We start from the raw sequence: 228973 nt of genomic DNA on the forward strand, positions 1-228973 counted from the left end.
GAGCCCAACCGTGACCGTGACTCGGCCGTTGACGATCTCGTTGCTGCCGATGAGCCCATCGCCGTTACCGAGTGCGACGAAGGGAGTGCCGGGTGCGGTCGTATCACCGTCTGGATCGGGATTTGGACCCGGGCCCGGGTCGCCGCCCGTACCCGGATCGCCGCCCGGGTTCGGACCCGGATCGCCATCGCCGTCGCCGGGCCCTGCGCCGCCACCGGGGTTTCCACCGTCACCGGGAGTGCCACCGTCGCCGGGGGTGCCACCGGGGCTGGTGCCGCCGTCGTTTCCGCCGCCATCGCCCGAACCGCCCCCGAGGCCGCCGGCAACCGCGATGCCACCGATTGCCATCGCCAGAGGAAGAGCGAGACCGAGAGCAGAGGTCCCGCCAGCGCCTGCGGCTGCGGCGCCCGCCAATTGGTCGACGGCGCCCGCTTCGGTGAACTGGAAATCGGCCAGATTGTCGGTGTACTGGCCGGCCCAGACATCGCCGGCCGAATCCTGAAGCAGCAGTTCGCTGCGCTCGCCGTCTTCGCCGGTATAGAAATTGCGCAGCGTCAGGGTGCGGCCGTCATCCAGCTGAAGGATGAGATCGTCGGAAGAGCGGCGCATCGACAGGATGTCGTCGGGCTCCAGGGATAGAGTGACCGTACTCGGGCGGCTTATCACAATGTTCTGGTCCGAGACCCGTACACTTGCGCCGCTCTGTTTGTCTGTGATCACTGCCATGGTCTATCCTCGCCTGTCGTGCCGCGTCATCCGGCACTTGGTCATCCGTTTCACCCGCAGCGTGCAGCGGATATCCGCTGCCCGTTGCAGTGCAGTGCAAGCCGGGATTGAGATCCCGCCGAATCTCACCGGCCCCCTGTTGCATCTAGTTGGAAGCAATCCGCGATGCGATCAACCGTTAGGGATGCCTAATATGCACGATTGCTAAATCAATTGTAAATAGCTTTCTGCAACTGAAGGCTTACATGTTGCAGGCTGACACAGTGACGGGGTGACCCGGTACAACCGGTTGATTTCATGCGATGTTCGGAAGTTTGGACGGGCGACGGCGGCAACCGGTGAGAATGGATCGATGACGCGTGTGCGAAAACGCGCGCCGAAAGATTGAAGTCTCGCTGGATGATCAGGGCGGCTGCTGTGCCATCTGGCGTGTCAGACTGAGACGCCATATCGGACGGGGCTACGGCTCAATCGCGCGTTGCCGCGACGCGGGATGCCGTGCTGATCGAAGCGCGATCGGATGCAACCACCTGCTGCGATGCAGAAGTGAGGCCGAATAGCTCGCGCAGCCGTCCGGCAGCATAGGCGCATTCCACATTGAGCTTGTAGAGGTCGTAGCGGGTATTGATCTCGTCGAACCGTGCGACGTGAAGTTCCTGATCGGCATTCAGCACATCGAGAAGCGTCCGGGTTCCGAGATCGAGGAACTGCTTCTGGTAGAGATCGCGGGTTTCACGCATCATGACTTCGCGCGAGGAAAGCGACTTCTGCAATGCCTCGAGGCTCCTGACCTGCGTGGAAGACTGGAGCCATATCCTCTGTACGTCGTAGGTTGCGGCAGCGGTGGCGGATGCCGCGGCCTGAGCGCCGAGCCGTGCGGCATTCTGCTGTGCCTTGAAGGCGCCGCCGTTGTAGAGGTCGCCGCGCAGCCGCAGGCCAACTAGGTAATCCGGATCGCTGTTGCCGTCGAGGATGTCGAATTGGCTCGATGCTTCGAGCGCAACGGTCGGCAGGACTTCGGAGCGGGCGAGCCTCAGCCGTGCCTCGGCTTCCGTCATCCGCGACCTCGCGGCTATCACCGCCGGCACATTGTCCCAGATCGGTGCAGCCGAGCCGCACGCCCGGCTTACCGGCTTCGGCAGCGATCGGCCGATTTGTGGCGGCACGGTCGAACCGGTCACCGTCGCCAGCATCGACTGCCAGCGTTGTTTCTGGGCGGACAGCTCAAGCGCGGTCGACTGTGCGGCCTGTACGCGTGCTTCTGCCTGCAGCTTATCCGAACGCGTGCTGGCGCCGCGATCCGTACGCGCCTCCACCAGCCTTTCGATCGCCTGGACGTCGTTGATCTGGTCTTCTGCAACCTGGGCAAGCTCGCCGTTGCGCAGGATTTCGACGGCGCTGATGACAACGTCGCGGATGATCTCGTCGACGGTCGTCAGCAGCTCTGCCTGCCTGGCATCGTAGACGGCGGACTGAGCGTCGATCCGGTTCGACACCTTGCCGAAGTCGTAGACCATCTGCGAAGCGGAAAGATTGAACTTCGGCGACCAGCTTCGGTTGTCGCCGGTTTCTGCTCCGAACCCGATGCCTCCGCCAACGGAGGGAAGATAGCCGGATTTCGCCTCGTTGATCGCCTCGCGTTGCTGGCCGGCGCGGGCTGCGGCTTCTGCAATCTTCGGGTGCCAGTTGACTGCCTGCCGGACGGCTGACGTGACGTCCGTGACCTTCTTCGGCGCCTCACCCGCCGCAGTCTTCATCGCGGGGGGAGCAGCGGCGGAAGTGGGGACGATGCCGGCGAAGGGCTCTTCGGCTGTCGATTGGGTGCACGAGACTTGTGCCGAGCACGCGATGGCCAGGACGCCGAGAGTGATCAAGCGGGCAGTCGATTGCATGAAGGCTCCCTGAACCAGAAAATGAGGTCTGGCACCGGCCTATGCAAACACGGACGGCTGACGCTTATCAACAACAGGGATGGCTAATATATTTGATTCGCATTCGACGCAACCTTCTGGTTTATTCATCATGTAGCACGAGCGCCTCCTCCGACGCCGAAGGTCGCGCGCAGCTACAACCGGCGCGTCGGGTTGCGGCATCAGGGCAGTCGATCCTGAAGATCGGGTGAGGGTGGCGACGGAAGATTGCAGCGGATCCACCCATGCGTGTCATGGTGAAGGCTTATGTGGTGGAGGAATCCATCCGCCGCGGCGGTAGGATTGTTCAACAATCGCAGTAGATACAGGCGCTTGCGGTTATGAAATTCTTTAACCATACAACATCGAGCAGGCTCGTCAGATTAGTAAAATCTAACAATAATGAGTCTATTAGGAGTTGCAGCGAATCGCGTAGGCTGGCTGCGGGGACGCAATTTTCGGGGCGCCGGCGACGCGATGGAGAGCAGGTAAACGATGAGACAGGGTTCGTCAGACTCGCGCGTTAGGGGTGCGCGATATTCGATCGGACGGTCGCACGAGATTCACAAGGTTACGTCAGGTAGGTTGAAACCGGCGGCTTCGGCGGATCTTCACGCCGGTCTGGATCTTGCGCGTTTTCCGCAGTTCACGATGGCATTTCAGCCGATCATCGACGTCGTTACCGGCGCCACCCTTGCTCAGGAAGCGCTCGCGCGAGACCTGCAGACGCACACGGCGGCGCCGCTGTTCGCCAAGGTGGCTGCCGAAGATCTCTTCGTCTTCGAGGCATTGTGCCGGGAGCGGGCGCTTCAACTGGCGATCTCATACGACCACCATACCCCGGTCAGCCTGAACATTTCGCCGGCATCGGTGCTCGACCCGCATCATGGCCTTCAGCAGACCTTCCAGTTCGCCGAGCGGCTCGGCATGTCTCCGGATCGCTTGATCTTCGAGTTTACGGAGAACTCGGTGATGGAGGATGTCGAGGCTATCCGCGCGCTGGTCGCGCCGATGCGGGAGAGGGGAGTTCTGATTGCCCTCGATGATTTCGGTGCAGGTTACAATGGGCTGCAGACTCTGGTCAGCATGAAGCCGGACATCATCAAGATCGACATCAGCCTGATCCGCGACATCTGCTATTGCGAGGCGCGGCGGGTGGTCATCGATGGCCTCGTCGAGTGCTGCTCGCGGTTGGACATCCTTGTTGTCGCCGAAGGCGTCGAGACCGTCGAGCAGGTGGAAGTGCTGCAAGGCCTCGGGATCGGCTTCATGCAGGGCTATCTGCTGGCGCGTCCGCAGATCGAGCGTTTCCCGGTCTTCAATGCGGCGAGGTCGGGCCTGGTCACGCCGCCGACGAGACGCGACGCGGACTGCTGAAGGTTCGGCTGGCCTCAGCCCCGGCGCTGGTTGAGGCGCATGTGTTCGATGATGTGCCGGCCCGAACCCTCGACGTGCTGGGCGATGATCCTTGCCGCACCGTCGGCATCCTGTCTCGAAATGCAACGGATGAGTTCGCGGTGTTCGGCGAGAATGCTCGCCTGGCGACTCATCGAGGTCTGGAACTGACGGCTGATCGCCGACAGGATTTCGCGATGACGCCACCATAGATCCACCGCATGGCGGTTGTAGTGCCGATCGTACATCAGTCGGTGGAAGGTCATGTCGAGCTGAGAATGCTTCTGAGGGTCGGCAAAGTTTAGCGCCTCGATCTCGGCCTGTACCTCTTCCAGCGCCTGCAGGTCCGCCTTCGTCGCCAGACTGACGAACCAGCGGGTCAGGGCCGGCTCGATGAGTACCTCGATCTCGAAAATGTCCCGTACGAACGTATCGTCGATCGGCCGCACGCGCGCGCCGCGGTTCGGCATCATCACCACGAAACCTTCGCCGCGCAGCTGCTGCAGCGCCTCGCGCACCGGGTTGGTCGACGTGCCCATCCGCTCGGCAAGCTCGGCCACCTTCAGCCGCGCGTTGGCAGCCAGCCGCCCCTGGATGATGTCGTCGCGGATGCGCTCGTAGATCGAGGCTTCGCCCGGATCGGTATCGTCGGCCTGCAGCAATGGAACAATCGTGCTCATCGCCTTTTCTAGCCGAAGCGTGGGTGCGCTGCCAAGTGCGAATTGATCCGTTTCGCACACCCTTGTTGACAAATAATGTACGATCTGAAAGCTTCCGTGCATCCGGACGGCAAGACCGTTGGAGGTGCCTGAGGAGCGGGCACTCTGAGGAGTGGAGGAAATTACATGAGTCACAAGCGCACGCTGCGCGGTCTCGTCCTGTCGACGGGCCTGTCAGGAATTCTTATCTGCGGTCTGGCCGGCGCCTCGTTCGCCCAGACCTACCATCAGGCACCGGTGCTCGAAGAGCAGGTCAAGTCCGGCGCTCTGCCGGCTGTCGCCGAACGGCTGCCGGAGAAACCCTTCGTCGAAACCATGGTCGATGGCGTCGGCAAGTACGGCGGCACGCTGCGCACGACGATCCTCGCCAATGGCGATCAGTACAACCTGACCCGCACCATCGCCAACGAGCTTCTCGTTCGCTGGGATCCAAAGTGGAGCAAGGTCGAACCATCCCTGGCCGAGAGCTTCACCGCCTCCGACGATGCCACGACCTACACCTTCACCCTGCGCAAGGGCCTGAAGTGGAGCGACGGCCAGCCGTTCACCGTCGACGACATCATGTTCTGGTATGAGGACGTGTTCATGAACCCGGCGCTGTCGCCGGCCAAGAACCCGACGTTTACGGTCGCCGGCAAGCCGGTGAAGGTGCGCAAGGTTGACCAGCAGACGGTCGAGTTCAAGTTCGACGCGCCTTACGGTTTGTTCCTGCAGCAGCTCGCCTACGGTCAGGGCCACCTGCCGGTCATCTACCCGAAGCATTATCTCAGCCAGTTCCACGAGAAGTACAACAAGGACGGCATCCCCGCTCTTCTGAAGGCCAATCCGGCCGTGAGCGACTGGGTGTCGCTGTTCAACTCGAAGATCTCGCTGACCTTCCAGCCCGCCTATTGGCAGAACCTGGAGCTGCCGACCCTCAATCCGTGGATCCTGACGGTGCCCTATGCCGACGGCGAGCGGGTCGCTGCCAAGCGCAATCCCTTCTACTGGAAGGTGGATTCTGCTGGCAACCAGCTGCCCTACATCGACAACGTCACCTGGGCAAAGCTTGACGATCCGCAGCTGATGGCGCTGAAGATGACGTCTGGCGAGTTCGATTTCGCCTTCCGCCACATCAACAATTCCACCTTCAAGTCTGTCCTCTTCGACGGCCAGGAAAGCGGCAACTACCGCTTCGTCGACGTGAAGGACCTGCCGGCCAATGACGCGGTCATCCTGCTCAACCTCAATTCCAATGACCCGGTGAAGCGGAAGATCTTCCAGAACAAGGATTTCCGCATCGGCCTCAGCAAGGCGATCAACCGGCAGGAGATCATCGATCTCGTTTATGTCGGCCAGGGCGCGCCGGCGCAGGTTGCCGTGCAGCCGGAGCACGAGCTGTTCAACGAGAAGGAGGCGACGCAGTATACGGAGTACGATCCGGCCGCTGCCAATGCCGAGCTCGACAAGCTGATGCCGAAAAAGGACGGCGAAGGCTTCCGTCTCGACGAGACCGGCAAGCGCTTCACCATCAACTTCATGGTCGCCGATGTATTCGGCCTGTCCTATCCGGACGTCATGCAGATGGTGCAGCAATATGCCAAGGACGTCGGCATCGACATCCAGATCCGCACCACCGACCGCGCCCGCCTGAACACCATGTGGAGCGCCAACGAGCAGGACGCCTATATCTGGAACTGCGTCGGCGGCCTGTCTGAAGTCTACACCGATCCGCGTTGCTACATGCCGTTCCAGAAGGCCGACATCTTCTTTGCCGTGCGCTGGGCCGAATGGTACGCCAATCCGGCGACCGGCGAGGAGCCGCCGGAAAACATCAAGGCGCTGATGGCGGCCTATGACAAGGTCAATGCATCCGTCAGCGACGAAGACCGCAAGGCCAAGATGAAGGAGTTCCTGACCCTGTCGGCCGAGAACTTCCTCAATATCGGCATTTCCCGGCCGATGCCGAAATACATGATGGTGTCGAAAAACCTGAAGAACGTCGTCGACGGCATTCCGATCACCGGCAACCTCTGGCACCCCGCTCCGACGCTGTCGCAGTGGTATTTCGACAAGGCCAAGTAGGCCGCATACCGGGGCCGGAGGCGTCAGCGCTTCCGGCCAGGCTCCCCCGTGAAAATCAACGGTCATTGACATGCTTCGCTATATCGCCAAGCGGCTGGTGTTCGCCATTCCGACACTGTTTGCCGTATCGATCATCGCCTTCATCATCATCCAGCTGCCGCCGGGCGACTACCTGACGACGCTGATGGCGGACTGGGCGAGCCAGGGCGGCGCCGTCGAGGCCGGAACCGTTGCCGCCATGCGCGAGCGCTATGGCCTCGATCAGCCGATGTATTTCCAGTACTACAAGTGGATGGCCGGCATTCTGCTGCACGGCGATTTCGGCATCTCGTTCGAACTCGGCAAGCCGGTGACCGAACTGATCTGGAGCCGTCTCGGCTTCTCGCTGATGCTGTCGCTGCTGACGCTCTGCTTCGTTTGGGCGGTCGCCATCCCGATCGGCATCATCTCGGCAGTGCGCCAGTATTCGATCTCCGATTATGTCGTGACCTTCCTTGCCTTCTTCTTCCTGGCAGTGCCCGACTTCCTGATGGCGCTGTCGGCGATGTACGTGATGTCCGTCTATTTTGGGCAGAGCGTCGGCGGGCTTTTCTCGCCTCAATACGTCGATGCCGGCTGGAGCTTCGGCAAGCTGCTCGATCTGGCAAACCATGTCTGGCTCCCGGTGATCGTCATCGGGCTCGGATCTCTGGCCGCGCTGGTGCGCATCATGCGCGCCAACCTGCTGGACGAGCTGTCGAAGCCCTATGTCACCACCGCCAGGGCCAAGGGCATGTCCGAATTCGAGCTGCTCATTCGCTATCCGGTGCGGCTTGCGCTCAATCCGTTGATTTCTACGCTCGGCTGGATCCTGCCGGCGGTCATCTCGGGCGAGATCATCGTCTCGGTCGTAATGAGCCTGCCGACCACCGGTCCGCTGCTGCTGCGGGCGCTGCTGGCGCAGGACATGTATCTCGCCGGCTCGCTGATCCTCCTGATTTCCGTCCTCACCATCATCGGCACGCTGATCTCCGACATCCTGCTGGCCATGACCGATCCGCGGATTAGACTGACATGACCGACATCACCCATCTTCCCCCCGAGACAGAGGCAGAGCTCGACCTGCGCGACAAGAACATCGCGGTGGCCGGCCAGTGGCGGCTGTTCTGGCTGAAGTTCAAGAAGCACAAGATTGCCCTGGTCAGCCTTCTGGTGATCTGCTGCATGTACCTGATCGCAGCCTTCGCCGATTTCATCGCGCCGCTTGATCCCAACGCCACCAATGCCCGGTTCACCTATGCGCCGCCGCAGGGGCTCTCGCTGATGCATGACGGCGCCTTCATGCCGCATGTCGATCAGCTGAAGATGACGCTCAACAAGGAAAGCATGCGGCGCGAGTTCGAGGCGGATCCGGCAAAGCCGTTGGCTGTCGGGTTCTTCGTGCCGGCAGCGCCCTACAACATGCTCGGCTTCATTCCGATGGAGACCAAGCTGTTCGGTCTCGTCAATGCGAAGCCGGGCGACAGCCTCTACGTCATGGGGGCCGACCGGCTCGGTCGCGACATCTTCTCCCGCGTCGTCCACGGCGCGCGCATCTCGCTTTCCATCGGCCTCGTCGGCGTGCTGATGAGCCTCGTCCTTGGCGTTGCCATCGGCGGCATTTCCGGCTTCTTCGGCGGCTGGGTCGACATGGTGATCCAGCGCATCATCGAACTGCTGCGGTCGATCCCGACGATCCCCTTGTGGATGGGCCTGGCTGCCGCCATCCCGGTCGGCTGGCCGCCGCTCAGGACCTATTTCGTCATCACGCTCATCGTCTCGCTTCTCGGCTGGACCAGTCTGGCGCGCGAGGTGCGCGGCAAGTTCCTTTCGTTGCGCGACGAGGATTTTGTCACTGCCGCCCGGCTCGACGGCATGAGCGAAATCGGCATCATCTTCCACCATCTGGTGCCGTCGTTCATGAGCCACATCATCGCCACCGTGACGCTTGCCATCCCGACGATGATCCTTGCCGAAACTGCACTGTCCTTCCTCGGCATCGGACTGCAGCCGCCGATCATCTCCTGGGGCGTGCTCCTGCAGGAGGCGCAGAACATCCGTGCCGTGGCGCAGGCGCCGTGGCTGCTGTTCACGCCGGCGGCCGCTATCGTCATCGCGGTTCTTTCCCTCAACTTCCTTGGCGACGGACTGCGCGACGCCGCTGACCCGTATGAGTCCGTCTGATGAGCATGACCAACGACACCATTCTCAAGGTCGACGACCTCAGGACCTACTTCAAGACCCGCACCGGGGTGTTCAAGGCGGTCGACGGCGTCTCCTTCGAACTGCAGCGCGGCAAGACCTTGTGCGTCGTCGGCGAAAGCGGTTCCGGCAAGTCGGTGACCGCCCGCTCGATCCTGCAGATCGTCGACAGGCCTGGCAAGATCGAGGGCGGCTCGATCCTGTTGACCCGACAGGACGGCAGTCAGGTCGACCTCGCCAAGCTCAATCCACGCGGCGAAGAGATCCGCAACGTGCGTGGCCGCGAGATCGCGATGATCTTCCAGGAGCCGATGAGTTCGCTGTCGCCAGTGCACCGGATCGGAGAGCAGATCGGTGAATCGCTGCGCATCCATTTCGGCACACCGAAGGCCGAGCGCCGCGAACGCGTGCTGGACCTGTTGCGCCAGGTGGAGATCCCACGGCCCGAGACAGCCATCGACCGCTACACCTTCGAGTTTTCCGGCGGCATGCGCCAGCGGGTGATGATCGCCATGGCGCTGGCCTGCAACCCGCAGGTGCTGATCGCCGACGAGCCGACGACGGCGCTCGACGTCACGACGCAGGCCGAGATCCTCGACCTCATCAAGCGGCTGCAGCAGAGCCACGGCATGGCGGTGCTGTTCATTACCCACGACATGGGTGTGGTGGCGGAAATCGCCGACGAGGTGCTCGTCATGTATCGCGGCAAGGTCATGGAGCACGGGTCCGTCGACGATGTGTTCCACGCGCCGAAGGACGATTACACCAAGCGGCTGATCGGCTCCGTTGTCCGGCTGGAACGCAAGGCGGAGATCCGCCTGAAGCGCGCCGAGATTGCTGACGACGCAGCACCGCTGCTTGAAGTGCGCAACATGTCGCTGAGCTTTCCATCCGGGCTGAAGGCGGTCGACGACATATCGCTGATCGTCAGGCCCGGCGAGACGCTCGGCGTGGTCGGCGAAAGCGGTTCCGGCAAGACAACGATGGGACGCTGCCTCCTGCGTATCTACGACCCGCAAGCCGGCGAGATCAACTATCGCCGCGCGGACGGCAGCACGATCGACCTTCGAGCCGCCGACAAGCCGCAGTTGAAGGAATTGCGCCGCGAGATCCGGATGATCTTCCAGGATCCGGTCGGCTCGCTCAGTCCGCGCAAGACCGTCGGGCAGATCATCGCCGAGCCGCTGAAACTTGGCGGCATGCGCGGCAAGGAGCTCGATGATCGGGTGGCCGAACTGATGCAGCAGGTGGGACTGGAGCCCGCCTGGCGCGAACGCTATCCGCATGCGTTTTCGGGCGGCCAGCGGCAACGCATCGGCATTGCCCGCGCCATCTCGGTCAAGCCGAGGCTGATTGTCGCCGACGAGGCGACGTCAGCTCTCGACGTGTCGCTGCGCTCGCAGGTGCTCGATCTGATGATGAAGCTGCAGGACGAGCTCGGCCTCTCCTACGTGTTCATCAGCCACGACATGTCGGTCATCCGCTACATGTGCGACCGCGTCGCCGTCATGTATAGCGGCCGCATCGTCGAAGCCGGCGACACCGATCAGGTCGTCAACCGTCCGACCCACGACTACACGAAGGCCCTTCTCTCGGCCATTCCGCATCCCGATCCCCGCGACCGCCGTATCCAGAATCGTTTCCGGTATGTCGCGCCCACTGTTCCAGTAAACGGATAATCTGATGAAAATCACCGATGTAAAGGTCATCGTCTGCTCGCCCGGCCGTAACTTCGTCACGGTCAAGATCTTTACCGATGAAGGTCTCACTGGGGTCGGCGATGCGACGCTGAACGGTCGCGAAAAGGCCGTGGTCGCTTACCTGGAAGAGCATATCGCACCGCTGCTGATCGGTCGCGATCCTGCTCGCATCGAGGACATCTGGCAGTATTTCTACCGGGGCGCCTACTGGCGTCGCGGACCGGTGACGATGGCAGCGATTGCCGGCATTGATACGGCGCTCTGGGACATCAAGGCCAAGGCCGCCAACATGCCGCTGTACCAGTTGCTCGGCGGTGCCAGTCGCGAAAAGGTGCTGTGCTACACGCATGCGCAGGGCACCACGATCGCCGAAGCCGTCGACGCCGTCGGCAAGCGGATCGGAGAGGGTTACAAGGCTGTGCGCGTCCAGGTCGGCATTCCCGGTCTGCCTGACGTCTACGGCACCGGCGCCAAGTCGATCACCAACAATGCCGCAGACGATGCGGTTCCGCATGAGGAAGTCTGGTCGACTTCAAAGTACATGCGTCATATCCCCAAACTGTTCGAGGCGGTCCGCGAGGCTCATGGCTGGGACGTCGAACTGCTGCACGACGCCCACCACCGGCTGACACCGATCGAGGCGGCCCGGGTCGGCAAGGATCTCGAATTTGCCCGGCTGTTCTGGCTGGAGGATACGGTTGCCGCCGAGCACCAGGAAGGGTTCCGCCTGATCCGCAAGCACACCACGACGCCGCTTGCGGTCGGCGAGGTGTTCAATACCATCTGGGACGCGCGCCTTTTGATGGAAGAACAACTGATCGACTACATCCGCACCACGTGCGTGCATGCCGGCGGCGTCACGGCGCTGCGGCGGATCATGGATTTCGCATCCGTCTACAATGTCCGCACCGCCTGCCACGGGGCGATGGACATGTCGCCGATCTGCCTCGGTGCCAACCTGCATCTCGATCTCTGGGTGCCGAATTTCGGCATCCAGGAATATTCCGGATACCTCCCTGAGATCCTTGAGGTCTTCCCCGGCGCCTGGAGCCTCAAGGACGGCTACCTGCATCCGGGCGAGGCGATCGGACACGGCGTCGACATCAACGAGGAACTGGCGGCGAAATATCCCTACCAGCGCGCATACCTGCCGGTGAACCGTCTTGAAGACGGGACGCTGTGGCACTGGTGACAAAGCGGGGAGGGGAAACGAAGCCATGAAGATTACCGCCATCAAGACCTATGCCGTCAAGGTCGGCATCCGCAACCAGCTGCTGGTCAAGGTCGAGACAGACGACGGCATTTTCGGTTGGGGCGAGAGCGGCCTGTCGGGACGCGAGAAGGCGGTTGCCGGCGCGCTCGAGCACTATGCCCAATTCCTCAAAGGCCGCGATCCGTTCAAGATCGGTGCGCTCTGGCAGGAGATGTACCGCAGCCAGTATTTCGAGGGCGGCCGGGTGCTGCAGGCGGCGATTTCTGCCATCGATATCGCGCTGCACGACATCAAGGGCAAGGCGCTCGGCGTGCCGGTCTACGACCTGCTGGGCGGCAAGCAGCGGGATCGCATCCCGACCTTTGCTACGACCTTTGCAGCACCCGGCCCCGAGATGATCGAGCAGGCGCAGATGCTGGTGGAGCATGGCTGGACGGCCATGAGGCTTTCGCCAGCCGGCCACGAGGAAAAGGAGCTCTACGAGCCGCGCGAGCATATCGCGACGACCGCCAAGTGGCTGGTGAAGGCGCGCGAGGCGCTGGGCGACGAGGTCGTGTTGGGCATCGACTACCACCATCGCCTGACGGTGGCGGAAGCCGCCAGCTTCTGCCAGAAGATGCCGAAGGGAACACTCGATTTTCTCGAGGAGCCGATCCGCGACGAAAGCCCCGGCGCCTACGAGGCGCTGCGGCGGATGACGGATATCCCGTTTGCGATCGGCGAGGAATTTGCCTCGAAGTGGCAGTTCCAGCCCTACATCGAGCGCGACATCCACCAGTTCAACCGTCTCGACGTCTGCAATGTCGGCGGGCTGACGGAGAGCATGAAGGTCGCGGCGTGGAGCGAGACGCACTATGTCGACATGATGCCGCACAATCCGCTCGGTCCGGTCTGCACGGCGGCAACCGTGCATTTCTGCGCGGCGGTGCCGAATTTCTCCTGGCTCGAAACCCGCAGCAGCCCGGCGGAAACCCATCTCGGCTTCGACAACTCCGACTTCTTCCCGGTCCAGCCGAAGCTGGAAGGCGCCTTCTATCCGGTTTCCGATGCGCCCGGCCTCGGCATCGAGGTGAACGAGGAACTGCTGTCGCGCCAGGAGTTCGAGTTCTGGGAAGCACCGCACCTGAAGCGTCGCGACGGGTCCGTCACCAACTGGTAGACGGCCGGAACCTCGGAGTCCTGTGGACGTTATGCGAGCGCAAACCAAGGAGGTATCCGAGAATGGCAGAGAGCAACCGAGGCCGCAATCAGGATAGAGCCCGCGTCGCGGCCGGGCAGGACCATGAGGTCCGCTATGAGGCGGAAAAACAGGACGTCTCGCGCGCGGAGGTGAAGCAGGCCGTTCATGAGGTTGGCAACAGCCGGAAGAAGGTCGAGGATCGACTCGACAGAGCCGATTGAAAATGACCTGATACGCGTCCGCCGCCGGCCAAGGCGGCCTCGCGCATTTGTTTCATCCAGCGTCGATCGGAGTGAGCGTGTCGAAGGATGTCGATTTTCCAGCGACTGCGGAGCGTCATCGCGCCGAAGTCTCGGTCACGTTGTCGAAACGGGTGAGCTTTTCCGCCAAGGCCGAGATCACCAGTGGCGGCCTTCTGGCGGTCGCAACGCTGGTGTCGAGCATTCTGCTCTCCACGGCGGTGCTGGTCAGCGTTTCGGCGCGTCGAGCGCGTCGATAGCTTTCGACGTCCGGAACCGTTTCGCCCGCCGCCTGGTTGATGGGCGACGGGAGCTGATCATAAGGCTCCCGAACCGCCCGCCCAGCATCATTGTCAGGATGACCGATGAAAGACCTCCCGATCCAGGATTTCGCCACCGCTCTCGAAGCCATGACCGAGGATGAAGTCTTCCTCACCATGAGCGAGCTGGAAAAGCGCAGCGAGGCGGTCGATGGCGAGGCGCGCGACGAGGTCTTTGCCCGGATTGCGCTTGTCGAGACGGCGATCGAAGATCGCTATCCCGGTCAGGCCATGAGCCCCTATCGCAGCTGGAAGCAGCGTCAGCCGCTGCTCTGATCGCCGCGCGGCACCGGTGATGCGGTGCCGCCGGATCGGATGCGTCTGCTGTCAGCCTTTGTTGGCATCGGTGATGATGTCGGCCATCTTCGGCACGTAGTCTTCCGCATGTCCGAGGCCGACGGCGAGGCCGAAACTGTTGCGAACGGCAGCCCCCACCGGATTGGCCGCGCCGACGGCCGTTACCAGGCTTTGCAGGTAGCTGAGGTCCTTGAAGGCGTTGCGGATGCTGAACTTGTGGGCATTCGGATCGTGGTCGATGAACCACTTGGAGAAGGTCTGGTAGAAGGCGCAATCCATCCTGCCGCCGCGAATGACATTGTCGAAGGCCTGTGGCGAAAGTCCTGTCTTACCGGCGATCATCAAGGCTTCGGAATAAAGCGATGCATAGCCGAGCGACAGGAAGTTGTTGAGCAGCTTCATCGTGTGGCCGGTGCCGACCGGTCCGGTACGAACGATGCGGCCGGCGAAGGCGCCAAGGATCGGTTCCATCCGTGAAAAGACGTCGTCGTCGCCTCCCGCCATCACGTCGAGCGTACCGGCTTGCGCATCCGCCGGCGTCCGGCTGAGCGGCGCGTCGGCAAGAGTGATGCCGTTCGGCTGCAACTGCCGGGCAAGCTCCATCGTCACGGACGGATCCGAGGTGGAGCAGTCGATGATCAGCAGTTCGCGTCCGGCGGCAGCGATCCCGTCAGGCCCGGAGAGGATACTGCGCACTTCCGGCGAGCCGGTGACGCAGAGAACGATCACGTCGACCTGGCGCGCCATCTCCGCCGGCGTCGAGACCTCGCTCGCACCCAGCGCGACGAGGCTTTCCACCGGCGCCCGGTTGCGGTGCGCCATGACGGTCAGCGGCCAGCCCTTGGTGACCAGGTTCCTGGCCATGCCGTGGCCCATCAGCCCGAGACCGATAAATCCGATGCGTTCCTTGCTCAACTGCAATCCTCCCATGCTGTAGCCGGTCGAACTTAGCTGCCGCGGCTGCGCCTGACCATGGGGATGAGCGGGCAGTAAGCAGCGAATTTTAGCTGCAGGCGATGCTCGGCTCGGCGGGACGAACCGCAACTGCACAAGAAGCCGCAAGGCCGGAACATCGATCGCGCAGGCTGGTTTGCGAAAGACCGCAGCCAGCCATCGAAGGTGCAGAATGTCCAGGACAGTAGGTGATTTTCTCGTCAGCCGTTTGCATGCTTGGGGCGTGCGCCGCCTGTTCGGCTATCCGGGCGATGGCATCAACGGCGTCTTCGGTGCGCTCAATCGTGCGGACGAAAAGATCGCGTTCATCCAGACGCGCCACGAGGAGATGGCGGCCTTCATGGCGGCGGCCCACGCGAAGTTCACCGGCGAAATCGGCGTCTGCATCGCCACGTCAGGGCCCGGAGCCTCGCATCTCATTACCGGCCTCTACGACGCAAGGCTCGACCATCAGCCGGTACTGGCCATCGTCGGCCAGCAGGCCCGGACCGCTCTCGGTGGACATTATCAGCAGGAGCTCGATCTGCTTTCAGTGTTCAAGGATGTCGCCGGCGACTTCGTTCAGCAGGCGTCCCATCCGGCGCAGGTGCGTCATCTGGTCGACCGCGCCGTGCGGATCGCGCTTGCCAACCGGACAGTGACCGCGATCATCCTGCCCAACGATCTGCAGGAGATGCCCTATGAAGAGCCGCCGCGAGAGCATGGCACCATCCATTCCGGCGTCGGCTACCGGGCGCCGCGATGCCTTCCGTGCGAAGCCGACCTCGACGCTGCGGCAGAGATCCTCAACGCCGGCGAACGCGTCGCCATCCTCGTCGGCGCGGGTGCGCTCGGTGCCTGCGACGAAGTCATCGCCGTTGCTGACCGGCTGCAGGCGGGTGCCGCGAAGGCGCTGCTCGGCAAGGCGGCGCTGCCCGACGATCTGCCCTGGGTGACGGGCTCGATCGGCCTCCTGGGAACGGAACCGTCGTGGGACCTGATGCGCGACTGCGACACGCTGCTGATGATCGGCTCGGGCTTTCCCTATTCCGAATTCCTGCCGGCCGAAGACCAGGCGAAAGCGGTGCAGATCGACCTCAAGCCGTCGATGCTGTCGCTGCGCTACCCCATGGACGTCAATCTCGTCGGCGATGCCTCCGAGACGCTGAAGGCGCTTTTGCCGCGTCTTCGCCAGAAGGATGGCAAGTGGCGCGGCAAGATCGAGGCAAAGGTCGCCGACTGGTGGACGCTGCTGGAAAAGCGCGCCATGGCAGCTGCCAATCCAGTCAACCCGCAGCGGGTGACCTGGGAGCTTTCTCCACGTCTGCCGGACCGCGCCATCATCACCAGCGATTCCGGATCCTGCGCCAACTGGTATGCACGCGACGTGCGTATGCGGCGCGGCATGATGGGTTCGCTGTCCGGCGGCTTGGCTTCGATGGGTGCGGCGGTGCCCTATGCCATCGCGGCCAAGTTCGCGCATCCGGATCGGCCGATTATTGGGCTGGTGGGTGACGGCGCCATGCAGATGAACAACATGGCAGAGCTGATCACCGTCGCCAAGTATTGGCACCAATGGCAGGATCCGCGCTTTGTGATCTGCGTCTTCAACAATGAGGACCTGAACCAGGTGACGTGGGAGCAGCGGATCATCGAGGGCGACCCGAAATTCAACGCATCGCAGCAGATCCCCGACGTGCCCTATCACAAGTTCGCCGAACTGATCGGGCTGCGCGGGATCTTCGTCGATGATCCGGAGCAATTGGGCAACGCCTGGGAGAGTGCGCTCACAAAAACGCGTCCGGTGCTGCTGGAGGTGAAGACCGATCCTGAAGTTCCGGCGCTGCCGCCGCACATTACGTTCAAGCAGATGAAATCGATGAGCGAGGCGCTGCTGAAAGGGGATCCGCACGAGGCAGGGATAATCAAAGGGACGGTCCGGCAGATCCTCAGCGCAATTCGTCGTGCATAAAAGCGGCCGCTGCGTCGATCCATTCAAACGCGTCAGTGTGTTGACCGTCCGTAACCCCTCCCGGTGCGGCGCCGGCCACATCTTGTTCTTCAAAGTTTTCCTGTATACATTCATCGGTGCGACCTGAGGAGGAGACTTGGGTGTCGCGGCGAAAGTTCAGGGGATGGGCGTTCTTGGCATATGGGAGTGTGCCGGCCTTCCTGCATGAACCGAGGGAGGAGTATACATGGCATCGTTATCCAGACGGATGTTCATGGCGGGCGCAACCCTGTGCGGCCTGCTATCATCTACCGCATATGCAGCAGATACCGTGAAGATCGGGCTCGTCCTGCCGATGACCGGACCGTTCGCCTCGACCGGCCGGCAGGTGGAGGCGGGGGTCCGGGCATACATGGCTCTCAACGGCGACACGGTTGCGGGTAAGACGGTCGAGGTCGTTCTGCGCGATGATGCGGGGACCGCCGACCAGACCCGGCGGATCGCCCAGGAGCTGGTGGTCAAGGACGGCGCCTCGATGCTGATGGGCTTTGGACTGACGCCGTTGGCGCTGTCGGTGGCGCCTGTTCTTGCTCAGGCGAAGGTGCCGGCGATCATCACGTCGGCGACCACATCGGCGATCATGTCGAAATCGGACTATTACGTGCGCACCAGCATGGCAGGCCCGCAATCTGCCGTGCCAGTTGCCTCATGGGCGGCCCAGAATGGCCTGAAGCGGGTCGTGACGCTGGTATCCGACTATGGGCCGGGCATCGATATCGAAAAGGGATTTACCGACCAGTTCAAGAAGGACGGTGGCGAGATCCTTGGAGCGGTCCGGGTTCCGCTGCAGAATCCGGATTTCGCGCCCTTCCTCCAGCGCGTGCGCGACACCAAGCCGGATGCTGTCTTCGTCTTCGTGCCGTCTGGCGTCGGCTCGCTGTTCATGAAGCAGTTTGTCGAGCGTGGCCTGCGCGAGGCCGGGATCCGCCTCATCGCCACCGGTGACGTGACCGACGACGACCTGCTGAACGGCATGGGCGATGCCGCGCTCGGCGTGATCACCGGTCACTTCTATTCCGCGGCCCACGACAGCCCGGAAAACAAGGCCTTCGTCGGCCAGGTGCGCAAGGCCGCGAACAACATGCGGCCGAACTTCATGTCCGTCGGCGGCTATGATGCCATGGCACTCGCCTATGCGGCTCTGAAGAAGACCGAGGGGGACACCGACGGCACGAAGCTGGTCGAGGCGATGAAGGGCATGTCCTGGATCAGTCCACGGGGCCCGATCACCATCGACCCGAAAACGCGCGACATCGTTCAGGACATCTACATGCGCGAGGTGAAGAAGGTCGACGGCGAACTCTACAATGTCGAATTCGCCACCTTCCCGAAGGTCAGGGACCCGAACACGCCGTGAGGCGCGCCCGCCCTGCGGTTCGACAGGATGATGCCGGGCGTTCCCGGCATCCGGAGGCAGCATGCTGACCATCCTCTTCGACGGCATCGCCTACGGCATGTTGCTGTTCGTCCTGGCCTGCGGCCTGGCCGTGACGCTGGGGCTGATGAACTTCGTCAACCTGGCGCACGGCGCCTTCGCCATGGCTGGCGGCTACGTCACCGTGGTGCTGATGAACCGCTACGGCATCTCCTTCTACTGGTGCCTGCCGGCAGCCTTCCTGGCATCCGCGGCACTGGGCGCGCTGCTTGAGGTGACGCTCTATCGTCGACTATACGCGGCGCCGCATCTCGACCAGGTTCTGTTTTCCATCGGTCTCGTGTTCATGGCCGTCGCCGGCGTCGACTATGTCATGGGCGGCCAGCAGCAGCTGATCTCGCTGCCGCCGGAACTGTCCGGCCGCTTTACGCTGTTCGGCGTCGGGATCGGACGCTACCGACTGTTCATCATCGTCATCTGCGCACTCCTGACGCTGGCCTTGCAGACGGCGCTGACGCGAACCCGCATCGGCAGCCAGCTTCGTGCCGCCGTGGACGACGGACGCGTCGCGCGTGGTCTCGGCATCAATGTATCGCTGATCTTCGTCCTGACCTTCGCGCTCGGGTCCGGGCTTGCGGGCCTCGGCGGCGCACTGGGTGTCGAGCTTCTCGGCCTCGACCCGAACTTTCCGCTGAAATACCTCATCTACTTCATGATCGTCGTGACGATCGGCGGCACCTCGTCGATTACCGGGCCATTTGCCGCTGCCATGCTGCTGGGGATAGCCGATGTCGCGGGCAAGTATTACATCCCCTCGCTCGGAGCCTTCATCATCTATGCGGTGATGATCGTCTTCCTGATCGTGCGTCCGCACGGCCTGTTTTCGCGGGAGGGTGGCCGATGAGCAGCTCCTCTTCGCTCGCCGCGGCGTTCTTCCGGCGCCGAAACAGCTGGAAGCCGCTGGAGATCGGCTTCTGGATTGCGTCCGTCGGCGTCGCCTTCCTGCTTCCCGCGCAGCAACTCCTGCTCAGCGAGATTGCCATACTCGCCCTGTTTGCCGTGTCGCTCGACCTGATCGTCGGCTACGTCGGCATCCTGTCGCTGGGTCATGCGGCGTTCTTCGGCGTCGGCGCCTATGCCGCCGGCCTGTATGCCCTTCACGTGAGCCCGGAGCCGCTGACCGGACTGCTCGCTGCCGGCTTGCTCGCGGGAGTGCTCGGATTTCTCACCAGTTTCCTCGTCCTGCGCGGCTCGGATCTTACGCGGCTGATGACGACCTTCGGCGTCAGCATGCTGCTGGCGGAGGCGGCGAACCAGGCAGCCTGGCTGACCGGGGGAGCCGATGGGCTGAGCGGCATCGTCATCGATCCGATTGCTGGTTTGTTCGAGTTCGATCTGTGGGGACGTACGGGCTACCTCTATTCGCTCGGCGTGCTTTTCCTGCTGATGCTGGCGGCGCGGCGGCTCGTGCACTCGCCGTTCGGCCTGTCGCTGAAGGCCATCAAGCGCAATCCGCGACGCGCGGCGATGCTGGGCATCGGCGCAAACCGGCGGATCGTGGCGATCTACACCATCTCTGCCCTCTATGCGGGCATGGCGGGCGGATTGCTGGCGCAGACGACCAGCTTCGTATCGCCGGACGTGCTGGCCTTCCACCGTTCCGCCGACGTGCTGCTGGTTCTGGTGCTCGGTGGAGTCGGCTATCTCTATGGCGGCATCGTCGGCGCCGTCGTCTTCACTCTCTTGCGGGCCTGGCTTTCGGTTGTCACGCCGCAATACTGGATGTTCTGGATCGGCCTCATCCTCGTCGGGCTCGTCCTGATCGGCCGCGACAGGCTGAACCTCAGGTTTCTGTTTCGCCGTTTGCGACCCGCGAGCCGCGCAGCTGAACTGGCAAGGGAGCAGGCATGAACGCAGCGCTCGAGACGCATGGGCTGATGAAGCGCTTTGGCGGGTTGGTGGTCACCAACGACGTTTCGCTCAGCATCCGGACCGGCGCCCGGCACGCGCTGATCGGACCGAACGGCGCCGGCAAGACGACGATCATCAACCTGCTGACTGGAGCGCTCACGCCAAGCGGCGGCCGCATTTTGCTCAATGGCGAAGATATCACCGCCGCGTCGCCGTCCGGGCGCGTCAAACGCGGACTCGCAAGGACCTTCCAGATCAACCAGTTGTTCGACGATCTGACGCCGCTGGAATCGGTGTCGATGGCAGTTGCCGAGCGGCGCGGCGAGGGCGCCCGCATGTGGCGGCCGCTGTCTCGGTGCCGGGAGGCGGTCGACGAGGCGGCAGCGCTGCTCGAGCGGTTCCGTCTCGCTGACAGGATGTGCCTGCCGACAAGAAGCCTGCCCTACGGCAAGCAGCGGCTGCTCGAGATCGCCCTGGCACTGGCGCTGAACCCGAAGGTCCTGCTGCTCGACGAACCGGCGGCCGGCGTGCCCGAGGAGGATCGTCACGAGGTTCTGGGGATCGTTCGCGCGCTTCCGGACGACGTCACCGTCGTGCTGATCGAGCACGACATGGACCTCGTCTTTTCCTTCGCCGACCGCATTTCGGTGCTCGCTGCGGGCCGGCTGTTTGCGGAGGGAACTGTCGACGAAATCTCCCGTGATCAGCAGGTGCGGGCGATCTATCTTGGAGATGCCGCATGAGCACGCTGTTGCGGCTGGATCAACTGGTTGCCGGCTACGCCGAGGCACAGGTTCTCAATCACGTCGATCTTGTGCTCGATGCCGGCCAGTCGCTTGCGCTGCTAGGCCGCAATGGCGCCGGCAAGACGACGCTGATCAACACCATCGTCGGCGTCACCACCCACCATCAGGGGCGGATTTTCCTTGAGGACCGCGACATCACGGACTTGCGCGCGGAGCATAGGGCTGCAGCCGGCATCGGCTGGGTGCCGCAGGAGCGCAACATCTTCCGCTCCCTGTCGGTGGAGGAGAACCTGACGGTTGCCGCGCGCCCGGGACGGTGGGATCTTGCCTCGATCTACTCGATGTTTCCAAGACTTGGCGAGCGCAGGCGCAATCTCGGCAATCAGCTATCCGGCGGCGAGCAGCAGATGCTGGCAGTCGGCAGGGCGCTGATGCTTAATCCCCGCCTTCTGCTTCTCGACGAGCCACTGGAGGGACTGGCGCCGATCATCGTCGACGAACTGCTCGCGGTGCTGCGGCGCGTCGTCACCGAGGAAGGACTGTCGGCCATCATCGTCGAGCAGAAAGCCCGCAAGGTTTTACCGCTAACGGACGAGGCGGTGGTGCTGAACCGCGGCGCCGTCGTCTTGCGCGAGCAGTCCGAGACGCTGCTGGCGCATCCGGAAGAACTCGAAAGCCTTCTTGCGGTCTGAACCTTGCCTGCTCAGGCTCCCGTCGCCGGCTCGCGCGGCGGCACGCGGGTGATTTTGGCACCGAGAGCGTTCAGCCGCTGGTCGATCAGTTCGTAGCCGCGCTCGATCTGCTGCGCATTGTTGATGACGCTCGTGCCTTCGGCGCAGAGTGCTGCGATCAGCATGGCCATGCCCGCACGGATGTCGGGGCTCTCGACTGTCGCGGCGCGAAGCTGCGAGGACCCGGCAACGATTGCGCGGTGCGGGTCGCAGAGGACGATCCGCGCACCCATGGCGATCAGCTTGTCGACGAAAAACATCCGGCTTTCGAACATCTTTTCGAACATCAGCACCACGCCGTCACACTGCGTGGCCGTGACGATTGCGATCGACATCGTGTCGGCGGGGAAAGCCGGCCAGGGCTGGTCCTCGATCTTCGGGATGTGACCACCAAAGTCGGCCTGGATCTTCATCTCCTGATCGGCCGAGACGATGAGATCGTCGCCGTCGATCCGGCACACGATACCGAGGCGGGCAAAGGTCATCAGCGTCGATCGCAGGTGCTCTACGCCGGCATCGCGAATGATGATTTCCGAACGGGTGACGGCGGCAAGGCCGATCAGCGAGCCCACCTCGATGTGATCCGGACCGATGCGGTACGAAGCGCCCTTCAGCGGCAGGCCGCCGTGAATGATCATCGTGTTGGTACCGATGCCTTCGATCCTGGCACCTAGGGCAATCAGGAAATGCGCGAGGTCCTGGACATGCGGCTCGGATGCGCAGTTGCGCAGGATGGTCGTGCCCTCGGCAGCGACCGCAGCACACAGAGCGTTCTCCGTGCCGGTGACGGAAGGCTCATCGAGAAATACGTCGGCGCCGGCCAAGCCCTCGGTGCTGAAATGGTAAGCGCTGTCGACGGTGATCTGTGCACCTAGTTCCCTGAGCGCAAGGAAATGCGTGTCGACGCGACGGCGCCCGATCACGTCGCCGCCGGGCGGTGGAAGCGTCACCTTCCCGCAGCGCGCCAGCATCGGTCCGGCAAGCAGGATCGATGCGCGAATCCGCGCGCAAAGGTGCGGATCGAGATCGGCGGGGCGCAGATCGGCCGCCTCGATCTCGAGTTCGTTCTGACCGAGCCAGACGGCCTTGGCGCCAACCGAACCGATGAGCTCGACAAGCGCCTCAACGTCGCGGATGCGCGGCACGTTGGAGAGCCGAACCGGCCGGTCGGTGAGCAGGCAGGCAGCGATGATCGGTAGCGCCGCGTTCTTGTTGCCGCTCGGCCGGATCTCGCCAGAAAGACGGTGCCCGCCCTCGACGATGTACTGGACTTTTTCGTGCGGCTGCGCTTGCGCCATGGGGCTCGATCCTTCCGATGCGGAAGGCCCTTATGGCACAAGCGTTCGAGTCGTGTCAGGCGCCGTTCGAGCGCTGCTGCATTTCCCAACCGTTTTGTGGAGGCGGAATTTCAGCGGACGGTGACGCCGAAGGTTGGTTCCGCTGGTCCTGCGTGGCTGGTGACCGATTGCAGATCAGCTTCGCTTGGTCCGCCAGCTATCGGCATAGCTTTCGCGTGCCTGCGCCGCATAGGGGGTGGGTGCAACGCGCACGCGGATTTCCGTCTGCTTGTGCCGCTCCGTGGAAGTCTTGCCGGAACCGCCATCCGGCTCGCCCCAAACGAGGCGAAGGATTTCACCTTCCTTGACATCCGCGTCGACCACGCCGAGCGACAGCATGCAGCGTTCGTTGTAGGAGTAGCCGTTGAACATCGACATTCCGACCCGCTTGCCATCGCGCAGGATCAGGTCGGCGCTGGTCGAGGCATAGTTCGGCTGCGGGAAGTCGATCCACTTGTAGTGATCTTCACCCGGCCGGAAGGCGGAGGCAATGACCTCGACCACATCCTCGGCGTTCCACTCGAAGGTCACCTTCCGGCGGCTGGTCTGGCCCTTCATCTTTTCGAGCGCTGCCTTGCCGATGAAATCATCCTTCTTCCAGCCGATGTAGAAGTCGTAGCCGAGCTCGAACGGATTGACGTAGTAGTCTTCGATATTGTCGGAGACGAAGCTGCCGCCGATCGAGCCCATGGCCTCGTAGCTGTCGGCCCCCAGCCAGTCCCGGTAGGCGGCGAGCATGCCGTCGCCCGTATAAATGCCCGGGAGCGGCGAGGGGATCCAGCCGGATTCGAGCGTGTTCGTCGAATAGGCGCGGCTGCCGCAACGCACGAGGTCGACGCCAGCGTCTTTGGCCGCGTCGAAGATGCAGGAGAGGATATAGCTCTTGTCCTCGTACGGACCCCAGATCTCCAGCCCCGGGGCGCCGGACATGCCATGCCGCAGAGCCTGGACGGTCTTCGAGCCAACCTTAATCTGGTCGACATGGAAGAACTTGATCTCCTGGATCGGGCCGCCGTTCATCTTCTCGAAGATCTTCGGGGCGTCCGGTCCCTGGATCTGGTAGCGATAATGGGTGCGCAGCACGCGTTCGCCTTCCGGGCGCGACGGCGAACGCGGATCATGCTTCAGTCGGACATTCCACTTGCCATAGGCAGCGCAGAACATCAGCCAGTTGGACGTCGGTGCGCGACCGACGAGGATGAACTTGTCCTCGCGCTCGCGGAAGATGATGTGGTCGCCGATGACGTGGCCGTTCGGCGTGACCGGCACGAAGTGCTTGGCACGGTTGAGGCCGAAATTGGTGAAGGAGTTGATTCCGTGATGGCTGAGAAATGCTTCCGCCTCCGGCCCCTCGACGATCAGCTCGTCCATGTGGTGTGACTGGTCGAACAGCACGGCTGAGTTGCGCCAAGCCGCCTGTTCGGTGCGCCAGTTAGCAAACTCCGGTGCCACCACCGGGTATACATACATGCCGGTCTTGGCGTTGCGGAGCAACTGGACTGCGTTCGGCGCTTCCGCCAGAATCTGGGACAGGCTCGATTTCATCTGAGGGCCTCCTCTCCTTCAAAGCAATCGTATGTATACATATGAACGCTGACGGAGGAGGATTTGCAAGTGTAAAACGCGCGGGACCGATGGCCGGCAGGAAAACCCTGTTCCTCTTCCGGCAGGTGCACCTGTGATCCGAGCGCCGTTACTCAACCCTGGATGAGGGCGAGCGCCTTTACCTTTTCAAGAAGCGACGGATCCTCGTTGAGGATGTATTCGAGATTGTTGCGGGCGGTGCGCGCATGCTCGCGCGCCAGAGCCTCGGCGCGGCTTCCCTCGCGCATCTCGATGGCGCGCACGATGCCGCGATGCTGTTCCTGGGCGGTCCGCAGCGAGCGCCGGAACGTGGCGATATCCGATCGGTCGGGCAGGAAGGCGGAGGGTGACGCGAAGGGCAGGGCGCTTGCCCGCTCCACTTCCCGGCGGATCACGTCGCTCTCTGTCAGGCCGGCCATCTGCCGGTGGAAGATCTCGTTGAGATCGGCATAAGCGTCAAAGTCGACGTCCTCCGGTCGCTCGCCGAAACTGGCATCGAGGCGGGCGACCGTCTCCTTGATCTCCTTCAGTCGATGCGGTGCCGCACCGCGTTCGGCGGCGACGCGCGCGGCCATGCCTTCCATGACGCCGCGCACCTCGATCGAGTCCACCACGTCGGAGAACCCGAACCGGCGCACCATGAAGCCGCCGCTCGGCAAACGGTCGAGCAGACCCTCCTCTGCCAGTCGCGACAGGGCCTCCCGGACCGGAGTGCGAGATATATCGAGAAGTTCGGCAAGCGGCACCTCGAAGAGCCGCGTCCCGCCCTGCAATTCGCCGCTCAGGATGCGCTCCCGCAGGTCTATGACCGCGCGCCGGCCGTGGGTTGCCGCTTCCGTGTGCCTCATCCGACGATCTGTCCTTTGGTTTCGCGCGTGTCCGGTCAAGTATTCAAGGCTGTGCGGTCATCCGGCCGCGCCGGCTATCAGCTCTAGTGGCTGCGAGTGTATACATAGCGGATCGACGCGTCACGCAAGCCGATACTCCAAGGCATCGGGGATAAGTGCTGGCATGTACGGCTTCGCGACAGCGTCTGCTCCTGCCGTTCCGAGCGTTTGAGATGCCGGCCAAGGCTAGCCAAAGATCATGCCGTCGAAAAGCTTTCGCGCCGTCCGCAGCACAGCTGCCTCGCGCACTTCGCCATCCTTCAGGGATACGATGACCGTCATCTCGCCCGTCGGGTGTTCGACTGAAACCTGCAGTTGGTCGCCTGTTCCAAGTGTGGCAAGCGCACGCCCCGGTCCATCCGGCAGCAGGCAGGCGGTCGCGACGCTGACGGCGCCCAGAACGCCAATTGCATCATGGCAGCGATGCGGGATGAAGGTGCGCGTTGAGATCGCGCCGCCCGCCCGCGGACGCGACACCATCGTCATTTTCGGAACGGATTTCGCCGACACGTCTCCGAGATTCATCATCGGACCGGCTCTGAGGCGGATCGCTTCCAGCCGCTCGCGCAAACTCCTGTCGCCTTCGAGCACCTCGGGTGTCTCCGTGCCAGTGATGCCGACCGACGCCGCTTCGAGGATGACGCAGGGCATGCCGTTATCGATGAGGGTGCAGGCAATGCCGTCGATCACGTCCACCGTGCGGCCGGTGGGAAGAAGCGCGCCGCAAGAGGAGCCGGCGGTGTCGGCGAAGGTGATCGGGATGGCGGATGCCGTTCCCGGCACGCCGTCGATGCGCGCCTCGCCCGCGTAGGTGACCGACCCGCCCGGCGTAGCAACGCGGGCGATCGCCAGTTGCCCGGTGTTTTCCATGAAGATCCGCACCGTCGTCTCGCCGTCCGCAGCCGTCACCAGCCCGCGTTCGATGGCGAACGGACCGATCCCGGCGAGAATGTTGCCGCAGTTCTGGCCGTCGGAGACGATCGGCCGGTCGACGAACACCTGCAGGAAGAGATAGTCGACATCGACGTCCGACCGTTCTGACCGTCTGACCACCGCGACTTTCGAGGTCAGCGGGTCGGCGCCGCCCATGCCGTCGATCTGGCGTGGATCCGGCGAACCGAGCGCGCGCAAGAGAAAGGCGTCGCGATCGGCAGGCAGATCTTCGGCCAGAAAATAGCCGCCCTTCGATGTGCCGCCGCGCATCCACATGCAGCGCACGCCCTGGCCGGAGGATGCGGTCCTGGCCTCAGACATATTTGAGACCCTTCTGCGCCAGCCTCGCACGCATGTCGTAGATGTCGAGCCCCAGTTCGCCCGCCGCCAGCCGCGCCCGCTTGCTCTCCTCGAGAGCGACACGCGCCTCGGCTCTGTCGGCTATCTGCGCGGCATCGGCCGAGGGTATCACGCAGACCCCATCGTCGTCGGCGACAATCACATCGCCGGCGTTGACGATGGTGCCGCCGCAGACGATCGACACGTTCACCGAGCCAAGCGTCTCCTTGACGGTCCCCTGCGCAAAGACCGCTTTCGACCAGACTGGAAAGTCCATGGCCCGCAGGTCGGCAGTGTCGCGCACGCCGGCTTCGATGATCAGGCCGCGACAGCCGCGGGCGGCGGCAGAGGTTGCCAGCAGATCGCCGAAGTAGCCGTCCTCGCACGGGCTCGTCGGCGCTAGGACGAGGATGTCGCCGGCTTTCACCTGTTCGATCGCCACATGCAGCATCCAGTTGTCACCGGGCGGCGCGGAGATGGTGATGGCGCTGCCGGCGATCCGCCTGCCTTGCTGGATCGGCCTTATGCCGCTCGCCATGAGGCCGCGTCGGCCATAGGCCTCGTGCACTGTCGCCACCCCGCAGGCGGCCAGCCTGTCGCAGACGGAAGGTACTGCGCGGGGAATGTTCTGGACGACGACCGCCATCACAGTTCATCCACGGTGCGTGGGAAGACCGACTGGAAACCCTCCGCATGGCTGGATCGGCGGCCGCCGGATTGGCCGCCCGAATTGCGCATGAAGTGATTGCCGCGATTTTCGGCGACGTTCTTGTAGTAGTGCCAGAGGTGTTCCTGGCCCTCCATGCACTGGATGGCGGCCCACTTGTTCTCCCAGACAGGCGAAATGTCGAGAAAGACGTCCGGCTTCCATTCCATCTGTTCGGTCTGGTGAGGTTCGAAGAGATAGAGCTGCGGTGCGCCGAGGACCTTTTCGCCCGGATTGTGACCCCAGGCCTGGGCGATCATGCGGGCTTCCAGCGCCACCTGCGTCGCGTGCATGTGATCGGTGTTGTAAGGGTCCCACCGGGAATGCGACAGCATGAATTCGGGCTGTATTGCGCGGATCACGTCGACCAGCCTGTCCTTGGCAGCGCGGTCTACCTCCAGCGGATAGTCGCCGAGGTCGAAGAACTGGATGTCGTGGACGTCGAGCGCCTGCGCCGCATTCTCCGCCTCCAGCCGGCGCCCGGACTTCACCTTGTCGAGCGTCATGTCCGGCAGTTTCCAGAGTTTGGCGCTTTCGCCGCGCTCGCCGAACGACAGGCAGACAACGGTGACCCGGTAGCCTTTCTGCGCATGCAGTGCGATGGCGCCGCCGCAGCGCCAGACGAAATCGGCGGAGTGAGCGCTGATCACCAAAGCGGTCTTTGCCATCGGATTACTCCTTGCGGGCGACGGGCGGCGTGCCGTGCGTGTGGAAGGTGTCGATCGTTTTCAGGCCCCAGGCCTGGCCTTTTTTCCGCTCGGCTTCGGTCCAGGTAACGGTCGGCCAGTCGGGGCGCAGGATCAGCCTTGCTCCGGCATTGGCGAGTTCGACGCGATTGCCGGCCGGCTCCCAGACGTAGAGGAAGAACGTGCCCTGGATGGCGTGCTTGTGCGGCCCGGTCTCGATATGCACGCCGTTCTCGAGAAAGATGTCGGCCGCCCGCAGGATGTCCTCGCGCTGATCGACCGCGTAGGTCACATGATGGAAGCGGCCGGTGGCGCCGGTGTGATCTTCCGAATAGGCGATGTCGTAGCTCTTGTTGTTGACCGTGAACCAGCAGCCGCCGAGCCGGCCATTGTCGAGCTGGATCTGTTCCGTCACCCGGCTGCCGAGCGCCTGTGTCATGAAATCGCGGATTTGCCGCACATCGGTCGCCAGCAGGTTCAGGTGGTCGAGCCGGCGCGGCGATGCACCGCGGCCGTGGTAACGCTGGGCGATGTTTTTCAGTGCCGGCCGTTCGTCGGGCGGTGGCTCATAGACCCGAGTGTCGTAGTAGAGTTCGAAGATATGGCCGTCGGGGTCAGTGAACCGGTAGGCGCGGCCATGGCCCTCATCGCCGTCGACCCATCCAAGGCCGCAGCCCATCTGTTCGATCGCCGCCACCCGCCGTGCAAGCGCCGGCTCGGACGTGGTGCGATAGGCGACATGGCCGATACCGGTAGTCGCGTGACGGCTAAGCTTCAGCGTGTGAAACTCGTAGTCGTCGAAGGCTCGCAAGTAGGCGCAGTCGCTCTCGACCCTGCTTGCCGTCAAGCCATAGATGCGCGTGAAAAAGTCGAGGCTTTCGTCGAAGCGATCTGTATAGAGCTCCACATGACCAAGATGCGCGACATCGAAACAGGGCTCGCTCATAGCCGTTCGCCAACGAGACTTGCGATCATATCGTCCCTCCCAAGACCCTATGACGCGTCACCTGCCAGGCAGGCTCCTCTGCATCAAGAGTGCCAGATGCCCCGCCCGTGCGCAAGCAATGAATACATGCCGGGGGAGTGGATGCTTCGTGTTGAGCCGGATGTGCCGATAATGCTCCACTGCAATACCGCACGGATTGCTCGATCCACGATTAATGTATACATTTGCAACGGTGGAGGAAGAGGATGGATGTGAGCAAGGAACGTCCGAACCAGCAGCTGTCCGCGCAGCCATCGGCCGCGAGCATGCCGAGCCTGCTCGACAACTGGTCGATCGAGGTGATGCCGCGCACGGCTGCAAAGATCGGCGACTTCCGGCAATTGCTGCCGGCGGGCACTCGCGTCTACCTTGCTCATATCGATGGCACGCCCATCGGCGACATGGTCGCCACGGCACGCCGTCTTCATCTCGAAGGGTTTGCGGTGATGCCGCATATCCCGGCACGATCTATCTCCGACGCTGGGACGCTGAAGGATTGGCTCGACCGCTACCGATCGGAAGCCGATATCCGCCAGGCGCTGCTTCTGGCCGGCGGAAACTCCTCCCCGCGCGGAACATTCGGCAGTTCCCTGGAGCTGGTGGAGACGGGGCTCTTCGACCGGATGGGCTTCACGAACCTGCATTTCGCCGGCCATCCGGAAGGCAATCGCGACATCGATGGCGATCTCTCGACACGGCAAGTCGATGCTGCCTTGCTGACGAAGCAGGCCTATGCGGAGCGGACGGATGCGCGCGTGGCGCTGACCACACAATTCGGATTCGATGCGAAGCCGATCATTGACTGGACGCAGAGGATCGCGGCGCTGGGTGTGGATCTGCCGGTGCATGTCGGCATCGCGGGGCCCGCCAGGCTGCAGACGCTCCTCAAATACGCGCTCTCCTGCGGCGTCGGCCCATCGCTGCAGATCCTTCAGAAGCGGGCGCTCGATGTGCGCCGGCTGCTGCTCCCCTACGAGCCGACCGAGATCGTCGATGAACTCGAGGCCTACAAGATGTCGCACCCGCAGAGCCTGCTGGCGCAGATCCACATGTTCCCGCTCGGGGGCATCGAGGCGGCGGTCACATGGTGCCGCAAGCGATCGCAAACACGCTGAGGCGGCTCCGGCTCTCGTTGCTGCGCAGGCTCGCACCTGGATCGTCACTGTGCTCTTGACCGGCGGCGCCTGCATCGCGAGCCTGTCGTAGGCGGAACTGATGTTTGCTGCCTTCTCACTAATCGCTGAATATGGGCGCCGATTACCTGCTGATGTCGATCGCCGTCGTCGTCATCGGTTGACAAGCGGTGTCGGGTAGAATTTCAACGTTCCTGGCATATGGGAAGCGACGTTGTTCATGTTCCTGGTGGTGTCAATGCTCAACACCTACGGCTTCGGAAGGCGTGCGGCTGATCATGGCCGGCGTCATCATCATCTGCGTCATCGTCGCCGCCAACCGACCCGCCGGCCAGATGCGCTAAGGTGCTGGTTGCGAACTCCTCTTCAGACCATTCGGATAGGCACCATGTCGATGCAGACCGCTTCACCCTACGAGATCCACGATCCCCGCTTCCGACACATGGTGATCAGAAGCGCGCGGCTGGAGGAACTGTACCGCGACTGCCGCTGGGCAGAAGGCCCCGTGTGGTTTGCCGATCTCGACTGCCTGATCTTCAGCGACATCCCGAACCAGCGGATGCTGCGCTACGTGCCCGATCATGGCGTATCGGTATTCCGCCAGCCATCCAACTTCGCCAACGGCAACACCCGCGATCGGCAGGGGCGGCTGATTTCGTGCGAACATGGCGGAAGGCGCATCACACGCACGGAAATCGACGGCAGGGTCACCGTGCTGGCGGACCGCTTCGAGGGGAAGCGACTGAATTCGCCCAACGACGTGGTGGTGAAGTCCGACGGCAGCATCTGGTTCACCGATCCGAGCTACGGCATCCTCTCGAACTACGAGGGCTATCAGGCCGAGCCGGAGCTTCCGACGCGCAACGTCTTTCGGCTCGATCCGGAAGACGGCGGCCTGTCGATCGTCGCGGAGGATTTCGGCCAACCGAATGGCCTGGCCTTTTCGCCGGACGAAACGCTGCTCTACATCGCCGATTCGGCTGCCAGCCATGACGAGACATGGCCGCGCCATGTCCGCGTCTTCGACGTCGTGGACGGGATGCGGCTCGTCAATGGCCGGGTGTTCTGCACCATCGACAACGGTCTCGCCGATGGCCTGCGGATCGACACCGACGGCAATGTCTGGACGACTGCCGCCGATGGTGTCCACTGCTTTGCGGCAGACGGCACACTGCTCGGCAAGATCCTCGTGCCGCAGACGGTCGCCAACCTGGCGTTCGGTGGGCCGAAGCGCAACCGGCTGTTCATCACCGCGACCAACTCGCTCTATTCGGTCTACGTCGCGGCGACCGGCGCGCAGTATCCGTGAGACGCAGTGCGGCCGCCCTCGAGGGAGCGGCCGCTAGCGCATCAACGGCGCATGTCGAAGAGCAGGGCACGACCTTCGGTGACCCACTCGATATCGGGCAGCACTTCGTCACCGACCTGCAGCCCGTCACCGCCCGCCAACCGCTCGCCATCGATCATCGCCAGACCTTCGATGATGTGGACGAAAGTCTTCCGGCCGGGTGCAACAGGAATAGACGTCCGCTCACCCGCTTCCGGTTCGGCCAGGAACACCCGCGTATCCGAATTGAGACGCAGGGCCGCGCCGTCTCCCTCGCCACTCGCGACAAGGGTCCAGTCACCCCCCGCGGCCGGTGGGATGGCTGCCTGCTGATAGCTCGGCGCGCCGCCGGTAGTGTCCGGGATCAGCCAGATCTGCAGGAAATGCGCCGGATCCTTGCCCGAGTTGTTCATTTCGGAATGGCGGACACCGGAACCGGCATACATCAACTGTACTTCGCCAGGCTTGATCGTCACACGCTTGCCCAGCGTATCCTTGTGGGCAAGCGTGCCGTCCAGCACGATCGTCATGATGTCCATGCCCGCATGGCCATGCTCGGAGAAACCGGAGCCGGGCGCGATGCGATCTTCGTTGATGACCCGCAGGGCGCCATAGCCCATTCGCGTCGGATCCTGAAATCCGCCGAAGGAGAAGGTGTGGTCGCTCCTCAGCCAACCGGTATCGGTATGGCCGCGATTGGTATTTTCATGGATCAGCGTCATGGCGTCTCTCCTCGGTCTTGGTTTGGTACCGGGAAGATGAGGCGGATTAGCTTGAAAGTTAAGAGCAACGGAATTCAGCATTCTATTACATACTGCGCAACAGTCGTCATTTCGGATGAGGCGACAGGCATCCGCCCGTTCAGATGAGACGATCCGAAATAAGTTGATTGGATGGCTCATATTTAGTAGGGGCGGGACAGCAACCACAGGCGCAGGAAACGGCGATGGGCGGGAATGTATCGGCAGCCAGCGCGGATCTTCGCGACAGTCACGCCTTCAGTACGGTATCCCTGACGTTCAGTGACGACGGGAGGACGCTTCTCGACCAGGTATCCGTGGATTTCCGCCCCGGTGAGATCTCGGGACTTGTCGGTCACAACGGGTCCGGCAAGTCCACCCTGCTCAAGCTGCTGGCGCGCCAGCAGCGACCGACATCGGGTTCGATCGGGTTTGCCGGGAGGCCGGTCGAGACGATCGGGTCGCAGGAATTTGCGCGGGAGGTTGCCTATCTGCCGCAGGACGTCAGTGCGGCGAACAGCATGACCGTCCGCGAACTCGTCGCCTGCGGCCGCTATCCATGGCATGGCGCTCTGGGCCGCTTTACCGACAACGACCGTTCGAAGGTCGAGGAGGCGCTGGCGCTCACCCATATGGACGCATTTGCCGACCGGTTGGTGGATACGCTTTCCGGCGGCGAGCGGCAGCGCGCCTGGCTGGCGATGTTGATGGCACAGGACGCAAGATGCCTGCTGCTGGACGAGCCGACCTCGGCGCTCGACATCGCTCATCAGATGGAAGTTCTGGCACTCGTGCGGCGTCTGTCGCGGGAGAAGGGCCTGAGTGTCATCATCGTGCTGCACGACATCAACATGGCGTGCCGGTTCTGCGACAGGCTGTATGCGCTGAAGCAGGGAAGGCTGATTGCTGCGGGCGCCGCCGCGGACCTGATGAACCCGCAGACCCTGCGCGACATCTACGGCGTCGAGATGAACGTGACGGCCCATCCGGCGCTCGACATTCCGCTCGCCTACGTATGCTGACCCTCGTGCAAAGCCCGCTATCGCGACGTTCGGTTCTCGGCCTCCTGGCCGGCGGTCTCTGCCTGCCGAAGGTCGCCGGCGCTTCGTCGTCGGCTCTGAAGGTTGCCAGTCTCGACTACGGAATGGCATCGACGCTCCTGTCGCTCGGCATCGTTCCGGTCGCCGTCGCATCGCTGGCGGACTGGGACCGCTGGGTGATCGAACCCGAAATGCCAGGTGAGGTGGTCGATCTCGGCTCCTCCTGGGAGATCAATTTCGAGGTGCTCGAAAGCCTGAGGCCCGACCTCATTCTGACGACGCCGTTCAACGCGGCGCTGACACCGCGCCTGGAGCAGGTTGCGCCGGTGCTGTCTTATGGTGTCTTCACGCCTGAAGGCGGCGACGTGCTGCCGAAGGCAGTTTCCGCGACACGCGCGATCGCCGCGCGGGTCGGACGTTCGGCAGAGGGCGAAGCCGTGATCGTCCGGATGGAAGAATTTCTAGACAGCTGCCGCAGGCGCCTCGAAAAACGCGCGCCGCCGCCGCTGGCACTCGTCAACTTCATGGACGCGCGGCATGTGCGGATCTATTCGGCGCCGGGTCTCTATCAGAACGTTCTGCAGAAGATCGGTGTCGAAAATGCATGGCCGCACCCCGGCAACTTCTGGGGGTTCGAGGCGATCGGGATCGAGCGGCTGGCTGACATCACTGATCCGCGGGCAAAGCTGATCGCTTTCGAGCCGGTGCCGGCCGATGTCCTGCCGAAGCTGTCGGAGAGCCCCCTCTGGCAGCAATTGCCGTTTTCGCGCCCGGGACAGACTGCGATCCTGCCCGGCGCACTGATGTTCGGCCTGCTGAACGAGGCGATGCGGTTCGCCCGGCTGATCACCGATCATCTGGAGGCGAGCACGTGACGGCGCGCCAGCATTTAGGCCCTCTGGCCGTGACAAGCCTGCTGATGGGAATGGCCCTGGTGCTCGCCTGGCAGCAGGCGAGCACGCATTCGCTTCTCCCAGCCGCCGGCCGGCCGCTCAGCATGGACGAGACGGTCTTCTACTTCTCGCTGCTGCCACGCATGGCGACCGCCCTTATCTGCGGCGCAGCGCTTGCCCTTTCCGGCGCGCTGTTCCAGCAGATCCTGCGCAACCCGCTGGCTTCGCCGACCACGCTCGGCATCTCGGCCGGTGCCAATCTCGCCCTCGTCAGCGCCATGCTGGTAATGCCGGGGCTGCTCGGCGCCGGACGGGATCTGGTAGCGATGATGGGGAGCGCCATCGCCGCCGGTCTGGTCTTCCTTCTCGGGGCGCGCCGAAGCTTCTCGCCGTTTTCGCTGGTCATGTCCGGCCTCGTCGTCAGCCTCTGGTGCGGGGCACTTTCCGCCGTCCTGCTGATGCTCAACGAACGCTATCTTGTCAGCCTGTTCATCTGGGGAGCGGGTTCGCTGTCCCAGCAGAGCTGGGCCATCCCGTTGTCGCTGCTCCCGAAACTGGGCATCGGCTTGCTGCTGGCGCTTCTGATCCTGCGGCCGTTGGCCGTCAACGAGCTGGGCGAGGCCGGTGCGACCGCACTCGGGCTCAGGATCGTCCACCTGAGGGTCGCCGTCGTGGTCATCGCCGTGGCATTGGCGGCCTTTGTCACCAGTGCTGTCGGGGTCATCGGTTTCATCGGTCTGGTATCGCCGACGATCGCTCGGCTGACGGGGGCGAGGCGGCCCGCGCCAATCCTGATCTGGTCGACGCTGATCGGCGCCAGCCTGCTCTTCCTCACCGACAGCGCGTTGCTGCTTGCCGCCGGCGCGTGGTCGGACCTGCTGCCGACCGGCGCCGTGACGGCCATCTTCGGCTCGCCATTGCTGCTCCTTCTCCTGCCAAGGCTGAAGACACGCCACCGGGTGGTCCAGGCGAGCGCGCCACGGCACAGCAGGCGGGTCTGGGGAGGTCGGCCGATTTTGGTCGCACTCGCGATGGCGGTTCTCCTGCTGGCCGTCGTGCTGTTCTTCGGACGCGCTCCGGATCTCAGCTGGACTTTGCTGCCCCCGGATCTCTGGTCCGATATCCTGCCGCTGCGGCTGCCGCGGATCCTTGCGGCCTTCGGGTCCGGAGCCATGCTGGCGGTCGCCGGCGCCATCATGCAGCGGCTGACCGGCAACGAGATGGCGAGCCCCGAATTGCTCGGCGTCAGCGCTGGCGCGACGCTCGGCGTGACGGTTGCCGTCTTCCTCGTCGGCGTCCCGGGGCTGCTCGGCCAGCTCGGCTTTGCTGCCATCGGCGCGCTGACACTCCTCGGCGTGATCTTCCTCCTTGCGGCGCGGTCAGGCCTGGCTCCCGAGCGGGTACTGCTGGCTGGGATCGCGCTCAGTGCCATGGTCGATGCCGTCGTCGGGATCATCGGTGCGAGTGGCGATCCGAGGACGATCTTCCTGTTGCGCTGGCTGAGCGGCTCGACCTACACCGCGACGATGGAGAGCGCTCTGCTCGCACTTGGTGCGGCGGCGGTTCTCGTCAGCCTCTGCCACCTCTGCCGTCGATGGCTGGATCTTCTGCCGCTCGGTCCGTCTGCGGCCACCGCGCTCGGCGTTCATCTGCAGCGGTCGCGCATCCTGCTGCTTGTGCTCGCGGGGCTCCTGTCGGCGGCAGCCACGATGAGCGTCGGACCGTTGAGCTTCGTCGGGCTGATGGGGCCGCATCTTGCCGCACAGCTTGGCTTCCTGCGCGCCCGCGAGCAGATCTGGGGCGGAGCCCTGTGCGGTGCGATCCTGATGGTGCTGGCGGATTGGCTCGGCAGAAGCCTGATCTACCCGTATGAAATCCCTGCCGGCATCGTCTCGGCGCTCATCGGCGCGCCCTTCCTCGTCCTGCTGATGCGGCGGTCGGGCTAGCGCGTCCTTGTTTGCCAACCCGCAGCCCCAGGCGAGCGTTTGCGGGGGATTGTCGAATCAAGTCTTGACGCGACTCGGAACGCGCTGCAACTCTGTTACGGCAGTCGAGCGAATATCCCGTTAAAAGCCGTTACTGTTGTGTGTCGCTGTTAACTCAGGCATGTGGCGTATGGAGCGGACGAATGGAATCAGGATATCGATTCGGCGGTCGCGTATGTCAGGACGAGTTTGACAGCGCGGCGTGACAGAAAAAAGGACATGCCGTCGATGGCGCGCAGCAAGGCAACGAAACTGAAGACGCAAGCCGGTGCGGAGATGCGCCAGCCGGCCGACGCGACCATTGCTGCCGATGCCCAGGCTCTGTCCGAGCAGCTGAAGTCGATGCGCGAGCGGCTGTTTCCGCCGACGGCGAGCAAGACGCTGCGGGCATTCTCGTCGGGTGAGGCGGCCAAGCTGATCGGCGTTTCCGACGGCTATCTGCGCCAGCTGTCGCTCGCGGGCGAGGGGCCACAGCCGGAAACCGGTGCCGGCGGTCGGCGGTTCTACTCGCTGTCGGATATCAACGCGTTACGCTCCTATTTGGCGGACCAGGCACTGGCCAAGGGCAATCACGCCAAGGCGCGGTCCTACCTGCCGCACCGCGATCCGTCGCGCGACGAACACATGCAGGTCATCTCGGTGACGAACTTCAAGGGCGGGTCGGGCAAGACGACCTCTGCCGTGCACCTCGCCCAGTATCTGGCGCTGACCGGTCATCGCGTGCTTGCCATCGACCTCGACCCGCAGGCCTCGCTTTCAGCGCTGTTCGGCTATCAGCCGGAACTCGATCTCACAGGCAACGACACTCTGTACGGCGCGATCCGCTACGATGCCGAAGCCCGGTCACTGTCCGACATCATCCGCCCCACCTATTTTACCGGACTTGATATCGTGCCGGGCAATATCGAACTGCAGGAATTCGAGCACGAGACGCCGCAGGCCTTGGCCCGCCGCCAGAGCGGCCAGGATTCCGGCCCGCTGTTCTTCGCCCGCATCCAGGCGGCACTCGATACGGTCGAAGATCGTTACGACGTGGTGGTGATCGACTGCCCGCCACAGCTCGGCTACCTGACCTTGTCATCGCTTTGTGCCTCCACCTCTGTGGTCGTGACCGTTCATCCGCAGATGCTCGACGTCGCGTCGATGAACCAGTTCCTGTTCATGACCTCGGACCTGCTGTCGGTTGTGCGTGAAGCCGGCGGCACGCTCAACTTCGACTTTCTGCGCTACCTGGTGACCCGCTTCGAACCGAACGACGGTCCCCAGACGCAGATCGTCGGGTTCATGCGCTCGCTGTTCGGCGACCGCGTGCTGACGGCGCCGATGCTGAAGTCGACAGCCGTCTCGGATGCCGGACTGACCAAGCAGACGCTGTACGAAGTCGGGCGCGAGAACTTCACGCGCAGCACCTACGACCGCGCCGTGGAGGCGATGAATGCGGTCAATGGTGAGGTCGAAGCACTGATACATTCGGCCTGGGGCTGGTGACCCGGGTGGGAAGGGCAAGATGATGGTGGGAAGCCGCAAAAACGAGCTGAAGGCGCTGTTCGGCGGAGGTCTGGCCTCGGCGCCTGCAAAGCCGTCCGTGACGCCGTCCGATGCCGCGGAAGGCAAGGAGACGCCCGTTCCACGCTCGGCTTCCGGCGCCATCAAGGCCATGGGACTGTCGCTTGGCTCTATCGCCAAGGATGCCGAGGAGGCGCGTGCGCTTCGCCAGGCACTGAATGACGGCGAGCGCATTCTCTCGGTGCCGACCGACCGGATCGAAGCATCATTCGTCGAGGATCGCCTGCAGATCGCCGATCATGACGACGAAGACTTCCTGGCACTGGTGGACAGCATGCGCGACAGCGGCCAGCAGGTGCCGGTGCTGCTGCGTCCTCACCCGACTGCCGAGGGTCACTATCAGACCGCCTATGGTCACCGCCGCATACGGGCGGCCTCGCGCCTCGGCATTCCGATCAAGGCGGTTGTGCGTCCGCTTTCGGATGACGAGCTGGTGCTGGCGCAGGGCAAGGAAAATGCCGAGCGTCGCAATCTGTCGTTTATCGAGCGCGCCATCTTTGCCCGCAATCTTGCCGGCCGCGGCTTTGAACGCAAGGTCATCGGCGAAGCGCTATCCGTCCAGAAGAGTGAACTGTCGCGCCTGATGCAGGTCGTTGACGCGGTTCCCGAGCGGTACATCCGGGTTATCGGTGCAGCGCCGAAGGCGGGTCGCGATCGGTGGATGAAGCTCGGCGAACTGCTGCAGCGGGAGGATCGGCGCGGCGAAGCCGATGCCGTGACGGCGAAGCCGGATTTCCTCAGGGCCGATAGCGACGGCCGATTTTTGATGCTGTTCGATCGGCTGTCGCAGGCGCCGAAAGCCGCATTACCGAAAGCCTTCGACGTGAAGGACGCTCGCGGTCGGCCATTCGCCCGCATGCGGCGCGATGGGCGCACCGCCCGCATCGATTTCTCGGCCGAGGTCGATCCCGCCTTCCTAGACGAGGCGGCAGAGGTTCTCGCCGATCACTACAACAGGTTCCTGGCGTCCCGAAAGACCGGCTGAGCGGCGGCGGGATCAAGCCCGCGCGGGACGACGGATAGGCCTTCGGGCCACTGCATCTAACTGACGCTCGAAAGGAAACACGAGAGCAAGAAAAAAGGCCCCCAAAACGTCACCATTTCGGAAGCCCTCTTCTATGTAGCAATTCGAGAGAATCACTTCCAAGGTCGAAAGTCAAGAGTCGGCGGCATTTTTGCCGATCCCGAAGCTGCGTTCTGACGCCTGATGGCTGCCGTCGAAGGACCTGCTTGCCTCCGAACGGAGACGACCATGGTCGACAGACTGGCAACGACGCCATTCGGCGGCGCGCCTTTGCGCGCGAAAAATTTTGTCCGCATGCGGGATGCAGAACGCCACCAGGAGCGGCTGCGCAACGGCGAAGGCGGCAATGAAACCGGTACGGCGGAGAAGTGGCAGTTGATCCGCGCCCTGACCGAAGCCCGCGATATCTATGGTCTCTCCGACCGTTCGATCGCGGTGCTCGAAGCGCTGACCAGCTTTCATCAGGATCGTCGGCTGGACGGCAAATCACCGATCATCGTCTTTCCCTCCAACGCAGAACTCTCGATCCGCTGCCGTGGAATGTCGCCCGCAACGCTGCGGCGGCATCTCGCCGCTTTGGTCGATGCCGGGTTCATCTTCCGCCGCGACAGTGCCAACGGCAAGCGCTACGCGCAGAGGAATGACAGCGGGCTTGTCGAGAACGCCTTCGGCTTCGATCTGGCACCGCTTGCCTTGCGCGCAGCAGAGATCTTCACGCAAGCGGACGCGGAGCGGGAGAGGGCGCGACAGGTAGCGAGAATTCGTGCCGAGATGACGCTGCATCTCAGGGACGTCGCAAAGACGATCGAGGCGGCACTGCACGAAAACCGCACGGGAGACTGGGAGGACTTTTCTCTCAGGCTGGTGGCTCTTTCAGGAAGAATACCGCGTGTTGCCGACGCCTCCTTGCTGAAGCAGCGGGCCGATGCGCTCCTGTGCCTGCGTGCGGAGGTTGAGGCAGCCTACCTAAATAGTCTTTCCGAAGAAGAAATGAGCGCCAATGAGTCCGCTTCTGAGCGCCATATTCAGAATTCAAATACAGACCTAAATTCTGAATTAAACGGCATTGACCCAAATACCCGGCCGGCCGCCAGCGCGGATGAACCTTCCCCTCGGCGCAGTTCATCGATCGGGCTGAAGCAGTTCCTTTCCTGCTGCCCGCAACTCAAGGATTACGCCCGTGACGGCATCAAATCCTGGAAGGATGTTGTGGCGACGGCGGATCTCGTCCGCTCAATGCTCGGGATCAGTCCGAGTGCCTGGGCGGAGGCGCGCAAGGCGATGGGCGAAATCGACTCCGCGATCGTCGTTGCGGCCATACTCGAACGCGCCGAAGATATCCGCTCCCCTGGCGGTTACCTGCGCGATCTGACCCGCAAGGCGGAAAAAGGCAGGTTCTCCGTTCAGCCCATGTTGAAGGCGCTGAAGGCGTGACGCGGGTTGCGCTCCGGTTCGGAGGTTGCACTCCAGGGGTCGGGCATGTCGCGACGCCTGGCTCGCGCCATGCCCGGCGGTTCAGAACCTGAAGGGTTGGCGAGAAACATTTGCATGGCAGTTTGCGAGCGGGCGTGCCAGTTCTTTGGCACGCGGCGGAGAGTATGTTAGAGGTTGCTTCGTCCAATCTCGTTGCCAGCGCCGCAGGATGCATGCTCTCTTTCGATGTCCGTCGTCACCCGGAATGCTCGCATTCATGCCGCTGCCGCACGACTTGCGACATCTGCGGATATCTACGGCGACTGCCGGATCGAATTTCTTGCAGGGACGTTTACATTTGCTACCCGGCATCTATTCTCAGCTGGGTATTCGTTTCTTTCCGTCAACCAAACCGCGGGTTTAGCTGGCATTTCTCGCTTGCAGACAATCTTGCCATTGGAGCCGCCCTTTGAATCCAACGGATCAGGATCTCGAAGCTTGCGCCAGCGAGCCCATCCGCATCCCGGCCGCAATCCAGCCGCATGGCGCGCTGTTCGTGTTGCGCCCGGAGGACTGGGTGGTCGTGCAGGCTAGTGCCAATCTGCGTTGCCACCTTGGTGAAATGGTCAGGCTCTCCGCTAGGCCGGAAGGCGAGATCGCCAATCATCTGGACGCGATCTCCAACTGGTATCGAAGCGACGAGGCATTCTTCCAGACATCGCTCGCGGGCGTGCAGATGACGATGATCGCCCACCGATCCGGCGGATCGGTCGTTGTCGAGGTCGAACCGGCCGATCCGCGTCCGCTGGACCAGGTGTTCGCTTCAATGCGCAGCTTTGCGCAGCGGCTGGCCAGCCAGCCGGATATCCCGTCCTCGCTGGATACGTCGGCGCAGTTCGTTCAGCGGCTGACCGGGTTCGATCGCGTCCTTGTCTACAGGTTCGACACGTCCTGGAACGGTCAGGTGGTGGCCGAAGCCGGCAATGGCAACCTGCCCTCCTATCTCGACCTCCGCTTTCCGAGCGGTGATATCCCCGCCCAGGCCCGGGCGCTCTATGCGACCAATCGCCTGCGCATCATTCCCGACGCAGATTACATGCCAGTGCCGATCGAGCCGTCAGACGATCCGGTGACCGGCGCACCCCTCGATCTCGGCTTCGCGCAGCTGCGCAGCGTTTCGCCCGTGCATCTGGAATACATGCGCAACATGGGCACCGGTTCATCGATGTCGGTGTCGATCATGGTGGACGGAAAGCTGTGGGGACTGATTTCCTGCCACAGCGTCAAGTCTCATCTCGTGCCGCATTCCATTCGCGAGGGTTGTGATTTCCTGGCCCAGTCGCTGGCGATGCGAATTTCGGCGCAGGAACGCACGGCGGATGCGGCAAGCCGCGTCGAGCTGGCGCAGGTGACCAGCCGGTTACTGGCGCGGATGTCGTCAGCCGAAGACTGGGTTGATGGTCTGGCTGGCGAGGATGTGCTTCTTCTCTCGCAGGTCAACGCGGCAGGCGCAGTGCTGGTGACCGACAGCGCTTACCGCCCGGTCGGAAATGTGCCGGATGAGGCTTCGGTTCGCGGTATCATCGCCTGGCTGTCGGAGCGCCAGGATCGGGATTTCCACGCAACCGATGCGCTGGCGCTGGAATATGCCCCCGCTGCCTCGTTCTCGCATCTCGCAAGCGGCATTATCGCGATCCGGATCTCTGAACTCTACCCGAACTGGCTGATCTGGTTCCGTCCGGAGGTGGTGCGCACCGTCAAATGGGGCGGCGATCCGCACAAGCTGGTGAAGGAGAGCGGACGCATCCATCCACGCGTGTCTTTCGATGCATGGCGGGAGCTGGTCCGCATGCAGGCCTCGCCCTGGCAGGAGGCGGAACGTGCCGCTGCGCGTGAGCTGCGATCGACGATCGTCGGCGTCGTACTGCGCAAGGCGGAAGAACTCGCCGAGATCAGCAACGAGCTGCAACGGTCCAACCAGGAGCTGGAGGCATTCTCCTACTCCGTATCCCACGATCTGCGGGCGCCGTTCCGTCACATCGTTGGCTTCGCCCAACTGCTGCGGGAGCGGGAGACGTTGCTGGATGAAAAATCGCAGCACTATCTGCAGACGATCTCCGACGCCGCGGTTTCAGCCGGCCGGCTCGTCGACGACCTGCTGCACTTCTCCCAGCTCGGACGGGCGTCCATCACCAACCGTCCGGTCGATATGGACAAGCTGGCTGCCGAGGTCGTGCGGACGATGAAGCTGTCCCATATGGAACGCAGCATCAACTGGTCGGTCGGCAAGCTGCCCGTCGCCAACGGCGATGCGACGCTACTGCGCCAGGTGTGGTTCAACCTTGTTGACAATGCCGTGAAATATACAAGCACGCGCGAGCAGGCGGACATCAGCATTGGCGGCGAACAGGTGGGCGACATGATGCTCTACTGGGTGCGGGATAATGGCGTCGGGTTCGACATGACCTATGTCGGCAAGCTTTTCGGCGTCTTTCAACGGCTGCAGCGGGCTGAAGATTTCGAAGGAACGGGGATCGGTCTGGCTTTGGTGCGCCGGATAGTCGATCGTCACAATGGGAGCATCAAAGCGGAAGGCGAAATCGATCGGGGAGCATGCTTCACCTTCGCCTTGCCGTCAGCTGAAAGGAAAGGCCGCGCTATTGCCTGAATTGCGTCCGATACTACTTGTCGAGGATAGTCCTCGCGACCTTGAACTGACTTTGGCGGCGCTGGAAAAGTGCCAGCTGGCGAACGAGATCATCATCGCCCGCGATGGCGCCGAGGCGATGGAATATCTGACGGCCTCGGGTAGCTTCCACAACAGGCCGCACGGGGATCCGACGGTGGTTTTGCTCGATCTCAAGCTGCCGAAGATGGACGGTCTCGAGGTGCTAGAAAGGGTGAAGAAGAATGAACGGCTGCGACATATCCCCATCGTCATGCTTACGTCTTCACGCGAGGAGCTGGATCTGGTCCGCAGCTACGAACTCGGCGTCAACGCCTTCGTGGTAAAGCCGGTCGAGTTCACGGAATTCTTCAAGGCTATTCAGGATCTCGGTGTCTTCTGGGCACTGCTCAACGAACCGCCACCAGGACAGATACGCAATGGCAAGCTTTGAACATCAGCAGCACCGCGATCCGGCCCGGATTCTGCTGCTGGAAGACAGCAACCTCGACGCTGAACTGATCTGCCAGCATCTGGAGCAGTTGCAGCCGGCGCCCGAGGTGCGGCGCGCCGTCAATCGTGCCGAATTCATCGCGGCGCTCGACGATATCGGCTACGACGTTATCCTTGCCGACTTTTCCCTCCCGGATTTCGATGGAATGGCGGCACTTCAGCTGGCTCACAGCCGTGTTCCGGAGACGCCGTTCATCTTCGTGTCAGGCGTGCTGGGCGAAGAGGCGGCGATCGAGAGTTTTCGGCGCGGTGCGACCGATTATGTGCTGAAGCAGCGGCTGATCCGTCTCGCGGCTGCCGTCGAACGGGCGCTCGCCGAGGCGAACGAGCGTGCGGAACGCCGTCGCGGCGAACTGCACCGCGAGCTTCTGGTGCGTGAACTCAGCCACCGGGTGAAGAACACGATGGCGATGGTCATGTCGATCGTCCGACGGACGGCCCGCAACACCGGCAGTGTCGAGGATTATGTCGAAAACCTGATGGGCCGTCTGCGCGCCATGGCCGATGCGCACGCGCTGCTGTTCGAGACGAACTGGAACCGTGCCAGCCTGATGGATGTCGTGCAGCGGACGCTTGCCGCCAAGGCCCATCATGCAAACCGTGTCGATGTCGCTGCCGGCTCCTATACGCCGTTCGATCCAAAATCGGCTCTCGCCTTCAGCATGGTGTTGAACGAACTCATCACCAACGCCATCAAATATGGATCGCTGAGCAACGACAGCGGCAGGGTGCTCTTGTCCTGGTCGATCGATCAGCGCGAAAACGGCGATGAGATGGTAAACTTCCGCTGGCAGGAGCGCGGCGGTCCGGAGGTTTCGCAACCGGGCATTCAGAGCTTCGGCACGACGCTGATCAAGCGGACGATCGAGTACGAGCTGCTGGGAGAAACCGAGCTGGATTATGCGAAGGAAGGTCTCACCTGCACGATCGCTTTTCCGCTTCGACCGATTGAAGAAGCGGCGCCGGGCGCGTCACTCTCCAGCTTCGGCCTGCATGGGACTGAAGACTTCAGACACTAGCTTCTCGAGACCGACCGGGCTCCAGGGTTTGGGGAGAAGCGGAAGCTCCCCAAGCTTCGAGCGCAGTTCGGGCAGTTCTGCATAGCCGCTGCAGACGACAACCGGCACGTTGTGCCGCTTCAGGCAGTCGATCACCGGAAAAGAGAATTCGCCGTTCAGGTTGAGATCGACGACTGCGCCGACGAGATCGAGCTCGGGGATGGCTTCGAGCGCCTGCGACACCCGGCAGAATGGTCCGACGACCTCAAATCCCAGGTCCGTCAGATGGTCTTCCATGTCCATCGCCAGAAGCATGTCGTCTTCCAGGACCAGGATGGCGGAACGGCGTCCACGCAAGGCTGTATTCACGCACTCATACTCTGTTGATCCAGCTTGATCGGCCAGTCGGTAATTGCCGCTGGCGCCGTCATTTTCAAGTAGCAGTGCGTCCAAACCATGCTTTTTCCAAGCCGGTGAGATCGCTCTGCATCAGGCCCGACCGGCGGTACCGTTGCGGATGGCAGGCTGGGAAGCTGACGTTGTCCGGTAGGAACATTGGCAGGCCTGGCCGGTTCGACCGGATGACGGCCATGACGGCTGGCGTTCTGCAGACGATGTTCCGGAGGCGTCTTGCGAACGCGGATCACGCATGGCGTTGACACGTCAACGCGCCTGAACAACCGGCGCTTTCCCAGGCTTTACGGAAGGAGAACGACATGAACCCAGTCCAGGCAAGCAAGGGCCTCGCATTGGTCACCGGTGCGTCCACAGGCATCGGTTACGAACTCGCCAAGCGCGCCGCTCAGGATGGTTACGATCTGGTGATCGCCGCGGACGAGGCGGAGATCGAGCGCGCTGCCGCCAGCCTCAAGGAATTCGGCGTCCAGGTGCAGGCAATGCAGGTGGATCTTGCGACGACGGAAGGCGTGCAGCGTCTCTCGTCTGCGGTTCGGTCGCTCGGCCGGCCGGTCGATCTTCTGCTCGCAAATGCCGGACGAGGCCTCGGGGAGGGTTTCCTCGACGAGGACCTGGAAGCGGCTCTGCGGGTCGTCAACACCAACGTGTCAGGGACGATCTCGCTCGTTCACGCCATCGGCAACGACATGCGCCGGCGCGGCGAGGGACGTATCCTCCTGACCGGATCGATCGCCGGCTTTATGCCGGGAAGCTTCCAGGCAGTCTACAACGCCACGAAGGCCTTCATCAACAGCTTCTCGTTTGCGCTTCGGGACGAGTTGAAGGGCACGGGCGTCAGCGTCACCTGCCTCATGCCCGGACCGACGGATACCGAGTTCTTCGAACGTGCCGAACTGCAGAACACCTCGGTCGGCCAGATGAAGAAGGACGATCCAGTGATGGTCGCCAAGCTTGGCTATGAGGCGATGATGGATGGCGAAGGCGACGTCGTCACCGGATGGAAAAACAAGCTGCAGTCGGCGCTCGCCAATGTTACGCCGGCAGGCGCTCTCGCGGCGGCACATCGCAAGATGGCTGAGCCGAACGATCACAAGCACTGAACTGTCAGCGAAGTTTGCCGGGCGACAGGAACGTCCGGCTGCTCGCTTGAGCGATGCAATCGGAAAGACCCCGCTGCGCTGACGCGCGACGGGGTCTTTCGTTGGTCATAGGATATGATGTGAGAAGGTCAGCCTAGTCCTTGGCCGGCTCGCCCTTGTCCATTGTCTTGCGATTGTCCTTGGCCAGCTTCTCGTCCTGGCGCTTGAGCTCGCGGTCGATCGTGTCGCGATCGCCTTCGGCAGGCTGCTCCTGAGGTGTGTTGGTGTTGGCTTCCATCGGATCCTCCATGGTATGGAGATCAACCGACAGTCCGACGGAATGTTCCGTGGCTTCAGCTGCGGGCTTAGCCGCCTGCGGGGACCAACGCGACAGGCGCTGGCGAGAGCGACTTCTGGATCCGTCCGCGGCCGACATCGATGACGTGGCGCATGGCGGCGACTGCCTTGTCCGCATCGCGCGAGGCAATGGCGTGAACGATCCGCAGGTGGTTGGTCGCGACCTCCTCGATCATTTCCGGCGAGGCGGCCGGCGATGAAAGCCGGAAGGCGATTGCCAGCGCGGCCTCGATCAGAGCACTTGCCGATCGCATGAACGGATTGCCGGACATCCGGGCGATGGCAAGGTGGAATTCCAGATCGACCTTGGCGATCGTCTCGGGGGAATGAGACGGATCGTCGAACCGCGCGGCGATGGCATAGAGGGCGACGATGTCGTCACTGGTCGCCCTTTCGGCAGCAGCAGCGGCCGCTGCGGGTTCCAGCGCCATCCGCATCTCGGCCAGGTACTCGATGAACACCAAGTCGACGCCGGCATCGCAGCGCCAGCCCAAGACGTCCGGATCGAAGAAGTTCCAGCTCGAGCGCGGCAGCACGCGCGTGCCGACCTTGGCCTTGGCCTCGATCAGGCGCTTTGCCGCCAGCGTCTTCATCGCCTCGCGCAGAACCGTGCGTGATACACTGAAGCGCTGCGAAAGCTCGGCATCACCTGGCAGAATGGAGCCCTCGGGGATGGCCCCGGAGACGATGGCATTACCGAGTTCAGCCACCACATGCGCATGGCTGCTGCCGCGCTTGCGTCCTGCGATGGTGGTCTCGAGAAGTCCCACTTATGTTCCCCTTGCCGCACGCGCCATGGCGCGTGCTTTCGAATACCAGATGATACCGCGCTGCAGGGCAATGAATACGAACAACAGGATGCCGATGACGATTTTCGTCCACCATGACGAGAGCGTGCCATCGAAGACGATGTAGGTCTGGATCAATCCCTGGATCAGGATGCCGACCAGCGTGCCGGCGACGAGACCGGATCCGCCTGTCAGCAGGGTCCCGCCGATAACGACCGCGGCGATCGCATCGAGCTCGATGCCGACGGTGGCTAGCGAATAGCCCGAGGATGTGTAGAGCGTGTAGGCGATACCCGACAGACCGGACAGAAATCCGGACAGCGCATAGATCGCGACCGTGGTTCGGCCGACGGCGACGCCCATCAGTTCGGCAGACTGGATGTTGCCGCCGAGTGCGTAGACGTTGGAGCCGAAGCGCGTGCGGCTGGCGATGATGCCGCCGACGGCAAACACCAGAAGCATCAGCATGGCCATTGCGGTCAGGCGTCCGCCGCCCGGAAGGCGGATGAAGGTCGCCTGGATGGCATCGATGAACGGATGCGAGATCGGTACGGATTCCGTCGAGACCAGATAGGCAGCGCCGCGGGCGAGGAACATGCCGGCGAGCGTGACGACGAAGGGGGGGATCGCCAGGAACCGGATCATCAGTCCCATCACCGCGCCGAAGGCCGTCGACAGGCAGAGCACCAGGATGAACGCCGTCAGCGGGTGGAGCCCGAGCGAACCGACCGCGACAGCGACGAAGACGCTGGTGAAGGCAATCACCGAGCCCACCGACAGATCGATGCCGCCCGACAGGATGACGAAGGTCATGCCGACCGCAGCAATCCCGAGAAAGGCGTTGTCGGTGAGCAGGTTCGCGATCACCCGGGTCGACAGCATGGCGGGAAACTGCGTGGCGCAGAGGGCGAAGGCGAGAATGAAGACGACGAGGGTCGCATAGAAAGGCAGGTTGTGGGACCGGGTCACGAGGTCTTCTCCTCCGTAGGTGCAAGCGCACGGCGTCGCAGGGCCGGCTTCAGGAAGCCGCCCATCGTCGCAAGCGCCGGCGACTGGAGGGTCAGCACGACGATGATGATGCTCGCCTTGATGATCAGGTTGAATTCCGGCGGGAAGCCGGAGACCAGAATGCCGGTGTTGATCGACTGGATGATCAGCGCGCCGATGAGCGACGCGGTGAGCGAGAAGCGACCACCGTTCAGCGAGGTACCGCCGATGACGACCGCGAGGATGGCGTCCAGCTCCAGCCAAAGGCCGGCATTGTTGGCGTCGGCACCACGGATGTCGGCGGTGACGATCAGGCCGGCGACGGCCGCCATGACCCCGGACACGGAGTAGACGAAGAACAGCAGGATCCGGGCGCGGACGCCGGCAAGCGCTGCGGCGCGGCGATTGATCCCGACCGCCTCGATCAGAAATCCGAGCGCCGACTTGCGCACCAGAAGCCCGACCAGCAGGCCCGCGGCGAGCCACAACAGCACCGGGATCGGCACGCCGGCGAACGAGCCGGAGCCGAGAGCGGAGAACTGGTCGTTGTTGAACGTCAGGATGACGCCCTCGGTGATCAGCTGGGCAATACCGCGTCCGGCAACCATCAGGATCAGCGTCGCGATGATCGGCTGGATGTCGAGAAGCGCGACGAGCGTGGCGTTCCAGATGCCGCAGGCAAGCCCGACGGCGAGCGATACCAGGATCACCATCGGCAGGGGATAGCCGTCGGCCACCAGCGAGGCGGCGACTGCGCCGCAGATGGCGATCACGGCGCCGATCGACAGATCGATGCCGCGGGTGGCGATGACCAGCGTCATGCCGATCGTCAGCAGGGCCACCGGTGCAGCGCGCACTAGAACGTCGATGAGGCTGCCGTAGAGACGGCCGTTCTGCATCGAGATCGACAGGAAGCCCGGCGACAGGATCGAGATCGCCGCGATGATGGCGAACAGGGCGATCAGCTGCGGTGCCAGCCGGCGCAACTTGCGGGACAGGTAGTCGAGCATCAGGCGGCCTCCGTCCGGCTCGGATCAGCGATCGCGTGCATGATGTTGTCGGCGGTGATCTCGCTGCCGCGCAGTTCAGCCACGTGCTGGCGGTCGGCGAGCACGATGACCCGGTGGGCGACAGCCGTCAGTTCCTCCAGTTCGGAGGAGATGACGACAAGGGCCATGCCCTGCTCGCACAGGCGCTCGATCATCTTTAGGATTTCCGCATGCGCGCCGATATCGATGCCGCGGGTCGGTTCGTCGAGGATCAGCAGCCGCGGGTCTGTGGCGAGCCAGCGGGCGAGGATCGCCTTCTGCTGGTTGCCGCCGGACAGGAACTTGATCGGCCGTGACGCATCGGCAGGACGGATGTCGAGCGACTGGATGAACTCAGCCGCCAGCGTCTTCTGGTGGCTCTGCGACAACGGGCGGTACCAGCCGGCCCGCGCCTGCAGCGCAAGCGCAATGTTTTCGGCAACCGAAAAGTCGCCGATGATGCCGTCGGTCTTGCGCTCTTCCGGACAAAAGCCGAAGCGCTGGGCGATGGCTGCCTCCGGGGAGGTGAGCGAGACGGTCTTGCCGTCGACCACGGCGCGGCCGCTGTCAGCCTGGTCGATGCCGAACATCAGGAAGGCGGTTTCGGTGCGGCCCGAGCCGAGCAGACCGGCGATGCCGACGACTTCGCCCGGCTGGATGGCCAGATCGAAGGGTGCGACGCTGCCGCGTTTTCCAAAGCCCTCGAAACGAAATGCTGCCTCGCCGACCGGCACGGACGTATCTGCGGCACCATGCGTTTCGTGCGTGAGGTTCTGCAGCTCGCGGCCGAGCATCATCGAGATGAGCTCCATGCGCGGCAGGTCCGCCAGCGGGCGGCTTCCGACCAGCCGGCCGTTGCGCAACACGGTCGCGCGATCGGCCACTGCGTAGACCTGGTTGAGGAAATGGGTGATGATAATGATGCCGAGGCCTTCGTCGCGGAGCTGGCGCAGCACCCGGAACAGCATCTCGACCTCATGATTGTCGAGGCTTGCCGTCGGTTCGTCGAGTACGAGCACCTTGCCCGACAGGTCGACGGCGCGGGCGATGGCGATGATCTGGCGGATGGCGACCGAATAGCTCGACAGCAGCGCATCGACGTCGATCGTCAGGCCGTAGCGGGACAGGAGGTTCTGCGCCTGGCGCCGCATCGCGCGGCGGTCGACCAGCCCGAAACGGCGCGGCTGGCGGCCGAGGAAGAGGTTTTCCGCCACCGACAGGTTTTCCAGCAGATTGACCTCCTGGTAAACGGTGCCGATGCCGAGGTTCTGCGCCTGCGCCACGTCGGTGGGGAAGATCTCCTCGCCGTCCAGGCAAACAATCCCCTGATCGCGGCGATAGACACCGGTCAGGATCTTGATCAGCGTCGACTTGCCGGCGCCGTTCTCACCAAGCAGAGCGTGGATCTCGCCGCGCTGGAGCGTGAAATCGACGTTCTCCAGCGCCACGTTTCCGAGGAAGCTCTTGCCGATGGCGCGAGCCTCCAGAAGGGGGGGACGATCTGACATTCAATGACTTCCGCGAAAAGCTTGCTGCATGGCGCCCGAAGGGGAGCTGCAGGACCGGTGCGGGGAGGGCCGCCTGCCCGCAGGCGGGCGACATCCCGAACTGGCAGAGGCCGGCAGCGCAGTGGCCCTGCCGGCCTGTACCGATGAGCGGACCGGAACGATCAGTAACCGAGACCCTTCTTCGCCTCGTAGACCTTCATCGGGTCATCGCTGGCGGTGTAGAGCTTGGACTCGGTCTGGATCCACTTCTTCGGTTCCTTCTTGTCCTTCAGGTAAGCTTCGAGGACGTCGAAGGCCGGACCCGCCATGTTCGGCGTCAGTTCGACGGTTGCATTGGCCTCACCTGCCGCCATGGCCTTGAAGATATCCGGAACCGCATCGATCGAGACGATCTTGATGTCGGTGCCGGGCTTCAATCCGGCTTCCTTGATCGCCTGGATGGCGCCGACAGCCATGTCGTCATTGTGCGCATACACGGCGCAGATGCCCTTGCCGCCGCCTTCGGCCTTGATGAAGCTTTCCATGACTTCCTTGCCCTTGGTGCGGGTGAAGTCGCCGGTCTGCGAGCGGGTGATCTTGATGTTGGCATGCGATGCAATGGCCTGCTCGAAGCCCTTCTTGCGGTTGATCGCAGGCGAGGAGCCGGTGGTGCCCTGAAGCTCGACCACCTTGCAGTCCTTGGCGCCGACATCCTTGACCAGCCAGTCGCCGGCAACCTTGCCTTCGTGGACCTGGTCGGAGGTGACGGCCGTCAGGTACAGGCTGTCGGGAGCCTCGATCTGCCGGTCAAGCAGGATGACCGGGATGTTCTCCTCCTTGGCTTCCTTGAGCACGGCATCCCAGCCGGTGGCGACGACCGGTGCGATCAGGATCGCATCGACGCCCTGGGCGATGAAGCCGCGCACCGCCTTGATCTGGTTTTCCTGCTTCTGCTGCGCATCGGCGAATTTCAGCGTAACACCGCGTTTTTCCGCTTCCTGCTTGGTCACGGTGGTTTCCGCCGCACGCCAGCCCGATTCCGAGCCGATCTGCGAAAATCCGACAGTCAGAGACTGCGCGGAGACGCTGGAAGCCAAAGAAAGTGTGAGGGCGACGCCAAGCGTCGAAAGTGCCAGTCTCATCATATCCTCCCAGAGATGAATTCAGCAAAGAACGATCTAGAGAGATCATATAATAATACTTTTGAAAAGCCTGAAATTCGCAAAAATTTCCGTGTTTCGGCCACGGCATTTGGTTAAATCGATGTAAATGGGCGTCTGGACGCATTAATGTTGCGCCGCAGCAAGGTTATGACGCTGCGCACAAAGCCACTGATCCCGCTTGACAACAGGGCGCCTGCACAAATAGTCATATTAATGAGCCAAGGCGTCAGGCGCCGGGAGGAAACCGCGGCTCATGCCGCGGAATGAATAAGAGTAGGCTTTGCAATGTTGAGACTTTTGCAGGTGTCCGTCGACGGACAGGTGCGCGTAGTGGCTTGGGACGGCGAGGGGGAGGCCAGGATCGTCGAGGGAGTGTCCTCGACCTATGAACTGGCACAGAAGGCGATTGCCGCCAACAAGAGTTTTGCCGATTTCATATCCGGCCAGCCAGTAGGCCCGGCCGTCGATCTGGCTTTGGCCGCGCGCGAAGACCGTCTGCGCTTGCCGGTCGAACATGCCGATCCAGCACATTTCATCGTCGCCGGCACGGGCCTGACGCATCTCGGATCGGCCGACGGCCGCGACAAGATGCACAAGGCAGCCCAGTCTGCCGAGAAGCCGACGGACTCGATGCGCATGTTCCTGATGGGCGTCGAGGGCGGCAAGCCGAAGCCCGGCGAAGCCGGCGTTCAGCCGGAATGGTTCTACAAGGGCGACGGCTCGCAGCTGAAGTCCACGGGTGAAGACCTGGTCTCGCCGGCGTTTGCACTGGATGGCGGCGAAGAGCCGGAGCTGGCGGCGATCTACCTGATCGGCCCCGACGGGACGCCCTTCCGCCTCGGCTTCTGTCTCGCCAACGAGTTCTCCGACCACGTGACCGAAAAGGGTAACTACCTCTGGCTCGCGCATTCCAAGCTGCGCCAGGCGTCGCTTGGACCGGAACTGCTGGTGGGCGAGCTTCCGAGCCATGTCGAGGGAACGTCCCGCATCCGGCGCGGTGAAAAGGTGATCTTCGAAAAGCCCTTCCTGTCGGGCGAAGCGAACATGTCGCACACCATCGCCAATCTCGAATACCACAATTTCAAGTACGATCTCTTCCGCCGTCCGGGCGATCTGCACGTGCATTTCTTCGGCACGGCGACGTTGTCGTTCTCCGAGGGCATAAAGACCGAGCCGGGCGACCAGTTCGAGATCTCGGCTGCACCTTTTGGGTTGACACTTGTCAACCGGCTGGCCGTGGCGGCTGAGTCGCCTGTTGCCATCCGGGCTCTGTGAGGCGTCATGGCTGACATTCGTCTCGCAATCGTAGGCCTCGGCAAGATCGCCCGCGATCAGCATCTGGGTGCGATCGACGCCATCGATGGTGTCTCGCTGGTTGCCGTCGCCAGCCGCAATGCCGGTCTGGACGGAGTGCGCTGTTTCACCGAAATCGACGAGCTGCTGGCCTCGGATGTCGAGGTCGACGCGGTGTCGCTGTGCACGCCGCCGCAAGGTCGTTTCGCCCAGGCGCGCGCCGCCCTTCTGGCCGGCAAGCACGTGATGCTGGAAAAGCCGCCTGGCGCCACGCTTGCCGAAGTCTTTGCGCTGGAACAGTTGGCGTTACAACAGGGCGTGACCCTGCACGCCACATGGCATTCGCGTGAAGCCGCAGCTGTCGAGCCCGCGCGTCAGCTGCTCGCAACGCGGCGCATCCGTTCGGTCCACGTCGAATGGAAGGAAGATGTCCGCCACTGGCATCCGGGGCAGGCATGGATCTGGGAACCGGGCGGTCTCGGTGTCTTCGATCCCGGTATCAACGCGCTGTCGATCGTCACGCGAATCATGCCCGAGGCGTTCCACCTCGTGTCGTCCGAGCTGTCGTTCCCGCAGAACCGCGCCGCACCGATCGCTGCAGATCTCGCCTTCGAAACGGCATCCGGCCTGCCGGTGACCGCGTCATTCGACTGGCGCCAGACCGGGCCGCAGACCTGGGACATCCGGATCGAAACCGAGGAAGGATCGATCGTCCTGACCCACGGCGGAAGCCGTCTGTTCGTCGACGGAGCGGCGCAAATCGTCGAGGAGGACCGCGAATACCGCAACCTCTACCGGCAGTTCGTCGAGCTGGTCGCGGCCGGGCGTTCCGATACGGATTTTTCGCCGCTGGTGCATGTGGCGGATGCGTTTATGCTGGGCAAGCGACACGCGGTCGACGCTTTTGAGGATTGACCGCTTCATGCGGATGTCCGTTTCACGCGCTTAACGAGAAGAAGACAATGTCAAACTCTGAAAATTTCCCGTCGACCGAGATCGCCGAAACCGATGCCAAGCGCGGTCAGGTGAACAAGTTGCGTTCGCGCGCCTGGTTCGACAATCCGGACAATGCCGACATGACGGCGCTCTACCTTGAGCGCTACATGAACTTCGGCCTCAGCCAGGCCGAACTGCAGAGCGATCGTCCGATCATCGGAATCGCCCAGACCGGTTCCGATCTTTCGCCGTGCAACCGTCACCATCTCGAGCTGGCACATCGCCTGCGCGAAGGCATCCGCGAAGCTGGTGGCATCGCCATCGAATTTCCGGTCCATCCGATCCAGGAAACCGGCAAGCGTCCGACGGCCGGTCTCGACCGCAACCTTGCCTATCTCGGCCTCGTCGAAGTTCTCTACGGCTACCCGCTCGACGGCGTCGTGCTGACGATCGGCTGCGACAAGACCACGCCGGCCTGTCTCATGGCGGCGGCCACCGTCAACATTCCGGCCATCGCACTCTCCGTCGGTCCGATGCTGAACGGCTGGTTCCGCGGCGAGCGCACCGGTTCGGGCACCATCGTCTGGAAGGCCCGCGAACTGCTGGCGAAGGGCGAGATCGACTATGCGGGCTTCGTCAAGCTGGTTGCGTCCTCCGCGCCGTCCACCGGCTACTGCAACACCATGGGCACGGCGACGACGATGAACTCGCTTGCCGAAGCGCTCGGCATGCAGCTTCCCGGTTCGGCCGCCATTCCGGCGCCTTACCGCGACCGCCAGGAGATTTCCTACCTGACCGGCCTGCGCATCGTCGAAATGGTGAAGGAGGATCTGAAGCCTTCCGACATCATGACCAAGGATGCCTTCATCAACGCTATCCGCGTCAACTCGGCGATCGGCGGCTCGACGAATGCGCCGATCCACCTCAACGGTCTGGCACGCCATCTCGGCGTCGAACTGACGGTCGACGACTGGCAGACCTACGGCGAAGAGATCCCGCTGCTGGTCAACCTGCAGCCAGCCGGCGAATACCTCGGCGAAGACTACTACCACGCAGGCGGCGTTCCGGCGGTCGTCAACCAGCTCATGAGCAAGGGCCTCATCAACGAGGACGCCATGACGGTCAACGGCAAGACGATCGGCGACAACTGCCGCGGCGCGATCATCGAGGACGACAAGGTCATCCGTCCGTTCGACCAGCCGCTGAAGGCGCATGCCGGCTTCCGCGTCCTGCGCGGCAACCTGTTCTCCTCGGCGATCATGAAGACCAGCGTCATCTCCAAGGAGTTCCGCGACCGGTATCTCTCCAACTCGAACGATCCGGAAGCCTTCGAGGGCACTGCCGTCGTGTTCGATGGTCCGGAAGACTATCACCACCGGATCGACGACCCGTCGCTTGGGATCAACGAAAACTCGGTGCTGTTCATGCGCGGCGCCGGCCCGATCGGCTATCCCGGTGCTGCCGAAGTCGTCAACATGCGCGCTCCGGATTACCTGCTGAACAAGGGCATCACCTCGCTGCCGTGCATCGGTGACGGGCGCCAGTCCGGCACCTCGGGCAGCCCGTCGATCCTCAACGCGTCGCCGGAAGCGGCCGCCGGCGGTGGCCTGGCGCTGCTGAAGACCGGCGACCGCGTTCGGATCGACGTGGGTCGCGGCGAGGCCGACATCCTGATCTCGGATGACGAACTGGCCGCACGTCGTCGCGAATTCGATGCGAATGGCGGCTATGCCTATCCGAAGCACCAGACGCCGTGGCAGGAAATCCAGCGCGGCATCGTCGGGCAGCTGGAATCCGGCGCCGTGCTGGAGCCGGCGGTCAAGTATCAGCGGATCGCCCAGACGGAAGGCATTCCGCGCGACAATCACTAAAGGCGCTTGCGGCAGGGATATCCCTGTCACCAATTGCCGGAAGACAGAACGGGATCTGCTCATTGCAGCGGGTCCCGTTTCGGACCAACCAACGGTGGACAGCCTGGCTGTCTACGGGGGATGAAGACGGGCTCGACGTGAGTCCCGCCGTTTAGGAGGAGAATTATTCGATGAAAGCTTTGAAGTATCTCACAACGGTTGCCATGTTCGCAGCCATGGCGTTTGCCGCTCCGGCCGGCGCTGCCGACAAGGGCACCGTCGGCGTTGCCATGCCGACGAAGTCCTCGGCCCGCTGGATCGCCGATGGCGACAACATGGTCAAGGTTCTGGAAGAGCGCGGCTACACCGTCGACCTGCAGTACGCAGAAGACGACATTCCGAACCAGCTCTCGCAGATCGAGAACATGATCACCAAGGGCGCCAAGGTTCTGGTCATCGCGGCCATCGACGGCACCACCCTGTCGGACGTTCTGCAGCAGGCTGCCGACCAGAAGATCCAGGTCATCGCCTATGACCGCCTGATCCGCGACACGCCGAATGTCAGCTACTACGCCACGTTCGACAACTTCCAGGTCGGCGTTCTGCAGGCCACCACGCTCGTCAAGGCTCTCAAGGCCGATACCGAGAAGGGCCCGTTCAACATCGAACTGTTCGGCGGCTCGCCGGACGACAACAACGCCTTCTTCTTCTACAACGGCGCGATGAGCGTTCTGCAGCCGCTGATCGACAAGGGCACGCTCGTCGTCGGATCGGGCCAGACCGGCATGGACAAGGTTTCCACGCTGCGCTGGGACGGTGCAACCGCCCAGGCCCGCATGGACGCCATCCTGTCCGCCTACTACAACGACAAGAAGCTGAACGCTGTTCTGTCGCCTTATGACGGTATCTCGATCGGTATCCTGTCGTCGCTGAAGGGCGTCGGCTACGGTTCTGGCGACATGCCGATGCCGTTCGTTTCCGGTCAGGACGCCGAAGTTCCTTCGGTCAAGTCGATCATCGCCGGCGAACAGTATTCGACGATCTTCAAGGACACCCGCGAACTGGCCAAGGTTACCGTCGACATGGTTGATGCCGTCATGACCGGCAAGGAACCGACCGTCAACGACACCAAGACCTATGACAACGGCAAGAAGGTCGTTCCGTCTTATCTGCTGAAGCCGGTTGCCGTCGACAAGACCAACTGGAAGATGCTGATCGACACCGGTTACTACACCGAAGCACAGATCCAGTAAGATCACACCTCACCGATGCGGCGGCCGGATCGGCCGCCGCATTTTTCCTATCCCATCGGAGATGATGGCATGCTCGCACCCGTGACTGCAGCCGAACCTTCAACGATCCTGGAAATGCGCGGCATTTCCAAATCATTCGGCGCGGTCAAGGCGCTGTCCGACGTCAGCTTCACCGTGCGCGAGGGAGAAATCCACGCGCTGGTCGGAGAGAACGGCGCCGGAAAATCGACCCTCATGAAGGTGCTGTCGGGCGTCTACCCGCATGGCTCCTACGAGGGCTCCATCATTTATGATGGTGAAGAGCGCAGCTTCCGCACCATCAACGATACCGAAGCGCTCGGCATCATCATCATTCACCAGGAACTGGCGCTGATCCCGCTGATGTCGATCGCCGAAAACATCTTTCTCGGCAACGCTCCGTCGCGGTTCGGCGTGATCGATCGCACGGCGGTCTACGAGCGGACCAAGGCGCTGCTGGCGAAGGTTGGCCTGGGCCGCGAGGCGCCCGATACGCTGGTGACCAATCTCGGTGTCGGGAAGCAGCAGCTTGTCGAGATCGCCAAGGCGCTGTCGAAGGACGTGCGCCTGCTGATCCTCGATGAGCCGACGGCCTCGCTGAATGAAACGGACAGCGCGGCACTGCTCGAACTGCTCAAGGAATTCCGCCGCCAGGGCATCACGTCGATCATGATCAGCCACAAGCTGAACGAAATCGCCGAAGTCGCGGATCGCATCACCGTGCTGCGCGACGGTCGCACCGTCGGCACGCTCGATTGCCACGACGGCCCCGTCGACGAAGACGAGATTGTTCGCCGCATGGTGGATCGGGATCTGGAGAGCCGCTACCCGAAGCGCGAGCCGAAGATCGGCGACGTGATCTTCGAGGTGGAAAACTGGTCGGTCTATCACCCGCAGCATACAGATCGTCAGGTGGTGAAGAACGTCTCGATGAAGGTTAGAGCCGGCGAAATCGTCGGCGTGTCGGGCCTGATGGGTGCCGGCCGGACCGAATTCGCGATGAGCGTCTTTGGCCGCTCCTGGGGACGCCATATCACCGGCACTGTGCGCATGCGCGGCAAGGAGGTCGACGTTTCGACCGTCAACCGCGCCATCGAGGCCGGTCTTGCCTATGTGACGGAGGACCGCAAGCATCTCGGCCTGATCCTTGGCGAGGATATCCGCAAGAACATTTCGCTCGCGAACCTGGTCGGCGTTTCCAAGCGCAGCGTCATCGACGACATGTCGGAAATGAAGATCGCCCAGGAATTCCGCACCCGCATGCGGATCCGTAGCCATGACGTTTACCAGGAGACCGGCAAGCTATCCGGCGGCAACCAGCAGAAGGTCGTGCTGTCGAAATGGCTGTTCACCGGCCCGGATCTGCTGATCCTCGATGAGCCGACACGCGGCATCGATGTCGGCGCCAAATATGAAATCTATTCCATCATCAACGAACTCGCGGACGCCGGCAAGGCGGTCGTGGTGATCTCCTCTGAAATGCCCGAGCTGATCGGCATATGCGACCGCATCATGGTCATGCATGAGGGTGAATTTGTCGGCGAAGTAGCCGGTGAAGGCGCCACCCAGGAGAACATCATGCGTGCTATCATGCGCCGCAAGGGGAGAAACGAATGACAACGCCAGAGACCACCGCACCCGCGCCTCAATCGGTTGCAGGCTTCCTGAAAGATAACCTTCGCGACTACGGCATGCTGCTGTCGCTGGTGGTGATCGTCCTGTTCTTCCAGTTCGCCACCGGCGGCATTCTCCTGAAGCCGCTGAACCTGACGAACATCATCCTGCAGAACAGCTACATCGTCATCATGGCGCTCGGCATGCTGTTGATCATCATTACCGGTCATATCGACCTGTCGGTCGGCTCGGTTGCCGGCTTTGTCGGCGCGGTGGCGGCGATGATGATGGTGCAGTACAGCTTCGACTTCGTCACCGCGAGCATCATCTGCCTGATCATCGGCGGCGTGATCGGTGCGGTACAGGGCTACTTCGTCGCGTATCTGAAGATCCCCTCCTTCATCGTGACGCTGGCCGGCATGCTGGTCTTCCGCGGTTTGATGATCGCGGTGCTGAGCGGCCGCTCCATCGGTCCGTTTGACCCGACGTTCCAGAAGCTCTCCTCGGGCTTCATCCCGGAATTCATTTCGGCAGAAGGCGGTCTCTACATCACGTCGCTGATCCTCGGCGTGGCGTTGGCCCTGCTGCTGGTCTGGCAGAACATCCGCAGCCGCGCCCGTCGCCTGTCACACGGCGTCGAGAGTGAGCCCTTCGGCTTCTTCGTCGGAAAGAACATCGTCGTTCTCGCCGCAGTCGGTTACATCGCCTACCTGATCTCGTCGCATCGCGGCATGCCGAACGTGCTGATCATCATGGCACTTCTGATTGTAGGCTATGGTTTCTTCACCAACCGCACGATCATCGGCCGACAGATCTATGCCGTCGGCGGCAATATCCGCGCCGCCGAACTGTCGGGCGTCAAGACCGCGCGTCTGACCTTCTTCACCTTCGTCAACATGGGCGTTCTGGCAGCACTGGGTGGCCTCGTGGTTGCCGCACGCTTGAACAGCGCCACCCCCAAGGCCGGCTCCGGCTTCGAGCTCGACGTCATCGCGGCCTGCTTTATCGGCGGCGCCTCTGCCTATGGCGGTGTCGGCAAAGTGACGGGTGCCGTGATCGGCGCCTTCCTGATGGGTGTGATGAACAACGGCATGTCGATCCTTGGTATCGGCATCGATTACCAGCAGGTGATCAAGGGCCTGGTGCTGCTTGGCGCCGTCTGCGTCGACGTCTACAACCAGCGCCGCTAAACGCAACGCCCACCCATCTTCAAAAGCCGCGGGATCGCAAGGATCCCGCGGCTTTTCGCGTATGTCGACACACATCCATGTCTTGCCAAATGGCAATTCATGACTATGTTGTTGCCGTACGGCAAGAGGGAGATGATGATGCAGTTGCAGCAGATCGTGGAGACGCCGGTTGCGGGCTCCAGCCCCATCATAACCGACGAGGAAGCAGGTGCTCTGGCGCGAACCACCGTCAATCTGTTTCGGGCATGGCAGCTGTCCGATGCTGAAGCCTGCACGCTGCTTGGTGGCATGTCGGCGCGCACCTGGGCACGCTGGAAGGAAGGGATCATCGGTCGCACTGACCGGGACCTGCGTATGCGCATGGCGCATCTCATGGGAATCCACAAAGGGCTGCGATACATCTTCAAGGATGCCGCGCGTGGTTATGCCTGGATCCGCAAGTCAAATGCTGCCTTCGGCGGACAGTCGGCACTCGACATCATGATGCGCGGCGAAATGGCCGATCTCGCGTCCCTTCGGGACTGGCTGAACGCCGAGCGGTCGGCGTGGTAGCCGCAGGTGCCGTTTCGCGAGACGTCCGATGGGCTCAGACGTTCCGCATCATCCGCTCCATCTACCCGCCGATCGACCTGTTCGAGGACATTGCCGATCCGCGCGACTGGGAAGCGCTGCTTTCGGTGGAGGAGAAAACCAACCCTCGCATACGGCTGGCTGTCGGCGATCTCGGAAAAGTGCCCGCCCACAGACGGGTGTCCGGACCGGGATCGAGCCTCTTGATGGCACCGTTCGTCCATTGCTCGACCGACAGGCCGGGCCGATTCACAGATGGCAGCTACGGCATCTATTATGCCGGTGACAGCGAAGAGGTCGCGCTGGCCGAAACCATCCATCATCATCAGGCCTTCATGCGCGCTACCGGTGAAGCCGCCGGATGGACATCCGATTTCCGCGTGTTGGTCGGGACCGTCGACCACAGGCTCGATGATGTGAATGGTGTTCCTGGCGTGCTTGATCCCGACGATTATCGGGCCTCGCAAGAGGAAGGCCGGGTGCGACGCGCCGCCGGAAGCGACGGGCTGTTGTGGAACAGTGTGCGCTGGTCGGGCGGCCAGTGCATCGGTCTCTTCTGGCCGGACGTCATTTCCGTACCGGCTCAAGGGCGCCATTACAGCTACCACTGGGACGGCGACCGGGTGGATTATGTTCGTCAGTACGATACGGGCAAGGTTTTCGCGGTCACCTGACGCTGAAGACGCCGGTCGATCACCCCATGCGCTCCGACGCATAGCTTCCCGGGCTCGGCGGAAAGACGATGGTGCGGTTGCCGTTGATGAATGTCCGCCGGTGGATGTGGGCGTGGATGGCACGCGCCAGCACCTGTGCTTCCACGTCGCGGCCGAGCGATACATAGTCGTCCGGCGATTGGGCATGCGTCACCCGCACCGTATCCTGTTCGATGATCGGGCCTTCGTCGAGGTCGTCCGTGACATAGTGGGCGGTTGCTCCAATCAGCTTCACGCCGCGCTGATAGGCCTGCTTGTAGGGATTGGCGCCCTTGAAGCTCGGCAGGAACGAGTGGTGGATGTTGATGATCTTGCCCGACATTTCGGTGCACATGCGGTCCGACAGGATCTGCATGTAGCGGGCAAGCACGATCAGCTCGGTACCGGTCTGCTCGACCAGGTCCATGATCCGCGCCTCGGCCTGCGGCTTGTTCTCCTTCGTCACCGGAATGTGGTGGAAGGGGATGTCGTGGTTCACCACGACCTTCTGGTAATCGAAATGGTTGGAGACGACGCCGACGATGTCGATCGGCAGGGCGCCGATCTTCCAGCGGTAGAGCAGATCGTTGAGGCAGTGGCCGAAGCGCGACACCATCAGCAGAACCTTCATGCGGCTTGACCCGTCATGGATCTCCGCCTGCATGCCCAACCTTTCCGCGATCGGTTTGAGGCCCTCCGCCAAATCGGCGAGACCAAGACCCGTTTCCGACAGAAAGCTGATGCGCATGAAGAAGCGGCCGGTATCGAGGTCGTCGAATTGCGAGGAATCGACGATGTTGCAGCCGTTCTCCGCAAGATAGCCCGACAGAGCCGCGACGATGCCGCGGGCAGTGGGGCAGGATACGGTCAGCACGTAGTTCTTCATCGTCGGTCTCCAAAGCCCGGACGGGCGAGGCGGGTTGGCGCGGGGCGGTGCCCCTCGAAGTGGGAAGGCAGCTACACCGCAATAGCCGAGGCACGCCGAATATCAAGGTCACATGCAGGATGCGCCGCCTTCTCTCGCAATCGACCTGGGTTGAAGCTTAGAGCCGACGGCGGGCTTTGCCATTCCGGTTGCGCCATCGGCCCGTTCATCTCCGTCGCAGCCGGCCAAAGCATCCTGAGCACCGGGTCACGGTGTTGGAGATCACAGGAAATCGCGCCGGTGACGTTTTGGCGGTGGACAGATCAAAAACGAGCAGCTAGGTCGTAATGATATTACATTACGGACGGCGAGAAGACGCAGAAGATCTAGGTTACGCTTCGCTTGACCAAGCAGCGATGCCACGTTTATCTGGCGCGGATGGTTCCTCACGCCCTCCATGGGGCAAGGGGATTAATAGGGAACTCGGTGCGGCATCTTTTTTAAGCTGCCAATGCCGGGGCTGCCCCCGCAACTGTAAGCGGAGCTGAACATCCTCGTGGCGCGCAAGCGCCATGCCACTGCGCCGAAAGCGCGGGAAGGCAGATGGGACGCGACTACCGTGAGCCAGGAGACCTGCCATCGATCGAAAAGTCCAAAGTCACGGGCGGGGATGCCCGGAACAGGAGTTGACCATGACCTTCTCTCGCATCAGCGAGCGCACTCTCTTGCACAGCCATATCCCCGGACGAGCCACATCGATCACCGGATGCAGCGCGTGACGCCTGCAATCCTGTTCTTTCTCACTCTGGGGTAATCCATGATGAAATTTCTAGCCCGCGGTGCCGGTACGGCAACCGCGATCCTGATGCTGGCCGCAGGTCTGTTGGGCGGCGAGGCGCAAGCCTCACCCACCATCTATCCTTTGACGATCCGGAACTGCGGGAGTGACGTCACTTTCCAGCACGCGCCGAAGCGCGCCGTGGCGATTGGCCAGAGCTCGGCGGAGATCCTCTATCTGCTCGGGCTCGGCGACCGCGTTGCCGGCACGGCCGTCTGGGTCGGCCCGGTGTTGCCGGGCTACGAGGCGGTCGACGCCAAGGTGAAGCGGCTGGCCGACAACGATCCGAGTTTCGAAAGCGTCATCGCGACGCGGCCGGATCTGGTGGCCGTGCAGTTTCAGTGGCACGTCGGAGCAAAGGGCACGGTGGGCACTTTGAAGCAATTCGAAGACCTGCAGGTGCCGGTCTACACATCGCCGTCCGATTGCACAGGCAAGGACAATTCGACAGGCGGCGATGGCGTTCGTGTCGCGCCGTTCACCATGGACCTGATCTACGCGGAAATCCGCGACCTTGCGAAGATCTTCGACGTGCAGGATCGCGGTGAGCAGGTGGTCGTCGATCTGCAGAAACGCGAAGCCGCGGCACGCGCCAAGGTCGCGTCCGCAAGCGGCGCGCTGTCGGCGGTTTTCTGGTTCTCCAGCGCGTCGCCGGCGGCCGATCCCTACGTGGCCGGGCGAAACGGCGCGCCGAGCTACATCATGCAGGCTCTCGGCATCCGCAACATCATCGATAGCGATGAGGAATGGCCGACGATCGGCTGGGAAACCGTCGCCAGGGCAAATCCGTCGCTGATCGTTGCGGCGCGCATGGACCGGCGCCGCTATCCGGCCGACGAGATCGCCGTCAAGCGCCAGTTCCTCAAGACCGATCCGGTCGCCAGCCTGATGGACGCGGTACAGAAGGGTCACATCATCGAACTCGATGCGCAGGCCATGAACCCGACCATCCGCACCATCGACGGGATCGAGATCCTCGCCGACGCGATCGCCTCGGCAGGCATCAGCCGGTGAGGATCCGCAAGCCCGCCATTCGTACCGCGGCGACTGTCGTCGCCCTGATGCTGCTTGCTGCTGCGCTGGGGCTCGGGGCAGCGATCGGCGAGACGCGGATACCGATAGACGTCGTTTGGAAGACGGTCGCCAACAAGGCATGGAACGCCGGCTACGCGGTGGACCAGATCGACGCCGGCATCATCTGGAGCTACCGGCTGAGCCGGGTGGTTGTCGCAGCCTGCTGCGGCGCCGCCCTTGCCCTCTCGGGTGTCGTCCTGCAGGCGCTGCTGCGCAATCCGCTTGCCGACCCCTACATCCTCGGCATTTCGGCAGGCGCTTCCACCGGTGCGGTGGCGGTGGCGATCCTCGGTTTCGGCGGCGGGCTGGTCGGCCTGCCGCTCGGCGCCTTCGCCGGCGCCGTTCTCGCCTTCGCGCTGGTCTCGCTGCTGGCCTGGAGGGCGGGCCGAGGGTCGGCGGCGATCATTCTTGCGGGAGTCGCCGGCTCGCAGCTGTTCCACGCGCTCACCTCGTTCGTGGTGACCAAGGCCGCCAATGCCGAACAGGCGCGCGGCATCATGTTCTGGCTGCTCGGCAATCTGTCGGGGGTGCGCTGGCCGGATGTCGGGCTGGCGCTGCCGGCGGTCGGCGTCGGGCTGCTTGTCTGTCTCGCCCATGCGCGGGCGCTCGATGCCTTTGCCTTCGGCACGGCCTCGGCCGCGTCGCTCGGGATTTCGGTGCCGCGCGTCTACGTGGTGCTGATTGGTGTTACGGCGATGATGACGGCCGTCATGGTGTCGCTTGTCGGCTCGATCGGCTTCGTCGGTCTGGTCATTCCGCATGCCACGCGCATGCTGGTCGGCATCCGCCACGGCGTCCTGTTGCCGGCGGCCGCGGTCACGGGTGCCGTCTTCATGATCCTCGCCGATATCCTGTCGCGGGTCCTCGTCGCAGGCCAGGTGCTGCCGATCGGCGTCATCACGGCCCTGGTCGGGGCGCCGGCCTTCGCCCTCATCATGAGCCGCAGGAGGACAAGCCTGTGAGGATCGACGCACGACAGGTCAGTTGGGCAAGCGGCACGACGAAGATCGTCGACGAGGTCTCGCTGTCCGCTGCCTCGGGAGAGTTCCTCGGCATCATCGGCCCGAACGGTTCCGGCAAGACGACGCTCATCAGCATGCTCGCCGGCCTGCGCCGGCCGAAAGGCGGAACCGTCGAGCTCGACGGCGCAGACATTGCCAGCATCGCCCGCCGTGATCTCGCAGCGCGGGTGGCGCTGGTCGAGCAGCAGGCGGAAACCTCCGAGCGGCTGACGGCGCGCCAGGCGGTAGAATTGGGCCGGACGCCGCATCTTGGCTTCTTCGACCCGTGGTCGGGGGCCGATGACCGCATCGTCGACGAGGCACTTGAAGCCGTCGACATGGCGGCGTTCGGCTCGCGCAGCTGGCACACCCTGTCGGGCGGAGAACGCCAGCGCCTGCATATTGCCCGCGCGCTCGTTCAGCAGCCGCAGCTACTGATCCTTGACGAGCCGACGAACCATCTCGACATCGGACACCAGATCGGATTGTTGCGTCTCGTGCGCCGGCTGCAGCTGACCGTGGTCGCTGCATTGCACGACCTCAATCATGCAGCGCTTTTCTGCGACCGGATCGCCGTCATGAAGCACGGCCGCCTCGTGGCGATCGGTGCTCCGGATGAGGTCCTGACGCCGGACCTAATCCGCGATGTCTTTGAAGTCGATGCACGGGTGGAAACGATCGACGGACAGATGTCCATCCGGTTTGCGGTGGAAGAGCGCGTGACCGAGCGGCCCGGCACGCGCCCTGATGCAGATCAGGCGGTCGGCTGCTTGGTCTTGCGCAGGTAGGGCAGCACGGTGTCGAACGAGCCGAAGCGCGCGATGGCGTCTTCGTTCGATACTGCCGCGGTGATGATCACGTCGTCGCCGTTCTGCCAGTTGGCAGGCGTCGCCACCTGGTGCTTTGCCGTCAGCTGGATCGAATCGATGGCGCGCAGGATCTCGTTGAAGTTGCGCCCGGTGGTCATTGGATAGGTGAGGATCAGCTTGATCTTCTTGTCCGGCCCGACGACATAGACCGAGCGCACCGTTGCGTTGTCTGCCGGCGTGCGGCCCTCCGACGTATCCCCGGCAGCTGCCGGAAGCATGTCGTACAGCTTGGCGATCTTCAGGTCCTTGTCGCCGATCAGCGGGTATTCGACATCGAAACCGGTGGCGGTGCGGATGTCGTCCTTCCACTTGCCGTGGCTTTCGACCGGATCCACTGAGATGCCAATGATCTTGACGCCGCGCTTGCGAAACTCGCCTTCGAGGCCGGCCATGGTGCCAAGTTCCGTCGTGCAGACCGGCGTGAAGTTCTTCGGATGCGAGAACAGCACCGCCCAGCCGTCGCCGATCCAGTCGTGGAATTGAAGCGGACCGACCGTGGTGTCCGCAGTAAAATCCGGAGCAACGTCATTGATGCGCAGCGACACGAGCTTAGTCTCCTTCAACTCAGGTTAGGGGCTCAACATAGGCGAAGTGGCGGCAAATGCGAGGGCGCCGATTTCAACTGAAGGCCGATAGCCGCAAAACCGTTCTCAGCCCGGCAGCGCTCGGAGCAGAATTGTGGCTCGGGCATGCAGCCGGCTTCCGCGAAACTTTGAAGGCGGGCACGAGATGCAGATCGAGACCTTTGACATTTCAAATACCTCTTCTTACAGCTTACCGAGACAATCATGGGGAGCAGGATCGACCAATGACGGAATTTGTCGAAACAGCTTTGGACCTCGAAATCACCGCGCACGGGCCGTATGCCAGAAGCAAGCCGGAGACCCGGCTGTGGCTGAGAATGCTGTCGACCACCAAGCTGATCTCGGGGGAGATCCGCAAGCGCCTGCGTGCCGAGTTCGGCGCCACGCTGCCGCAGTTCGACCTGATGGCGCAACTTTACCGGGAGCCGGATGGGTTGCGGCTTGGCGAGCTCTCCAAGCGCACCATGGTCACCAACGGCAATATTACCGGGCTGGTGGAGCGGCTGGAAGCGGACGGGCTGGTGGTGCGGGAAACGCCGACGGGCGATCGGCGGGTCACGGTCGCCCGGCTGACGGAGGCCGGGACGCGGCTTTTCTCCGCCATGGCTGCAGCGCATGAGGGTTGGCTGCGCGACATGATGGACGATGTCGACCCTGCGCTTGTCGCCTCTCTCTGGGAAGAGGTCGGTCTGGTCAAGGCGTCGGCGGCCAATCATCTGTCAAGCGTCGCGGAAGAGTGACGCCCGGAATGGACCTCCAGGAGATCATCGACGACATCCATCGCGCGCTCCAGCCGCGCCTTGGTGAGGGCAAGGTCGCCGACTACATTCCGCAGCTCGCCCATGTGGATCCGCGCAAGTTCGGCATGGCGATCATCGATCTCGATGGCAGGATCTACAAAGCCGGCGATTGCGACGAGCCGTTTTCGATCCAGAGCGTGTCCAAGGTGTTCACGTTGACGCTGGCGCTCGGCAAGCACGGCGAAACCACCTGGAACCGCGTCGGGCGCGAGCCGTCCGGTTCGGCCTTCAACTCCATCGTCCAGCTGGAGCACGAGAGCGGCAAGCCGAGAAACCCGTTCATCAATGCCGGCGCGATCGCCGTCAGCGATCTGGTGCTGGCGGGGCATACGCCGAAGGAGGCGATCGCCGAGATCGTCCGCTTCGTCCAGTACCTTGCCGACGATCCATCGATCACGATCGACCCCGAGGTGGCGCGGTCTGAAACGGCGACCGGTTTTCGCAATTTCGCGCTGGCGAACTTCATGAAGTCGTTCGGCAGGCTGGAGCATCCCGTCGAGCATGTGCTGGGCGTCTATTTCCATCAGTGTGCGCTGGCAATGACCTGCACGCAGCTGGCCCGGTCGGGCCTGTTTCTGGCCGCTAACGGCAAGAACCCGCTGACGGGACACACCGTCGTTTCCAGCCAGCGGGCACGCCGCATCAACGCGTTGATGCTCACCTGCGGCCACTATGACGGCTCGGGCGACTTCGCCTATCATGTCGGTCTTCCTGGAAAGAGCGGTGTCGGCGGCGGCATTCTGGCCGTGGCGCCGGGCCGTGCCTCGGTCGCGGTCTGGTCTCCGGGCCTGAACGACAACGGCAACTCCCTCATCGGCTCGCTGGCGCTGGAAATGCTTGCCAACCGCACCGGCTGGTCGGTGTTCGGCGCACCGGCCGCCTGACGGTCAAATAAATTTGGGAAGCGGCCGGAGCGGCCGGTTGCCTTTCCGGACCACCGACATATCTCTGCCACCAACCCCATATCTCAGGTCCCCCTGAACGTGATCATCCCCCTTCTCCGGGAGATGCGGCAGGCGAGACGGTGGCCTTTGTCGGCCCCGTCTCGCCAATTTATCCCTACCGATTTTGCCGGGGGGTGAACGGTTCCTCGCCATTGCTGCCGGACGCGACAGGCCCTAGGCTTGAGGCTCTGTCAGCTGCAACTTTCGGGGATCTTCCACATGACCGATATAGACATGATCGAAGCGGCGCGCCTGCGCATCGGTCGTCGCGCCCTCTACACGCCGCTTCTATCCTCGCCCTTCCTCGACGAGATTGCCGGCCGCCGGGTGTTCGTCAAACCCGAGTGCCTGCAGCGCACCGGTTCTTTCAAATTCCGCGGCGCATGGTCGGCCGTCTCTGCACTCGACCCGGAGACCAGAAGCCGCGGCGTCCTGGCCTTTTCCTCCGGCAACCATGCGCAAGGCGTGGCGCTTGCGGCGCGCATGCATGGAATTGCCGCGGTCATCGTCATGCCGTCCGATGCACCGCGTTCGAAGATCGAGAATACCCGCGCCTATGGCGCCGAAGTTGTCCTCTATGACCGGCTGACCGAGGACCGCGACCTGCTGGGCGCGCGTCTGGCCGAAGAACGCGGCCTGTCGCTGATCCGGCCATTCGACGAGCCGCTGGTGATCGCCGGGCAGGGGACGGTGGGGCTGGAAATTGCCGAGCAGGCGCGCGAGGAAGACATCTCGTCGGCCGACGTGCTGGTCTGCTGCGGCGGTGGCGGACTGACCTCCGGCATTGCGCTGGCGCTCGAAGCACGGGCGCCCGGGCTGACGGCGCGGCCGGTGGAGCCGGCCGGCTTCGACGATACCGCACGCTCGCTGAAGAGTGGACGGATCGAGCGTAACGAGGCGATGGGCGGATCCGTCTGTGATGCGATCGTCACCCCGCAGCCCGGCAACATCACCTTTCCCATCACTTCGCGTCTGTGCGGTCCCGGTCTCGTGGTCACCGATGAAGAGGCGCTGCGGGCGATGGTGCTTGCCTTCAACCGGTTGCGGATTGTCGTCGAGCCGGGTGGCGCGGTTGCGCTGGCCGCAGCCTTGTTCCGCAAGGACGAGATTACTGCAGATACCGTCATCGCCGTCTGCTCGGGCGGCAATGTCGACCCCGACGTGTTCGCAGACGCCCTGACGCGCTACGGCGACTGAGCCTCAGGCGTATGGATCCTGGCACGGGCGAGCAAGACGCCCGTGCCGTCATTCGCGCAAGATGGCGAAGGATTCGTAAGGCTGCAGCTGCAAGGTCGAACCGACCCTTTCGACCGGCTCGTAGTTGAAGATCAGGCTGCGGCCGGTGGTTGCCAACTCGTCCGGCAGTTCCAGCGACAGGGGCCGTGCGGAGAAGCTTGCCACCACCAGCAGCGTTTGTCCGCCGAGCGTGCGGGTGTAGACAAACACATCCGGATGCTGGTCGAGAAACAGCTGGAACCGGCCGTAGACGATCACGTCGTGCTGTTTGCGCAGCGCGGCGAGCTTCCGATAGTGATGGAAGACGGAGGACTGGTCGGCCAGGCCCGCGGCGGCATTGATGCTGGCAAAGTTGGGATTGGCTTCGATCCAGGGCGTGCCGGTGGTGAACCCGCCATACGGATCGGCGCTCCACTGCATGGGAGTACGGGCGTTGTCGCGGCCATTCTCGTTTGCGCCGCGAATGAAGTCCTCCGGCGACAGGCCTGCCTGCTGGTGCAGCCTGTACATGTTGAGGGTTTCGATGTCCTTGTACTGGTCGATGCTTTGGAAGGACACGTTGGTCATGCCAATTTCCTCGCCCTGGTAGATGTAGGGAGTGCCCTTCATCAGGTGCAGGACGGTCGCCAGCGTCTTGGCTGACTGGACCGGATAGCCTTTCTCGTCGCCGTAGCGGGAGAGGGCGCGCGGCAGATCGTGATTGCCCCAGAACAGCGAGTTCCAGCCATCGTCCGCCAGCGCATGCTGCCATTTTGAGAAGACGGCCTTGAGGGCCGGCAGATCGAAAGGCTTGGAACGCCATTTGCCGTAGACGGGATCCCATCTCTGCGTCACGTGCTCGAACTGGAAGACCATCGACAGCTCGCCGCGGTCACGGCCGGAATAGAGGAGGGCGGAGCTGGGGTTTACGCTCCAGGTCTCGCCGACGGTCAGCACCTCGCGAGCGCCGAAGGTCTCGCGGTGCATCTCCTGCAGATAATCGTGCAGATGGGCGCCGTCGCTGGTGATGCCGAGATCCACCTGCTTGCCGATGAGGTCGATGACATCCATCCGGAAGCCGGCAATCCCACGGTCCAGCCACCAGTTCATCATCTTGTAGATCTCGGCCCGGACGGCCGGGTTCTCCCAGTTGAGGTCCGGCTGCCGCCGCGAGAAGATGTGCAGGTAGTAGAGGCCCAGATGCGGATCGAATTCCCAGGCCGATCCGCCAAACGAGGACTGCAGGTCGTTCGGCGGCTCGCCGTTCGATCCCGGATCCCGCCAGACGTAGAAATCGTGGAACGGGTTGTCGCGTGACTTGCGGGCCTCTACGAACCAGGGATGCGCATCGGAGGTATGATTGACCACGAGGTCGAGCATGATGCCAATGCCCCTCTTCCTGGCCTCCGCCAGCAGCCGGTCGAAATCGGCGAGCGTTCCGAACTCCGGCGCGATGTCCTGGTAATCGGAGATGTCGTAGCCGTTGTCGTCCATCGGCGAGGCGAAGATCGGCGACAGCCAGATGACGTCGATCCCGAGCGTTTGCAGATAGTCCAGCCTCTCGATGATCCCCGGAACGTCGCCGATGCCGTCGCCGTTGCTGTCGGCAAAACTGCGCGGGTAAATCTGGTAGACCGTCGACCGGTGCCACCACTTGCGGTCGATGTTCTGGGCGGAACTTACGGGCTGGAGTTCGGACATTTTTTCTCTTCCTGGCAACCGGTCTGCTGACGGCATCACTGTTCGTCTGCTTCAGATAGGGCCGTTCGCGGGAACATCACCCCACCCCCACGGTTGGGTCCGCATGTTCACGTGAAAGCAAGGAGGCAGAGCATGAACAGTCGACTTCCCCCCGTCCCCGAGGACAATCGCAGCCCGAAGGGAACCGGAGATGCCGCCACGCCATCGACTGCTGCCGAGCGTACAGCCGACCCGGGCTCGAAGAACTTCGACAAGCAGGGCCAGCAGGGCAACTCCAAGGTCAACACCACCAATCAGGGCTACCAGCAGGATCGATAGGAGGCGCGCATGAGCACGTCCAGCAAACATCCCAACACCATTCGCCAGGGCGGTCCCGGCGCATCGCACGAAAACGCCAAGGCGCCGCTCGAAGTGAAGAAGCCGCCGGCCGACAGCGACGACCGCACGCGGTCGAAGGTGTCCGGTGGTGGCGGTGAGCACGATCGCAACCACACACACGACAGCGGCAGCAAGGGCGGCACGCATCCTGCCTGATGCCGGAACCGTCAGCACCTGAGCGAGGGATCCGCGCACCACGTGCGGGTCCCCTTTTCGCTACGGGACACCATCCACTGGCTTGTCTCCATCCTGTTCAGGGCATAGATTGATCGCCATCCTGTGAGAAACCGGTCAGGAGGCGCTCAATGACTGCCCACATCTTGGAAGGCGGCGCCATTTCATTTGGCGACCCGCAGTCTCCGTTTCTCTCGCCGCGGCGCGTGGCGGATCTGCTTGGCCTGACGCAGACCGAGCTAGCGCAGATGATCGGTGTCGCTCGCAACACGTTGGCCGGGACGGCAAGTGCGCGCAAAGTCGATCAGGCGCTGAGCCCGGTTGTCCGCATCCTGTCCATGGTCGTTGAGATGGCGGGTGACGAAAGCCGGGCGGCGGTGTGGTTCAAGCACCAGCCCATCCCCGGCTGGGCCGGCATGACGGCCTATGACCTCGTTCGCGAGGGCCGGGCGGACGAGGTTCTTCGTTACCTCGAAGCGGTACGGTCGGGCGTCTATGCCTGACATCGTCCTCTGGCGCGCCTATGTTCCGCGCTGGGCGTACGTGCCGCTGTCCGGTGAGGGTACGGCCCGGTTCGGTGGACGTTGGAATCCGATTGGGCAACCGGCGCTCTATGCGGCGCGGGAGTTATCGACCGCGTGGGCCGAGTACAATCAGGGCTTTGTTCAGCATCCGGCGCTGATCGTGCAGATGACATTGAAGGGTGCCCGGATCATCGATCTGACCGATCCGCAGGTGCTGGCTGCGCTGAGATCGGCACCCGAAATTCATGCCTGCGAGTGGCGCGCCGAGATGGCTGCAGGAAGGCGGCCGGAAACCCATCGCACCCAGGAGCGTTTGGTCGCCGACGGCTTCGACGGCCTAATCTATCCGTCGTTCATGTCGCCCGGCGGCACCTGCGTGGCGCTGTGGCGCTGGAATGATGGCGCCGGCCTCAGCCTTACGGTGACGGATCCCGAGGGGCGACTGCCGAAGGACGCTGCCTCCTGGCGATAGCCGGATGATCCACTCGCGGCATTCTGGCCGGCTGCCGATCCTGCCCTAGGTCATTACGACGTCGGTCAGACAAGGGAGGAAGAAGCATGATTATTCGGTCGGGAGGCTGCCTCTGCGGCGCGGTCCGCTACAACGTCAACGATGCGCCATTGCGCGTCGGTGTCTGTCACTGTGCCGACTGCCGCAAGGAAAGCGGCTCTGCCTTCGTCACCTTCGCCGTCTGGCCCCGCCATGCATTTTCCCACACCGGCGACGTGAAGCACTTCAATGGTCGAGGTTTCTGCCCGGCCTGCGGGTCGCGCCTCTTCAATATCGAGGAGGAAACCGTCGAGGTCCGTGTCGGCAGTCTCGACATGGCGCCGACGGACCTTGAGCCGACCTATGAGCTGTGGACCAAGCGGCGCGAAGGGTGGCTGGAGCCGCTGCCGGGCAAGGATCAGTTCGTCGAGGATCGGACCGGATGAGTGCCGGATCGACAATGGGCGTGCAACTGCTTCAGGCGCAGGCAATCGCATCGGCCGCCCATCAGGGGCAGACGGCAAAGACCGGCGAGCCGCTGATCGATCATGTCGCGCGCGTCGCAGCCGGTGTGCGCACCGAGACGGAGAAGACGGTCGCCTGGCTGCACGACGTTCTGGAGAAGTGCCCGGAATGGTCGCTGGAGCGGCTGAGCATGGCCGGCTTCGATGACGCCGTGGTTCAGGCGGTGGACGCCATGAGCAAGCGCCCGGGCGAGGAGTACCTGGCGCTTTGCCGACGGGCGATCGCCAACCCGCTGGCGCGTCCGGTCAAACGGGCCGATCTGCTCGACAATCTCGATCAGGCGCGGCGGATCGGCAGCGACACCCAGAAATACGAGGAGGCTCTGCGCCTGCTGACCGCAGAGCAGCCGTGACACTCGGCAGCGCCGCTTGGCCCAGCAGCCAGCGGCTGCGCCGGAACTATTACTTGCGTCTGCGGTTTGCACCGCACCATCGATGACGAGGAGAAGAGCGCAATGGAATTTTCGTCGAAAGTGGCGTTGGTCACCGGTGCGGGATCCGGAATCGGCAAGGCGACCGCGGTCGCGCTGGCCAAGGCAGGAGCCAAGGTCGGCCTCCTCAGCCATACCGCCGACGAGATCGACAAGGCGGTCGGCGAAATCAGCAACGCTGGCGGAGAAGCGATGGCCATCACCGCGGACGTCTCGGACGAGGCGGCGATGCGCAAGGCGGTTGGTGCTCTGGTGGAGCGGTATGGCAGGCTCGACATCGTGGTCGCCAATGCCGGCATCAACGGCGTCTGGGCACCGATCGACGATCTGAAGCCGGAAGAGTTCGACAAGACCATTTCGGTGAACCTGCGTGGCACCTACCTGACGCTGCACACGACCGTGCCGCATCTGAAGAAGCAGGGCGGCGCCATCGTCATCGTCTCGTCGATCAACGGCAACCGCACCTTCACCTCTCCCGGCGCCACCGCCTATTCCGCCACCAAGGCGGCGCAGGTCGCCATGGCGCAGCAACTGGCGCTGGAACTGGGCAAGCACCACATCCGCGTCAACGCCGTCTGCCCCGGCGAGATCGAGACGGCGATCAACGACAATACCAGCATGCGCGATCGCGAGGAGACAGAGGTGCCGGTCGAGTGGCCGGACGGTGAGATCCCGGTCAACGATGGCAAGCCCGGGAAGAGCCAGGATGTGGCCGATCTCATCCTCTTCCTCGCCTCTGAGCGCGCCCGTCACGTAACCGGCACGCCGGTCTTCATCGACGGCGGGCAGGGGTTGCTGCGCTAGACCGCTAGCGATCGAGGAACTGCTGCCATTGCATCTCGCCCATCAGGCAGTCGGCCTTGGGTTCGGCGGCAATGCGCTGCACCTTGGCGTCGGGTGTCAGCCCGCTGACCTCGAGCACCAGCTTGCGGCGGATGGCGACGGCGAAATCCTCGATGTTGTGCACGGGCAGGACGAACGAGCCTGGACCACCGATGACGCAGTCTCCGTAATAGTTGTCGAGCCCGCTGGACGTGCCGGAAGGCCGCAGCATCAGCGCCAGCCCGTTGATGATGATGCCGGCCTCCAGGGCCTTGTCGCGTGCCGGCTCGACAGGATCGCCGATATTGTTCGGACCATCGCCGGAAACGTCGATGACCCGGCGCATCCCGTCATAGCCGTTTTCGGTGATCGTTCGGGCGCCGAAGCCGATCGCCGCCGAGATCGAGGTGCGCCGCTGGGTGACGATGGAGCGCGCCGCCAGCTTGTCGGCGAAGGCCTTGGCGTCGTCGGCCGTCTCGATGATCTGCCAGTCTATGACCGAACTTGCATCGACCTCGCCGGCCCACTCGAAGTAGGTAATGGCGATCCGGCCGGTCAGCCCGTTGCGGACCGCGTTGATGAAGTCCTGGTGCTGCAGCGCGCCGATATAGCCCTCACGCTGGACGCGCATCTCCTCGTAATCCATGGAGCGGGAGGTATCGACCGCCAGGACAAGCTCCACGTCGACCTCGCCTGCGGCAGTCGCTGCTGCAGGAACGGCGGTCAGGTTCATCAGCATCGCGAGGGTGGCAAGCATGGCATTCCCTTCACAAGCGTTCGTGAACGGAGACTGTAACACAGGTTTTCCGAGGCACGATGGTGCGAGGGAGGGATGCTTTCACATGTCGGTGATGGATTGGCGGCCAATCAACGGCGGTCTTGCCCGCAGCGGCTCAGCCGTCGACGGGACGCGGCGTGCCGCTCTCGTCCAGCGCCACCATGACGAAGCTCGCCTCCGTTACCTTCTGCCGGCTTTCCGAAAATTGTCGGCGGACCCAGCATTCGACCGAAAGCGTCATGGAAGTCCGGCCGACGCCGGTGACGGTCGTGTAGATGCACAAAGTGTCGCCGACCTTGATCGGCTGGCGGAAGATCATTTCGCGCATCGCTGCGGTCACGGTGCGGCCCCTGGCGCGCTCCGAGGAGGCGATGCCGGCGGCCAGATCCATCTGTGCCATTACCCAGCCGCCGAAGATGTCGCCCGACGGGTTGGCGTCGGCCGGCATCGCCAGCGTGCGCAGCGTCAGATCGCCCTTGGGCTCGTCCTGTTGTTCCGTCATCGCAAGTCCCCTTTGTCGTTGTGCATCGCACAATAAATGAACGGCAAGCACTGCTGCTTCAAGCGACGTTCCTGCATGGCGGTATTGCGTCAGGTCATAGCCGCGTCAGGTCGGTCGGCCGGTTCTGCATCATGGCCTCCATCGAGAAGAAGCCGGTGACAGTGGAGAAATCGAAGTCGGTGATGAGCTTCTGGTAGAAGGCGTCATAGCCGCGCATGCCGCGCGTCACGACTTTCAGCAGATAGTCCCAGTCGCCGCCAATCCGATAGAAATCGACCACCTCGGGCAGCTTTTCGACATGGCGGCGAAAACCCTCAGCCCATTCCTTCGAATGGTGACGGGTGCGGATCATCACGAAGACCGTCAGGTCGAGCCCGAGAGCCGGTAGATCCACCGCCGCCTGCGAGCCCTTGAGGATCCCGCTATCCTGCAGCCGCTGCAGCCGACGCCAGCAGGCGTTCTGCGAAAGTCCGACCTTTTCGGCAAGCTCGCGCTGCGACAGCGATCCGTCGCGCTGCAGAAACGTCAGGATCCTCCTATCAATAGCATCGAATTTCTGTTCCTGATCGATCATATGACACACTCACCGCTGTATTTCAGACAGAATAGGCAATGAAAGCACCGCGATGCAACGTCTATCCTTCATCAGCGATGACATGAGGGGACGAATCGATGGCAAGCGCTGCAACGGGACAGACTTCTGACCTTCTTCAACGGTTCCGCGCCGAGCTCGAAAGTCCGCGGATCCTCGATCTGCTGGCCGAGGGGCTGATCGGTTCGGATGCGGTGGTCGACGGACCGTTCGGGCCAAAGCCACTCGTCTATGCCGATTATGTCGCCTCCGGGCGGGCGATGATGCAGGTCGAGACCTTCGTCCTGCGGCAGGTTCTGCCCTTCTATGCCAACAGCCACACGGAAGCTTCCTATTGCGGAGGCATGATGACCCGGCTGCGGCGCGAGGCACGTGCCACGATCGCCGCCTGCTGTGGCGCTGATGAGCGGCATGCCGTCATCTTCGCCGGGTCCGGAGCGACGGCTGGCATCAACAGGCTGGTCGCGCTGTTGGGTGCGGACCGGCCCGGCACCCGCGTCATCATTGGCCCCTACGAGCACCACTCCAACATCCTGCCATGGCGTGAAGCCGGAGCCGATATCGTCGAGCTCGGTGAGGCCGCTGATGGTGGGCCTGATCTGGGTGAACTCGAGGCCGTGCTGCAGGGATCCGCCGTCTTTGATCGGGTGATCTGCTCCTTCTCCGCGGCCTCAAACGTGACCGGCATCATCGCCGACGTCGCCGCGGTGACGGCATGTGTAAAAAGTGCCGGCGCGACGATCGTCTGGGACTATGCGGGCGGCGGTCCGTACCTGCCGATCTCCATGACGCCGCTGCCGGGTGCAGAGATCGACGCCATCGTCGTCTCACCGCACAAGTTCCTCGGCGGGCCTGGCGCCTCGGGCGTGCTGATCGTCCGGCGCGATGCCGTCATTCGCGAAAAACCGACCTGGAGCGGCGGCGGCACGGTGCGGTTCGTCTCGGCGAGCGGCCATGACTATTCAGGCAGCTTGGAAGCACGCGAAGAGGCGGGCACCCCCAATGTCGTCGGAGATATACGCGCGGCGCTCGCCTTCCTGGTCAAGGATGCGATCGGCAAGACGCGGATGGCTGAACGGAACGCGGAACTGGCGGAACGGGCGATCGAGACATGGCGGCATCATCCGCGCATCGAATTGCTCGGCTCGCTGACCGCCCAGCGGCTGCCGATCTTCTCCCTCCGCATTCGCGACGGCGAGGGCGGTCATATCCACCAGCAGCTGGTGACACGCATGTTGTCCGACCGGTTCGGTATCCAGGCGCGCGGCGGCTGTGCCTGCGCCGGTCCCTACGTTCATCGGCTCCTCGACATAGACGAGGCGGAATCGGCGCGCATGCGGGCAGCGATCCTTGCGGGCGACGAGATGGAGAAGCCCGGCTTCACGCGGCTCAACCTCTCCGTCCTTCTCTGCGCGGAAAAGGTCGACTTCATCCTCGACAGCGTCACCCAGCTGGCGAGCGACGCGGCGGATTACCGCCGGCACTACGGGTTCGATCCGGCGCGGGCCATCTTCTTCCCCCAGGCGGCCTGAGCGCAGGATTGCTCAGGCGGCATGCCGTGACAGCTGCTCGACGATGGCGTCGACCACGCCCTCCAGCGGCTGGTCGATATCGACCGTCACCGACAGCTCGTCGGCGGCCGGTGGTTCAAGCGCGGCGAACTGGCTGTCGAGCAGCGTCGTCGGCATGAAATGCCCGGTGCGGGCACCCATTCGACCGGAGATCACCTCCCGCGAACCGGCGAGATGCACGAAGATCACCGGCACCTTCGCCTTGTCGCGGATGTGGTCGCGGTAGATGCGCTTCAGTGCCGAGCAGCCGACAATCTTGGTGCCGTCACCCTCCGCCAACGCTTCGCCGACCAGCGTCAGCCACGGCCAGCGGTCCTCGTCAGTCAGCGGCTCGCCACGGCTCATCTTCTCGATATTGGCGCGCGGATGCAGGTCGTCACCGTCGAAATAGGTGGCGCCGATGCGCTTGGCCAGCGCCTCGCCAACCGTCGACTTGCCGGAGCCGGCGACACCCATCAGCACGAGGCGCTGCGGCGCGGGGGAAGAAGTCTGCATTTGCGCCATGGAGGAGATCCTGTCAGCTGTCATGTGGTTCCGGGTGGCGCATGCCCGGCGCCGGGGAGGCGTCAGGCAGGCCGTCAAGGCGGTATAGCGAGCGAAGGCTCACCCGACAAGGCAGGGCCCCACTGCTCGACGTCGCCGCCCCACCTTCACTCAGCCTGCGAGACGCCCGCCGTTCAGCGGCTCAGGCGCGCCGGTTGTCGAGGGAAAGCTGATCGGCAGGCCACGCAGTACACGCACCGCGAGGAACGCGAAGCACTCGGCCTCCACCGCATCGCCGCGCCAGCCGATGGTATCGGCCGACACCGCTTCGACGCCGGCGCGCTGGCGCAGCATCTCCATCAGCGTCGGATTGTGGCGTCCGCCGCCGCTCACCATCAGCTTTTTCGGCCGCTGCGGCAGGAGATCGAGCGCCTTGCCGACAGCCGAGGCGGTAAACGCCGTCAGCGTCGCCGCACCATCTTCCGGCCCGAGATCGCCGGCCATCTCGACGGTGAAATCGAAGCGGTCGAGCGATTTCGGATAGGCTTTGGTGAGATAGGCATGCTCGAGCAGCTTGGCGAGCCTTGCCTCGTCCACGGTTCCCCTGGCGGCAAGCCTGCCGTCGCGGTCCATGTCGCCAAGACCGTGCCGCTTGACGAAGTCGTTGATCGGGGCGTTGGCCGGTCCGGTATCGAAGGCGACAAGCTCGCTACGGCCATCCGTCCAGGTGATGTTGGCAACGCCGCCCAGATTGAGGATGGCGGTGTCGCCATCCTGCGCCACGCCCGACAGAAGCGCCGCGTGATAGGCGGCAGCAAGTGGCGCGCCCTGGCCGCCGGCTGCGACATCGGCGCTGCGGAAATCATAGGCGACCTTGACGCCGAGGATGGAACTCATCAGCCCGCCATCGCCGAGCTGGCGGGTGGCGCCCTTGCGGCCCGGCTGCGGCGCGCGGTGCAGCACCGTCTGGCCATGAAAACCGACGACGCCGATGTCAGCGAGCGACAGTCCGGCCTCCTGCACCAGCGCCCGCACCGCGTCCGACTGGGCACGCGTCAACTGTTCCTCGGCGGTTTTGAAGATCTCCGGCTCCGGCCCGTCGAAATTCCAGGCACGGGCCTGCGTCAGCGTCTCTTCCAGAAGGTCGCGGATCTCGCGCGGATAGGGCGCCAGCGTGTAGGCGCCGAACGCTTCGATCCGCTCGCCGTCCGTCTTCAGGAGCGCCACGTCGATATTGCCGTCGAGGACGGTTCCGGTCATCAGGCCGACGGCCCAGATTGGCTGCATCTGTGTGATCCCTCAGTGACTGTTGACGGCATCGCCGACGGCTGCGCGGAGCGCCACGATGCCGCTGTCGAAATGCCGGCTCGGATGAACGCGGTTGGTGAGCAGCGTCCAGGCGCGGCCGCGCTCGAAGTCGATCCAGAGGCCGGTTCCGGTAAAGCCTGTATGGCCGATCACCGAGGCGTTGCAAAGGCTGCCGCCCGACCATCCGTCATAGGACAGCTCCCAGCCATGCGTGCGCTTTGGCGAAAGCGGCTGGCGCATCCACGCGACCTTTTGGTCGCCGGAGGCGTTGCCCTGAAGAATACCGTGCGCAAAGTCGAGCACAGACGCGGCCGTGCCGAACAGGCCCGCATGGCCGGATCCCTGCAGCGCCGCGCAGTTTTCGTCATGCACTTCGCCCGACAGAAGGCGTCCGCGCCAGGTGCAGAATTCGGTCGCTGCCGTTTGCTGCGGATCGGCGGAAAAGCCGAAGCCAGCGCCGGGATCCATTTCGCGGACAAGCCGCCCCTCGATCCGCTCCAGCGCTATGCCGAGGAGGATGTAGTTGATGTCGGAATAGACCGGCGGTCCGGCACGCCATTCGCGCTGCAGGACGAAGGCGCGCAGCCGCTGCGGATCCCCATCATAGGTGTAGATGGGCTCGACGGCGGGGAAGGGGGTCTGGTGGCCGAGGCACTGGCGGAAGGTGACGGCGCGTTCCCAACCGTTCGGCGCATACTGCCGAAGGTCCGGAATGATGCTGGTCACCGGCGCATCGAGGTCGATGATGCCCTGTTCGGCAAGCGCCAAGATGCGCGGCGTGGTGAAGATCACCTTGGAGAGCGAGGCAAGGTCGAACCAGGTGGAGAGCGTCATCGGACGGTCGCCGCCGTCCCAGGCGCCGCCCGCGCGCTGGGCAAGGCCTGTCGCACGCGTCATCCGGTTCCCGGCAAGATCGACCATGCCAAGCACGCCGCCGGGGATGCGGCTGCTGTCGATGGCAGCCTCCAGGGAAGCAAAGGCGGCCTCGAAACCGTCCACAAAGGCTGGATCTCCGGCAATGTCAGTCTGATCCGCCACAGGCTTCTCCCTTCGTCATCAATCTCAGGCCTCGACCCGCGACCGGTGATCGTTGCCATGCTCGCGCCAGTCCAGTGCGGGCGGCTCGTAGCCGATCGGCCGCAGCAGGCTCGGCACCGAGCTCGTGTCGAGCGAGAAGTGCTCGCGCCGGCGTTCCATGGTCGGCACGGCAGCAATCAGCCGCTTCGTATAGGCATGCTGCGGATTGGCGAGGATGGAGCCGGCATCGCCGATCTCGACGATCCGCCCTGCATAGAGAACGGCGATCCGATGGGCGATCCGCTCCACCACCGCCATGTCGTGCGAGACGAACAGATAGGCGAGCTTCAGCTCCTTCTGCAGGTCGACGAGGAGATCGAGCACCTTTGCCTGAACGCTGACGTCGAGCGCCGAGACAGCCTCATCGAGCACCAGCACCGACGGATTGACCATCAGTGCCCGGGCGATGCAGAGCCGCTGGCGCTGGCCGCCGGAAAACTCGTGGGCATAGCGCCCCAGGCTGTCGGAGGGCAGTCCGACCCGCTCCAGAAGCTGCGCCATCCGGGTCTTCATCGGCGGGTCGATCCGCCCGCCCGAGGCAATCACCGGCTCGCCGAGCAGGCTTTCGACCGAAAGCCGCGGATTGAGCGAGGCGTAAGGGTTCTGGAACACCATCTGCACCGGGCGGCGACCGTGATCGTCGCCGCTTGCCGCGGTGTGGAACGCGCCGCGCGTCGGCGTGACGAGGCCGAGGATCGCCCGCGCTGTGGTCGACTTGCCGGACCCGCTCTCGCCGACCACGGCCAGCGTTTCGCCGGGCATCACCTCGAATGTAACGTCCTCGACGGCGTGCACCGCGCCCGTCTGGCGCCGCAACAGGCCGCCGGTCACCGGGAAACGGACGGTCAGACCCTCGACGGAGAGCGCCGGAGGGACTGCGGTGCCCGAAGGCCGAGTATAGTCATTGCGCGCATGCCGGCCGGCGGTGAAGTGCGGCACGGCTGAGAGCAGATGCTGCGTGTAGGCGTGTTGCGGCCGGTCGAGCACGTCGTCCAGCCGTCCGTGTTCGACGGCGCGGCCGGACTGCATGACCATCACGCGGTCGGCGATGCCGGCGACAAGGCCGATGTCGTGGGTGATGAAGATCATCCCCATGCCGGTCTCGCGTTTCAGTTCGGCAAGCAGCGCCATGATCTGCGCCTGGACGCTGACGTCGAGCGCCGTCGTCGGTTCGTCGGCGATCAGCAGGCGCGGGCTGCAGGCGAGCGCCATGGCGATCATCACCCGCTGCAACATGCCGCCGGACAGCTGATGCGGGAAATAGCCGAGCCGGCGCTTGGCGTCGGGTATGCGCACCCGGTCGAGTGCCTCCAGAGCGGCCGTCTTCGCCTGTTGGCCGGACACGCCGCGATGCAGGCGGAACGCCTCCTCGATCTGCCGTCCGATCGGCAGGACCGGATTGAGCGACGTCATCGGCTCCTGGAAGATCATGCCGATCTCGGCACCCCGGATCTTTTCGAGCTGCCGTTCGGGAGCATGCGCCAGATCGACAATGCTGCCATCGGCGCGGGTAAAATTGAGTTTTCCCTCGAGAATGCGGCCGCCGCCATAGTCGACCAGACGGTTGATCGACAACGCGGTCACGGACTTGCCGGAGCCGCTTTCGCCGACGATCGCCAGCGTCTCGCCGGCGTCGAGCGTGAAGTCGATGCCGTGGACAACGGGCTTTATCTGCGCGCCGCGGCCGAAACCGACCTTCAGGCCGGAAACGTCGAGAAGGCGGGTCATGCGAATGCCCTCCGCGCCTTGGGGTCAAGGACATCGCGCAGCGCGTCGCCCAAGAGGTTGAAGCCGAGGATGCCGAGCATGATCGCCAGCCCCGGAAAGGCGAGCAGCCACGGCGCCATTTCCATCAGGTTGCTGCTGTCGGCAAGCATCAGGCCGAGCGAGGAGGCGGGAGGCTGGGTCCCGAGCCCGAGGAAGCTGAGGCCGGCTTCGGTCAGCAGCGACCAGGCGAGCGCCAGCGTCACCTGCACGGTGAGCGGCGCGACGAGGTTCAGCATCAGGTGCCGGGTGAGGATGTAGATCCGGCTGCTGCCGAAGGTGCGCGCCGCATCGACGAAATCGCGCGACTTGATCGACAGGGCAGGGCCGCGCACGACGCGCGTGAAGATCGGCGTGTAGACGATGGCGATGGCGACGATGCTGGAGAACGTTCCGGTGCCGGCGACGACGACGATCAGCAGCGCCAGCAGAATGGCTGGGAAGGCCAGCAGCACGTCCATGCAGCGCATGACGAGCCCGTCCCACAGGTGGCCGAACCAGGCGGCCGTCAGCCCGAGGACGGTTCCGAGGGTCGCAGCGATACCGACCGACGAGAAGGCGACGAGAAACGACTGGCTGATGCCGATCATCAGCCGGCTCGCCACGTCGCGGCCGAACATGTCGGTGCCCATCCAGTGCGTGAGGCTCGGACCCTGCAGCCGCTCGACGCGGAACTGCATCAGCGGATCATAAGGTGTGAGGCCACAGGCGGCGGCGAGCGCCACCAGCAGATAGGCCAGCACGATGAAACCGCCGATGCGCCCGCTCGGGTGGCGGGCGAGGCTGCGGATGATCGATGTCATGAGCGGCCCCCGAGGCGAATGCGCGGATCAAGCGCCACGTAGACGAGATCGACCAGCAGGTTGACGATCATGAAATTCAAGGCGACGAACAGCACGCTGCCCTGCACCAGCGCATAGTCGCGCTGCAGGATGGCGTCGAGCGTCATACGGCCGAGGCCGGGAAGCGCAAAGATCTGCTCAACCAGCACTGCGCCGCCCAGCAGATAGCCGAATTCGACGCCGCTCAGCGTCACGACCGGGATCAGCGCGTTGGGAAGCGCATGGCGCCAGATGACATGGCGGGCCGGCGCGCCCTTGGCACGGGCAGTGCGCACATAGTCGTCGCCCAGCACATCGAGCATGGCCGAGCGCGAGATGCGGGTGACCGAAGCGGTGAAGGCAAGGCCAAGCACTGCCGCCGGCAGAATCATCTGGGTGAGGTTGGCGAGCGGGTCGACCGACAACGGCACGAACTCGCCCATGCTCGGCAGGATGCCGAAGCCGGCCGAGAGAATGTAGATGACGACGAGACCGACGACGAAGCTTGGCGTCGACTGGCCGATCATTGCCAGCACGCGCACGACGAGATCGGAACGCTTCTCGTTGCGGGTGGCGGCAAAGACGCCGGCCGGCAGGCCGACGGCGATCGCGATGATCATGGCGAGCACCGCCAGTTCCAGCGTCAGCGGAAAGCGGCCGAGGATCACCTCCAGCACCGGCTTTCCATAGGTGACGGAGACGCCGAAATCGCCGCGGACCAGGCCGGTGATCCACCGCCAGTACTGGGTGAGCCAGCTCTGGTCGATGCCGAAATAGGCCGAGAGCGCCTGCTTCTGCTCGGGCGTCAGCAGGCCGGCCTCGGTGCCGAGCATGGCGGTGATGCTGTCGCCGGGGATGAGGCGGATGGCGACGAAGACCAGGATGGAGACGCCGAGCATGACGATCGGAAAGGTGATCAGCCGTCTGGTCAGGTAGTTCATGTCGCGATCCGCCCCTTTAGCATTACGGCTTCAGGGTCGTCTTCGCCAGGCCGAACAGCGAGCCGTCGGGCGAGGAGACGAAACCGTCGACGTTCTGTTGCTGCGCGGTGTAGCTGAAGCCGGTGTAGAGCCAGATCCACGGAGCCTTTTCCGCCAGGTGCTTGTCGAAGGCGGAGAAGATTTCCTTGCGCTTGGCAACATCGGTTTCGACGCGGCCCTTCTGCATCAGGTCGTCCAGCGTGTCGTCGATGTAATTCGCCACCTTCTGCAGATTGCCGGTCTTGGTGAAGTAGCGGTTGTACATCGAATAGGGATCGGCACGGCCGCCGTTCAGCGCCACCGCCATGTCGAAGTCACCCTTCAGCCAGGTATCAACAAATACGTTCAATTCCATCAGCCGGATGTCGAGGTTGATGCCGATCTCCTTCAGCTGCGACTGGAGCACCTGCGCCTCGGAGGCGGCGGTCGGCGGCTCGCCGGTCGCGGCAATCACGGTCGCCGAGAAGCCATCCGCATAGCCCGCATCCGCCATCAGCTTCTTCGCCTTTTCCAGATCCTGCTTGTAGCAGAACAGGTCTTCCGGCTTGGAGCGGTAGGTCGGCATGGTGAGCGGACCGGTGATCTCGCCTTCGCCCAGCAGGGCCGTGTCGAGGATGTCCTTTCGGTCGACGGCGCAGGAGATCGCCTGGCGCACGGCAAGCTCGGTCATAGGCTTGCGCGACGGGTTGAGCTGCAGCACGTGGTAGGCGAGCACCGGCACCTTGTTGAGCTTCAGGGTCGGCACGTTCGGCACCAGCGTCGCGACCAGCGGATCATTGATCAGCGCGAAATCGACCTTCTTGGCACGCAGCGCGGCGAGGATGGCGTTCTCGTCCGGCAGCACTGTGATGTCGATGCCCTCGACACCGGTCTTGCCGCCCGCCCATTCGGCATTGGCGGTCAGCGTCTCGCGCACGTTCGGCTCCCACTTGGCGAGCTTGAACGGGCCGGACCCGACGGCCTGCGTGCCGACCTTGCCGGCAGCGATCTCGGAAGCCGGAACGATGGCGGCGTTGATGCTGCTCATCGCAGTCAAGAGCGGCACGTCCGGCTGCGACAGGTTGAAGACGACGGTCTGGTCGTCGGGCGTGTCGATGCTGGCGATCGACAGGTAATTCGCACGCGCGGCGGCGGCCGTCGCCTGGTCGAGAATGCGCTCGAAGGAGGCCTTCACGTCCTTCGACGTGACCGCCGCGCCGTTGTGAAACTTGGCCTTCGGGTCGAGTTTGAAGGTCAGGCTCTTTGCGTCGTCGGCAAAGGTCCACGAGGCTGCGATCGCCGGGATCGGCTGCAGGTTGGCGTCAAGCCGGATCAGCGGTTCATAGACGAGTTCAAGAAGCCGGATCGACGAGAAGGCCGTCTGCTTGTGCGGATCAAGCCCCGTCGCATCCTGCGACCAGGCCATCTTCAGGGTCGCAGCGCCGGCCTGCACGGGCAGTGCCACGCAGAGGCCAAGGGCGATTGCCGCCGTGGCGCAGGACATCAGTGAGTGTCGCAGTGTCTTGGTCATGTCATTCTCCCTCTTTTATCGTTGATCTTTGTCGACCTTACCCTGCACGGTGTGCCAGATCTCTGCCGGCATCGGCAATCGCCCTGCGCAAGAATCCCTCGGCCTTTTCGAGGGCGATCTCGGCCGGGCCGGCCGGCAAACCGGTGACCACCATCAGGATCGCCAGCTTGACGTTGCGGCCGCTGTCGTCGAGCGCCTGCTCGGCGATGTCGGCGGCACAACCGGTCGCCTGGACGATCATCCGGATCGCCCGTGCGTGAAGCTTCTGATTGCTGATCGCGAGATCGACCATCAGGTTCTCGTAAGTCTTGCCGATGCGGATCATGCTGGCCGTCGTCAGCATGTTGAGCACGAGCTTCTGCGCCGTGCCGGATTTCAGCCGGGTCGAGCCGGTGACAACCTCGGGACCGACGACAGGCGAGATCGCGATATCGGCAATCGTCGCCAGCGCCGAATCCGGGTTGCACGACAGGCCGACCGTGGTTGCGCCGATCGATTTCGCATAGTCGAGCGCGCCGAGCACGTAAGGCGTACGTCCGCTGACGGCGATGCCGACCACGACGTCCTTCTCGGTCAGCGAGATGTCCTCGAGATTGCGGCGGCCTTCCTCGGCATCGTCCTCGGCACCTTCGACCGCTCTCAAGATGGCTTTCGGGCCACCGGCGATCAGGCCGATGACCATGTCGTCCGGCACGCTGAAGGTCGGCGGGCATTCGGACGCGTCGAGAACACCAAGTCGGGCGCTGGTTCCGGCGCCGCTGTAGATCAACCGTCCGCCCTGTCGGAACGCCCGTACGATCTCATCCACGGCGAGGGTGATCTGCGGGATGACTTTTTCCACGGCCAGCGGAACCAGCCGGTCCTCGTCGTTCATCACGCGCAGGATCTCACCGGTATCGAGGAGGTCGATGTCCATCGATTTCGGGTTGCGGGCTTCCGAAACCAACAGGTCGAGCTCGGACAAAAGACGCTCGTGGGACATGGATGATCACTCTTTCGTTGTCAAATTCGTAGGATTGAATATTCCGACTGTCAATCTGGATCGGGAATATATTATTCCTGATGAGGTATGGCGCGGCCTGTCGTCCGGTCGGTCATGCGGCCATTCCGGCCGCGCGTCGGGCAAGGATGATCGACCCGGAAACAGCATCGCCATCCGCCGGCTTCAATCTCCGGCGGACGTCCGGCGACAGCCATGGCTCGATCGGGCCGGACAGACCCCCGAGCAACGTCACCAGCTGTGCACCGAGCTCCACCATCCGTCGCACCAGCGCGTCGATCTGCTCCGCCGCCATCTGCACGATAAAGCGTGCCGCCGCATCGCCCTGGTCGGCGTGCCGCAGGACCATCGGCGCCAGCGTCGCATAGTCCGTGGCAGTTGCCCGGTCCATCCAGCCGACCACTTCGCCGGGCGTGTTGTCGAAACGGTTCATCACCTCAGCCAGCAGCGCCGTCTTGTCGCGCCTTCCGTCATGCGCGCGCAGTGCCAGCTGGATGGCCTTGAGGCCGAGATCCGCACCACTGCCCTCGTCGGAAATGGGGAATCCGTAGCCGCCGGCACGCAGCTCTTCGCCGCCGATGAAGGCCAGCCCGATCGAGCCGGTCCCGGCAATAACGATCGCCCCGTCGCGTCCGGAATGGGCGCCGAGGCAGGCGCAGGCGCCGTCCGAGATGAAGCTGGTGCTGGCGAACGGATGCGCGAGCGCCTTCAATTCGGCAAGCGAGCCAGCGCGGCTGACGCCGGCGATGCCGATGCCGGCATGCACGGTGGGCGCATGGGCGGGATCGAGCCCGGCCTCTTCGGCCGCCGCTCCCCAGGCGCGCATCAGTGACGCCCAGGCCTCAGCGACGCCGAGGCGCGTGGTGGCCGGACCGGACAATCCCTCGCCGACGACATTGCCGTCGATGTCGACGATGCGCGCCCGGCATCCGGTACCGCCGCCATCAACGCCGAGGAAAAGCACCGGCTGCTGCGATGGAACAGTCATTGCGAGATCCGCTCGATCTGCGCGCCGCACTGGGCAAGCTTGCGGTCCAGGTGTTCGTAGCCGCGATCGAGATGATAGACGCGGTTGACGATGGTCTCTCCCTCGGCCGCCAGCCCTGCCAGAACCAGCGATACGGAGGCGCGAAGGTCGGTCGCCATCACCTGCGCGCCCTTCAGCGGTGCACCGCCCCTGACGATGGCCGTCGAGCCGCTGAGTGTGATATCGGCGCCCAGCCGGCGTAGTTCCGGCACATGCATGAAGCGGTTTTCGAAGATCGTCTCGCGGATGATTGTCGTGCCGGAAGCCAGGCACGCGATGGCCATGAACTGCGCCTGCAGGTCGGTCGGGAAGCCCGGATAGGGTTCGGTAGCGATCTCGGCGGGCTTGCGCCGGTCCATGCCGCTGACCACGACGCCGCGGTCGCTCGGCCACAGCGTGATCCCCATGGCCTCGAGGGTCTGGCAGGCCGCCGCCATATGCTCGAGGCGGGCATTGACGAGCTCGATCTGTCCGCCGGCGACTGCGACGGCGGCCGCATAGGTGCCGGCCTCGACCCGGTCGGGGATGCCGTGATGGCTCGCAGCGCGCCACTGCGTCGGCCCGCGCACGAGGATGCGATGCGTGCCGGCGCCTTCGATCTCCGCCCCCATGGCGATGAGGCAATGGGCGAGATCGACGACCTCCGGTTCGCGCGCGGCGTTGAGGATCTCGGTGTCGCCACGCGCGCCTGTTGCCGCCATCAGCGCCGTCTCCGTCGCGCCAACTGAGGGACCAGGCAGGACGATGCGGCCGCCCGTCAGGCCGGCGGCAGCGTCCGCGACGATGTAGCCGCCCTCGACGGACACCGTGGCGCCAAGCGCGGAGAGGGCCTTCAGGTGCATGTCGACGGGGCGGGCGCCGATCGCGCAACCGCCCGGAAGCGAGACGCGTGCCTTGCCGAAGCGCACCAGCAATGGCGCCAGCACCAGCATCGTCGCGCGCATCTTGCGCACCGTCTCGTAATCCACCTCGCGCGGTTCGAGCCCGGAGGCATCGATGCGCACGGCCTTGGCATCCTGCGTCACCGCCGCGCCGTAGAAACCGGCAACGCGCAGCATGTTCTCCACGTCCGACACCTTGGGCAGGTTCGTCAGTTCCAGCGGAGCGGTGGAGAGGAGCGCGGCGGCAATCTGCGGCAGGCCCGCATTCTTGGCGCCGGCAATGGAGACGGCGCCGCTAAGCGGCTGCCCGCCGATGATGCGCAGTTGATCCATCTGTCTCTTTCCGGGGAAATTCGGCATGTCCGGTCCATGAAGGGCTGGTCATGCGGTTGATGCGGTCGGTATAATTCCGGATGATTTCGGAAATGCGAATGCAAAATTCCGGGCTCAGCGTGCTTCGCCTGTTTTTGACCGTCCCGAGAGGAACGACGCCATGTCCGTGCTCAACATCATCCGCGCCAAGCTGGACAGCATGACCGAGGCGGAACGGACGATCGGCCAGTTCATCCTCGACAATCCGGATCGCATGGTGACGCTGTCTTCCGCCGAACTGGCGTCCGCGACCGGGCGCAGCCAGTCCAGCGTCGTCAAGTTCTCGCAGAAGATCGGCTATGGCGGCTACCAGCAGCTGAAGCTCGCCGTGACCCGCGCCAAGGCGCAGGAATGGCAGGTGCCTTCCGGCATGATCCACGGCTCCATCGATGCGAGCGACGACTACATGACGATCCAGCAGAAGCTGGTGGCGAGCAAGGTCCACTCGATGCAGCAGACGATGCAGGTGAACGGCGAAGACAGCGTCGCGCGTGCGGTCAAGCTGCTGTCGGATGCGCGCCGCATCCATCTGGCCGGCGTCGGCGCCTCGTCGCTGGTGGCGCGCGACTTTTCCTACAAGCTGCAGAAGCTCGGCCGGATGGTGCTGATCGACAGCGACAGTCACGTGCAGATTGCCAATGCCGCGACACTTGGGCCGAGTGACGCGCTGTTTGCCATCTCCTACTCGGGCGCGAGCCTGGAAACGCTGCGGGTGGCGGAGCTCGCCGCCAAGCGCGGCGCGTCGGTGCTGTCGCTGACCGGCCTGCAGCCGAACCCGTTGACAGGCATCGCCCACCTGCATCTCTACACGATTGCCGACGAAGAGCGGGTGCGTTCGTCGGCCATCACCTCGCGCGACGCACAGCTGATCCTCACCGACCTCTTGTTCCTGATGCTGGTCCAGCACCAGGCCGATGCCAACGACTACATCCATGCCAGCGAAGCGGCTGTCTCCGTGCTGAAGGCCTGACCGACCGGTCATTTGACCGCTCCCGCCGTCATGCCGCTGATGAACTGCCGCGACAGTGTGATGTAGAGAATGATGACAGGCAGCGCCGAGAGGGTGAGGCCGGAAAACAGCACGCCCCAGTCGGTCCCGTATTCGCCCATGAAGGTCGTGAGGCCCTGGGGCAGGGTCTTCAGATCGTCATTTTGGATGAAGATCAGCGGAAAGAAGAAGTCGTTCCAGATCGGCACGATGTTCTGGATCGCCGAGATCACCATGGCCGGGCGCACCAGCGGCAGCATGATCGACCACATGATCCGCGCCTCGCTCGCTCCGTCCATCCGGGCGGCATCCTCCAGCTCATTGGGGAGGCTTCGGATGAAGCCGGTCATGATGAAGACGGTGGTCGGCAGACCCGTCGCCACATAGATGCAGATCAGCGACAGCCGCGAATCCAGGAGGCCGAAATCGCGCATCTGGATGAACAGCGGAATGATGGCGAGCTTCAGCGGCAGTGTCAGGCCAGCGAGGAAGAACAGCAGCACCAGGCTCGACCCGCGGAAATCATAGCGCGCGATCGCGTAGGCGGCCATCGTCCCGAGCGTCAGGATGAGGGCGATCGACGTGCTGGTGACGATGAAGGAATTGGCGAGGTAACGCAGGAAGTTGGTTTCGGTCCACACCCGCAGGAGGCTGCCGACATGGGTGAAATCCGGGATGGCGAACGGCGTCTGGAAGATCTGCGCGTTGGTCTTGAAGGCCGAGAAGATCATGATCACGATCGGCGCCAGCATGATCACGCTGTTGGCGATGAGGATGATCTGGATCAGCCCGTCGCGGCCAAGCGTCGCCAAGAGGCCTCGGTCGAAGGTGTCGCGTGCGGGGCGGTTCACAGCTGGATCTCCCGCTTGCGCAGATAGAGCGTCAGGAAGCTCGAGACGATGGCGATGAACACGAAGATCAGTACCGCGAGTGCGCTGCCGGGGCCGAAATTCTCAGCCGACGCGGACATGCTGCCAAAGGCGGTGCGATAAAAGTAGAGGCCGAGCACGTCGGTTGCGCCATGCGGGGCACCATCAATGCCGCCCATGATGTAGGGCATCTCGAACCAGTTGAAGGCGCCGACGAAGAGCAGGGTGAAGACGACGGTGGCGCTGGGCGCAACCAGCGGCCAGATGATCTTGCGGATGATCAGCCACTCGCTGGTGGTTTCCATGCGCACGGCATCGAGGATCTCGCCGGGGATCCGCTGCATGCCGGCGAGGAAGACGAGCGTCGGGAAGCCGACCATGTGCCAGGCATTGGCAACGACGATGGCGGTCAACGCGGTAGAATCCTGGCCGAGCCAGGGTTGCGCCAGGAAGCCGAGCCCGACCGAGCGCAGCGAGATGTTCACCACCCCGAACAGCGGATGCAGGAACAGCTTCCACAGGAGGCCGACGATGACCGTCGACAGGACGACCGGCAGGAACACCGCGATGCGATGGAAGCGGGCGCCGGGAAGGTCGCGCCAGAGGCAGTAGGCGAGCGCGAAGCCGACGCCGTTCTGCAGGATCATCAGGGCGAAGAAGACATAGATGTTGTGGACGAAGGCGTTGACCGTGCGTTCCGAAAACGGAAACTCGAACAGCACCCGGCGGAAATTCTCGAACCAGACGAAATCGCCGCGCACCAGCCCGCGCCACTCGAAGAAGGCGTAGGCGAATGCCGACAGGATCGGGTAGACGAGGAACAGGCACATGAAGGCCATCGGCGGCACGATCAGGGCCGTGATCCACAAACGCCGTCCGGTGAACTGGGTGGAGAGCATGCTTCGTCCCGTGCGAGTTTCAGGAGGTCGAGGGCCGCCGGAAGGAAGGACCTCCCGGCGGCTTTGCGCTTACTTCTTCTTGAACGGCGCGTACCAGGCGGCCAGACCATCGGTCATCGACTTGCCGACTTCGGCGGGCGTCATCTGACCGTTGAACAGCTTGCTGACGCCGGCCTGGATCAGGTTTGATCCGGTCGGTTCGCCGTAGCGGAAGTTGACGAGCGTCATGTAGGAGATCGAGTTCTTGTTAAGCTCGGCAACCTCTGCCAGCACCGGGCTGTCGAAGGTGACGCCCGGAACGGCAGAGACGTTGTTCAGCTCGTTGGCGAAGGCCTGTGCGAATTTCTTCCCCGCCACGTAGTTGAGGAATTTCAGCGCCGCCTCGTTGTCCTTGCTCTTGGCGTTGGCGGCAAAGCCAGAGTCGAAGAACAGACCGACGAGCTTCTCATCCTCGGCCTTCAGGCCGGGCGCCGGGAAGACGCCCATCTTCAGGTCCGGGTTCTGCTTGGCGAAGTTCGACAGCTCGAAGGAGCCGCCGGCGAACATGCCCGCCATGCCAGAGGTGAACAGCTGCTGGGCAGACGCGTAGTCGAGGCCGACGAAGCCTTCCGGGAAATAGGCGGAGATTTCCTTCAGCCGCGAGATCGCTTCGACGTAACGCGGATCGTTGAAGTCGGTCTTGCCGGCCATCAGGTCGTCATAGAAGCCCTTGCCCATGATCGACGAGGTGAGCGCCGAGACGATCGTCTCGTTCTGCCAGCCGGTCGCGGTGCCGTTGGCAAACGGCATGATGCCGGCCGCCTTGAGCGTTTCGCAAGCCTTGAGGAACTCGTCCCAGGATTTGGGCTCGGCGATGTTGTTCTTCTCGAAGATCTCGGTGTTGTAGATCACCAGCATGGTCTGGCTGGCGGCCGGAACGGCGTAGAGCGTCTTGTCGGAGCGCATCGTCTCCGAGGCGAGTGCCGGTTCGGAGAAGCCTTCGAGCGCCGGGATCTTCGTCTTGTCGAGCGGCATAAGATAGCCGGCACCGGCAAGGCTCTCGATGCCGCCATAGGTGCGGGTCATCATCAGGTCGGGACCCTTGCCGCCGGCCAGCGCCGTCGACAGGACCGTGTTGTAGCTCGTCGCCTCGAAGGCCTCGAACCTGATCGTCGTGCCCGGGTTCTCGGCCTCGAAATCCTTGAAGAACTTCTCGTATTGCGCCTTGTCCTCCTGGCGCCAGGTCCAGAAGGTGAGGTCTGCGGCGAAGGTCGCCGTGGCGGACATCAGGGCGGAGACGGCGAGGGTGGCTCCCAGAATGTAGTGTTTCATGTGTTCCTCTCTTTTCGCGTTGTATCTCTGCGGATAACTGGCGTGGTCAGACGGGCAGGCGCTGCGCCGTCTTCTGGCTGAAATAGTGGGCCTTGCCGGGCAGCAGCCCGAGCTTCACGGGCGTGTCGGGGGCAAGGTCGACATCCGGCGTCGCACGCACGGCGATCGGCGGCTCGTTGCCGATGCGCACGTAGACGAAGGCGTTGTCGCCGAGATATTCGGTGTAGACCACCTTTGCGGCAAGGCCTTCGGCCGCATCGACGGGGAGGATGGCGATCCCGTCGGGACGCATGCCGATCAGCAGGTCACGCTCGTCGGAGAGGGGCAGCTGCGACGGGTGCAGCGTACCGATGCCGGGTGCCGTCAGCGAATTGCCCTGCCGCTCGACGGGTAGCAGGGCCATGCGTGGCGAACCGATAAAGGCGGCGACGAAGGTGTTGGCCGGCGTTTCGTACAGCTCGCGGGGCGTGCCGAACTGCTCGATGCGGCCCTTGTTCATCACCACGATCCGGTCGGCGAGCGTCATTGCTTCCACCTGATCATGGGTCACGTAGACCGTCGTGCCGCCGATCTCGCGGTGCAGGCGGGCGATCTCCAGCCGGACGTCGGAACGCAGGGCCGCGTCGAGATTGGAGAGCGGTTCGTCGAGCAGCAGAACCTTCGGCTTGCGCACCAGCGCGCGACCGATGGCGACACGCTGCCGCTGGCCACCGGACAGTTCGCGCGGTTTTCGCTTCAGCAGCGGTTCGAGCTGCAGCATGCGGGCGGCTTCGGCGATACGCGTCTCGACCTCGCCCTTGGGCAGGCCCATCAGCCGGGCGCCGAATGCCATGTTCTCGTAGACGTCCATGTGCGGGTAGAGCGCATAGGACTGGAAGACCATGGCGATGCCGCGCTTGGAGGGGGCGACCTCGTTCATCCGTCGACCGTCGAGCAGGAACTCGCCGTCGGTGATCGGATCGAGCCCGGCGATCAGCCGCAGCAGAGTCGATTTCCCGCAGCCAGACGGACCGACGAAGACGATCAATTCGCGGTCGTGCATTTCAAGGTCGATGCCGTGCAGGACATCGGTCGTCTTGAACCGCTTCTTGATGCCGCTGAGTGTCAGTCGGGCCACGCTTGCTTCTCCTGTCGTCTGTCGATGTGTCGCCGGATGCTTGCGCCGGCGTTCCTCATGGCTCTATCGGTGCAGTGCCGCGTCGATGGCGTCGATCGTCTGCTGCGGTGTCACGTGATGGATGCAGAGCCCCCAGCCCGCCGAACGGGCGACTTTCACGTTGTCCAGAGAATCGTCGATGAAGACGATGTGCTGCGGATCGACGGCTTCCTGTTCAGCGAGCGCCTCGTAGCTGTCGAGGTCCGGCTTCTGCAGTCCCGTCAGGTGCGACACATGGGCGTGGTGGAACAGGTCGGGCTCCAGCAGCCGTTCGGTAACGTGCTGCCAGTGCAGGGCGTTGGTGTTGGAGAAGGCGACCACCCGATGCTCGCCACGCAGCCGGCGGACAAGGGCAATCATTGCTGGATCGCCCTGCAGGAGAAACTCGGTTTCGGCACGACGCAGTTCGGCAGGTGTCACGCCATGCAGGGCCGATGCCTCCTCGACGTAGGTTTTCTCGTCGATGAGGCCGAGACGAAAGGCTCGATCGAGTGCACCGAGAGCTTCACCGGCATTTGTCGACGAAGGACGGCTGACGGCGGATGACAGGATCGCGCGGCGCCGCTCCGGCGCAAGGCCGATGAACACGCCGCCGACGTCGAAGACGAACAGACGCGCTGGAACCTTGTCGTGTCGGTGATGATCCGCCATTTCGCGTATCCTCGTGCTCCCCGGGTCCGGTTGAGTTCCGGGACCTCTTGGTCCTCACACTGGCAAAGATGAAAGGAATTATCAATTCCCATTGTGCTTGCGATGAAGAATAAAATATTTGTCGAAAGGGAATAGCGGAGGAGGGGTTGAGAACTTGCGGCAGCAGCGCAAATGGCTGCAAGTGTCGGCAGCGCAAACCGCGCGCTCTACGCTCCCGGAGGCTCATGCTCGAACATCTGATCAGGGAATACGGAGCGCTGGCCGTCTTCGTCGGTGCCGCTGTCGAGGGCGAGACGGCGGTTTTCCTCGGAGGCGTATTCGCTCACCGTCAGCTGCTGACCTATTGGCAGGTGGCGCTGGCTGCCTGTCTCGGCTCATTCATTGCCGATCAGTTCTTCTTTCTCGCCGGCCGCTATGCCCGGGAATTCTCGCTGGTCCGCAGGGTACGATCGGCCCCGATTACCGCCAGGATCCTCGATCTCCTCGAACGGCATCCCACCGGCTTCATCCTGGCCTTTCGCTTCATCTACGGCATGCGCACCGCAAGTCCGCTGGCGATCGGCCTGTCGAAGATCCCGGCAATGCGCTTCCTTGTGCTGAATGCCATCGCCGCGATCGTGTGGGGGATCGCCATCACCACCATCGGCTATTTGTTTGGCAATGCCGTGGAAGCGCTGTTCGGCAGGCTGCGGCTGCACCTGCATCTGTTGATGGCACTTGCCGCTGGGCTGATCCTGATTGCCGCAGCCGGCCTGTACTTGCGCAGCCGGCTGCACTGGGCGCCGTCTTCCGAAGCGCCGAAAGACTGACGCACGCCCTCGTCGAGATCACCGGGTGATCAGGATGGCCCTGAAGTCGTTGACGTTGGTGCCGGTCGGTCCGGTCTCGAAGAGATCGCCGATCGCCTCAAACCCCGTGTAGCTGTCATTGCCGTCGAGCAGGCGTCGCGGATCAAGGCCCGCGGCACGCAGACGTCTGACGCTTGCGCCATCGGCGAACGCTCCGGCATTGTCCTCAGATCCGTCGATGCCGTCAGTGTCGGCCGCCAGCAGGTGCACCGCGTGACCGTCGAGCGCGATGGCAGCCGCCAGCGCGAACTCACCGTTGCGCCCGCCTCTGCCGCCCTTGGCTTTTATCGTCACGGTCGTCTCGCCGCCGGACAGCAACACCACCGGCTTCGCAAACGGACTGTCGCGGGTTTCGATTTCGCGGGCGATGGCCGCGTGAACGGAGGCCACGTCGCGCGCTTCTCCCTCGATCGAGTCCGACAGGATCGCCGCCTCGACACCATTCGCACGCGCCAGTCTCGCGGCCGCTTCCAGCGAAACGCCGGCCGAGGCAATGATGTGATGCGTGTGGCGGGCAAACACCGGATCGTCAGGGCGCGGCGCGTCGGCTGCCGACGAGTTGAGGTGATCGATCGCCGTTTGCGGCAGTTTCAGGCCGTACTGGCGCACGATGTCCAGCGCGTCGTGCCGCGTCGAACTGTCGGCGACCGTCGGACCGGACGCGACATGCGCGGGATTGTCACCGGGAATATCCGAGACGATGAGGCTCGCCACCCTGGCCCTGGTCATCGCCGCCAACCGTCCACCCTTGATCGTCGACAGATGCTTGCGCACGACATTCATCGCCGAGATCGGCGCGCCGGAGGCCAGCAGCATCTCGTTGAGCGCGATCTCGTCCTCGAGCGTCAGCCCGGGTGGCGGCGAGGGGAGAAGTGCCGACCCGCCGCCGCAGATCAGCGCGATCACCAGATCATCTTCGCCAAGTTCGCCGATCGCCTGCATCAGCCGTTGGCCGGCAGCCAGACCGGCCGCATCCGGCACCGGATGGGCCGCCTCGATGATCTCGATGTTGCGCGTTTCGCAGCCGTAGCCGTAACGCGTTACGACCACGCCTTCGAGCGGACCATCCCAGACGCTTTCCAGCGCCTTCGCCATTTGCGCCGCGCCTTTGCCGGCGCCGATCACCACTGTCCGGCCCTTCGGCTTCTCCGGCAGATGCGCAACGATGCCTGTCAGCGGATCGGCCGCGTTGACGGCCTCGAAGAACAGGCTCTTGAGGAAATCGCGGGGAGGGATCGGGGACATCGGCAGCTCCGTCAGGTGCGTCGGTCGGCGCGACGCGCAGTGGCCCATTTCTGCGGCGTAGCGAAGGCAGTTTCGCCGTCATCACCGCTGCGGGATCGGCGGCAGGATGCCATCAGAGCGACAGCACCTTGCCGGTGTTGAGGATATTGTTCGGGTCGAGCGCCCGCTTGATGGTCGCCATCAGCGCCAGTTCCTCCGGGCTCCGGGAGAGCTTGAGGTAGGGCATCTTGAGAAGCCCGATTCCGTGCTCGGCGGAGATCGTGCCGCCTTCGCGCGCCACCAGGCCAAAGACGAGCTCGGTGATTTCCTTGTGCGGCTGCTGCGCTCCGGCGGACGGAATATTGCAGACGAAATGCAGGTTGCTGTCGCCGATATGGCCGTAGCTGAGCCCGATAGCATCGGGCCAGCGTTGCGAGACGGCCGCTTCGATTTCAGCCACCAGATCACCGGCGGCGCTGGTCGGAACGCCGACGTCGAAGGCGGTCATCGGCCCCATCAGCTTGCCGTATTCGGAAACGCTTTCGCGCACCGCCCACAGGTCGCGCGCCTCGCGCTCGGAATTAGGAAGGACCGCGTCGGAAACCCAGCCCGCTTCCAGCGCATCGGAGAGCACCTGCTCCAGAAGCGCGCGGTTCTCGGCGGCATCGCGGCCGCCGGTCTCGATCAGCACATAGATGCCGTGCGGCTCGGCAAGCGCCCGGCGCAGGTCCGGCAGCCCGCCGGTCATGAAGTCGTAGAAGCTTGGCCACATGACCTCGAAGGAGGTGAGCGCCGACCCCATGCGCTGGCGGGCGCTTTGCAAAAGCTCGAGCATCGAGGGAAAGTCTGGACAACCGCAGAAGGCGCTGGCGAGGTCGGCCGGCTTGGCCTGTAGCCGCAGCACCGCGCGGGTGATCACGCCGAGCGTGCCCTCAGAGCCGACGAACAGCTGCTTCAGGTCATACCCGGCATTGTTCTTCAGCATCTTGTTGAGCGAGGTGACGATCGTGCCGTCCGGCAGCACGACTTCCAGTCCCAGCACGTGCTCACGCGCCATGCCGAAGCGAATTACGCGGTTGCCGCCGGCATTTGTGGAGAGATTGCCGCCGATGACGCAGCTATCGCGGGCGCCGAGATCGAGGCCGAGAAACAGCCCTGCCTGCTCAGCCGCCTGCTGCGCCACACCGAGCGGAACACCGGCCTGCACCGTCATGGTCGCCATTACCGGGTCGACTTCCTCGATTGCATTCATCCGGTCGAGCGACAAGGCAACGCCGCCGTCGATAGGCCTTCCGCCGCCCGCCAGACCCGTCAGCCCGCCCTGCGGCGTGACCGGCACCCTGAACTGGTTGCAGAGGCGAACGGTCGCAGAGACCTGCGCCGTGGTTCGCGGTCGCACCAGAGCCAGCGGCACGACAGGCGTCATGCCCGACCAGTCATTGTGAAAACGGACGGGAATGTCGTCGCCGGCGAACACATCGGCGCCAAGTTCGGCCTTCAGGCTCTCCAGGAAATCATTGCTCATCGGTGTCTGCCCAGGCTTTCTTGATCCAGCGTTCGAAAGGTGCCGGCGTCTGCTGACGGCAGTCCAGCATGCATGAGGTCCGGCCGCAAGGTCGCTGCGGCCGGACACCGGCGCGTCAGCGCAAGGCTTCGACCATCCGCTCGACAGCTGTCGTGAGCCGGGCCTTGTCGCGGAACACGCAGAGCCGGATGAAGCCCATCGACGATGAGCCGAACAGGTGGCCGGGGGCCAGGCCGACGCGGGCCTTTTCCAGGATCATCGAGCAGGCCTCGCGCGCATCCGGCACGTCGCGCATGCCGAAGAAGGCATACATGCCGCCCTTCGGCTTGGTCGGCAACACGATCGAGTTCACCTTCGACAGGCCCTCGTAAACGATGTCCATGCCCGCTTCGACGCGCTGGCGAATGTCGGCGACCAGCGGCTCGCCCTGTTCGAGCGCTGCCACGGCACCCGCTTGGATCACCGCTGCCGTGCCGCTGTTGATATACTGCGTCATCGCGGCGATCTGGGCGCCGACGCTTTTCGGATGAGTCAGCCAGCCGACCCGCCAGCCGGTCATTGCCCAGGCCTTGGAGAAGCTGTTGATGGTCAGCACGCGATCCTCCTCGTCGGAGATCGCCAGCATCGACGGTGCCACGTCGCCGTGAAAGTACATGCGGCCATACACTTCGTCGGAAATGATCCAGATGCCGGTCTGGCGGCTGAATTCCAACAGCGCTGCCATTTCTTCGGCGCTCGCCGTCCATCCGGTCGGATTGGCCGGTGTCGAGAGGAAGATCGCCCGGGTGCGCGCATCGCAGGCGGCAAACAGCCGGTCGAGGTCGAGCTTCCAGTCGCCATCGAAATCGAGAGAGACGGGTCGCGCCTCGGCACCCAGCAGGTGGATGGCGTTGTTGATGTTGGGCCATTGCGGCGCGACATAGACGACATTCGTGCCGACTTCGGCAATCAGTGCCAGCGCCACGTAGAGCGCCTGCATGCCGCCCGGCGCAACTGTCGAGCGGGTTACGTCGATCGTCCTGCCGTGAAGCCGGGACTGGTAATCGCTGATCGCCGTCTGCAGCCGGCTGGTGCCGCGCATGTCGGGCACGTAGAAGGTTTCGCCGTCGTCCAGCGACTTCTTCGCCGCCTCGCGGATGAAGCCGGGGGTGACCATGTCTCCTTCGCCGTACCAGAGGGCGATGACGTCCTCGAGCTTGGCTGCACGCACCGCCATGGCCGCGATGTTTTCGGTGTGCAGGTCCTTGATCTGGTCGCGGATGCCGCTGAACGCAGTCAGTGCCTGGTGTTTTGCGACGATGCGGCTGTCGATGGACGACATGTTTCTCTCCCGAAGTGATGCGGCACCCGATGGGGCACCGTGTTATTGGCAATGTGCGGTCAGGCGTCGGCCTGTCCGAGGTCGTGATAGAGGCCTGCCATGATCGCGAGACCCTCGCGCACGATGCCGACCGGCAGATGTTCGTTGGCGGCATGCTGCAGGCAGCCCGGATAGGAATGCGGGATCCACACGGTCGGCAGTCCGAGTTGATCCGAAAAGATGTTGTTCGGCAGCGAACCGCCGAGATTGGGCAGGATGGCCGGCGCGCTTCCTGTGGTCTTCTCGATGGATGCGGCGACGCGCTTTACCCAGGGGTGATCCGGATCGAGCCGGCTTGCCGGAAAGATCGCGTCGGAGGGATCGCTCACGATCACGCGGTCGAAGCCTGCCTCCTTCAACACGCGCCGGACGGCCGGAACGACAGCCGCATAATCGACATTGACGGGAAAGCGCAGCTGCATGCGGGCCCGGGCGCGCGGCGGAATGGCATAGAGCGGCTGCGCGAGATTGCCGCATTCCATCTCCATGACCTCGAAAGACGACCAGCCGAACACCTTTTCCTCGGCCGTGAGGCCCGGCTCGCCCCACCATTCCTCGATCGGCGGATCGCCGGGTGCGGGTTCGATGTGGCATTTTGCAAGCGCGGCGCGGACGTTGTCGGGAATGGTGCCCGGCGTCATCTCCGGTACCTTGATCTGGCCGGTCCGGCTGATGAGGGCGGTAATCGCGTGGCAAAGCTCGATGCCGGGATTGGCGAGCAGCCCGCCCCAGTTGCCGGAATGCTGGAAATCCTCGCGCGCGTTCACCTCCATGTGGAAGGAGAGGCCGCCACGCGCGCCGAGAAAGATCGTCGGCTGGCTGAGAGCCAGCCGCGGCCCGTCGGAGGCAATCAGCACATCGGCCTTGAGCAGTTCGCGATTGGCCTCGCAGACGGTATCAAGCCCCGGCGAGCCGGACTCTTCGCCCATTTCGATCAGGTATTTCAGGTTGAAGCCAAGCGAACCGCGCACGGCGAGCACCGCTTCGATCGCGGCCATGTTGACCGAATGCTGGCCCTTGTTGTCGGCCGTACCGCGGCCATACCAGCATCCGTCCCGCTCGGTCATCTCGAATGGCGAAAGCCCCTCGGACCACTGGCCGTCCAGACCGGCGACGACGTCGCCATGTCCGTATTGCAGGATGGTCAGGAAGGCCGCGTCCTCGATCCGCTCGGCAAGCAGGAAGGGCCCGGGAGCATTGTCGTCATGCAGCAGACGCGTGGCAAACCCCATGCGCTCGAAATGCGGCTGCATCTCTTCCGTCAGGTAGCGGAGGAGATCGGACTTCCGCTCCGGCAATCGGCTCGCCGAGGGGATGGCAACGCGTCGACGCATCACCGCCTCGAACGATCCGTCGTCAAGCTGGCCGATGGCGCGGGAGATTGCGGCGTCGCGGGTCGTTGCGGTCTCGGTCATCCTCTGGTCCCCGTGCCTCTGAATTGCGGATCAGTCATGGCAGCAGCTCTCGCCGAGCCGATCGAGAAAGGCAACACAGCGTTCCAGCTCGGCAATCTCGATGCCCTCGTCCGGCTGATGCGCGTCGGCAATATCGCCCGGGCCGACGACGAAGGACGGCGTTCCGGCGAGCTGGAAGATGCCGGCTTCGGTCCCGTAGGACACGTAGCGGGGTGCCTGCCGGTCGAGAAGGCCGAGCACCTCGCGGGTTAGCCCCTCGGTCTCGGGCTTCAGGCCCGGTATGCGCGCCTGCACCTCGATGCTGATGCCGCAGGCCGGATCCACTGCCTTCATCGCAGGCTCCAGGACATCTGCAGCGTAACGCCTGATGCGATCGAGCACGGCAAAATCGTCCTCGCCCGGAATGACGCGCATCTCCCAGAAGAAGTCGCAGGCTTCCGCGACGATGTTGCCGTGCAGGCCGCCCTTGATCTGGTTCACCTGGATTGTCGAATAGGGAGGATCGAGACCCTCGAACTGCGGGCCAGTGCGCATGTCGGCGCGGATCCGGTTGATCTCGGCAATCAGCTCGGCCGCCGCCATGACAGCGTTGACGTAGCGATCCGGCTGCGAGGAGTGGCCCGGCTTGCCGCGGACCCTTGCCCAGCCGATCAACCCACCCTTATGGGCCGAGACAAGATCCATGCTGGTCGCCTCGCCGATGATCGCCATGCGCGGTTGAAGTCCGCTCGTTCCGACCCATTCGGCCATGTCGCCGACGCCGGTGCAGCCGACCTCTTCATCGTAGGAAAACGCCAGATGCACCGGCCGCTTTAGCGGACGCGCGGCAATGGCAGGCAGCGCCGTCAGGCAGCAGGCGAGAAAGCCCTTCATGTCGGTGGCACCGCGCCCGACGACGCGCGAACCCGTCTGGCGAAGCGTCCACGGATCGCCGCTCCAGGCCTGTCCGGCTGTCGGCACGACATCCGTGTGACCGCTGAAGACGATACCGCCCGGGGTCTCGGGGCCGACGGAGACGAACAGGTTGGCCTTGTCGCCTTCGGCATTGGCAAACTGCCGGACGCGAGCGCCGAAGGGGGCGACGACCTTTTCCAGATGATCGAGGATGGCGAGGTTGGACACCGCGCTGACCGTCGGAAAGGCAACGAGATCGGCAAGATGGCGGGTGACGTCGGTGGCTATCGGCATGCGGTCCCTCACTGGAAGCTATGGCATAGCGGCCAAGGTCTAAAGTCGGCTTGCGGCTGGCGTGGAAACGATCGGAAGGACAGGATCAATGCCCGCGCCTTGCACATCTTCGGTAACCGGGCAGCGCGGTGCAAGAGGCAGACAAGCCGATCGGTGCCATGTTCATTGAGCGTCACCTTGCGCCGACCATCAGCCCTTCGCGAACATCGGACCGCCCTTGTGGGCGGGGAAGCCGTAGCCGTTGATCATCACCAGGTCGATGTCGCCGGGTCGCGCGGCAATGCCTTCCGCGAGAAGCGCATCACCTTCGGCGGCCATCGCCTTGAGCAGCCTTTGCTGGATTTCGGCAGCCGAAAAGCTGCGCGGCGCAATGCCCTTCTCGGCCCGGACGGCTTCGATGATCGCCGTCACCTGCGGGTCGACGGTGCGCTTGCCGTCCGGATAGGCGTACCAGCCACGGCCGGATTTCTGGCCGAGCCGACCGGCCTCGCAGAGCCTGTCGGCGATCTCGACGTAGCGCTCGGACGGATCGCGCGTGGCTGCCTGGCGCTTGCGACGCGCCCAGGCGATTTCGAGACCCGCCATGTCGTAGACGGCAAACAGCCCCATGGGGAAGCCGTAGCCTTCCAGCGCCGAGTCGATCTCGTGCGGCAGGGCACCGTCCTCCAGAAGGAATTCGGCTTCGCGGCGGTAGGCGGAAAAGATGCGGTTGCCGATGAAGCCTTCGGTGACGCCGGTGACGATCGCAAGCTTGCGCTGCGCCTTGGCCACGGCAAGACCGGTCGCCAGCACGTCAGGCGCGGTTGCCGCGCAGCGCACCACCTCGAGCAGGCGCATCACATGCGCCGGCGAGAAGAAATGCAGGCCGAGAACGCGCTCGGGATGCGCGGTTGCCGCGGCGATCTCGTCCGGGTTCAGGTAGCTGGTATTGGTGGCGAGGATCGCGTCTTCGCGCAAGACTTGGTCAAGCCGGCGGAAGAGATCGATCTTCACGGCCAGGTCGTCGAACACCGCCTCGATCACCAGATCGCACGGTGCGAGGTCGGCATCCGATGCGGTGACCGAAAGCTTTGCGGCCTGGGCGTCAAATCCGGCCTGGTCCAGCCGACCCGAGGAGAGATTGCGCTGCAACAGCCCGAGGATACGCTCGCGACCCTTTTCTGCCGCCTCCGGCGTCTGGTCCAGTCCGATGACAGCGTAGCCGGCGCCAAGCGCTGCAACGGCAATGCCGCTGCCCATCAGCCCGAGCCCGCAGATGCCGATCGTCGTGACCGGCCGAGGCTTCACGCCGTCCCGACCGTCGACCTTGGAAGCCTCGCGCTCGGCGAAGAACACATGCCGCAGGGCTTTAGCCTCATCGCTGTCGCGCAATGCCAAGAAGGTCGAGCGCTCATCCGCCAGTCCTTCAGCAAGCGGCCGTGAGGCCGAAGTGACAAGGCGCACCGCTTCCGCCGGCGCCTTTTGTCCGCGCGCCTTGGCGAGGATCTTAGCCGCCGTCTTCTCGATTTCGGCAGGATCCGCAGCCGCGACGGTAAGAGAGCCCGTGCGCCGCAGCGGCGTGCCCACGAGGCCGGAGGCGACCGCAATCGCTGCGTCCACGAGATCGCTCTCGGCAACCGCATCGATCGCGCCAAGCGCCAGGGCCTCGCCGGTTTTCACCACGCGGCCCGACGCGACCAGGTCGAGCGCCGCAGGGATGCCGATCAGCCTTGGCAGGCGCTGCGTGCCGCCAGCGCCGGGCACGATGCCGAGCTTCACCTCCGGCAGGCCGACCTGCGCGGTGGGGGAGGCGATGCGATGATGGCAGGCAAGTGCTACCTCCAGCCCGCCGCCAAGGGCTGCGCCATTCAGCGCGGCAACCACCGGCTTCGACAGGGCTTCGATCATCTCGATGATGGACGGCAGGGTCGGCTCCACCGCCGGCTTGCCGAATTCCTTGATGTCGGCGCCGCCGATGAACGTTTTGCCGGCGCCGGTCAGCACGACAGCCGTCACGTCTTCGGCGGTCTCAGCGTGCGAAAGCGCCTTCTTCAGACCTTGGCGGACATCGGCAGACGTTGCGTTCACCGGCGGATTGTCGAGTGTGACGACCAGCACGGCGTCGACAAGCTTGCCGCTGACCGTGGCGGAAAAACTGTGGCGCTCGCTCATGCGTTCATTCCGGAATGACGGCCGTGGCCTGGATTTCGATTTTTGCCCGGTCTTCGATGAGGGCCACCACCTGCACCGCGGCCATCGCTGGAAAGTGCTTGCCGATGACCTCGCGGTAGGCCTGGCCGATACCCTTCAGATTGCCGAGATATTCGGCCTTGTCGGTGAAGTACCAGGTCATCGTGGTGATGTGCTGCGGGCCGGCACCGGCTTCGGCCAGCACGGCGACGATGTTTGCCAGCGTCTGGCGCACCTGGCCGACAAAGTCATCAGTCTCGAACTGGCACTGGCCGTTCCAGCCGATCTGGCCGCCGACGAAGATCTGGCGGCCGCTGGCAGCAACGCCGTTCGCGTAGCCGATCGGTTTTGCCCAGCCTTCAGGCTGCAGGATCGTGTGCATCGTCATTCTCCAAATGCTGTGTGAGCGCTGCGCGCATGTCGTCCGGCCACGCCTGGGCCTTGTGGGTCTCGTGGCTGGTCAGCACCAGCCGTTGTTTGGCCGTCCAGAGCAGCCGGTCGCCCGCCCGAACTTCGTGTGCGAGATCGGCGGAGCTGTTGCCGATGCGCATGACCTTCAGCGTGAACTCCATCTGGTCGCCGTGGAAACCGGGGCTCTTGAAGGCAAGATCCAGCGTCACCGTCGGCAGGCCAAGCTTGCGCTCAGTGACGAGCTGCGGCCAAGGGAAGCCGAGGGTCTCGAAGAACTCCTCGTATACGCCGACCAGAATGTTGAGATAGGACGGAAAATAGGCGATGCCGGAAGGATCGCAGTCTCCGAAATTCAGGCGTCGTGTCGTCTGGTAAGCCATATTCGCCTCACGCCTTCAACAGTTCGCGGGCGATGATCAGCTTCTGCACCTCGGTCGCCCCTTCGTAGATGCGCAGCGCGCGGATCTCGCGGTACAGGCTCTCGGTGATCTCCCCGACCCTCACGCCGCGCCCCCCAAAAATCTGCACCGCGCGATCGATCACGGCCTGCGCATTCTCGGTCGCCACCATCTTGGCCATGGCCGCCTCCTTGGTGGTCGGCAGGCCCTGCACATCGCGGCGCCAGGCGGCGCGGTAGGTCAGAAGAGCGCCGGCATCGATCTGCGCCGCCATGTCGCCAAAGGCTGCCTGGGTGAGCTGCAGGTCGGAGAGATGGTTGCCGAACATGTTTCGCGTCTTGGCGTGCGCAACTGCCTCGTCGAGTGCCCGCTTGGCAAAGCCCAGCGCTGCTGCAGCCACCGAAGCGCGAAAAATGTCGAGCGTGCGCATGGCGATCTTGAAGCCTTCGCCCGGAGAGCCGAGCAGCCGCGACGCCGGAATGCGGCAGTTGTCAAAACGGATGGTCGCCAGCGGATGCGGCGCAATCACGTCGATGCGCTCGGCGATCGAGAAACCGGGATCGTCGGCAAACACCACGAAGGCGGAAATACCGCGCGTGCCGGGTGCCTCGCCGGTGCGAGCGAAAACCGTATAGACGTCGGCGATACCGCCGTTGGAGATCCAGGTCTTCTCGCCGTCGAGGACAAAGTGGTCGCCGTTACGGCGCGCGGCGCAGGCCATGGCTGCGACATCTGAACCGGCATCCTTTTCCGACAGCGCAAAGGCTGCGATCCAGTCGCCCGATTGCGCCTTGGGCAGAACGCTGCGGCGAAGCTCGTCCGAACCGGAGAGCCCGATCGCGCCAGTACCGAGCCCCTGCATGGCGAAGGCGAAATCGGCAAGCCCGTCATGCCAGGCCAGCGTCTCGCGGGTCAGGCAGGCAGCGCGGCTGTCGATCGGCTTTGTGCCGCCAGACCCGGTCGCCGCATCCAGCAGTCCGGCCTGGCCGAGCGATTTCACCAGCGCCCGGCAGGCGGCCTCGGTATCGGCATGGTCGATACCGGCAAGCGCACCGGACGCGGCGAAACCGTCGAGCTTTTCGGCGAGTGCCGCATGGCTTGCGTCGAAGAACGGCCAGTCGAGGAAATCGCGGCCGGGTCCCTTCAGCGTGGTGGTGGGAGCGCTCATCAGTTGCCCTCGAAGACCGGCTTGCGCTTCTCGGCAAAGGCTTCGAAGGCGCGGCGGAAATCCTGCGTCGCCATGCAGACGGCCTGTGCCTGGGCTTCCGATTCGATCATTTCGTCGAGGCCCATCGCCCATTCTTGGTTCAGCATTGTCTTGGTCATCGTGTGGGCAAACCACGGGCCGTCGGCCAGCGAATGGGCGAGCTTTTCCGCCTCCGTTTCCACCTGATCGGCGGGATGGACGGCGTTGTAGAAGCCCCAGGCCGAGCCTTCGTCGGCAGACATCGACCGGCCTGTGAAGAGAAGTTCGGCGGCGCGGCCCTGGCCGATGATGCGCGGCAGGATTCCGCAGGCGCCCATGTCGGCACCGGCAAGGCCGACCCGGGTGAACAGGAAGGCAGTCTTCGCCTCAGGCGTCGCCAGCCGCATGTCGGACGCCATGGCAAGGATCGCCCCGGCACCGGCGCAGATGCCGTCGACGGCGGCGATGATCGGCTGCGGGCATCTCTTCATCGCCTTGACCAGATCGCCGGTCATGCGGGTGAAGGCCAAAAGGTCGGGCATCGCCATGCGGGTCAAAGGCTCGATGATCTCGAACACATCGCCGCCGGAGGAGAAATTGCCGCCGGCGCCGGTCAGCACCACGGCGCGGATATCGGAGGCATAGGCAAGATCGCGGAACAGGTCGCGCAGCTCGGCATAGCTGTCGAAGGTCAGCGGATTCTTGCGTTCCGGGCGGTTCAGCCGGATCGTCGCGACGCGGCCGTTTTCGCTGACCTCCCAGAGGAAGTGCTTCGGCTGGAAATCGCGGAAGCTCCGCTTCATCTCTTTCATCACGTCACTCATGCCCGGTCCTCTCCCATGGTCTGCCGGCCACCGCGTGGGCGGCCGGTCGTTATTTGCTCGTCTTCAGTCGTTGGCCGACGGCGGCAGGAATTCCACGTCGTGTTCGGCCGAAAGCTTCACGATCGCCTCGACATCGGTCATGCGGTCCAGCCCGATGAAAAGCTGCTCAAGCCGGCCGGCCGGCGCCACCCAGAACAGTGCCCGGCAGGGTTTGTCCGACTTGTTGAAATAGCCGTGCGGAACACCGCGCGGCATGCGAACCAGATCGCCTGCCTTCGCCTTCTGCCACTTGCCGTCCAGCTTCAGGTCGAGTTCGCCTTCCTGCACCAGAATGAACTCGTCCTGGTTCGGATGGATGTGCACCGGCACGTACTGACCCGGCTCGCTATTGGTCTCGAAGGCGAAGGTGTCGTCGCAGACGGCCTTCGGGTAATAGACCTGGCCCAGGATGTTCCAGGTGACATTATTCAGTCCACTGCCGTTTGCGATAATGCCCTTTTCCAGTTCCATCGGTCTCTCCCGCTCGCTCTGTTGATCCTTGGCTCAAATTTCCCCGCCGGCAACGGCGATGGCTTGCCCGTTGATCGACGCTGATCCCGGCGATGCCAGCCACAGCACAGCGTCCGCGACTTCCTGCGGAGCCACAAGCCGTCCCTGCGGATTGTGCTTGGTGAACTCCTTCAGCGCCTCGTCGCGCGACCGGCCGGTCTTCTCGACGATCACATCGACCGAGCGGGCAATCAGTGGCGTGTCGGTAAAGCCGGGGCAGACGGCGTTGACGGTGATGCCGGTCTTCGCAAGCTCGAGCGCCAGCGACCGGGTCAGGCCGACGACACCATGCTTGGCAGCCACATAGGCAGACACATAGGCGTAGCCGGTGAGACCTGCCGTTGAGGCGACATTGATGATGCGGGCGCCGGTGCCGAATGCCTTCAGGTCCGGCAGCACGGCCTGGGTGACCAGGAAGACGCCAGTGAGATCGACTGACAGGACACGGTTCCACATGTCGAGCGATGTCTTCTCGAAAGCAGCACTCGGACCTTCGCCGGCATTGTTGACGAGAATGTCGATGGCACCAAAGGCGCTGCGGGCCGCTACCAGACCTGCACCGATCGCCTCGGGATCGGTCACGTCGAAGCCGGCGGCGACAAATGCCTTGTCTGCACCGAGCGCTGCGGCGAGCTGTTCCAAGGGTTCCGCCCGCCGGCCGGCGAGCGTCACCCGTGCACCGGCCTCGACCAGCGCCGTCGCGATCGCCGCGCCGATGCCTGAGCCTGCGCCGGTCACCAGCGCGTGGCGGTTGGCAAGCCTGCTGGTGGTCAAGGTCATCGGTACCCCCTCACTTTGCCGCGGCGGGTGCAGGAACGGCTGCTGCCGCGCGGGCAAGATTGGTCTCGTACTGCGACTTGCCGGAATAGTACTGCTTCGGCCACGGCACGTTCGTCAGGCCGATCCTGGCCGCCTCGTGCAGCACCCACGCCGGATCGGCAAGATGCGGACGCGCCACGGCGCAAAGGTCGGCACGGCCGGCGGCGATGATCGAATTGGCGTGGTCGGCCTCGGAGATGGCGCCGACGGCGATCGTCGCAATGCCCACCTCGTTGCGGATCTTGTCGGAGAACGGCGTCTGAAAGAGGCGGCCATAGATCGGCTTTTCTTCCTTCCAGACCTGGCCGGACGAGCAGTCGATGACGTCGGCGCCGGCTTCCTTGAACATCCGTGCATAGATCATCGCGTCTTCAGGCGTGTTTCCGCCTTCGAACCAGTCGTTGCAGGAGAGGCGCACGGAGATCGGCTTCTCAGCAGGCCAGACTTCGCGGATCGCCTTGAAGATCTCCAGCGGATAGCGGGCGCGGTTTTCGTGGCTGCCGCCATATTCGTCGGTGCGGATGTTGGTGAGCGGCGACAGGAAGCTCGACAGCAGGTAGCCGTGGGCGCAGTGCAGCTCCAGCCAGTCGGCGCCGGCCTCGGCGGCAAAGATCGCCGAGCGCACGTGGTCCGCCTTGACGCGGTCCATGTCGGCGCGGTCCATCGCCTTCGGCACCTGGCTGGTCTTCAGGTAGGGCAGGGCAGACGCCGAGATCAGCGGCCAGCCACCCTCGGCGACCGGCTGGTCCATGCCTTCCCAGGCGACCTTCGTCGAACCCTTGCGGCCGGCATGGCCGAGCTGGATGCCGACCTTGGCGCTGCTGTTGGCGTGAACGAAGGTGACGAAGCGTTTCCAGCCTGCCGCCTGCTCTTCGTTCCACAGTCCGAGGCAGCCGGGAGTGATGCGGGCGTCCGGCGAGGTGCAGGTCATTTCCGCGAAGACCAGCCCTGCACCGCCGAGCGCACGGCTTCCCAGATGCACGAGATGGAAGTCGTCGAGCAGCCCGTCCTTGGCCGAATACATCGCCATCGGCGACATCACGATGCGGTTCGGCAGCGTTACACCGCGCACCGTGTAGGGCGTGAACATCGGCGGCAGCGTGCGGCCGTTGCCGGAAACGTCGATGCCGTTATGTGAAGCGAACCAGCGCTCGTAGCCTTCCAACCAGGTCTTGTCGCGCAGGCGCAGGTTCTCGTGGCTGATGCGCTGCGAGCGGGTCAGCATCGAATACATGAACTGTTCCGGCGGCAGCGTATCGGCATAGCGCTGGCCGACCACTTCGAACCACTCCATGGCGTTGCGGGCGGCATTCTGGATGCGCGCCACGTCGACGCGACGGATCTCTTCGTAGGTTTGCAGAACGGCCGGGATGCCATCCTTGCCGTGACCTGCCTTGTTGAACTGGTTGGCAAGCTCGATCGCATCGTCGATGGCAAGCTTGGTGCCGGAGCCGATGGCGAAATGCGCGGTATGGGCAGCATCGCCCATCAGCACAACGTGGCTGTTGCCGTTGAAATGGCTCCACTTGTCGCAGATCAGCCGCTGGAAATTGAGCCAGGAGGAGCCGCGCGTATGCCGCGCATTGGTCATCAGCGGTGCGCCTTCAAGCACCTCGGAGAACAGATCCTGGCAGAAGTCGATCGACCCCTGCTGGTCCATCTCGCCGAGCTTATGCGCCTGATAGGCCTCTTCGGTCGTCTCGATGATGAAGGTCGAGGTGTTCTCGTCGAACTTATAGATATGCGCCTGGAACCAGCCGTGCTCGGTGCGGCGGAAATCGAAGGTGAAGGCGTCGAAAAGCTTGTTGGTACCGAGCCAGATGTAGCGGTTGGGGCGGATCAGCATGTCCGGCTGGAAAATCTCGGCATATTGCTGGCGGATACGGGAATTGACGCCGTCCGAGGCGATGACAAGATCCGCATCCGGATAGTCCTGGTCGCCTGCCGCATCGGTTTCGAAGACCAGTTCGACGCCGAGCGCCTCGCAGCGGCGCTGCAGGATGTTCAGGAGCTTCTTGCGGCCGATGCCGACGAAACCATGGCCGGAGGTGCGCTGGCGGGTGCCCTTGAACAGCAGCTCGATGTCGTCCCAGTGATTGAAGGCGTCCTCGATTTCGGCAGCGCTTTCCGCGTCCCAGGCCTTCATCGAGACCATGGTGGCGTCGGAGAAGACGACGCCCCAGCCGAAGGTGTCGTAAGGCCGGTTGCGCTCGATGACGCGGATGTCGTGCTCGGGATGGAGCTTCTTCATCAGCAGCGCGAAGTAGAGACCGGCCGGGCCACCACCGATACAGACGATCCGCATATCCAATTCCTCCTCGCGCTACACGATTATTTTAAGTTTAAAATAGATACCGTTTTCGATGGTCGTCAAGCAGATTGTTGGCCGATGCGGCTTTAAACACTGCCACCGACAGGGTTGCGGGCATCATGCTAGCCATCTCTTTCACGTCGATCATGCGGCGGCGTCGGAGCAAAGCAGGCCGGATCCTCGAGGTGAGGCAGCGACACCGGTTCCGGCGACGGTGCCGCAACAAGGTTTTCCGCATGATGAGCACCCACAATATGCAAATGCATATTTGGCATTCTCCGAATGATCATTCCGTTGGCAGCGGCAATTCGTTGAGTGCCTGTATTGCACAAATCTGCAATTCTGAATTGACAAACGCGCCGCGCCGAAAATATGCTTTTGCAAATGATATGGCGACAAGCCGATAAGGCAAAGGGGAACTGCCATGGCCGAGCGATCTTTTGCACGCGAAGTCGAGGATCTTAAGCTCGGCGACGGCGATATCTTCCGGGGTGAGGGCATCCTCGCCATCACCAAGGCGCTGCTCCAGTCGGGCGTGTCCTATGTTGGCGGCTACCAGGGGTCGCCGATCTCGCACCTGATGGATGTGCTCGCCGATGCCAAGGAGATCATGGAGGATCTTGGCGTCCACTTTGAAACCTCGGCTTCGGAAGCGGCGGCTGCTGCCATGCTGTCGGCTTCCGTAATGTATCCCGTGCGGGGTGCGGTGACCTGGAAGTCGACGGCCGGCACCAACGTCGCCTCCGACGCGCTGTCCAACCTCTCCTCCGGCGGCGTCAACGGCGGTGCGCTGATCATCCTCGGCGAGGATTTCGGCGAGGGTTCGTCGATCATGCAGGAGCGCAGCCACGCCTTCGCCATGAAATCGCAGATGTGGCTGCTCGATCCGCGTCCCAACCTGCCGTCGATGGTGCAGGCCGTCGAGGACGGCTTCCAGCTCTCGGAAGCCTCCAACACGCCGGTCATGCTGGAGGTGCGCATTCGCGCCTGCCACGTGCATGGCCAGTTCGTCGCCAAGGACAACAAGCGTCCGGACTTTACGCTGCGCCAGGCGCTGGAAAACCCGGTGCGCGACGTCAACCGCATCGTTCTGCCGCCGGCCAACTTTGCCCAGGACAAGGACAAGCTGGAGCGCCGCTGGCCGGCCGCCGTCAACTTCGTCAAGGAGCGCAAGCTCAACGAGTTCTTCGGCCCGACGGAAGGCGAGATCGGCATTATCACGCTGGGCGGCCTTTATAACGGCGTCATGCGCGGCCTGCAGCAGCTTGGCCTTGCCGATGTCTACGGCAATTCGCTGATCCCGATCTACGTGATGAACGTCGCCTATCCGATGATTGACGACGAGGTCATCGACTTCTGCCTCGGCAAGCAGGCGGTGATCATGATCGAGGAGGGGGCGCCCGAATACATCGAGCAGTCGCTGCACACGATGATGCGCCGCCGCGACATCCAGACCCGCCTGCACGGCAAGGACATCCTGCCGCTCGGTGGTGAATACACGGCGCCGATCATGATGAAGGGCCTGAAGACCTTCATCGAGATGTATGACCGCCTGCTGCTCGGCAACCAGCCGCCGGTGCCGGACGCGACGCCGGTGCTCAACGACCCGCGCATCAAGGCGCTTGCCGAAGTGGTGCCCGCGAGGCCCGCCGGCTTCTGCACCGGCTGTCCCGAGCGGCCGATCTTCGCGGCCATGAAGCTCGTCGAAAAGGAACTCGGCGAACACCACGTGTCCGCCGACATCGGCTGTCACCTCTTCTCGATCCTGCCGCCCTTCAACATCGGCGGCACGACGATGGGCTACGGCCTCGGTCCGGCGTCGGCCTCGGCCTTCAACGTCGAGGCCGACAAGCGCTCGATCGCCGTCATGGGCGATGGCGGCTTCTGGCACAACGGCCTTGCGACTTCGGTCGGCAATGCGGTGTTCAACAAGCAGGACGGCGTCATCCTCGTTGTCGACAATTTCTATTCGGCAGCCACCGGCGGTCAGGACATCCTGTCGTCGCGCGCCGACAATCCGAACCGCAAGACCAACAACTCGATCGTCAACGCGGTGAAGGGAATCGGCGCCACCTGGGTGCGCCAGATCGACCGCACCTACGACGTCGCCAAGATGCGCGACACGCTGAAGGAAGCGCTGACGACCACCGAGAAGGGGCCGAAGATCATCGTCGCCTCGTCGGAATGCATGCTCAACAAGCAGCGCCGGGTGAAGCCGCAATTTGCCAAGGCGGTGAAGGACGGCAAGCGCATGGTTAAGGAGCGCTTCGGCGTCGACGAGGATGTCTGCACCGGGGACCACGCCTGCATCCGCCTGTCCGGCTGTCCTTCGCTTTCGGTCAAGCACACGGACGATCCGCTGAAGGACGATCCGGTCGCGGCGATCGACAATTCCTGCGTCGGCTGCGGCAATTGCGGCGAAGTCTCCGAAGCCGCCGTCCTCTGTCCGTCCTTCTACCGCGCCGACGTCATCATGAACCCGACCGGCTGGGACAAGTTCATGTCCAGGATGCGGGCTTCGGTGATCGGCTGGCTGCAGGCGCGCCGCGCCAGCGGCCGCGTCACGTTCACGGAGGCTTGATCATGAACGAGACGGTCAACCCGAAGACCTTGCTGGGATCCGACAAGCCGCTGGCACTCGCCATCATGGCGATGGGCGGTCAGGGCGGCGGCGTGCTCGCAGACTGGATCGTCGGCCTTGCCGAAGCTCAGGGCTGGATGGCTCAGTCGACGTCGGTGCCGGGTGTTGCCCAGCGCACCGGTGCAACGATCTACTATATCGAGATGCTTCCGGCGCGGGGCGGGGTGTCGCCGATTTTTTCGCTGATGCCAACGCCGGGTGATGTCGACGTGGTGCTGGCGTCCGAATTGATGGAGGCCGGACGCTCGGTCCTGCGCGGCCTGGTAACGCCCGACAAGACGGTGCTGATCGCCTCGACCCATCGTTCCTTCGCCGTCGGCGAGAAGGAAAAGCCAGGCGACGGCATCGGCGATCCGACCGTGGTCGTCGGCGCGACGGATTTCGCGGCCAGGCGCACCATCGCCTTCGACATGGATACGCTGGCCGCGAAGAACGGCAGCGTGATCTCGGCCTCGATGTTCGGTGCGTTGGCTGCAGCCGACGTCCTGCCGTTCCCGAAGGAAGCCTTCGAAGCGACCATCCGCGGCGGCGGGAAGGGCGTCGAGCCCAGCCTCAAGGCCTTCAACGCCTCCTACGACCGGGCAAAGGCCAAGCCGCGCGACGAGGTCAGTGCAACGCCGATCAAACGCTTCGACACCATGCCGGAAACGGCAGGCCACCCGGCGCTCGACAGGCTCGTTCACCGCATGCGTGCCGAGTTTCCGGAGGTCGCCTGGCCGCTGCTGTTTGCCGGCGTGAAGAAGCTCACCGATTTCCAGGATCCCGCCTATGCGAGCGAGTATCTCGACCGTGTCGGCAAGCTCCATGCGCTTGACCGAGCCGAAGGCGGGGCGGAGAAGGACTATGCCTTCACCGTGCAGGCGGCGAAATACGTGGCCGTGGCGATGGCTTATGACGACGTGATCCGGGTCGCGGACTTAAAGACGCGCGGCAGCCGCTTCGACCGTGTCGCCAAGGAGGTCGGGGTCAAGGCGGACCAACTCCTCTACATGACCGAGTACATGCATCCGCGCATGGATGAGGTTTGCGGCACCATGCCGAAGAAGCTCGGGCTCTGGGTCGAGAAGCGGCCAAAAGTGTTCGCCTGGCTGGACCGCCGCATCAACAAGGGCCGCCGTGTGCAGACGGCGACGCTGTTCTGGTTTGTTGGGCTCTACGCAATGGCGGGGCTTCGGCGGTTTCGGCGCGGAACCCTTCGGCACATGCGCGAGAGCGAGCACCGCGAAGCCTGGCTCGTTGCCGCCGCCGCGCTCCTGCCGCGCAACTACGACCTTGCCGTCGAGGTGATCAACAATCGCCGCCTGGTGAAAGGCTATTCCGACACCCATGCCCGTGGCCTTTCCAAGTTCGACCGCGTGATGTCGGCGCTGCCGGCTTTGTCGGATCGCGAGGACGGTGGCGCCTGGATGAAGCGGCTCCGGCAGGCGGCGCTGCTCGACGAAAGCGGCATCGCGCTGGACGGTGCGCTGAAGACGGTGGCGACGCTCTGAGGAGAACGTGCGCAGGGCTGCCAGCCTTGCGCGTCGGGCGCAGCCTGTATCGATAATGAGGGAATAGCGGCAATGACCTATGCATCAAATCCGGCGACGGCATCGTCGGTTGTCTCTCCGACACGTGAGATCTCTCACCCGAAGAGCCTGATGGTCGTCCTCCTGTGCTGGGTGGCAATCTTCGCCGAAGGCTATGATGTCGGCGTTCTTGGAGCGATCCTGCCGGCGCTCGCCACCGACAATGCGTGGAACCTGTCGCCGATGCAGCTTGGCGCCATGGGCAGCTACACTGTGTTCGGCATGCTCGTCGGGGGTATCGTCATCGGTACTTTGAGCGAGATCTATGGTCGCAAGCCGATGTTCCTCATCTGCTTGTCGCTGTTTTCGCTGTGCACCGCAGTGACGGCCTGGTCGCCGACCCCGATGGTCTTCGGCATCACCCGCTTCGTCTCTGGCCTTGGCCTGGGCGGCATCATTCCGCTGGCCGCTGCACTCACGATCGAGTACTCGCCGAGCGCCAAGAAAAACTTCAATTACGGGCTGATGTATTCCGGCTACTCGCTGGGACTGTTCGCTGCCGCACTGGTCGGACGCTGGCTGCTGCCTGATTACGGCTGGCGGCCGGTCATGCTGATCGGTGCGCTGCCGGTTCTCATCGTTCCGATCATGGCGCTTCTGCTGCCGGAATCGCTCGACTTCCTCGTTGCCCGACGTCGCCAGGACGCCGCCCAGCGTCTGGCGTCGCGGCTCGGTGTCGACGTTCCCGCGCCGTCGGGTCAGCAGAAGACGCGCGTCGGGTGGCGGACCGTGCTTGGCGAGATCTTCTCGGCCCGCAACGCCTACGCTACAGCCTGCTTCTGGACGGCGCTGTTCATGGGATTGCTGCTGGTCTACGGATTGGCGCAGTGGCTGCCGCAGATCATGCGCAAGAGCGGCTACGATCTGGGTGACAGCCTGCTGTTCCTCGCCGTCTTCAGTTTCACATCGGCCATCGGCGGCATCGTGCTGGGGCAGTGGGCGGATCGGTTCGGCGTCAAGCGGACGGTAACGCTGTCCTATCTGCTCGGCGCGATCGGCATCGCGATGCTCGCCTTCAAGGGGTCCATCTGGCTCAACTATGCGGTCGTCGCCCTGGCCGGCTTCGGCACTGTCTCCGCCTCGCTGATCCTCACCGGCTATCTGGCTGCTTATCTTCAGCCGTCCGTGCGCGCCGCCGGAACAGGCTGGGCGCTCAGCTTCTCGCGGATCGGAGCGCTCTGCGGTCCGTTGATCGGCGGCTATATCGCCAGTCTCAACGTCGCCCCGGAATGGAATTTCTATGTCTTTGCCTTCGTCGCGGCCATTGCCGCCCTGGCGACCTCACTCATCCCGAACAAGAAACAGGGCTAGCTGCCGCTCACAAGGTCGCAACCGTGCGGCCTTCCGAGCAGCCCGTCAGCTAGAGTTCGTGCTTGCGAATATTGACGAGGATCTTGTGCAGTGTCGCGGTGAAGGCCCGGTACTCGTCCTCGTCGATGCCGTCGAACATCTGCAGCATGGAATCATACATGGTCGGCCAGAAGCTGGCGAACGCGGTGCGGCCGTTCTCGGTGATCGTCACGTCGCGGATGCGCATGTCTTCCGCACGCGGTGTGCGACGGATGTAGCCCTGGTCCTCGAGTGAATCCAGCGTCCGGCTCATCGTCGACTGTTCGATGACTGCAAATACCGAAAGCTCATTGATGGTCAGCGACGCAGAGACGCTGAGCACCGCCAGTGTGCGCATCTTCGCCGTCGAAAGCTCATACTCGCGGAGCTCCTCGGCCATCGTCGCGTTCCAGCGGGCGACGACCCGGTTCATCAGATAGGGGGCGAAATGGTTCAGGCCGATCTCGCCGATCGTCGGACGATCAGGCTGATCGTCTTGTTCCGACCGCCTCAGCACGACGCCTGAAAACCGCTCTGCCATGAAACCTCATCAATTTGGCGCTCGGTCAGCGCAGAGACGACGCGAGCAGGAAGCCGGAACCACCGGCCAGTCCGGGTCCCGGATGGGTGGAGGCGCCGATGTGATACAGGCCTTCCACGTGCGTCCGGTGGTTAACAGAGGATTTGAAGGGCCGCCACAGGAAAAACTGGTCGATGCCGCAGAAGCCGCCATACGGGTCGCCGCCCACGAGGTTCATGTTCATCGCCTCGAGGTCGAGGGGAGAGTAGACGCGCCGCGCCAGCTTGATCGCGTCGAAGTTCTCGATGTGACGGGAAAGCATCGCCTCGATCCGATCCGCGTAGCGTTCGCGTATCTCCTCGGTCCAGCGTCCGTCCGCAGGCGCTGCGATTTCGCCCAACGCATCGCCCTTGATGAAGCGCGGCGCTTCGGTCAGCTGCAGCCAGAGGATCGACTGGCCGTCCGGTGCACGGCTTGGATCGAGGCTGGCCGGCTGTCCGACACAGACGGTGGGCTCCGCCGGAAGCAGGCCGCGTTCGCATTCGTTCGAGGCGCGCGACACCCCGTCGAGCCCGGGCGTCAGATGCAGCTGTGCGACCTTGGCGAGGTCGGGATCACCCTTCCAGCGAGGCGGCGCGGACAGCGCATAATGGATCTGCATGTTGCCCTTGCCGTAGCGGTAGCCTTTGACGCCGTCGCGGACGTCGGCCGGCATCGGCTGCGGCCAGTCCGCGAGAAGCCGGCCGTAGAGCTGGTGCGGCGTCATCGAACAGACGACGCCGGCCGCAGCAGCAATCGTTTCGCCGGTCGTGAGCCTTACGCCCGCAGCCCTGTTGCGCGGGCCGGCCAGAATGCCCGCGACGTCTGTACCGGTGCGGATCTCGCCGCCCTGATCGGTGATCAGCCGCTCGAAGGCCCTGACCAGATTGCCGGCGCCGCCCTTGACGATCGGGCAGCCGGCAAGCTCGATGGCAAAGCCGACGACTTTCAGCATCTCGGCCGAGTAGGCGCTTTCCGGTGCCAGGCCGCAATGCAGTACCCACGGTGCCCAGAGCGCCCGCGTCGCCTCGGAGGAATAGGTGGTTTCGAGATAGCCGCGCGCCGGGGTCAGCGCACTGCCGAACCAGGCGGCGAGTTTCCGCAGCCCCTTGCTCCAGCCCTGTCTGGCGATGGTCTTGAAGGTGGTGCCGGACCACAGCGCGCCGCCGAGCAGCGAAAACAGGAATGCCGCATCGGCGCCCAGCAGGTTCATCTCGCGGTCGAAAGCGTGTCCGTCTCCGGCGGCGCACGCCTCGAACGTCGCAATGTTGCGCTGGCGGTCTTTTGATAGGATGACGGACGATCCGTCGGGTCGCAGCACGCCCGTCGGCAGGTCGGCATGCGCAAATTCAAGACCGCGGGCTTCGAGATCCTTGGCGAGGGCGCCGTAGGCAGGCGAGGTGAGGAACAGCACCATCGTCGTTGCCATCACATCGTGGACGAAGCCCGGCGCGGTGACTTCGGCGCTGCGCAGGCAGCCGCCGGCTTCCTCGCTGCGTTCAAGAACGAGAACCCGCTTGCCCTTCTTGCCGAGCAAGGCGGCAGCCACCAGCGCATTGATGCCGCTGCCGACGATGATGTAGTCGAAATCCGCCATGCCGCCATCCTCCCGAAAGCGGAGGGCCGGACCCGGTGAGGTCCGGCCCTCGAAGGATCAGCCGGCAATCATTGCCAGCGCCCGGACCGGGGAGCCGGTCCCCTTGACGATCTTCAGCGGCGCGGCGATCAAAACGGCACCCTTTGCCGGCAGTTGGTCGAGGTTCGACAGCGATGCAAGGCCGTACTTGCCGGCGCCGTGCATCAGGTTGTGGGCAGGGAAGGGCGGGTTCATGCCGCCGGCCGAACCGGCATCCGTGCCGATCGTCTCCTGGCCCCAGCCGATGATGCCTTTCGACAGCAGGTACTGGATCGCCTCGGCAGTCGGGCCGGGCGAGTGCGGACCGGTTTCATCGGCGTTGAGGAAAGTGTCGCTCGAGCCGTTGCGCTTGTACCAGTCGGACCGCATCAGCACCCAGCTGCCGGCCTCGATCTCGCCGTTCTCGGCTTCCCACTCCTTGATGCTGTCGACGGTCAGCAGGTAATCCGGGTTCTCTGCGGCTTCCTTCGACCGGTCGATGACGTTGACCGGTGCGACGAAGTTCTGCGGCGGGATGGTGTCGGTCGTGTTGTTCGGGTTGTCCTTGCCGGTGATCCAGTGACAGGGCGCATCGAAATGGGTGCCGGTGTGTTCGCCGAGCTCCAACCAGTTCCAAGCCCAGAATGGGCCGTCCTCGTTGTACTCGGAAATCGTGTGGACGGTGACCTTCGGCGTGTTCTTGCCGAACTGCGGCGGCAGGTAAAGGACCGGCGTCTCGGGTCCGAGTGGAGCGGTCAGGTCGACGACCTTGACCGAGCCTGAAACGAGCGCGGAAGCGAGCGTGGCGAGCGTTGCGGAAGACATGTGTAAGTTCCCCTTTGATGACCGGTATCGTTGCCGGCGCCACCCGGTTTCCTCTCCGGATGTCGCGTGCCGATGAAGGAGCGTATTGCAGAAAATATGAGGATGCAAGCAATGGAGAGGGCGCTTACAAAGCTCTTTCCGCGGCCGTTTGGTGGACGCGAGACCTGCCGGGATAGAGCCGCAGCCTGTTGAATTGCGGTCCTCAGAATTCCGTGCGACAGCCCTCGGTTTCAAGGCTCTCCCAAGCTCAGATATCGACGGATATATGCGCAGGAATATGTTCTGAAGCGGCTCGGGTCACGGGTAACGGGCGCGGTGCTCAAGCCGATCAGCAATGAAAGGGAAACCGCTCCGAGGGAAGAAGCTTCAGCGCGTCTTCTCCTTGCTGAACTTCTTCTCCAGCAGACCGACCAGCCGTACCATCGGCCAGAGGAAGGCGATGTAGATCAGCGCCGCGCCGATCAGCGGCGTCGGGTTGGCATAAAGCGCCTGCGCATCCAGTCCCTCCTTCATCAGTTCCGCCAGCGCTACGGTCGAGGCCAGCGAAGTGTCCTTGAACATCGACACGCAGTTGTTGGTCGCCGGCGGAATGACGACGCGGATCGCCTGGGGCAGGATGACTTTCCGCAAGGTGACGACGAACGGCAAGCCGAGTGCCGCGGCGGCCTCGAACTGGCCCTTCGGGATACCCTCGATACCGGAACGAAAGACTTCTGCCATGTAGGCGGCCATGACGATGGTGAAGGCGAGGATCGCGCAGGTCCAGGACGAGAGGCGGATGCCGACGAAAGGCAGGGCGAAATACATGACCATCAGCACGACCAGCATCGGGCTTGCCCGAAGAATGTCGATATAGAAGACGCTGACGTAGCGCACAGGCTTCGGCCCGTAGAGGCGCAACAGCCCGATGACCAGTCCCAGCGGAATGCCAAATCCGATGCCGGCGATGCCGAGAATAAAGGTATTGATCAGGCCGCGGAGCAGTGCCGGGAAGGCATCACCGAGGACCCCGATATTGAAGAATGTGTCGAAGAGGGTCATTGCCATCGGCCCCTGAGGCACGCCTTCCGCCTGCGGCATTGGTCCGCGATCGGGTGGGCGTGGAGAATTGCTGCTTGCAGCGCCCTACAACCGGTCTCCGGCGCGGCACGTCATCTCGTAGTGGTGCCGGCCGTTGCCGACCGGCACCACAATGTCTTGGCAACTCAGGAACAGGCTCAGGGCTTGGGCATCGGCTGTTCGACGGCAGAGGCCGAATTGGAAGCCGGATCGCTGCCGAACCACTTCTTGTGGATCGCCGCGAGCGAGCCGTCCTTCTTCATCTCGGTCAGCGCGTCGTTGGCCTTGAGGAGGAGCGGATGGTCCTTGGTCATCATCAGCCCGTACTGCTCGCCGGTCTTGATCGGCACCTTGACGACGAGATCCTTCATCTTGAGGAACGCGTACTGCATGCCCGGCACGTCGCTGACGGCTGCATCGCTGCGGCCGGCGGAAAGATCCATCAGCATGTCCTGCTGCGCGTTGTAGCTCTTGATGTCGCTGATGCCGTATTTTTCCTTGTTGTCCTTGGCCCACTTGTCGCCGGTGGAACCGGCCAGGACGCCGACGACCTTGCCCTTCAGGTCTTCAGGCGCCGAGAGCTTGGCTTCCTTGCGGCTCGCAATGCCCATGTCGGCATCGTAATAGGCCTGGGTGAAGGACTGGCTGCCGAGGCGCTCCTTGGTAATGGTGATCGACGAGATCGCCACGTCAATGCGCTTGGAGGCGGTGGCGGCGAACAGCGCCTGGAAGCCCAGGTCGGAGATCTCGACGGTCATGCCGAGGCGCTTGGCGACTTCGGTGACGACGTCCACCTCGAAACCTTCGAAGGAACCGCTGGAGTTCTTGTATTCGAACGGCGGGTTGCTCGGATAGGCGCCGACGACGAGCGCTGCCGCGGACGCGATAGAGGCCCCTGCGATCGAGAAGGCGGCAGCTGCCGCAAGGCCGATGAAGGTGCGGCGGAAGACGGTGGTGGTCATCGGTTCTGTTCCCTTTGTTCTTGTCCGGCCTTGTCGTCTCGCCGGTTCTGACTTCGATTTTCCTGTTCGTTGACGATCGTCGTGCGCCGAGGCGGCTCGCTCCGAAGCCGTCCTCATGCGGTGTTCCCTGCACCGCCGTCGACGCGTCATCCTTGGGGATCGTGAGGCAAAATCGGGGGCGCTTCAAGCGAAAAGATTTAAGCTTCAATCATGAAACACGCGATCGACGGGAGGCGGAAAATAGTTGAGGTTTCAACTTGTTTTTCTTGTTTGGCGGTTCGATAGTGCGATCTTGTTCCGGGCGGAGGAGGCGCAAGCGCAATCTTCCAATCTGATCGAAAAGCGGGAGCTCGTCCATGCGTTTTGCCTATCTTGCCTTCTTCGAGAACACCGATGGAAGCCAGCTCGCCGTCAGCAGGGCCGACGTGGAGACGGTCTCCGACATCATCAAGCTGACGCCGGGTCTGACCTCCGCCAACCTCTTCACGCCGGAGACGACGCAGGACCTCTACAATCCCGACGAGGAAGCGCCGATCTTCGGCATGCAGCTCTATTTCGACGAGCTTTCGGAGCTTGAGGATGCGCTGGCGCCGGCGGGACACCTTCACCAGCTTGCGGCAGCCGGCGTGCTCGCCAGCATCCGCGGTGCCAAGGCCACGCAGCAGGCGATGTATGTGCGGCATTTCCCGGTCGATGAGCCGGTGCTCGACTTGGCCCGCAATGGCGATCCCTGCTCCTACGTGGTCCACTATACCGGTCCGGCCGAGGACCTGAACGTCTGGATGCATTACTATGTCACGCATCATCCGCAGGTTATGCGGACGTTTCCGGGCATTCGCGGCATCGAGATCCTGTCACGTGTCGACTGGACGGGATTCCTGCCATGGCAGCGCGTCAACCACATGCAGCGCAATCGCGTGATGTTCGACAGTCAGGCCGCACTGACCGCAGCACTTCAATCGCCGGCCCGCATCGCCATGCGCGAAGACTTCAAGAATTTCCCGCCCTTCGAGGGCGGCAATTCGCACTATCCGATGGCGACGAAGATCATCCGCCCCTGACGGAGTTGGTGCAGGCTATCGGCTCTACTCGACCTGATAGCCTGCCTCCGCCAGAACCGGCGACCATTCCAGACTGACGTCATCCGGCGGCACCGCCGCCAGCAGGCTGCGGGTATAGGGATGCTGCGGATTGGCAAAGACCGCCTCGGTGCGGCCGCTCTCCACCACCTCGCCGCGATACATCACCAGCACCCGGTCGCAGAGATAACGGACGACCGACAGGTCGTGGCTGATGAACAGCATGGAGAAGCCGTGCTCATCACGCAGCTTCAGCAGCAGGTCGAGAAGCTGCGCCTGGACCGAGACATCAAGGCCGGACACGATCTCGTCCGCGACGAGGATTTTCGGCAGGGTGCAGAGTGCACGGGCAATGTTGACGCGCTGCTTCTGGCCGCCGGAAAGCTGCGAGGGGTAACGCATCGCGGCATCCGGCGGCAGGCCGATCTCCTTCAACAGCTCGGCGGCTCGATCCATTCGTTCGCGGCTGCTGTTGTGCGTGCCGGTTGCCTCGTTCGCCTGCGTAACGATGCTGCCAATGCGGCGCCTCGGATTGAGCGCCGACTGCGGATCCTGGAAGACCATCTGGATGTACTGGCGACGGTAGGCCCGGTCGGATGCACCATTGGCGGTCACGTCGCGGCCGGCAAGCTCGATCCGACCGTCCGTCGGCTTGTCGAGCCCGACGACCAGCCGGGCAAGCGAGCTCTTGCCGCTGCCGCTTTCACCGACGATGCCGACGAACTCGCCTTCCGCAAGGGTCAGGTCGACGCTGTTGACGGCCTTGAAGGTGCCGCGCTTGGCAAATGGGCTCCAGCTTGTGGTGTAGGCCTTGGTCAGCTTCTCGGCCGACAGATGCGTCTTGGCAGTCGCCTGGTCACGGGCAGGGACGGCAGGTGGCGCAACAATCTGCGGCGTCGCCTCCGTTCGGATACAGGCGGCAATGTGATCGGGACCGATCGCCATGAACGGCGGCTCGGTGATCATGCAGGCGTCGATCACGTTCGGGCAGCGGGAAGCGAAGCGACAGCCCTTCAGTTCCTTCAGCACCCGCAGACCAGGCATACGCTCCGGCAGGATGTAGAGGCCGCGCCGCGGGCCGGTGATCGTCGGATTGGCGAGCTGCAGACAGCGCGTATAGGGATGCGCCGGCGCCGAAAACAGCTGTTTAGCCGGTCCGAGTTCGGCCGGACGGCCCGCGTAGAGCACCATGATTTCGTCGCTGATCTGCGAGGCGAGCCGCAGGTCATGGGTGATGAAGATCACCGCCGTGCCGTCGCGCTTCTGCATTTCGGCAATCAGCTTGACGATGCGCGCCTGGATCGTCACGTCCAGCGCCGTCGTCGGCTCGTCGGCGATCAACAGCCGTGGACGGCTAGCAAAGGCCATTGCGATCAGGATGCGCTGGCACATGCCGCCGGACAACTGGTGCGGGTAACGTTCCAGCAGCGCTGCGCCATGCGGCAGGTGCACCGCCTCGAATTCCTTCAGCGCCCGCTCGCGCCAGTTCTCGCCGGGCGCCAAACCGATGCGAAGCAGATGCTCCTTCATCTGCTGGCCGACGCTCAGCACCGGGTTGAGGCCCGAAAGCGGCTCCTGGGGAATGAAGGCGATGTCGCGGCCAAGCAGATTGCGTCGGCGCTCCGCCGCCATGCCGACGAGATCCTCGCCATCGAACTTCAGCGTGCCCTTGGTGACGGCAAAGCCGTTCGGCAGATACTGCGAGATCGTCCGGCCGATCATCGATTTGCCGGCGCCCGATTCACCGACGAGACCGAGGATCTTTCCCGGCTGCAGCGAGAAGTTCAGGTCGGTGAGGACCGGGAAACTTTCCTTGCCTCCCAGCGATTCGACGCAGAGCCCTTGGGCCTGGAGGATGGGACCGGTCATCAGCTGCGCTCCGTCTGGGTGAGGCGCGTGTCCAGCGTCCGGCGCAGGCCATCCCCCAATATGTTGAAGCCGAACACGGCGAAGAAGATCGCCAGGATCGGCGCGATGAGGTTGAACGGCGCGTCGTAGATGTTCTGCCGGGCATCGGCGATCATCTGGCCCCATGCCGGCGTCTCGGAGCTGACGCTCATGCCGACGAAGGAGAGGATCGCCTCGACGATGACGGCGACGCCCATCTCCAGGCTCATGAGCGTGATCAGCAGCGGCAGCGTGCCGGGCAGGATCTCGCGGGTGATCGTGCGCCAGTGGGAGAAGCCGACGAGTTGTGCCGCCGATACGTAATCCCGGCGTCGAAGAACGATGACCTCGCTTCGCAGCACCCGACAGAAGCGCGTCCAGTCGACGAGGATGATGGCGAGCACGACGTTGCGCAGGCCGGTGCCGAGACCCACCATCAGGATCAACGACAGGATGACCGGCGGAAAGGAAAGCCAGATCTCGACGATACGGCCGATCAGCCAGTCGACCCAGCCGCCGAAATAGCCGGCGATGTGGGCGAAGAAGGCGCCGATCAGCATGGCACCGATTGAGGCGGTGAAGGCGACCGTCAGCGCGACGCGCGCGCCGAAGATGAGGCGCGACAGCACGCAACGGCCGAGACTGTCGGTTCCGAGCGGGAACATCGGGTCAGTCGCGTCGGCCCAGAACGGCGGCGACAGGATCGCCAGCAGGTTCTGCTCGTTCGGGTCGTTGGGTGCAATGTAGGGGGCGAAGATCGCCAGCACGCCGAGAATGAAGATGATGACGAGGCCTGTCTGGACGCGGCCGGATTTCAGCCAGAGCGGAAGCGGTCGCATGTCAGCGCATCCTCAGTTTGGGGTTGAGGACCAGGTAGAGGCTGTCGACGATGATGCTGATGATCAGCACGGCGATGCAGTAGGTCAGTCCGGCGCCCTGGATGATCGGCAGGTCGGCATTGCGGATGGCGTCGACCATCAGGTTTCCCATGCCCGGGTAGGAATAGATGATCTCGACCAGCAGCGTGCCGCCGAACAGGAAGCCGAACTGCACGCCCATGAGGCTGAGCGTCGGCAGGATGGCGTTCTTCAGACCGTGACGGATGAGGATGCGCTTCTCCGAGAGACCGCGCAGCCGCGCCTGGTGGATGTAGTCGTCCTGGTAGGCGTCGAGCAGGCTGGAGCGCAGCACCCGCATCAGCGACGGCGAAAGCGCGATCCCGAGCGCCAGGCAGGGCAGGATCATGTGTTCGAGAGCGTTGAAGAAGGTCGCGATATTGCCGGTGATCAGGCTGTCGAACAGCAGGAAGCCGGAGACCATCGGCCGTTCGAAACCCGGGCTGAGGCGCCCGGTGAACGGCAGGATCTCGAAGAACACCCCGAAGATCAGCAGCAGGAAGAGGCTCCAGAGGAATTCCGGCAGCGACAGGAGCAGGATGGAGACGAAGTCCATCACCGCCTCTGCCCGGGTGCCGCGCACGTAGAAGAGGAAAAGGCCGCCGGCGAGGCCCAGAACGGTCGCGACCACCATGGCGATTACCGCCAGCTCGATCGTCGCGGGCAGGGTTGAGCCGATCAGCGAGGTGACATCCTGGCGAAAGTGGATGGAGCGACCGATATCGCCGTGCAGAAGCTTGCCCAGCCAGATGCTGTATTGCTCGTAAAGCGGCCGGTCGAGGCCCATCTCGCTGCGCATCGCCTCGACTTCCTGGGTCGTAGCGTTCGGCGGCAGCGACATGGCCGCGGGATCGACGGGCAGGATCCGCAGGATGCAGAAGAGAAGGGCGGAAACGACGAGCAGGATGGGGATCGCGGTGAGGACGCGCTTCACCAATAGCTTGGCAATGGTCGCGATCATGCGCATGCCTCATTCAAGAACTTCAGGGGATCGGGTCCGACAGCGTGCCGGACCCAGCATTGCATCCGGTTCAGCCCGGTATCAGGACCAGGACATCGTGCTGCCGAGAACCCAGGCATTGCCATACTTGACGTAGGACAGGTTCTTCTTGCGCACGAGCGTCTGGACGCTCTGCAGCAGCGGGATGTTGGCCCCCGTCTCGACGATCTCCTGGGCAAGAGCCTTGTATCCGGCGATACGGGTTTCGTAGACCGGCTCGACGAACAGCTTGAGGATCTTGTCGCCGATCTCCTGACCCTTCCAGGCGCCGAACGGCATCTTCGGGTTCATCAGGTAGCCGGAGAAGATTTCCGGGTCGCCGGTGGCGTTGTCGAAGCTGTAGAGGGTGGCTTCCGGCAGCTTGCCGCCGCGGTTCAGCTCGAAATACTTGGAATACTCGATCTGCTCCAGCTCGACCTTCAGCCCGACCTTCTGCCACATCTGGACGAGCGCCCGGGCCATGTCGAAATCGCTCGGGAACTGGCCGTTGGTGGCCGCCAGCTTGAACGTCGCCGGCTTGTCCTTGGTGAAGCCGGCATCCGCCAGCAGCTTCTTCGACAGTTCCGGGTCGTAGGCGAACTTGTAGTCGTCGATGTAGCCGGGAGTGCCGGGCGTGGCAGGGATCGAGAGCGGCACTGCGGCACCACCGTAGAACGCCTTGGAGAGCGCCGCCTTGTCGATGGCATGGTGGGCGGCGAGACGGACGGCCTTGTCGGCAAAGCCCATGTCGTTGCGCATCTGCAGGAGGATGAGGCGTGTGAACGGGTTGATCTCGGCGGTCAGGCCATCGGTCTTGCCGAGGCGCTCGGCCTCGCGCACCGGGATGTTGACTGTGATGTCGACCTGGCCGGACTGGATGGCGGCGGTGCGCGCGGACGGATCCTTGATGATGTCGATCGTGACGCGCTTGATCTTCGGCTTGGGGCCAAAATAGTCGTCGTTGCGTTCCAGCACGATGCGCGAGTTCATCTGGTAGTCGACGAGCTTGTAGGGCCCGGTGCCGATCGGCTTCTTGGCGAATTCTTCCGGGCCGACGCTCTCCAGGTACTTCTTCGGTACCAGATAGCTGCCGAGGAAGGCGAGCCACTGCGGCGCAGTCGGCGTCGGGGCGGAGAACTTCATGATGCCGGAGGTCGGCGAGACAATCTCGATGTCGGTGAGGGTGCGCCACGAGTTGGCGATGTCGAGCTTGATGCCCGACTTGATGCGGTCGACGAAGGTGTACTTGAAGTCCTCGATCGTCATCGGATCGCCATTGTGGAACTTCACGTCGCTGCGGATCTCGAACGGCATCGACAGGCCGTCCGGCTTCAGTTCCCATTTCGTGATCAGGTTGCCGACGAGCTTCAGGTCGGGCGACTGGTCGAGCGGCTGGTCGAAGACCATCTTGAAGAGCGGCTGGGCGTCCGGAACGAAGCGGACGTTCGGATCCCAGGATGGCACGTCACTGGGCCAGCCGATGGTGACGCTGTCAGGTCCCTCGGCAAAGGCGAAGCTGGCCTGCGACAGGACGGAGCCGCCGACGGCGGCAAGCCCGAGCATCTGCAGAAGATTTCTGCGGTCGAGTTCAAAAGTCATGACGATCCCTCTGGTTCGTCCATCATCTCATGGAGCCGATGGACCTGCGGCGGTTCTTGAAAACGCGGGCCTGCATTCCTGCCAGGGGCTTCTGATCGTATCGTTTTGCGCCGTTCTGTGCGGCGTCCCCTCAACAATTGGAGGGATCGTAAAACGAGGTATCGATTACTTCAAGCCTAAAATTTCGTGGTGAAGAAAATCGATGGATCCCTGCCCGGTTGGTGCCCAGATGCCGGAAAACCAGGCTTTCCGCCTACATTCGGTTGAAAAAAATTAGTCGCGACAATCTTCGGTGGGACGTGGCTGGCCTCGAACCGCAAATAGGCGTTGACGTTCTTACAAATTATTTTACGCTTAAAACGCCTTTAGGGAAATCGCCGCCGGTCCGGCTGCAGGAGGTGCATCATGATCGATCCGCATTGTCATTCCAGCAGCATCCTGGTGGAGCGCCCGGCAGAGGTCGCGTTTACGCTGATGGCGGACGGATTGAAGCAGGGCGAGTGGGCCTGGGGCAGTGCCGACCGAGTTGAAGTCGAGCCCGGACTGTTCCGCGGCACGTCGGTCTTCACCGGCAAACACACCTTCGTTCGGCTGAATGTCGACCGGCCGCGGTTCCAGGTGGATTACGAGGTGGGCGCCACGCCAGACGCCATGCAGCTCCGCAACATGTCAAGGGTCATTCCCGGCGCGTTGCTGCGCATGCCTCCCGACACATGCGTGGTGACGTTGATCACCTGGCGACTGGCGACGCAGACGGACGCGGAATGGGTTCAGTTCGGCACCATCCACGAGGCCGAGATGTTCCTGATCAAGGGCTTGGTGGAACGGATTTAGGAACAGACGACATGCACTCCCCCTACCTGCTTTTCCAGCATCAGTCTGCTCTCCGCCCGCAGGCCACCTTTTTGCTCGCCCCGGAAAGTGCCCATCTCGGCTATGCTCCCGATGGTTTTTGCTACACGTATGACGAGGTGTTCCAAAGGGTTGAGCGCCTGAAGCAGGCATTCGCCGATGCTGGTTACGGGCTCGGTTCGCGCGTCGCCCTGCTGCTGGAAAACCGGCCGGAATTCTTCGACTACTGGCTGGCCTTGAATGCCGTGGGCGCCTCGATCGTGCCGATCAATCCGGATCTGCGGCGCGACGAGCTGCTGTTCCAGCTCGACATGTCGGAGGCGCCGCTGATGGTCGTCATCGCCGAGCGGCTGGAAGAGATGAAGGACATCAAGCCGGGCGCGGTGGCGGTCATTGTAGCGGGCGATGCGATACCGCCATCGGCGACCAGCCACGATCCTCGCCCGGGCGGACCGGATGCCGAGTGCGCGCTTCTGTTTACCTCCGGCAGCACCGGCAAGCCGAAGGGCTGCATCCTGTCCAACATCTATTTCGTCACGATCGCCGAATGGTACACGAGCCAGGGCGGCATTGCCGAAATGGGCGAGGGCTGCGAAGTGGCGCTGACGCCGCTTCCGATGTTCCATATGAACGCGCTCGGCTGCACAGCCGTCGGCATGATCATGAAGGGCGGCGCCATCGTGCCGCTTGACCGTTTCCATGCGAGCACATGGTGGGCATCGATCGCGGAATCGCAGGCGACCATCATCCATTGCCTTGGCGTCATCCCGGCAATCCTCCTGCAGCTTCCCGTCACTACGGCGGAGCGCTCGCACCGGGTGAAGTTTGCGCTCGGCCCCGGCGTGGATGCACGCCACAAGATCGAGTTCGAGGAGCGCTACGGCATCCCGATCGTCGAAGCCTGGGCGATGACCGAAACCGGCGGCCGGGCGGTGACGACGACGGCGGCCGACGATTATGCGCCAGGCCTGCGCTGCATCGGCCGGCCGCGCCTCGGCATGCAGTTCCGTATAGCGGACGATAAAGGCGCCGACGTCGAAATCGGAAAGCCCGGCGAGCTGCTCGTCCGGGCGGCGGGGGAAGATCCCCGGCACGGGTTCTTCAGCGGCTATCTGAAGGATGAGGCAGCCACGGAAGAGGCCTGGAACGGCGGCTGGTTCCATACCGGCGACGTCGTCTACGCCGACGAGAAGGGGCTGCTGTACTTCTTCGACCGCAAGAAGAGCATCGTTCGCCGCAGCGGCGAAAACATCGCCGTGCTGGAGGTCGAGGCGGCGCTGGCAAAGGATCCCGGCGTGAAGGCATCGGCGGTGACGCCGGTGGCCGACGACCTGCGCGGCGAGGAAGTATTCGCCTTCATCGTCGCAGATCGGCCGGTCTCGCCGGAGGATGAAGCGGCGGCGGCGGCGCGCATCGTCGAGGCCGCCGGCAGCCACATCGCCTACCATAAGCTTCCGGGCTACATCGTCTTCATCGACCGGCTGCCGCTGAGTTCGACCCAGAAACTCCAGCGCGGCGAGATCAAGGCCATGGCGGCCCGGGCGATCGAAGAGGGCACGGCTATCGATCTGCGCAAGCTCAAGGCCTCCATCCGCAAGGCAGGCTGACAGACCATTTGAATCAGACGGCAACACCAACATCGAGGCGATCATGACACCCGAGAAGATCCTGTACGAAACAGCGGTAACGGCCCATGGCGGGCGCGAGGGCAGGGCCGAAAGCGCCGATGGCGGGTTTGCCGTCGCCCTCTCGGTGCCGAAGGGGCTTGGCGGACCGGGCGGTGAGGGGACCAATCCCGAACAGCTGTTTGCCGCCGGCTATGCCGCCTGCTTCCTCGGCGCCGTCAAGCTCGTGGCGCGCACGAGCAAGATCGCCCTTCCCGACGATGTGACGATTACCGCCAAGGTCGGCATCGGCCCGGTTCCCGTGGGTTATGCGCTGGCCGTCGAGCTTGTCGCATCGCTTCCCGGCCTGGACCGCGCTGTCGCCGAAGAGATCGTTGCCGGCGCGCATGACCGGTGCCCCTATTCGAATGCGACGCGCGGCAATATCGACGTCAAGCTGACGGTTGCCTGATGTCGGGACACCGTGCGCGGCAGAGCTATGACGGGGTGGTGCTGGCGGTTCCGGTGACGGTCCCGTATCAGCGCTATTCAATCGAGACCGCGCACTGGTGGATGGGCAGGGCGCTTCGGGCGCTGGCGGACGGCGCCGGCATCAGCCATCGGGACTTCGACGGCTTCTCCACCGCAAGCTTCACAATGGGACCGGACTCGGCGATCGCGCTCACCGAGCATTTTGGCCTCTCGCCGCGCTGGATCGATCACGTGGCACTTGGCGGTGCCGCCGGCATCGTCGCAATCCGACGGGCAGCGCGCGCCGTGCAGGCGGGTGATGCCGACATCGTCGCCTGCGTTGCGGCCGACACCAACCAGGTCGATACGTTCCGCAAGACGCTCGCCAGTTTCTCGCGCTTTGCCCAGGACGCCTCTTACCCCTACGGGGCCGGCGGCCCGAACGCCAGCTTCGCGCTGATCGCCCGCCATTACATGGACCGCTATGGCGCGACGCGCGAGGATTTCGGCAAGATCTGCGTGGCGCAGCGCGACAATGCGCTGAACAATCCGCATGCGCTGATGAAGAAGCCGCTGACGCTCGAGCAGTACCTCTCGGCGCGGCCGATCGCCGAACCCTTCCACCTGTTTGACTGCGTCATGCCCTGCGCTGGCGCTGAAGGCTTTCTGGTGATGCGCGAGGAGACCGCGCGGTCGCTCGGCCTTGCCTTCGTCCGTCTGCTGTCGGCCATCGAGCGCCACAATGCATTTGCCGAGGATCCGGTGCAGGAACGCGGCGGCTGGCTGATCGATCGCGACGAGCTGTACGGCATGGCGGATGTCCGGCCGGACGACATGGATTTCGTCCAGACCTATGACGATTACGCGGTGATCTCGATGATGCAGTTCGAGGATCTCGGCTTCTGCGCCAAGGGCGAGGGGCCGGATTTCGTCCGCCAACACACGTTTACGGTGGACGGCTCCTTTCCGCACAATACATCCGGCGGCCAGCTATCCGTCGGCCAGGCCGGTGCGGCGGGCGGTCATCTGGGTATTACCGAAGCGATGCGCCAGTTGCTGGGCACTGCCGACGGCACGCAGGTGAAGGATGCCGCCCTCGGACTGGTATCCGGCTTCGGCATGATCAACTACGACCGCGGACTGGCGTCTTCGGCAGCAATCCTGGCGAGGGCATGATGGCTGAACCGCTCGCCAAACCCAGGCGCAAGAACCCGCTGGAGCGCATGCAGCAACCGCTGCTGCCGCCGTCGGTGCGCAGCCGGAAGGCCCATGGACTGACGCTCGCAGCCGCTTGCGGGCGGTTCATGATCCAGTGCTGCGACGAATGTGGCCGCTACACCTATCCGCCGCGCGAGGCCTGCCCGGACTGCCTGTCATCAGAGCTGAGGTTCCGTGATGCGCAGCCAAGCGGTGTGCTGCTGTCGGAAACCCGCATCGAGGTGACCAGCGATCCTTATTTTCGCGAGCACATGCCATGGCGCACCGGCCTCGTGAAGCTTCAATGCGGCCCCGTCGCAGTTGTCCACATGCATGGCGATTGCGGCGGACCGGGCAGCGAACTTCTGCTGTCGCTGCAGCTGGATCGTGCCAGTCAGGCCGTGTTGTTCGCCAAACCCCTGTCGGAGATGCCGCATATGGAAGACGATCCCCAATGGCGGGAGCTAACTGCCGATCCGAAACATCGGCGGGTGCTGATCACCGATGGCCGGAGCCCGATGGCCTTGCCGCTCGCCGCTTCTCTCAGCAAGGCCGGTGCCGCCAAGGTCTTCGTCGGCATCGCCGATCGATGGAAGCCGTTCGCGACGAAGACGGCGCTTGAAGCGATCGAAGACGTCGAACTGGTGGAATTGGACCTGACCAGCGAGCGTTCGGTGCAGGATCTGGCAATGGATATCGGGGCCAAGGTCGAGATCCTTATCAACACTGCCGACCATGTGCGACCGGCGCATCTGTTCGATGCGGCGGCTGCGGGCACCGCACGCGAGACGCTCGATCAGACGGTGATGGGCATGATGCGTCTTGCGCAGGCTTTCGGACCGGTCATGCGAGCCCGCGGGGCCGATGGGGCGACAGGCGCGGTGGCCTGGGTCAATTTGTTGTCAGTCCATGCACTGAGCAGCGCGCCTCAGTTCGGCATCCAGTCGGCGGCGCATGCGGCATGCCTGTCGCTCTCCCAGTGGCTGCGCGGCGAGCTTCGACAGGGCGGTGTGCGGGTCATCAATGCCTTCGCCGGACCGCTCGACACCGAGTGGTACCAGACACTGCCGGCGCCCAAGGTTGCGCCGAAGACGCTGGCGGACGCGGTCGTCGACGGATTGAAGCGAGGCCTGGAAGACATCTATGTCGGCGATGTAGCCAGGGATATCGAGGCGCGGCTGTTCGACAATCCGAAAGCCGTCGAGCGGGAGGCGGGGCAATGACCGACGACATTCTGGGAGCATTTGCCGGGGCTCTGGCAACGGGTCGGATCCGCATTGTGGATCTCACCCAGACGCTGTCTGCCGATTTTCCGGTGATCGTCATGCCGCCGGAACTAGGACAGTCGGCGCCGTTCCGCATGGAGCAGATTTCCCGTTACGACGCCAGCGGACCGGCCTGGTACTGGAACAATCTCTCGTTCGGCGAACATACCGGCACGCATTTCGACGCGCCGATCCACTGGTATACCGGCCGGGACCTGCCGCTCAACACGGTCGACACGCTGCCGCCGGCAGACATGATTGCGCCGGCCTGCGTCATCGATTGCTCGGCCCAGGCGAACGAGAACGCCGACTTCCTGCTCGGCGTCGACGACGTGAGGGCCTGGGAGGACCAGCATGGCCGCATCCCGGCCCGTTCCTGGGTGCTGCTGCGCACCGAGTGGTCGAAGAAATGGGGCGCGGACTATGCCGGCTTGCGCGACGACGGTGCGCATACGCCGGGACCGGATGTTGCCGTGATGCGCTTCCTGGTGGAGGAGCGCGGCATCATCGGCTTTGGCACGGAAACCATCGGCACCGATGCCGGCCAGGCCGGCCATTTCTCGCCGCCATACCCGGCGCATCATTATCTGCACGGGGCCGGACGTTACGGTCTGCAGTGCCTGACGAACCTCGATCGTCTGCCGGCGACCGGCGTCATGATCGTCTCGGCGCCGCTCAAGATCCACCACGGCTCGGGCAGCCCGCTGCGTGTTCTCGCGCTCGTTCAGGAGCGCTCGACAGGATGAGATCCGCTTGCCACGCGCCGGGCGGCGGTATCGTAGAAGCTGGTCAGCAGTTCCAGCATCTCCGTGGCGTCGCCGAGCCCTTTCTCCGCATGGTCCATCTTCTGGATCAGCGAAACGAGCAGGTGCCGGCGCAGCGCCCGGTAGTCCTGGGTCAGCTTGCTGCCCTTGCGGGTCGGCGTGTAGAGCGTGTCCTTGCGCGAGCGACCCTTGACCCGCTCGATGAGCTGCAGCGTCTGCAGCTTCTTGATCGCATACTGGATATTGGCGGTATCGTCGCGACCGAGCAGACGGGAGATCTCGCCCAGTCCCTTGGCCTTGTTGCGGTAGCGGATCGTGTGCAGGACGGCCGTATCCAGGCCGCTGAGGCCGGCGCCGGCAAGTTCGCTCGAGCATTCCGCCTGCCAGCGCAGGAAGGCCGCCGAGATCCGCCAGAGCGACCATTCGAACTCCGTCAGCGCCGCCTCAGACAGTTCCATCCCAGCGTCGATCGACTGGGTTTCGGGCGCGGTCGACGATGTCATGCGGCTCTCCGGTTGCTTTCCATGCTGCGAGTAAAGCCTTAAATTCACGTTTTGACGAGAGCAATATCGGTTCAACGACGAAAGCGAGACGAGGACGATGCGCATCTTCTGGCAAAGCTTCATCGATGCCACCGCCAGCGCCGCCTATATGAAGCGGCTGTCGGACTACCTGAATGGCATCGCCGAACCGGGCACGACCGTCGATGTGTTCGGCATCAGCCCGCCGGACCGGCATTTCGGTCGCCTGGCCGAGTTTCGCTGTGCGGCGATCGCCATCGACAACGGGCTGGAGGCCGCCAGCCGCGGTTACGATGCCGTGGTCATCGGACATTTCCAGGATCCGGGTCTCTATGAGCTCAAATCGGCGCTGACCATTCCGGTGATCGGTGCGGGAGAGGTGTGCATGCACTACGCCGCACGGCTCGGCCGGCGGCTGGCGCTCGTGACGCTGGATGATGTGTTCCAGGTCTGGCATTACGAGCAGGCCGATCTTTACGGGCTGGGCAGCCGCGTCCGCCACGTGGTCGGCATGAACTGCACGCCGGCCGACTTCAGTGCCGCCTTTGCCGGCGACGACGAGGCGCGACGGCGCATGCTGGCGGCTTTCACCGCCTGCGCCGAACCGCTGGTGCGCGATGGCGCCGACGTGGTCGTGCCAGCCGGCGTGCTGCCGGGCCTGCTGGTGGGTGGTGAATTCGGCTTCAAGGTCTTGCATGCGCCGGTGGTCAACACGGCGGCGGTGACGCTGAAGAGCGCCGAGATGGATGTGCGCCTGCAGAAGCTGAACGGCATCGAGGTGAGCCGCGGGCCGTTCTGCTCGCTCGCCAGCGACGATGCCGTCATGGATTTCCGCAGCTTCGTCGCCAACGGGCGAGGGGCGCCGCTTTTTCCCTCAAAAAGCTGAGGGCTGGTCGCGGGGCGAACGTCCGGCGACGCAGGCCTCTTCACATCGTCAAAACGATGCGGCCGCGCGATATGGCGCCCTGTTCCAGCAGGCGATGGGCTTCCGCCGCTTGCGACAGCGGCATTGTTCGGGCGACCTGCGGCTTCAGCAGGCCGGCCGCGGCCAGATCCATCATCGACTGGAGCACCGAGCGGTCATCGGTCACCACGGCGCGGGTCACACGGACGTCGAATTCCTCGCCCCGGTCGACGATCGGATCGGCAACCAGCCACACCAGATGGCCGCCCTTCTTCAGGACGCGGTAGGACTTGTCGTGGACCGCCCCGCCCATCAGGTCGAAGACTATATCCTGGTCTTGCAGGAGTTCAGAAAAGTCCCCCTCGTCATAGGCGATGGCGCGATCGGCGCCGAGACCAAGCACGTAGTCGCGGTTCTGCGAACGGCAGGTTGTGCTGACCTTTGCGCCGAGGTGGTGGCAGAGCTGGATCAGAAGCCCGCCGACAGCCCCGGCACCGGAATGCACCAGCACCTTGTCTCCGGATTTGACTTCGGCGGTGGTCACCGCGATCCAAGTGCTGAGGCCGGCATTGGTCAGGGCAACGGCCTCGGTGGTCGACAGCCGTTCCGGGATCTCCACCGCATGGTTTTCGTCGACGGCGATCATCTCGGCGTAGCCGCCCTGCGCCAAGGCACCGGCCATGATCACCACACGGTCGCCGATGGAAAATTCGCCTGTTGCCTCACCGACAGAGACCACCGTTCCGCCGCCATCGCGGCCGGGTACGCTCGGCATCGGCAGGGTGAAATGGTTCTGCAGGTGTCCGGCGCGCAGTTTCCAGTCGAAGGGCGTGACGCTTGCCGCCTCCAGCCGGACGAGGATCTGGCCCGGACCGGCAACCGGATCGGGCAGATCGACGTACCTCATTACCTCGGGCGGGCCGTGCTCGTTGTACTGTATCGCCTTCATGATATCTCCTTCGACACGCTCAGGCGTCGCGGGCGGCTTTGACGCCGGCCGCGAGGCTGGCGCCGAGAAACATGGTGTCGCTGGCCAGCAGGTAGAAGCTGATGCCGGCCTTCGACCATTTGCCGACGTCGTCGGGCGTGGGACGGAAGATGCCGACGGTCTTGCCGGCCTTGGCTGCGGCTTCGGTAATCGTCAGGATCGCCGCTTCCAACCGGCCGGCGCCGTCCGGCCCCATGGCGTCGAGCGACACCGACAGGTCGCCGGGTCCGATGAAGATCACGTCGATGCCGTCGACCGCAACGATCTCTTCGACGTTCCGGAGACCCTCTGCCGTTTCGATCTGCACCGCGAGAACGAGGCTGTCGTTGGCGCTCTTCAGATAATCCGGGATCCGGTAGCCGTAACCCGCGGCCCGGCCCGGGCCGACGCCTCGCTCGCCGAGCGGCGGATATCGTGTGGCGGCAACGGCGGCTTGCGCCTGCGCAGCGGTCGAGACCCGTGGCACCAGAACACCGGCCGCTCCGGCATCCAGGACGCCGGCGATCGATTCCGGCGCATGGCCCGGAACCCGCACCATTGTCGGCACGTGGTGCACATCGGCGGCGCGGATCAAGTTTTCGATGAGTTCGCGGCCGATCTGCGAATGCTCGGCATCGATGCAGATGAAGTCGGCCCCGGCAGCGGCCACGACCTCCACGGCGACGGGATGCGGGATCGCGACGAAGGTGCCGACGAGCCGATCATCGGCAAGACACATGCTGCGGAAATTGCTCATCAGGGCCTCGGAAAGCGAGACGGGAAATCGTCACATCACTTACTTTAAGCCTGAAATTCCTGGCGGAGCAAGTTGATAAATCGGTATACGGATTATGACACTGTAGCGTCGTCTCGTTCGGAACGGCTTGATATAGGCATAAATCCGTATACTGTTTGTGTCGGAGAACATCATGCAAACCCCGTCCGACAACCTCGTCGAAACGATCTATGCCGATCTGCGGCTGAAGCTGCAGAGAAGCGAGGTGTCGCCGTCGGACAGGCTCGTCGACACCGGTATTGCGGCTCGCTACGGGACCTCCCGGATGCCGGCGCGCGAGGCTTTGCTGCGGCTGGTGGCGGAAGGCTATCTCGTCGGCACGACGCGTGGTTTTGCCGTGAGGGAACTGTCGGTGGAAGACATCGCCGGCCTCTTCGAGGTGCGCCGTCAGCTGGAGCCACGGGCGGCGGCCAGTGCTGCCCGCGACATGACGCCGGAGGTGGAGGCCGAGCTCACCGATGCCATGACCCGGATCCACGATGCGCTGCAGCAGGGTGACATTCCGGTCCTGCTGGGCGCCAATGTCGACTTCCGCAACGCGTGGCTGAAGGCGGTCGGCAACCCGCACATGGCGGCCACGGTCGCCCGCTTCATGAACTATTTCCAGTCGGTGCGGCTCGATACGTTCGCCGACGTCGAAACCGTCAAGCACTATATCACCGGCCTTTCCCGCATCCATGAAGCCTTCCTGGCGCGCGATCCGCTGCTGGTTGAAGAGCGCATGACGCTGTTCATGTTCGCCGCCGAAGAGGCATTTCTTGCCGTTCGGCGGCGCCAACTGGAAGACTTCAAGACGCAACGTCCGTCGCGCAGAAAGAACAAGAGGAGAGCAGTATCATGATAAAGCCGCATCCGCTGAAAGGGCCGAGCCCGCTGAAGCTCGGGATCTTCTCTCCCAATGCCGATGGTGGTCTTGCCATCACCGATGTGCCGGAGCGCTGGCAGGCGCGCTGGCAGGACAATCTCAACGCCGCGCAGATCGCCGACCGCGGCGGCCTCGACTTCCTGCTGCCGATCGCCCGCTGGAAGGGTTTTGGTGGCAAGAACCGGGTGCGGGAATGGTCCTTCGAGACCTTTACCTGGGCGGCCGGTCTGGCCTCCGTCACCGAGCGGATCGCGCTGTTCATGACAGTCCATGTGCCGCTTATCCACCCGCTCTATGCGGCAAAGGCGCTGGCAACCGTCGACCACATTTGCGGCGGCCGCGCCGGCCTCAACATCGTCTGCGGCTGGAATCCGAAGGAATTCGGCATGTTCGGCGTGCCGCTCGTCGAAAAGGGCTATGACCAGGCCGCCGAATGGCTGGAGGTCGTTGAACGTGCCTATGGCTCGGATGAACCGTTCGACTTTGACGGCGCCTATTACACGCTGAAGGATGTGGTGAGCCGGCCGGCAAGCCTGCAGTCGCCGCGTCCGGTGACCATGAATGCTGCCTTCGGCGGACCGGGCCGCGACTTTGCGGCGAAGAACTGCGATTATCTCTTCACCACCTTCACCGAGATCGCCGAGGCCGGCAAGCATGTCGAGGACATCCGTGGACGGGCAGGGGCGGTGGACCGGGATGTCGGCGCCTATACCGTCTGCCACGTCGTCTGCCGCGAAACCCAGCAGGAGGCGGAGGACTATTATGAACGCTACGCCGTCACCATGGCCGATCACGAGGCGGTAGACGCGCACATGGCCGGCAAGAAGGAGTTCTCCCAGTCGCACGACAAGGACAGCTATGACCGTTATCGCAAGCGGTTCGCCGGTGGCGCGGGAGGCTATCCGCTCATCGGGACGCCGGAGAAGATCGTCGAGGAGATGATCGCGATCTCGCAGCAGGGCTATTCCGGCATCGCCATGTCCTTCGTCAACTACACCTATGAGCTGCCGTTCTTCTGCGATCGCGTCATGCCGCTCCTGAAACAGGCGGGGCTGCGCGTCGACTAGGGTGTCTGCCGCCGGAAGCCCATTCGATGCTTCGGCGGTCAGGCCCTGTGCTTTTCCGCTTACAAAATAGGATCCGGCGCGGCTATGATCATCCGGTTGGCTTGCTCCGCTACGGGAGGCCCGGTTTGCTGTAAACCCGGGAGTGACGTGGGCAACGCCTTTCCGGGGAGGAATGCATGTATCTGGGAACACAACTTCCGGCACGCCACGATGACGACTATCGGGTGATGAAGCAGCTCGGCGTCAGCCACGTCTCGGCAACGCCCGACGGTGACTGGCAGGGCTGGGATCGGCCGACGCTCGAAGCCTTCCGGGAGAAGATCGAGAGCTTTGGCCTGGTGCTCGACATGACGCAACTGCCGATGCCGTCGATCCGGGTGGACCGCGACGTGCCGTGCAGGGACATCATGCTGGCAGGACCGGACCGCGACCGGCAGATTGACGGCATCTGCCGCCTTATCGAGAACTGTGCCGCTGCCGGCATTCCGGCCGTCCGCTACAACTTCAACTATATCGGCATCCCCCGCACGGCGATGGAGCCGGGGCGAGGCGGCTACCAAGCAGAGGCTTTCCGCCTCGAACTTGCCGACCCTCATGAGCCGGCGCCGGCCGGCGTCGGCGTGCTCGACGAAGACACCATCTGGGAGCGGGTGGATTATTTCCTGGCGCGCGTCGTCCCGGTGGCGCAGTCGGTCAATGTGCGGCTGGCCTGCCATCCGCACGATCCGGCGACACCGCCCGGCTACATGGGCGTGACCCGGGTGCTCGGTACGGTCGAGGGAATGAAGCGCTTCGTACAGATGCACGAGAGCCCGGTGCACGGCCTGAATTTCTGCATCGGCACGCTCGGCGAAATGGTCGAGGATGTCTCGCAGGTGCCGGCGATCACCCGGTGGTTCGGCGAGCGCGGCAAGATCATGAATATCCATTTCCGCAACATCGCCGGCAAGCGCTATTCGTTCCGCGAGAGCTTTCCCGAGGATGGCGATATCGACATGCCGGCCGTCATCGATGCGCTGCGCGACACCGGCTACCAATACATGGTGATGCCGGACCACGCGCCGACGCTGTCGGGCGAGAACCAGCAGCAGGTGGCCTTCGCCTTCTGCTACGGCTACATCGCCGCTCTCCTGCAGACCCGCTGCTAGAGGATATTGGCTGGACGGGCTGCAGTAACAGGATTTTATTCCGCTGCACGGCAGGATTGGACCGGCTGGGCAATTGACTTCAATGCTTCAACTGTGTCGCCCAAGACCATGATCTTTAGCGCTTTCCGAGGAGCAACACGTTTGAGCCTCATTTGGAACCTAAACGTCAGACAACCGTTTGTTCATCTGACATTCATGTCCAGACACGGAGTCGCGCTATGTTCCTCAGCAGCCTGCACACCCAGAACTCCTCCGGCCTCGAGTATTTCAGCGACACTTCATCGGTCCGCGCATTCATCGAAGCGGACCTGCGCAACCTGCCGGAGTTTTCCGGGCGCGACCTGATCGTCTATGCCGCCGGCTCGAGCATCATCATCGAGGGAACAGTGGGCTCCGATCTTGACTACATGCGGACGATGGACGTCGCCTGTGATCTGGCCGGATCTGACAGGGTGATCTGCCGGGTCGAAGTGGCAACCAGCGCCATCAGGATCTGATACTGCCGGTACTGAGAGACCCTAACAGCCAGCCGGCCTATCTGCTCGGCAGCGGCTGTTGTTCGTCGTCATCCTCTGGACTACTAGGCTTCCTCATCTGCCGCTGTCATCCTTGGGCTTGTCCCGGGGATCCGCCGCCGTTTCGCTCTGTCATCGACCGCGCTGAGGTTGCGCGTGTGGACGACAGGGAACTGCCCATTGTCTGATGTCGCGGATCCTCGGGACAAGCCCGAGGATGACGCAGTTTGTGGTGACGGCTGGTGGGAGACGAAAGGATGAAGAGGAGCGCATCCAGCGTTTCCGCAGCATCCAGTGCGTTTACCAGCGTCACGCCGTCCGCCCGCCTGTGAGAGTCACTTACCCGGCGCGTTCTGCTTCCCACTCAAGGGAGGTGGAACATTGAGGCACCGGTGGGCGCTGAGCTTAGGGACAGTCGCACTTCATCCTGAATCCATCTCCCAATACAGTTGTCAAAGCTAGTTAGAGGCGCGTGCTCGCCAGCCAGTTAGAAACGCGACACTGGCGCTGCCGATCAGCCCCGATCTGAGCGGCAGACCCGCTTGCGAGATCAGATCGGGGCGGGTGGGGCGCACCTCTTCGGCTTTAGCTTTGAGGCTGGCTAACGTCATTCTGCGGCCTCCATGCGCGCCAAAGCCTTCTTCCTTTTAGCGATGACTTCCGGATCGTTCATGAAGTCCGCCCGACGGCCGGGCTTGCGGCCGCGCTTCTGGTAACCGTTTCCAATGCTGCCGTCCCGAATGCCAAACATATGATCTTTCTGGCCCGTCCGGGATGGGCCGCTCTTGCTCCGTTGCTGTTCTCGTCCAGCCTGCATCTCGGCGACGATCAACAGCATGTCGTCCAGACGCTTGTTCTCGACGACTTCCGGCCGATGGACCGACCGCAGCTTGTCAAAGGTTCTGTAGGGTAGGGCAAAACTCTCGTGCATAATCGCGAGGCGACCGTCCGGATAATCGCAAACAATCACCTTTTGGCCGGCCAAGGGTCTGGAAACGTCGGTCGGATCGAGAATGAACAGCACCTTGTCGTAGCGCAGCGTCAAAGCCTGCGACAGCGTGCGAACTTCCTTGCGGCACATGGCGCCATCAAGGTCCTCGTGATCGGCCAACGGCCGGTGCATGTCCTTCGGATTGCGCGACTGTTTGCCGAAACGCGCATTGAAATCCGTAATGAACTCAGGTGCATAGGCGTTGGCTTCCTCAATCGTGTCAATGCCGCGAAGCCGCATCTCCCTGACCAACCGATCCTGCAATGTGTGGTTGGCACGTTCCACCCGGCCCTTGGCCTGCGGGGTGTTGGCACAGATGATGTCGATGTTCAGCTCATAAAGCGCCCGGCCGAATTGTGTCAGGCCGCTCGTCCGGTCCTTCTCCGACGCATGGGTCGAACGAAAGACGCCGTGCTTGTCGCTGTAGAAGGCCAGCGGTTTGCCCCATTGCTGCAGATAGGCCTTGGTCGCGTGCAGATAGTCGAATGTGTTCTCCGAACCGGCAAACCGTAGATGCAGCAGCTTGCCGGTCGCGTCATCGATATAGACGAGCAGGGCGCATTTGGGCCCACGGTTCTCGAACCACCAGTGATGCGAGCCATCGATCTGCACCAGTTCGCCAAAGCAATCGCGTCGGCCGCGTGGTTGGAAAACCCGTTTCTTGCGTTCTCTGCGTGAAACCCAGATACCAGCCTCGGTCATCCATTGTCTCAGCGTCTCCTTGGCAACAGAGATCCGGTGCAGCTCGATCAGCTTCTCACGCGCCAGCGTCGGACCGAAATCCAGATAGCGTTCGCGAATCAGATCCAGCACCGCATTGCGAAACTCCTCGCTATGGCGCCGGTTGCTCGACCGCGATCGCTTCCTGGAAACAAGACCGGCTGGACCATCCTGGTCATAGGCCTGCAGCAGCCTGTGAACCTGGCTTCGACTGAGGTCGAGCAGTTCGGCAGCCTGGACGACGCTCAGGCGCTCGTCACGAATCTTCTGAATGACTTCGAGGCGATGCAATTCTTTCTGCGACATGGTGATCAAACAGGACATGACGACTCCGACCGCTGGTCTGGACGAGGCTGAAGGTCGTCATCCTTGCTCCCAACGTTGGCATTGACCAGAACGTCGAGAGGCGAGACTGTCGCATCTCTAACTGGCCCAACCGTCGCATTACTAAATAGCCCCTACACGAACTGATCCGATAACGTATGTTATGGAACTTAACTGATGGCCCCGAATACCTGGTCTTCCGGTCTGTTCAAACGCCAGCCCATCCCCACATCCTTGCCTCCCGCCCGCCTAAAACTGCACGCCCAGCCGCAGCGCATCCAGCATCGCCGCGTGCACCGAGCGGCTGCTGATCGCGTCGCCGATGCGGTGCAGCTCGAAACCAGCCGCCGGTGGCTGACGCAGCGGTGCGCTGCCGATAAGCGTCGAGATGTCCGTCACCCCGTCGTTGACCGATCTCGGACGAAGTTCGTCGAACAGATCGGTGACCGGGACGGTTCCATGCTCGACGACCACCTGGTCATGGGTGGAACGCGTCTCCCGGCCGGTCAGCAGGTGGCGCAACACCACCTCGCGGCGGTCGCCGATCAGGGCGACTGAAACCAACTCATGCTCAAGGATGACCTGGACGTCGCGCTCGGCCATCGCCTTTCGATAGGTGATGCTTGAATGATGTTCCATTTCCGGCGCGAGCGACGGATCGCGGGCAACAAACGTCACGGCGTGGCCGGCGGCCGCCAACTGTGCCGCGGCCGACGGTGCAGGATGACGGCCGGTCGCGTCGTAGATCAGAACATCTGCTTTCGCCTGCAGAGGGCTCGCCAGAACATCCCAGACGCTGAGACAGAGCTCGCTGCCTGAGGCCGGGCCAAAATTCGGAACGCCGCCGGTTGCGACGATCACCAGGTCCGGCGCCTCGGTCAGGATGTCTTCGGCATCCACGTAGGCATTGAGGCGGATCTCGACATGAAGCCGCTCCAGTTCGGCACCCAGACTTCCTCGGAAGATTGTAGAGGATCGCCGGATAGTTCCCTCGTCGATGCAGGTTCACTCGGTAACTGTGCCTGGTCCATGTCCCGCCCCGTCGGATGATCGATCGTCTGGCCGTGCCCGAGCCGTCAGCGCGCCGGCTGGGCCGGTCCGAGCGCTGCCCGCATCGCATTCACGCATTGCTTGAGCGGCGGCGTCGGATCGACGTTGTATTTCCAGTTGGTCAGCTCGATCGTCAGCGAACCGTCGTAGTTCTGGCTGCGCAGGTAGGCGATGAGCTTGTCGAGATCGATGATCCCGTCACCCCAGGCAAGATGGCTGCCGCCCGCATCGGAATCGGTGAAGTGGACATGGGCGATCCGCCCGGCGAGATGGGTAAAGTAGTCCTCGGGTTGCTCCTGGGTCATCACCGCTCCGGCGACATCGTACACCGCGTGCAGTGCGGGGCTCGCCAGCGTGTCCATCAGAGCGCGGATTTCCCTGGCCGAGCGGATGATGTTGGCAAATGAATCCGGAAGAGATTCCATCCAGAGGTCGACGCCGAGCCTTTGGGCGCGATCGCACAGCAGGCCCATGGAATCGACGCAGCGGGTGAGCGCTTCGGAGGCCGGCTCGTCGCGGTAGCCGCCGCCGGCCGTGACCAGCATCGCCGGCGCACCGCATTCGACAGCAAATTCCAGGGATTCCAGGAAGTAGCGCAGCGAGCGATCGCGGAGGGCCGGCTCTTTCGCCGAGATGTTGATGGGATAGATGCACTGCTCGGGCGTGAAGGCAACGATGTCGAGGCCCATGCCGCGCACCGTCTGTCCAAGCTGGCGCGCCTCGGCGAGCGTCCTGTCACCGATATAAAAGTGCGGCGCGGCGGCCCAGAGTTCGATGCGGGATACGCCAGCGTCGCAGACGTCGGCAAGAAACCTGTCGAACGTGTGTCGGACGTAGTGGAAGTTCATCACCGCGATGCTGCGTTCGTCCAATGCCATGTCCAATCCTCCCAAGCTGATGAGCAGCGTCCGAACCGGGCGCTTTCTAAGGTGATCTCAACGATTTCTGCTCAAATTGCTGGTAACGTTCTCATAATATCTATGGCGCGGCGCCCTCACCTGCTGACAGATTTCAGCAGACCGAATTCGACTTCCGTCCGGTGGATGAAGTCGGCGATCTGTCGCTCGGTTTCCTCGGCCGTCCAGTGCAGGTGGGGTGCGGCAAGGCGCGCCGCGGTATCTGCATGTGACAGCCCGAGATCCGCCTCCCAGCCGACCGACAGGCGGCGGCGCAGGATGTCGCCGAGCGTCCGGGCCTGCTCGTTCAGCACCGCGTGGGCGACTGTGGCGGGCGTGACGCGATCAACGGGTTCGGCAGCCGGTGACGCCGGATTGAATACGCGCAACGGGCCCGATGGCTTCAGTCGACGCGCGACGGCCGCCGTCAGCCGGCGCCCGGCCTCGCGGTGGGTCATCAGCAGTCCGCCGGTGAAGGTAAAGAAGTTCGGCAAGCCTTCGGATGTCAGGTCGTGCTCCCTGACCGATGACGAAGAACCGCGGCCGTCCTTTGCCAGGCTGCGCGGTCGCACACCTGCCCAGGAATAAAGCACGTCGCTACGACAGAGGCGGATCTCGGGAAACAGCCGCGACAACTGGTCGAGGATCGCTAGGATCTCGGCTTCGGTTGCGCGGAAGCCCTGCGGGCTGCCGTCGGCTGGGCAATCCCACGGGCCGACATAATGCAGTTCGCCCCAGGGGATCAGGTAGAAGGGCGCGCCGGCTGCGGTCACCGTCTCGAACCCGATGCCGCGGAGGTTGGAGGGCAGCCGAACGACAATGTTGGTGCCCTTTTCGCCTGTGTTGCGGCGGCGCAAATGCGAGGATCCGGTGAGCGCCGTCAGCTCATCGACCCAGACGCCGGCGCAGTTGACGATGGCACGGGTCAGGACGGTGCGGGTCCCGTCTGCCGACCTTAGCTCGACGCGCCAATACTCCCCTTCCCGCGCGATGGCAGTCACCGCCGTGTGGTTGAGCGCTTCCATGCCGATGGCGCGCGCCTTCATCACGGTATCGACCACGATGCGTTCGGGCCAGTGATACTGGTACTCGGTGAAGGTCATGGCACCCCGGATATCTGCCAGTCCCGCCATGCCCGAAAGCGCCGGATGAGCCTTGGCTTCCTGCGCCGAAAGAAGGCGGAGATCGAGCGGCACGCGGCCGCCGTCGCTGGCCGCCATCAACCGGAACGCCAGACGCGCCTTCCACGGTGGAATGGCATTTTCCTGCGTCAACGGCACGATGAAGGTGACCGGCCTTACCCGTTCGGGCGCCTCCTGAACGAATTCCGCCCTGCCCCGCATGGACCGGCGCATCAGGTCGAAGCATTCGATGGCGTTGCGCGGATTCGCGAGGAAGGATGCGATGGAGCCGCTGGCGGCGGACAGGTAGCCGAGCCCGCAGTGCTGAAGCCGCGATGTCTTGGACGATGTGCCGGAGCCATAGTCGTCGCGTTCCGCCAGCAGCGTGCGGTAGCCAGCGGCGGTCAGGTGCTGACCGGCTGCGGCGCCGATGATGCCGCCGCCGATGACGAGAGTGTCGTAGGGCTCAGTCACGTTCACGTCCCCCCGCGCTGCGGCTTCAATCGAAGCTTTTGCCGCAGTGTGTGAGAACGTTCGCAAAATTGTGGCTGGGCTGTCAAGGGCACTTGACGCAGAGTGGCATCTGGCAATACGTATTAGGACGTCTTATCGAAAGGTCCTGCCATGTCTCTCCCCTCTGATTTCGACGCCGGCGTTGTCGCGGCGCTTTCCGCCCTTGACGCGAAGTCGATCACCCATGTCTTCTTCGTCGCCTGCGGCGGCTCGCTGTCGATCATGCATCCGGCAAAGTTCCTGCTCGACCAGCATTCGCCGCTGTCGTCGGACGTCTTCAACGGGGCAGAATTCGTCGCCCGCGCGCCGCGGTCGCTGGACAAGAACTCGCTGGTGATCCTCTGCTCGATGACCGGCACCACCAAGGAAACGACGGCGGCTGCCGAATTCGCCCGCTCGAAGGGTGCGGCGACCATCGGTCTGACGCTCGAGCCCGCCTCGCCGCTCGGCAAGGCCGTCGATCACGTGGTCGGCTTTGCAGCCCCCTACACGACCGGCGTGCCGATCGATGCGAAGGACAGCAACTATGCGCGCATCTACCAGATCGTCATGGGTCTCGTGGCGCTGACGGGCGGCGACGACCTGACGCAGACGCTGATCGACAGCCTGAAGGCACTGCAGCCGGCCATCGACCGCGCGCATGAAACGTTCGCGCCGATGTTTGCGGATTACGCGCCGCGCTTTGCCAAGGAAGACGTGATCTACACGGTCGCCAGCGGCGCGAGCTACGGTGCGGCCTACTCGTTCTCCATCTGCGTGCTGATGGAGATGCAGTGGATCAACAGCCAGGCGATCCACGCCAACGAGTTCTTCCATGGCCCCTTCGAGGTTCTCGACAAGGACCGCGCCTTCATCCTGTTGAAGGGCGTCGACAGCACCCGGCCGCTCGAACAGCGTGCCGACGAGTTCCTGCACCGCTTCGGCTCGGCGGAAAAGATCCTGGTTCTCGATGCCGAGAAGCTCGATCTCTCAGGCATCGATCCGCAGTTCCGCGGCAATGTCGTGCCGTTGATCTTCTTCGACACGCTGTGGCGTTTCGCCTATAAGATCGCCGATCTGCGCCAGCACGAAATGCTTGAGGGCCGGCGTTACATGAAGAAGATCGCCTACTGATCGAGCCCTGGATTGGAGCGGATGGAAGATCAAGCACAGCTCTTGCCGCTCTATGAACAGGTTCGGCATTCGATCCTGGCCGGCATCCAGTCCGGCCAGTTTTCGGAAGGCGGTTTCCTGCCCGCCGAGCCGGAGCTGATGTCGCTCTACGGGGTCAGCCGGGTCACGCTCCGGCGCGCCATAGGCGACCTGTGCGCCGACGGCCGCCTCCAGCGCCAGCAGGGTCGCGGAACGCTGGTCATGCCGAACAAGGTTCGCCAGACGCTGGTTTCCCTGTCGGGCTTCTCCGAAACGATGGACGGTCTTGGTCGCAAGGCCGGCCATCGCATCCTGTCGCGCGACGACCATCCCGAGGCGCCGGCCATTCGCGATCGGCTGGGGGCGGCGTCGCTGATCCACTTCGAACGGCTGCTGGAAGACAACGGCATGCCGATGACGCTGGAAAGCCTGTGGTTTGACGCGGCACGGTTTCCCGAGGTCGTCGACACGGTGGCGGCGGGCGGCTCGTTCTTCGCCGCCTTGCGCAATCTCGCCGGCATCGTGCCCGCTCATGCGGAGCGGCAAATCGATGTCGGCTTTGCTTCGCCGGCCGAGCGCAACGTCCTTCCGGTCACGGCAACGCAGCCGGTCTACCGCATCGAAAAGATCGTCACCGATAGCGAGGGACAGCCGCTCGCCCTGTCGCAGCTGGTCACCCCAAGCCACCTCGTCACCTACACAATCAAGACCTGAAAGATCCGACAATGCATGTTTTCGACGCCGCCGCCGTTCATGATGCGCTTGCATGGGAGTTTCTGATCGAGGCGCTGCGCCAGGCGCATCTGGGCGCGATGCCGGCCTCCGATGTCGTCGTCCAGTCGGATCCGGGCGGCAGCGAGGGCCAGTTCGTCACCTTGCCGGGATGGGCGCCCGGCGGTCCGATCGTCGTCAAGATGGTCGGCGTATTTCCCCAGAACGCTTCCCTGCAACCGCCGCAGCCGGCCGTGCAGGGGCTGGTGGCCCTGTTCGACGGCAAGACCGGCGCGCCTGTCCTTACCGCAGATGGCGCTGCCATGACGGCGCGCAAGACAGCTGCCGATTCCGCTCTCGGCGCCTCTATCCTCGCCCGCCACGATGTCGAGGATCTGCTGATCGTCGGCGCCGGGGCGCTGGCGCCGTATTTTGCACAGGCGCATCTGGCAGCCCGGCCATCGCTGCGCCGGGTGACGATCTGGAACCGCACCGCGTCACGCGCCGAGGCGGTTGCCGCCCAGTTGCGTGACAAGGGACTGGAGATCACGGTGAGCGACGATCTCGATCGCTCGGTCGCAAATGCCGATCTCGTATCGTGCGTGACGATGTCGGACACGGCGCTGATCAAGGGAGCCCTGCTGCGTCCTGGCGCCCATCTCGATCTCGTCGGCGCCTACATGCCGACGCTGCGCGAAGCCGACGACGAAGCCCTGGCGCGGGGCACGATCTTCGTCGACTGCCGCAACAACATGCAGAGTGGCGGTGATCTTTCGCAGGCGGTGGCCTCCGGCGCAATCACATGGGATTCCGTCCGGGCGGACCTGTTCGACCTCGTCCAGGGGAAGGCCGAGGGGCGCACCTCCGACCAGCAGATCACGGTCTTCAAGAACAATGGCGGCGCTCACCTTGATCTGTTCACCGCCTCGGCTCTGGCGACCCGGATCAGCTGAGCGACCAGACATTGCCGCGTCCGGGCAAGGCTGATCGAAACGGCGGCTGGGATCTTCCACCCGCGGCTACGTAGCGACCGGCGTCCGTGAAGTTGCATACCAAGCCGGCTTGCCAAAAGGATCTCTCAACAACCACTTCCGCTCGAAGGAACGCTTCGGCGTCGAGGTTCTGCAATAGTATGCGGACCGGTTGAAAGAGATCGTGCGGAACGTTGCTGCGCATGCAGGTCGAGCGGACCGGCGAACCTGTCGCCCGCTTCAAGCGTTTCCTTGACTGCATCCTGGCCGTTACCCAGCAGGCTTCGGCCAGGACGAGGCTTAAGCCTCCGCAAGCACGCGGGCGAGGAAGGAGCGGGTGCGATCCTGCTGCGGGTTCGTCAGCACGTCCGCCGGCTTCCCCTGCTCCACAATCACGCCGCCATCCATGAAGATCAGGTGATCCGCCACGTCCCGGGCAAAGCCCATCTCGTGGGTCACCACGACCATGGTCATGCCGTCGTCGGCAAGCTGCCGCATCGCGGCCAGAACCTCGCCCACCAGTTCCGGATCGAGCGCCGAGGTGGGCTCGTCGAACAGCATGACGTCGGGCTCCATGGCCAGTGAACGGGCAATTGCGGCACGCTGCTGCTGTCCGCCGGAAAGCTGTGCCGGATAGTAATGAGCGCGTTCCTTCATGCCGACCCGCTCCAGGAGCAGCATGGCCTTGTCGGTGGCCTTGGCCCGCGGTTCGCCCTTCACCAGCATGGGCGCTTCGATGACATTTTCCAGCACCGTCTTGTGCGGGAAGAGATGAAAACCCTGGAAGACCATGCCCATTCGCTGACGTTGGCGCGCCAGTTCGTTGAAGCTCATCTCATAGAGCTTGGCGCCCTTCCACTTCACGCCGACCGGCTCGCCGTGCAGGAAGATCGCGCCGCCGGTCGGCTTCTCGAGATAGTTGAGGCAGCGCAGCAGCGTGCTCTTGCCCGATCCGGACGGGCCGACGATGCAGGTCACGTCGCCGCGGTTGACCGCAAGATCGATGCCCTGGAGGACTTCGTGGGTGCCGAAGCTCTTGCGCAGTCGCTCGACCTTCAGCAGAGGCGCCGCCGTCATCTGGTCGTTCATCACAATGCCTCCTGCTGGCGGCCGAACAGGCGGAACAAGGAAAACCCACCCGATTTCCCGGTGCTTGAGTGGTGTTCGGATTTGAGCCGATGCTCGACGGCATGTTCGACGATCGTCAGGATGGTCGTCAGGACGAGGTACCAGATGGTCGCGACAAGCAGCAGCGGCACGGTCTGATAGGTGCGTGCGTAGACCAGCTGCGCCGAATAGAGGAGATCCGGGAGGGCCAGGACAGAGACCAGCGAGGTGAACTTGAGCATCGAGATCGTATCGTTGCCGATCGGCGGGATGACGATCCGGAGCGCCTGCGGCAGCACGATCCGGCGCATCAGCTGCCAGCGGGTCATGCCGAGCGTTGCGGCCGCTTCGGTCTGGCCGCCGCTGACCGCCTGGATGCCGGCGCGGATCATCTCCGCGGCATAGGCGCTTTCGGTGAATGCCAGGCCCATGATGGCGGCGCTGAACGGCGTGATTAGGTCATTGGTTTGCCAGGAAATCAGCTTCGGGCCGTCGAACGGCACGCCGATCGAGATCTCCGGCAGGAGAAGCGCCAGATTGTACCAGAAGACCATCTGGACGAGCGGCGGCACGCCCCGGAAGAACCAGATCCAGCCCCAGCTGGCGGCCTGGAACACCTTGCTGCCCGACAGCCGCATGACGGCGAGGATGACGCCGATCAGCAGGCCGAGCACCATGGCGAGGAATGTCAAAAGCAGCGTGGTGCCGAGCCCGGACAGGATCGACCGGTTGAACATGTACTGCCCGACCACTTCCCACTGCATGTTCTTGTTGATCACCAGCACCTGCAGGAAGATCACCACGAAGACCGCAAGCGCCACTCCGCCGACCCAATGACCGATCTTCGGTATGGCGATCGCTTTCACATCGTGAATCGAGGGACGTTGAGAGGGAGGTTGCGACATCTGGTCTTCCTAGCTGGTACCGCGAAAATCCCGCCCCGAGCGGTCCCGGGGCGGGCGACGATCTTACAGGTCCGGGTTTTCCTCGGTGATCACGAGTGCCTTGGTGAGCATGCCGGAATCGGCGATGCCCCACTTGGCCATGATCTTCTCGTAGGTACCATCGTCGATCATCGACTGGATGGCATCACGCATGATCGGGCCGAGCGGATCGCCCTTGCGCAGGCCGATGCAGCTGTTGACGGGCGACAGCACAAGCTCGGAAACCTTGAGGTCCTTGGTCTGCTTGGCCATGTAGGCAAGCTTCACCGAACCAGCCACGGTCGCATCGGCACGCCGCGAGCGCACCGCAAGTTCCGCCTGCGCCTGCGTACCATGCGTCTGCATTACGACCGGCTTTTCCTTGCACTCTTCGGCGTTCAGTTTCTCCAGGAGCCCGAGGTCCCAGGAACCGTTCAACACGGCGACCGTCAGGCCGCAGACGTCGGAAGAAACCTTGATGTCGAGCTTGCTGTCCTGCGGATAGGCAAACGACGTGCCGATCTTGCGCTGCGCGACGAAATCGATCGCCGTCAGGCGTTCCGCCGTCGTGCCAAAAGACGAGAAGCCGGCGTCGAAGCGCTTGGCCTGGATGCCTGGAATGATGGCGTCGAAGCTGGTGCCCTCGAAATGGAACGGCACGCCGAGCCGGCTCTCCATTTCCTTGGCGATGTCGACGCTCCAGCCCTTCAGCTGGCCATCGGCATCGACGAACTCGTCCGGCGCCCAGTCGTTGAAGACGGCAGCCTTGATGCCCTTGTCCTTGTATTCCTGCGGCAGCGCATCGTGCAGGGCCGGGATGACATCGGCCATCGCCGGCATCCCCATCACCAGCGTCAGAATGCAACCCGTCAGAATCGATTTGATCATGGAATCCTCCTATTTCAACAAGGCCTGCCGGCCGCACAGCGTTCTCGTGTTCCCTATTAGATGAATTCGTGGCGAGAACGTTCTCACATATGTGACATCGAGATGCGGCGTCCGTCAAGCACCCTGTAGGCAAGCTGTGCAGCGTTATTCCGTTGAAATCGACCGCCGATCTCCTTAAACGATTGTTCTATCGCTCAGATACGAGCGTCGCGCGCATGAAATATTCTCTTTTCCACACAGACGTATGTGAGAAGGATCATCCATTGACTCCGAAGGGCAAGGCGACAATCGCAGATGTCGCGCGGGCGGCGGGCGTTTCGACGGCGACGGCGGGACGCGTGCTGGGTGGATACGGATATACCAGCGAGGCGAAGAAGGAGCAGGTGCTGAAGGCAGCGCAAGGGCTCGGATATCGACCGAACGCGCTGGCCCGCAGCCTGATCACCGGCAAGACGCGTACGATCGGGGTGGTTGCAGGCGACATCCAGAACCCTTTCTACGCCTCGGTGCTGCGCGGCATCTCCAACGTCGCTGAAGCCAACGGCTTCGGGCTTCTGATCACCAACAGCGACGAAGCCCAGTCCAAGGAAGTGCTGTCTGTCGAGCTCCTGGCGCAGAAGCAGGTCGACGGGCTGATCGTTACGCCAAGTGATACGCGCAAGGCACGGCATCTCTTCAATCTTCAGGCGATGGGCGTGCCGCTGGTGCTGATCGATCGCGCTGTCGCCGGACTGATGGTCGATCGAGTGGCAACCGACAACATCGCCGCGGCGGAACATGCGGTGCGTCATCTGATCGCCGCCGGCCACCGGCGGATCGGCATCGTCGCCGAACTTGTGGATGAAGAGAGCGGCGGTCTCGACGCCTTCCTCAAACGCGCCATCGCCGGCGAACCGGTGGAAAGCGAGACGCTCTATCCCAGCTGGCAGCGCCTCCTCGGCTATATCCGCGCCCATCGGATCGCCGGCCTGCCGATCGATCCCCGCCTGACCCTGCGGGCCGGTAGCTATTCGGCGCTCGCCGCACAGGCGGTCGTGCCGCCCCTGCTGACGGAGCCGGATCGGCCCACCGCGCTGTTCACCACCGACGGCACGATGTCGGAGGGCGCCATGCGCGCGATTGCCGGGCTGAAGCTGTCGATACCGTCGGACCTGTCGCTGATCTGCTTCGACGATCTCGACTGGATGAGCTTTCTGAGGCCAGGCATCACCACCGTGTCACAGCCGCGCCTGGCAATGGGCGAGGCCGCCGCGCGCATGCTGCTCGAGCGGATCCGCGGCGAAGAGTACCCGGCGCGCACGGTGCTGATGCCTGCGGAACTGATCGAGCGAGGCTCGGTCGCTCCACTCAAGGTCGCAGCCCACTGACCTCTCGACAGGTCCGTCTGCTGCGCGCTTGCTAGCGCTCCTCGCCCATCAACCGCCACCATCAACCGCATCCTTGGCACGTGCCGGCTCTTGCCTCGATCCGCAGCCTGTTGCCTTTCCAGACGCAGCCGATTAAATGAGAACGTTCTCATTGCCTGCTCAGGAAACTTCGAATGACTTCAACCGTCAGAATCCTCGCCTTCGGCGATAATGTCGTGGATTGCTATCGTGACCAGGATCTCATGTTCCCCGGCGGCAACTGCGTCAATCACGCCGTCTTTGCCCGCCGTGCCGGAGCCGCGACCGCCTATGCCGGTGCCGTCTGCGACGACGATGCGGGGCGCCTGATCCGATCGGCGCTGGTCGAGGAAGGCGTTGACGTGTCGATGCTGCGGATGGAGCCCGGCCAGACCGCCTACTGCGTGATCGAGACGCAGGAGGGCGAGCGCGTCTTCGTCGGCGCCAATCTCGGCCCCTCGATCATCGCGCCTTCGGGAGGCGATCTTGCGCAGTTGTCGCAGTTCGACGCGGTCCATACCGGTCGCTCGAGCCATGTCGACGCCTGGTTGCCGCGCTTCAGCCGGGCGGTGAAGGTGTCCTACGATCTGGCGACGGTCCATGATCCCGACCGCATCGCCCGGGTGGCGCCGCACTGCTTTCTGCTCGCATTTTCCGGCGGTGGCCTGTCGCGTGCAGAGGCCGTGGCGCTCGCCGAACGGGCGCGGGCGGACGGCGCTCGCTGGAGCCTCGTGACGCGGGGCATGGAGGGTGCACTTCTGCTCGGCGATCAGGGATTGTTCGAGGCATCCGCCCAGCCGGTCGAGGCAGTCGATACATTGGGAGCCGGAGATACGTTCATCGCCAACGTTCTGGTGGGGCTGCTGAACGATCAGCACCCGGACGACATTCTGTGCCGCGCGGCTGAGGCGGCCGCCAGTACCTGCCTGATGCGCGGCGCCTTCGGGCATGCCGCCCCGATGGCGGTCGACCTGTCGAACATGATGACGCTCGACGAGGTCTATCGCGCCACGCGCCCGGCCGCAGGTCCGCCGGAGACGGAAATCGACGCCGTGGCGTAACCGCTAAGGTCTGTATCGACGCGCGGCAGGATCGCTCCTGCCGCCCGATCAGGTCTCGCTCAGGGCGCGGAAGACGGATCGCAGGCATGGACATCGCCATGCGTTCCGACAAAGAACTCTCCCTCCGGCGTCACCCAGCCGCGGAACATGCCATCGGTGTTGTAGGGCGCGGCGATCGAGCCATCGGCCCCGACGGCGACGAGACCGGCGCCGATCGCATGCGGCTTCAGGTCCTCCATGATGACCTTGTCGGCGGCCTGCTGCACAGTTTCGCCCAGGTAGCCGATGCGGCTGGCAATCTCGTGGCCGACCGCATAGCGGATGAAGAATTCGCCCTTGCCGGTGCCGGAGACTGCGCAGAGGCCGTCTCGTGCATAGGTTCCGGCGCCGATGATCGGCGTGTCGCCGATACGGCCGGCCGGCTTGTTGTTGTAGCCGCCGGTCGAGGTGGCGGCTGCCAGATGTCCTGCCTCATCCAGCGCCACCGCGCCGACCGTTCCATGCTTTTCGGACTCGCTGGCTTTTGCTGCCGTGCCCGCCGCCGCATGCGCCTTCATCGATGCCAGCGCCTTTACGCGCCGCTCCGTGGTGAAATAGTCGGGCTCGACGACATCGAGACCTTCTGCCTTGGCGAACTCATCGGCTGACGTGCCGCCCATCAGCACCGCATCGCCCTTTTCCATCACCCGGCGCGCCGCCTTCACCGGATTGCGGATCCGCCGCACCAGCGTCACGGCCCCGGCTTCCAGCGTCGCGCCATCCATGATCGAGGCGTCCAGTTCGTGCTCGCCATTGGCGTTGAGTGCCGCGCCATAACCGGCATTGAAATGCGGGCTGTCCTCCATCACGACGACGCACGCCTGGACCGCATCGAGTGCGCTACCGCCATTGCTGAGGATCGCCCAGCCGGCTTTCAGTGCCCGAAGCAGGTCGACCCGTGCGGCCGCCCATTCGGCTTCGCTAAGATCGAGCTTGGCCATCACGCCGCAGCCACCGTGAATTGCGAGTGCCGTTTTCGTCATTGGATCCTCCCATTCGTCTTCATAAAAAAGGCCGGGCGCAATGCCCGGCCAGTGACCTCCGGTTGGGGGAGGTTATTTCGCAGCCCGGATGTTCATGGCCAGCGTGTCTTCGTCAGAGCGCGGCACGATGGTGATCGTCTTCTTCATGCCCCAGGCCGAGACGATCGATGCGATCGTCAGGTTGGGGCGATCGGTTGCCACCAGAGCGTTGGCATCCTTCAGAAGCTGCTCGCGCTTGGCGGCATCCATCTCGACGGCGGCAGCCTCGATCAGCTTGTCCATCGCCTTGTTGGAGTAGCCGCGGACGTTAAAGGCACCGAGCTTGGTGGCCGGATCGTTGGTGTGAACCAGCGACGACAGCGTGTAGTTCGCCTCACCCGTCAGCGTGCCCCAGCCGGACATGGTCAGCGAGTAGTCGCCGCGCGTGTTTGCCGGGAAGTAGACGGCGCCCGGCTGTGCGTTTGCTTCGACCTGGATGCCGACCGCGGTCAGCATCTGAGCGATCGTGGTGCCGGCATCCTTGTCGCCCGGCAGGCGGTCGTTGGTGAACGAGAAGGCCACCTTGAAGCCGTTCGGGTAACCTGCTTCGGCGAGCAGCTGCTTGGCCTTGGCGGGATCCGACTTGGTCGGCTTCACATCCGGGTTGTAGCCGAAGATGTTCGGCGTCACGAGCTGCGACTGAACGGCGCCCATGCCTTCCATGGCGATCTCGGTGATCGTTTCGCGGTCGATGGCCAGATCGAAGGCTTCACGCACGCGCGGGTCGAGGAAGGGGTTCTTCGGCAGCGGCGAGCCGTCCTTGGCGCTCACCTGCGGTGACTTTTCGCGGAAGTCGAAGGCCATGTTGAACAGGTAGACGCTGTCCTGGCGAACCACGGTCAGCTTGCTGTCGGTTTCCAGCGTCGGCACGTCGGAGGCCGGAATGCGGGCGATCAGGTCGACCTGGCCGGCCTTCAACTGCGCAACGCGGGCCGCATCATTGGGGATCTCCTTGCGGGTCACCTTGTCCCACGGCTCCTTGCCGCCCCAGTAGCCGTCGAAGCTCTGCATCACCAGCTGCTCCTTGGGGGTCCAGGAGACGAACTTGTAAGGGCCGGTGCCGATCGCCGCCTTGCCGGAGTTGAAGCCTTCGGCTGCCTTCTCGGCGCTGTCGGAGTAATCCTTGGCTGCAACATGCGAGACGATGAACAGGCGAATGAAGTCGTTCGGCAGCGTCGGTGCCGGGCCGTCCGTCTTGACGCGGATGGTCAGCGGATCGACGATCTCGACGCCTTTGACGCGGCGCACATAGATGGTCGTGGGGTTCGGGCCGGTGACGCGCGGAATGCGCTCGATCGAGAATTTCACGTCTTCGGCGGTGAAGTCGGAGCCATCGTGGAATTTGACGCCCGAGCGCAGCTTGAACTCCCAGGTCGTGTCGTCGACAGCCGTCCAGCTGGTCGCAAGACCGGGCTCGAGCTCAAGGTTGTTGCCCGACTTGATCAGCGAATCGTAGATGTGCTTCATCGCTTCGGCATGGGTGCCGGCGGCGGTGAAGTCGGGATCGATCGACAGCGGGCCGGCGCGTACGCCGACGGTCAGATCAGCGGCAAGTGCGGCGGTCGATACGCCACCCAGCAGTGCGGCGGCGAGCAGCGTCGTCCGGAAGGTCCTGGAAATCGTCATTCTTCGTTCTCCTCTATTGTTGTCATTGATGGCCAGTTGGGTGAATCCACGACGACCTTGGCTAGCAGTTCCGACAGCATCAGCTGTTCGGCTGGCGTCAGCGACGAGACCATCAGGTTCTCGCGCTCCACCATCGGCTGCATGGCCTGGTCGACGATGCGTTTGCCCTCTTCGGTGATGTAGAGGACGAAACTTCTCAGATCCGCCTGGTCGACTTCGCGGCGGATGATGTTCTTGTCGATCAGCTTCTGGATCGCCCGGCTGATCGTGTTCTTCGGAAAGCCCGAGGAACTGCAGATGGCGCTCGCCGTCAGCCCGTCGGCAAGGCCGAGCGAATACAGAACGACGAACTCCGGCCGCGGCAGGCCGTGTTCCTTTTCGATGTGCCGATAGATCGGCTCGTTGAACTGCAGCGCCAGAAAGTTGATGCGAAAGGACAGCCAGCAGGGGTTCTGCCAGAGCTTGACCGACACGAGGTCCTCGACGCCGTGATTGCCGGCGGCGGATTTGCCGCCTTCCTGCAACAGCGTCTCCAGTGATGGACCGCGTGACCGTTTCAATGTCTTCACATCCTCGCCTGTTATCCAAAAGCTAGTACCGTATGGAACTTGACGTGAGGATAAATGGCTGTCAATTTCTTTTTTTAGTCCCGTATGGAACTTTGCATCGGCGAGCGCACGGCCGCCGAAAGCACAAATCTTGTGCGATGCGAAAGGTTTGCGTCTGGTCGACAAGCGGGGAAGGCATCGAGAATGAGGAGAGCAGATTGAAGATCGCCGACATGAACTGGTTCCAGGTGGAAGAGCGGGCAGCACAGGACGATCGCTGCATCCTGCCGATCGGCAGTGTCGAGCAGCACGCCTATCTGAGCCTCGCGACCGACATGATCCTCGCTGAAAAGGTCTCGGTGGATGCCGCCCAACCGCTCGGCATCCCGGTCTTCCCGGTTCTTGCCTATGGTCTCGCCTCGTCGTTCGCCACCTTCCCCGGCACGCTGACGCTGTCGGTCGCCACCTATATCGGCGTCATCCGCGACCTGCTCGACAGCATCTACCGCTCGGGCTTCCGCCGCATCCTGGTGGTCAACGGCCATGGCGGCAACATGCCGGCGACCGTAGTGATCTCAGAGTGGCTGAACGCCCACCCGGACGCCTCCGTTAAGTTCCATGACTGGTGGCGGGCGCCGCAGACACTGGCCAAGGTGCAGGAGATCGATCCGGCCGCCTCGCATGCCTCGTGGATGGAAAACTTTCCCTGGACACGCACCAGCGACGAGCGCCAGCCGACGGTGTCGAAGCCGAAGATCGACTTTGCAGCCCTCGCCCGCGTCGGTGCCGACCAGAAGCGAACGCTGCTTGGCGACGGCAACTACCATGGTCTCTATCAGCGCCCAGACGAGGACATGATGGCGATCTGGGAGGTTGCCGTGTCGGAAACCCGTGGCCTCCTGGAGAACGACTGGCACTGACCCGCTAGCAACTGCGATACATTTCCAAGCCCGCGCAAGACGGGCAAAGCCCGCAAATGGCGGGAGAACTGGGAACGAATGTTTGGATTCATTCTGCAAAGGCTCTGGCAGGCGGTGATCGTGGTCATCGCGATGTCGGCGCTTGTCTTCTGCGGCGTCTATGCCGTGGGCAATCCCATCGATGTGCTGATCTCGCCTGACGCGACGCAGGACATCCGCGCTGCAGTGATCGCGCAGTACGGCCTGGACCAGCCGCTGTGGCAGCAATACCTGACCTTTGTCGGGCGCATCCTGCACGGCGAGTTCGGCCGCTCCTTCGTCTACAACATGCCGGTCAGCGAACTGATCCTGTCGCGCCTGCCGGCGACGCTGGAACTGACGCTTGCCGCCGTGCTGTTTGCCAGCCTCGTCGGCATCCCGATCGGCATGTATGCCGGCTACCGGCCGAACAGCCCGATCTCGCGGGCGGTGATGGCCCTGTCGATCCTTGGCTTTTCGGTGCCGACCTTCTGGTTCGGCCTGATGCTGATCATGGTGTTTGCCGTGCAGTGCGGCTGCATGCCGGCCGGTGGACGCGGCGAGACCGTCAGCCTGTTCGGCGTCGACTTCAGCTTCCTCACCGGTGACGGGCTTGCGCACATGGTTCTTCCGGCGCTCAACCTGGCGCTCTTCAAGTTCTCGCTGATGATCCGGCTGGCACGCGCCGGCACCCGCGAACTGATGCTGAGCGACACCGTGAAATTCGCACGGGCCGCCGGTCTCTCCGAGTTCACGGTGCTGAGGCGGCACGTGCTGCGGCTCATCTCGATCCCGCTGGTGACGGTGTTTGGCCTGGAACTCGGCTCGACGCTGGCGTTTGCCGTCGTCACCGAAACGATCTTCTCCTGGCCCGGGCTTGGCAAACTGATCATCGACAGCATCACCTCGCTCGACCGTCCTGTCATGGTCGCCTACCTGATGCTCGTCGCCCTCCTGTTCATCGTCATCAACCTCGTGGTCGATCTCACCTATGCGATCCTCGACCCGCGTTTGAGAAAGGGGCGTGCCTGATGCGCGACACTCCGCTCTCCCGTTTCCTCGGCGAATTCCGCCGCAACAAGGTGGCGACTGGTGCTGCCGCCGTCGTCTTCATCATCGTGCTGATCGCGCTGATCGCACCGCTGGTGACGCCCCAGGATCCCTATGATCTTGCCAATCTGGTGCTGCGGGATGCCCGGCGGCCTCCGGGCTATGTCGGCACCGCCGGCTATACGCACTGGCTCGGAACCGACTCTCAGGGGCGCGACCTGCTGTCGGCGATCATCTACGGCCTGCGCATTTCGCTGCAGATGGGCGTGATTGCCGGCGGCGTTGCCTTCGTCGTCGGAGCTGTGGTCGGATGCGCTGCAGCCTATATCGGCGGCCGCTTCGAAAGCCTCGTCATGCGGATCGTCGACCTGCAGCTGTCGTTTCCGGCAATCCTGCTTGCTTTCGTCATCGCGGCAATGCTCGGCCAGGGCCGCTACCAGCTGATCCTCGCGCTGATCTTTGCCCAGTACGCCTATTTTGCCCGCACCGCACACGGTGCGGCGGCGGCCGAGCGGCAGAAGGATTACGTCGAGGCGGCCCTGTCGATCCCGCTGTCGCCCTGGCGCGTCGTGCTGAAGCATATCCTGCCAAACTCGCTGCCGCCGTTGATCGTCGTCGCGACGGTGCAGGTGGCAAGCGCGATCTCGCTGGAAGCCACCCTCTCCTTCCTTGGCGTCGGCTTGCCGCCGACCGAACCCTCGCTCGGCATGCTGATCGCCAACGGCTTCCAGTATCTCCTGTCGGGCCGCTACTGGATCTCGATCTATCCGGGCGTGGCGCTGATCCTCTTCATCGTCTCGCTCAACCTCGTCGGCGACCAGATCCGCGACCAGCTCAACCCGAGGCTCCGCCGATGACAGATACTCTCACTACACAACAGACGACGCCGCTGCTGGAAGTCACCAACCTCAAGACCTGGTTCCCGAGTGGCCGCGGCGAAGTAAAGGCCGTCGATGGCGTCTCCTTCTCCATCGCCCCTGGCGAAGTCCTGGGCCTGGTCGGCGAATCCGGTTCCGGCAAATCGATCACCGGGTTTTCGATCATCGGCCTGATCGACGAGCCGGGCCGCATCGTTGAGGGCTCGATCAAACTTGAAGGCCGCGAACTGGTCGGCCTGCCGAGCCGCGAGCTGCGCGCCATCCGTGGCAAGACCATTTCGATGGTCTTCCAGGATCCGATGATGACGCTGAACCCGGTGCTCAGCATCGGCACGCAGATCAGGCTGGCACTCGAAGCACACGGACGCATCAGCGCCGCCGATGCGCGGGCGCGGGCGATCAAGGCGCTGGCGCAGGTCCGCATCAGCGATCCGGAACGCAAGGTCGATTTCTTCCCGCACCAGTTTTCGGGCGGCATGCGGCAGCGCGTGGCGATCGCCATCGCGCTCCTCCATCGGCCAAAGCTGATCATCTGCGATGAGCCGACCACAGCACTCGACGTGTCCATCCAGGCGGAAATCCTGGTCGAGATGAAAGAGCTGGTTTCCGAACTCGGCACGGCACTGATCTGGATCAGCCACGATCTCGCGATCGTCTCGTCGATTGCCGATCGGGTCGCGGTGATGAAATCCGGCAACATCGTCGAAATCGGCCCGGCGCTCGGCGTCCTGACGAAGCCCCAGCACGAGTATACGCGGGCGTTGCTCGACGCGCTTCCGTCGCGCGCCAAGCCCGGCGAACTGCTGCTGCGCGGAAGTGGCATCGCTGACGCGGCACCGCCACCACGCAAGTCCGCGACCGCCAACCTGCCGCCGCTCGGCAGCCCGTATCTGGTGATCGACAATGTCGTGAAGCGCTTCGAGAAGCCGGCAGGGCTGTTCCGGAACCTGGCGATCAAGTCCGGCCTGTCGCAGCCGCCGAGTTTCGTCCAGGCCGTCGGCGGCGTGTCGCTCACCGTCAAGCGCGGCGAAGTGCTGGGACTGGTCGGCGAATCCGGCTCCGGCAAATCGACGCTCGGCCGGATGGCCGCCGGCATCACCGTGCCGACCTCGGGCACGATCCGGCTCAATGGCCAGCCGGTGATGAGCCGCGGACGCAGCCCGTCGAAGATCACCACCCGCATCCAGACGATCTTCCAGGACCCGTTCGCCTCGCTGAACGGCCGCATGCGGATCGGTGATATCGTTGCCGAAGGTCCCCTCGCCCACCGGCTCGTCAGCCGCGCCGATGCGCAGGGTTACGTGCAGCAGTGGCTGGCGGCGGTCGGGCTTGATCCGACCTTCGCCAATCGGTTCCCGCACCAGTTCTCCGGCGGCCAGCGTCAGCGCATCGCCATCGCGCGGGCACTCGCCATGCAGCCGGATGTCGTCGTCTGCGACGAGCCGGTCGCCTCGCTCGATGTGTCCATCCAGGCGCAGATCATCAATCTGCTGATCCGCCTGCGATCGGAACTCGATCTGTCGCTGGTGTTCATCAGCCACGATCTCTCGGTTGTCCGCCATCTCTGCGACCGCGTCGCCATCATGTATCAGGGCCTGATCGTCGAGGAAGGCGATGCCGGCGCGATCTATGCGAACCCGCAGCACGACTACACGAAACGCCTGCTGGCGGCAGTACCGGTGCTGCCCCAGGCCGCCGGATAGCAAGAATGGGAGAACCACAGATGGAACCCTGGGAATGGGACGAGGCCACCTGGCGCGGCAAGGTCGACAAGGTGCGGGCCGGGCGCTCGCTGAAGCCGAAAGCCTGGAAGGACGGTGCGCGCTGCGCCGTCGCACTTTCCTTCGATAGCGACCATGAGACCAACGAACTGCGAGACGGCGGCGAGTCCATCGGCCGGCTGTCCTGGGGTCAGTACGGAAGCCGCAGGGGCATGCCGCGCATCCTTGAGACGCTGCAGAAGGCCGGGGTCCCGGCAACATTCTTCGTGCCGGCTGTGGCTGCCCTCCTCTACCCCGACGAACAGAAGCGAGTCATCGCCGAAGGTCACGAGATCGGCCTGCATGGCTGGATCCACGAGGTCAACACCAAGGTGCCGCCGCAGAACGAGCGCGAGCTGCATCTGCGCGCAGCCGACACGCTGGAGAAGATCACCGGCGTCCGCCCGGTTGGCATGCGCACACCGTCCTGGGATTTTTCCGCCGTGACGCTGGAGATCGAGCGCGAGCTCGGCCTCCTCTACGACAGCTCTCTGATGGCCGACGACGATCCGTACGAACTGGTCGAGAATGGCGAACCGACGGGGATGGTTGAGCTGCCGGTCGAGTGGATCCGCGACGATGCGGTGTATTTCAACATGAACCGCTTCACCGCCCACCGGCCCTACACCCCGCCACCGGCGGTGCTCGACATCTTCAAGCGTGAATTTGACCGCGCCTACCAGGAAGGCGGGCTGTTCCTTTTGACCATGCACCCGCATGTCACAGGATATCGCTCGCGCATCTTCATCCTCGAAGATCTAATCCGCCACATCCAGGGGCACGAAGGCGTCTGGTTCGGCACGCATGCCGACATCGCCCGCTTTGCCAAGGAGAATGCCGATGGCTGAGACGACCCGCAAGGTGGCGTTGGTCACCGGGGGTGGCCGCGGCATCGGTCGCGCCTGCGCGCTGGACTTGGCACGCTATGGCTTCGATATCGTGCTGGTCGACCTGATCGAGGATGATCTCACCCGCACCGCCGGCGAGATCGGTGATCTGGGTCGCGAGGCGCTGACCTTCGTCGCCGATGTGCGCGAATACGCGCGGGCGGCCGAAATCGTCGGTGAGGTCGATGCCCAATGGGGGCGGATCGACGTGCTGTTCAACAACGCAGGACGGCCGATGCCGAAGGGGATCCTGGAGATCACGGAGGAGGAATTCGACGCTACCGTCGACATCAACCTCAAGGGCGCCTTCAACTACATCCAGCCGGTCGTGCCGGTGATGCGCGGAAACGGCGGCGGGCGGATCATCAACATGTCGTCGATGAACGCCCATACCGGCGGCGTCACCAGCGCCGTCAGCAAGTTCTCGTATACGGCGGCGAAGGCCGGCATTCTCGGCATGACCCGGGCGCTCGCCAAGGAGCTGGCGCCGGAGATCGTCGTCAATGCCGTCTGCCCCGGCGTCATCAAGACTGAGCGGTCCAATGCGATGATCGATGCCCGCGAAGCGCAGCTGGCCGCCGGCATCTCGATGAAACGGGTGGGGACGCCGCAGGACGTTGCAAGCGTCGTCACCTTCCTCGCGACCGCCGAGCCGAACTTCATGACCGGCCAGGATATCCAGATCGACGGGATGCAGTGGGTGCGATGAACGGCTGAAGCGCACCGGAGAACGCAACAAGAAGAAGGCGGGGCTGTCTGGCAGCCCCGCCTTCTTTTGTGTCTGGACGATGCCGTGTCCGGCGCGATCAGAACTCTTCCCAGTTGTCGGCGGAGGCCGCCGGCGCTGCTGCCGCCGAGCCGCGGCCCGAGAAGGCCTGGGCGAGCTTGCCGACCATGCCGCGAGCCGGCGACGCGGACGGCGCCGAATGCTGCGAGGCAGACATCATCGAAGCTGCCTTGCGCAGGCTTGCCGCCTGTGCCGGAGCGCTCTGCACCGCTGCGCGATTGCCGAGCTGGAACTGGCCGATCAGTTCGCGCAGTCGGCCGGCCTCCGTGGCCAGCGTCGCACCGGCGGCATTGGCCTCTTCCACCATCGCGGCATTCTGCTGGGTCACCTGGTCCATCTGGTTGACGGCCGTGTTGACCTCGGACAACCCGACCGACTGCTCGCGGGACGAGGTGGCAATCGCATCCATGTGCTGGTTGATCGTGACGATGTAGTTCTCGATCGTCTTCAGCGCCTCGCCGGTATCGCTGACCAGCTTAACGCCGGTGCCGACTTCGACGGAGGACTTGCCGATCAGGTCCTTGATCTCCTTGGCAGCCTGCGCCGAGCGCTGTGCCAATTCGCGAACTTCCTGAGCGACGACGGCAAAGCCCTTGCCGGCTTCCCCGGCGCGTGCCGCCTCGACGCCTGCATTCAGTGCCAGGAGGTTGGTCTGGAAGGCGATCTCGTCGATGACGCCGATGATGTTGGCGATCTGCCCCGACGACTGTTCGATGCGGCCCATGGCCTGGACGGCATTGGAAACCACCGCGCCGGAATGACGGGCACTTTCGTTGGCCTGGATGGCAACCGAGCGAGCCTCTTCGGCACGCTTGGACGAGTTGGAGACATTGGTAGTGATCTGGTCCAGGGCAGCGGCTGTCTCTTCCAGAGAGGCTGCCTGCTGTTCGGTCCGCTTGGACAGGTCGTCGGCGCTCTGGCTGATCTCGCGCGAGCCGCCATCGATCGAGCTGGTGGCCTGGGCAACCGAGGTCAGCGTGCCGCGGAGCTGCTCGACGGCGGTGTTGAAGTCGACGCGCAGGCTCTCGAAATGCTCGGCGAACGGACGGTCGAGTTGGAAGGTCAGGTCGCCGGCCGAAAGATGCTTGAGGCCCGTCGCAAGTCCGGTCGTCGCTTCGGCCATGGCATCGGCGCGCAGGCGCTCGTCCTCGGCGTTGCGGCGGCGCTGGTCCTCGGTGAGGTTGCGCTGTTCTTCCGCCTGGCGTTCCAGTTCGTTGGTCTTCAGCGCGTTGTCCTTGAAGATCCGCACGGCCTTCGCCATTGCGCCGATCTCGTCGTGACGACCTTCGCCTTCCACGCTGGCATCGAGATCACCCGAGGCGAGCTTGGACATCGTACCGGTGAGGCGCGAGATTGCGCCGCCCAGACGGTGGGCGAAGAAGAGGAAGCCGAGCAGCGATACCAGCGACACGACGATCGTGCCGATCACGGTAGTCCACATCGTTGACGCGGCATCGTTGACGACTGACGTCACATCCGACGCAATCTCCAGGACGCCGATCTTCTCGCCCGAGAAATTGGTGATCGGTGTTGCTTCGACGAGGAAGCTGCGATCGCCGCTCGTCACCTGCTCGCGGACCGGCTTGCCGTCAAGAGCTTCCACCAGCCGGGCTTCCGACAGGAAGGTCTGGTCCGACGTAGCAGTCTGCTTCTGGAACTTGCCGTCGACCATCACATGGACACCGATCTCGCCGCCCATCCGGGCTGCAAGCGGCTTGAAATAGTCGTTGGTCAGGCTCGTGCCGGTGTCGACAACGCCGACCACGGTGTTGTTACGGATGACCGGCGCGGATGCGAACATGCTGACGGCGTTCCGGCCAGGTTCGGTGCCGGCGACGAGCTTGCCGCTGGCAAGCGCCGAGACGATCGTCTTGCGACGTCCCTTCATGTCGTCGCCGAACTTGTCCGGCGTATGAACGCGGGCGACCGCTTCGCCCTTGGCGTTGACGAAGGTGATCAGCTGAATGTTGCCTTCGGCGATGATGCCCGGCATCGAGGTAGCGTAGCGGGCGATGATCTCGTCACGCGCGCCGCGTGCCAAGAGATCGGCGATATCCGGCTCGCCGGCCAGCGCCATGGCGAGTGCCGAAGCGGCCTTCTTCTGGGCGAGCATATCGGTTTCGATGAGCGCCCTGTCGCCCTTCGCTTCGCGATCCAGCGTATCCTGGGTCGCCGCGTTCTGGCGGACCCAGGCGCTTCCGCCAATCAGCGCGCCGGTAAACAGCACTGCCGCAAAGCCGCATGCCGTGATCGTAACCCAGAGAGGTCGTCTAATTGTCGTACCGGCCGTCATTATGTCCCCCAGCCAAAGTGCCCTAGTCGGGGAGAACATCGATCACAATGTTCAACTTTTAGTGAATTTTAGAAGGTGTTCGAAAGATTTCGTGAGCGAAGCTGCATTCAATACTCTGAAGCCTTCAATTTCTACGACACTCGCTCCGTCGCTTACTGCCTTCCCAGCGGAAGCCGGATCGTCGCGATCAGTCCGTGTGGCATACGATCAAGCAGTTCGAAGCGGCCATGATGAGCCTCGACGATTTCTGTCACGATCGACAGGCCGAGACCGAAACCGGTGTCGGACCCGCCGCGGGCGGCATCGATCTTGAAGAACGGCTCCATCACCCGCTCGCGATATTGCTCGGTAATGCCGGGGCCATCGTCCGCTACCTCGATGATCGCCTCGGCGTCGATCGTCTTCAGCCCGATTTCGACCCGTGTCGCAAACTTGATGCCGTTCTCGCAAAGGTTCGTCACCGCGCGGGTGATGGCGAGCGGCCTGAACTCGGCGATCATTCTTGGCGGGCCGTTGTAGGTGACGTCATGCCCCATGTCGGCGAACTCGTCGGAGATGGTCTGCAGGAGCGAAGCCAGGTCGGCACGCTGGGAGGGCTCACGCTGATGATTGTCACGCAGGTAGCCGAGGCTCTCCTTCAAGAGATGGTCAATCCGCAGGATATCGCCGAGCAGGGCATCGCGCGTCTCCTCATCCTGCAGACGCTCGGTGCGCAGCCGTAACCGCGTCAGCGGCGTGCGAAGATCGTGGCTGATGCCGCGCAGCATACGGGTTCTGCCTTCGATCATGATCGAGATGCGGCGCTGCATGGCATTCAGGGCGCGCGCGAGTGCGACGATCTCGACGCTGCCGCGCTCTTCGAAGGGTGCCGGTCCGAGCGAGATATCGGCTTTCATCGCCGCCACCGCGATCCGCCGCAGTGGACGTGTGATCGCCCAGACGGCGAAGATGAAGAAGAGCAGGATCAGCGTCACCATGGCGACCAGATAGTTGGAGCCGAAACTCAGGGCATCGCTGCTCAGGAGGCTGGTCGGCACCTGTTCGAGGAGAAGAAGGGTCGCATCGTCGACCTTTACCGAGATCACCCGCTTGTCATCGAGAAAGGTTCGCCAGCCTCCATAGGGCGTCGACCCGTCATCGGGTGGAAAGAACCAGTCGGTGGCGGCCTGGATGAATGGTTGGTCCGTCGACGAGGTGGTGAAGCGGTCGGCAACCGAGAGCGGCCGCAGCGACAGGCGCCATCCACCGCGCCCGGCGATCTCGATGATCTCCTGTCGCTCCGCCGGTGTGGCAACGGCAACCAGGGAGCCGATCGCCGCCATCTTTTCCGACAGCACCTCCAGGTCGGGCACGTTGTAATCGTCGCGGACCCAGCGCTCGAGCGTCGAGCCGCCGATGATGACGATGATCATGCAGACGACGATGATGACCGTGATCTGCCCGTAAATGGTCGAACCCGACAGCGGCAGGCGAAATCGCAAGAGACCTCCCAGGGTGCGGCGCACCGGATGACGACGGAAGACATTGTTGTGGCAGAGCCGGGGTGGCGCAGGATAGTGCCCGCCGCGCGATCCAAACATTAAGTTTTGTGTCTATCCAAGAAGGCTGGCTTGCAACGTCTGCAGGTCGCCGAAGCGCCCTGATACCGTCGTCTGCAGAGCACCCGCAACATTTCGTAACGCAAAAACACGCCGTGCAGCAGCCGTTCGTGAGACGACGGATGTGTTGCACACACGGTCCGCGGCGAGCGCCGGCGACGTCCGTGTCAGATAACTGGAGCACCTATGTCTTTACTTCAACGGACCCACCGGCGACTACACTCAAGCGCCCTGTCAGGCGTCGTGGGCGTCACGCTCATACTTGCCGCCTCGGCATCGATCGCCAATGCCGCCGATACCGGCCTTGCCGATCAATCGCCGGAGCCGCCATTTGATCAGGAGCGGTTCAATGCCGAGCCGCCTGTCCGCAACTGGAGCCTGATCGTCGGCGCGGGCGGAAGCTATTCGCCAAAATACGAAGGCAGCGACAAGTTCGAGGTCAGCCCCTTGCCGGTCGTCGTCTTCACTTATGGCGATTGGCTCGAGATCGATCCGGGCGGCGTCACCGTCACGGCCTATCAACGTGATGGTTTCGCGCTTGCGGGCCGGGTCGGCTACGAGACTGGTAGAGACCAGGACGATGACGACCGCCTGAGAGGCTTGGGAGACATCGATTTTGCCGCAACCGTCGGCGCCAAGGCCTCCTACACCTGGCAGGGCCTCGAACTGTATGCGACGGTCGACCAGACAATTGAAGGCAGCGAAAGCCTGATCGGCACGTTCGGCGCCGAATTCAATGTGCCGGTCACCGAGAAGCTGATCCTCGGCGCCGGCATTGAAGGCGTCGTCGCCAACGACAAACACATGCAGGCCTATTTTGGCGTCGATGCAATCCAGTCGGCGAATTCCGGTCTTGCCGCATACAAGGCCGAAGCCGGTCTGAAGCAGGTCGAGGTCTCCGCATCCGCCACCTACATGCTGAGCGAACACTGGCTGGTTCGCGGCGAGGCAAGCCTTGCCGTGCTCACCGGCGATGCCGCCGACAGCCCGATCGTCAAGGACGAGCTGCAGCCCTCCACGTCGCTGTTCGTCGGCTACAAGTTCTAGACCGGACGCCAGCCGCACCAACAGAAGAAGCCGGGCATGTCCCGGCTTCTTCTGTTGGCTGCTGCTTGATGAAAGCCGGCCGGGCCTAGCCCTGATCGACGGATGCGGTGAACATGTAGCCGCCGAGCCGGACGGTCTGCAGCAGGACCGGGATCTTCGGATCGGCCTCGATCTTCTGGCGCAGCCGGCTGATATGCACATCGACGCTGCGCTCGATCGGCCCTGCAAGTCCCGTATGGGTCAGCGACAGAAGCTCCTCGCGGGTGATGACGCGCCCCGGATTGCGGCAGAAGGCCAGCAGCAGGTCGAATTCGGTGGTCGTCAGGGCAACTCTCGCATTGCTGGGGTCGTGCAACTGCCGTCGCAAGGGATCGATCTGCCAGCCTTCAAAGCGCAGCTTGCGCTGGGCCGTGCTGTTCACCAGCCCGTAGGACGCCCGCCGCAGGAGGGAGCGAATGCGCGCCACCACTTCGCGCGGACTGAACGGCTTGGTGACGTAATCGTCGGCCCCGACCTCCAGCCCGACGATACGGTCGATTTCCTCGCCGAGCGCCGTCAGCAGAATGATCGGCGTCGTCTTCTCCGAGCGGATCCGGCGGCAGATGCTGAGGCCGTCTTCGCCCGGCAGCATCACATCCAGAACGATCAGATCATAGTCGTTGCTGCGCAGCAGGGCGTTCATCACATACCCGTCCTCGGCCACGGTGGCAACCATTCCGTTTTCCTGCACGGCAAGCGCCAGCAGCTTGCCGATCTCCGGGTCGTCCTCGACGATCAGGATCTTTGCGTTCGCGGTATTTGCCTGCACCGGTTGCCTCGCCGTCCGTGTTGGTCCTGGCTCCAGCACATCGCACGGCGCCCAGACGGTCAATGTTTCGGTTTGTGAAGAATTGTTGCGGCCGAGCGGAACTCTATCCGGCCGGTCTCGGACCGGCAACCGATGACGCGCAGTTCATGCGAAGCGAGACGAGGCCGACCAGAGGGGCTGATCGGCCTCGTCGGCAGGCGCCATGTGGGGCGGCACGGCGCGCCGTATTCAGCGATCGCGGAGACCCGCTTCGGCCGACTGGAGGGACGGCCGGAAGAGACGGTTCAGGCGATCGCCGAAACCTGATTGGATGAGGTGCAGCGAGGGGATGACGATCAGCGACAGCACGGTGGAAAGCAGCAGTCCGCCGATCACCGCGATGGCCATCGGAGCCCGGAATTCACCGCCATCGCCGACGCCGAAGGCGGAGGGCAGCATGCCGCCGACCATCGCTAGCGTCGTCATGACGATCGGGCGGATCCGCTCCAGACATGCCTCGACGATGGCTTCGATCCGCGGCAGTCCGTGCGCTTCCCGCTCGATGGCGAAATCGACGAGCATGATGGCGTTTTTGGTCACGATGCCCATCAGCATCAGGATGCCGATGACCACCGGCAGCGAAATTGAATTTCCGCTGACGAGAAGCGCTGCGGCAACGCCGCCGATGGACAGCGGCAGGGATGCAAGAATGGTCCAGGGCGACAGGACGCTCTTGAACAGCAGGATCAGGACGATGAGGACGAGCATGATGCCGGCGCCCATGGCCACCGCGAAGCTTTCGAACACATCGCCTTCCGTGTCGGAATCGCCGGTGGCCTGGACGCGCACGCCGGCTGGCAGGTTCTTGACGCTGGGCAGCTGCATCAGCCGCTCAAGGCCCTGGCCCGAGGTCAGACCCTCCGCCATGTCGGCGCCGATCTCGATGCGGCGCTGGCGGTCGAAACGGTCGATTGCCGCCACTGTCTCGTCGAAGCTGATTTCCGCGACGGCCGCGAGAGGCACCTGACTTCCGTTGGCGGCAGGCACGCTCAGCGTCTGGAAGATGGGAAGCCGGCCACGTGCATCACTGTCGAGCACGACGCGAATGGGGATCTGGCGCGACCCTTCAATGAAGTTCGCCAGCCGACTGTCGACGTCGCCGATGGTCGAGATGCGCATGGTGCTGGCGATGGTTGCGGCGGAGACGCCGAGCGTTTCCGCCTTGTCCGAAAGCACGGTCATCCGCAGTTCCGGCCGCATCGCGACATTGTCGCTGGCCGGGCTGAGGAAGCTCCGGTCCTCAGCCATCTCGCGTAGAACGGCATCGGCAGCGCTCTGGACGGCTATCCCGTCGCTCCCGAGGATGGCGAAGGACAGGTCGCGGCCGCCGCGGTTGTTGAGGTATCTCAGCCGGACGTCGGGTATCACCGCCAGCGACTTTTCGATCTCAGCCTGGACGGCGAAGGATGAGCGGTCACGCTCGGATTTGTGCACCAGATCGACGGAGACGACGGCGTAGCGCACGTCCTGCTGACCGCTCATGCTGGATCCGGCGCGAACGAGTACGCCCTCGACTTCGCTGATCCGCCCGACTTCGGCGGCGATCCTATCCGTCACGGTTCGGTTGTCGTTAAGCGTCGCGCCGGGCGGCAGTTCGACTGTGAGCATCAGGCGTCCGGTATCTTCGGCCGGCAGGAAGGTGGTCGGGACCGACATCAGCGAGACCAGTGCCAGTGCGAAAAGGATGAAGGCGGAGCCGACGGTCATCCACTTCCAGCGCAGGCTCAAGCGGAGCAGCGTCTCATAGGCCGACGACAGCCGCCCCTTCCGTTCTCCGGTCGGCGGGCTGCCGGTCATGATGTAGGCCGCCATGATCGGCGTGATCAGCCGGGCGACCAGCAGCGAGAAGAACACCGCAACGGCAACCGTCAGGCCGAATTCGCGAAAGTAGAGGCCGACGACGCCGCTCATCAGCCCGACCGGCGCGAAAACCGCGATGATCGTCGCCGAGATCGCGATGACCGCAAGGCCGATTTCGTCGGACGCGTCGAGGGCGGCGCGGTAGGCCGACTTTCCCATGTTGCGATGGCGCACGACGTTCTCGATTTCGACGATCGCATCGTCGACGAGGATGCCGGTCACCAGCGTGATGGCGAGCAGACTGAGGATGTTGAGCGAGAAGCCGAGAAGGTCGAGCGCGAAGAATGTCGGAATGATCGACAGCGGCAGTGCCACCGCGGCGACAAGCGTCGCACGCCAGTCCCGCAGGAACAGGAAGACGACGACGATCGACAGGGCGGCGCCCTCCAACAGGGTATCCATCGCCGAGCGGTAATTGCCTGCCGTATAGGAGACATTGTCGTCCACGAGGCCGAAGCGCAGGGCCGGATGGCTCGCCTTGAGGGTCTCGACCGTCTCGGCTACGGCCTTGGCGACGGCAACCTCGCTTGCGCCTTGCGAGCGATAGACGGCAAAGCCGACGATATCGGATCCGTCGAGGGTGGCGAAAGAACGCGGTTCGGCCGCCGTATCAAGGACGGTCGCCACATCTGCGAGACGGATGGAATTTTCTCCGGCGATCGCCAGGCGCTGGTCGGCCAATTCCGCGACGGTTCTTGCGGCGGCGGCGGTCGTCAGCACCTGCTCGCCGCCTTCCATGTCGCTTCGTCCGCCGGAGCGGTCCATCTGCGCCTGCATGATCTTTTCGTTGACGCCGTTGACCGTCAGCGACAGCGCCTGCAGCCGGTCTGCATCCAGTTCGACACGGATCTCCCGGTCGGCGCCCCCGATGCGCTCCACCCGTCCGACTCCCGAAAGGCCCTGCAGGCCGCGCGTCACGACGTCGTCGACGAACCAGGACAGCTCGGGCATCGACATGTCGGCACTGGAAACGGCATAGGTGACGACCGATTGTGCCTCTTCCTCGATGCGCTCGATGACCGGTTCGTCGATCGTGCCCGGCAGGTCGCCGCGGATGCGGGCAACCGCGTCGCGCACGTCGTCCATCGCCCGATCGGGAGACACAAGCCCGAGCGTGAATTCCACCGTGGTCACCGACCTGCCCTCGCCGATCGTCGAGGACAGCTCGTCGATGGCCGGAAGCGAGGCGATGGCATTCTCGATCAGCCGCGTCACCTCGGTCTCAAGTTCGATCGGCGTGGCGCCGGATTGCTCGACTGTGACCTTGACCGCCGGGGTGACGATGGTGGGGAAGTAGGTGATCGGCAGCTTGGCGAAGCTGTAGAGGCCGACGACCGTCAGGATGACGAAGAGCAGGATCGATGGCAGAGGGTTGCGGATCGCCCAGGCAGAGATGTTGGTGTTCATCGCGCAGCCTCCGCACCCTGTGCCGGGAAGGATCCAGCCAGATGGTTTGGCGATGGCCTGTCGAGACTGACGATCACCGGCTGAACCTTTTCGTCGGCCTTGAGGAAGCTGCCCGACTTGAGGACAATCATCTCACCGTCTGTGACGCCCTCGATGATCTCAACGAGGCCGTCCTGCCGCACCCCGACAACCACACGCCGGAGATCGACCATTCCGTCGGTGACGACGAATACGCTGCTTGCACCGCTGCCGGTCTTTACGGCGGTGCCCGGCAGCAGGATGTTGCGCCTGGCCGTTGCCAGAATACTGCCGCGGGCAAAGATCCCGGGCCGAAGTCCGGCCATCTCATCCAGTTCGATCCGGACTTCGCCGCTGCGTGTCGCCGGATCGAGCTGTGCAGCGTTCAGCCTGACCGTTCCTCCGAGCGGGTGCTCAAAACCCGGCAAAGCGATCTCGGCACGCATGCCCTCGCGCAGCCGGACAAAGCTAGTTTCCGTCACCTGCGCGACAAACTCGATGACGGCATCCCTGGCGATGACGAACAGCGGCGCCGATGAGGTCGCGGTCATGGCACCGATGCGGGCGGTTCGCCGCAGCACCAGTCCGGTATCCGGCGCCTTCACCGTGCTACGCTCGATCGTCAGTTCGATTTCCTTGCGCTCGCGGGCGATGATTTCGGCGTCGGCTTCCGAAAGCTGAAGCGACTGCCGCGCAAGTCCGAGTTGGGCGACAGCGCGCGCGTGGGCGTTCTCGTGTTCATCCAGCAATTGCTGAGAGACGACACCCTTGGCTTCCAGCGCCCGGCTGCGCTGCAGTGTCTTGCGCGCTTCCGCCTCGGTTACCATCGCGACATCCAGCCGGCTCGCCTCGACCGAAACGGCAGCCTTGGCGCGCAGGATGCTGACCGAGTTCTTGTCGAGGAGCATGCGGGCGTCGGTCGTATCGAGCACCGCAAGCGGCTCGCCCTTCTCCACATGCTGGCCGGTCTCGACCAGGATCTGCTCGATGGCTCTCTGCTGGATGAGAGGATGCACCTCGATTTCTTCTCTGGCCGCGAGCGAGCCGACGACCGGAATGCGTTCCGTCACAGCTTCCTGCCGGGCGACGACGACCGTGACCGGCATCTGCTCCTGCGCCGACACCGCCAGCGGGCCAAGCGCGAGCCAAGCCACCAAGGCGCCGGCGATCGGGCGCAGCTGCAACGGGACGGGGGAGGATATCCGGGACATGTAGGCGGCCTTCCGTTAGATCCAAAGGCACTTTCACCTCTGGATGATCCGGAATTGACCATAGTTATCGGCCGCGCTGGCGGTGTTTCATCGCATTAAGAAACGTTGCGTCAGCGGCGCCGGCCGACTGCAGGAAGCAGAGGCTCAGCTAGGCTTGGCCGCCCGGATGAAAGCGCGCAACGAGGGAATGACGGTCGCCCGGATAGGTCAACCGGACGAAGGTGACCGGCCCGCTGGCGCCCCACGTGCGCCGCTCGACGACAAGGCATGCGGCATGGCGCGGGATATCGAGTGCAGCGGCAATGGCCGCCGAGGCCGGAATGGCCTGGATGCGGTGCTCGGCCGCATTCCATGGCACCCGGCTGATCAGCCAGGCGCCCGGCGCCATCTGCGAAAACTCCTCCGTCGCTGCCTCAGGGACGGTTTCCAGGTTTATCAGCCGCTCTTCGAGACAGAATGGTCGGCTGCCGGCGCTGTGCAGGCAGGTGATCGCCACCAGTGCTGCTCCTTCCGTCAGGTCCAGATGCAGGCGGTCTGCCGCATTCGCCGTGCGGCGGACGCGCTTTGCGACGGCGAAGGCGTAGGGCAGGTTCAGCGACCGCACCTCTGCCTCGATGTCGTGGATTTCCAGCACCGCCGCCTGCGCCACCGGCTGGGCGACGAAGCTTCCCGACTTCTTGCGACGTTCGATCAGGCCGGCGCGCGCCAGCTGGGTCAGCACCTTGTTCGCCGTCATCCGTGAGCAGCCATATTGTGCGGCGAGATCAACCTCGAACGGCAGCCGGTGGCCGGGCGGCCAGGCGCCGGAGAGGATCTGTCGCTCCAGATCGCCGAGAATGCGGCTGTGCAGCGTCTGCTCTTTCTCGTTACCCGCCGGGCGCTGCGCGTTCATCGTGACAACAGCTCCTGCATGGTCTTGCGGAAACGTTGGCTGATCGCCTCGCGGCGCTGGTGACGACCCTTTTCCACCTGCCGGACGCCGGACACCCAGACGCAATCGACCGAGATCCCGGTGGAAAAGATCCAGTGGTCGAGGATCTGGTCGTCCTTCAGGTAGCCGGCGTCTGCGAGATCGAGCGAGACGAAGTCGGCACTTGCGCCCGGCGCCAGGCCAGCCGAAGCCTGCAAGGCTGCTGCGCCGCCCGCCAACGCGCCATCGAACAGCATCCGGCCGGTGGAGCCACCGGCTTCGGCCATGACGTTGCGGGCCTTCATCGAGAGACGCTGCGAGTATTCGAGTTGCCGCAGCTCCTGCGGCACCGAGATCAGCACGTTCGAATCCGAGCCGATGCCGAAGCGGCCACCCGCGGCGAGGTATGGCGCACCATTGAAGATGCCGTCGCCGAGATTGGCTTCGGTGATCGGGCAGAGACCGGCGACGGCGCCCGTTGCCGCCATCCGCTGCGTCTCGCCGGGCGTCATCTGCGTGGCATGGATGAGGCACCAACGATCATCGACAGGCGCATGGTCGAGCAGCCATTCAACCGGCCGTAGGCCGGTATGGGCGAGGCAATCCTCCACTTCCTTCACCTGCTCGGCCACGTGGATGTGGATAGGACCGTTGCCCGCCAGCGGAAGGATCGTCGCCAGTTCCTCCGGCGTCACGGCGCGCAGGCTGTGCGGAGCGATACCGAGCTCTCCCCCCGGCAGACGTGAGACGATGCCGCGGCAGGCCTCCATCAGCCGCGCGAAGGCCTGCGGGTCATGGATGAACCGGCGCTGCCCATCACTGGGCTCGGTGCCGCCGAAGCCGGAATGGGCGTAGAATACCGGCAGTAGCGTCAGGCCGATGCCGGTTTCGCTGCTGGCTGCGGCGATGCGTTCGGCCATCTCTGCCGGGTTGGCATAGAAGCCGCCGTCGCGGTCGTGATGCAGGTAGTGAAACTCGCCGACCCGCCCGAAGCCGGCCTCAAGCATTTCCATGTACAGCTGAGCGGCCACCGCCTCCACCTGGTCCGGCGTCATGGACAGCGCAAAGCGGTACATCAGCACCCGCCAGCTCCAGAAGCTGTCGTCGCCCGAACCCCTGGTTTCCGCCAGTCCGGCCATCGCCCGCTGAAAGGCATGGCTGTGCAGGTTCGGCATCGCCGGAACCAGAACCGAATGCCGCTCGTCGCCACTTTGAGCCGAAACGCCGGTCTCGACGGCCCGGATGCTGCCGCGCTCGATCGTCAGTCGCACGTCGCTGCGCCAGCCTTCCGGCAGCAGCGCTGTTGCCGCGTGGATCACCTGCATGGTGCTGACCTTTCGCTTTCTGACCGCAATTTTGTCTTGCCTCGTTTCCCTAATGTATATACATGTTTTGCCACAAGAGAAGGCGGAAGAACGATGTCTGAGGATCAAATTTCAGCCGTTAACGTCGGACCGGTGAGAGGCTTGGGCCTCTGGGTCAATGCGCGCATCGCGACACTTGCCGGTCAAGGCCCGGGTCTCGGCCTGATCGACGATGGCGCCATCCTGGTACGCGACGGCCGCATCGCCTTTGTCGGGCAAGTGGCGGATCTTGCCGCAGTGGATCGCGCGGGAGTGCCCGTCAATGATTGCGGCGGCCGCTGGATCACCCCTGCCCTCGTCGATTGCCACACGCATCTGGTCTATGGCGGCAACCGCGCGCTGGAGTTCGAGATGCGGCTTGCAGGCGCCACCTATGAGGAGATCGCCCGTGCCGGCGGCGGCATCATCTCCTCGGTCACCGCCACCAATGCTCTGTCGGTCGAACAACTGGTCGAGCAGGCCCTCCCCCGTCTCGACACGCTGCTCGCCGAAGGTGTGTCGACGGTCGAGATCAAGTCGGGCTATGCGCTGACCATAGAGGGCGAGTTGGATATGCTGCGCGCCGCCCGCCGGCTCGGCGAGATCCGCCCCGTGCGCATCGTTACGAGCTGGCTTGCAGCGCACGCCACGCCGCCAGCCTACAAGGGACGCAACGCCGACTACATCACCGATGTCGTGCTGCCCGGCCTTGAGGCGGCGCATGCGCAAGGGCTGGTGGATGCCGTCGATGGCTTCTGCGAGGGCATTGCCTTCTCGCCGGAAGACATCGCCCGCGTTTTCGATGCCGCCAAGGCACTCGGACTGCCGGTGAAGCTGCATGCCGAGCAGCTGTCGGATCTGGGCGGTGCAAGGCTTGCCGCCGCTTATGGCGCGATGTCGGCCGATCATCTGGAATATCTGTCTACAGAGGATGCAGGGGTGATGGCAGAGGCAGGAACGGTCGCCGTCCTGCTGCCCGGCGCCTTCTACACCCTGCGTGAAAAGCAGCTGCCGCCGATCGCCGCCTTTCGGGCGGCCGGCACCGGCATGGCGCTTGCCACCGACAGCAATCCCGGCACGTCGCCGCTCACCTCGCTGCTTTTGACGATGAACATGGGCGCCACGCTGTTCGGCCTGACGGTCGACGAGTGCCTGGCTGGGGTGACGCGCGAGGCGGCGCGGGCCCTCGGCCTGCAGGCCCAGACCGGCACGCTGGAGGTCGGCAAGTCGGCCGACTTCGCGATCTGGAACATCGAACGACCCGCAGAGCTTGTCTATCGCATCGGCTTCAACCCGCTTCACCAGCGGGTGTTCGAAGGCCACACCACCTCACCGGGAGCCACAGCATGACCATCACCCTTCATCCGGGGAGCGTCACGCTTGCCGACCTGGCGCGCATCTACTGGAATGGTGAGGCGGCAGTCCTCGACCGCGACTTCGACGCAGGCATCGAACGCGCGGCCGGGCGGATTGCCGCGATCGCTGCCGGCAACGAGCCGGTCTACGGCATCAATACGGGCTTTGGAAAGCTTGCCTCGATCAAGATCGACAGCGCCGACACGGCAACGCTCCAGCGCAACCTGATCCTCTCGCACTGCTGCGGTGTTGGGGCACCGATGCCGGACAACATCGTCCGGCTGATCATGGCGCTGAAGCTGATCTCGCTCGGTCGCGGCGCCTCCGGCGTCCGGCTACAGCTGGTGCGGCTGATCGAGGGCATGCTCGAGAAGGGCGTGACGCCGCTCATCCCGGAAAAGGGATCGGTCGGCGCCTCCGGCGATCTTGCCCCGCTCGCCCACATGGCGGCGGTGATGATGGGCGAGGCGGAAGCCTTCTTCGACGGCGAGAAATTGCCGGGCCTCGTGGCGCTGCAGCGGGCCGGGCTCGAGCCTGTCGTGCTCGCCGCCAAGGAAGGCCTGGCGCTGATCAACGGCACGCAGGCCTCGACGGCTCTGGCGCTGGCGGGACTGTTTCGCGCCCATCGTGCGGCGCAGGCGGCACTGATCACCGGAGCGCTTTCCACCGATGCGGCCATGGGATCGTCCGCTCCGTTCACCGCCGACATCCACACGCTGCGCGGCCACAAGGGACAGATCGATACGGCGGCATCGCTGCGCCGGCTTCTGGAGGGATCGGTCATCCGCGAGAGCCACCTGCAGGGCGACGAGCGTGTGCAGGACCCCTATTGCATCCGTTGCCAGCCGCAGGTGGATGGTGCCTGCCTCGACCTGCTGCGGATGACGGCGCGGACACTCGAGATCGAGGCCAACGCAGTAACCGACAACCCGCTGGTGCTGTCCGACGGCAGCGTTGTGTCGGGTGGCAATTTTCACGCCGAACCGGTGGCTTTCGCCGCCGACCAGATCGCCATCGCCATCTGCGAGATCGGTGCGATCGCCCAGCGTCGCGTGGCGCTGCTCGTCGATCCCGCCCTTTCCTACGGCCTGCCGGCGTTTCTCGCCAGGAAGCCGGGTCTCAACTCCGGCCTGATGATCGCCGAAGTCACGTCGGCGGCGCTGATGAGCGAGAACAAGCAGATGGCGCATCCCGCTTCGGTGGATTCGACGCCGACCTCGGCGAACCAGGAGGACCATGTGTCGATGGCCTGCCACGGCGCGCGGCGACTGCTGCAGATGACCGAGAACCTGTTTGGGATCATCGGCATCGAGGCGATGACGGCAGCCCAGGGCGTGGAATTCCGCGCGCCCCTGACGACCGGCCCCGAACTGCAGAAGGCGATGGCAGCGCTGCGCGCCGTCGTGCCGACGCTGGAGGAAGACCGGTTCATGGCGCCGGACCTTGCGGCAGCCGCACGCCTGGTGGCGGACGGGTCGCTGGTTGGCAGTGTCTCGGACGACATATTGCCCGGTCTGGAGGGGTGAGGTGAGCAATTTCGAAATCAGCCGCGGCACCTCCCCCGTCATCCTCGCCTTTCCGCATACGGGCACCGAAGTGCCGACGGACATCTGGGAACGCCTGAACGACAACGGCCGGCTGCTTGCCGATACCGACTGGCACATCCATGACCTCTATGCCGGCCTGTTGCCCAACGCGACGACCGTGCGTGCCACCTTCCATCGCTACGTGATCGACGCGAACCGGGATCCGTCCGGCACGAGCCTCTATCCGGGACAGAACACCACCGGCCTCGTTCCCGAAACCGACTTCGACGGCCTGTCGATCTGGCGCGAAGGCGAGGCGCCGACCGAGACCGATATCGCTGATCGCCTGCAGACATTTCACGCCGCTTACCATACGGCGCTGGCGACCGAGATCGAGCGGGTGAAAGCGATCCATGGCGTTGCAGTTCTCTACGACTGCCATTCGATCCGCTCGCGGATCCCGTTCCTGTTCGAAGACCGGCTGCCGGATTTCAACATCGGCACGGACATGGGCCGCACCTGCGACGCGCGGATCGAGACCGCGGTTGCAGATATCGCCGCGTCCGCTCAAGGCTATACGTCCATCGTCAACGGCCGCTTCAAGGGCGGCTGGACGACGCGCCACTACGGACAGCCGGCAACCGGCGTCCACGCGATCCAGATGGAGCTGTCGCAGATCTCGCATCTGGCGACCGAGCAGCCGCCCTTCGCATACGACGTCGACAAGGCCGAGCGCTTGCGCGTGCACCTGAAAGAAATCCTCGAACGCATCGAGACGATCGCCGCGACATTGACGAACAAGGGGAACAAGCATGACCGTTAATCCACGCCACAACATTCGCGATGTCCGCGCCGCGACCGGCACCGAACTTTCCGCCAGGAGCTGGATGACCGAAGCACCGCTTCGGATGCTGATGAACAACCTCGATCCCGATGTGGCGGAAAACCCGCATGAACTCGTGGTCTATGGGGGCATCGGTCGGGCCGCCCGCACCTGGGACGATTTCGACAAGATCGTCGAGACGCTGAAGACGCTGACCGAGGAAGAGACGCTGCTGGTCCAGTCGGGAAAGCCGGTCGGCGTGTTCCGCACCCACAAGGATGCGCCGCGCGTGCTGATCGCCAATTCCAACCTCGTGCCGCACTGGGCGACCTGGGATCATTTCAACGAGCTGGATAAGAAGGGTCTTGCCATGTACGGCCAGATGACCGCCGGCTCGTGGATCTATATCGGCACGCAGGGCATTGTTCAGGGGACGTACGAGACCTTCGTCGAGGCCGGTCGGCAGCATTACGGCGGCAGCCTCAAGGGCAAGTGGATTCTGACCGGCGGGCTGGGTGGCATGGGCGGTGCCCAACCGCTTGCCGCCGTCATGGCCGGTGCCTGCTGCCTGGCCGTCGAATGCGACGAGACGCGTGTCGACTTCCGCCTGCGCACCCGTTACGTCGATGCAAAGGCCCACACGCTGGACGAGGCTCTGGCGCTGATCGACCAGTGGACGAAGGCCGGCGAGGCCAAATCCGTCGGCCTCATCGGCAATGCCGCCGAAGTTTTCCCGGAGCTCGTCCGCCGCATGCAGGCCGGTGGTCCGCGCCCAGATATCGTCACCGACCAGACCTCGGCGCATGATCCGCGCAACGGTTATCTGCCGCTCGGCTGGACCGTCGAGGAGGCCAAGGCCAAGCGCGAAAGCGATCCGAAGAGCGTCGAAGTGGCAGCCCGTGCCTCGATGCGGAGCCATGTCGAGGCGATGGTGGCGTTCTGGGACGCCGGCGTGCCGACGCTCGACTACGGCAACAACATCCGCCAGGTGGCCAAGGAAGAGGGCCTGGAAAACGCATTCGCCTTCCCGGGCTTTGTGCCGGCCTACATCCGCCCGCTGTTCTGCCGCGGCATCGGCCCGTTCCGATGGGCGGCGCTGTCGGGCGATCCGGAGGACATCTACAAGACCGACGCCAAGGTGAAGGAACTGCTGCCGGACAACACCCATCTGCACAACTGGCTGGACATGGCGCGCGAGCGCATCGCCTTCCAGGGTCTGCCGGCGCGCATCTGCTGGGTCGGCCTCGGCGACCGCCACAAGCTCGGCCTCGCCTTCAACGAGATGGTTCGCTCGGGCGAGCTGAGGGCGCCGGTCGTCATCGGCCGCGATCATCTGGATTCGGGTTCGGTCGCCTCGCCCAACCGCGAGACGGAGGCCATGAAAGACGGCTCGGATGCAGTCTCCGACTGGCCGCTTCTCAACGCGTTGCTGAACTGCGCCTCGGGCGCCACCTGGGTGTCGCTGCATCACGGCGGCGGCGTCGGCATGGGCTTTTCCCAGCATTCCGGCATGGTCATCTGCGCCGACGGAACGGACGATGCCGCCCGCCGTCTGGAGCGCGTTCTGTGGAATGATCCGGCAACCGGCGTCATGCGCCATGCCGATGCCGGCTATGAGGCCGCCGTGGACTGTGCGACGGAAAAGGGACTTCGGCTGCCCGGCATTCTGGGAAACTGACGATGAGGATCCTCAAGGCGCAAGACCACCGACGCATGCCGTGGAAGAACGGCGGCGGAGAGACGGTGGAGCTCGCCGTCTTTCCCGCCGGTGCCTCGGTCGATGATTTCGACTGGCGCGTCAGCATGGCGACCGTCCCCACCGACGGCCCGTTTTCGACCTTCGACGGCGTCGACCGGACGCTGGTCGTGCTGTCGGGCCACGGCGTGGAACTGTCTGTCGAGGAGCATCCCGCGGTGGTTCTCGATGCGGCCGCCCCGCCCCATGGCTTCCCGGCGGATGCGGCGACCGATGCGAGGCTGATTGATGGCCCGATCACCGACCTCAACGTCATGACCCGCCGCGGCCGCTTCGAACATCACGTTGAGCGTCTGCATCTGCCTTACGTCGGGCGGCGCGTCGAAGCGCTCTGCCTGCTGTTTTGCCGTGTCGGGCCTGTGGTCTTGGAGACAGAGGCGGGCCGCTTCGATCTCGATACCCTCGACTGCGCGATGATCCCCGCCGAAAGCACCATCCTCTCCGTCAGCGGCAACGGCGCGGCGGTGATGATCGAGCTTCGGCAGGTCTAGACCGTGAGGGCTGAAGAGAAATTAGCCACACACGGATAATTGCTTCCACAGGGGTGCTCACGACGGCTGGCTTTTTGGCCTGTCAGTTTTAAATCCTGTCGCTATGATCCGCCGCCAGGCAAGGCGCTGGTGGAGCGTCTTCGCGTTCGGGAGGAATGAGTGGCTTCTGTCAGCCTTCGCAAGCTTGAAAAGAGCTACGGGTCCAACCGTATCGTCAACGGCATCGATCTCGAGATCGACGACGGCGAGTTCGTGGTGATCGTCGGCCCGTCGGGCTGCGGCAAGTCGACCACCTTGCGCATGGTGGCGGGGCTTGAGCCGATCAGTGGTGGTGAGATCCGGATCGGCGACCGGGTGGTCAACCGGCTCGCGCCGCGCCACCGCGACATCGCCATGGTCTTCCAGGACTATGCGCTCTATCCCCACAAGACAGTGCGCGAGAACATGGGTTTCAGCCTCAAGGTCCGCGGCGTGCCGGCGAAGGAAGCGGATGGACGCGTCGGAGATGCCGCCGAGATGCTCGGCATCGGCCATCTCCTCGACCGTCGGCCTGGGCAATTGTCGGGCGGCCAGCGCCAGCGCGTGGCGATGGGGCGGGCCATCGTCCGCCGTCCGCAGGTCTTCCTGTTCGACGAGCCGCTGTCCAACCTCGACGCCAAGCTGCGCGGCCAGGTGCGCACAGAAATCAAGCGCCTGCACCAGCAGATCGGCACCACCATCCTCTACGTGACCCACGATCAGGTTGAGGCGATGACGCTCGCAGACCGCATCGTCATCCTGCGGGACGGCGACATCGAGCAGGTCGGGACGCCGGACGAGGTCTACAATCACCCTCGCAGCATTTTCGTCGGCGGCTTCGTCGGCGCGCCAGCCATGAACTTCATCAAGGCGACAATCGACACCGGATCAATCATGCTCACCAACGGTGACCGCCTGCCGCTTGCCGGCATCCACACCGACTGCGCGGCAATACGCGACGGACAGAACGTGATCGTCGGCATTCGCCCGGAGCACTTCGTCGGCGCGGCCGCGCCCTCTCTGGCGCTGACGGTCACGGTCGAGGTCGTCGAGCCGCTCGGCTCCGATACGCTTGTGCATGTGTCGCTGGGCGGCGAGCCGCTCACGGCACGCATGGCCCCCGACAACCGACCCGAGGTCGGGACGCGGATGCGCATTGGCCTCGATCCGTCGAAGCTCCATCTGTTCGACGCCAAGACCGGTCGGGTCCTGGCGTGATGTTTCGCCCGCGGGAAACCGCTTCAGCAATGACTGGGAGAGTAAAGATGAAGACGACATTTGCAGCGGGTGCCATGCTGTCTGCCGCCCTCCTGGGAGGAGCGCCCCTCGCCCATGCCGACACGGAGCTCAAGGTATTCGTCTCGAGCCAGCATCAGCCCGATGTCTGGCGCAAGGTTCTCGACCAGTACGAGGCTGCCAATCCCGGCACCAAGGTGACGATCGAAACCGGCGGCAACACCTCGGAGGCGCAGGTCCAGTATCTCAACACCGTCATGACGGCGAAGGATACCGCGCTCGACGTGCTGATCCTCGACGTTATCCGTCCGGCGCAGTTCGCAGCGGCAGGCTGGACAAGCCCGTTCGACGACAAGGACATGTCGGCCTATCTGCCGGCCTATTCGGAAGCCAATACGGTCGATGGGAAGGTCGTGGCGCTGCCGGCTTTCGCCGACGCGATGTTCCTCTACTACCGCAAGGATTTGCTCGAAAAGCACGGTATCCAGCCGCCGAAGACTTGGGACGAGCTGAAGGCGGCCGTAAAAACGATCAACGGCGCCGAGAAGAACCCCGACCTGCAGGGACTGTCTTTCCAGGGCAAGGCGATCGAAGGCGCGGTGTGCACCTTCCTCCTGCCCTACTGGAGCCAGGGCAAGACGCTGGTCGACAACGGAAGGCTGAATTTTGACCGCGACGCCGCGGTGAAATCGCTGGCGCTATGGAAGAGCTTCGTCGACGAGGGCGTGTCGAAGAAGAACATCGCGGAAGTTGCCACGGACGATACGCGCAAGGAATTCCAGGCGGGAAATGCGATCTTCGCCGTCAACTGGTCCTATGCCTGGGCGCAGTCGCAGGGCAAGGACTCGGCGGTCGCCGACAAGGTTGGCGTGGCGAGGCTGCCGGCCATGACCGGCGGCGAGCAGGCGACCTGCCTCGGCGGCTGGGAATGGGGCGTTTCGGCCTATTCGACGCATCAGGACGAGGCAAAGAAGCTCGTCGAATACCTGTCGGGCAAGGACTCGTCCAAGTACATGGCGATCAACGGGTCGCTGCTGCCAACCTACGGCGAGCTCTACAAGGATGCCGATGTGCTGAAGGCGGCCCCGTGGTTCGCAGACGCGCTGCAGGTGGTCGAAACCGCCAAGCCGCGTCCGGTCACGCCGCGCTACAACGAGGTCAGCGAGACGATCCGCACCACCGTCAATGCCGTGCTTGCCGGGGTGATGACGCCGGAGGATGGCGCGGCGCAGATCGAGGCTCGCCTCAAGCGCGTGCTGCGGTAGACGCCCTCGCCTGCCGGGTATCGCCTGATTGATGACAGAAGCGCGGGAGCCTCAATCCTGAAGACGCCCATCCTCACCGAAGCCAAGGTCAGCGGTGCGCAACCGGCGGTCTGGACGCGGATGCTGGACCCGAGCGACCGGGTGCTGGCCGGGCTGCTGCTGGCGCCGGCCGCGATCCTCTTGTCGGCGATCATCGTCTATCCGGTGCTGCGGCTGTTCTACACCAGCCTCTTCAACCTGTCGCTGACCTCCGGCCTGCCGGGCGAGTTTGTCGGCATCGAGAATTACCGGCTGATGCTGGAGGATCCTGTTTTCTGGGAGACTACCTGGAACACCGTGCTGATCACCCTGATCACTGTTCCGGGCGCGCTGGTCGTCGGAATGGGTCTTGCGCTTCTCGCCAACCTGCCGTTTCGCAGGCGCTGGCCGGTGCGCCTGTCGCTGCTGATCCCTTGGGCGCTGCCGCTCTCGTTTGCCGGGCTCATCTTCGCCTGGTTCTTCCATTCGGAATACGGGGTGGTCAACGACGTCCTGGCACGCTTCGGCATCGACGGCGTCATCTGGTTCAACTCGCCGAACCTCGCCTTCGCCGCCATCTGCCTGACGATCATCTGGAAGACGTCGTCGTTCATGGCGCTGATCATCCTGGCCGGCCTGCAGACCATTCCGCGCTCGCTCTATGAGGCGGCGGACGTCGACGGTGCCGGCCGCATCCGGCAGTTCGTCGAGATCACCCTGCCGCTGCTGAAGCCGGCAATCGTCGTGGCGCTGATCTTTCGCACGATCACCGCGCTGCAGACCTTCGACATCCCCTACATGATGACCGGCGGCGGCCCCGGCACATCGACTGCGACGCTTGCCATGTACATCCACCAGAACACGGTGTCTTTCCTCGATCTCGGCTATGGCGCCGCGCTTGCCGTGGTCATGTTCGTGCTTTCGATCGGGGTGACCGCGATCTACCTGCGCATCCTTCGCGCCAGGGAGTGGGCCACGTGAGCGGCGCAGCTTCAGGCTCCTGGTTGTCGGGGCGACCGCTGCGCTTCATTGCCGCGGCAATCCTTCTGGTCAACGGCCTGTTCCCGGCGCTATGGATCCTCTTCACCTCGCTGAAGACAGAGGCCGAGCTGACGGAAAAGCCGATCACTTGGGCGCCGCATTCCGCAACGCTTGCCAACTACATGCAGGCGTTTTCCGACCAGCCGTTGCACCTCTTCCTGTTCAACAGCTTCATGGTCGCCCTGCTGTCGACATGCCTGACACTGCTGGTCTCGGTCCTTGCCGCCTATGCGCTGGCGCGCCTCGACCTCAAGTATCGCGGCCTGATCCTGTCGCTGATCATCGCGGTCTCCACCTTTCCGCTGGTGACGCTGCTGGTGCCGCTGTTCGAGATCATGCGGGCGCTGAACCTCCTGAACACCTGGATCGCGCTGGTGCTGCCCTACACGGTCTTGTCGCTGCCGATCTGCACGCTGATGCTGATCTCGTTCTTCGAGGGCATTCCGCGCGATCTGGAGAATGCTGCGATGATCGACGGATGCACCCGGCTTGGTGCGCTGTTCAAGATCGTCGTTCCGCTGTCGGCGCCCGGCGTCTTTACCGCCGGCATCCTCGCCTTCGTCAACGCCTGGGACGAGTTCCTGCTGGCCCTGTCATTCAACTCGAACCCGGCTTTGCGCACCCTTCCCGTCGGCATCCAGCTCTATCAGGGGGAGTTCGCCTTCCCTTGGCCGGTGATCTCGGCAGCCCTCGTCGTCGGCATCGTGCCGGTCGCCATCCTCATCGTGATCTTCCAGGAGCGCGTCGTGTCCGGCCTGACCCGCGGCGGCATCAAGGGATGAAGGCCGGTCGTAAGAGCCATGAGATTTACACGTGAGAGGCCGTGTGCAGGCTCTTTGCTCTGGCCCCGGATGTGCTACCACACCATGACATCGTCGGGAGCGGTGAATGGGAGAGAGCGTCGACCGATGGGTCGCGAAACGGAAGCCGCCGGGACGGGTCGGCAGCCGGCTGTTGCCATATCATCGTTGCGGACGTCGCTTCGGTTCACGCTCGAGCCGCACAACCATGATCGCAAGGCATGACAGAGACGGATACGCCGCATGAAGGACTTCATTCTCGCCATCGACCAGGGCACGACCTCCACGCGCTCGATCGTGTTCGATCGCAGCTATCGGAACTGCGGCGCCGGACAGCAGGAATTTACCCAGCATTTTCCGCGATCGGGCTGGGTTGAGCACGAGCCAGAGGATCTCTGGACGACGACGGTCGAGACGGCTCGCACTGCAATGCAGGCGGCAGGCGTGTCGGCTGACCAGATCGCCGCCATCGGCATCACCAATCAGCGCGAGACAGCTCTTGTCTGGGACAGACGAACCGGCGAGGCGATCCACAAGGCGATCGTCTGGCAGGACCGGCGCACCGCCGAGCATTGCGCTCGCCTGCGCAGCGACGGAAACGCGGAACTTGTCGCCGAGCGCAGCGGCCTGCTGATTGATCCTTATTTCTCGGCGACCAAGATCGCCTGGCTTCTCGACAATGTCGCCGGTGCCCGCGAGGCGGCCGAGGCCGGCCATCTCGCTTTCGGCACGGTCGACAGCTGGCTCGTCTACAAGCTGACCGGCGGCCGGCGCCACGTCATCGACGTCACCAACGCGTCGCGCACCATGCTGTGCAATATCGGCAGCGCCGACTGGGACGACGATCTGCTGAAGCTCTTTGGTGTGCCGCGCTCGATGCTGCCGGAGATCCTCTCCAACATCGACGCGTTCGGCGAGACCGAGCCGGACCTGTTCGGCGGCGCTATTGCCATCCGCGGCGTCGCCGGCGACCAGCAGGCGGCTGTCATCGGACAGGCCTGCTTTACGCCGGGGATGATGAAATCCACCTACGGTACGGGCTGCTTTGCGCTGCTCAACACCGGCACCGATCGCGTCGCCTCGCAGAACAGGCTGCTGACGACCATTGCCTACAGGCTGGACGGCGAGATCCATTATGCGCTGGAAGGCTCGATCTTCATTGCCGGGGCTGCGGTGCAATGGCTGCGCGACGGCTTGAAGATGATCGGCAAGGCTTCCGAAACGTCAGAGCTTGCCGCCAAGGCCGATCCCGGCCAGCGGGTCTACCTCGTTCCGGCCTTTACCGGGATGGGTGCTCCGTGGTGGGACGCCGAAGCGCGCGGCGCAATGTTCGGCATCACCCGCAATACAGGCCCGGCGGAATTTGCCCGGGCAGCGCTCGAATCCGTCTGCTTCCAGACCCACGATCTGCTCGGCGCAATGCGCAAGGACTGGCCGGGTCAGGCGGACACGCTGCTGCGGGTCGATGGCGGCATGGCGGCCAATGACTGGACCATGCAGCGTTTGGCGGACATTCTCGGCGTCGCCGTCGATCGTTCCTCTTCGACGGAGGTCACGGCACTGGGTGCTGCCTGGCTTGCGGGCCACGGCGCCGGTCTCTGGCCGGACCAAAAGGGTTTTGCCGCCGAGTGGCAGCGTGAGCGGCAATTCGCGCCATCCATGGATGAAGCCGAGCGGGGCGAACTGCTGGCCGGATGGGGCTCGGCGGTGCATTGCACACTCGGCTTCGGCAAGTGAGCAGCGTTTCGCCGCCGCGGTATTTGTTCATCCCGCTTCTTCATGATCTCCAGAAAGGACGTCCAGCATGTTCACCCCCAATCGCCTGAAGAGCCAGCTGTTGTCCGGAGAGGCCGCCTATGGATGCTGGGTGGCCGGCGGTTCTCCGACGAACGGCGAGATCCTCGGTCATATCGGCTTCGATTTCGTGCTGGCCAACCACGAGCACGGCATTGGTGACACGCGAGACATCGTCGACATCCTGCGGGCGATCGAGGGGACGCCGACGCCGGCCATGGTGCGGGTGCCGTGGAACGATCATGTGCTGTTGAAGCGGGTGATCGATGCCGGCGTGCAGTCGGTGATGATCCCATCGGTCGACACACCGGAGGCGGCCGAGGCGGGGGTGAAGGCCTGCCTCTACCCGCCGCAGGGGTTTCGCGGCTACGCGGCGTCCGTCGTGCGCGCCTCCACCTTCGGCATGGAACCGGACTACGTGGCCAAGGCCAACGGCAATATGCTCATCGCAATCCAGCTCGAATCGGAAACAGCCGTCCGCAACGCGGCGGCGATCTCGGCAATCGAGGGGGCGGACATCATCTTCATCGGCATCAACGACCTGGCCGCCTCCATCGGGCTGATCGGCCAGACGGACCATCCGGACGTGCAGGCCCTGACGCGCCAGGCTGAAGAGGCGATCCTCAAGGCGGGCAAGGTGATGGGAACGGTTCCCAATGCGGGTGCCGGCGTCAACGATCTGCTCGATCGCGGCTACCGGTTCATCGCCGGACCCTACGACGTGGCGCTGCTGCGCGACGCCGGCCGCGCCGCGCTGAGCGATTATCGCGCGATCCGCGAAGCGCGGGCACGCGGCGAGGCTCCGCAGACGGGTAAGGGCACCTCCTACTGATCCGCAAGGATCAGTAGCGGCGGGTCGGGCGGTCCATGACCTTGCGGCCCATCAGGCTCGCGGTCAGGTCGACCAGCATGGTTGCCGTGCGGCCGCGCTCGTCGAGGAAGGGATTGAGCTCGACCAGATCGAGGCTGGAGACAAGTTTGCTGTCGTGGAGCATCTCCATCACCAGATGTGCCTCGCGGAACGTCGCGCCGCCCGGAACGGTGGTACCAACGGCCGGTCCGACGGATGGGTCGAGGAAATCGACGTCGAGGCTGACATGCAGCAGCCCATCGGCCGCCTCTACCTGTTCCAGGAAGGCACGCAGCAGAACCGCAACGCCATATTCGTCGATTGCCCGCATGTCGTGGACGACGACGTCGGTCTCGTTGAGTGCCGCGCGTTCGGCCGGATCGACGCTGCGAATGCCGATCATGCAGACATTGGCAGGATCGACTGGCGTATCGAGGGCCGGGAAATGTGCGTCGAAACCGGGCCGGCCGGTGAAATAGGCGACCGGCACGCCGTGCAGGTTGCCGCTGGTCGTGGTCTCCAGCGTGTGGAAATCGGTATGCGCGTCGAGCCACAGGACGAAGAGTGGCTTGCCGGCCTCGGCGGCCCGGCGGGCAATGCCCGAGACACTGCCCGCGGACAGCGCGTGGTCGCCGCCAAGGAAGATGGGCATGCCCTCGGCGCTTTCCCGGTAGGCAGTCTCAGCAATCTCACGGATCCAGCCGCTGACGACGGGCAGATTGCGCAGCGTCGGGTTGGCGTGCGGCGAGGCATCGGATGGCGTTGGCGACAGATTGCCGAGATCGGTGACCTGATGGCCAAGGTCCCGCAAAGCGGGCGCCAGCCCCGCGGTCCGCAGCGCGCTCGGGCCCATTTCACAACCCAACTGTGACGCGCCGTCCTGCAGGGGCACCCCGATCAATTTGCAATGCATGTCTCATCTCCGTTTGCCGTGCCATCAAATCACAGCGGAATGCCGATCTGAACACCACGCAGTGCCGAAACTGACCTCGTCTTCTGTCAAACTGATGAACGTGCGGATGCGTTCTGCCAGCCGACGTCCCTGAAGTCAGCTTTGGCGGCGCAGAAGGTTTCGCTCGAAGACCAGCACGACGACCAGCGACAATGCGAGCGGGATGAGCAGATAAAGGAGCCGGAAGACGATCAGGGCGGCAAGGACGTCCGACGGGTCTATCTCCGGCAGCCCCTTGACGAACAGCAGCTCCAGAACGCCCAGTCCACCTGGCGCGGTGGACGCGAGCGCCGCCGAAAATGACATCAGGAAAATCCCGACCACGGTGAAAAACCCGGGATTGGCCGCCTCCGGCAGCGCGAAGTAGATGATCGCGGCAGCGCCAAGCAGTTCCAGCGGGCCGATGACCAGTTGCAGCAAGACTGTCCGCAGGTTGGGATAGAAGATCTTGATCGGGCCGAGAACCAGTGGCCGCAGACCTCGCCAGCTTCCGTAGACATAGGCAGCCACCGCAAGCAGCAGCAGGATGCCGATGGCGCGTGCCATCTCCGGCGACAGGCTGTCGATGAAGCGCCCAGCAAGCGCCGGATCGAAGGTCAGGCTGATGCCGCTCAGCAGGATCGTGCCGAGCGCGAAGGTGAAGGAGCAGAAGGCCACGAGCTGGCCGATCTCGATCGCCGACATGCCCTTCGAGGAATAGGCGCGGTAGCGGATCAGCGAACCGGACAAGACCGAGGCGCCGAGATTGTGCGAGATAGCGTAGGTGGTGAACGAGGTGAGGGTGATGAACAGGAAGCTGATCTTGCGACGAAGGTGCCTGAGCGCCAGGGCATCATAGCCCGCCAGTGCGATATAGGCGACGAGGGCGGCGACGCCTGCCAACAGCCACCGATGCAGAGAAATGGCGGAGAAGCTGTCGCCGAGTTGATCCAGCGAGACCCCGCGCAGCTCACGATACAGAAACCAGGCGGACACCGCGACGGCAATCAGGCCCACCACCGGCCATGCATACTTCTTGAAAATCGCCCTTACCCCGCCTCTTCAGTCTCCCGCTGAAGCCATTGTCACCGACAAGGCTTAAGCGGAAGATAGGCAACGAGTGCCTGATTAGAAAGGCGCGGGGAACGATTTGTTGATCCTTAAAGTTTCGGCTGGACGAAGCGGTGCTTAGCGCGTGCGAGGCAAGGGCTTGACGCTCGTGGCAGGGGCAACGTGGACCGCCCCTGTCAAACTGACGCATTGCCGCTCCCTGACGATATGCTACCTGTCTCGCCGACGGCGAAGATGACCAATCGGAGTATCTGGAATGAACCGCAATCCTCTGACGCTTCTGGCGATGGGATGTGCCGGCGTGTTCTTCGCGGCTCTGGTCGGCGTGATGTTCTGGGTTTCCGCCGACAGTGCGCGGGCGCGCAACGGCCCTTTTCAGGCCAGCTTCTCGCTTGTCGACGATCGCGGTGCGCCGGTCGATGAAGGATTGTTCAAGGGTGCGCCGTCGATCGTCTACTTCGGCTATACCCACTGCCCGGAGGTCTGCCCGACGACACTCTTCGAAGTGACGGACTGGCTGAACAGGCTCGGGCCGGATGGCGAGAAACTGAAGGCGTACTTCTTCAGCATCGATCCGCAGCGCGATACGCCGCAGGTGATGCATGCCTATGTGACGGCGATTACCGACCGGATTACGGGCGTCACCGGCGATCCCGCGGAAATGAAGAAGGTGACGGACGGCTGGATGATCCACGCGTCGCGCAGCTTCGGCGACGACAGCGATTATCACATGAGCCACACAACGTCGCTGCTGCTGATCGGTGCCGACGGCCGTCTCAAGGGAATGATCCCCTACGGTTCGGATAGCGATCAGGCACTCCAGAAGATCCGCGCGACCCTCTTGACCCACGCGTCCTGACCGGTTTCCGCAAAACGCGAAGAACGGGAAGCTTTCAGCTCCCCGTTCTTACTAGCATTTGCAGTCAGGCTGCCTGCATGGTGGCGTTTAGCGGGATCTCCACGTCGATCTCCAGGATCGACATGTGTTCCCCGCGATCCATCTTCACCTTGACCCGTTCGGCATCGACCTCGACATGCTTGGCGATGACGGCGAGGATCTCCTCGCGCAGGATGGAGACGAGATCGCAGCTGGTGGCAGCCCGTTCGTGAGCCAGCAGAACCTGCAGGCGTTCGCGGGCCAAGGGGGCAGAGCGCTGCTTGTTGAAAAGCCGGAAGATGTTCATGCGGCCCTCCGAGCGAAGATCTTGCCGAAAATACCGCGCTTGTCCTCGGGCATGGAAACCGGAACGGTCTCGCCTGCCAGGCGACGCGCAGCTTCGAAATAGGCCATCGACGGAGCGCACTTCGCGTCGGCGAGCGTTACTGGCGCACCGAGGTTGGAGGCACGCAGCACATCCATGCTTTCCGGAATGATGCCGAGCAGCGGGATCGACAGGATCTCGAGCACGTCCTCGACCTTCAGCATGTCGCCGCGCTGGGCGCGCGCCGCGTCGTAGCGGGTCAGCAGCAGGTGCTTTTCCATCCGCTCGCCGCGTTCGGCCTTCAGCGTCTTGGAATCCAACAGTCCGATGATCCGGTCGGAGTCACGAACCGAAGAAACTTCCGGATTGGTGACGACGACGGCAACGTCCGCATGCCGCATGGCAAGCGTCGCACCGCGCTCGATGCCGGCCGGGCTGTCGCAGATGACCCAGTCGAAGTAGCGCTTCAGCTCGGCAATCACCCACTCGACGCCTTCGGGCGTCAGGTTGTCCTTGTCGCGGGTCTGGGAGGCCGGCAGCAGGAACAGCGTCTCCAGCCGCTTGTCGCGGATCAGTGCCTGGGGCAGCTTGGCGTCGCCCTGGATGACGTTGACCAGATCGTAGACGACCCGGCGTTCCGCACCCATGACGAGGTCCAGATTGCGCAGACCGACGTCAAAATCGACGACGACGACCTTTTCGCCGCGCTGCGCCAGCGCTGCACCGAGCGCTGCCGTCGAGGTCGTCTTGCCAACCCCGCCCTTGCCCGACGTGACGACGATTACCTTCCCCATCTTTCTCTCCTGTGCTTGAGCTTGGTCGCTCAATTGAGTTTCTCGACCATGATCGAATCGCCATCGAGCCAGAGCTGCACGGGCTTGCCCAGCAGATCGGCCGGCAGATCCTCGGCCACCTTGTATATTCCGTCGATCGCGATCAGCTCCGCTTCCAGCTTGCGGCAGAAGATGCGCGCTGAAGCATTGCCGACCGAGCCTGCCATGGCGCGGCCACGCAAGGCTCCGTAGATATGAACCGAGCCGCCGGCGATGACTTCCGCGCCGGATGCGACGGACCCGATGACGGTGACGTCACCTTCCGTAAAGATGATCGATTGCCCGGACCTTACGGGTTCGCGGATGACCAGGGACTGCAGCACCGGCCGGCTTTCGAGCGTCACGGGAGCAGCCGTCGGCGCATCTTCGTCGCCCGTCTTCGGCTTCTCGGCGGTCGCCTCGAGGGTAGGCTCGGTCGCGGCAACTTCCACGTCGCCGGCCGGTCGTCCGCCCTTCAGGACCGGCGGCATGCCGGCCGCGATCATCGATGGCCGAGCGCCCTCGATGCCCATGATGCTGACGTTGCGCGCCGTCAGTTCGCCGAGGAATTCCTTCAGCTGAGCCCGATCGATCGGCAGATCCGTGACGTCCAGAACCACCGGTCTGTTGAGGAAAAAGCCGGCAGAACGTGCGGCGAGGTCGTCGAGCCGTGCCAGCCAGTCATTGAGCGGCAGGTCCGGTGACAGCACCACGGCGAGGAATGAGCGTCCCTTGATCCGGATCGAGCGAGCGTCTGTTAGCACTTTGGTCATCTACGTAAACAAATCGTTGATGATGGGTACTGCTGATTTGGTTAACGAAAGGTTAACGCGAGGCCTTGGCGGCATCGTTCAAGCCCTTGAGCAGGCCATGCCGAGGAGGTGACGAAAGCCTCGCGTAAGGCCCGCCGCCGGCGCAGCGATACGCCTGCGTCCGCGAGCCGTTCAGGGCCCTGGAAACGGTAAGCTCAGCAGGTAGTTGGAGCTGCCGATCCGACAGCTCATGGGTGGAGATCAGGCCGTCTGGCGGACCCGCGTCATGTACGCGTCGAGGCCGGCCGCTTCGTCTGTCGTCAGGAACAGACCCTGTTTGGTGCGGCGCCAGAGAATGTCCTCGGCAGTCCGCGCCCACTCCTTCTCGACCAGCCAGCGAACTTCCGCCTCGTAGAGCGAGCCGCCGAAGTGGCGACCAAGGTCGAGAGTGCTGGCGGCTGTGCCCATGAGGGTTGCAGCGTCGGTTCCGTAGCAGCGAACGAGCCGCTCGGCATGCCGCTTCTCGATGAACGGGTAGAGCGACCGCAACCGCTTGACCTGATCTTCGTAGCCATTGACGGCGAAGTCGCCGCCGGGGAGCCGGCTGCCGGCGGTCCAGGATGAGCCCTTGGTACCGATCGCCTCGCCGATCTTTTCCAGCGCGTGTTCCGCCAGCCGGCGATAGGTGGTGAGCTTGCCGCCGAAGACGTTGAGGATCGCGGCTTCGCCATCGGGTGCTTCCAGCTTCAACACGTAGTCACGGGTGGCTTCCTGCGCCTTGGAGGCGCCGTCGTCGAAGAGCGGCCGGACGGCTGAGTAGCTCCAGACGATATCGTCCGGGCGGACGGGTTGCGCGAAATACTCGCTGGCGGCGTTGCAGAGGTACTCGATCTCCGGGCCGCTGATCCTGACATCCTTCGGGTCGCCGGTGTAGTCGCGGTCCGTGGTGCCGATCAGGGTGAAATCGCTTTCGTAGGGGATGGCGAAGAAGATCCGGTTGTCGGGGTTCTGGAAGAAGTAGGCCCGCGCATGGTCGAACTTCTTGCGGACGATGATGTGCGAGCCCTGCACCAGACGGACGTTGTGCGCATTGTTGCGGCCGACCACGCCGGACAGCACCTGATCCACCCAGGGGCCGGCAGCGTTGACGAGCATCCGCGCCTGCACCGTCCGCGTATCTCCAGTCTCGGTGTTCTGGATGCTGATCGACCAGTGGCCTTCCTGGCGGTGGGCCGAAACTACCTTCGTCCGGTTGTAGATGGTCGCGCCACGCATGGCCGCATCGCGGGCGTTGAGCACGACGATGCGGGCATCGTCCACCCAGCCGTCGGAATACTCGAATGCCCGTCCGAAGATCGGCTTCAGCGATTTGCCGGCCTCGTCGCGCTTCAGATCGATCGTTTTCGTTGCCGGGAGCAGCTTTCGGCCGCCGAGATGATCGTAGAGGAAGAGCCCGAGGCGGATCATCCAGGCCGGGCGGATGCCACCCTTCTGGTAAGGCAGCACGAAACGCAGCGGCCAGATGACATGCGGCGCCATCGCCCAGAGCACTTCGCGTTCCATCAGCGCCTCGCGGACGAGGCGGAACTCATAGTGTTCGAGGTAGCGAAGCCCGCCATGGATCAGCTTGGTAGCACCCGACGAGGTGCCTGAAGCGAAGTCGTTCATTTCCGCCAGTGCGACACTGTAGCCGCGGCCCGCAGCATCGCGGGCGATACCGCAGCCGTTGATGCCGCCGCCGACCACGAAGATATCAAAGACAGGCGCGTCCACCATGAACCAATCCCTTGCCGCTTCAAACGACTTCAAATGAAGCCGAAAAGATCCTAAGTGAACCCGTGTCGAGCGTCAAACGAAAGCATCGATGTGTGGGTTATTCCGGCCGGCTGTTGGTCTCGATCAGCCGAATATCCTGCGCGGCGCAGACGCCCCTGACATTTTCCGAGGTGCAGCGATCGGTGATAAACGTGTGCACCTGGGAAATATGGCCGATCCGCACCGGTGCAGTGCGGTCGAACTTCGAGGCATCCGAGACCAGGATGACGTGGCGGGCGTTCTCGATGATCGCCTGCGCCACCTTCACCTCGCGAAAATCGAAGTCCAGGAGAGCGCCGTCCTCATCGATGGCGGAGACGCCGATGACCGCGAAATCGACCTTGAACTGGCGGATGAAATCAACCGCGGCCTCTCCGACGATCCCGCCATCCGAGCCGCGCACGACGCCCCCGGCAATCACCACCTCGATCAATGGGAAGACCCGCAAGCGATTGGCAACATTGATGTTGTTGGTGATCACCATCAGCTCCCGATGATCGACGAGAGCATCGCCCACAGCTTCCGTGGTCGTGCCGATGTTGATGAACAGCGAGGACTGGTCGGGGATGATCGAGGCGGCCGCCCTTCCGATCGCCTGCTTCTCGGCGGCCGCCATCGACCGGCGCGCTTCGTAGCGGACGTTCTCGTTGCCACTGGGAAACAGTGCACCGCCATGCATGCGGATCAATGCACGGCCGTCGCAGAGGTCGTTCAGGTCCTTGCGGATCGTTTGTGGGGATACCGCGAAACGCGCCGCCAGTTCGTCGACGAGGACCCGCCCCTGCTGCTTGGCGATCCTCATGATGTCGGTTTGACGACTGGAGAGATGCATATAGGCGGTCCCTTTCGTTTGATCTTCATCCTAGGACAAAATGAACGTGGGGCAAAGGGCGCCGGTTCGGCTCGGGTGCTCGCGTCGTGGGTTCGCGAGGCCGCCGCTAATATAAGGTGTCGAATATGCAACTCTGTCTTGCTAATTCGGTTACATGCTCGTATATGCACGCAACTCAGTTGCGGGCCGCTAATTTTTCCGCAATGATGTTTTAGACAACGATTCAGCCGGAGCGAAGAACTTGAAGAAATCCCCCAATGCCATCGACGTCCACGTCGGATCCCGGATCCGACTGCGTCGGACCATGCTCGGCATGAGTCAGGAAAAGCTGGGCGAGGGCCTGGGCATCACCTTTCAGCAGGTGCAGAAGTACGAAAAGGGCGCCAATCGCGTCGGCGCCAGCCGCCTTCAGCACATTGCCGAGGTGCTGAACGTTCCGATCCCGTTCTTCTTCGAAGGTGGCCCGGGCGCCATGAGCGCCAACCCGGAACTTCTCGGCGATGCGGCAAGCGAATTTCTCGGCTCGCGCGAATGCGTGGCCCTGGCAACCGCCTTTTCGGCAATCGAAGACAAGCGCGTCCGCCAGAGCATCCTCGGTCTCGTCCAGTCGCTGGCTGCTGAAGCCGCCACTGGTCGTCAGACCAAGGACGCGGTGCACGCTGCGCACTGACACCAGATGGCCTTCACCCTCACCACGCTGGGGAATTGCCAACTTACCGACAACAGCGGCGGCCAGATCCGTGCGCCGCTGATGGCGTTGATCATGCTGGCCTATCTCTACGAGACAGGCCAGCCGATCCAGCGTCGGGACCTCGCGCATCTGTTGTGGCCCGGCAATCGTGAGTCGGCGGCGACCAATCTCCGGTCGACGGTCCGGCGACTTGTCCAGGCGAGCGCTCATTCTCCCCATCCTCTGATCACCACCGACGGATCGACGATCACCGTCGACCGGACGGCGCTTGCCTGCGACCTCGACATCGAGGCAGTCGGCACGCCGGTCCAGCAGCTGGAAGCCTCCTGCCGCGCCGTCGTCACGCAATTCCTCCCGAGCGAGGGTAAGAGCGCGACTCCGATCGACCAATGGGTTCGTCACGTTCGCGCCCGACACGTCTCGCTGCTGCGCGAGCGCTTCCTGGCCTTTGCCGCCTCCCCCGATGCGGCTGGCGCCCGGGCGCAGGTGCATCGCGCCGCCATCGTGCTTCTTGAATGGGATCCGGGTGACGAAGAGGTGCGCCGTCATCTTTCCGCCTCGCCCGCCGAGGCAAAGCCGGCCGCCTCCGTGCCGGCAACGGCCAAGCCGGCGATCCCGCTGCAGCCGACCTCTTCGATCATCGTCGAGCAGTCGGAACTGCTGGGCGAATCGCCGCCGCGCGTCGCGCTGCTGCCACCGGAAACGCTGCAGGGTGCCCAGCGCGCCGGCTCGGTCGCCAATGCGCTGATCGAGGATTTGACCATCGACCTGTGCTCCAGCCGGGCGGTGTCGGTTGTGGCGCCCTACACGTCCGAGCGCATCCGCGCGTCAAAGGACAAGGCGAGCCTTCTGGAACGTCATCGGGTCATCTACGCGCTCGATACGCAGAGGTCCGGCGAATGGCTGTTCGTGCAGCTGATCTTCATGCCGACCGACGAGATCGTCTGGGCAAAACGCTTCCAGATGGATCCGCGGCTGATCGCCGATCAGCGGGCCGAGATCGCCGGCGCCATAAAGACCTCGCTGATCGACCTGATGAACAGCCGTGCTCCGTTTGCTGACCAGTTCCACCAGGCACCCGAAGCCTATTTCGCCTATCTGCGCGGCTTGCAGAGCCTGTCGGACCTCACTTTGCCGGCTGTGCGCAAGGCGCGGCGGCATTTTCGCGAGGCGCTCGATCACGAGCAGGATTTCGGCATGGCGCTGGTCGGGATTTCCCGAACGCTCAGCCTCGAATGGATCCTGACCGCGCGCGGCGATGACGAGCTGCTGCTGCAGGCCGAAAAGCTGGCCAATACGGCGATCGAGCGCGATGGGCGGTTGGCGGGGGCTTACAAGGAGCTTGGCGTCAGCCAGCTGTATCGCGGCCGGATCGACGACAGCCTCCACGCCCTTGAACAGGCGGAAACCATGAGCCCGCATTACGCGGATGTTCTGCTGAGCTATTCCGACAGTCTGGTGCATGCCGGAAAAGCGGCCGAGGGCTTGAATAAGGTGAAGGCCGCTATTGATCTCAACCCGCTTTCGCCGGATACCTATCTATGGTCGGCCGCGGGCGCCAGCTTCTTTCTCGGCGCCTACAGCGACTCGATCGAATATATCAGCCGGATGCGCGATTCCCGCCCGGCTGACCGGCTTGCAGCCGCATGCTGGGGCATGCTCGGTGAGACTTCTAAGGCCCGCCGCTGCCGGCAGAGGGTCCTGAAAGACAATCCGGGATTCGATTACGAGCGTTGGCTCCAGGTGATCCCGCTCAAGGAAGACTGGCAGCGTGAAATCTATCGCGAAGGCCTGACGAAGGCCGGATTTTAAGGAGGAATGGCAATGGCACAAGTTGTACTCATCGGCATCCCGGGCGAAGATGGCCTCTGGCTTGCAGATCTCGCAAGGGGCAGCGTAACGCCTCTGGAAGGCGGTCTTTCCGGCAATCTGGCAGCGGTTGAATCCGTGCGTCAGGCGGGTGGCACGGTGATGAAGGATGTTGATTTCGCCGTCGCAGTCTCGTCGGCCTCGGAGATCGCCTCCGGCTTCCTGGAAGGCTGATACTGTCGGGCGCGACCGGCTTTCCGGCTCGCGACAATCAAGCGGTTGCTGAGCGGTTACGCGCTGCGTGATCGTTCGGCTGCTTGGCGGCACAGATCAGTCAGCTCCCGGTTCTTCTGCCGCCTGCAGGAGCCGGTGCCTCTTATTGTGCAGACTCTGTCGTGGCTTGCATGTCGCCCTGCGGCCCCAGCGGAAGAGTGATTGGTACCTTAGTCATCGCCGGTGGTAGGGCATTTGATGGCTCTAGTCGGCTCGGTTCGAGCGCCGTCGACCTATAGAGGCGTCTGAGAAAGTACCGACGGTCCAAGCGCGCCGACGCGCTCGACCCTTGACCGATGCATCTTATTGCTGTGATGGCCTGTCGGGCCGCCATGCCGCAACTCCCAATCACGCAGTGATCCTTTCGTGGCAAATCCCTCCTACCGCATCTGCTCTGCCGGCGAGACTTTCGATCGGGTATCGCCGTTCCTGTCGAGGCTCGGCATCACCCGCCTGTCGCGGCAGACGGATCTCGACCGTATCGGCATCCCCGTCTGGTGCGCCTTTGCGCCGAACGCCCGGGCGATCGTGATTGCGCAGGGAAAGGGTCTTGAGGATGACGCTGCCCGCACCTCGGCTGCCATGGAGGCTGTCGAGCGATCTGTCGCCACCCAGCCCACCTGCTTTCTGATCAAGGACAGTCTTGATGGTCTCACGGCCAGAGGCGAGCGAGCCGACAAGCTCGACAGCCTGGTCGCCGCTGGCAAAAAGCCGCTCGCAACCGACGAGGTGCTGCAGTGGGTTCGGGCACAGCATCTCCCCGACGACCAACCGATCTGGCTGCCTTTCGACGCCGTCCATCTCGATCGGACCGAAGATGATCCCCGGTTCTGGCGGTCATCGGACGGGCTCGCCTCCGGCAATACGCGCGAGGAAGCTGTGCTTCACGCAGTGCTGGAGCGCGTGGAACGCGATGCGTTGACCCTGTGGCAGATCCTGCCGCTCCACCAGCGTTACGCGCGGCGGATCGACCACGAGACGCTTGCCGATGACGATCTGCGGGCGTTGCTTGCGAAGACAAAGGCTGCGGAATTGGACATCGCGCTGTTCGATATCACCACCGATCTTGACATTCCCTGCGTCGCGGCCGTGCTTGGACCGGCGGCAGGGTCGGCAAACGCCGTCACGCGGCATGTCGAGGTGACACTCGGTTGCGGCTGTTCGCTTTCGCCGACGGGCGCCGCCGGTCGCGCGGTGACGGAAGCCATCCAGTCGCGCATGACCTTCATCGCCGGCGCGCGGGACGACCTGCTGCCGCAGATGTTCGAGAAGGTCGTCGCGCCGGAAACCCTGGCCGCCTTCGAGGCGCTACGGCAGATTGACCTTTGCGAACTGCCGTTTCTCCATTCCGCTACGGCGGCGGAAGCCGTCGGCGTGATCACCAGCCAGTTGACGTCGAAGGGAATTGGCAAGCTCTACGCCGTCGATCTCGCGCCGGATTGGCTGCCGGCGGCGGTCGTGAAGGTTATCGCACCGCAGCTTGAAAATCCGGACGGTGACCGCCGGCTCCGGTTCGGAGCGCGGGCACTGTCGCGGGCTCTCGCATGAAGGTGGTCTTCGTTGGGCCGAGCCTGCCGGATGCTGCAGCCGTTGCCGGTGGCTCGGTCGACATCCGTCCTCCCGCGCGGCAGGGGGACGTTATGCGGGCCCTGGAAGATGGCGCCTCGGCTATCGGCCTGATCGACGGCTTCTTCGAGATGGTCGCGCCGGTCTGGCACAAGGAACTCCTTTTCGCGCTGTCGCAGGGGGTGCCGGTGCTCGGCGCTGCCAGCATGGGGGCTCTGAGGGCGGCGGAGTGCGAAGCCTTCGGCATGCTCGGCATCGGCCGGATTTTTGACGACTATGCGTTTGGCGCGCGGGTTGACGACGCCGATGTCGCGCTGCTTCACGGGCCGGCGGAGCTCTGTTACCCGTCGCTCACCGTTCCGATCGTCAATCTAGACGCCACCCTCGAAAATGCTGTGCGGCTGGACATTCTTGATCCATCGCAGGCCGCAAGGCTTGCTGAAGCCGGCCGATCGCTCTTCTACAAGAACCGCACATGGAAGAGCATGGCTTCGGTAGCTGGTGTCGACGGCACCTGGTTGAGGGCAATCGTCAGCGATGCATTCGTCGACCAGAAGCGGAGTGACGCATGTCTGCTACTGGACAAACTGGTCCATATCGACGGCGCCGTACAATCCAAGCGAGAGTGGACGTTTCATGCGACGCCCCTGTGGCGTCGGCTCTACCCGGTTCTTCCGTCGAATTAACCAGTTAGCTCCGCGCAATGGCGTCACGCGCTGCGTGTGCAACGGCTTTGCAACGCGCATGCAACGATAACCTGTGTCACTTTACCCTCACGTTTGTGGAAGGGGTAAGGCATGAACCGTTCTGAAATTGATTTGGAGTGCAACGAACGGCGCGAGGAGTATTTCGCGCTGATCAACATGATCGGCTATGCCATGGGTATCGCAGAATCGCTGGGTGCATCTTCGGCGGCATCGCATATCGAAGCGGCGCGTCAGGCTCTGGTGAGCGACGTGCAGTCGGAGCTCTCCGGCATCCTGTCGAAGGATGGGGTCATTCAACTGTCAACGCTGCGTGCCGGCCACTGCTGATCAGTGGCCTTCGCTGATCCGCAATCCAATCGCCGTTGGTCGGGGCCGGCGGCCATCGGTGCGGGTCAGCCGGCTGACTGCGCTATCGCACCCGCATTTGCGTTGCGACTTGACGGGGCGCCTGGAGCGGCTAGCTTCATCGCATGCATCAGATAAAAGCGACAGCGGCCAGACGCGGCGGCTATTTTCCCGGCATGCAGGCGCGCCTGCGGCGGCTGGAGGAAGGGCGCGAGCCCTGGGCGCTTCGGTTGCAGGCACTGTTCGCCTGCATCGACCTGCTGATCCTCGCCTTCTTCATTCTCGGTCCCTACCTCAGGGATACGCCGAGCTACCTGCTCATAGACTACGCGATCGCGGCCTGGATCGGCATCGAGCTTTCCGGGCGGGCGGTGACGTCCACGTCGCTTGGCGCCTTCTTCAAGCGGATCATGACGTGGATCGACCTGATCATCCTGGTCACCTTGCTGTTTCCCGACGCGCTGTTCAACTTTGCCTTCCTGCGGGCAATGCGGGTCTGGGCGGTCGGCAACAGCCCGCTGGTGCGCGAGGGGCTGCGCTGGGCAGGCTGGCTGGTCTACCGGGACGTGGTGCGTGCCTGCATCAACGTCGTCGTCTTTCTTTTCATGGTCACAGGCTTCGTCTACACGAGCTTCTTCTACGGCCGGGATGCCGGTGAAGGTTTCGTCGATGCGCTCTACTTCACGGTCGCGACTGTCACGACGACCGGCTTCGGCGACATCGTCCTTCCCGGAACGCTTGGAAAGCTCACCTCCGTCGTGACGATGATCATCGGCATCTCGCTGTTCGTGCGGCTCGCGCAGGCGATCTTCCGGCCGCACAAGGTTGCCTTCAGCTGTCCGACATGCGGTCTGCAGCGGCACGATGCGGATGCTGTCCACTGCAAGGCGTGCGGCGAGCTCCTGAACATCCCGAACGAGGAGTGACGCCGCCGGTGCGGGGCATGACCTCGATAGCTACCGGATCAGCGGCAGAAGCTCGCTCACCGACTTCTTCGCGTCACCGTAGAACATCCGGGTGTTCTCCTTGTAAAACAGCGGGTTCTCGATGCCGGAATAGCCCGTTCCCTGGCCGCGCTTTGAGACGAACACCTGCTTTGCCTTCCAGACCTGCAGCACCGGCATGCCAGCGATCGGCGAGTTCGGATCCTCTTCAGCTGCCGGATTGACGATGTCATTGGAGCCGATGACGATGACCACGTCGGTCTGCGGAAAGTCGTTGTTGATCTCGTCCATTTCCATGACGATGTCGTAGGGCACCTTGGCTTCGGCGAGCAGCACGTTCATGTGGCCCGGCAGCCGGCCGGCGACCGGGTGGATGGCGAAGCGCACCGTCTTTCCGGCCGCCCGCAGCTTGCGCGTAAGTTCCGACACGGCCTGCTGTGCCTGCGCCACCGCCATGCCGTAGCCCGGGACGATAATGACGCTGTCGGCTTCGTTGAGCGCGGTCGCCACACCCTCGGCATCGATGGCGATCTGCTCGCCCTCGATCGCCATGGCCGGCCCCGTCGTGCCGCCGAAGCCACCGAGGATGACCGAGACGAAGGATCGGTTCATCGCCTTGCACATGATGTAGGAGAGGATCGCGCCGGACGAGCCGACCAGCGCACCGGTGACGATCAGGAGGTCGTTGCCCAGCGTGAAGCCGATGGCGGCGGCCGCCCAGCCGGAATAGCTGTTCAGCATCGAGACGACGACCGGCATGTCGGCACCGCCGATGCCCATGATCAGGTGATAGCCGATGAAGAAGGCGGCAAGCGTCATCAGGATCAGCGCCCAGGCGCCGGCGCCGTTGGCATAGGCGACCAGAAGGATGATGCTGAGCGCGGCCGCACCGGCGTTGAGCAGATGGCCGCCGGGCAGTTTTTTGGCCTTGCCGTCGACCTTGCCGGCCAGCTTGCCGAAGGCGACGACGGATCCGGTGAACGTGACAGCGCCGATGAACACGCCGAGGAAGACCTCGACGCGCATGATCGACAGCTCGACCGGGCTCTTGTGCGCGAGGATCGCGGCAAAGCCGGACAGCATCGACCGGGCCGTCTCGTCCATGCCGGCAATCCGCCAGGCTTCGATATGGGCGTTGAAGCCGATGAACACGGCGGCAAGTCCGACGAAGGAATGCAATGCCGCAACAAGCTGCGGCATTTCCGTCATCTGGACGCGCGATGCAACGTAATAGCCGAGGACTGAGCCGCCGGCGATCATCAGGACGACGATAAACCAGTTGCCGACATCCGGCCCGAAGACGGTGGCGACCACCGCCAGCGCCATGCCGGTGATGCCGTACCAGACGGCCCGCTTGGCGCTTTCCTGTCCGGACAGGCCGCCGAGAGACAGGATGAAGAGGACGGCTGCGGCGACATAGGCCGCTGATACGATACCGAGTGTCATTGCTTTCTTCCCTCCCCGCTCACGACTTCTGGAACATGGCGAGCATGCGCCGTGTGACGAGGAAACCGCCGACAATGTTGATCGTGGCGATCAGCACCGAAAGCGAGGCAAGCACGACGACCAGCCAGTTGCCGGATCCGACCTGCAGGAGAGCGCCGAGGATGACGATGCCGGATACCGCATTGGTGACCGCCATCAGCGGCGTGTGCAGCGAATGGCTGACATTCCAGATCACCTGGAAGCCGATGAAGCAGGCAAGCACGAATACCACGAAGTGGCTCATGAAGCTTGCCGGAGCAACTGTCCCAACCAGCAGCAGCAGGATGGTGCCGATGGCGAGAAGCATGACCTGGTTCTTCGTCTGCGCCTTGAACGCTGCGGTCTCGCTGGCACGTTTTTCTTCCGGCGTCGGCTCCTTCAGCTTTTCCCTCGGCTTCTGCGCCGCGATCGCCTGGATCTTTGGCGGTGGCGGGGGATAGGTGATCTCCCCATCAAAAGTGACGGTGGCGCCACGAATGACGTCATCTTCCATGTTGTGCACCACCTGCCCGTCCTTGGCCGGCGTCAGATCCGTCATCATGTGACGGATGTTGGTGGCATAGAGGGTCGAGGCCTGGGCGGCCATGCGGCTGGGATAATCCGTATAACCGACGATGGTCACGCCGTTCTCCGAGACGATCTTCTGGTCCGGTACGGTGAGGTCGCAGTTGCCGCCGCGTTCGGCGGCAAGATCGACAACGACGGAGCCGGGCTTCATGGCGGCGACCATGTCGGCTAGCCAGAGTTTCGGCGCATCGCGGCCGGGGATAAGCGCCGTAGTGATGACGATGTCGATCTCCGGCGCCAGCTCGCGGAATTTCGCCAGCTGCTTTTCGCGGAATTCCGGTGATGACGGAGCCGCATAGCCGCCGGCTGCCGCGCCGTCCTGGCTCGCCTCGAACTCCAGGTAGACGAACTGCGCCCCCATGCTCTCGATCTGTTCGGCGACTTCCGGCCGCACGTCGAAGGCGTAGGTGATTGCACCGAGCGAGGTGGCGGTTCCGATTGCCGCAAGACCTGCGACGCCGGCGCCGATCACCAGCACCTTTGCCGGCGGCACCTTGCCGGCTGCCGTCACCTGCCCGGTGAAGAAGCGGCCGAAATTGCTGCCGGCTTCGATGACGGCCCGGTAGCCGGCGATGTTGGCCATCGACGACAGCGCATCCATCTTCTGGGCCCGCGAGATACGCGGCACCATGTCCATGGCGATGACATTGGCGCCCCTCGCCCGCACCTGCTCAAGAAGCTCGGCGTTTTGGGCCGGATAGAAGAAGGAGATGAGCGTCTTGCCGGGAGACATGCGATCGACCTCTGCAGGCTCGGGCGGGCGCACTTTGGCGATCACGTCGGCGGTCTGGAAGAGTTCGGCTGCCGTCTCGACCACCGACACGCCGGCGGCCCGGAACGCCTCGTCGGAGAAACCGGCTGCCTTGCCCGCGCCGGACTGAATGAGGCAGTCGTAGCCCAGCTTCATCAGTTGAACGGCGCTATCCGGCGTCATCGCGACGCGCGCTTCACCGGCGTAGACTTCTTTCGGAGAACCGATCTTCATCCCTCTTCCCCTCCCTGTCAGGCTGCAGCGCGACGCGTCCCGAAGGTCGCCGTGCCATCAGGCAGTCCCGGAAAGCCGAGCTGCGCAGACCTTGTGTATAGGAGGTAGCACGGATCTGGCGCCGTGAAAGCCACGCTTTGGACGGATGCGGTACGCCCGGCGCGAAAAAGCGCAGAACCGCAGGTTTCGCCCTTTACGGTTGCGTTCCAGGCGGGTGGCGGCGGTCAGAACGGATAGTGCTGGTGCGGATCCTCGATGGTGATCCAGCGCAGGTCGGTGAATTCTGCGATCGCCGCCTTGCCGCCGAACCGGCCATAGCCCGAGCTCTTCACGCCGCCGAACGGCATCTGAGCCTCGTCGGCGACCGTCGGGCCATTGATGTGGCAGATCCCCGTCTCCAGTCGGGCAGCAATGTCCATCGCCCGCTTGATGTCGCGGCTGTAGATGGATGCCGACAGGCCGTAGTCGCTGTCGTTGGCGATGCGGATGGCTTCCTCCTCATCCTTGACGCGGATGACCGGCTTCACCGGGCCGAAGCTTTCCTCGTCGAAGGACCGCATGCCCGCCTTGACGTTGTCGAGCAGCGTGGCCGAGACGACGCTGCCGTCGATCTGCCCGCCGGCGGCAAGCGTTGCGCCCTTCGCGAGCGCATCATCGATGAACTCCCGCATCTTGACGGCCGCCTCCGGGTTGACCAGCGAGCCAAGCACCACATGGCCGCGCGGATCGCCGGCCGGCAGCGATGCGGCGCGTGCCGCGAGCTTTTCGACGAACTCGTCGGCGATCGCCTCATGGACGATCAGCCGCTCCGTCGACATGCAGATCTGGCCCATGTTCATGTAGCAGCCGAACACGGCCGCATTGACCGCCGCATCGATATCGGCATCCTCCAGCACCAGAAGCGGCGCCTTGCCGCCGAGTTCGAGGAGCGCCGGCTTCAGGTGGCGACCGCAGAGTTCGCCGATGATGCGGCCGACCCTGGTCGATCCGGTGAAGTTGACGCGGCGTACTTCCGGCGCGGCGATCAGCGCCTCGACGATCCGCGCGGCGTCCTGCGGGGCGTTGGTGATGACGTTGATCACGCCATCCGGCAGACCCGCCTCGACCAGCACCTCGCCGATCAGCACATGCATGCCGGGGCACGCCTCCGATGCCTTGAGGATGACGGTGTTGCCGCAGGCGATCGCCATGGCGACAGCGCGGGTGCCGAGGATCACCGGTGCGTTCCACGGTGCGATGCCGACACAGACGCCGGCTGCCTGGCGCATCCCCATGGCGATCGTGCCGGGTTTGTTGGAGGGAATGATTTCGCCCTGGATCTGGGTGGTCATGCTTGCCGCTTCCCGCAGCATGCCGGCAGCCAGCATGGTGTTGAAGACGGCCCAGGGTGCCGTGCCGCCGGTCTCGGCGATCATAAGTTCGCTGAACCTCTGAGCCTGGGTCTCCATCACGTCTGCGGCCTTCAGCAGCAGTGCACGCCGCTCGCCTGGACCCGTGCGCGACCAGGAGGGAAAGGCTGCCTGTGCCGCAGTCACCGCTGCCTTCACGTCCTCGACATCTGCCGCAGGCGCCCGTGTCGCAACCTGACCGGTGAACGGATCGAGACGGTCGAACGTCCTGCCGGATATCGCCCCGACGGTCTTGCCGCCGATGATCTGCTGGATGTCGAACATGGGTTCCTCCTCCTCTGTCTGACGTCGCGTCATGGCACGAAAGACGGTCGGCCGGCGCTTGCGCACGTCAATCCCCTCGACTTGCTTAGCAAGACCCGGAGGAGTTCGGCAAGACGCGTGCGGGCGCCCGCGGCTCGGTTCAACCTCGGGCAAACCGGGATGTGACGAGCCCTCAGGCGGTTCCGTCGACGATGACCAGCGGACGTCCCTGCGTGCAGCATTCGATACGCGCATCGACCCGGTAGACGGAACTCAACAGTTCCGGCGTCACCACCTCGAGCGTCGGACCACTGGCGATCAGCTCTCCGCCAGCAATCACCATGGTGTTGGTACAGTAGCGGAGCGCGTGATTGAGGTCGTGCAGCGCGATCAGTACGGCGATCCGGTCCTGTGCCGCCAGCCGCTTCATGAACTGCAGCACCTCGATCTGGCGAAACAGATCGAGCGCCGATGTCGGCTCGTCCATCAGCAGCACTTCCGGCCGCCGGACCAGAGCCTGGGCAATCGCCACCAACTGTCGCTGGCCGCCCGAAAGCGCGCCGAGGTCGCGGAAAGCGAGGTCGGATATGTGCAGGGCGGAAAGAAGCCGGTCGATTTCGCGCAGATCGTGTTCGGCGACCCGCCAGCCGGTGCCTTGTTTGGCCGAGAGCAGGATCGACTCGTAGACGGTGAGGACGGCATTGGCGCCGGTGTCCTGCGGCATGTAGCAGATCGGCCGAAAGCCTTCCCGGACGTCCTCCACCTGCACCACGCCGGAACCCTTGAGCAGCCCGGCGATGCGCTTGAACAGGGTCGATTTGCCGGCCGCATTCGGTCCGATCAGCGCGGTCAGTTCGCCGCCCTTCAGCCAGTCCGTCGTGATGCCGTCGAAGACCTCCGTTTTGCCGTAGCGGGCACCGACGTCCTGCAGCTTGAGCGCTACCATGCGCGCCTCCGGTTGGTGAAGATGAGCGAGAAGAAGAAGGGAACGCCGACAAGCGCGGTGATCACGCCGATCGGCAGGATGGCCCCGGGGATCAGCATCTTTGAGACGACGGAGGTCGCCGACAGCAGCAGCGCGCCGCAGATGACCGAACCGGGCAGGAAGAACCGCTGGTCTTCGCCGACAACCATGCGGGCGATGTGTGGGCCGACGAGGCCGACGAAGCCGATCGTCCCGACGAAGGAGACGGGGATCGCCGCAAGCAGGCTGACCAGCATCATGGTCTCAAGCCGGATGGCACGAACGTTGACGCCGAGGCTTGCGGCCTTGTCGTCACCGAGCCGCAGGGCCGTCAGCGCCCAGGCGCGCCGTGCAAACAGAGGCACGCAGACGACGAGAACTAGGAATGTGACGCCGACTTTCGCCCAGGTGGCCTTGGTGAGGCTGCCCATGGTCCAGAACACAACGGCGGCCAGCGCCTGCTCCGAGGCCAGATATTCGAGCAGCGACAGAAGCGCGTTGAAGGTGAAGACGAGAGCGATGCCGAGAAGCACGATGGTCTCGACCGTCACGCCGCGCAGCGTCGAGACGCCGTAGATGAATAGAGACGCCAGCATGGCCATCAGGAATGCGTTGATCGGCACCATGTACTGGACGGCCGCCGGGAAGACCGCGACGCCGCCGACAAGCGCCAGCGCCGCACCGAAGCCGGCAGCGGCCGAAATGCCCAGCGTGAACGGGCTGGCAAGCGGATTGGCGAGGATGGTCTGCATCTGCGCGCCGGCGAGCGACAGGCAGGCGCCGACCGTCACCGCCATCAACGCCACCGGCATGCGAATATCCCAGATCACCACGCGCAACTGGTTGGCGACGGCGTCCGGCGTGAAGATCGCCGAGAGCACTTCCTTCAGCGAGTAGCGAGCAGGTCCGAGACCGATATCGACTGCGACGCTGAGGGCGAGCGCGATGGCAAGGCCGCAGAGGATGACGATGCGGCGGGCCGCAAGCGCCCGGTAGCGGCCGCGCCCCTCGGTGATGGTGCTGTCGGGAACGGCGATGGCCATAAGATCTAGCCTTTCTCAGGAGATTTGCATCCGCCGGGGGGTAGCCCGCCGGATGCAATGTTTGCTTTACGTCTTGTCGTTCAGCGAGACGAAATAGCCGGGCTTGTAGTCGACGGGCAGGAAGCGCGTATGCAATTCGCGGAACGTCGCATCCGGGTCGAGATCCTGGAACAGGTCCGGATGCAGCCACTTGGCTATCTGCTGAATGGCGACGAACTGATACGGGTTGTTGTAGAACTGGTGCCAGATGGCGTGCACATTGCCCTGCTTGACGGCCTTGATGTCGGTGAAGGCCGGCCGCTTCATCAGGTCGGCGAGCTTCTGGCGGGCAACCGCCTTGTCGGCGCCGGGGCCGACCCCGACCCATTTTCCGGCCGGGACATAGAGCTCCCAGTTTGCGCCGGTGACGATGACCTGATCCGGATCCGAGGCGATGATCTGCTCCGGATTGACGGTGCCGAAGGTGCCGGGAATGATGCCCTTGGCGAGGTTCTCGCCGCCGGCAAGTTCGACCATCCTGCCGAAGTTCTCGGAGCCGAAGGACATGCAGCAATCGTCACTGTAGCCGCCGGCGCGCTCCATGAAGACCACCGGCTTCTTGAGATCCTTTGCCTTGGCGACGACATCCGTCACCCGGGCGATCTGCGCATCGTGGAATTCGACGAACTCCTCGGCCTTCTTTTCCTTGCCGAACAGTTTGCCGATCAGCCGCATCGAAGGATCGGTGTTCTCCAGCGACTTCTCGCGGAAATCGACGTAGACAAGCGGAATGCCGAGCTTGCCAAGCTTTTCGATATAGCCGCTCTCTTCGGTTGCCGACTTGGCGTCGATGTTCATGATGATGACGTCAGGCTTCAGCGTCACCGCCTGCTCGATGTCGAAGGTTCCGTCCTTCATGCCGCCGAAGGTCGGGAGCTTTCCCATCTCCGGATATTTCGCCAGATAGATGTTGTAGCCGTCGAGGTCGGCCTTCCGGAAGTCGTCCCGCCAGCCGACGACACGCTTGAAGGGCGCTTCGGTGTCCAGCGCGGCCGTGAAATAGATCTGCCGCCCCTCGCCGAGGATCACCCGCTCTACCGGAACGTTGACCTCGACCTCGCGACCCGCGATATCCTTCAGCTTGACCTTCTCGGCCGCAGTTGCGATGCCCGACAAAAGGGCAAGCGAAAGCACGGCGGCGGTGGCCACCTCAGCAAATTTCAACACGTCCGCCTCCATGGGATGTTTATGGTGGCATCTAGGTTTTTATGACTTTCTCAGTCAAGAAATATCTTTTAGAAGTGTTCCAGTTATATTTTAACCTTATGGAATATAGACATGCAGCCGGCCACAACGCAGTCGAACTACAGCTTGAGAGACGAGATCAAGGCGTATTGGTCGCTGCGGGCGGAGACTTTCGACAGCCAGCCGGGACATGAGATCTTCTCGGAGCCGGAGCGCGCCGCCTGGCACGCTCTGATCCGCCGTCACCTTGGAAACGGCGACGGACGCAAGGCGCTCGACCTCGCCTCCGGCACCGGTGTCGTCTCGCATCTGCTCGACGATCTGGGTTTTTCAGTTACCGGTCTCGACTGGGCCGAGCCGATGCTGGAGCGGGCTCGCGCCAAGGCACGCGCCCGCGGTCGCACCATTCGGTTCTTCATGGGGGACGCGGAAAACACGCTGGAGCCGGACGCCGCCTATGACGTGATCACCAACCGTCATCTGGTCTGGACACTGGTCGATCCGGAAGCTGCGTTCCGAGAGTGGCACCGGTTGCTCAAACCGGCCGGCCGTCTGCTGATCGTCGATGGCGATTTCGTCAACCCGAGCATGCTGTCCCGGATCGCCAATCGCATCGCTGAACGGGTTCGGCGGCTAGGCTTCGGCGCCATTGAGGTGCAGAACGGGCCGGCGCCGGCACAGATGGAAACCCATCGCAGCATTCTCTCGCGCGTCTATTTCTCCGGCGGAGCGAGAGCCGAGGCGGTGGCCGAACTGCTGACCCGCGCCGGCTTCTCGAGCGTGACGATCGATACGAACATGCGCGCCATCCACCGGGCGCAGAAGAAGCATTTCGGCTTCCTGAAAGGGATCGAACGCGCCACCCAGCATCGCTATGCGATCCTGGCGATCAAATAGCCGCTCGGGTCAATCCGCCTGCGACGGCCCCGAGGCCGAGGATTGCGGCGCCGATCAGCCCCGGCTCGATCTGGCATTCGGCGCGCACCACCAACGGGCGATCGAATTTGCGCAGGATCCGCGCCCGGACTGCCTCGTCGATGCGCGTCAGCAGCGCTGAGACATTAGAAAGCCCGCCGCCCACCGGCATGATCGTCGCGCCGGTGATGTTGGCGACGAGTGCCAGCGGACCGGAGATGATGTCGACATAGACGTCGATGGTTCGTTCCGCTTCCGGGTCACCCGCCTGCCACGCCGAGATGATCTCTTCGCTGGTGAGCGTCTTGGCCGTGAGGTGCGTGTGGAGGTTCTCCATCCCGCGGGCGCTGCAGGTCACGTCGAGACAGCCTTGGAGACCACAGCCGCATTGGAAGCGCGGCAGCCGGACGGGCGGGTTTCCCGCCTCCGTGGCGGCAACCGGGCCATGGCCCCATTCGCCGGCAAAGCCGCCGTCGCGGTTGATCAACTGGCCATCGATGACAAGGCCGCCACCGATGCCGGTACCGAGGATGACGCCGAAGACGACCCGATGGCCGCGTCCCGCGCCGGCACCGGTTTCGGCCAGCACGAAGCAGTCAGCATCGTTGGCGATCAGCACCGGAAGGCCGAGCGCCGACTGCAGATCGTCCTGCAGCCGCTTTCCGTGAATGCACGGTACGTTGGCGACCACGGCGCGCTGCGTATCGGGATCGATGATCCCGGCGATCGACAATGCGACGCAATCCGGACGTTCCCCGGCAGTCTCGATCACCGAGCGCATCACCGCAACGAACGCATCGAAATCCGTGGTCGGTGTCGGTTGGCGCGGCACGGGACGGATATCGTCCGGGCTGTAGGCAAACGCACCCTTGATGGCGGTGCCGCCGATATCGAAACAGACAATCACCGCGCCGCCACCTCCTGGTCGTTGCGTCTGCCGTAGACGCAGACGCCGCCGATATAGGTCGACAGAAGCTCGAGATCCTGTGAAAGCAGCAGAAAATCGGCGTCCATGCCCTCGGCAAGCCGCCCCTTGCTTGTCGCGCCGATAGCCTCGGCCGGGTAAAGAGACGCCATGTTGAGGGCCTCCGTCAACGGCCGGTCGAGGCGATGGTGGACGAAGCGGACGCAGGACAGCATGTCGATATCGGCCCCGGCAAGCGTACCGTCGGCAAGCGTGAGGCGCCCGTCGCGCCGGTAGACCTGGCGACCGTTGAGTTCGAAGCCATCGTCATCGGTGCCGATCGTCGACATGGCGTCGGTAACCAGGAAGATCCGGCCCGGCCCGGCCTTGGCCCGCAGCGCCACCCCCATCGCGAGCGGATCGACATGAAAGCCGTCGGCGATCAGGCCGCAAGAAGCCTGGCCCGCGGCCAGCATGGCGCCGACCATGCCCGGCTCGCGATTGCCCATCTGGCTCATCGCGTTGAAGAGGTGCGTTGCCATTGTCGCGCCGGCGTCGAGGTAGGAGAATGCCGTGGCGGCACCGCAATCGGTATGGCCGAGGCTGACGACGTAGCCGCCGTCATGCAAAGCCCGGACTTGCTCCACGGTGACGCTTTCCGGTGCAATGGTCGTCAGCGCGTGGCCGAAGGTGCCGTAAGCAGATTGCAGGGCGGCGAGATCCGTCGCCTCCATCGGCCGGATCAGCTCCGGATCATGGGTGCCCTTGCGGGCAAGCGAAAGATGCGGCCCCTCCAGATGCAGGCCGAGATATCCCGGCACTCCCTGTCGATGCGCCTCGGCACCTGCGGCAATCGCCGTATCGCGGACCTCCGGCGTATCGGTGATCAGCGTCACCATCAGTGCCGTCGTTCCGAAGCGGGCATGCGCCGAGCAGATGGTGGCGATGCCATCACGTGTCGGCCGGTTGTTGAACAGCACCCCGCCGCCGCCATTCACCTGCAGATCGACAAAGCCCGGCGCGACGAGGCTGCCCCTGGCGTCGACCCTTTCGACATCAGTCGGGACCAGCGCTTCCTCGACAACGCTCTCGATCTTGCCGTCTTGAACCAGGAGCGCAGAGCCATCGAGGATCTGCGCTCCGTCGAAAATCCGGCCGCAGGTGACGGCAAAGCGGGTCGTCATTGGGTTTCCGTCACCTTCTTCAGGGCTGCCGGCTTGTCCGGGTTGAAGCCCCGGCTGCGCGACAGCGCTTCGACCATTCCGTAATAGGGAATGATGAGGCAGAGCGCATCTGTCAGCGGATGGCCCGTTTCGACGAAGGGCAGAACCGTCGGGCCGTCACCCTTGGACGAGGTCAGGTAGACGGACGCCTTCTTCGCGGCCATCTTCGACGCGGTTTCGGCGATCGATGCCTCTGCCTTGTCGCGGCCGGCAAAGGCGATGATCGGGAAACTGTCGGCGACCAGCGAAACCGGGCCATGCAGGACTTCCGCCGACGAATACGCCTCCGCATGCAGTTCGCAGGTTTCCTTGCACTTCAGCGCGGCTTCCGAGGCGATGGCAAGCGTCGGGCCACGGCCAAGCATGTAGAGCGAGTCGGCGCTCGACAGCGGCTCCACGAGCATGCTCCAGTCGAGGGTCAGCGCCCGACCAAGCTGGTTCGGCAGGTCCTGCACGGCGCGCGTCAGCGCCGCGTCGCCCTTCCAGGCGGCGAGGATGGCGAGCCCGGTGACGATGGAGTTGACGAAGGACTTGGTCGCGGCGACGGCGATTTCCGGTCCGGCGCCGATATCGATGGCAAGGCTTGCAGCCTCCGTCAGCGGCGACGGCAGGGTGTTGGCGAGCGCGATCGTCAGGGCGCCGCCGTCGCGGGCGCTCCTCGCCAGCGAGACGATGTCCGGGCTGGCACCGGATTGCGAGACGGCGATGGCCGCCGCCCGTTCGAGCTTCAGAGGCACCTGGTAGATCGAGCTGAGCGAAGGTCCGAGCGAGGCGACGGGAATGCCGAGTTCGAGTTCGATCGCGTATTTCAGAAAATACGCAGCGTGATCGGACGAGCCGCGGGCGATGGTGACCACCACGGCCGGATCGCGCTCGCGCAGCGCCTTGCCGACGCTGTCGAGCGCCGCCTGATTGGAGAGCAGAGATGCTGCCACCTGCGGGATCTGGTCGATCTCCTGGCGCATGATGGATGTCATTTTGAAAGGCCTTCCGTAGTGCCGGCTCGTGATTAGGAGCCGATGGTCAGTTCTGCGACGAGGTCGTAGGCGTCGCTGCGGTAAAGGGCGGTCGAGACTTCCATGACCCGGCCGGTCTCAAGATAGGCGATGCGCTGCACGCAGAGTGCCGCCGAGCCGGTGGGAACGCCGAGCATCTCCGTCTCCTCATCGTTGAGGAGCATGGCCGAGATCCGCTGGTTTGCCCTGACCGGCCGGATGCTGCGCTGGGACAATGCCTGGTAGAGCGAATTATCCACGCCTTCGGGATCAGGCAGGATATCGTCGGGCAGGCTCGTGCGCTCCAGGGCGATCGGCATGTCGTTTGCCGTGCGCAGGCGAACGAGGCGCGCAACCCGGGCGGCACTCGACAGCCCTAGCGTCATGGTTTCCTCCGGCGTCGGGTGAAACAGGCCGCGGTCGAGCCAGCGCGAACCGGCCGACATCCCACGGCGGCGCATGTCTTCCGAAAACGACGTGAGCCGTGTCAGCGGCTGCTGCATACGTGGCACCGGCTTGACGACGAAAGTGCCTGATCCGCGCCGGCGCACCAGCAGGCCCCGATCGACGAGATCATCGATCGCCTTGCGCACGGTGACGCGGGAAATGGCCGCGGCATCGGCGATGTCGCGCTCCGCAGGCAACGCATCGCCATGCTTCAGGCGCCCCGAAACTACGGCATCCTCGATCATCTTCTTGAGCTTGACGTAGAGCGGCCCGCCGCGAACCGCCTGCAACTGCTTCAGCGGCAGCACTTCATCCACCGCCATCACCGGCCTCCGCCGGACAAGGCATGGGGTGCCGTCGTGCAGGCCGCTGCCTGGATTTCCCGATGCCGGTGCATGTTGCTGGCCCCCTCTGATGCCGCGGACCATACCAACACGCGTTCAGGTCTGCAAATGGTTTTGAATGTAAGGCCCGATTAGCTAGCGAGCAGGCTGAAACAGCGGAAACGTTCCCGCTTCTGCAAATTTCTCGCTCAACCGGTAGACGATTGGCATTTTTTTGGTATGGTTCGTTAATCGGTGTCGGAGAACAGACACGCCGACTGCCTGACGCGCCGCGATTTCTGCCGGATCGGCGAAGTTGCGACCGTCTATGAAAACGAATTTCATGGACGAAATGAAATGACGATTTCCAGTTGACGAGTTCTCGTATCTGCCACAGGCTAAGAAAAATAATTACGAAAACAGGGAACAGGCCGCTATGAAGGTCGCTATCATCGGACTCGGATTCCGACTGGGCTATCTTGGTCGTGTCTTGAGCGAAATCGACCCCACGTTCGAGATCGTCGGCTATGTGGATCCGGCCCCCGCGGGCATGCCGCGCCTCCAGGAAGTCGGCGTCTCGCCCGGCCGCGAATATGCCACGCCGGAAGCGCTGATTGCGTCGGAAACCTTCGACCTGCTGATGATCGGCTCGCCCAATCATCTGCATCTCGAGCATATCCGTATCGGCCTGCAGGCCGGGCTGACCGTGTTTACCGAGAAGCCGATTGTCGTTTCGATCGAGGAAAGCCTCGAGCTTGCCTCTCTTCTCAATACCTATGGCCACGATCGCCTGCTGGTCGGGCTCGTGCTTCGCTATTCGCCGCTCTACAAGGATCTGCGCAGGGCGCAGGCCGAGGGGCTGCTGGGCGACGTCGTGTCGATCGAAGCTTCCGAGCATATCGCCCCCTATCACGGCGCCTTCTTCATGCGCGACTGGCGTCGCTACAACCACTATGCCGGCGGCTTCATGCTGGAAAAGTGCTGCCACGACCTCGACCTCTACAACGGCGTCGTCGGCGCACGGCCGCGCTTTGTCGCCTCCTTCGGTGGACGCAAGAGCTTCGTCCCCAAAAATGCCCCGGAGAACGCCGGCGTCAACGATCTGGAAATCTACCACCGCAAGCCGAGTGGCTGGATGGGCGCCGACAAGGTGTTCGACAGCGACGGCGACATCATCGATTTCCAGACCGCGATCGTCGAATACGAGAACGGCGCGTCGATGACCTTCCACACCAACCTCAACGTGCCGGACGAGTTCCGCCGCTTCTGCGTGATGGGCTCGAAAGGCATGGCCGAAGGCGATTTCGTTCGCGGCTTCCTGGACGTCCATGACGCCCACACAAGCGTCAAACGGATCGGCAATCGCTATGAGGCACCGTCGGCAAGCTCCCAGCACTACGGCGCCGACGAGCAGATGGCCGCAGACGTTCTGGCGCATGTGACCACCGGCGCTCCGCTGCCGGTATCGGCGCTGAACGCCATCGAGGCGGGCATTCTCGCGCTCGCCATGGACGAAGCCCGGTTTGCCCGCAAGGTCGTTGATCTCGCGCCTGTCTGGACGGAATACGATGCCTGCCTGCACGGAACCGCTGCTGCGTCATCCGCACCACAGACCAGATCTGCTTGAGGGGGTCGGTCATGGAAGCCAAACGAAGCACCGTCCTCTTCGCCTGGGTCCTGATGGCGCCGGCCATTCTCTACGTCACCGTCATCGTCGCCTATCCGCTGGTCGATACGTTCATTCTCTCCTTCACGGATGCGTCCCTGAAGAAGACGACGAACTGGGTGGGCTGGGCGAACTACAGCAAGATCTTCAACGCCACGTTTGCCGAAGTCATCATCCGGACCTTTATCTGGACGTTCTTCTCGGTGTCGCTGAAAATGATCATCGGCACGTTTGGCGCATCCATGCTGAACGCGGCCGTGCCCGGCCGTGCGCTTTTCCGGGTGCTGACCATGCCGCCCTGGATCGTGCCCATGGCCATCGGCATCTTCATGTGGGGCTGGATGTATAACGGCCAGTTCGGCATGATTTCCGGCCTTCTGCAGCGCTTCGGCCTGACCGACAGCCCGATCGCCTTTCTCGCGCAGGGATCCACCGCCTTCTGGGCGACCGTCGTTACCGACGTGTGGATCGGCGTTCCCATGGTCACGCTCTATATGCTCGCCGCCATGCAGTCGATCCCGCAGGATCTCTACGAGGCTGCCTGGACGGACGGTGCCGGCAGGTTCTACCGCTTCCGCCGCATCACTTTGCCGCTCCTCGTGCCGTCGATGATCACGATGTCGATGATCTCGCTGATCTCGACCTTCAACTCCTTCGATATCATCTGGATTCTGACGCGCGGCGGCCCGACCGGCGAAACGACGACCATGATCATCGACACCTACCGTACGGCCATCGGCTCCAACAAGTACGGGGAGGGCGCGGCGCGCGCGGTGCTCATCTGCATCTTCCTGTCGATCTTCTGCGTCTTCTACTTCCGCATGACCAGCCGCCTTTCTTCCGGAGACAAGCGATGAAAGAGCCGTCCATCCTCATCAACCGCTATGCCTGGTACGAGATCGTCGGCATCTATGCGGGTATCTTCGTCTTTCTCACCTTCCTTCTCGCACCCTTCGTGGAAGGCTTTCTGGTGTCGCTGAAGCCGCTCAGCCAGCTGTTTTCCTCGCCCTACCGTTTTATTCCGGAAAACGGCTCGTTCGAGGCCTACCGCACCATGTGGGTCAGCGTTCCCGGCTTCGCACGCTACATCTTCAATTCGCTTTTCATCTCCAGCGTCGTCACCATCGCCGTTCTGATCCTCGTCGTTCCCGCGGCCTACGCCTTCGCCCGCTTCGAGTTCAAAGGCTCCGCGCAGCTTCTGGGGGCTTTCCTCGCGGTCAACATGTTCTCCGGCGCGGTGCTGCTCATCCCGCTCTTCCGCCTGATGCGCTCGCTGGGGGTGCTGAATACCTATTTCGCGATGATCGTGCCCGGCGTCGCCTTCCTCATTCCCACGGCCATCTGGCTTCTGCGCACTTATATGATGCGCATCCCCAGGGAACTGGACGAGGCGGCGTTCGTGGATGGCGCCAGCCATTTCTACACGCTGCGCCGGGTCATCCTCCCGATCGCCATGCCCGGCATCGTCGTGGTTGCCATTACCACCTTCATCGGATCGTACGCGCAGCAGTTCATCTATGCGCTCACCTTCAATTCAAAGTCCGAATATGCGCCGCTCCCGGTGGGACTGTTTGCCTATTTCGGACGTCAGGAAGTCGTCTGGAACGAGCTCATGGCGGCGAGCTTCGTCGGCATCGCGCCCGCCATGATCGTGATCTTCTTCCTGCAACGCTATCTCGTCAGCGGGCTGACCGCAGGCGCGGTGAAACAATAAGACCAACCACCAGAGACGAAACGGGAGCATAAGAACATGACATTTCACTTCAAGACCGGGCTGCTGGCCCTGTCGCTGCTCGGCTCGACCGCGCTCGGCATGCTCGGCACGGCTGTTCCGGCACAGGCCGCGGACCAGGAGATCAGCTGGATCTATTGCGGCGACAAGATCGATCCGATCCACGAGAAATACATCAAGGAATGGGAAGGCAAGAACGCCGGCTGGACCGTGAAGCCCGAAGTCGTCGGTTGGGAACAGTGCCAGGACAAGGCAACGACGCTGGCCGCTGCGGGCAATCCCGTAGCGATGGCCTATGTCGGCTCGCGCACTCTGAAGGAATTCGCCGAGAACGACCTGATCGTTCCCGTGCCGATGACGGATGAGGAAAAGAAGAGCTACTACCCCAACATCGTTGACACCGTGACCTTCGATGACACCCAGTGGGGCGTGCCTGTCGCCTTCTCGACCAAGGCTCTGTTCTGGAACAAGGATCTTTTCAAGCAGGCTGGGCTCGATCCCGAAACGCCACCCAAGACCTGGGCTGAAGAAGTTGCTTTTGCCAAGCAGATCAAGGAGAAGACGGGGATCGCCGGATACGGTCTGCCCGCCAAGACCTTCGACAACACGATGCACCAGTTCCTGCACTGGGTGTACACGAACAATGGCAAGATCATCGATGGCGACAAGATCGTCATGGACAGCCCGGACGTTCTGGCGGCGCTTCAGGCCTACAAGGACATCACGCCCTATTCTGTTGAAGGTGCCACGGCATACGAACAGAACGAAATCCGCGCCGTCTTTCTCGATGGCAAGGCGGGCATGATCCAGAACAGTACGGGTGCTGCCTACCGCCTGCTGGAGTCGAAGAAGTTCGAGTGGGGCGTTACGACTATTCCGGTGGGACCGTCTGCCAAGGGTCCGGGGACTCTCCTCATCACCGACAGCCTCGCGATCTTCAAGGGTTCGGGCGTCGAGGAAAAGGCGATCGAATTTGCCAAATTCATTACCTCGCCGGGTCCGCAGGAAGAATATGAGTTGACCACGGATGCAGGCCTTGCGCCGCTTCGGCCCTCGCCGCGGGTCGATCAGCTTGTCAAGGACAAGCCCTACTGGAAGCCATTCATCGACAGCATTCCGCTCGGTGGCCCCGAACCGCTCTTCAAGGACTACAAGGGCTTCCAGAACGCCATGATCGAAATGGTCCAGTCCGTCGTGACTGGAAAGGCCGAACCGGCAGATGCTCTGAAGAAGGCTTCGGCCGCGATCGAAGAGTACAAATAAGCCTGTCCCTGCCTGCTGTCGCGACGGTCTTTGCCGTTGCGACAGTCCCTTTCCGGAGCGGGTCCGGCCTCTGTCGCTGACCCGCACCCCTTTTTCGTCCAGACCAACGCCGCCCGCTTCGGCGACCGGAGACCGATGTGATACAGCTCTTCCTCAACAAGGTGCAGAAGTTCTACGGCGACTTCGAAGTGCTCAAGGGCGTGCAGCTCGAAGTGATGAACGGCGAGTTCGTCGTCTTCGTCGGCCCGTCCGGCTGCGGCAAGTCCACGCTGTTGCGCATGATTGCCGGTCTCGATTCCACCACGAGCGGCGACATCGTCATCGACGGTGTCAGGGTGAACGATCTGCCGCCGGTCAAGCGCGGCATCGCCATGGTCTTCCAGTCCTATGCGCTCTATCCGCACATGACGGTGTTCGAGAACATCGCCTTTCCGCTGCGCGTCGAGGGGCTGGCGGAGGACAAGATCCGCGACAAGGTGGGTGCGGTCGCCAAGATCCTGCAGCTTGAACAACGCCTGCAGCAGAAGCCGGGCATGCTGTCCGGCGGCCAGCGGCAGCGCGTCGCGATCGGCCGCGCCATCGTCCGCGAGCCGAAGATTTTCCTGTTCGACGAACCGCTGTCGAACCTCGACGCCGCCTTGCGCGCCGACATGCGCATCGAGCTGACCAAGCTTCACCGCGACCTCAAGGCAACGATGATCTACGTCACCCACGACCAGGTCGAGGCGATGACGATGGCGGACCGGATCGTCGTGCTTGATGGTGGCCGGATCGCCCAGGTCGGTGCACCGCTGGAGCTTTACCACAAGCCGCAGAACCTGTTCGTCGCGGGCTTCATCGGCAATCCGAAGATGAATTTCCTGCCGGTCGTCTGCGAGGCGGCGACCGCTGACGGCATGACCGTCGGCTATCGCGGCGAGCGGGTGACGATCCCCGTTACGCCGCGCGCCGAACTCGTTGGCCAGACGCTGACACTCGGCATCCGCCCGGAACACACGATGCTGTCGTCGGGCGACCTCAACCTCGAGGTGACGCCGTCGGTGATCGAACGGCTGGGCGTCAATACGGTGGCCTATGCGGCGCTGCCGACCGGCGAACCCTACTGCGCGCTCCTGCCCGGCTCGGCACCGATCCAGGTGGACGAGCCGGTGCGTACCGGCATCCGCGCTGCCGATTGCCACCTGTTCGATGGAGACGGCGAAGCGCTGGAGCGGCACATCGACTGGCAGAGCACTCAGAGACATCCGGGACTGACGGCCGCCTGACGGGCGGTCGCAGGGCCTGCCGCTGCGGCCCAAACCGGCCCCGGCGACCGTTGAAGCGACCTTGCGGACAAGCTCCGCTCTGACGCCGTCATCTTCGGGACAGGCCCGAGGATCTACTGCCGGTTCGCCGTTTTCGACGCGGCGGATCTTGCCGGACGGACGACGTCCAAGGATCTGCGGTCGCGGATCCTCGGGACAGGCCCGAGGATGACGGAGTGTGAGGCGGCGGCTGAGTTCCGATTGCGTCGCGAGGGCACAGATGAGACCCGATGATGAGCCCTCCGCCGGTAACGCCCGGTCGGAGCGAAAAGCGTCATCAGGCGGACGTTTGTACGGTGGCTGGCCAGCGGTAGGCGTGCAAATAGTTCAGGAACGCCCGCATGGCGGCGCCCGGAAGCCGGCGGCTCGGGTAGTACAAGAACCAGCTTGGTAGCGTCGCGCTCCAGTCGCAGAGGATCTCGACCAGCCGGCCATCGGCGAGATGGGGTCGTGCATAATCCTCGAACACATGCGCGATCCCTCGTCCCGCCAGCGCCGCCTGCAGCTCATTATGGGCTGAGCTGAGGGTCAGGCGTCCGGCGGGGCTGACATCCATCTCCTCGTCGCCCTTTTGGAACTTCCACGACACCAGCCTGCCGCCCGGAAAACGCCGCCGTATGCAGTCGTGCCGGACGAGGTCGTGCGGCGTCAGCGGTCGTCCATACCGCTCCAGATAACTAGGCGCGGCCACGATCGCATAGCGAAGCGGCAGACCCAGCGGCACGGCGATCATGTCCTGCGCCAGCTGCTTTCCGAACCGCACGCCGGCATCGAATCCGAGCGCGACGATATCGACGACCGCGGCATCGCTGACGATCTCGATATTCACCGCGGGATGGAGTTCCATGAAGTCGAACAGCAGCGGGCACAGGAGGTGATCGACCGCGGGCGCCGGCGCGTTGATCCGCAGCGTGCCAGACGGGCTGTCCCTCAGGTCATCGACCTCGGTGATCGCAAGCCGGATGTCGCTCAGCGCCGGCCCAAGGCGATCGAGCAGGCGCTGACCGGCCTCCGTCACAGAGACGCTGCGGGTCGTCCGGTTGAGGAGGCGAATGCCGAGCGCTTCTTCCAGCGCGTTGATCGTCTGGCTGAGCGCCGAAGACGACACGCCGCGCTCCAAAGCTGCGGCGCGAAAGCCGCCACAGCGGACAATGGCGGCGAAGACATCGAAACTATCCAGGCGAAGTTGGTTCATTGCGAAGCACGCCTAATCAAGCTGAGCGGTATTGCCTAGCTTATCAGCGCAAATCTGCCGTGTCATGCTGGCTTTCTTATCAACAGCGGCACTTCGGAATTCATTGATCCGGACGCTTGGACCTTGTCGCGCTGAGGCGTGGCGGGCAACGCCTCAGACATAAAGGGAAGCTCGATGAACGCCTTCACACTGAACAGACGGGCCATCATGCTGTCGGCGGTCGCCGGAGCATCGGCCCTGGTGGCCACTGGCAACAGCGGTGTCGCGACCGCGCAGGCCAGGTCCGCGGTCAGCGGCAATGCCGGCCACTACCGCTTCAAGGTCGGCGAGATCAGCGCAACTGTGCTGAGCGACGGCGTAATCGGGGGACCGCCGCGGGTCTACGCAAGCGATGCGCCGGAAGCGGAGCTTCAGGAGGTGCTGCGACGGGCCTTCCTGCCCGCCGACCACATGACGCTCAACCTCAATACCCTGCTGATCGAGACCGGCGGCCGGCGGATCCTGATCGAAGCGGGTGCCGGCGGCACCATGGGTCCGAATGCCGGCCGGATCTTTCAGAACCTGGCGGCGATCGGTCTTGGTGCGGAAGATATCGATGCCGTTGTCATCTCTCACACCCATCCCGACCATGTGGGCAACCTCAGGACCGCCGACGGCGGCAGGGCTTTCCCGCGCGCCACCGTCTTCGTGCCAAGGGCAGACTGGGAGTTCTTCGTCCGCAACGATCCGGACCTCTCCTATATGCCGGTGCCACAGGAGTTCCGCTTGCGCTTTGGCGCCGCCATCAAGAGCAGCCTTGAACCGTTGCGGAGCGATATCGAGCTCTACGAGGCCGGCGCCGAAATCGTCCCGGGCCTGACGACGATCGTGGCAGCTGGGCATACGCCGGGCATGGCGACCTTCCTCGTCCATTCCGGCAATGATCAGCTGCTGCTGACGGCAGACCTTGCCTATCACCCGGTCGTCAACATCGACAATTCCTGGCGTCCCGGCCCCGATCGCGACAAGGAGACGGCGCTCGCCTCCCGCCGCCGGATCTTTGACAGGGCGGCTGCCGATCAGCTGCCGGTGCTCGGCTTCCACTATCCGTTCCCGGGGCTTGGCCGGATGCTGAAGACCGACGGCGGCTATGCCTGGGTCCCGGCCGGCTGGCAGTTCTGACTTCGATGACAGCGAAACCGGACAAGCCGTACTCTGACGCCGGCATGCCTCGCGCTCCGGCGTTATGCTCTGGTCAAGCCCGCCGCACCCGGCCAACTGACGATAAGCTTCGCACTGACGCCATCATCCTCGGGCTTGTCCCCGAGGATCTACCGCGGGTTCGCTGCTTTCGGGACAGCGGGTCTTGCTCCCATGGACAACGCAGATCGCCCAGGCTCTGCGGTCGCGGATCCTCGGGACAGGCCCGAGGATGACGGAGTGTGAGGCGATCCGGGGAGTACAGGGGGTCCGGGTATGTGCAGGATTGCCGGTGCGATACTCTCAGCATCTGGGGTGGAGATCATGTTTTTCGCCGCTAATCGAAACAGCCTAGCGCAGGGAAAAGCCGGCCTTTTGCCCTGGTACTCTACGCCCTAGCGGCGATGATCTTCGAGATCGGTGACACGGGATCGCGGCCAAGCTTTGCCGCAGTGTCGATTGCCACCTGCGCAAGCTTTGCCAGATCAACGCCGGTGCGGATCCCCATGCCTTCGAGCATGTACACCAGCTCTTCGGTCGCGACATTGCCGGTAGCACCCTTGGCGTAAGGGCAGCCGCCCAGCCCGCCGACGGAGGAATCGAACACCCTGACGCCGGCATCGAGACAGGCGAGGATGTTGGCGAGCGCCTGGCCGTAGGTGTTGTGTTCGTGAAGTGCGACGGCGGACATCGGGATCTCTCCGGCAACGGCCTTCACCATGGCGGCGGCAGCCCTCGGCGTGCCCGTGCCGATCGTATCGCCCAGCGAGATCTCGTAGCAGCCGATGTCATGAAGGCGGCGCGCCACATCGACCACCGACGATAGCGCTACCTCTCCTTCATAAGGGCAGCCGAGGACGCACGACACATAGCCGCGCACGCGCATGCCGGCCGCGCGTGCACCTTCAAGAACCGGCACGAAGCGCTCGAAGCTTTCGTCGATCGAGCAGTTGATGTTCTTCTGCGAGAAGGTCTCGGAGGCCGACGCGAAGATCGCGATCTCTTCGGCGCCCGCGTCGCGTGCTGACTCGAAGCCTTTGAGATTGGGCACGAGCATCGGCAGGTTGATGCCCTCCCGCCGGCCGAGCAGGGAGAGCACCTCGCCCGATCCGGCCATCTGCGGCACCCATTTCGGCGACACGAAGCTGCCGGCCTCAATGGTGCGCAGACCCGCGCCAATCAGCCCCTCGATCATCTCGACGCGATCGGCGACGCTGAGCGGCCGGGCCTCGTTCTGCAGTCCGTCACGAGGGCCGACCTCTACAAGGCGAATATCATCCATGGGAACTCCAATTCATGCTGTCTTGATTTCCTTGGCCAGGAAGGCGCAGAAGCGCGGATCCGCGCCATAGGCGACGTTCACCCGCATTGCCGGCGGCACCGGAACCTCGCGGTCGGCATAGAAGACGCTTGCCGGGGCGATGAAGATGTTGCTCTCGGCGGCGCGGCGACAGAAGGCGGTCTCGTCGATGCCGGGTGGCAGCGGGACCCAGATGTAGAAGCCCTGCACCTTGGGCAGCTTCACCTCCAGGCCGACATCCGAGAGAGCCTGCGCGGTGGCCTTGGCGCCATCCTCGATCCAGCCACGCAGGCGTCTGAGGTTCTTGAGGTACTGACCGCTCTCGATCATCTCGAGCACGACCCGCTCCACATGTAGCGACGTGGCGACCATGGTGATCATCTTCAGGTCGACGAGACTGCGGATGGTTTCAGGCGCTCCGGCGATGTAGCCGCAGCGCAGGCTGGCCGACAGGGTCTTGGAAAACGATCCGACATAGAGGACCCGCTGCTGCTGGCCGAAGGCAGCCAGCCGCGGCAGGGTCGGAGACAGAAGGTCGGCAAAAATGTCGTCCTCGACGAGGCGGAAATCGTGCACCTCGGCCATCTGCAGCAGGGCAAAGGCGTGAGCCGGCGACAGCGTGCCGCCGGTCGGGTTGTGCGCTTGGCTCTGGGTGAAGAACAGTTTCGGCCGCTGGACCGCAAGCCTCTGGCGCAGATCGTCAAGATCGGGACCATCCTCGTTGCGGCGGATGCCGACGACGTTCGCCTTCGCCAGCCGCAGCTTGGCATAGAGCGGGTAGTATCCGGGACTGTCGACGAACACCGTGTCGCCGGGCTCGAGGAAGTGTCGGATGATCAGGTCGAGGCCGTGGTTGACGCCGCTGGTCAGCATCACCCCGTCCGCCTCGGTGGTAATCGAGCGCTCGGCAAGCGACGTCCGCAGCCATTCGCGCAGCGCGCCGAGCCCCCAGGAACTGCCATAGCCGAAATCCACTTCGGCAGTCGCGTTGCGGCTGGTGCGCAGGATGCGGCGCATGTCGGCGTCCTCCGTCCAGCTTGCCGGAGGTCGTCCGTCTCCCGGGCGGGTCTGGTAGTTCTGGTCGAGCTGTTCGCGCAGCAGCGACATGATGCTGGTGGCCTCGGTGACGTCGGGCCGGTTGCGGAACACCGGCGCCGGGCGGTTCTCCGATACGTAATAGCCCGATCCCTGCCGCGCGACCGCCAGACCGCGCGCCACCAGCCGGTCATAGGCGTCCGCCATGGTGTTCTTCGACACGCCGAACTGCTCGGCGCCGCCGCGAACCGAGGGCAGCCTCTGGCCGGCCTTGTAGAGGCCGGAAGCAATCTGCCCGCTCACATGAGCGACGATACTGTCGACCACCTTCATCGATCGTCCCACCTTCCGGCTGGGACAGTGCCTGGAACAAACCGGCCAACTGTCCCTTGCTTCTTGTGCATATTCTAGGACAGTTCGCACCTGACGCAAGTCCAGTTGAGTTGGTTTGGGAGTGAGCCATTGACAAAGAAGACCGCCACTTCGCGCATCGAGAACATGCGCAACCTGTCGCCCGCGGAGCGACTGGATCAGGTCGCCGCGGCGACAATGATGGATGACGGGGCACGCGCCGTTCTGTCCGCACCGGACGCGCTGTCCGTCGAGCGCGCCAACGGAATGATCGAGAACGTCATCGGCACCTTCCAGCTGCCGCTTGGCGTGGCGACGAATTTCATGGTCAACGGCCGGGACTATCTCGTGCCGATGGCGGTCGAGGAACCGTCGGTCGTTGCTGCAGCCTCCTACATGGCGCGGATCGTCCGCGGCTGCGGCGGCTTCCAGACGTCGTCGACGGCGCCGATCATGCGCGCCCAGGTACAGATCATCGGCTTGACGGATCCGAACGGTGCGCGATTGGCGATCCTTGCCGCGCGCGACGAGATCGTCGCCTCTGCCAATGCCAAGGACCCGGTCCTCGTCAAATTCGGCGGCGGCTGCCGCGACATCGAGGTTCATGTCTTCCCGTCGACATCGCGCGGACCGATGGTCGTGCTGCATCTGCTTGTCGACGTTCGCGACGCCATGGGCGCCAACACCGTCAACACCATGGCGGAAGCCATCGCACCGATCGTCGAACGGATTACCGGCGGTGAAGTGCGGCTCCGCATCCTCTCGAACCTCGCGGATCTGCGGCTGGCACGCGCCCGCATCGAGCTGACCGAGGACGCCCTCGTCACCAAGGAATTCTCCGGTCGCCGGATGATGGAAGGCATCGTCGATGCCTACGAATTCGCCGCCGTCGATCCCTATCGGGCCGCGACCCACAACAAGGGCATCATGAACGGCGTCGATCCTGTGGTCGTCGCCACCGGCAACGACTGGCGGGCGATCGAAGCCGGTGCGCACGCCTATGCCGCCCGTTCGGGTCGTTACACCTCGCTGACGACGTGGGAAATCAGCGCCAAGGGTACGCTCGTCGGCACCATCGAGATGCCGATGGCGCTTGGGCTGGTGGGCGGTGCGACCAAGACGCATCCGGCAGCCCAGGCCGCGCTGCAGATCCTCAATGTCGGCTCCGCCGTCGAGCTGGCCGAGGTGACGGTGGCCGTCGGCCTGGCACAGAACATGGCGGCTCTGCGGGCGCTTGCCACGGAAGGTATCCAGCGTGGTCACATGGCGCTGCACGCCCGCAACATTGCAATCGGTGCCGGTGCCGTGGGATCGGAGATCGACGCGGTGGCCCGCCGGCTGGCGGCCGATCACGACGTCCGCTCCACGCGCGCGGAAGAAATCCTGGCCGAGCTGCGAAGATGAAGCTGAAACCGGCGGCCGGGCGAAGGAGGAGCTTTGCCCGGCGCCGCGCCACTTGCTGGCCATTTTTTGACCGGCCGACCGGCCGATTTTTTTGGGGAGGGTTTTTTCAATGACAGACGATAATGTTGTGC

Annotated in this window: 210 protein-coding genes, 1 pseudogene and 1 riboswitch (2 of these 212 cut by a window edge); of the genes and pseudogenes, 109 read left to right on the forward strand and 102 right to left on the reverse strand. The window is 63.6% G+C overall.

What is annotated here, in order from left to right:
• Window positions 1-726, reverse strand: partial view of a BapA/Bap/LapF family prefix-like domain-containing protein gene (locus tag ACR65N_RS07015; protein ID WP_440456358.1) — the 5' end (the start) only. It extends 10896 nt beyond the left edge of the window; the window shows 726 of its 11622 coding nt (coding positions 1-726); the start codon lies at window positions 724-726; the stop codon falls past the left edge of the window.
• A gap of 467 nt (window positions 727-1193) precedes the next feature.
• Entirely contained in the window at window positions 1194-2618 is a 1425-nt protein-coding gene (locus ACR65N_RS07020) for a TolC family protein (RefSeq protein ID WP_440456359.1), read from the reverse strand.
• Between the two features lie 669 nt (window positions 2619-3287).
• Here ACR65N_RS07020 and ACR65N_RS07025 point away from each other — a divergent pair.
• A complete protein-coding gene (locus ACR65N_RS07025; protein ID WP_430306790.1) occupies window positions 3288-4013 on the forward strand; it encodes an EAL domain-containing protein in 726 nt (241 codons plus the stop codon).
• A gap of 14 nt (window positions 4014-4027) precedes the next feature.
• Here the strand turns inward: ACR65N_RS07025 and ACR65N_RS07030 are convergent, their stop codons facing one another.
• Window positions 4028-4711 (reverse strand): GntR family transcriptional regulator, encoded by a 684-nt coding sequence (locus ACR65N_RS07030; RefSeq protein ID WP_440456360.1) that lies wholly within the window; start codon window positions 4709-4711, stop codon window positions 4028-4030.
• Between the two features lie 165 nt (window positions 4712-4876).
• Here ACR65N_RS07030 and ACR65N_RS07035 point away from each other — a divergent pair, with 165 nt between their 5' ends.
• The 9 genes from ACR65N_RS07035 (at window position 4877) to ACR65N_RS07075 (ending at window position 13962) form a co-directional block, all read left to right on the forward strand.
• A complete protein-coding gene (locus ACR65N_RS07035) occupies window positions 4877-6814 on the forward strand; it encodes an ABC transporter substrate-binding protein (RefSeq protein WP_440456361.1) in 1938 nt (645 codons plus the stop codon).
• Between the two features lie 70 nt (window positions 6815-6884).
• Window positions 6885-7871, forward strand: a complete 987-nt coding sequence (locus tag ACR65N_RS07040) for an ABC transporter permease (RefSeq protein ID WP_440456362.1) — start codon at window positions 6885-6887, stop codon at window positions 7869-7871.
• Window positions 7868-9016, forward strand: a complete 1149-nt coding sequence (locus ACR65N_RS07045) for an ABC transporter permease (protein WP_440456363.1) — start codon at window positions 7868-7870, stop codon at window positions 9014-9016. The genes ACR65N_RS07040 and ACR65N_RS07045 overlap by 4 nt, the downstream gene beginning before the upstream one ends.
• Window positions 9016-10713, forward strand: a complete 1698-nt coding sequence (locus ACR65N_RS07050; RefSeq protein ID WP_440456364.1) for an ABC transporter ATP-binding protein — start codon at window positions 9016-9018, stop codon at window positions 10711-10713. The genes ACR65N_RS07045 and ACR65N_RS07050 overlap by 1 nt, the downstream gene beginning before the upstream one ends.
• 4 nt (window positions 10714-10717) lie before the next feature.
• Window positions 10718-11926, forward strand: coding sequence for a D-mannonate dehydratase ManD (gene manD, locus ACR65N_RS07055; protein WP_440456365.1), 1209 nt, complete (start codon window positions 10718-10720; stop codon window positions 11924-11926).
• Between the two features lie 25 nt (window positions 11927-11951).
• Window positions 11952-13106, forward strand: coding sequence for a mandelate racemase/muconate lactonizing enzyme family protein (locus tag ACR65N_RS07060; protein WP_440456366.1), 1155 nt, complete (start codon window positions 11952-11954; stop codon window positions 13104-13106).
• 62 nt (window positions 13107-13168) lie between these two features.
• Entirely contained in the window at window positions 13169-13348 is a 180-nt protein-coding gene (locus tag ACR65N_RS07065; protein WP_440456367.1) for a DUF3606 domain-containing protein, read from the forward strand.
• Window positions 13349-13425: 77 nt separating this feature from the next.
• Window positions 13426-13626, forward strand: a complete 201-nt coding sequence (locus tag ACR65N_RS07070) for a hypothetical protein (RefSeq protein WP_440456368.1) — start codon at window positions 13426-13428, stop codon at window positions 13624-13626.
• 105 nt (window positions 13627-13731) lie between these two features.
• Window positions 13732-13962, forward strand: a complete 231-nt coding sequence (locus ACR65N_RS07075; protein ID WP_430306800.1) for a hypothetical protein — start codon at window positions 13732-13734, stop codon at window positions 13960-13962.
• A gap of 51 nt (window positions 13963-14013) precedes the next feature.
• Here the strand turns inward: ACR65N_RS07075 and ACR65N_RS07080 are convergent, their stop codons facing one another.
• The gene (locus tag ACR65N_RS07080; RefSeq protein ID WP_440456369.1) at window positions 14014-14913 is read right to left on the reverse strand and encodes an NAD(P)-dependent oxidoreductase; all 900 of its coding nucleotides are present in this window, start codon (window positions 14911-14913) and stop codon (window positions 14014-14016) included.
• Between the two features lie 196 nt (window positions 14914-15109).
• Between ACR65N_RS07080 and ACR65N_RS07085 the strand changes: the two genes are divergently transcribed.
• The 6 genes from ACR65N_RS07085 to ACR65N_RS07110 all read left to right on the forward strand — a co-directional run bounded on the left by ACR65N_RS07085 (window position 15110) and on the right by ACR65N_RS07110 (window position 21651).
• Window positions 15110-16888 carry a thiamine pyrophosphate-requiring protein gene (locus tag ACR65N_RS07085; protein WP_440456370.1) on the forward strand — a complete coding sequence of 593 codons (1779 nt, stop codon included), beginning with the start codon at window positions 15110-15112 and terminating at the stop codon, window positions 16886-16888.
• 226 nt (window positions 16889-17114) lie between these two features.
• Window positions 17115-18284, forward strand: a complete 1170-nt coding sequence (locus ACR65N_RS07090; protein WP_440456371.1) for an ABC transporter substrate-binding protein — start codon at window positions 17115-17117, stop codon at window positions 18282-18284.
• Between the two features lie 61 nt (window positions 18285-18345).
• Window positions 18346-19206, forward strand: coding sequence for a branched-chain amino acid ABC transporter permease (locus ACR65N_RS07095; protein ID WP_440456372.1), 861 nt, complete (start codon window positions 18346-18348; stop codon window positions 19204-19206).
• The gene (locus tag ACR65N_RS07100) at window positions 19203-20213 is read left to right on the forward strand and encodes a branched-chain amino acid ABC transporter permease (RefSeq protein ID WP_440456373.1); all 1011 of its coding nucleotides are present in this window, start codon (window positions 19203-19205) and stop codon (window positions 20211-20213) included. The genes ACR65N_RS07095 and ACR65N_RS07100 overlap by 4 nt, the downstream gene beginning before the upstream one ends.
• Entirely contained in the window at window positions 20210-20956 is a 747-nt protein-coding gene (locus ACR65N_RS07105; RefSeq protein WP_440456374.1) for an ABC transporter ATP-binding protein, read from the forward strand. The genes ACR65N_RS07100 and ACR65N_RS07105 overlap by 4 nt, the downstream gene beginning before the upstream one ends.
• Window positions 20953-21651, forward strand: coding sequence for an ABC transporter ATP-binding protein (locus ACR65N_RS07110; RefSeq protein WP_440456375.1), 699 nt, complete (start codon window positions 20953-20955; stop codon window positions 21649-21651). The genes ACR65N_RS07105 and ACR65N_RS07110 overlap by 4 nt, the downstream gene beginning before the upstream one ends.
• A gap of 11 nt (window positions 21652-21662) precedes the next feature.
• On the opposite strand, the gene murA (ACR65N_RS07115) is transcribed toward ACR65N_RS07110, so the two are convergent.
• From murA (ACR65N_RS07115) to ACR65N_RS07145, 7 genes are all read right to left on the reverse strand, one after another.
• Window positions 21663-22988, reverse strand: coding sequence for a UDP-N-acetylglucosamine 1-carboxyvinyltransferase (gene murA / locus ACR65N_RS07115; protein ID WP_440456376.1), 1326 nt, complete (start codon window positions 22986-22988; stop codon window positions 21663-21665).
• 174 nt (window positions 22989-23162) lie between these two features.
• Window positions 23163-24572 carry a vanillate/3-O-methylgallate O-demethylase gene (ligM, locus tag ACR65N_RS07120; RefSeq protein ID WP_440456377.1) on the reverse strand — a complete coding sequence of 470 codons (1410 nt, stop codon included), beginning with the start codon at window positions 24570-24572 and terminating at the stop codon, window positions 23163-23165.
• A 152-nt stretch (window positions 24573-24724) separates the two neighbouring features.
• The gene (locus tag ACR65N_RS07125) at window positions 24725-25459 is read right to left on the reverse strand and encodes a GntR family transcriptional regulator (RefSeq protein WP_440456378.1); all 735 of its coding nucleotides are present in this window, start codon (window positions 25457-25459) and stop codon (window positions 24725-24727) included.
• Between the two features lie 225 nt (window positions 25460-25684).
• Window positions 25685-26752: a 4-oxalomesaconate tautomerase gene (locus tag ACR65N_RS07130; protein ID WP_440456379.1), complete on the reverse strand. Its 1068-nt coding sequence runs from the start codon at window positions 26750-26752 to the stop codon at window positions 25685-25687.
• Window positions 26745-27416: a 4-carboxy-4-hydroxy-2-oxoadipate aldolase/oxaloacetate decarboxylase gene (locus ACR65N_RS07135; RefSeq protein WP_440456380.1), complete on the reverse strand. Its 672-nt coding sequence runs from the start codon at window positions 27414-27416 to the stop codon at window positions 26745-26747. Before ACR65N_RS07135 ends, ACR65N_RS07130 begins: the two co-directional genes overlap by 8 nt.
• Window positions 27416-28144 (reverse strand): PIG-L deacetylase family protein, encoded by a 729-nt coding sequence (locus tag ACR65N_RS07140; RefSeq protein ID WP_440456381.1) that lies wholly within the window; start codon window positions 28142-28144, stop codon window positions 27416-27418. Before ACR65N_RS07140 ends, ACR65N_RS07135 begins: the two co-directional genes overlap by 1 nt.
• Window positions 28145-28148: 4 nt before the next feature.
• Window positions 28149-29108 (reverse strand): VOC family protein, encoded by a 960-nt coding sequence (locus ACR65N_RS07145; RefSeq protein WP_440456382.1) that lies wholly within the window; start codon window positions 29106-29108, stop codon window positions 28149-28151.
• Between the two features lie 245 nt (window positions 29109-29353).
• On the opposite strand from ACR65N_RS07145, the gene ACR65N_RS07150 reads away from it, so the two are divergent.
• The 3 genes and pseudogenes from ACR65N_RS07150 (at window position 29354) to ACR65N_RS07160 (ending at window position 31589) form a co-directional block, all read left to right on the forward strand.
• Window positions 29354-30262 (forward strand): methylenetetrahydrofolate reductase, encoded by a 909-nt coding sequence (locus ACR65N_RS07150; protein WP_440456383.1) that lies wholly within the window; start codon window positions 29354-29356, stop codon window positions 30260-30262.
• Between the two features lie 122 nt (window positions 30263-30384).
• Window positions 30385-30624, forward strand: a pseudogene (locus tag ACR65N_RS07155) (ABC transporter permease); the annotation flags it as partial.
• 50 nt (window positions 30625-30674) lie between these two features.
• Entirely contained in the window at window positions 30675-31589 is a 915-nt protein-coding gene (locus ACR65N_RS07160; protein ID WP_440456785.1) for an SMP-30/gluconolactonase/LRE family protein, read from the forward strand.
• 41 nt (window positions 31590-31630) lie between these two features.
• On the opposite strand, the gene ACR65N_RS07165 is transcribed toward ACR65N_RS07160, so the two are convergent.
• The gene (locus tag ACR65N_RS07165) at window positions 31631-32329 is read right to left on the reverse strand and encodes a pirin family protein (protein ID WP_440456384.1); all 699 of its coding nucleotides are present in this window, start codon (window positions 32327-32329) and stop codon (window positions 31631-31633) included.
• A 224-nt stretch (window positions 32330-32553) separates the two neighbouring features.
• On the opposite strand from ACR65N_RS07165, the gene ACR65N_RS07170 reads away from it, so the two are divergent.
• The 9 genes from ACR65N_RS07170 to ACR65N_RS07210 all read left to right on the forward strand — a co-directional run bounded on the left by ACR65N_RS07170 (window position 32554) and on the right by ACR65N_RS07210 (window position 44465).
• The gene (locus ACR65N_RS07170) at window positions 32554-33369 is read left to right on the forward strand and encodes an ATP-binding cassette domain-containing protein (RefSeq protein ID WP_440456385.1); all 816 of its coding nucleotides are present in this window, start codon (window positions 32554-32556) and stop codon (window positions 33367-33369) included.
• The gene (locus tag ACR65N_RS07175) at window positions 33363-34262 is read left to right on the forward strand and encodes an iron-siderophore ABC transporter substrate-binding protein (RefSeq protein ID WP_440456386.1); all 900 of its coding nucleotides are present in this window, start codon (window positions 33363-33365) and stop codon (window positions 34260-34262) included. Before ACR65N_RS07170 ends, ACR65N_RS07175 begins: the two co-directional genes overlap by 7 nt.
• Window positions 34259-36226: a Fe(3+)-hydroxamate ABC transporter permease FhuB gene (fhuB, locus tag ACR65N_RS07180; RefSeq protein WP_440456387.1), complete on the forward strand. Its 1968-nt coding sequence runs from the start codon at window positions 34259-34261 to the stop codon at window positions 36224-36226. Before ACR65N_RS07175 ends, fhuB begins: the two co-directional genes overlap by 4 nt.
• A gap of 267 nt (window positions 36227-36493) precedes the next feature.
• Window positions 36494-37753, forward strand: coding sequence for a plasmid partitioning protein RepA (gene repA, locus ACR65N_RS07185; RefSeq protein ID WP_440456388.1), 1260 nt, complete (start codon window positions 36494-36496; stop codon window positions 37751-37753).
• 19 nt (window positions 37754-37772) lie between these two features.
• Entirely contained in the window at window positions 37773-38816 is a 1044-nt protein-coding gene (gene repB / locus ACR65N_RS07190) for a plasmid partitioning protein RepB (RefSeq protein ID WP_440456389.1), read from the forward strand.
• Between the two features lie 267 nt (window positions 38817-39083).
• Complete coding sequence (repC, locus tag ACR65N_RS07195) at window positions 39084-40289, forward strand: plasmid replication protein RepC (protein ID WP_440456390.1); 1206 nt, start codon at window positions 39084-39086, stop codon at window positions 40287-40289.
• Window positions 40290-40737: 448 nt separating this feature from the next.
• Window positions 40738-42936 (forward strand): ATP-binding protein, encoded by a 2199-nt coding sequence (locus ACR65N_RS07200; protein WP_440456391.1) that lies wholly within the window; start codon window positions 40738-40740, stop codon window positions 42934-42936.
• Entirely contained in the window at window positions 42929-43387 is a 459-nt protein-coding gene (locus ACR65N_RS07205; RefSeq protein WP_430306824.1) for a response regulator, read from the forward strand. The genes ACR65N_RS07200 and ACR65N_RS07205 overlap by 8 nt, the downstream gene beginning before the upstream one ends.
• Complete coding sequence (locus ACR65N_RS07210; RefSeq protein WP_440456392.1) at window positions 43374-44465, forward strand: sensor histidine kinase; 1092 nt, start codon at window positions 43374-43376, stop codon at window positions 44463-44465. Before ACR65N_RS07205 ends, ACR65N_RS07210 begins: the two co-directional genes overlap by 14 nt.
• On the opposite strand, the gene ACR65N_RS07215 is transcribed toward ACR65N_RS07210, so the two are convergent.
• Window positions 44418-44801 (reverse strand): response regulator, encoded by a 384-nt coding sequence (locus ACR65N_RS07215; protein ID WP_430306826.1) that lies wholly within the window; start codon window positions 44799-44801, stop codon window positions 44418-44420. The genes ACR65N_RS07210 and ACR65N_RS07215 overlap by 48 nt on opposite strands.
• A gap of 359 nt (window positions 44802-45160) precedes the next feature.
• Here ACR65N_RS07215 and ACR65N_RS07220 point away from each other — a divergent pair, with 359 nt between their 5' ends.
• Window positions 45161-45961, forward strand: coding sequence for an SDR family NAD(P)-dependent oxidoreductase (locus ACR65N_RS07220; protein ID WP_440456393.1), 801 nt, complete (start codon window positions 45161-45163; stop codon window positions 45959-45961).
• A gap of 133 nt (window positions 45962-46094) precedes the next feature.
• Here the strand turns inward: ACR65N_RS07220 and ACR65N_RS07225 are convergent, their stop codons facing one another.
• From ACR65N_RS07225 to ytfQ, 6 genes are all read right to left on the reverse strand, one after another.
• Window positions 46095-46238: a hypothetical protein gene (locus ACR65N_RS07225; protein ID WP_440456394.1), complete on the reverse strand. Its 144-nt coding sequence runs from the start codon at window positions 46236-46238 to the stop codon at window positions 46095-46097.
• Window positions 46239-46305: 67 nt separating this feature from the next.
• Window positions 46306-47067, reverse strand: a complete 762-nt coding sequence (locus ACR65N_RS07230) for a FadR/GntR family transcriptional regulator (protein ID WP_440456395.1) — start codon at window positions 47065-47067, stop codon at window positions 46306-46308.
• Window positions 47068-48054, reverse strand: a complete 987-nt coding sequence (gene yjfF / locus ACR65N_RS07235) for a galactofuranose ABC transporter, permease protein YjfF (protein ID WP_440456396.1) — start codon at window positions 48052-48054, stop codon at window positions 47068-47070.
• A complete protein-coding gene (locus tag ACR65N_RS07240) occupies window positions 48051-49082 on the reverse strand; it encodes an ABC transporter permease (protein ID WP_440456397.1) in 1032 nt (343 codons plus the stop codon). Before ACR65N_RS07240 ends, yjfF begins: the two co-directional genes overlap by 4 nt.
• On the reverse strand, window positions 49082-50608 hold the full coding sequence (locus ACR65N_RS07245) for a sugar ABC transporter ATP-binding protein (protein ID WP_440456398.1): 1527 nt from the start codon (window positions 50606-50608) through the stop codon (window positions 49082-49084). Before ACR65N_RS07245 ends, ACR65N_RS07240 begins: the two co-directional genes overlap by 1 nt.
• Window positions 50609-50769: 161 nt before the next feature.
• Window positions 50770-51729 carry a galactofuranose ABC transporter, galactofuranose-binding protein YtfQ gene (gene ytfQ / locus ACR65N_RS07250; RefSeq protein WP_430306833.1) on the reverse strand — a complete coding sequence of 320 codons (960 nt, stop codon included), beginning with the start codon at window positions 51727-51729 and terminating at the stop codon, window positions 50770-50772.
• A 306-nt stretch (window positions 51730-52035) separates the two neighbouring features.
• On the opposite strand from ytfQ, the gene araD1 reads away from it, so the two are divergent.
• The 8 genes from araD1 (at window position 52036) to ACR65N_RS07290 (ending at window position 61148) form a co-directional block, all read left to right on the forward strand.
• Entirely contained in the window at window positions 52036-53025 is a 990-nt protein-coding gene (gene araD1, locus ACR65N_RS07255) for an AraD1 family protein (RefSeq protein WP_440456399.1), read from the forward strand.
• A 6-nt stretch (window positions 53026-53031) separates the two neighbouring features.
• On the forward strand, window positions 53032-53958 hold the full coding sequence (locus ACR65N_RS07260) for a Gfo/Idh/MocA family protein (RefSeq protein ID WP_440456400.1): 927 nt from the start codon (window positions 53032-53034) through the stop codon (window positions 53956-53958).
• A gap of 47 nt (window positions 53959-54005) precedes the next feature.
• Window positions 54006-55850, forward strand: a complete 1845-nt coding sequence (locus ACR65N_RS07265) for an IlvD/Edd family dehydratase (RefSeq protein ID WP_440456401.1) — start codon at window positions 54006-54008, stop codon at window positions 55848-55850.
• A gap of 170 nt (window positions 55851-56020) precedes the next feature.
• On the forward strand, window positions 56021-57082 hold the full coding sequence (chvE, locus tag ACR65N_RS07270; protein ID WP_440456402.1) for a multiple monosaccharide ABC transporter substrate-binding protein: 1062 nt from the start codon (window positions 56021-56023) through the stop codon (window positions 57080-57082).
• Window positions 57083-57151: 69 nt separating this feature from the next.
• Window positions 57152-58717: a multiple monosaccharide ABC transporter ATP-binding protein gene (gene mmsA / locus ACR65N_RS07275; RefSeq protein ID WP_440456403.1), complete on the forward strand. Its 1566-nt coding sequence runs from the start codon at window positions 57152-57154 to the stop codon at window positions 58715-58717.
• On the forward strand, window positions 58714-59904 hold the full coding sequence (mmsB, locus tag ACR65N_RS07280; protein WP_440456404.1) for a multiple monosaccharide ABC transporter permease: 1191 nt from the start codon (window positions 58714-58716) through the stop codon (window positions 59902-59904). Before mmsA ends, mmsB begins: the two co-directional genes overlap by 4 nt.
• Before the next feature lie 138 nt (window positions 59905-60042).
• On the forward strand, window positions 60043-60456 hold the full coding sequence (locus tag ACR65N_RS07285) for an antitoxin Xre-like helix-turn-helix domain-containing protein (protein WP_440456405.1): 414 nt from the start codon (window positions 60043-60045) through the stop codon (window positions 60454-60456).
• Window positions 60450-61148 carry an RES family NAD+ phosphorylase gene (locus ACR65N_RS07290; RefSeq protein ID WP_440456406.1) on the forward strand — a complete coding sequence of 233 codons (699 nt, stop codon included), beginning with the start codon at window positions 60450-60452 and terminating at the stop codon, window positions 61146-61148. Before ACR65N_RS07285 ends, ACR65N_RS07290 begins: the two co-directional genes overlap by 7 nt.
• Window positions 61149-61167: 19 nt before the next feature.
• Here the strand turns inward: ACR65N_RS07290 and purU are convergent, their stop codons facing one another.
• Window positions 61168-62052 (reverse strand): formyltetrahydrofolate deformylase, encoded by an 885-nt coding sequence (gene purU, locus ACR65N_RS07295; protein ID WP_440456407.1) that lies wholly within the window; start codon window positions 62050-62052, stop codon window positions 61168-61170.
• A 401-nt stretch (window positions 62053-62453) separates the two neighbouring features.
• Window positions 62454-62686: riboswitch (cobalamin riboswitch) on the forward strand.
• A 210-nt stretch (window positions 62687-62896) separates the two neighbouring features.
• On the opposite strand from purU, the gene ACR65N_RS07300 reads away from it, so the two are divergent.
• From ACR65N_RS07300 to ACR65N_RS07310, 3 genes are read left to right on the forward strand one after another with little or no spacing between them, the layout of a single operon-like run.
• Window positions 62897-63883 carry an ABC transporter substrate-binding protein gene (locus ACR65N_RS07300; RefSeq protein ID WP_440456786.1) on the forward strand — a complete coding sequence of 329 codons (987 nt, stop codon included), beginning with the start codon at window positions 62897-62899 and terminating at the stop codon, window positions 63881-63883.
• A 47-nt stretch (window positions 63884-63930) separates the two neighbouring features.
• Complete coding sequence (locus tag ACR65N_RS07305) at window positions 63931-64905, forward strand: FecCD family ABC transporter permease (RefSeq protein WP_440456787.1); 975 nt, start codon at window positions 63931-63933, stop codon at window positions 64903-64905.
• Window positions 64902-65732 (forward strand): ABC transporter ATP-binding protein, encoded by an 831-nt coding sequence (locus tag ACR65N_RS07310; protein ID WP_440456408.1) that lies wholly within the window; start codon window positions 64902-64904, stop codon window positions 65730-65732. Before ACR65N_RS07305 ends, ACR65N_RS07310 begins: the two co-directional genes overlap by 4 nt.
• On the opposite strand, the gene ACR65N_RS07315 is transcribed toward ACR65N_RS07310, so the two are convergent.
• Entirely contained in the window at window positions 65699-66358 is a 660-nt protein-coding gene (locus tag ACR65N_RS07315; protein ID WP_440456409.1) for a peroxiredoxin, read from the reverse strand. The genes ACR65N_RS07310 and ACR65N_RS07315 overlap by 34 nt on opposite strands.
• Window positions 66359-66621: 263 nt before the next feature.
• On the opposite strand from ACR65N_RS07315, the gene ACR65N_RS07320 reads away from it, so the two are divergent.
• The 3 genes from ACR65N_RS07320 (at window position 66622) to ACR65N_RS07330 (ending at window position 69338) form a co-directional block, all read left to right on the forward strand.
• Window positions 66622-67137: a MarR family winged helix-turn-helix transcriptional regulator gene (locus ACR65N_RS07320; RefSeq protein ID WP_430306844.1), complete on the forward strand. Its 516-nt coding sequence runs from the start codon at window positions 66622-66624 to the stop codon at window positions 67135-67137.
• An 8-nt stretch (window positions 67138-67145) separates the two neighbouring features.
• Window positions 67146-68081 (forward strand): glutaminase, encoded by a 936-nt coding sequence (locus ACR65N_RS07325; protein WP_440456410.1) that lies wholly within the window; start codon window positions 67146-67148, stop codon window positions 68079-68081.
• 279 nt (window positions 68082-68360) lie between these two features.
• On the forward strand, window positions 68361-69338 hold the full coding sequence (locus tag ACR65N_RS07330) for a threonine ammonia-lyase (protein ID WP_440456411.1): 978 nt from the start codon (window positions 68361-68363) through the stop codon (window positions 69336-69338).
• 48 nt (window positions 69339-69386) lie between these two features.
• Here the strand turns inward: ACR65N_RS07330 and ACR65N_RS07335 are convergent, their stop codons facing one another.
• Entirely contained in the window at window positions 69387-71057 is a 1671-nt protein-coding gene (locus ACR65N_RS07335) for a glycoside hydrolase family 13 protein (protein WP_440456412.1), read from the reverse strand.
• Between the two features lie 132 nt (window positions 71058-71189).
• Between ACR65N_RS07335 and ACR65N_RS07340 the strand changes: the two genes are divergently transcribed.
• The 7 genes from ACR65N_RS07340 to ACR65N_RS07370 all read left to right on the forward strand — a co-directional run bounded on the left by ACR65N_RS07340 (window position 71190) and on the right by ACR65N_RS07370 (window position 74382).
• Window positions 71190-71375, forward strand: coding sequence for a hypothetical protein (locus ACR65N_RS07340; RefSeq protein WP_430306848.1), 186 nt, complete (start codon window positions 71190-71192; stop codon window positions 71373-71375).
• A 9-nt stretch (window positions 71376-71384) separates the two neighbouring features.
• Window positions 71385-71591, forward strand: coding sequence for a hypothetical protein (locus tag ACR65N_RS07345; RefSeq protein WP_440456413.1), 207 nt, complete (start codon window positions 71385-71387; stop codon window positions 71589-71591).
• Window positions 71592-71740: 149 nt separating this feature from the next.
• Window positions 71741-72112 (forward strand): antitoxin Xre/MbcA/ParS toxin-binding domain-containing protein, encoded by a 372-nt coding sequence (locus tag ACR65N_RS07350; protein ID WP_440456414.1) that lies wholly within the window; start codon window positions 71741-71743, stop codon window positions 72110-72112.
• Window positions 72105-72605 carry an RES family NAD+ phosphorylase gene (locus ACR65N_RS07355; RefSeq protein WP_440456415.1) on the forward strand — a complete coding sequence of 167 codons (501 nt, stop codon included), beginning with the start codon at window positions 72105-72107 and terminating at the stop codon, window positions 72603-72605. The genes ACR65N_RS07350 and ACR65N_RS07355 overlap by 8 nt, the downstream gene beginning before the upstream one ends.
• Window positions 72606-72691: 86 nt before the next feature.
• Window positions 72692-73069: a GFA family protein gene (locus ACR65N_RS07360; RefSeq protein WP_440456416.1), complete on the forward strand. Its 378-nt coding sequence runs from the start codon at window positions 72692-72694 to the stop codon at window positions 73067-73069.
• On the forward strand, window positions 73066-73500 hold the full coding sequence (locus tag ACR65N_RS07365) for an HD domain-containing protein (protein WP_440456417.1): 435 nt from the start codon (window positions 73066-73068) through the stop codon (window positions 73498-73500). The genes ACR65N_RS07360 and ACR65N_RS07365 overlap by 4 nt, the downstream gene beginning before the upstream one ends.
• A gap of 102 nt (window positions 73501-73602) precedes the next feature.
• Window positions 73603-74382: an SDR family oxidoreductase gene (locus ACR65N_RS07370; RefSeq protein ID WP_440456418.1), complete on the forward strand. Its 780-nt coding sequence runs from the start codon at window positions 73603-73605 to the stop codon at window positions 74380-74382.
• Window positions 74383-74386: 4 nt separating this feature from the next.
• On the opposite strand, the gene ACR65N_RS07375 is transcribed toward ACR65N_RS07370, so the two are convergent.
• The 3 genes from ACR65N_RS07375 to ACR65N_RS07385 all read right to left on the reverse strand — a co-directional run bounded on the left by ACR65N_RS07375 (window position 74387) and on the right by ACR65N_RS07385 (window position 76254).
• Window positions 74387-75157, reverse strand: a complete 771-nt coding sequence (locus ACR65N_RS07375; RefSeq protein ID WP_440456419.1) for a DUF1194 domain-containing protein — start codon at window positions 75155-75157, stop codon at window positions 74387-74389.
• A gap of 136 nt (window positions 75158-75293) precedes the next feature.
• Window positions 75294-75680 carry an acyl-CoA thioesterase gene (locus ACR65N_RS07380; RefSeq protein WP_440456420.1) on the reverse strand — a complete coding sequence of 129 codons (387 nt, stop codon included), beginning with the start codon at window positions 75678-75680 and terminating at the stop codon, window positions 75294-75296.
• 94 nt (window positions 75681-75774) lie between these two features.
• On the reverse strand, window positions 75775-76254 hold the full coding sequence (locus tag ACR65N_RS07385; RefSeq protein ID WP_440456421.1) for an Lrp/AsnC family transcriptional regulator: 480 nt from the start codon (window positions 76252-76254) through the stop codon (window positions 75775-75777).
• 98 nt (window positions 76255-76352) lie between these two features.
• Between ACR65N_RS07385 and ACR65N_RS07390 the strand changes: the two genes are divergently transcribed.
• The gene (locus ACR65N_RS07390; RefSeq protein WP_440456422.1) at window positions 76353-77804 is read left to right on the forward strand and encodes an aminotransferase class V-fold PLP-dependent enzyme; all 1452 of its coding nucleotides are present in this window, start codon (window positions 76353-76355) and stop codon (window positions 77802-77804) included.
• Between the two features lie 12 nt (window positions 77805-77816).
• Here the strand turns inward: ACR65N_RS07390 and ACR65N_RS07395 are convergent, their stop codons facing one another.
• The 10 genes from ACR65N_RS07395 to murA (ACR65N_RS07440) form a co-directional block, all read right to left on the reverse strand.
• Entirely contained in the window at window positions 77817-78347 is a 531-nt protein-coding gene (locus tag ACR65N_RS07395; protein ID WP_440456423.1) for a gluconokinase, read from the reverse strand.
• Between the two features lie 150 nt (window positions 78348-78497).
• Window positions 78498-79613 carry an anhydro-N-acetylmuramic acid kinase gene (locus tag ACR65N_RS07400; protein WP_440456424.1) on the reverse strand — a complete coding sequence of 372 codons (1116 nt, stop codon included), beginning with the start codon at window positions 79611-79613 and terminating at the stop codon, window positions 78498-78500.
• A gap of 12 nt (window positions 79614-79625) precedes the next feature.
• Complete coding sequence (locus ACR65N_RS07405) at window positions 79626-80672, reverse strand: serine hydrolase domain-containing protein (protein ID WP_440456425.1); 1047 nt, start codon at window positions 80670-80672, stop codon at window positions 79626-79628.
• A gap of 24 nt (window positions 80673-80696) precedes the next feature.
• Window positions 80697-82439: an ABC transporter ATP-binding protein gene (locus tag ACR65N_RS07410; RefSeq protein WP_440456426.1), complete on the reverse strand. Its 1743-nt coding sequence runs from the start codon at window positions 82437-82439 to the stop codon at window positions 80697-80699.
• A complete protein-coding gene (locus ACR65N_RS07415) occupies window positions 82436-83278 on the reverse strand; it encodes an ABC transporter permease (RefSeq protein WP_440456427.1) in 843 nt (280 codons plus the stop codon). Before ACR65N_RS07415 ends, ACR65N_RS07410 begins: the two co-directional genes overlap by 4 nt.
• Window positions 83275-84237, reverse strand: a complete 963-nt coding sequence (locus ACR65N_RS07420; protein ID WP_440456428.1) for an ABC transporter permease — start codon at window positions 84235-84237, stop codon at window positions 83275-83277. The genes ACR65N_RS07415 and ACR65N_RS07420 overlap by 4 nt, the downstream gene beginning before the upstream one ends.
• A gap of 22 nt (window positions 84238-84259) precedes the next feature.
• Window positions 84260-85786, reverse strand: a complete 1527-nt coding sequence (locus tag ACR65N_RS07425) for an ABC transporter substrate-binding protein (RefSeq protein ID WP_440456429.1) — start codon at window positions 85784-85786, stop codon at window positions 84260-84262.
• Window positions 85787-85823: 37 nt separating this feature from the next.
• Window positions 85824-86768 carry an N-acetylmuramic acid 6-phosphate etherase gene (murQ, locus tag ACR65N_RS07430; protein WP_440456430.1) on the reverse strand — a complete coding sequence of 315 codons (945 nt, stop codon included), beginning with the start codon at window positions 86766-86768 and terminating at the stop codon, window positions 85824-85826.
• 112 nt (window positions 86769-86880) lie between these two features.
• Window positions 86881-87774, reverse strand: coding sequence for a glucosamine kinase nucleotide-binding domain-containing protein (locus ACR65N_RS07435; RefSeq protein ID WP_440456431.1), 894 nt, complete (start codon window positions 87772-87774; stop codon window positions 86881-86883).
• Window positions 87771-89027 carry a UDP-N-acetylglucosamine 1-carboxyvinyltransferase gene (gene murA / locus ACR65N_RS07440; RefSeq protein WP_440456432.1) on the reverse strand — a complete coding sequence of 419 codons (1257 nt, stop codon included), beginning with the start codon at window positions 89025-89027 and terminating at the stop codon, window positions 87771-87773. The genes ACR65N_RS07435 and murA (ACR65N_RS07440) overlap by 4 nt, the downstream gene beginning before the upstream one ends.
• Before the next feature lie 160 nt (window positions 89028-89187).
• Between murA (ACR65N_RS07440) and ACR65N_RS07445 the strand changes: the two genes are divergently transcribed.
• Complete coding sequence (locus ACR65N_RS07445; protein WP_440456433.1) at window positions 89188-90036, forward strand: MurR/RpiR family transcriptional regulator; 849 nt, start codon at window positions 89188-89190, stop codon at window positions 90034-90036.
• A gap of 8 nt (window positions 90037-90044) precedes the next feature.
• Here the strand turns inward: ACR65N_RS07445 and ACR65N_RS07450 are convergent, their stop codons facing one another.
• The 5 genes from ACR65N_RS07450 to ACR65N_RS07470 all read right to left on the reverse strand — a co-directional run bounded on the left by ACR65N_RS07450 (window position 90045) and on the right by ACR65N_RS07470 (window position 94940).
• Complete coding sequence (locus tag ACR65N_RS07450; RefSeq protein WP_440456434.1) at window positions 90045-90905, reverse strand: carbohydrate ABC transporter permease; 861 nt, start codon at window positions 90903-90905, stop codon at window positions 90045-90047.
• Window positions 90902-91822, reverse strand: a complete 921-nt coding sequence (locus ACR65N_RS07455) for a carbohydrate ABC transporter permease (RefSeq protein WP_440456435.1) — start codon at window positions 91820-91822, stop codon at window positions 90902-90904. Before ACR65N_RS07455 ends, ACR65N_RS07450 begins: the two co-directional genes overlap by 4 nt.
• A 69-nt stretch (window positions 91823-91891) precedes the next feature.
• Window positions 91892-93133 (reverse strand): extracellular solute-binding protein, encoded by a 1242-nt coding sequence (locus ACR65N_RS07460; protein WP_440456436.1) that lies wholly within the window; start codon window positions 93131-93133, stop codon window positions 91892-91894.
• A 46-nt stretch (window positions 93134-93179) separates the two neighbouring features.
• Complete coding sequence (locus ACR65N_RS07465; protein WP_440456437.1) at window positions 93180-94250, reverse strand: ABC transporter ATP-binding protein; 1071 nt, start codon at window positions 94248-94250, stop codon at window positions 93180-93182.
• Window positions 94251-94313: 63 nt separating this feature from the next.
• Window positions 94314-94940, reverse strand: a complete 627-nt coding sequence (locus tag ACR65N_RS07470) for an HAD-IA family hydrolase (protein WP_440456438.1) — start codon at window positions 94938-94940, stop codon at window positions 94314-94316.
• A 224-nt stretch (window positions 94941-95164) separates the two neighbouring features.
• Between ACR65N_RS07470 and ACR65N_RS07475 the strand changes: the two genes are divergently transcribed.
• Window positions 95165-95749, forward strand: a complete 585-nt coding sequence (locus ACR65N_RS07475) for a DedA family protein (RefSeq protein WP_440456439.1) — start codon at window positions 95165-95167, stop codon at window positions 95747-95749.
• Between the two features lie 18 nt (window positions 95750-95767).
• On the opposite strand, the gene ACR65N_RS07480 is transcribed toward ACR65N_RS07475, so the two are convergent.
• From ACR65N_RS07480 to ACR65N_RS07540, 13 genes are all read right to left on the reverse strand, one after another.
• A complete protein-coding gene (locus ACR65N_RS07480; protein ID WP_440456440.1) occupies window positions 95768-97033 on the reverse strand; it encodes a glycerate kinase type-2 family protein in 1266 nt (421 codons plus the stop codon).
• Between the two features lie 112 nt (window positions 97034-97145).
• A complete protein-coding gene (locus tag ACR65N_RS07485) occupies window positions 97146-98537 on the reverse strand; it encodes an FAD-binding oxidoreductase (RefSeq protein ID WP_440456441.1) in 1392 nt (463 codons plus the stop codon).
• Between the two features lie 115 nt (window positions 98538-98652).
• Entirely contained in the window at window positions 98653-99858 is a 1206-nt protein-coding gene (locus ACR65N_RS07490) for a pyridoxal phosphate-dependent aminotransferase (RefSeq protein WP_440456442.1), read from the reverse strand.
• A 59-nt stretch (window positions 99859-99917) separates the two neighbouring features.
• Complete coding sequence (locus tag ACR65N_RS07495) at window positions 99918-101312, reverse strand: M20 family metallopeptidase (RefSeq protein ID WP_440456443.1); 1395 nt, start codon at window positions 101310-101312, stop codon at window positions 99918-99920.
• 30 nt (window positions 101313-101342) lie between these two features.
• The gene (gene argE, locus ACR65N_RS07500) at window positions 101343-102500 is read right to left on the reverse strand and encodes an acetylornithine deacetylase (RefSeq protein ID WP_440456444.1); all 1158 of its coding nucleotides are present in this window, start codon (window positions 102498-102500) and stop codon (window positions 101343-101345) included.
• 189 nt (window positions 102501-102689) lie between these two features.
• Window positions 102690-104651: a 3-hydroxyacyl-CoA dehydrogenase NAD-binding domain-containing protein gene (locus ACR65N_RS07505; RefSeq protein ID WP_440456445.1), complete on the reverse strand. Its 1962-nt coding sequence runs from the start codon at window positions 104649-104651 to the stop codon at window positions 102690-102692.
• 4 nt (window positions 104652-104655) lie between these two features.
• A complete protein-coding gene (locus ACR65N_RS07510) occupies window positions 104656-105051 on the reverse strand; it encodes a RidA family protein (protein ID WP_440456446.1) in 396 nt (131 codons plus the stop codon).
• Window positions 105029-105460 (reverse strand): acyl-CoA thioesterase, encoded by a 432-nt coding sequence (locus ACR65N_RS07515; RefSeq protein ID WP_440456447.1) that lies wholly within the window; start codon window positions 105458-105460, stop codon window positions 105029-105031. Before ACR65N_RS07515 ends, ACR65N_RS07510 begins: the two co-directional genes overlap by 23 nt.
• A gap of 7 nt (window positions 105461-105467) precedes the next feature.
• Window positions 105468-106646 carry an acyl-CoA dehydrogenase family protein gene (locus ACR65N_RS07520; protein ID WP_440456448.1) on the reverse strand — a complete coding sequence of 393 codons (1179 nt, stop codon included), beginning with the start codon at window positions 106644-106646 and terminating at the stop codon, window positions 105468-105470.
• A complete protein-coding gene (locus tag ACR65N_RS07525; protein WP_440456449.1) occupies window positions 106646-107488 on the reverse strand; it encodes an enoyl-CoA hydratase family protein in 843 nt (280 codons plus the stop codon). The genes ACR65N_RS07520 and ACR65N_RS07525 overlap by 1 nt, the downstream gene beginning before the upstream one ends.
• Window positions 107489-107551: 63 nt before the next feature.
• Window positions 107552-107998, reverse strand: a complete 447-nt coding sequence (locus tag ACR65N_RS07530) for a cupin domain-containing protein (protein WP_440456450.1) — start codon at window positions 107996-107998, stop codon at window positions 107552-107554.
• A gap of 33 nt (window positions 107999-108031) precedes the next feature.
• Complete coding sequence (locus ACR65N_RS07535) at window positions 108032-108817, reverse strand: SDR family NAD(P)-dependent oxidoreductase (protein WP_430306897.1); 786 nt, start codon at window positions 108815-108817, stop codon at window positions 108032-108034.
• Window positions 108818-108827: 10 nt separating this feature from the next.
• On the reverse strand, window positions 108828-111161 hold the full coding sequence (locus tag ACR65N_RS07540; protein ID WP_440456451.1) for a bifunctional salicylyl-CoA 5-hydroxylase/oxidoreductase: 2334 nt from the start codon (window positions 111159-111161) through the stop codon (window positions 108828-108830).
• Between the two features lie 430 nt (window positions 111162-111591).
• Between ACR65N_RS07540 and ACR65N_RS07545 the strand changes: the two genes are divergently transcribed.
• The 3 genes from ACR65N_RS07545 to ACR65N_RS07555 all read left to right on the forward strand — a co-directional run bounded on the left by ACR65N_RS07545 (window position 111592) and on the right by ACR65N_RS07555 (window position 116687).
• Window positions 111592-113748, forward strand: coding sequence for a thiamine pyrophosphate-dependent enzyme (locus ACR65N_RS07545; RefSeq protein ID WP_440456452.1), 2157 nt, complete (start codon window positions 111592-111594; stop codon window positions 113746-113748).
• A 2-nt stretch (window positions 113749-113750) separates the two neighbouring features.
• A complete protein-coding gene (locus ACR65N_RS07550; protein WP_440456453.1) occupies window positions 113751-115298 on the forward strand; it encodes an indolepyruvate oxidoreductase subunit beta family protein in 1548 nt (515 codons plus the stop codon).
• Window positions 115299-115370: 72 nt separating this feature from the next.
• Window positions 115371-116687, forward strand: coding sequence for an MFS transporter (locus ACR65N_RS07555; RefSeq protein ID WP_440456454.1), 1317 nt, complete (start codon window positions 115371-115373; stop codon window positions 116685-116687).
• Window positions 116688-116736: 49 nt separating this feature from the next.
• Here the strand turns inward: ACR65N_RS07555 and ACR65N_RS07560 are convergent, their stop codons facing one another.
• The 5 genes from ACR65N_RS07560 to ACR65N_RS07580 form a co-directional block, all read right to left on the reverse strand.
• Entirely contained in the window at window positions 116737-117246 is a 510-nt protein-coding gene (locus ACR65N_RS07560; protein WP_440456455.1) for a MarR family winged helix-turn-helix transcriptional regulator, read from the reverse strand.
• 25 nt (window positions 117247-117271) lie between these two features.
• A complete protein-coding gene (locus ACR65N_RS07565) occupies window positions 117272-118861 on the reverse strand; it encodes a phytoene desaturase family protein (RefSeq protein ID WP_440456456.1) in 1590 nt (529 codons plus the stop codon).
• 57 nt (window positions 118862-118918) lie between these two features.
• The gene (locus ACR65N_RS07570; protein ID WP_440456457.1) at window positions 118919-119704 is read right to left on the reverse strand and encodes a cyclase family protein; all 786 of its coding nucleotides are present in this window, start codon (window positions 119702-119704) and stop codon (window positions 118919-118921) included.
• A gap of 366 nt (window positions 119705-120070) precedes the next feature.
• Complete coding sequence (locus ACR65N_RS07575; protein ID WP_430306906.1) at window positions 120071-120745, reverse strand: amino acid ABC transporter permease; 675 nt, start codon at window positions 120743-120745, stop codon at window positions 120071-120073.
• A gap of 176 nt (window positions 120746-120921) precedes the next feature.
• Entirely contained in the window at window positions 120922-121725 is an 804-nt protein-coding gene (locus tag ACR65N_RS07580; RefSeq protein WP_440456458.1) for an ABC transporter substrate-binding protein, read from the reverse strand.
• Window positions 121726-122081: 356 nt separating this feature from the next.
• On the opposite strand from ACR65N_RS07580, the gene ACR65N_RS07585 reads away from it, so the two are divergent.
• Entirely contained in the window at window positions 122082-122786 is a 705-nt protein-coding gene (locus tag ACR65N_RS07585; protein WP_440456459.1) for a hypothetical protein, read from the forward strand.
• A gap of 24 nt (window positions 122787-122810) precedes the next feature.
• On the opposite strand, the gene ACR65N_RS07590 is transcribed toward ACR65N_RS07585, so the two are convergent.
• From ACR65N_RS07590 to ACR65N_RS07605, 4 genes are all read right to left on the reverse strand, one after another.
• Window positions 122811-124673, reverse strand: a complete 1863-nt coding sequence (locus tag ACR65N_RS07590) for a dipeptide ABC transporter ATP-binding protein (protein ID WP_440456460.1) — start codon at window positions 124671-124673, stop codon at window positions 122811-122813.
• The gene (locus ACR65N_RS07595) at window positions 124673-125530 is read right to left on the reverse strand and encodes an ABC transporter permease (protein WP_440456461.1); all 858 of its coding nucleotides are present in this window, start codon (window positions 125528-125530) and stop codon (window positions 124673-124675) included. The genes ACR65N_RS07590 and ACR65N_RS07595 overlap by 1 nt, the downstream gene beginning before the upstream one ends.
• Before the next feature lies 1 nt (window position 125531).
• The gene (locus ACR65N_RS07600; RefSeq protein ID WP_440456462.1) at window positions 125532-126548 is read right to left on the reverse strand and encodes an ABC transporter permease; all 1017 of its coding nucleotides are present in this window, start codon (window positions 126546-126548) and stop codon (window positions 125532-125534) included.
• 81 nt (window positions 126549-126629) lie between these two features.
• Complete coding sequence (locus tag ACR65N_RS07605) at window positions 126630-128165, reverse strand: ABC transporter substrate-binding protein (protein WP_430306913.1); 1536 nt, start codon at window positions 128163-128165, stop codon at window positions 126630-126632.
• A gap of 405 nt (window positions 128166-128570) precedes the next feature.
• Here ACR65N_RS07605 and ACR65N_RS07610 point away from each other — a divergent pair, with 405 nt between their 5' ends.
• From ACR65N_RS07610 to ACR65N_RS07635, 6 genes are read left to right on the forward strand one after another with little or no spacing between them, the layout of a single operon-like run.
• Complete coding sequence (locus tag ACR65N_RS07610) at window positions 128571-128999, forward strand: hypothetical protein (RefSeq protein WP_440456463.1); 429 nt, start codon at window positions 128571-128573, stop codon at window positions 128997-128999.
• An 11-nt stretch (window positions 129000-129010) separates the two neighbouring features.
• The gene (locus ACR65N_RS07615) at window positions 129011-130624 is read left to right on the forward strand and encodes an AMP-binding protein (RefSeq protein ID WP_440456464.1); all 1614 of its coding nucleotides are present in this window, start codon (window positions 129011-129013) and stop codon (window positions 130622-130624) included.
• 43 nt (window positions 130625-130667) lie between these two features.
• The gene (locus tag ACR65N_RS07620; RefSeq protein ID WP_440456465.1) at window positions 130668-131093 is read left to right on the forward strand and encodes an organic hydroperoxide resistance protein; all 426 of its coding nucleotides are present in this window, start codon (window positions 130668-130670) and stop codon (window positions 131091-131093) included.
• Window positions 131093-132268, forward strand: coding sequence for a thiolase family protein (locus ACR65N_RS07625; RefSeq protein WP_440456466.1), 1176 nt, complete (start codon window positions 131093-131095; stop codon window positions 132266-132268). Before ACR65N_RS07620 ends, ACR65N_RS07625 begins: the two co-directional genes overlap by 1 nt.
• The gene (locus ACR65N_RS07630) at window positions 132265-133512 is read left to right on the forward strand and encodes an SDR family NAD(P)-dependent oxidoreductase (RefSeq protein ID WP_440456467.1); all 1248 of its coding nucleotides are present in this window, start codon (window positions 132265-132267) and stop codon (window positions 133510-133512) included. Before ACR65N_RS07625 ends, ACR65N_RS07630 begins: the two co-directional genes overlap by 4 nt.
• Window positions 133509-134300: a cyclase family protein gene (locus ACR65N_RS07635; RefSeq protein WP_440456468.1), complete on the forward strand. Its 792-nt coding sequence runs from the start codon at window positions 133509-133511 to the stop codon at window positions 134298-134300. Before ACR65N_RS07630 ends, ACR65N_RS07635 begins: the two co-directional genes overlap by 4 nt.
• Here ACR65N_RS07635 and ACR65N_RS07640 read toward each other — a convergent pair.
• Window positions 134279-134821, reverse strand: a complete 543-nt coding sequence (locus ACR65N_RS07640) for a winged helix DNA-binding protein (RefSeq protein WP_440456469.1) — start codon at window positions 134819-134821, stop codon at window positions 134279-134281. The genes ACR65N_RS07635 and ACR65N_RS07640 overlap by 22 nt on opposite strands.
• 97 nt (window positions 134822-134918) lie before the next feature.
• Here ACR65N_RS07640 and ACR65N_RS07645 point away from each other — a divergent pair, with 97 nt between their 5' ends.
• Window positions 134919-135725, forward strand: coding sequence for an aspartate/glutamate racemase family protein (locus ACR65N_RS07645; protein WP_440456470.1), 807 nt, complete (start codon window positions 134919-134921; stop codon window positions 135723-135725).
• Between the two features lie 40 nt (window positions 135726-135765).
• Here ACR65N_RS07645 and ACR65N_RS07650 read toward each other — a convergent pair whose 3' ends face one another.
• Entirely contained in the window at window positions 135766-136692 is a 927-nt protein-coding gene (locus tag ACR65N_RS07650) for an NADP-dependent oxidoreductase (RefSeq protein WP_440456471.1), read from the reverse strand.
• A 19-nt stretch (window positions 136693-136711) separates the two neighbouring features.
• Window positions 136712-137467 carry an HpcH/HpaI aldolase family protein gene (locus ACR65N_RS07655; RefSeq protein WP_440456472.1) on the reverse strand — a complete coding sequence of 252 codons (756 nt, stop codon included), beginning with the start codon at window positions 137465-137467 and terminating at the stop codon, window positions 136712-136714.
• A 172-nt stretch (window positions 137468-137639) separates the two neighbouring features.
• Here ACR65N_RS07655 and ACR65N_RS07660 point away from each other — a divergent pair, with 172 nt between their 5' ends.
• The 4 genes from ACR65N_RS07660 to ACR65N_RS07675 all read left to right on the forward strand — a co-directional run bounded on the left by ACR65N_RS07660 (window position 137640) and on the right by ACR65N_RS07675 (window position 141083).
• Complete coding sequence (locus tag ACR65N_RS07660) at window positions 137640-138347, forward strand: GntR family transcriptional regulator (RefSeq protein WP_440456473.1); 708 nt, start codon at window positions 137640-137642, stop codon at window positions 138345-138347.
• On the forward strand, window positions 138344-139438 hold the full coding sequence (locus ACR65N_RS07665) for an LLM class flavin-dependent oxidoreductase (RefSeq protein WP_440456474.1): 1095 nt from the start codon (window positions 138344-138346) through the stop codon (window positions 139436-139438). The genes ACR65N_RS07660 and ACR65N_RS07665 overlap by 4 nt, the downstream gene beginning before the upstream one ends.
• A gap of 176 nt (window positions 139439-139614) precedes the next feature.
• Entirely contained in the window at window positions 139615-140586 is a 972-nt protein-coding gene (locus ACR65N_RS07670; protein ID WP_440456475.1) for a mannonate dehydratase, read from the forward strand.
• 218 nt (window positions 140587-140804) lie between these two features.
• Entirely contained in the window at window positions 140805-141083 is a 279-nt protein-coding gene (locus ACR65N_RS07675) for a hypothetical protein (protein ID WP_440456476.1), read from the forward strand.
• Between the two features lie 625 nt (window positions 141084-141708).
• Here the strand turns inward: ACR65N_RS07675 and ACR65N_RS07680 are convergent.
• The 4 genes from ACR65N_RS07680 to ACR65N_RS07695 form a co-directional block, all read right to left on the reverse strand.
• On the reverse strand, window positions 141709-143136 hold the full coding sequence (locus ACR65N_RS07680; protein WP_440456477.1) for an ISNCY family transposase: 1428 nt from the start codon (window positions 143134-143136) through the stop codon (window positions 141709-141711).
• A gap of 249 nt (window positions 143137-143385) precedes the next feature.
• On the reverse strand, window positions 143386-143997 hold the full coding sequence (locus ACR65N_RS07685) for an FAD-dependent oxidoreductase (protein ID WP_440456478.1): 612 nt from the start codon (window positions 143995-143997) through the stop codon (window positions 143386-143388).
• Window positions 143998-144212: 215 nt separating this feature from the next.
• On the reverse strand, window positions 144213-145064 hold the full coding sequence (locus tag ACR65N_RS07690; RefSeq protein WP_440456479.1) for a sugar phosphate isomerase/epimerase family protein: 852 nt from the start codon (window positions 145062-145064) through the stop codon (window positions 144213-144215).
• A gap of 116 nt (window positions 145065-145180) precedes the next feature.
• Window positions 145181-146677: an FAD-dependent oxidoreductase gene (locus tag ACR65N_RS07695; RefSeq protein ID WP_440456480.1), complete on the reverse strand. Its 1497-nt coding sequence runs from the start codon at window positions 146675-146677 to the stop codon at window positions 145181-145183.
• A gap of 150 nt (window positions 146678-146827) precedes the next feature.
• On the opposite strand from ACR65N_RS07695, the gene ACR65N_RS07700 reads away from it, so the two are divergent.
• The 4 genes from ACR65N_RS07700 to ACR65N_RS07715 are packed head-to-tail and all read left to right on the forward strand — an operon-like array spanning window position 146828 to window position 149689.
• Window positions 146828-147829, forward strand: a complete 1002-nt coding sequence (locus ACR65N_RS07700; RefSeq protein WP_440456481.1) for an SIS domain-containing protein — start codon at window positions 146828-146830, stop codon at window positions 147827-147829.
• Window positions 147830-147850: 21 nt separating this feature from the next.
• Entirely contained in the window at window positions 147851-148561 is a 711-nt protein-coding gene (locus ACR65N_RS07705) for a GntR family transcriptional regulator (protein ID WP_440456482.1), read from the forward strand.
• Window positions 148562-148572: 11 nt separating this feature from the next.
• Entirely contained in the window at window positions 148573-149511 is a 939-nt protein-coding gene (locus ACR65N_RS07710; protein ID WP_440456483.1) for an ornithine cyclodeaminase, read from the forward strand.
• 46 nt (window positions 149512-149557) lie between these two features.
• Complete coding sequence (locus ACR65N_RS07715) at window positions 149558-149689, forward strand: TetR/AcrR family transcriptional regulator (protein ID WP_440456788.1); 132 nt, start codon at window positions 149558-149560, stop codon at window positions 149687-149689.
• Between the two features lie 140 nt (window positions 149690-149829).
• Here ACR65N_RS07715 and ACR65N_RS07720 read toward each other — a convergent pair whose 3' ends face one another.
• From ACR65N_RS07720 to ACR65N_RS07730, 3 genes are all read right to left on the reverse strand, one after another.
• Window positions 149830-150618 (reverse strand): amino acid ABC transporter ATP-binding protein, encoded by a 789-nt coding sequence (locus tag ACR65N_RS07720; protein WP_430306936.1) that lies wholly within the window; start codon window positions 150616-150618, stop codon window positions 149830-149832.
• Window positions 150618-151541, reverse strand: a complete 924-nt coding sequence (locus tag ACR65N_RS07725) for an amino acid ABC transporter permease (RefSeq protein WP_440456484.1) — start codon at window positions 151539-151541, stop codon at window positions 150618-150620. The genes ACR65N_RS07720 and ACR65N_RS07725 overlap by 1 nt, the downstream gene beginning before the upstream one ends.
• 63 nt (window positions 151542-151604) lie before the next feature.
• Window positions 151605-152447, reverse strand: a complete 843-nt coding sequence (locus ACR65N_RS07730; RefSeq protein ID WP_440456485.1) for a transporter substrate-binding domain-containing protein — start codon at window positions 152445-152447, stop codon at window positions 151605-151607.
• A 215-nt stretch (window positions 152448-152662) separates the two neighbouring features.
• On the opposite strand from ACR65N_RS07730, the gene ACR65N_RS07735 reads away from it, so the two are divergent.
• Together ACR65N_RS07735 and ACR65N_RS07740 are read left to right on the forward strand one after the other, a co-directional pair.
• Complete coding sequence (locus ACR65N_RS07735; RefSeq protein ID WP_430306939.1) at window positions 152663-153814, forward strand: LacI family DNA-binding transcriptional regulator; 1152 nt, start codon at window positions 152663-152665, stop codon at window positions 153812-153814.
• A gap of 173 nt (window positions 153815-153987) precedes the next feature.
• Window positions 153988-154893, forward strand: coding sequence for a PfkB family carbohydrate kinase (locus ACR65N_RS07740; protein WP_440456486.1), 906 nt, complete (start codon window positions 153988-153990; stop codon window positions 154891-154893).
• A gap of 59 nt (window positions 154894-154952) precedes the next feature.
• Here the strand turns inward: ACR65N_RS07740 and ACR65N_RS07745 are convergent, their stop codons facing one another.
• From ACR65N_RS07745 to ACR65N_RS07755, 3 genes are all read right to left on the reverse strand, one after another.
• On the reverse strand, window positions 154953-155915 hold the full coding sequence (locus ACR65N_RS07745) for an isoaspartyl peptidase/L-asparaginase family protein (protein ID WP_440456487.1): 963 nt from the start codon (window positions 155913-155915) through the stop codon (window positions 154953-154955).
• Window positions 155916-155987: 72 nt separating this feature from the next.
• Complete coding sequence (locus ACR65N_RS07750; protein WP_440456488.1) at window positions 155988-157580, reverse strand: ABC transporter substrate-binding protein; 1593 nt, start codon at window positions 157578-157580, stop codon at window positions 155988-155990.
• Window positions 157577-158149 carry a MarR family winged helix-turn-helix transcriptional regulator gene (locus tag ACR65N_RS07755; protein ID WP_440456489.1) on the reverse strand — a complete coding sequence of 191 codons (573 nt, stop codon included), beginning with the start codon at window positions 158147-158149 and terminating at the stop codon, window positions 157577-157579. Before ACR65N_RS07755 ends, ACR65N_RS07750 begins: the two co-directional genes overlap by 4 nt.
• 197 nt (window positions 158150-158346) lie before the next feature.
• Between ACR65N_RS07755 and ACR65N_RS07760 the strand changes: the two genes are divergently transcribed.
• The 6 genes from ACR65N_RS07760 (at window position 158347) to ACR65N_RS07785 (ending at window position 164350) form a co-directional block, all read left to right on the forward strand.
• Complete coding sequence (locus ACR65N_RS07760; protein WP_440456490.1) at window positions 158347-159048, forward strand: creatininase family protein; 702 nt, start codon at window positions 158347-158349, stop codon at window positions 159046-159048.
• A 78-nt stretch (window positions 159049-159126) separates the two neighbouring features.
• A complete protein-coding gene (locus ACR65N_RS07765; protein WP_430306945.1) occupies window positions 159127-160098 on the forward strand; it encodes an ABC transporter permease in 972 nt (323 codons plus the stop codon).
• On the forward strand, window positions 160098-160973 hold the full coding sequence (locus ACR65N_RS07770) for an ABC transporter permease (RefSeq protein WP_440456491.1): 876 nt from the start codon (window positions 160098-160100) through the stop codon (window positions 160971-160973). The genes ACR65N_RS07765 and ACR65N_RS07770 overlap by 1 nt, the downstream gene beginning before the upstream one ends.
• The gene (locus ACR65N_RS07775) at window positions 160970-162697 is read left to right on the forward strand and encodes a dipeptide ABC transporter ATP-binding protein (protein WP_440456492.1); all 1728 of its coding nucleotides are present in this window, start codon (window positions 160970-160972) and stop codon (window positions 162695-162697) included. The genes ACR65N_RS07770 and ACR65N_RS07775 overlap by 4 nt, the downstream gene beginning before the upstream one ends.
• A 20-nt stretch (window positions 162698-162717) precedes the next feature.
• Window positions 162718-163602: a polysaccharide deacetylase family protein gene (locus tag ACR65N_RS07780; protein WP_440456493.1), complete on the forward strand. Its 885-nt coding sequence runs from the start codon at window positions 162718-162720 to the stop codon at window positions 163600-163602.
• The gene (locus ACR65N_RS07785; protein WP_440456494.1) at window positions 163595-164350 is read left to right on the forward strand and encodes an SDR family NAD(P)-dependent oxidoreductase; all 756 of its coding nucleotides are present in this window, start codon (window positions 163595-163597) and stop codon (window positions 164348-164350) included. The genes ACR65N_RS07780 and ACR65N_RS07785 overlap by 8 nt, the downstream gene beginning before the upstream one ends.
• Before the next feature lie 97 nt (window positions 164351-164447).
• Here ACR65N_RS07785 and ACR65N_RS07790 read toward each other — a convergent pair whose 3' ends face one another.
• Together ACR65N_RS07790 and ACR65N_RS07795 are read right to left on the reverse strand one after the other, a co-directional pair.
• Window positions 164448-166721 carry a methyl-accepting chemotaxis protein gene (locus ACR65N_RS07790; protein WP_440456495.1) on the reverse strand — a complete coding sequence of 758 codons (2274 nt, stop codon included), beginning with the start codon at window positions 166719-166721 and terminating at the stop codon, window positions 164448-164450.
• Between the two features lie 152 nt (window positions 166722-166873).
• Window positions 166874-168202 (reverse strand): ATP-binding protein, encoded by a 1329-nt coding sequence (locus ACR65N_RS07795; protein WP_440456496.1) that lies wholly within the window; start codon window positions 168200-168202, stop codon window positions 166874-166876.
• A 360-nt stretch (window positions 168203-168562) separates the two neighbouring features.
• Between ACR65N_RS07795 and ACR65N_RS07800 the strand changes: the two genes are divergently transcribed.
• Entirely contained in the window at window positions 168563-169366 is an 804-nt protein-coding gene (locus ACR65N_RS07800; protein ID WP_440456497.1) for a MipA/OmpV family protein, read from the forward strand.
• Window positions 169367-169451: 85 nt separating this feature from the next.
• Here ACR65N_RS07800 and ACR65N_RS07805 read toward each other — a convergent pair whose 3' ends face one another.
• The 5 genes from ACR65N_RS07805 to ACR65N_RS07825 all read right to left on the reverse strand — a co-directional run bounded on the left by ACR65N_RS07805 (window position 169452) and on the right by ACR65N_RS07825 (window position 176944).
• A complete protein-coding gene (locus tag ACR65N_RS07805) occupies window positions 169452-170174 on the reverse strand; it encodes a response regulator transcription factor (RefSeq protein ID WP_440456498.1) in 723 nt (240 codons plus the stop codon).
• 228 nt (window positions 170175-170402) lie between these two features.
• On the reverse strand, window positions 170403-173480 hold the full coding sequence (locus ACR65N_RS07810; protein WP_440456499.1) for an efflux RND transporter permease subunit: 3078 nt from the start codon (window positions 173478-173480) through the stop codon (window positions 170403-170405).
• On the reverse strand, window positions 173477-174709 hold the full coding sequence (locus tag ACR65N_RS07815; protein ID WP_440456500.1) for an efflux RND transporter periplasmic adaptor subunit: 1233 nt from the start codon (window positions 174707-174709) through the stop codon (window positions 173477-173479). Before ACR65N_RS07815 ends, ACR65N_RS07810 begins: the two co-directional genes overlap by 4 nt.
• A gap of 148 nt (window positions 174710-174857) precedes the next feature.
• Window positions 174858-175601 carry a histidine utilization transcriptional repressor HutC gene (gene hutC / locus ACR65N_RS07820; RefSeq protein ID WP_440456501.1) on the reverse strand — a complete coding sequence of 248 codons (744 nt, stop codon included), beginning with the start codon at window positions 175599-175601 and terminating at the stop codon, window positions 174858-174860.
• On the reverse strand, window positions 175598-176944 hold the full coding sequence (locus ACR65N_RS07825) for a formimidoylglutamate deiminase (protein WP_440456502.1): 1347 nt from the start codon (window positions 176942-176944) through the stop codon (window positions 175598-175600). The genes hutC and ACR65N_RS07825 overlap by 4 nt, the downstream gene beginning before the upstream one ends.
• Before the next feature lie 93 nt (window positions 176945-177037).
• Between ACR65N_RS07825 and hutI the strand changes: the two genes are divergently transcribed.
• The 11 genes from hutI to ACR65N_RS07880 all read left to right on the forward strand — a co-directional run bounded on the left by hutI (window position 177038) and on the right by ACR65N_RS07880 (window position 189918).
• Window positions 177038-178312: an imidazolonepropionase gene (gene hutI / locus ACR65N_RS07830; RefSeq protein ID WP_440456503.1), complete on the forward strand. Its 1275-nt coding sequence runs from the start codon at window positions 177038-177040 to the stop codon at window positions 178310-178312.
• On the forward strand, window positions 178309-179844 hold the full coding sequence (hutH, locus tag ACR65N_RS07835) for a histidine ammonia-lyase (protein ID WP_440456504.1): 1536 nt from the start codon (window positions 178309-178311) through the stop codon (window positions 179842-179844). Before hutI ends, hutH begins: the two co-directional genes overlap by 4 nt.
• A 1-nt stretch (window position 179845) precedes the next feature.
• Window positions 179846-180667 carry an N-formylglutamate deformylase gene (hutG, locus tag ACR65N_RS07840; protein ID WP_440456505.1) on the forward strand — a complete coding sequence of 274 codons (822 nt, stop codon included), beginning with the start codon at window positions 179846-179848 and terminating at the stop codon, window positions 180665-180667.
• Window positions 180657-182345, forward strand: coding sequence for a urocanate hydratase (gene hutU / locus ACR65N_RS07845; protein WP_440456506.1), 1689 nt, complete (start codon window positions 180657-180659; stop codon window positions 182343-182345). The genes hutG and hutU overlap by 11 nt, the downstream gene beginning before the upstream one ends.
• Window positions 182346-182347: 2 nt before the next feature.
• Window positions 182348-182914 carry a HutD/Ves family protein gene (locus ACR65N_RS07850; RefSeq protein ID WP_440456507.1) on the forward strand — a complete coding sequence of 189 codons (567 nt, stop codon included), beginning with the start codon at window positions 182348-182350 and terminating at the stop codon, window positions 182912-182914.
• A 159-nt stretch (window positions 182915-183073) separates the two neighbouring features.
• Window positions 183074-184150, forward strand: a complete 1077-nt coding sequence (locus ACR65N_RS07855) for an ABC transporter ATP-binding protein (protein WP_440456508.1) — start codon at window positions 183074-183076, stop codon at window positions 184148-184150.
• Window positions 184151-184197: 47 nt separating this feature from the next.
• Entirely contained in the window at window positions 184198-185433 is a 1236-nt protein-coding gene (locus ACR65N_RS07860) for an ABC transporter substrate-binding protein (RefSeq protein WP_440456509.1), read from the forward strand.
• Window positions 185434-185553: 120 nt separating this feature from the next.
• Window positions 185554-186432: a carbohydrate ABC transporter permease gene (locus ACR65N_RS07865; RefSeq protein WP_440456510.1), complete on the forward strand. Its 879-nt coding sequence runs from the start codon at window positions 185554-185556 to the stop codon at window positions 186430-186432.
• On the forward strand, window positions 186429-187274 hold the full coding sequence (locus ACR65N_RS07870) for a carbohydrate ABC transporter permease (RefSeq protein WP_440456511.1): 846 nt from the start codon (window positions 186429-186431) through the stop codon (window positions 187272-187274). The genes ACR65N_RS07865 and ACR65N_RS07870 overlap by 4 nt, the downstream gene beginning before the upstream one ends.
• Before the next feature lie 261 nt (window positions 187275-187535).
• Window positions 187536-189029 carry a glycerol kinase GlpK gene (glpK, locus tag ACR65N_RS07875; protein WP_440456512.1) on the forward strand — a complete coding sequence of 498 codons (1494 nt, stop codon included), beginning with the start codon at window positions 187536-187538 and terminating at the stop codon, window positions 189027-189029.
• A gap of 67 nt (window positions 189030-189096) precedes the next feature.
• Entirely contained in the window at window positions 189097-189918 is an 822-nt protein-coding gene (locus tag ACR65N_RS07880) for an HpcH/HpaI aldolase family protein (protein WP_440456513.1), read from the forward strand.
• Window positions 189919-189928: 10 nt separating this feature from the next.
• Here ACR65N_RS07880 and rocF read toward each other — a convergent pair whose 3' ends face one another.
• Together rocF and ACR65N_RS07890 are read right to left on the reverse strand one after the other, a co-directional pair.
• A complete protein-coding gene (gene rocF / locus ACR65N_RS07885) occupies window positions 189929-190849 on the reverse strand; it encodes an arginase (RefSeq protein ID WP_440456514.1) in 921 nt (306 codons plus the stop codon).
• A 135-nt stretch (window positions 190850-190984) separates the two neighbouring features.
• Window positions 190985-191911 carry a lysylphosphatidylglycerol synthase transmembrane domain-containing protein gene (locus tag ACR65N_RS07890; protein WP_440456789.1) on the reverse strand — a complete coding sequence of 309 codons (927 nt, stop codon included), beginning with the start codon at window positions 191909-191911 and terminating at the stop codon, window positions 190985-190987.
• Window positions 191912-192194: 283 nt separating this feature from the next.
• Here ACR65N_RS07890 and ACR65N_RS07895 point away from each other — a divergent pair, with 283 nt between their 5' ends.
• On the forward strand, window positions 192195-192797 hold the full coding sequence (locus ACR65N_RS07895) for an SCO family protein (RefSeq protein WP_440456515.1): 603 nt from the start codon (window positions 192195-192197) through the stop codon (window positions 192795-192797).
• A 64-nt stretch (window positions 192798-192861) separates the two neighbouring features.
• Here ACR65N_RS07895 and minE read toward each other — a convergent pair whose 3' ends face one another.
• The 5 genes from minE to ACR65N_RS07920 form a co-directional block, all read right to left on the reverse strand.
• Window positions 192862-193122 carry a cell division topological specificity factor MinE gene (gene minE, locus ACR65N_RS07900; protein ID WP_440456516.1) on the reverse strand — a complete coding sequence of 87 codons (261 nt, stop codon included), beginning with the start codon at window positions 193120-193122 and terminating at the stop codon, window positions 192862-192864.
• On the reverse strand, window positions 193119-193934 hold the full coding sequence (minD, locus tag ACR65N_RS07905; RefSeq protein ID WP_430306972.1) for a septum site-determining protein MinD: 816 nt from the start codon (window positions 193932-193934) through the stop codon (window positions 193119-193121). Before minD ends, minE begins: the two co-directional genes overlap by 4 nt.
• A gap of 29 nt (window positions 193935-193963) precedes the next feature.
• On the reverse strand, window positions 193964-194725 hold the full coding sequence (gene minC, locus ACR65N_RS07910; RefSeq protein ID WP_440456517.1) for a septum site-determining protein MinC: 762 nt from the start codon (window positions 194723-194725) through the stop codon (window positions 193964-193966).
• Between the two features lie 240 nt (window positions 194726-194965).
• Window positions 194966-196480 (reverse strand): glycerol-3-phosphate dehydrogenase, encoded by a 1515-nt coding sequence (gene glpD, locus ACR65N_RS07915; RefSeq protein ID WP_440456518.1) that lies wholly within the window; start codon window positions 196478-196480, stop codon window positions 194966-194968.
• Between the two features lie 97 nt (window positions 196481-196577).
• Window positions 196578-197351 (reverse strand): DeoR/GlpR family DNA-binding transcription regulator, encoded by a 774-nt coding sequence (locus ACR65N_RS07920; RefSeq protein WP_440456519.1) that lies wholly within the window; start codon window positions 197349-197351, stop codon window positions 196578-196580.
• 241 nt (window positions 197352-197592) lie between these two features.
• Here ACR65N_RS07920 and ACR65N_RS07925 point away from each other — a divergent pair, with 241 nt between their 5' ends.
• The 7 genes from ACR65N_RS07925 (at window position 197593) to ACR65N_RS07955 (ending at window position 203668) form a co-directional block, all read left to right on the forward strand.
• A complete protein-coding gene (locus tag ACR65N_RS07925) occupies window positions 197593-198021 on the forward strand; it encodes a helix-turn-helix domain-containing protein (protein ID WP_430306976.1) in 429 nt (142 codons plus the stop codon).
• A 6-nt stretch (window positions 198022-198027) separates the two neighbouring features.
• Complete coding sequence (locus ACR65N_RS07930) at window positions 198028-199854, forward strand: AfsR/SARP family transcriptional regulator (RefSeq protein WP_440456520.1); 1827 nt, start codon at window positions 198028-198030, stop codon at window positions 199852-199854.
• Window positions 199855-199866: 12 nt separating this feature from the next.
• Window positions 199867-200085 (forward strand): hypothetical protein, encoded by a 219-nt coding sequence (locus ACR65N_RS07935; protein ID WP_430306978.1) that lies wholly within the window; start codon window positions 199867-199869, stop codon window positions 200083-200085.
• 405 nt (window positions 200086-200490) lie between these two features.
• Window positions 200491-201672, forward strand: a complete 1182-nt coding sequence (locus ACR65N_RS07940; protein WP_440456521.1) for a YcaO-like family protein — start codon at window positions 200491-200493, stop codon at window positions 201670-201672.
• Entirely contained in the window at window positions 201669-202376 is a 708-nt protein-coding gene (locus tag ACR65N_RS07945) for a TfuA-like protein (protein ID WP_440456522.1), read from the forward strand. The genes ACR65N_RS07940 and ACR65N_RS07945 overlap by 4 nt, the downstream gene beginning before the upstream one ends.
• A gap of 111 nt (window positions 202377-202487) precedes the next feature.
• Entirely contained in the window at window positions 202488-202724 is a 237-nt protein-coding gene (locus tag ACR65N_RS07950; RefSeq protein WP_430306981.1) for a hypothetical protein, read from the forward strand.
• Between the two features lie 194 nt (window positions 202725-202918).
• The gene (locus tag ACR65N_RS07955) at window positions 202919-203668 is read left to right on the forward strand and encodes a potassium channel family protein (protein WP_440456790.1); all 750 of its coding nucleotides are present in this window, start codon (window positions 202919-202921) and stop codon (window positions 203666-203668) included.
• Between the two features lie 30 nt (window positions 203669-203698).
• On the opposite strand, the gene ACR65N_RS07960 is transcribed toward ACR65N_RS07955, so the two are convergent.
• From ACR65N_RS07960 to ACR65N_RS07985, 6 genes are all read right to left on the reverse strand, one after another.
• Complete coding sequence (locus ACR65N_RS07960; protein ID WP_440456523.1) at window positions 203699-205132, reverse strand: NAD(P)(+) transhydrogenase (Re/Si-specific) subunit beta; 1434 nt, start codon at window positions 205130-205132, stop codon at window positions 203699-203701.
• A gap of 19 nt (window positions 205133-205151) precedes the next feature.
• Window positions 205152-206723, reverse strand: coding sequence for a Re/Si-specific NAD(P)(+) transhydrogenase subunit alpha (locus tag ACR65N_RS07965; RefSeq protein WP_440456524.1), 1572 nt, complete (start codon window positions 206721-206723; stop codon window positions 205152-205154).
• A 224-nt stretch (window positions 206724-206947) separates the two neighbouring features.
• Window positions 206948-208396, reverse strand: coding sequence for an aldehyde dehydrogenase (locus tag ACR65N_RS07970; protein ID WP_440456525.1), 1449 nt, complete (start codon window positions 208394-208396; stop codon window positions 206948-206950).
• Between the two features lie 172 nt (window positions 208397-208568).
• Complete coding sequence (locus ACR65N_RS07975; RefSeq protein WP_440456526.1) at window positions 208569-209321, reverse strand: ABC transporter ATP-binding protein; 753 nt, start codon at window positions 209319-209321, stop codon at window positions 208569-208571.
• Window positions 209315-210382 (reverse strand): FecCD family ABC transporter permease, encoded by a 1068-nt coding sequence (locus ACR65N_RS07980; RefSeq protein WP_440456527.1) that lies wholly within the window; start codon window positions 210380-210382, stop codon window positions 209315-209317. The genes ACR65N_RS07975 and ACR65N_RS07980 overlap by 7 nt, the downstream gene beginning before the upstream one ends.
• Window positions 210383-210448: 66 nt before the next feature.
• The gene (locus ACR65N_RS07985) at window positions 210449-211588 is read right to left on the reverse strand and encodes an ABC transporter substrate-binding protein (RefSeq protein ID WP_440456528.1); all 1140 of its coding nucleotides are present in this window, start codon (window positions 211586-211588) and stop codon (window positions 210449-210451) included.
• A gap of 111 nt (window positions 211589-211699) precedes the next feature.
• On the opposite strand from ACR65N_RS07985, the gene ACR65N_RS07990 reads away from it, so the two are divergent.
• Window positions 211700-212503, forward strand: a complete 804-nt coding sequence (locus ACR65N_RS07990; RefSeq protein WP_440456529.1) for a class I SAM-dependent methyltransferase — start codon at window positions 211700-211702, stop codon at window positions 212501-212503.
• Here ACR65N_RS07990 and ACR65N_RS07995 read toward each other — a convergent pair.
• From ACR65N_RS07995 to ACR65N_RS08010, 4 genes are read right to left on the reverse strand one after another with little or no spacing between them, the layout of a single operon-like run.
• The gene (locus ACR65N_RS07995; RefSeq protein ID WP_440456530.1) at window positions 212496-213428 is read right to left on the reverse strand and encodes an ROK family protein; all 933 of its coding nucleotides are present in this window, start codon (window positions 213426-213428) and stop codon (window positions 212496-212498) included. The two genes, ACR65N_RS07990 and ACR65N_RS07995, sit on opposite strands and share 8 nt — an antisense overlap.
• Window positions 213425-214609 (reverse strand): N-acetylglucosamine-6-phosphate deacetylase, encoded by a 1185-nt coding sequence (nagA, locus tag ACR65N_RS08000; RefSeq protein WP_440456531.1) that lies wholly within the window; start codon window positions 214607-214609, stop codon window positions 213425-213427. The genes ACR65N_RS07995 and nagA overlap by 4 nt, the downstream gene beginning before the upstream one ends.
• Window positions 214606-215625, reverse strand: coding sequence for an SIS domain-containing protein (locus ACR65N_RS08005; RefSeq protein ID WP_440456532.1), 1020 nt, complete (start codon window positions 215623-215625; stop codon window positions 214606-214608). Before ACR65N_RS08005 ends, nagA begins: the two co-directional genes overlap by 4 nt.
• A 32-nt stretch (window positions 215626-215657) precedes the next feature.
• Entirely contained in the window at window positions 215658-216413 is a 756-nt protein-coding gene (locus tag ACR65N_RS08010) for a GntR family transcriptional regulator (protein ID WP_430306990.1), read from the reverse strand.
• A gap of 436 nt (window positions 216414-216849) precedes the next feature.
• Here ACR65N_RS08010 and ACR65N_RS08015 point away from each other — a divergent pair, with 436 nt between their 5' ends.
• The 5 genes from ACR65N_RS08015 (at window position 216850) to ACR65N_RS08035 (ending at window position 222339) form a co-directional block, all read left to right on the forward strand.
• Complete coding sequence (locus tag ACR65N_RS08015) at window positions 216850-218040, forward strand: Gfo/Idh/MocA family protein (RefSeq protein WP_440456533.1); 1191 nt, start codon at window positions 216850-216852, stop codon at window positions 218038-218040.
• An 11-nt stretch (window positions 218041-218051) separates the two neighbouring features.
• Entirely contained in the window at window positions 218052-218936 is an 885-nt protein-coding gene (locus ACR65N_RS08020; RefSeq protein WP_440456534.1) for a carbohydrate ABC transporter permease, read from the forward strand.
• On the forward strand, window positions 218933-219793 hold the full coding sequence (locus tag ACR65N_RS08025; RefSeq protein WP_440456535.1) for a carbohydrate ABC transporter permease: 861 nt from the start codon (window positions 218933-218935) through the stop codon (window positions 219791-219793). Before ACR65N_RS08020 ends, ACR65N_RS08025 begins: the two co-directional genes overlap by 4 nt.
• 36 nt (window positions 219794-219829) lie before the next feature.
• The gene (locus ACR65N_RS08030) at window positions 219830-221074 is read left to right on the forward strand and encodes an ABC transporter substrate-binding protein (RefSeq protein WP_440456536.1); all 1245 of its coding nucleotides are present in this window, start codon (window positions 219830-219832) and stop codon (window positions 221072-221074) included.
• Between the two features lie 137 nt (window positions 221075-221211).
• Window positions 221212-222339 carry an ABC transporter ATP-binding protein gene (locus tag ACR65N_RS08035; protein WP_440456537.1) on the forward strand — a complete coding sequence of 376 codons (1128 nt, stop codon included), beginning with the start codon at window positions 221212-221214 and terminating at the stop codon, window positions 222337-222339.
• 316 nt (window positions 222340-222655) lie between these two features.
• On the opposite strand, the gene ACR65N_RS08040 is transcribed toward ACR65N_RS08035, so the two are convergent.
• Window positions 222656-223573 carry a LysR family transcriptional regulator gene (locus ACR65N_RS08040; RefSeq protein ID WP_440456538.1) on the reverse strand — a complete coding sequence of 306 codons (918 nt, stop codon included), beginning with the start codon at window positions 223571-223573 and terminating at the stop codon, window positions 222656-222658.
• A 174-nt stretch (window positions 223574-223747) separates the two neighbouring features.
• On the opposite strand from ACR65N_RS08040, the gene ACR65N_RS08045 reads away from it, so the two are divergent.
• Window positions 223748-224734, forward strand: coding sequence for an MBL fold metallo-hydrolase (locus ACR65N_RS08045; protein WP_440456539.1), 987 nt, complete (start codon window positions 223748-223750; stop codon window positions 224732-224734).
• Between the two features lie 406 nt (window positions 224735-225140).
• Here ACR65N_RS08045 and ACR65N_RS08050 read toward each other — a convergent pair whose 3' ends face one another.
• Both ACR65N_RS08050 and ACR65N_RS08055 read right to left on the reverse strand, forming a co-directional pair.
• Window positions 225141-226034 carry a hydroxymethylglutaryl-CoA lyase gene (locus ACR65N_RS08050; protein ID WP_440456540.1) on the reverse strand — a complete coding sequence of 298 codons (894 nt, stop codon included), beginning with the start codon at window positions 226032-226034 and terminating at the stop codon, window positions 225141-225143.
• 12 nt (window positions 226035-226046) lie between these two features.
• Window positions 226047-227420, reverse strand: coding sequence for an aminotransferase-like domain-containing protein (locus tag ACR65N_RS08055; RefSeq protein WP_440456541.1), 1374 nt, complete (start codon window positions 227418-227420; stop codon window positions 226047-226049).
• A gap of 129 nt (window positions 227421-227549) precedes the next feature.
• Here ACR65N_RS08055 and ACR65N_RS08060 point away from each other — a divergent pair, with 129 nt between their 5' ends.
• Window positions 227550-228842 (forward strand): hydroxymethylglutaryl-CoA reductase, degradative, encoded by a 1293-nt coding sequence (locus tag ACR65N_RS08060; RefSeq protein ID WP_440456542.1) that lies wholly within the window; start codon window positions 227550-227552, stop codon window positions 228840-228842.
• 109 nt (window positions 228843-228951) lie between these two features.
• A protein-coding gene (locus ACR65N_RS08065) for a hypothetical protein (RefSeq protein WP_430307001.1) crosses the window boundary here: on the forward strand, window positions 228952-228973 show its 5' end (the start). 437 nt of this gene lie beyond the right edge of the window; 22 of the gene's 459 nt are visible here — the first part of the coding sequence; its start codon is at window positions 228952-228954; the stop codon falls past the right edge of the window.

The sequence above is a fragment of the Rhizobium sp. SAFR-030 genome, assembly GCF_059415005.1.

Coding starts and splice junctions, on each gene's coding strand:
- ACR65N_RS07140 (WP_440456381.1), bottom strand. CDS start 28,144: ATGGCAAAGACCGCTTTGGTGATCAGCGCTCACTCCGCCGATTTCGTC.
- ACR65N_RS07240 (WP_440456397.1), bottom strand. CDS start 49,082: ATGCTCGACTACCTGTCCCGCAAGTTGCGCCGGCTGGCACCGCAGCTG.
- ACR65N_RS07510 (WP_440456446.1), bottom strand. CDS start 105,051: ATGCACACGATCCTGCAGCCTGAAGGCTGGGCAAAACCGATCGGCTAC.
- ACR65N_RS07655 (WP_440456472.1), bottom strand. CDS start 137,467: ATGAGCAATTTCCGCAGCATGTGTCTTGCCGATGATCGGCTCGTCGGC.
- ligM (WP_440456377.1), bottom strand. CDS start 24,572: ATGAAATCGAGCCTGTCCCAGATTCTGGCGGAAGCGCCGAACGCAGTC.
- ACR65N_RS07700 (WP_440456481.1), top strand. CDS start 146,828: ATGTCTCTCCCCTCTGATTTCGACGCCGGCGTTGTCGCGGCGCTTTCC.
- ACR65N_RS07745 (WP_440456487.1), bottom strand. CDS start 155,915: ATGACGAAAACGGCACTCGCAATTCACGGTGGCTGCGGCGTGATGGCC.
- ACR65N_RS07730 (WP_440456485.1), bottom strand. CDS start 152,447: ATGATCAAATCGATTCTGACGGGTTGCATTCTGACGCTGGTGATGGGG.
- ACR65N_RS07780 (WP_440456493.1), top strand. CDS start 162,718: ATGGAACCCTGGGAATGGGACGAGGCCACCTGGCGCGGCAAGGTCGAC.
- minC (WP_440456517.1), bottom strand. CDS start 194,725: ATGACCAAAGTGCTAACAGACGCTCGCTCGATCCGGATCAAGGGACGC.
- ACR65N_RS07565 (WP_440456456.1), bottom strand. CDS start 118,861: ATGGCGGATTTCGACTACATCATCGTCGGCAGCGGCATCAATGCGCTG.
- ACR65N_RS07740 (WP_440456486.1), top strand. CDS start 153,988: ATGACTTCAACCGTCAGAATCCTCGCCTTCGGCGATAATGTCGTGGAT.
- ACR65N_RS07135 (WP_440456380.1), bottom strand. CDS start 27,416: ATGGCGGTCGTCGTCCAGAACATTCCCCGCGCAGTACCTTCCGTCTGC.
- ytfQ (WP_430306833.1), bottom strand. CDS start 51,729: ATGAGACTGGCACTTTCGACGCTTGGCGTCGCCCTCACACTTTCTTTG.
- ACR65N_RS07445 (WP_440456433.1), top strand. CDS start 89,188: ATGTCCGTGCTCAACATCATCCGCGCCAAGCTGGACAGCATGACCGAG.
- ACR65N_RS07545 (WP_440456452.1), top strand. CDS start 111,592: ATGGCCGAGCGATCTTTTGCACGCGAAGTCGAGGATCTTAAGCTCGGC.
- hutU (WP_440456506.1), top strand. CDS start 180,657: ATGACCGTTAATCCACGCCACAACATTCGCGATGTCCGCGCCGCGACC.
- ACR65N_RS07980 (WP_440456527.1), bottom strand. CDS start 210,382: ATGGCCATCGCCGTTCCCGACAGCACCATCACCGAGGGGCGCGGCCGC.
- manD (WP_440456365.1), top strand. CDS start 10,718: ATGAAAATCACCGATGTAAAGGTCATCGTCTGCTCGCCCGGCCGTAAC.
- ACR65N_RS07460 (WP_440456436.1), bottom strand. CDS start 93,133: ATGAAACACTACATTCTGGGAGCCACCCTCGCCGTCTCCGCCCTGATG.
- ACR65N_RS07560 (WP_440456455.1), bottom strand. CDS start 117,246: ATGGCAGAGCGGTTTTCAGGCGTCGTGCTGAGGCGGTCGGAACAAGAC.
- ACR65N_RS07080 (WP_440456369.1), bottom strand. CDS start 14,913: ATGGGAGGATTGCAGTTGAGCAAGGAACGCATCGGATTTATCGGTCTC.
- ACR65N_RS07665 (WP_440456474.1), top strand. CDS start 138,344: ATGATAAAGCCGCATCCGCTGAAAGGGCCGAGCCCGCTGAAGCTCGGG.
- ACR65N_RS07825 (WP_440456502.1), bottom strand. CDS start 176,944: ATGCAGGTGATCCACGCGGCAACAGCGCTGCTGCCGGAAGGCTGGCGC.
- ACR65N_RS07990 (WP_440456529.1), top strand. CDS start 211,700: ATGCAGCCGGCCACAACGCAGTCGAACTACAGCTTGAGAGACGAGATC.
- ACR65N_RS07645 (WP_440456470.1), top strand. CDS start 134,919: ATGCGCATCTTCTGGCAAAGCTTCATCGATGCCACCGCCAGCGCCGCC.
- ACR65N_RS07675 (WP_440456476.1), top strand. CDS start 140,805: ATGTTCCTCAGCAGCCTGCACACCCAGAACTCCTCCGGCCTCGAGTAT.
- ACR65N_RS07050 (WP_440456364.1), top strand. CDS start 9,016: ATGAGCATGACCAACGACACCATTCTCAAGGTCGACGACCTCAGGACC.
- ACR65N_RS07965 (WP_440456524.1), bottom strand. CDS start 206,723: ATGAAGATCGGTTCTCCGAAAGAAGTCTACGCCGGTGAAGCGCGCGTC.
- ACR65N_RS07170 (WP_440456385.1), top strand. CDS start 32,554: ATGGGCGGGAATGTATCGGCAGCCAGCGCGGATCTTCGCGACAGTCAC.
- ACR65N_RS07720 (WP_430306936.1), bottom strand. CDS start 150,618: ATGAACGACCAGATGACGGCGGCGCCTCTGCTGAAGGTCGAGCGACTG.
- ACR65N_RS07030 (WP_440456360.1), bottom strand. CDS start 4,711: ATGAGCACGATTGTTCCATTGCTGCAGGCCGACGATACCGATCCGGGC.
- araD1 (WP_440456399.1), top strand. CDS start 52,036: ATGTTGAGACTTTTGCAGGTGTCCGTCGACGGACAGGTGCGCGTAGTG.
- murA (WP_440456376.1), bottom strand. CDS start 22,988: ATGGCGCAAGCGCAGCCGCACGAAAAAGTCCAGTACATCGTCGAGGGC.
- ACR65N_RS07580 (WP_440456458.1), bottom strand. CDS start 121,725: ATGACCACCACCGTCTTCCGCCGCACCTTCATCGGCCTTGCGGCAGCT.
- ACR65N_RS07790 (WP_440456495.1), bottom strand. CDS start 166,721: ATGACGGCCGGTACGACAATTAGACGACCTCTCTGGGTTACGATCACG.
- ACR65N_RS07435 (WP_440456431.1), bottom strand. CDS start 87,774: ATGACTGTTCCATCGCAGCAGCCGGTGCTTTTCCTCGGCGTTGATGGC.
- ACR65N_RS07335 (WP_440456412.1), bottom strand. CDS start 71,057: ATGTCCGAACTCCAGCCCGTAAGTTCCGCCCAGAACATCGACCGCAAG.
- ACR65N_RS07865 (WP_440456510.1), top strand. CDS start 185,554: ATGCTGGACCCGAGCGACCGGGTGCTGGCCGGGCTGCTGCTGGCGCCG.
- ACR65N_RS07625 (WP_440456466.1), top strand. CDS start 131,093: ATGTCGGGACACCGTGCGCGGCAGAGCTATGACGGGGTGGTGCTGGCG.
- ACR65N_RS07585 (WP_440456459.1), top strand. CDS start 122,082: ATGCGTTTTGCCTATCTTGCCTTCTTCGAGAACACCGATGGAAGCCAG.
- ACR65N_RS07530 (WP_440456450.1), bottom strand. CDS start 107,998: ATGGAACTGGAAAAGGGCATTATCGCAAACGGCAGTGGACTGAATAAT.
- ACR65N_RS07975 (WP_440456526.1), bottom strand. CDS start 209,321: ATGGTAGCGCTCAAGCTGCAGGACGTCGGTGCCCGCTACGGCAAAACG.
- ACR65N_RS07945 (WP_440456522.1), top strand. CDS start 201,669: ATGAAGGTGGTCTTCGTTGGGCCGAGCCTGCCGGATGCTGCAGCCGTT.
- ACR65N_RS07400 (WP_440456424.1), bottom strand. CDS start 79,613: ATGCAGCCAATCTGGGCCGTCGGCCTGATGACCGGAACCGTCCTCGAC.
- hutI (WP_440456503.1), top strand. CDS start 177,038: ATGTCTGAGGATCAAATTTCAGCCGTTAACGTCGGACCGGTGAGAGGC.
- ACR65N_RS07305 (WP_440456787.1), top strand. CDS start 63,931: ATGCTGCTTGCTGCTGCGCTGGGGCTCGGGGCAGCGATCGGCGAGACG.
- ACR65N_RS07470 (WP_440456438.1), bottom strand. CDS start 94,940: ATGGCGGATCATCACCGACACGACAAGGTTCCAGCGCGTCTGTTCGTC.
- ACR65N_RS07950 (WP_430306981.1), top strand. CDS start 202,488: ATGAACCGTTCTGAAATTGATTTGGAGTGCAACGAACGGCGCGAGGAG.
- ACR65N_RS07395 (WP_440456423.1), bottom strand. CDS start 78,347: ATGGCGCAAATGCAGACTTCTTCCCCCGCGCCGCAGCGCCTCGTGCTG.
- ACR65N_RS07505 (WP_440456445.1), bottom strand. CDS start 104,651: ATGAGCGAGCGCCACAGTTTTTCCGCCACGGTCAGCGGCAAGCTTGTC.
- glpK (WP_440456512.1), top strand. CDS start 187,536: ATGAAGGACTTCATTCTCGCCATCGACCAGGGCACGACCTCCACGCGC.
- repA (WP_440456388.1), top strand. CDS start 36,494: ATGGCGCGCAGCAAGGCAACGAAACTGAAGACGCAAGCCGGTGCGGAG.
- ACR65N_RS07410 (WP_440456426.1), bottom strand. CDS start 82,439: ATGACCCGCCTTCTCGACGTTTCCGGCCTGAAGGTCGGTTTCGGCCGC.
- ACR65N_RS07370 (WP_440456418.1), top strand. CDS start 73,603: ATGGAATTTTCGTCGAAAGTGGCGTTGGTCACCGGTGCGGGATCCGGA.
- ACR65N_RS07075 (WP_430306800.1), top strand. CDS start 13,732: ATGAAAGACCTCCCGATCCAGGATTTCGCCACCGCTCTCGAAGCCATG.
- ACR65N_RS07035 (WP_440456361.1), top strand. CDS start 4,877: ATGAGTCACAAGCGCACGCTGCGCGGTCTCGTCCTGTCGACGGGCCTG.
- ACR65N_RS07635 (WP_440456468.1), top strand. CDS start 133,509: ATGACCGACGACATTCTGGGAGCATTTGCCGGGGCTCTGGCAACGGGT.
- ACR65N_RS07260 (WP_440456400.1), top strand. CDS start 53,032: ATGGCTGACATTCGTCTCGCAATCGTAGGCCTCGGCAAGATCGCCCGC.
- ACR65N_RS07375 (WP_440456419.1), bottom strand. CDS start 75,157: ATGCTTGCCACCCTCGCGATGCTGATGAACCTGACCGCCGTTCCTGCA.
- ACR65N_RS07785 (WP_440456494.1), top strand. CDS start 163,595: ATGGCTGAGACGACCCGCAAGGTGGCGTTGGTCACCGGGGGTGGCCGC.
- mmsB (WP_440456404.1), top strand. CDS start 58,714: ATGACAACGCCAGAGACCACCGCACCCGCGCCTCAATCGGTTGCAGGC.
- ACR65N_RS07650 (WP_440456471.1), bottom strand. CDS start 136,692: ATGAAGGCGATACAGTACAACGAGCACGGCCCGCCCGAGGTAATGAGG.
- ACR65N_RS08030 (WP_440456536.1), top strand. CDS start 219,830: ATGACATTTCACTTCAAGACCGGGCTGCTGGCCCTGTCGCTGCTCGGC.
- ACR65N_RS07590 (WP_440456460.1), bottom strand. CDS start 124,673: ATGACCGGTCCCATCCTCCAGGCCCAAGGGCTCTGCGTCGAATCGCTG.
- purU (WP_440456407.1), bottom strand. CDS start 62,052: ATGAAGAACTACGTGCTGACCGTATCCTGCCCCACTGCCCGCGGCATC.
- ACR65N_RS07455 (WP_440456435.1), bottom strand. CDS start 91,822: ATGCTCTCCACCCAGTTCACCGGACGGCGTTTGTGGATCACGGCCCTG.
- ACR65N_RS07555 (WP_440456454.1), top strand. CDS start 115,371: ATGACCTATGCATCAAATCCGGCGACGGCATCGTCGGTTGTCTCTCCG.
- ACR65N_RS07345 (WP_440456413.1), top strand. CDS start 71,385: ATGAGCACGTCCAGCAAACATCCCAACACCATTCGCCAGGGCGGTCCC.
- ACR65N_RS07880 (WP_440456513.1), top strand. CDS start 189,097: ATGTTCACCCCCAATCGCCTGAAGAGCCAGCTGTTGTCCGGAGAGGCC.
- ACR65N_RS07105 (WP_440456374.1), top strand. CDS start 20,210: ATGAACGCAGCGCTCGAGACGCATGGGCTGATGAAGCGCTTTGGCGGG.
- ACR65N_RS07125 (WP_440456378.1), bottom strand. CDS start 25,459: ATGAGGCACACGGAAGCGGCAACCCACGGCCGGCGCGCGGTCATAGAC.
- chvE (WP_440456402.1), top strand. CDS start 56,021: ATGAAAGCTTTGAAGTATCTCACAACGGTTGCCATGTTCGCAGCCATG.
- ACR65N_RS07095 (WP_440456372.1), top strand. CDS start 18,346: ATGCTGACCATCCTCTTCGACGGCATCGCCTACGGCATGTTGCTGTTC.
- ACR65N_RS07955 (WP_440456790.1), top strand. CDS start 202,919: ATGCAGGCGCGCCTGCGGCGGCTGGAGGAAGGGCGCGAGCCCTGGGCG.
- ACR65N_RS07535 (WP_430306897.1), bottom strand. CDS start 108,817: ATGACCTTGACCACCAGCAGGCTTGCCAACCGCCACGCGCTGGTGACC.
- ACR65N_RS07480 (WP_440456440.1), bottom strand. CDS start 97,033: ATGTCCCCGATCCCTCCCCGCGATTTCCTCAAGAGCCTGTTCTTCGAG.
- ACR65N_RS07770 (WP_440456491.1), top strand. CDS start 160,098: ATGCGCGACACTCCGCTCTCCCGTTTCCTCGGCGAATTCCGCCGCAAC.
- ACR65N_RS07640 (WP_440456469.1), bottom strand. CDS start 134,821: ATGACATCGTCGACCGCGCCCGAAACCCAGTCGATCGACGCTGGGATG.
- ACR65N_RS07550 (WP_440456453.1), top strand. CDS start 113,751: ATGAACGAGACGGTCAACCCGAAGACCTTGCTGGGATCCGACAAGCCG.
- ACR65N_RS07225 (WP_440456394.1), bottom strand. CDS start 46,238: ATGGAAGCCAACACCAACACACCTCAGGAGCAGCCTGCCGAAGGCGAT.
- ACR65N_RS07765 (WP_430306945.1), top strand. CDS start 159,127: ATGTTTGGATTCATTCTGCAAAGGCTCTGGCAGGCGGTGATCGTGGTC.
- hutH (WP_440456504.1), top strand. CDS start 178,309: ATGACCATCACCCTTCATCCGGGGAGCGTCACGCTTGCCGACCTGGCG.
- ACR65N_RS07045 (WP_440456363.1), top strand. CDS start 7,868: ATGACCGACATCACCCATCTTCCCCCCGAGACAGAGGCAGAGCTCGAC.
- ACR65N_RS07920 (WP_440456519.1), bottom strand. CDS start 197,351: ATGCATCTCTCCAGTCGTCAAACCGACATCATGAGGATCGCCAAGCAG.
- ACR65N_RS07895 (WP_440456515.1), top strand. CDS start 192,195: ATGAACCGCAATCCTCTGACGCTTCTGGCGATGGGATGTGCCGGCGTG.
- ACR65N_RS07605 (WP_430306913.1), bottom strand. CDS start 128,165: ATGACTTTTGAACTCGACCGCAGAAATCTTCTGCAGATGCTCGGGCTT.
- ACR65N_RS07525 (WP_440456449.1), bottom strand. CDS start 107,488: ATGAGTGACGTGATGAAAGAGATGAAGCGGAGCTTCCGCGATTTCCAG.
- ACR65N_RS07130 (WP_440456379.1), bottom strand. CDS start 26,752: ATGTCTGAGGCCAGGACCGCATCCTCCGGCCAGGGCGTGCGCTGCATG.
- ACR65N_RS07060 (WP_440456366.1), top strand. CDS start 11,952: ATGAAGATTACCGCCATCAAGACCTATGCCGTCAAGGTCGGCATCCGC.
- ACR65N_RS07220 (WP_440456393.1), top strand. CDS start 45,161: ATGAACCCAGTCCAGGCAAGCAAGGGCCTCGCATTGGTCACCGGTGCG.
- ACR65N_RS07680 (WP_440456477.1), bottom strand. CDS start 143,136: ATGTCCTGTTTGATCACCATGTCGCAGAAAGAATTGCATCGCCTCGAA.
- repB (WP_440456389.1), top strand. CDS start 37,773: ATGATGGTGGGAAGCCGCAAAAACGAGCTGAAGGCGCTGTTCGGCGGA.
- ACR65N_RS07515 (WP_440456447.1), bottom strand. CDS start 105,460: ATGGCTTACCAGACGACACGACGCCTGAATTTCGGAGACTGCGATCCT.
- ACR65N_RS07660 (WP_440456473.1), top strand. CDS start 137,640: ATGCAAACCCCGTCCGACAACCTCGTCGAAACGATCTATGCCGATCTG.
- ACR65N_RS07690 (WP_440456479.1), bottom strand. CDS start 145,064: ATGGCATTGGACGAACGCAGCATCGCGGTGATGAACTTCCACTACGTC.
- ACR65N_RS07415 (WP_440456427.1), bottom strand. CDS start 83,278: ATGACATCGATCATCCGCAGCCTCGCCCGCCACCCGAGCGGGCGCATC.
- nagA (WP_440456531.1), bottom strand. CDS start 214,609: ATGACGACCCGCTTTGCCGTCACCTGCGGCCGGATTTTCGACGGAGCG.
- ACR65N_RS07620 (WP_440456465.1), top strand. CDS start 130,668: ATGACACCCGAGAAGATCCTGTACGAAACAGCGGTAACGGCCCATGGC.
- ACR65N_RS07355 (WP_440456415.1), top strand. CDS start 72,105: ATGCCTGACATCGTCCTCTGGCGCGCCTATGTTCCGCGCTGGGCGTAC.
- ACR65N_RS07775 (WP_440456492.1), top strand. CDS start 160,970: ATGACAGATACTCTCACTACACAACAGACGACGCCGCTGCTGGAAGTC.
- ACR65N_RS08015 (WP_440456533.1), top strand. CDS start 216,850: ATGAAGGTCGCTATCATCGGACTCGGATTCCGACTGGGCTATCTTGGT.
- ACR65N_RS07020 (WP_440456359.1), bottom strand. CDS start 2,618: ATGCAATCGACTGCCCGCTTGATCACTCTCGGCGTCCTGGCCATCGCG.
- ACR65N_RS07750 (WP_440456488.1), bottom strand. CDS start 157,580: ATGACGATTTCCAGGACCTTCCGGACGACGCTGCTCGCCGCCGCACTG.
- ACR65N_RS07145 (WP_440456382.1), bottom strand. CDS start 29,108: ATGAGCGAGCCCTGTTTCGATGTCGCGCATCTTGGTCATGTGGAGCTC.
- ACR65N_RS07490 (WP_440456442.1), bottom strand. CDS start 99,858: ATGTCGTCCATCGACAGCCGCATCGTCGCAAAACACCAGGCACTGACT.
- ACR65N_RS07475 (WP_440456439.1), top strand. CDS start 95,165: ATGCTCGAACATCTGATCAGGGAATACGGAGCGCTGGCCGTCTTCGTC.
- ACR65N_RS07320 (WP_430306844.1), top strand. CDS start 66,622: ATGACGGAATTTGTCGAAACAGCTTTGGACCTCGAAATCACCGCGCAC.
- murA (WP_440456432.1), bottom strand. CDS start 89,027: ATGGATCAACTGCGCATCATCGGCGGGCAGCCGCTTAGCGGCGCCGTC.
- ACR65N_RS07495 (WP_440456443.1), bottom strand. CDS start 101,312: ATGACCGAGACCGCAACGACCCGCGACGCCGCAATCTCCCGCGCCATC.
- ACR65N_RS08040 (WP_440456538.1), bottom strand. CDS start 223,573: ATGAACCAACTTCGCCTGGATAGTTTCGATGTCTTCGCCGCCATTGTC.
- ACR65N_RS08045 (WP_440456539.1), top strand. CDS start 223,748: ATGAACGCCTTCACACTGAACAGACGGGCCATCATGCTGTCGGCGGTC.
- ACR65N_RS07175 (WP_440456386.1), top strand. CDS start 33,363: ATGCTGACCCTCGTGCAAAGCCCGCTATCGCGACGTTCGGTTCTCGGC.
- ACR65N_RS07600 (WP_440456462.1), bottom strand. CDS start 126,548: ATGATCGCGACCATTGCCAAGCTATTGGTGAAGCGCGTCCTCACCGCG.
- murQ (WP_440456430.1), bottom strand. CDS start 86,768: ATGTCCCACGAGCGTCTTTTGTCCGAGCTCGACCTGTTGGTTTCGGAA.
- ACR65N_RS07110 (WP_440456375.1), top strand. CDS start 20,953: ATGAGCACGCTGTTGCGGCTGGATCAACTGGTTGCCGGCTACGCCGAG.
- ACR65N_RS07025 (WP_430306790.1), top strand. CDS start 3,288: ATGGCATTTCAGCCGATCATCGACGTCGTTACCGGCGCCACCCTTGCT.
- ACR65N_RS07610 (WP_440456463.1), top strand. CDS start 128,571: ATGATCGATCCGCATTGTCATTCCAGCAGCATCCTGGTGGAGCGCCCG.
- ACR65N_RS08055 (WP_440456541.1), bottom strand. CDS start 227,420: ATGAAGGTGGTCGACAGTATCGTCGCTCATGTGAGCGGGCAGATTGCT.
- ACR65N_RS07710 (WP_440456483.1), top strand. CDS start 148,573: ATGCATGTTTTCGACGCCGCCGCCGTTCATGATGCGCTTGCATGGGAG.
- ACR65N_RS07210 (WP_440456392.1), top strand. CDS start 43,374: ATGGCAAGCTTTGAACATCAGCAGCACCGCGATCCGGCCCGGATTCTG.
- argE (WP_440456444.1), bottom strand. CDS start 102,500: ATGCCGATAGCCACCGACGTCACCCGCCATCTTGCCGATCTCGTTGCC.
- ACR65N_RS07630 (WP_440456467.1), top strand. CDS start 132,265: ATGATGGCTGAACCGCTCGCCAAACCCAGGCGCAAGAACCCGCTGGAG.
- ACR65N_RS07085 (WP_440456370.1), top strand. CDS start 15,110: ATGTCCAGGACAGTAGGTGATTTTCTCGTCAGCCGTTTGCATGCTTGG.
- ACR65N_RS07705 (WP_440456482.1), top strand. CDS start 147,851: ATGGAAGATCAAGCACAGCTCTTGCCGCTCTATGAACAGGTTCGGCAT.
- ACR65N_RS07485 (WP_440456441.1), bottom strand. CDS start 98,537: ATGAGCAATGATTTCCTGGAGAGCCTGAAGGCCGAACTTGGCGCCGAT.
- ACR65N_RS07265 (WP_440456401.1), top strand. CDS start 54,006: ATGTCAAACTCTGAAAATTTCCCGTCGACCGAGATCGCCGAAACCGAT.
- ACR65N_RS07595 (WP_440456461.1), bottom strand. CDS start 125,530: ATGCGACCGCTTCCGCTCTGGCTGAAATCCGGCCGCGTCCAGACAGGC.
- ACR65N_RS07735 (WP_430306939.1), top strand. CDS start 152,663: ATGAAATATTCTCTTTTCCACACAGACGTATGTGAGAAGGATCATCCA.
- minD (WP_430306972.1), bottom strand. CDS start 193,934: ATGGGGAAGGTAATCGTCGTCACGTCGGGCAAGGGCGGGGTTGGCAAG.
- ACR65N_RS07390 (WP_440456422.1), top strand. CDS start 76,353: ATGGCAAGCGCTGCAACGGGACAGACTTCTGACCTTCTTCAACGGTTC.
- ACR65N_RS07520 (WP_440456448.1), bottom strand. CDS start 106,646: ATGAGCGCTCCCACCACCACGCTGAAGGGACCCGGCCGCGATTTCCTC.
- ACR65N_RS07725 (WP_440456484.1), bottom strand. CDS start 151,541: ATGTCGCAACCTCCCTCTCAACGTCCCTCGATTCACGATGTGAAAGCG.
- ACR65N_RS08025 (WP_440456535.1), top strand. CDS start 218,933: ATGAAAGAGCCGTCCATCCTCATCAACCGCTATGCCTGGTACGAGATC.
- ACR65N_RS07300 (WP_440456786.1), top strand. CDS start 62,897: ATGCTGGCCGCAGGTCTGTTGGGCGGCGAGGCGCAAGCCTCACCCACC.
- ACR65N_RS07815 (WP_440456500.1), bottom strand. CDS start 174,709: ATGTCCCGGATATCCTCCCCCGTCCCGTTGCAGCTGCGCCCGATCGCC.
- hutC (WP_440456501.1), bottom strand. CDS start 175,601: ATGAACGCGCAGCGCCCGGCGGGTAACGAGAAAGAGCAGACGCTGCAC.
- ACR65N_RS08010 (WP_430306990.1), bottom strand. CDS start 216,413: ATGGCGGTGGATGAAGTGCTGCCGCTGAAGCAGTTGCAGGCGGTTCGC.
- ACR65N_RS07385 (WP_440456421.1), bottom strand. CDS start 76,254: ATGATCGATCAGGAACAGAAATTCGATGCTATTGATAGGAGGATCCTG.
- ACR65N_RS07970 (WP_440456525.1), bottom strand. CDS start 208,396: ATGTTCGACATCCAGCAGATCATCGGCGGCAAGACCGTCGGGGCGATA.
- ACR65N_RS07285 (WP_440456405.1), top strand. CDS start 60,043: ATGCAGTTGCAGCAGATCGTGGAGACGCCGGTTGCGGGCTCCAGCCCC.
- glpD (WP_440456518.1), bottom strand. CDS start 196,480: ATGGTGGACGCGCCTGTCTTTGATATCTTCGTGGTCGGCGGCGGCATC.
- ACR65N_RS07860 (WP_440456509.1), top strand. CDS start 184,198: ATGAAGACGACATTTGCAGCGGGTGCCATGCTGTCTGCCGCCCTCCTG.
- ACR65N_RS07245 (WP_440456398.1), bottom strand. CDS start 50,608: ATGTCAGATCGTCCCCCCCTTCTGGAGGCTCGCGCCATCGGCAAGAGC.
- ACR65N_RS07150 (WP_440456383.1), top strand. CDS start 29,354: ATGGATGTGAGCAAGGAACGTCCGAACCAGCAGCTGTCCGCGCAGCCA.
- minE (WP_440456516.1), bottom strand. CDS start 193,122: ATGAACATCTTCCGGCTTTTCAACAAGCAGCGCTCTGCCCCCTTGGCC.
- ACR65N_RS07365 (WP_440456417.1), top strand. CDS start 73,066: ATGAGTGCCGGATCGACAATGGGCGTGCAACTGCTTCAGGCGCAGGCA.
- ACR65N_RS07325 (WP_440456410.1), top strand. CDS start 67,146: ATGGACCTCCAGGAGATCATCGACGACATCCATCGCGCGCTCCAGCCG.
- ACR65N_RS07360 (WP_440456416.1), top strand. CDS start 72,692: ATGATTATTCGGTCGGGAGGCTGCCTCTGCGGCGCGGTCCGCTACAAC.
- ACR65N_RS07540 (WP_440456451.1), bottom strand. CDS start 111,161: ATGCGGATCGTCTGTATCGGTGGTGGCCCGGCCGGTCTCTACTTCGCG.
- ACR65N_RS07575 (WP_430306906.1), bottom strand. CDS start 120,745: ATGACCCTCTTCGACACATTCTTCAATATCGGGGTCCTCGGTGATGCC.
- rocF (WP_440456514.1), bottom strand. CDS start 190,849: ATGCATTGCAAATTGATCGGGGTGCCCCTGCAGGACGGCGCGTCACAG.
- ACR65N_RS07670 (WP_440456475.1), top strand. CDS start 139,615: ATGTATCTGGGAACACAACTTCCGGCACGCCACGATGACGACTATCGG.
- ACR65N_RS07100 (WP_440456373.1), top strand. CDS start 19,203: ATGAGCAGCTCCTCTTCGCTCGCCGCGGCGTTCTTCCGGCGCCGAAAC.
- ACR65N_RS07935 (WP_430306978.1), top strand. CDS start 199,867: ATGGCACAAGTTGTACTCATCGGCATCCCGGGCGAAGATGGCCTCTGG.
- ACR65N_RS07350 (WP_440456414.1), top strand. CDS start 71,741: ATGACTGCCCACATCTTGGAAGGCGGCGCCATTTCATTTGGCGACCCG.
- ACR65N_RS07930 (WP_440456520.1), top strand. CDS start 198,028: ATGGCCTTCACCCTCACCACGCTGGGGAATTGCCAACTTACCGACAAC.
- ACR65N_RS07570 (WP_440456457.1), bottom strand. CDS start 119,704: ATGTCTTCCGCAACGCTCGCCACGCTCGCTTCCGCGCTCGTTTCAGGC.
- ACR65N_RS07340 (WP_430306848.1), top strand. CDS start 71,190: ATGAACAGTCGACTTCCCCCCGTCCCCGAGGACAATCGCAGCCCGAAG.
- ACR65N_RS08050 (WP_440456540.1), bottom strand. CDS start 226,034: ATGGATGATATTCGCCTTGTAGAGGTCGGCCCTCGTGACGGACTGCAG.
- ACR65N_RS07380 (WP_440456420.1), bottom strand. CDS start 75,680: ATGACGGAACAACAGGACGAGCCCAAGGGCGATCTGACGCTGCGCACG.
- ACR65N_RS07810 (WP_440456499.1), bottom strand. CDS start 173,480: ATGAACACCAACATCTCTGCCTGGGCGATCCGCAACCCTCTGCCATCG.
- ACR65N_RS08005 (WP_440456532.1), bottom strand. CDS start 215,625: ATGACATCCATCATGCGCCAGGAGATCGACCAGATCCCGCAGGTGGCA.
- ACR65N_RS07960 (WP_440456523.1), bottom strand. CDS start 205,132: ATGACACTCGGTATCGTATCAGCGGCCTATGTCGCCGCAGCCGTCCTC.
- ACR65N_RS07160 (WP_440456785.1), top strand. CDS start 30,675: ATGCAGACCGCTTCACCCTACGAGATCCACGATCCCCGCTTCCGACAC.
- ACR65N_RS07065 (WP_440456367.1), top strand. CDS start 13,169: ATGGCAGAGAGCAACCGAGGCCGCAATCAGGATAGAGCCCGCGTCGCG.
- ACR65N_RS07615 (WP_440456464.1), top strand. CDS start 129,011: ATGCACTCCCCCTACCTGCTTTTCCAGCATCAGTCTGCTCTCCGCCCG.
- ACR65N_RS08020 (WP_440456534.1), top strand. CDS start 218,052: ATGGAAGCCAAACGAAGCACCGTCCTCTTCGCCTGGGTCCTGATGGCG.
- ACR65N_RS07090 (WP_440456371.1), top strand. CDS start 17,115: ATGGCATCGTTATCCAGACGGATGTTCATGGCGGGCGCAACCCTGTGC.
- ACR65N_RS07330 (WP_440456411.1), top strand. CDS start 68,361: ATGACCGATATAGACATGATCGAAGCGGCGCGCCTGCGCATCGGTCGT.
- mmsA (WP_440456403.1), top strand. CDS start 57,152: ATGCTCGCACCCGTGACTGCAGCCGAACCTTCAACGATCCTGGAAATG.
- ACR65N_RS07425 (WP_440456429.1), bottom strand. CDS start 85,786: ATGACCAAGACACTGCGACACTCACTGATGTCCTGCGCCACGGCGGCA.
- ACR65N_RS07420 (WP_440456428.1), bottom strand. CDS start 84,237: ATGAACTACCTGACCAGACGGCTGATCACCTTTCCGATCGTCATGCTC.
- ACR65N_RS07850 (WP_440456507.1), top strand. CDS start 182,348: ATGAGGATCCTCAAGGCGCAAGACCACCGACGCATGCCGTGGAAGAAC.
- ACR65N_RS07165 (WP_440456384.1), bottom strand. CDS start 32,329: ATGACGCTGATCCATGAAAATACCAATCGCGGCCATACCGATACCGGT.
- ACR65N_RS07040 (WP_440456362.1), top strand. CDS start 6,885: ATGCTTCGCTATATCGCCAAGCGGCTGGTGTTCGCCATTCCGACACTG.
- repC (WP_440456390.1), top strand. CDS start 39,084: ATGGTCGACAGACTGGCAACGACGCCATTCGGCGGCGCGCCTTTGCGC.